The organism is Acidisoma sp. (assembly GCF_965199065.1).
Lineage (GTDB): Bacteria > Pseudomonadota > Alphaproteobacteria > Acetobacterales > Acetobacteraceae > Acidisoma.
The window spans coordinates 904,318-1,082,500 of the sequence record NZ_CBDAQN010000003.1 but is presented as its reverse complement, the minus strand read 5'-3'; the positions used below and the strand labels follow the sequence as shown (position 1 = coordinate 1,082,500).

Annotated in this window: 149 protein-coding genes, 2 tRNA genes, 2 rRNA genes and 2 pseudogenes (2 of these 155 running past the window's edge); 89 read left to right on the top strand and 66 right to left on the bottom strand. The window is 64.6% G+C overall.

Features of this window, described 5'->3' with window-relative positions:
• The 4 genes from ACOEQ1_RS13125 to ACOEQ1_RS13110 form a co-directional block, all read left to right on the top strand.
• Positions 1-2,739: ribosomal RNA gene (locus ACOEQ1_RS13125) — 23S ribosomal RNA — on the top strand; it begins 2 nt to the left of the window's first position.
• 211 nt (positions 2,740-2,950) lie between these two features.
• Positions 2,951-3,065 (top strand): 5S ribosomal RNA (rrf, locus tag ACOEQ1_RS13120).
• Positions 3,066-3,132: 67 nt separating this feature from the next.
• Positions 3,133-3,209, top strand: a tRNA-Met gene (locus ACOEQ1_RS13115).
• A 651-nt stretch (positions 3,210-3,860) separates the two neighbouring features.
• On the top strand, positions 3,861-5,069 hold the full coding sequence (locus ACOEQ1_RS13110; protein WP_419759695.1) for a glycosyltransferase: 1,209 nt from the start codon (positions 3,861-3,863) through the stop codon (positions 5,067-5,069).
• Between the two features lie 165 nt (positions 5,070-5,234).
• Here ACOEQ1_RS13110 and ACOEQ1_RS13105 read toward each other — a convergent pair whose 3' ends face one another.
• Positions 5,235-6,035, bottom strand: coding sequence for a 2OG-Fe(II) oxygenase (locus tag ACOEQ1_RS13105; protein WP_419759694.1), 801 nt, complete (start codon positions 6,033-6,035; stop codon positions 5,235-5,237).
• 744 nt (positions 6,036-6,779) lie between these two features.
• On the opposite strand from ACOEQ1_RS13105, the gene ACOEQ1_RS13100 reads away from it, so the two are divergent.
• Genes ACOEQ1_RS13100 through ACOEQ1_RS13080 form a run of 5 tightly spaced genes read left to right on the top strand, consistent with a single transcriptional unit; the run spans position 6,780 to position 13,833 of the window.
• Positions 6,780-8,165, top strand: coding sequence for an exopolysaccharide biosynthesis polyprenyl glycosylphosphotransferase (locus tag ACOEQ1_RS13100; protein ID WP_419759693.1), 1,386 nt, complete (start codon positions 6,780-6,782; stop codon positions 8,163-8,165).
• A complete protein-coding gene (locus ACOEQ1_RS13095) occupies positions 8,155-9,012 on the top strand; it encodes a WecB/TagA/CpsF family glycosyltransferase (protein WP_419759692.1) in 858 nt (285 codons plus the stop codon). Before ACOEQ1_RS13100 ends, ACOEQ1_RS13095 begins: the two co-directional genes overlap by 11 nt.
• A complete protein-coding gene (locus ACOEQ1_RS13090) occupies positions 9,009-11,186 on the top strand; it encodes a GumC family protein (RefSeq protein WP_419759691.1) in 2,178 nt (725 codons plus the stop codon). The genes ACOEQ1_RS13095 and ACOEQ1_RS13090 overlap by 4 nt, the downstream gene beginning before the upstream one ends.
• 9 nt (positions 11,187-11,195) lie before the next feature.
• Entirely contained in the window at positions 11,196-12,353 is a 1,158-nt protein-coding gene (locus ACOEQ1_RS13085; protein WP_419759690.1) for a glycosyltransferase family 4 protein, read from the top strand.
• Positions 12,346-13,833, top strand: a complete 1,488-nt coding sequence (locus tag ACOEQ1_RS13080) for a flippase (protein ID WP_419759689.1) — start codon at positions 12,346-12,348, stop codon at positions 13,831-13,833. The genes ACOEQ1_RS13085 and ACOEQ1_RS13080 overlap by 8 nt, the downstream gene beginning before the upstream one ends.
• A 21-nt stretch (positions 13,834-13,854) precedes the next feature.
• Here the strand turns inward: ACOEQ1_RS13080 and ACOEQ1_RS13075 are convergent, their stop codons facing one another.
• Positions 13,855-15,165, bottom strand: a complete 1,311-nt coding sequence (locus ACOEQ1_RS13075) for a polysaccharide polymerase (RefSeq protein WP_419759688.1) — start codon at positions 15,163-15,165, stop codon at positions 13,855-13,857.
• 340 nt (positions 15,166-15,505) lie between these two features.
• On the opposite strand from ACOEQ1_RS13075, the gene ACOEQ1_RS13070 reads away from it, so the two are divergent.
• Positions 15,506-16,639, top strand: a complete 1,134-nt coding sequence (locus ACOEQ1_RS13070; RefSeq protein WP_419759687.1) for a polysaccharide biosynthesis protein GumK — start codon at positions 15,506-15,508, stop codon at positions 16,637-16,639.
• A complete protein-coding gene (locus tag ACOEQ1_RS13065) occupies positions 16,636-17,643 on the top strand; it encodes a glycoside hydrolase family 5 protein (protein ID WP_419759686.1) in 1,008 nt (335 codons plus the stop codon). The genes ACOEQ1_RS13070 and ACOEQ1_RS13065 overlap by 4 nt, the downstream gene beginning before the upstream one ends.
• Positions 17,644-17,725: 82 nt before the next feature.
• Here ACOEQ1_RS13065 and ACOEQ1_RS13060 read toward each other — a convergent pair whose 3' ends face one another.
• From ACOEQ1_RS13060 to ACOEQ1_RS13040, 5 genes are all read right to left on the bottom strand, one after another.
• Entirely contained in the window at positions 17,726-18,298 is a 573-nt protein-coding gene (locus ACOEQ1_RS13060; protein ID WP_419759685.1) for a phosphatase PAP2 family protein, read from the bottom strand.
• A gap of 149 nt (positions 18,299-18,447) precedes the next feature.
• Positions 18,448-19,434 (bottom strand): ABC transporter permease, encoded by a 987-nt coding sequence (locus tag ACOEQ1_RS13055; protein WP_419759684.1) that lies wholly within the window; start codon positions 19,432-19,434, stop codon positions 18,448-18,450.
• Positions 19,431-20,414: an ABC transporter permease gene (locus ACOEQ1_RS13050; RefSeq protein ID WP_419759683.1), complete on the bottom strand. Its 984-nt coding sequence runs from the start codon at positions 20,412-20,414 to the stop codon at positions 19,431-19,433. The genes ACOEQ1_RS13055 and ACOEQ1_RS13050 overlap by 4 nt, the downstream gene beginning before the upstream one ends.
• Positions 20,411-21,931, bottom strand: a complete 1,521-nt coding sequence (locus tag ACOEQ1_RS13045) for a sugar ABC transporter ATP-binding protein (protein WP_419759682.1) — start codon at positions 21,929-21,931, stop codon at positions 20,411-20,413. Before ACOEQ1_RS13045 ends, ACOEQ1_RS13050 begins: the two co-directional genes overlap by 4 nt.
• A gap of 27 nt (positions 21,932-21,958) precedes the next feature.
• Positions 21,959-23,005 carry an ABC transporter substrate-binding protein gene (locus tag ACOEQ1_RS13040; RefSeq protein ID WP_419759681.1) on the bottom strand — a complete coding sequence of 349 codons (1,047 nt, stop codon included), beginning with the start codon at positions 23,003-23,005 and terminating at the stop codon, positions 21,959-21,961.
• Positions 23,006-23,111: 106 nt separating this feature from the next.
• Here ACOEQ1_RS13040 and ACOEQ1_RS13035 point away from each other — a divergent pair, with 106 nt between their 5' ends.
• The gene (locus tag ACOEQ1_RS13035) at positions 23,112-23,942 is read left to right on the top strand and encodes a FadR/GntR family transcriptional regulator (protein WP_419759680.1); all 831 of its coding nucleotides are present in this window, start codon (positions 23,112-23,114) and stop codon (positions 23,940-23,942) included.
• Between the two features lie 285 nt (positions 23,943-24,227).
• Positions 24,228-24,587 (top strand): hypothetical protein, encoded by a 360-nt coding sequence (locus ACOEQ1_RS13030; protein WP_419759679.1) that lies wholly within the window; start codon positions 24,228-24,230, stop codon positions 24,585-24,587.
• Between the two features lie 24 nt (positions 24,588-24,611).
• On the opposite strand, the gene fabI is transcribed toward ACOEQ1_RS13030, so the two are convergent.
• From fabI to ACOEQ1_RS12980, 10 genes are all read right to left on the bottom strand, one after another.
• Positions 24,612-25,409, bottom strand: coding sequence for an enoyl-ACP reductase FabI (gene fabI / locus ACOEQ1_RS13025; RefSeq protein WP_419759678.1), 798 nt, complete (start codon positions 25,407-25,409; stop codon positions 24,612-24,614).
• A 12-nt stretch (positions 25,410-25,421) separates the two neighbouring features.
• Positions 25,422-26,612: an acetate/propionate family kinase gene (locus tag ACOEQ1_RS13020; protein ID WP_419759677.1), complete on the bottom strand. Its 1,191-nt coding sequence runs from the start codon at positions 26,610-26,612 to the stop codon at positions 25,422-25,424.
• A complete protein-coding gene (locus ACOEQ1_RS13015; RefSeq protein WP_419759676.1) occupies positions 26,609-28,027 on the bottom strand; it encodes a bifunctional enoyl-CoA hydratase/phosphate acetyltransferase in 1,419 nt (472 codons plus the stop codon). The genes ACOEQ1_RS13020 and ACOEQ1_RS13015 overlap by 4 nt, the downstream gene beginning before the upstream one ends.
• Positions 28,028-28,031: 4 nt before the next feature.
• Complete coding sequence (locus ACOEQ1_RS13010) at positions 28,032-29,777, bottom strand: PHA/PHB synthase family protein (RefSeq protein ID WP_419759675.1); 1,746 nt, start codon at positions 29,775-29,777, stop codon at positions 28,032-28,034.
• 141 nt (positions 29,778-29,918) lie between these two features.
• Entirely contained in the window at positions 29,919-30,770 is an 852-nt protein-coding gene (gene pstB / locus ACOEQ1_RS13005) for a phosphate ABC transporter ATP-binding protein PstB (protein WP_419759674.1), read from the bottom strand.
• Between the two features lie 58 nt (positions 30,771-30,828).
• On the bottom strand, positions 30,829-32,295 hold the full coding sequence (locus tag ACOEQ1_RS13000) for a sugar porter family MFS transporter (protein WP_419759673.1): 1,467 nt from the start codon (positions 32,293-32,295) through the stop codon (positions 30,829-30,831).
• A 39-nt stretch (positions 32,296-32,334) separates the two neighbouring features.
• Positions 32,335-34,836 carry a plasma-membrane proton-efflux P-type ATPase gene (locus ACOEQ1_RS12995; RefSeq protein ID WP_419759672.1) on the bottom strand — a complete coding sequence of 834 codons (2,502 nt, stop codon included), beginning with the start codon at positions 34,834-34,836 and terminating at the stop codon, positions 32,335-32,337.
• Positions 34,836-35,444 carry a histidine phosphatase family protein gene (locus ACOEQ1_RS12990; protein WP_419760693.1) on the bottom strand — a complete coding sequence of 203 codons (609 nt, stop codon included), beginning with the start codon at positions 35,442-35,444 and terminating at the stop codon, positions 34,836-34,838. The genes ACOEQ1_RS12995 and ACOEQ1_RS12990 overlap by 1 nt, the downstream gene beginning before the upstream one ends.
• Positions 35,445-35,446: 2 nt before the next feature.
• Positions 35,447-36,478, bottom strand: coding sequence for a class I fructose-bisphosphate aldolase (locus tag ACOEQ1_RS12985; protein ID WP_419759671.1), 1,032 nt, complete (start codon positions 36,476-36,478; stop codon positions 35,447-35,449).
• Positions 36,475-38,898, bottom strand: coding sequence for a phosphoketolase (locus tag ACOEQ1_RS12980; protein ID WP_419759670.1), 2,424 nt, complete (start codon positions 38,896-38,898; stop codon positions 36,475-36,477). The genes ACOEQ1_RS12985 and ACOEQ1_RS12980 overlap by 4 nt, the downstream gene beginning before the upstream one ends.
• A 366-nt stretch (positions 38,899-39,264) precedes the next feature.
• Between ACOEQ1_RS12980 and ACOEQ1_RS12975 the strand changes: the two genes are divergently transcribed.
• Complete coding sequence (locus tag ACOEQ1_RS12975; protein WP_419759669.1) at positions 39,265-39,744, top strand: CBS domain-containing protein; 480 nt, start codon at positions 39,265-39,267, stop codon at positions 39,742-39,744.
• A gap of 58 nt (positions 39,745-39,802) precedes the next feature.
• Here ACOEQ1_RS12975 and ACOEQ1_RS12970 read toward each other — a convergent pair whose 3' ends face one another.
• Together ACOEQ1_RS12970 and ACOEQ1_RS12965 are read right to left on the bottom strand one after the other, a co-directional pair.
• Complete coding sequence (locus ACOEQ1_RS12970; RefSeq protein WP_419759668.1) at positions 39,803-40,240, bottom strand: hypothetical protein; 438 nt, start codon at positions 40,238-40,240, stop codon at positions 39,803-39,805.
• Positions 40,237-41,007, bottom strand: coding sequence for a DUF7168 domain-containing protein (locus ACOEQ1_RS12965; protein ID WP_419759667.1), 771 nt, complete (start codon positions 41,005-41,007; stop codon positions 40,237-40,239). Before ACOEQ1_RS12965 ends, ACOEQ1_RS12970 begins: the two co-directional genes overlap by 4 nt.
• A 249-nt stretch (positions 41,008-41,256) precedes the next feature.
• Here ACOEQ1_RS12965 and ACOEQ1_RS12960 point away from each other — a divergent pair, with 249 nt between their 5' ends.
• The 4 genes from ACOEQ1_RS12960 (at position 41,257) to ACOEQ1_RS12945 (ending at position 45,467) form a co-directional block, all read left to right on the top strand.
• Positions 41,257-42,237, top strand: coding sequence for a GDP-mannose 4,6-dehydratase (locus ACOEQ1_RS12960; RefSeq protein ID WP_419759666.1), 981 nt, complete (start codon positions 41,257-41,259; stop codon positions 42,235-42,237).
• 2 nt (positions 42,238-42,239) lie between these two features.
• A complete protein-coding gene (locus ACOEQ1_RS12955) occupies positions 42,240-43,211 on the top strand; it encodes a GDP-mannose 4,6-dehydratase (RefSeq protein ID WP_419759665.1) in 972 nt (323 codons plus the stop codon).
• A 283-nt stretch (positions 43,212-43,494) separates the two neighbouring features.
• A complete protein-coding gene (locus ACOEQ1_RS12950; RefSeq protein WP_419759664.1) occupies positions 43,495-44,151 on the top strand; it encodes a class I SAM-dependent methyltransferase in 657 nt (218 codons plus the stop codon).
• A 65-nt stretch (positions 44,152-44,216) separates the two neighbouring features.
• The gene (locus tag ACOEQ1_RS12945) at positions 44,217-45,467 is read left to right on the top strand and encodes an SAM-dependent methyltransferase (protein ID WP_419759663.1); all 1,251 of its coding nucleotides are present in this window, start codon (positions 44,217-44,219) and stop codon (positions 45,465-45,467) included.
• A 62-nt stretch (positions 45,468-45,529) separates the two neighbouring features.
• Here the strand turns inward: ACOEQ1_RS12945 and ACOEQ1_RS12940 are convergent, their stop codons facing one another.
• From ACOEQ1_RS12940 to ACOEQ1_RS12925, 4 genes are all read right to left on the bottom strand, one after another.
• Positions 45,530-46,582, bottom strand: coding sequence for a hypothetical protein (locus tag ACOEQ1_RS12940; RefSeq protein ID WP_419759662.1), 1,053 nt, complete (start codon positions 46,580-46,582; stop codon positions 45,530-45,532).
• A gap of 39 nt (positions 46,583-46,621) precedes the next feature.
• On the bottom strand, positions 46,622-49,153 hold the full coding sequence (locus tag ACOEQ1_RS12935; RefSeq protein ID WP_419759661.1) for a glycosyltransferase family 4 protein: 2,532 nt from the start codon (positions 49,151-49,153) through the stop codon (positions 46,622-46,624).
• A gap of 39 nt (positions 49,154-49,192) precedes the next feature.
• Positions 49,193-50,839, bottom strand: a complete 1,647-nt coding sequence (locus ACOEQ1_RS12930; protein ID WP_419759660.1) for an FkbM family methyltransferase — start codon at positions 50,837-50,839, stop codon at positions 49,193-49,195.
• A gap of 155 nt (positions 50,840-50,994) precedes the next feature.
• Positions 50,995-56,004, bottom strand: a complete 5,010-nt coding sequence (locus ACOEQ1_RS12925) for a glycosyltransferase (protein ID WP_419759659.1) — start codon at positions 56,002-56,004, stop codon at positions 50,995-50,997.
• 185 nt (positions 56,005-56,189) lie between these two features.
• Between ACOEQ1_RS12925 and ACOEQ1_RS12920 the strand changes: the two genes are divergently transcribed.
• Complete coding sequence (locus ACOEQ1_RS12920) at positions 56,190-57,110, top strand: rhamnan synthesis F family protein (protein ID WP_419759658.1); 921 nt, start codon at positions 56,190-56,192, stop codon at positions 57,108-57,110.
• Here ACOEQ1_RS12920 and ACOEQ1_RS12915 read toward each other — a convergent pair.
• From ACOEQ1_RS12915 to ACOEQ1_RS12905, 3 genes are all read right to left on the bottom strand, one after another.
• The gene (locus tag ACOEQ1_RS12915; RefSeq protein ID WP_419759657.1) at positions 57,107-60,301 is read right to left on the bottom strand and encodes a glycosyltransferase; all 3,195 of its coding nucleotides are present in this window, start codon (positions 60,299-60,301) and stop codon (positions 57,107-57,109) included. The two genes, ACOEQ1_RS12920 and ACOEQ1_RS12915, sit on opposite strands and share 4 nt — an antisense overlap.
• Positions 60,301-62,280: a glycosyltransferase gene (locus ACOEQ1_RS12910; RefSeq protein WP_419759656.1), complete on the bottom strand. Its 1,980-nt coding sequence runs from the start codon at positions 62,278-62,280 to the stop codon at positions 60,301-60,303. Before ACOEQ1_RS12910 ends, ACOEQ1_RS12915 begins: the two co-directional genes overlap by 1 nt.
• A gap of 114 nt (positions 62,281-62,394) precedes the next feature.
• Entirely contained in the window at positions 62,395-63,405 is a 1,011-nt protein-coding gene (locus tag ACOEQ1_RS12905) for a zinc-dependent alcohol dehydrogenase family protein (protein ID WP_419759655.1), read from the bottom strand.
• Positions 63,406-63,591: 186 nt separating this feature from the next.
• On the opposite strand from ACOEQ1_RS12905, the gene ACOEQ1_RS12900 reads away from it, so the two are divergent.
• Complete coding sequence (locus ACOEQ1_RS12900) at positions 63,592-64,311, top strand: transporter substrate-binding domain-containing protein (protein WP_419759654.1); 720 nt, start codon at positions 63,592-63,594, stop codon at positions 64,309-64,311.
• Between the two features lie 60 nt (positions 64,312-64,371).
• On the opposite strand, the gene groL is transcribed toward ACOEQ1_RS12900, so the two are convergent.
• Positions 64,372-66,018, bottom strand: a complete 1,647-nt coding sequence (groL, locus tag ACOEQ1_RS12895; RefSeq protein WP_419759653.1) for a chaperonin GroEL — start codon at positions 66,016-66,018, stop codon at positions 64,372-64,374.
• 25 nt (positions 66,019-66,043) lie between these two features.
• Positions 66,044-66,358: a co-chaperone GroES gene (locus ACOEQ1_RS12890; protein ID WP_419759652.1), complete on the bottom strand. Its 315-nt coding sequence runs from the start codon at positions 66,356-66,358 to the stop codon at positions 66,044-66,046.
• 482 nt (positions 66,359-66,840) lie between these two features.
• On the opposite strand from ACOEQ1_RS12890, the gene ACOEQ1_RS12885 reads away from it, so the two are divergent.
• Positions 66,841-67,875 (top strand): proline racemase family protein, encoded by a 1,035-nt coding sequence (locus ACOEQ1_RS12885; RefSeq protein WP_419759651.1) that lies wholly within the window; start codon positions 66,841-66,843, stop codon positions 67,873-67,875.
• Between the two features lie 51 nt (positions 67,876-67,926).
• Positions 67,927-69,879, top strand: coding sequence for a primary-amine oxidase (locus tag ACOEQ1_RS12880; protein WP_419759650.1), 1,953 nt, complete (start codon positions 67,927-67,929; stop codon positions 69,877-69,879).
• 12 nt (positions 69,880-69,891) lie between these two features.
• Here ACOEQ1_RS12880 and purN read toward each other — a convergent pair whose 3' ends face one another.
• Together purN and purM are read right to left on the bottom strand one after the other, a co-directional pair.
• On the bottom strand, positions 69,892-70,494 hold the full coding sequence (gene purN / locus ACOEQ1_RS12875) for a phosphoribosylglycinamide formyltransferase (protein ID WP_419760692.1): 603 nt from the start codon (positions 70,492-70,494) through the stop codon (positions 69,892-69,894).
• A 5-nt stretch (positions 70,495-70,499) separates the two neighbouring features.
• Positions 70,500-71,576 carry a phosphoribosylformylglycinamidine cyclo-ligase gene (gene purM, locus ACOEQ1_RS12870; RefSeq protein WP_419759649.1) on the bottom strand — a complete coding sequence of 359 codons (1,077 nt, stop codon included), beginning with the start codon at positions 71,574-71,576 and terminating at the stop codon, positions 70,500-70,502.
• Positions 71,577-71,755: 179 nt separating this feature from the next.
• Between purM and ACOEQ1_RS12865 the strand changes: the two genes are divergently transcribed.
• The 5 genes from ACOEQ1_RS12865 to ACOEQ1_RS12845 are packed head-to-tail and all read left to right on the top strand — an operon-like array spanning position 71,756 to position 78,846.
• Positions 71,756-72,949: an AI-2E family transporter gene (locus ACOEQ1_RS12865; RefSeq protein WP_419759648.1), complete on the top strand. Its 1,194-nt coding sequence runs from the start codon at positions 71,756-71,758 to the stop codon at positions 72,947-72,949.
• Positions 72,942-73,682 (top strand): DnaA ATPase domain-containing protein, encoded by a 741-nt coding sequence (locus ACOEQ1_RS12860; protein WP_419759647.1) that lies wholly within the window; start codon positions 72,942-72,944, stop codon positions 73,680-73,682. The genes ACOEQ1_RS12865 and ACOEQ1_RS12860 overlap by 8 nt, the downstream gene beginning before the upstream one ends.
• Positions 73,683-73,691: 9 nt before the next feature.
• Positions 73,692-75,914: an RNA degradosome polyphosphate kinase gene (locus ACOEQ1_RS12855; protein WP_419759646.1), complete on the top strand. Its 2,223-nt coding sequence runs from the start codon at positions 73,692-73,694 to the stop codon at positions 75,912-75,914.
• Entirely contained in the window at positions 75,911-77,413 is a 1,503-nt protein-coding gene (locus ACOEQ1_RS12850; RefSeq protein WP_419760691.1) for a Ppx/GppA family phosphatase, read from the top strand. The genes ACOEQ1_RS12855 and ACOEQ1_RS12850 overlap by 4 nt, the downstream gene beginning before the upstream one ends.
• A complete protein-coding gene (locus tag ACOEQ1_RS12845; protein ID WP_419759645.1) occupies positions 77,410-78,846 on the top strand; it encodes an FAD-binding oxidoreductase in 1,437 nt (478 codons plus the stop codon). Before ACOEQ1_RS12850 ends, ACOEQ1_RS12845 begins: the two co-directional genes overlap by 4 nt.
• Position 78,847: 1 nt before the next feature.
• Here the strand turns inward: ACOEQ1_RS12845 and ACOEQ1_RS12840 are convergent, their stop codons facing one another.
• Positions 78,848-80,077 carry a D-alanyl-D-alanine carboxypeptidase family protein gene (locus ACOEQ1_RS12840; protein WP_419759644.1) on the bottom strand — a complete coding sequence of 410 codons (1,230 nt, stop codon included), beginning with the start codon at positions 80,075-80,077 and terminating at the stop codon, positions 78,848-78,850.
• A 356-nt stretch (positions 80,078-80,433) separates the two neighbouring features.
• On the opposite strand from ACOEQ1_RS12840, the gene ACOEQ1_RS12835 reads away from it, so the two are divergent.
• From ACOEQ1_RS12835 to clpA, 3 genes are all read left to right on the top strand, one after another.
• The gene (locus tag ACOEQ1_RS12835) at positions 80,434-80,979 is read left to right on the top strand and encodes a phasin family protein (RefSeq protein WP_419759643.1); all 546 of its coding nucleotides are present in this window, start codon (positions 80,434-80,436) and stop codon (positions 80,977-80,979) included.
• Between the two features lie 383 nt (positions 80,980-81,362).
• Positions 81,363-81,695 carry an ATP-dependent Clp protease adapter ClpS gene (gene clpS, locus ACOEQ1_RS12830; protein ID WP_325358227.1) on the top strand — a complete coding sequence of 111 codons (333 nt, stop codon included), beginning with the start codon at positions 81,363-81,365 and terminating at the stop codon, positions 81,693-81,695.
• Positions 81,696-81,885: 190 nt separating this feature from the next.
• Complete coding sequence (gene clpA, locus ACOEQ1_RS12825; RefSeq protein ID WP_419759642.1) at positions 81,886-84,213, top strand: ATP-dependent Clp protease ATP-binding subunit ClpA; 2,328 nt, start codon at positions 81,886-81,888, stop codon at positions 84,211-84,213.
• Between the two features lie 249 nt (positions 84,214-84,462).
• On the opposite strand, the gene ssuD is transcribed toward clpA, so the two are convergent.
• The 12 genes from ssuD to ACOEQ1_RS12765 all read right to left on the bottom strand — a co-directional run bounded on the left by ssuD (position 84,463) and on the right by ACOEQ1_RS12765 (position 95,449).
• On the bottom strand, positions 84,463-85,668 hold the full coding sequence (ssuD, locus tag ACOEQ1_RS12820; RefSeq protein ID WP_419759641.1) for an FMNH2-dependent alkanesulfonate monooxygenase: 1,206 nt from the start codon (positions 85,666-85,668) through the stop codon (positions 84,463-84,465).
• Positions 85,669-85,777: 109 nt separating this feature from the next.
• Complete coding sequence (locus ACOEQ1_RS12815; RefSeq protein ID WP_419759640.1) at positions 85,778-86,350, bottom strand: HdeD family acid-resistance protein; 573 nt, start codon at positions 86,348-86,350, stop codon at positions 85,778-85,780.
• Positions 86,351-86,384: 34 nt separating this feature from the next.
• Positions 86,385-86,864 carry a hypothetical protein gene (locus ACOEQ1_RS12810; protein WP_419759639.1) on the bottom strand — a complete coding sequence of 160 codons (480 nt, stop codon included), beginning with the start codon at positions 86,862-86,864 and terminating at the stop codon, positions 86,385-86,387.
• A gap of 11 nt (positions 86,865-86,875) precedes the next feature.
• Positions 86,876-87,403: a hypothetical protein gene (locus ACOEQ1_RS12805; RefSeq protein ID WP_419759638.1), complete on the bottom strand. Its 528-nt coding sequence runs from the start codon at positions 87,401-87,403 to the stop codon at positions 86,876-86,878.
• 92 nt (positions 87,404-87,495) lie between these two features.
• A complete protein-coding gene (locus ACOEQ1_RS12800; protein ID WP_419759637.1) occupies positions 87,496-88,401 on the bottom strand; it encodes a Tim44 domain-containing protein in 906 nt (301 codons plus the stop codon).
• A gap of 57 nt (positions 88,402-88,458) precedes the next feature.
• Positions 88,459-89,799 carry a TldD/PmbA family protein gene (locus tag ACOEQ1_RS12795; RefSeq protein WP_419759636.1) on the bottom strand — a complete coding sequence of 447 codons (1,341 nt, stop codon included), beginning with the start codon at positions 89,797-89,799 and terminating at the stop codon, positions 88,459-88,461.
• Positions 89,796-91,061 (bottom strand): M16 family metallopeptidase, encoded by a 1,266-nt coding sequence (locus ACOEQ1_RS12790; RefSeq protein WP_419759635.1) that lies wholly within the window; start codon positions 91,059-91,061, stop codon positions 89,796-89,798. The genes ACOEQ1_RS12795 and ACOEQ1_RS12790 overlap by 4 nt, the downstream gene beginning before the upstream one ends.
• A complete protein-coding gene (thrC, locus tag ACOEQ1_RS12785) occupies positions 91,058-92,482 on the bottom strand; it encodes a threonine synthase (protein ID WP_419759634.1) in 1,425 nt (474 codons plus the stop codon). The genes ACOEQ1_RS12790 and thrC overlap by 4 nt, the downstream gene beginning before the upstream one ends.
• A 169-nt stretch (positions 92,483-92,651) precedes the next feature.
• Complete coding sequence (locus ACOEQ1_RS12780; protein ID WP_419759633.1) at positions 92,652-93,110, bottom strand: cytidine deaminase; 459 nt, start codon at positions 93,108-93,110, stop codon at positions 92,652-92,654.
• Complete coding sequence (gene recA / locus ACOEQ1_RS12775; protein ID WP_419759632.1) at positions 93,094-94,131, bottom strand: recombinase RecA; 1,038 nt, start codon at positions 94,129-94,131, stop codon at positions 93,094-93,096. The genes ACOEQ1_RS12780 and recA overlap by 17 nt, the downstream gene beginning before the upstream one ends.
• Positions 94,132-94,245: 114 nt before the next feature.
• A complete protein-coding gene (gene pncA / locus ACOEQ1_RS12770; protein WP_419759631.1) occupies positions 94,246-94,869 on the bottom strand; it encodes a bifunctional nicotinamidase/pyrazinamidase in 624 nt (207 codons plus the stop codon).
• A gap of 10 nt (positions 94,870-94,879) precedes the next feature.
• Complete coding sequence (locus tag ACOEQ1_RS12765; protein ID WP_419759630.1) at positions 94,880-95,449, bottom strand: gluconokinase; 570 nt, start codon at positions 95,447-95,449, stop codon at positions 94,880-94,882.
• 286 nt (positions 95,450-95,735) lie between these two features.
• On the opposite strand from ACOEQ1_RS12765, the gene ACOEQ1_RS12760 reads away from it, so the two are divergent.
• The 3 genes from ACOEQ1_RS12760 to ACOEQ1_RS12750 all read left to right on the top strand — a co-directional run bounded on the left by ACOEQ1_RS12760 (position 95,736) and on the right by ACOEQ1_RS12750 (position 99,148).
• Complete coding sequence (locus ACOEQ1_RS12760; RefSeq protein ID WP_419759629.1) at positions 95,736-97,121, top strand: HD-GYP domain-containing protein; 1,386 nt, start codon at positions 95,736-95,738, stop codon at positions 97,119-97,121.
• An 87-nt stretch (positions 97,122-97,208) separates the two neighbouring features.
• On the top strand, positions 97,209-98,183 hold the full coding sequence (locus ACOEQ1_RS12755; RefSeq protein ID WP_419759628.1) for an NAD-dependent epimerase/dehydratase family protein: 975 nt from the start codon (positions 97,209-97,211) through the stop codon (positions 98,181-98,183).
• Between the two features lie 77 nt (positions 98,184-98,260).
• Positions 98,261-99,148, top strand: coding sequence for an MBL fold metallo-hydrolase (locus tag ACOEQ1_RS12750; protein WP_419759627.1), 888 nt, complete (start codon positions 98,261-98,263; stop codon positions 99,146-99,148).
• On the opposite strand, the gene ACOEQ1_RS12745 is transcribed toward ACOEQ1_RS12750, so the two are convergent.
• Positions 99,145-100,350 carry a sulfotransferase family protein gene (locus ACOEQ1_RS12745; protein ID WP_419759626.1) on the bottom strand — a complete coding sequence of 402 codons (1,206 nt, stop codon included), beginning with the start codon at positions 100,348-100,350 and terminating at the stop codon, positions 99,145-99,147. The genes ACOEQ1_RS12750 and ACOEQ1_RS12745 overlap by 4 nt on opposite strands.
• A 122-nt stretch (positions 100,351-100,472) precedes the next feature.
• On the opposite strand from ACOEQ1_RS12745, the gene ACOEQ1_RS12740 reads away from it, so the two are divergent.
• On the top strand, positions 100,473-101,078 hold the full coding sequence (locus ACOEQ1_RS12740; RefSeq protein WP_419759625.1) for a pyridoxamine 5'-phosphate oxidase family protein: 606 nt from the start codon (positions 100,473-100,475) through the stop codon (positions 101,076-101,078).
• A gap of 6 nt (positions 101,079-101,084) precedes the next feature.
• Here the strand turns inward: ACOEQ1_RS12740 and ychF are convergent, their stop codons facing one another.
• The 3 genes and pseudogenes from ychF to ACOEQ1_RS12725 all read right to left on the bottom strand — a co-directional run.
• Positions 101,085-102,179: a redox-regulated ATPase YchF gene (gene ychF, locus ACOEQ1_RS12735; protein ID WP_419759624.1), complete on the bottom strand. Its 1,095-nt coding sequence runs from the start codon at positions 102,177-102,179 to the stop codon at positions 101,085-101,087.
• Positions 102,179-102,756, bottom strand: a pseudogene (gene pth / locus ACOEQ1_RS12730) (aminoacyl-tRNA hydrolase). The gene ychF and the pseudogene pth overlap by 1 nt, the downstream one beginning before the upstream one ends.
• A 123-nt stretch (positions 102,757-102,879) precedes the next feature.
• Positions 102,880-103,524: pseudogene (locus ACOEQ1_RS12725) on the bottom strand (50S ribosomal protein L25/general stress protein Ctc); the annotation flags it as partial.
• 194 nt (positions 103,525-103,718) lie between these two features.
• On the opposite strand from ACOEQ1_RS12725, the gene ACOEQ1_RS12720 reads away from it, so the two are divergent.
• From ACOEQ1_RS12720 to trmB, 5 genes are all read left to right on the top strand, one after another.
• The gene (locus ACOEQ1_RS12720; protein WP_419759623.1) at positions 103,719-104,777 is read left to right on the top strand and encodes a glycosyltransferase family 4 protein; all 1,059 of its coding nucleotides are present in this window, start codon (positions 103,719-103,721) and stop codon (positions 104,775-104,777) included.
• Between the two features lie 126 nt (positions 104,778-104,903).
• Positions 104,904-105,626 (top strand): acetoacetyl-CoA reductase, encoded by a 723-nt coding sequence (gene phbB, locus ACOEQ1_RS12715; RefSeq protein WP_419759622.1) that lies wholly within the window; start codon positions 104,904-104,906, stop codon positions 105,624-105,626.
• 6 nt (positions 105,627-105,632) lie between these two features.
• Positions 105,633-106,373 (top strand): 4-hydroxy-tetrahydrodipicolinate reductase, encoded by a 741-nt coding sequence (dapB, locus tag ACOEQ1_RS12710; RefSeq protein WP_419759621.1) that lies wholly within the window; start codon positions 105,633-105,635, stop codon positions 106,371-106,373.
• Between the two features lie 112 nt (positions 106,374-106,485).
• A complete protein-coding gene (metK, locus tag ACOEQ1_RS12705) occupies positions 106,486-107,673 on the top strand; it encodes a methionine adenosyltransferase (protein ID WP_419759620.1) in 1,188 nt (395 codons plus the stop codon).
• Between the two features lie 53 nt (positions 107,674-107,726).
• Entirely contained in the window at positions 107,727-108,371 is a 645-nt protein-coding gene (trmB, locus tag ACOEQ1_RS12700; RefSeq protein ID WP_419759619.1) for a tRNA (guanine(46)-N(7))-methyltransferase TrmB, read from the top strand.
• Here the strand turns inward: trmB and ACOEQ1_RS12695 are convergent.
• Both ACOEQ1_RS12695 and ACOEQ1_RS12690 read right to left on the bottom strand, forming a co-directional pair.
• On the bottom strand, positions 108,355-109,557 hold the full coding sequence (locus ACOEQ1_RS12695) for an acyltransferase family protein (RefSeq protein ID WP_419759618.1): 1,203 nt from the start codon (positions 109,555-109,557) through the stop codon (positions 108,355-108,357). The two genes, trmB and ACOEQ1_RS12695, sit on opposite strands and share 17 nt — an antisense overlap.
• Positions 109,558-109,625: 68 nt before the next feature.
• The gene (locus ACOEQ1_RS12690) at positions 109,626-110,069 is read right to left on the bottom strand and encodes a YbhB/YbcL family Raf kinase inhibitor-like protein (RefSeq protein WP_419759617.1); all 444 of its coding nucleotides are present in this window, start codon (positions 110,067-110,069) and stop codon (positions 109,626-109,628) included.
• Between the two features lie 525 nt (positions 110,070-110,594).
• On the opposite strand from ACOEQ1_RS12690, the gene rimP reads away from it, so the two are divergent.
• The 7 genes from rimP (at position 110,595) to ACOEQ1_RS12655 (ending at position 118,688) form a co-directional block, all read left to right on the top strand.
• Positions 110,595-111,149 (top strand): ribosome maturation factor RimP, encoded by a 555-nt coding sequence (rimP, locus tag ACOEQ1_RS12685; protein WP_419759616.1) that lies wholly within the window; start codon positions 110,595-110,597, stop codon positions 111,147-111,149.
• A gap of 51 nt (positions 111,150-111,200) precedes the next feature.
• A complete protein-coding gene (nusA, locus tag ACOEQ1_RS12680) occupies positions 111,201-112,724 on the top strand; it encodes a transcription termination factor NusA (protein WP_419759615.1) in 1,524 nt (507 codons plus the stop codon).
• Positions 112,699-113,433, top strand: coding sequence for an RNA-binding protein (locus ACOEQ1_RS12675; protein WP_419759614.1), 735 nt, complete (start codon positions 112,699-112,701; stop codon positions 113,431-113,433). The genes nusA and ACOEQ1_RS12675 overlap by 26 nt, the downstream gene beginning before the upstream one ends.
• Positions 113,434-113,435: 2 nt before the next feature.
• Positions 113,436-116,069 (top strand): translation initiation factor IF-2, encoded by a 2,634-nt coding sequence (infB, locus tag ACOEQ1_RS12670; RefSeq protein WP_419759613.1) that lies wholly within the window; start codon positions 113,436-113,438, stop codon positions 116,067-116,069.
• Positions 116,066-116,500 (top strand): 30S ribosome-binding factor RbfA, encoded by a 435-nt coding sequence (gene rbfA / locus ACOEQ1_RS12665; protein ID WP_419759612.1) that lies wholly within the window; start codon positions 116,066-116,068, stop codon positions 116,498-116,500. The genes infB and rbfA overlap by 4 nt, the downstream gene beginning before the upstream one ends.
• A 76-nt stretch (positions 116,501-116,576) precedes the next feature.
• Entirely contained in the window at positions 116,577-117,407 is an 831-nt protein-coding gene (locus ACOEQ1_RS12660) for a transporter substrate-binding domain-containing protein (RefSeq protein WP_419759611.1), read from the top strand.
• Between the two features lie 798 nt (positions 117,408-118,205).
• Positions 118,206-118,688 carry a MarR family winged helix-turn-helix transcriptional regulator gene (locus tag ACOEQ1_RS12655; protein ID WP_419759610.1) on the top strand — a complete coding sequence of 161 codons (483 nt, stop codon included), beginning with the start codon at positions 118,206-118,208 and terminating at the stop codon, positions 118,686-118,688.
• 87 nt (positions 118,689-118,775) lie between these two features.
• Here the strand turns inward: ACOEQ1_RS12655 and ACOEQ1_RS12650 are convergent, their stop codons facing one another.
• A complete protein-coding gene (locus tag ACOEQ1_RS12650; protein WP_419759609.1) occupies positions 118,776-119,444 on the bottom strand; it encodes a YqgE/AlgH family protein in 669 nt (222 codons plus the stop codon).
• Between the two features lie 140 nt (positions 119,445-119,584).
• Between ACOEQ1_RS12650 and ACOEQ1_RS12645 the strand changes: the two genes are divergently transcribed.
• Positions 119,585-120,064: a peroxiredoxin gene (locus ACOEQ1_RS12645; RefSeq protein ID WP_419759608.1), complete on the top strand. Its 480-nt coding sequence runs from the start codon at positions 119,585-119,587 to the stop codon at positions 120,062-120,064.
• A gap of 45 nt (positions 120,065-120,109) precedes the next feature.
• Here the strand turns inward: ACOEQ1_RS12645 and ACOEQ1_RS12640 are convergent, their stop codons facing one another.
• Together ACOEQ1_RS12640 and ACOEQ1_RS12635 are read right to left on the bottom strand one after the other, a co-directional pair.
• The gene (locus ACOEQ1_RS12640) at positions 120,110-120,382 is read right to left on the bottom strand and encodes a DUF2312 domain-containing protein (RefSeq protein ID WP_419759607.1); all 273 of its coding nucleotides are present in this window, start codon (positions 120,380-120,382) and stop codon (positions 120,110-120,112) included.
• 210 nt (positions 120,383-120,592) lie between these two features.
• Complete coding sequence (locus ACOEQ1_RS12635; protein ID WP_419759606.1) at positions 120,593-121,921, bottom strand: tetratricopeptide repeat protein; 1,329 nt, start codon at positions 121,919-121,921, stop codon at positions 120,593-120,595.
• A gap of 220 nt (positions 121,922-122,141) precedes the next feature.
• Here ACOEQ1_RS12635 and ACOEQ1_RS12630 point away from each other — a divergent pair, with 220 nt between their 5' ends.
• On the top strand, positions 122,142-122,891 hold the full coding sequence (locus tag ACOEQ1_RS12630) for an FkbM family methyltransferase (RefSeq protein ID WP_419759605.1): 750 nt from the start codon (positions 122,142-122,144) through the stop codon (positions 122,889-122,891).
• 72 nt (positions 122,892-122,963) lie between these two features.
• Complete coding sequence (locus tag ACOEQ1_RS12625; protein ID WP_419759604.1) at positions 122,964-123,908, top strand: glycosyltransferase 61 family protein; 945 nt, start codon at positions 122,964-122,966, stop codon at positions 123,906-123,908.
• Between the two features lie 53 nt (positions 123,909-123,961).
• On the opposite strand, the gene ACOEQ1_RS12620 is transcribed toward ACOEQ1_RS12625, so the two are convergent.
• The 4 genes from ACOEQ1_RS12620 to ACOEQ1_RS12605 all read right to left on the bottom strand — a co-directional run bounded on the left by ACOEQ1_RS12620 (position 123,962) and on the right by ACOEQ1_RS12605 (position 129,091).
• Positions 123,962-125,080 carry a hypothetical protein gene (locus ACOEQ1_RS12620; RefSeq protein WP_419759603.1) on the bottom strand — a complete coding sequence of 373 codons (1,119 nt, stop codon included), beginning with the start codon at positions 125,078-125,080 and terminating at the stop codon, positions 123,962-123,964.
• A gap of 120 nt (positions 125,081-125,200) precedes the next feature.
• Positions 125,201-125,506, bottom strand: a complete 306-nt coding sequence (locus ACOEQ1_RS12615; RefSeq protein WP_419759602.1) for a DUF1244 domain-containing protein — start codon at positions 125,504-125,506, stop codon at positions 125,201-125,203.
• Positions 125,507-125,518: 12 nt separating this feature from the next.
• Positions 125,519-127,138 carry a 4Fe-4S dicluster domain-containing protein gene (locus ACOEQ1_RS12610; protein WP_419759601.1) on the bottom strand — a complete coding sequence of 540 codons (1,620 nt, stop codon included), beginning with the start codon at positions 127,136-127,138 and terminating at the stop codon, positions 125,519-125,521.
• A 231-nt stretch (positions 127,139-127,369) separates the two neighbouring features.
• Entirely contained in the window at positions 127,370-129,091 is a 1,722-nt protein-coding gene (locus ACOEQ1_RS12605; RefSeq protein ID WP_419759600.1) for a tetratricopeptide repeat-containing sulfotransferase family protein, read from the bottom strand.
• Between the two features lie 216 nt (positions 129,092-129,307).
• On the opposite strand from ACOEQ1_RS12605, the gene ACOEQ1_RS12600 reads away from it, so the two are divergent.
• From ACOEQ1_RS12600 to ACOEQ1_RS12580, 5 genes are all read left to right on the top strand, one after another.
• On the top strand, positions 129,308-130,201 hold the full coding sequence (locus ACOEQ1_RS12600) for an alpha/beta fold hydrolase (protein ID WP_419759599.1): 894 nt from the start codon (positions 129,308-129,310) through the stop codon (positions 130,199-130,201).
• Positions 130,198-130,530 carry a DUF167 domain-containing protein gene (locus ACOEQ1_RS12595; protein WP_419759598.1) on the top strand — a complete coding sequence of 111 codons (333 nt, stop codon included), beginning with the start codon at positions 130,198-130,200 and terminating at the stop codon, positions 130,528-130,530. Before ACOEQ1_RS12600 ends, ACOEQ1_RS12595 begins: the two co-directional genes overlap by 4 nt.
• A 111-nt stretch (positions 130,531-130,641) precedes the next feature.
• Positions 130,642-132,090, top strand: coding sequence for a pyruvate kinase (pyk, locus tag ACOEQ1_RS12590; RefSeq protein WP_419759597.1), 1,449 nt, complete (start codon positions 130,642-130,644; stop codon positions 132,088-132,090).
• Positions 132,091-132,135: 45 nt separating this feature from the next.
• The gene (locus ACOEQ1_RS12585) at positions 132,136-132,855 is read left to right on the top strand and encodes an SDR family oxidoreductase (protein WP_419759596.1); all 720 of its coding nucleotides are present in this window, start codon (positions 132,136-132,138) and stop codon (positions 132,853-132,855) included.
• A gap of 200 nt (positions 132,856-133,055) precedes the next feature.
• Positions 133,056-134,003, top strand: coding sequence for a diguanylate cyclase domain-containing protein (locus ACOEQ1_RS12580; protein ID WP_419759595.1), 948 nt, complete (start codon positions 133,056-133,058; stop codon positions 134,001-134,003).
• A 56-nt stretch (positions 134,004-134,059) separates the two neighbouring features.
• Here ACOEQ1_RS12580 and ACOEQ1_RS12575 read toward each other — a convergent pair whose 3' ends face one another.
• The 3 genes from ACOEQ1_RS12575 to tsaB are packed head-to-tail and all read right to left on the bottom strand — an operon-like array spanning position 134,060 to position 136,247.
• A complete protein-coding gene (locus ACOEQ1_RS12575) occupies positions 134,060-135,049 on the bottom strand; it encodes an NAD(P)-dependent oxidoreductase (protein ID WP_419759594.1) in 990 nt (329 codons plus the stop codon).
• Between the two features lie 47 nt (positions 135,050-135,096).
• Positions 135,097-135,531, bottom strand: a complete 435-nt coding sequence (locus tag ACOEQ1_RS12570) for a GNAT family N-acetyltransferase (RefSeq protein ID WP_419759593.1) — start codon at positions 135,529-135,531, stop codon at positions 135,097-135,099.
• Positions 135,528-136,247 (bottom strand): tRNA (adenosine(37)-N6)-threonylcarbamoyltransferase complex dimerization subunit type 1 TsaB, encoded by a 720-nt coding sequence (tsaB, locus tag ACOEQ1_RS12565; RefSeq protein ID WP_419759592.1) that lies wholly within the window; start codon positions 136,245-136,247, stop codon positions 135,528-135,530. The genes ACOEQ1_RS12570 and tsaB overlap by 4 nt, the downstream gene beginning before the upstream one ends.
• Positions 136,248-136,336: 89 nt before the next feature.
• Here tsaB and lnt point away from each other — a divergent pair, with 89 nt between their 5' ends.
• Both lnt and ACOEQ1_RS12555 read left to right on the top strand, forming a co-directional pair.
• The gene (lnt, locus tag ACOEQ1_RS12560; protein ID WP_419759591.1) at positions 136,337-137,830 is read left to right on the top strand and encodes an apolipoprotein N-acyltransferase; all 1,494 of its coding nucleotides are present in this window, start codon (positions 136,337-136,339) and stop codon (positions 137,828-137,830) included.
• Between the two features lie 213 nt (positions 137,831-138,043).
• Complete coding sequence (locus tag ACOEQ1_RS12555) at positions 138,044-138,523, top strand: helix-turn-helix domain-containing protein (protein ID WP_419759590.1); 480 nt, start codon at positions 138,044-138,046, stop codon at positions 138,521-138,523.
• A gap of 27 nt (positions 138,524-138,550) precedes the next feature.
• Here the strand turns inward: ACOEQ1_RS12555 and ACOEQ1_RS12550 are convergent, their stop codons facing one another.
• Entirely contained in the window at positions 138,551-139,468 is a 918-nt protein-coding gene (locus ACOEQ1_RS12550; RefSeq protein ID WP_419759589.1) for a LysR substrate-binding domain-containing protein, read from the bottom strand.
• A gap of 97 nt (positions 139,469-139,565) precedes the next feature.
• Between ACOEQ1_RS12550 and ACOEQ1_RS12545 the strand changes: the two genes are divergently transcribed.
• The 10 genes from ACOEQ1_RS12545 (at position 139,566) to ACOEQ1_RS12500 (ending at position 148,494) form a co-directional block, all read left to right on the top strand.
• Entirely contained in the window at positions 139,566-139,772 is a 207-nt protein-coding gene (locus ACOEQ1_RS12545) for a DUF1127 domain-containing protein (RefSeq protein ID WP_419759588.1), read from the top strand.
• A 135-nt stretch (positions 139,773-139,907) separates the two neighbouring features.
• Positions 139,908-142,094: an excinuclease ABC subunit UvrB gene (gene uvrB / locus ACOEQ1_RS12540; RefSeq protein ID WP_419760690.1), complete on the top strand. Its 2,187-nt coding sequence runs from the start codon at positions 139,908-139,910 to the stop codon at positions 142,092-142,094.
• 10 nt (positions 142,095-142,104) lie between these two features.
• Positions 142,105-142,875: an SDR family oxidoreductase gene (locus ACOEQ1_RS12535; RefSeq protein WP_419760689.1), complete on the top strand. Its 771-nt coding sequence runs from the start codon at positions 142,105-142,107 to the stop codon at positions 142,873-142,875.
• On the top strand, positions 142,872-143,288 hold the full coding sequence (locus tag ACOEQ1_RS12530; protein WP_419759587.1) for a dihydroneopterin aldolase: 417 nt from the start codon (positions 142,872-142,874) through the stop codon (positions 143,286-143,288). The genes ACOEQ1_RS12535 and ACOEQ1_RS12530 overlap by 4 nt, the downstream gene beginning before the upstream one ends.
• 225 nt (positions 143,289-143,513) lie before the next feature.
• Positions 143,514-145,436: an excinuclease ABC subunit UvrC gene (gene uvrC, locus ACOEQ1_RS12525; RefSeq protein ID WP_419759586.1), complete on the top strand. Its 1,923-nt coding sequence runs from the start codon at positions 143,514-143,516 to the stop codon at positions 145,434-145,436.
• Between the two features lie 29 nt (positions 145,437-145,465).
• Positions 145,466-146,089: a CDP-diacylglycerol--glycerol-3-phosphate 3-phosphatidyltransferase gene (gene pgsA / locus ACOEQ1_RS12520; protein WP_419759585.1), complete on the top strand. Its 624-nt coding sequence runs from the start codon at positions 145,466-145,468 to the stop codon at positions 146,087-146,089.
• A gap of 99 nt (positions 146,090-146,188) precedes the next feature.
• Positions 146,189-146,833 carry a hypothetical protein gene (locus tag ACOEQ1_RS12515; protein WP_419759584.1) on the top strand — a complete coding sequence of 215 codons (645 nt, stop codon included), beginning with the start codon at positions 146,189-146,191 and terminating at the stop codon, positions 146,831-146,833.
• Positions 146,834-146,882: 49 nt separating this feature from the next.
• The gene (moaD, locus tag ACOEQ1_RS12510) at positions 146,883-147,143 is read left to right on the top strand and encodes a molybdopterin converting factor subunit 1 (RefSeq protein ID WP_419759583.1); all 261 of its coding nucleotides are present in this window, start codon (positions 146,883-146,885) and stop codon (positions 147,141-147,143) included.
• Between the two features lie 2 nt (positions 147,144-147,145).
• Positions 147,146-147,610 carry a molybdenum cofactor biosynthesis protein MoaE gene (locus ACOEQ1_RS12505; RefSeq protein WP_419759582.1) on the top strand — a complete coding sequence of 155 codons (465 nt, stop codon included), beginning with the start codon at positions 147,146-147,148 and terminating at the stop codon, positions 147,608-147,610.
• A gap of 29 nt (positions 147,611-147,639) precedes the next feature.
• Positions 147,640-148,494, top strand: coding sequence for a hypothetical protein (locus tag ACOEQ1_RS12500; protein WP_419759581.1), 855 nt, complete (start codon positions 147,640-147,642; stop codon positions 148,492-148,494).
• On the opposite strand, the gene ACOEQ1_RS12495 is transcribed toward ACOEQ1_RS12500, so the two are convergent.
• From ACOEQ1_RS12495 to ACOEQ1_RS12485, 3 genes are all read right to left on the bottom strand, one after another.
• Positions 148,474-149,841, bottom strand: coding sequence for a rhamnan synthesis F family protein (locus ACOEQ1_RS12495; protein ID WP_419759580.1), 1,368 nt, complete (start codon positions 149,839-149,841; stop codon positions 148,474-148,476). The two genes, ACOEQ1_RS12500 and ACOEQ1_RS12495, sit on opposite strands and share 21 nt — an antisense overlap.
• Positions 149,786-151,312 (bottom strand): class I SAM-dependent methyltransferase, encoded by a 1,527-nt coding sequence (locus ACOEQ1_RS12490; protein ID WP_419759579.1) that lies wholly within the window; start codon positions 151,310-151,312, stop codon positions 149,786-149,788. Before ACOEQ1_RS12490 ends, ACOEQ1_RS12495 begins: the two co-directional genes overlap by 56 nt.
• Before the next feature lie 76 nt (positions 151,313-151,388).
• Positions 151,389-151,871, bottom strand: a complete 483-nt coding sequence (locus ACOEQ1_RS12485; protein ID WP_419759578.1) for a GcrA family cell cycle regulator — start codon at positions 151,869-151,871, stop codon at positions 151,389-151,391.
• Positions 151,872-152,115: 244 nt separating this feature from the next.
• Here ACOEQ1_RS12485 and ACOEQ1_RS12480 point away from each other — a divergent pair, with 244 nt between their 5' ends.
• Genes ACOEQ1_RS12480 through ACOEQ1_RS12455 form a run of 6 tightly spaced genes read left to right on the top strand, consistent with a single transcriptional unit; the run spans position 152,116 to position 155,543 of the window.
• Entirely contained in the window at positions 152,116-152,367 is a 252-nt protein-coding gene (locus tag ACOEQ1_RS12480) for a twin-arginine translocase TatA/TatE family subunit (RefSeq protein WP_419759577.1), read from the top strand.
• Between the two features lie 56 nt (positions 152,368-152,423).
• The gene (locus ACOEQ1_RS12475; RefSeq protein ID WP_419760688.1) at positions 152,424-153,071 is read left to right on the top strand and encodes a methylthioribulose 1-phosphate dehydratase; all 648 of its coding nucleotides are present in this window, start codon (positions 152,424-152,426) and stop codon (positions 153,069-153,071) included.
• Entirely contained in the window at positions 153,068-153,607 is a 540-nt protein-coding gene (locus ACOEQ1_RS12470; protein ID WP_419759576.1) for a 1,2-dihydroxy-3-keto-5-methylthiopentene dioxygenase, read from the top strand. Before ACOEQ1_RS12475 ends, ACOEQ1_RS12470 begins: the two co-directional genes overlap by 4 nt.
• A gap of 8 nt (positions 153,608-153,615) precedes the next feature.
• Complete coding sequence (gene mtnC, locus ACOEQ1_RS12465) at positions 153,616-154,359, top strand: acireductone synthase (RefSeq protein ID WP_419759575.1); 744 nt, start codon at positions 153,616-153,618, stop codon at positions 154,357-154,359.
• Positions 154,326-154,997, top strand: a complete 672-nt coding sequence (gene alkB, locus ACOEQ1_RS12460; RefSeq protein WP_419760687.1) for a DNA oxidative demethylase AlkB — start codon at positions 154,326-154,328, stop codon at positions 154,995-154,997. The genes mtnC and alkB overlap by 34 nt, the downstream gene beginning before the upstream one ends.
• A 3-nt stretch (positions 154,998-155,000) precedes the next feature.
• On the top strand, positions 155,001-155,543 hold the full coding sequence (locus ACOEQ1_RS12455) for an NUDIX domain-containing protein (protein ID WP_419759574.1): 543 nt from the start codon (positions 155,001-155,003) through the stop codon (positions 155,541-155,543).
• Here ACOEQ1_RS12455 and ACOEQ1_RS12450 read toward each other — a convergent pair.
• The gene (locus ACOEQ1_RS12450) at positions 155,527-156,264 is read right to left on the bottom strand and encodes a HugZ family protein (protein ID WP_419759573.1); all 738 of its coding nucleotides are present in this window, start codon (positions 156,262-156,264) and stop codon (positions 155,527-155,529) included. The genes ACOEQ1_RS12455 and ACOEQ1_RS12450 overlap by 17 nt on opposite strands.
• 115 nt (positions 156,265-156,379) lie before the next feature.
• Between ACOEQ1_RS12450 and ACOEQ1_RS12445 the strand changes: the two genes are divergently transcribed.
• Genes ACOEQ1_RS12445 through ACOEQ1_RS12430 form a run of 4 tightly spaced genes read left to right on the top strand, consistent with a single transcriptional unit; the run spans position 156,380 to position 161,228 of the window.
• Positions 156,380-157,081 carry a response regulator transcription factor gene (locus ACOEQ1_RS12445; RefSeq protein WP_419759572.1) on the top strand — a complete coding sequence of 234 codons (702 nt, stop codon included), beginning with the start codon at positions 156,380-156,382 and terminating at the stop codon, positions 157,079-157,081.
• A 23-nt stretch (positions 157,082-157,104) separates the two neighbouring features.
• Positions 157,105-158,787: a stimulus-sensing domain-containing protein gene (locus tag ACOEQ1_RS12440; RefSeq protein ID WP_419759571.1), complete on the top strand. Its 1,683-nt coding sequence runs from the start codon at positions 157,105-157,107 to the stop codon at positions 158,785-158,787.
• A gap of 3 nt (positions 158,788-158,790) precedes the next feature.
• The gene (locus ACOEQ1_RS12435) at positions 158,791-159,891 is read left to right on the top strand and encodes a phosphotransferase (protein ID WP_419759570.1); all 1,101 of its coding nucleotides are present in this window, start codon (positions 158,791-158,793) and stop codon (positions 159,889-159,891) included.
• Positions 159,888-161,228, top strand: a complete 1,341-nt coding sequence (locus ACOEQ1_RS12430) for an aspartate aminotransferase family protein (RefSeq protein WP_419759569.1) — start codon at positions 159,888-159,890, stop codon at positions 161,226-161,228. Before ACOEQ1_RS12435 ends, ACOEQ1_RS12430 begins: the two co-directional genes overlap by 4 nt.
• On the opposite strand, the gene ACOEQ1_RS12425 is transcribed toward ACOEQ1_RS12430, so the two are convergent.
• The gene (locus ACOEQ1_RS12425) at positions 161,229-163,088 is read right to left on the bottom strand and encodes a sigma-54-dependent Fis family transcriptional regulator (RefSeq protein ID WP_419759568.1); all 1,860 of its coding nucleotides are present in this window, start codon (positions 163,086-163,088) and stop codon (positions 161,229-161,231) included.
• Positions 163,089-163,372: 284 nt separating this feature from the next.
• Between ACOEQ1_RS12425 and ACOEQ1_RS12420 the strand changes: the two genes are divergently transcribed.
• The 12 genes from ACOEQ1_RS12420 to ACOEQ1_RS12365 all read left to right on the top strand — a co-directional run bounded on the left by ACOEQ1_RS12420 (position 163,373) and on the right by ACOEQ1_RS12365 (position 176,274).
• Positions 163,373-164,416, top strand: a complete 1,044-nt coding sequence (locus ACOEQ1_RS12420) for an NAD(P)-dependent alcohol dehydrogenase (protein WP_419759567.1) — start codon at positions 163,373-163,375, stop codon at positions 164,414-164,416.
• Positions 164,413-165,525: a WD40 repeat domain-containing protein gene (locus tag ACOEQ1_RS12415; protein ID WP_419759566.1), complete on the top strand. Its 1,113-nt coding sequence runs from the start codon at positions 164,413-164,415 to the stop codon at positions 165,523-165,525. The genes ACOEQ1_RS12420 and ACOEQ1_RS12415 overlap by 4 nt, the downstream gene beginning before the upstream one ends.
• Entirely contained in the window at positions 165,522-165,707 is a 186-nt protein-coding gene (locus ACOEQ1_RS12410) for a hypothetical protein (RefSeq protein WP_419759565.1), read from the top strand. Before ACOEQ1_RS12415 ends, ACOEQ1_RS12410 begins: the two co-directional genes overlap by 4 nt.
• 251 nt (positions 165,708-165,958) lie before the next feature.
• Positions 165,959-167,629: an aromatic/alkene/methane monooxygenase hydroxylase/oxygenase subunit alpha gene (locus ACOEQ1_RS12405; protein ID WP_419759564.1), complete on the top strand. Its 1,671-nt coding sequence runs from the start codon at positions 165,959-165,961 to the stop codon at positions 167,627-167,629.
• A gap of 65 nt (positions 167,630-167,694) precedes the next feature.
• Positions 167,695-168,750 (top strand): NADH:ubiquinone reductase (Na(+)-transporting) subunit F, encoded by a 1,056-nt coding sequence (locus ACOEQ1_RS12400; protein ID WP_419759563.1) that lies wholly within the window; start codon positions 167,695-167,697, stop codon positions 168,748-168,750.
• Between the two features lie 85 nt (positions 168,751-168,835).
• Positions 168,836-169,921 (top strand): aromatic/alkene monooxygenase hydroxylase subunit beta, encoded by a 1,086-nt coding sequence (locus ACOEQ1_RS12395; protein WP_419759562.1) that lies wholly within the window; start codon positions 168,836-168,838, stop codon positions 169,919-169,921.
• A 33-nt stretch (positions 169,922-169,954) separates the two neighbouring features.
• Positions 169,955-170,311 carry an MmoB/DmpM family protein gene (locus tag ACOEQ1_RS12390; RefSeq protein WP_419759561.1) on the top strand — a complete coding sequence of 119 codons (357 nt, stop codon included), beginning with the start codon at positions 169,955-169,957 and terminating at the stop codon, positions 170,309-170,311.
• A 53-nt stretch (positions 170,312-170,364) separates the two neighbouring features.
• The gene (locus ACOEQ1_RS12385; RefSeq protein ID WP_419759560.1) at positions 170,365-171,384 is read left to right on the top strand and encodes an amidohydrolase family protein; all 1,020 of its coding nucleotides are present in this window, start codon (positions 170,365-170,367) and stop codon (positions 171,382-171,384) included.
• Complete coding sequence (locus tag ACOEQ1_RS12380) at positions 171,381-172,169, top strand: metal-sulfur cluster assembly factor (RefSeq protein ID WP_419759559.1); 789 nt, start codon at positions 171,381-171,383, stop codon at positions 172,167-172,169. Before ACOEQ1_RS12385 ends, ACOEQ1_RS12380 begins: the two co-directional genes overlap by 4 nt.
• 78 nt (positions 172,170-172,247) lie before the next feature.
• Positions 172,248-173,885 (top strand): molecular chaperone GroEL, encoded by a 1,638-nt coding sequence (locus ACOEQ1_RS12375; protein ID WP_419759558.1) that lies wholly within the window; start codon positions 172,248-172,250, stop codon positions 173,883-173,885.
• Positions 173,886-174,143: 258 nt separating this feature from the next.
• Positions 174,144-176,054, top strand: a complete 1,911-nt coding sequence (locus ACOEQ1_RS12370) for a sigma-54-dependent Fis family transcriptional regulator (RefSeq protein ID WP_419759557.1) — start codon at positions 174,144-174,146, stop codon at positions 176,052-176,054.
• Between the two features lie 144 nt (positions 176,055-176,198).
• Positions 176,199-176,274 (top strand) — tRNA-Phe (locus ACOEQ1_RS12365).
• A gap of 186 nt (positions 176,275-176,460) precedes the next feature.
• Here ACOEQ1_RS12365 and ACOEQ1_RS12360 read toward each other — a convergent pair.
• The gene (locus ACOEQ1_RS12360; protein ID WP_419759556.1) at positions 176,461-176,670 is read right to left on the bottom strand and encodes a hypothetical protein; all 210 of its coding nucleotides are present in this window, start codon (positions 176,668-176,670) and stop codon (positions 176,461-176,463) included.
• Positions 176,671-177,244: 574 nt separating this feature from the next.
• On the opposite strand from ACOEQ1_RS12360, the gene ACOEQ1_RS12355 reads away from it, so the two are divergent.
• Positions 177,245-178,183, top strand: partial view of an ABC transporter ATP-binding protein gene (locus tag ACOEQ1_RS12355; RefSeq protein WP_419759555.1) — the 5' portion only. It continues 246 nt past the right edge of the window; only the first 939 of its 1,185 coding nucleotides appear in the window; its start codon is at positions 177,245-177,247; its stop codon lies off the right edge, out of view.

Genomic DNA, 178,183 nt, shown 5'->3' with positions numbered 1-178,183 from the left:
AGAGCAAGAGAAGGGCGTTCGGTGGATGCCTTGGCACCAGGAGGCGATGAAGGACGTGGCACGCTGCGAAAAGCCATGGGGAGCCGCGAGCAGGCGTTGATCCATGGATATCCGAATGGGGCAACCCACCCAGCGATGGGTATCACGATTTGAATACATAGGGTCGTGAGGCGAACCCGGGGAACTGAAACATCTCAGTACCTGGAGGAAAAGACATCAACAGAGATTCCGTCAGTAGTGGCGAGCGAAAGCGGAACAGGCCAGTGGCCTTATTTGATCAAGCAAAACGGTCTGGAAAGTCCGGCCTGAGCGGGTGATAGCCCCGTATGCGGTGAGATTGGATGAGGTCCTTGAGTAAGGCGGGACACGTGAAATCCTGTCTGAACATGGGGGGACCACCCTCCAAGCCTAAATACTCCCTGGTGACCGATAGTGAACAAGTACCGTGAGGGAAAGGTGAAAAGCACCCCGATGAGGGGAGTGAAATAGACCTGAAACCGGACGCCTACAAGCAGTCGGAGCCGCAACTGCGGTGACGGCGTACCTTTTGTATAATGGGTCAGCGAGTTTCTGTTTGCAGCAAGCTTAAGCCGGTAGGTGTAGGCGTAGCGAAAGCGAGTCTGAATAGGGCGCAGAGTTGCAGGTAGAAGACCCGAAACCGAGTGATCTAGCCATGGCCAGGCTGAAGGTGCGGTAACACGCACTGGAGGGCCGAACCCACGCCTGTTGAAAAAGTCGGGGATGAGCTGTGGCTAGGGGTGAAAGGCCAATCAAACTCGGAGATAGCTGGTTCTCCGCGAAATCTATTGAGGTAGATCGTCGGGTGTTTACCCTGGGGGGTAGAGCACTGGATGGGCTAGGGGGGCCCAAAGCCTTACCAAACCTAACCAAACTCCGAATACCCAGAAGTATAGCCCGGCAGACAGACCATGGGTGCTAAGGTCCGTGGTCGAGAGGGAAACAGCCCAGACCGCCAGCTAAGGTCCCCAAGTTGTGGCTAAGTGGGAAAGGATGTGGGAATTCCAAAACAACCAGGAGGTTGGCTTAGAAGCAGCCATCCTTTAAAGAAAGCGTAATAGCTCACTGGTCTATTAGAAATCCTGCGCCGAAAATGTAACGGGGCTCAAGCCACACACCGAAGCTGCGGGTGTAGAGTGATCTACGCGGTAGCGGAGCGTTCCGTAGGCCTGCGAAGGGAGATGGGGTGACCCCTCCTGGAGGTATCGGAAGTGCGAATGCTGACATGAGTAGCGACAAACAGAGCGAGAAACTCTGTCGCCGAAAGTCCAAGGGTTCCTGCGCAAGGTTAATCCGCGCAGGGTGAGCCGGCCCCTAAGGCGAGGGCGAAAGCCGTAGTCGATGGAAACCAGGTGAATATTCCTGGGCCTGCTAGAAGTGACGAATGCGAAGTGTTGTCGGGGCTTAACGGATTGTCCCGGCTTTCTGATCATTCCAGGAAATAGCTCTAGCATATAGACCGTACCCGAAACCGACACAGGTGGACTGGTAGAGAATACCAAGGCGCTTGAGAGAACCATATCGAAGGAACTAGGCAAATTGCTCGCGTAACTTCGGGATAAGCGAGACCCGTTTGTGGGCAACCATGGGCGGGTGGCACAGAGCAGGGGGTAGCGACTGTTTAGTAAAAACACAGGGCTCTGCGAAATCGAGAGATGACGTATAGGGTCTGACGCCTGCCCGGTGCCGGAAGGTTAAGAGGAGGTGTGCAAGCACTGAATTGAAGCCCCGGTAAACGGCGGCCGTAACTATAACGGTCCTAAGGTAGCGAAATTCCTTGTCGGGTAAGTTCCGACCTGCACGAATGGCGTAACGACTTCCCCACTGTCTCCGGTATGGGCTCAGCGAAATTGAATTCCCCGTGAAGATGCGGGGTACCCGCGGTCAGACGGAAAGACCCTATGAACCTTTACTGCAGCTTTGCAGTGGCATCAGGGGAGCACTGTGTAGGATAGGTGGGAGGCTTTGAAGCCTGGGCGCTAGCTCGGGTGGAGCCATCCTTGAAATACCACCCTGGGCGCTTCTGATGTCTAACTGAGACCGGTCATCCCGGTCCAGGACCCTGCATGGTGGGCAGTTTGACTGGGGCGGTCGCCTCCCAAAGTGTAACGGAGGCGCGCGATGGTGGGCTCAGGCCGGTCGGACATCGGCTGCTGAGTGCAATGGCATAAGCCCGCCTGACTGCGAGAGCGACAGCTCGAGCAGAGACGAAAGTCGGCCATAGTGATCCGGTGGTCCCGCGTGGAAGGGCCATCGCTCAACGGATAAAAGGTACTCTAGGGATAACAGGCTGATCTCCCCCAAGAGTCCACATCGACGGGGAGGTTTGGCACCTCGATGTCGGCTCATCACATCCTGGGGCTGGAGCAGGTCCCAAGGGTTCGGCTGTTCGCCGATTAAAGTGGTACGTGAGCTGGGTTTAGAACGTCGTGAGACAGTTCGGTCCCTATCTGCCGTGGGTGAAGGAGACTTGAGAGGATTTGTCCCTAGTACGAGAGGACCGGGATGAACATACCTCTGGTGTACCGGTTGTCGCGCCAGCGGCACCGCCGGGTAGCTAAGTATGGACGGGATAACCGCTGAAAGCATCTAAGCGGGAAACCCACCTCAAAACGAGGTCTCCCTGAGGGTCGTGGTAGACCACCACGTCGATAGGCCGGGTGTGAAAACGGGGCAACCCGCTCAGCTAACCGGTCCTAATCACCCGATAGAGCTCTCAAACTACACCATCCTGCACAGCAATCATCCAACCATAACCACATCCAATGCCCCTAACCGGGTGCCACCAAACGCACATCCATTCTCTTCTTCCTTCATCATTCATCGGCAACTGGGGCTGGATTGGCGGCCAGTTGACGATGAACAGAGGATCAAACCCCGTCACATCTCACTCCTCGCCCGAGGCAACTCAGGCCTAGGGTGGGTTGGACGACCTGGTGGCCATAGCGGGGAGCCTACACCCGATCCCATCCCGAACTCGGCCGTGAAAAACCCCAGCGCCCATGGTACTGCGTCCTAAGACGCGGGAGAGTAGGTCGCCGCCAGGCCTTCCAACCTACCCAACGAGCCGCACCGACCGCACCGCAGTCGTCACGCTCCCAAATCCATCACCCCCGCGGGGTGGAGCAGCCCGGTAGCTCGTCAGGCTCATAACCTGAAGGTCACAGGTTCAAATCCTGTCCCCGCAACCAAATTAAAATGAATCAGATGCTTAGCTCGCTCCGCAACAGCGGCCGCCTTAGTGCATCAAACGCATCAAAAGCCATGCCCAGACGGGAATCATGATGGCTAAGCCAACCGCAACACCTCGGAAGAACGACTTCCTGGGGCGGATGGATGCTTCGTTTGGCCGCGCGTCGACGGTTTCCCCTGTCCTGATATAGACCGACGGGACCGGGATCATCACGGACTGTTGCTGACCCATCACGGGCGGCGGGTCTGCTGGATTACGGTGGTCCATTGGCTTTCCCTCAGAGGCCGCGCTTTTTTCCAGGCAACTTGCCGCCCTGCGCATTAACTTACTGACCTTAAGTTACTGCCAATGCAGTATCAACGATTAGTCGGAGAGGGCTCCCGTGCACCTTAATACTACCACGCCAGATCTTAAGGCTGCGTGAACCCGACCAGAAGCTATATTTCGGCTAGGTCTGCTCCTTCTTGAATGGCCAAGCGGATCGCTGACGGAGCCTGGCTTGTTTCACCGCAAGCCCGTTTGCGGCTCGCCCATCGGCATGCGGGGCGCTTGTCCTAGCCGCACCAGTCAGGAATGGTCTCGCGACAAACCTAGATGTCTCACTTAACTCCGTCCCGAATACCAATCTACCTACGGATCGAGGACGAGCTTGACCGAAACCGCAACAGACAGATTTACCGACGGGGACGGCTCCGCGCCTGAAGGTCGTCTCGTTGCGATCTACCGCACGCAGATCCTTCCGCTCTCCGAGACCTTTGTTCGGGATCAGGCTCTCGCCCTCCGCAGGTGGCACCCCGTCCTGGTCGGCGAGAGGCAGGTCAATGCTCTGCCGCTCGAAGGTCTCTCCGTCCGCACAGCCTTCCGAGGGCAGGCAACAATCGCACAGCGGATTTCGGGCCTCGTCAGCAGGCGGCTGGGCTCGGCGCCCCCGCGTATGACGGATGTGGTGCGGCAGGTCGCACCTAAGTTGATTCACGCGCATTTCGGTTTTGATGGCGTCGAGGCTTGGCCGATCGCCCAGCGGCTAGGCATTCCGTTGATCGTTACATTGCACGGCTCCGACATAACCACCCGGATGGAGTGGTTCGCCCAGGGACGGGGAGGGCGCCGCTGGCAAAGCTACCCCGCCCGCCTCGCTCGCATGGCCAGGGATCGGACCGTGACCTTCATCGCCATTTCCGAAAATATCCGCCGAGCTGCGATCGCCGCAGGGCTACCAGACGATCGGATTGCCGTGCTGCCCATAGGGATCGACCCCAGCCACTTTGCGCCCGGCGCGAATCCCGTGGCTAAGCGCCGCCCTCTGATCCTCTTCCTCGGCCGCCTGGTTGAAAAGAAGGGTTGCATCTACTTGCTGGAAGCCTTCGAGCGTGTTCGTGCGCAAATCCCGGAGGCGGAGTTGGTGGTCGGCGGTGATGGAGTGGAACGTGCCCGGCTTGCCGGCAGGGCGGCTTCTATTGGTGGCGTCCGCTTTGTCGGCGCGTTCAAGCGCGATGTCGCGACGACGCTTCTGGGGGAGGCACGTGTGTTCTGCCTGCCGAGCGTCACCGCCGAGAGTGGAGATGCGGAAGGTCTGCCGCTGGTCCTCCTTGAGGCGCAGGCGAGTGGCGTGCCGGTCGTCACTTCGGCGCGGGGGGGCGCCACCGAGGGCATTTGCGACGGTATCACAGGCTTTGCTTTCGCCGAACGCGATGTGGCTGTGCTGGCCGAGCAATTGGTGGCCCTGCTCAGCGATGATGTCCTAGCAGAGCGCTTTTCATCGGCAGGTCCAGGTTTTGTCGCTCAATCCCACAACCTCCATAGGCAGACAGCACAACTCGAAGCGCTTTACGACAGGATCGCCAGCATCCCCGCGTGACCGCGGATGCGTGGGCAAGCGTCGCCGTTTTCCGCCTGATGCGCGTCGTGCTGAGACGGGGAGCTAGAGCCGGCTACTGGCTCTCGCGCTCATCCAGCGGACACCGACCTGTTCATACGTCGCCTCTCGAACCTGCGGCGCTCTCACGGTCAAGCAGGTTCGCCGCTACTGCGCGTGCGCGCGAAGCAAAGCGTGCCGCGCCTTGGTCTTGATTGACTTCAGACTCATCAAAACGATTGGCGGGACCGCAAGCCGCAAGGCCAACTCCAGTCGTTTCGCGACAGAGTACCCGTTGTGAGCGATGTAGGTGGTGGGGAGGAGGTTGCTGGTCGTCGTAGTCGCATAGCCATTTGTGTAAAAGTATGCCGTAATCGAACGCCGTTTGCGGCCTGCCCTGATCGGATGAGGGTGCCCGTGGGCCGCAATCGGTGACTGCGCAAGGATCACTGTCCTGCCGAAGATCGGCGTGATGCTCGCGGCGCGACTTGGCGGCTTCATGTGCCAGAGTTCGAGGCTGCCGCCATCCGCGTCGAACCAGTCATCATTCAGGTAGGTGATTACGACGAGGCGATTATTAAGCAAGGTCCTGGGGTGCCGGTCGAAGTCGATGTGGATTTCGAACCCGCCACCTTCTTCTACCTCATGCATCCCACCACCATGCAGCGCCGGATCGGGAATGAGGTTTGGAATCCCTGTGACATCGGTGAGAAACCGGAGGAATGGACCCGAGTTAAGTGTATCGAAATAACTCTGAACATTGGTCGGAAGGGCGACATCGGGTAGCGTTGCGCGCTTCTTTTGGAGTCCGGACTGAATTTCGCGCCACATCTCGGGAGGCGCGTTATCGAACTCTTCAACTACAGCCTTCAGGCAATCACTCGAGAAGAGGCCTTCCAGGACCAGGTGCGGGAACGGCGTCGCCGACACAAACGCAGCCTTCATCTCGCCACGTTGTTGCAGAGTCATAGAAAGATAATCGGCTCGACTACGATTTTCGGTCGTTGAGCCGCTAGTCATTTGGTATAAGCCCCCGCCAAATTGAACTATAGGAGTATGTAAGCGTTCAGTCTTAACGTCAAATGGCTTATCAAAGCTCGTTCGTGATCCGCGTAAAGACAGCGCCGTAACTTCATCAACCTGCCTTAATATCGTCCGCAGTCGCAGCTAGAGACAGGTCGTCCTGTCATCGTCCGCTGCACGAAACTCGTGCTCAAGGTAATTTTACCCATCGGTAAAGAACTCTATGTCGTTGATAGTATTATGTTTTACTATTTCTCCTCGGTTACACACATAGGTTTATGATGCAATGCAGCAAAAAGCATTGACGCCCCCATGGCGGATTCCTAAGCTCACTCTTAGATGTCTGAGCACGATGCGGTATAAGGCTTAGCAGGCCACGCGGCACCACGTGGCCGTTATGTCTGCAACTTCGAGACCTGTTTGCCGCGGCAACTAAGCTTCGTTACGCGTAATGGCGTCGAGGATTGTTTTGTTCTCGATCCTAAATCTCCCTTGTGCTGATAATTGAAGTTGGTGTCGCAGGTGAACTTCGCTCGTAAGTTCGTGAATTATGAGACAGGCATGCATTTTGACAAACGCGAAGACTTGGTCCTCGAACGTTCCGGCGAGGTCGGTGCCGCTGTGTCTGTTTCCGGCTATGCCGGGAGAAGCGCTCGGTCGACATCGCCGCGTCGCGAGGCTAAGCCTGTCATGTCCGCTGTCGTCTGGCTCGCCGAGGCGGCAACGGTCCTGCTAACCACGCTTGGCGTCGCGTTCGCCTTGCGTAAAATCGTTCCCGCGGATGGTCATGACGTAGCCATTGCCGGCTTCGTCATCGTGTTGACGTTCTGTCTCCTGCATCGCGTGAACCGCCGCGTTCAGCCCGGCTCCCTCAGCAGCTATCCGCAGCAGTTCAAGCGCACGCTCCATCTGATGCCGATCCTCCTGTGTTCTGCGATGGCTGGAACATTCGTGCTCGCGCTGGGCGGCGACACCCGGCCGGAACTCGCCACGACGATGGCAATCTGGCTTGCCACGACCGCCGTCGCGCTGCTGGCGGTCAGCAGCGTTGGCAACTACGCGCTGACGCACCCGAGCGTCGCGCACCGGATGGCGCGAAAGGTGGCTGTCATCGGCCACGACTGCAACGCATCGCGGGTCGCCGACGTATTCATGAGCCGGACCAGCGAGCCGGTTCGGCTTCTTGGGATCTACAGTGATGAGCCGTCGCGTCAGGGCGACATGACGGTGACCGGCTCGGTGGACGAGTTGATCGAGTTGAGCCGCGGAACCGCGATCGACGACATCGTCATTGCCGTGCCGCCAGATGCCGATGCCCTGGAGATGGTCGCGCAGCTGCGCTGGAGGCTGCGGGGCGTGGCGGTCGAGGTTTACATCATGCCCTATCTGGCACAAGGCGAGGATGCCGGGCTGCCCGTTGAGATGTTCGGGTCGCTCCCCCTAATGGCCGTGCAGCGCCGGCCGCTGACACAGGCGCAAGCCGTGAGCAAACGAGTGGTCGATATCGCTCTCGGGCTGCTCCTGTTGTTTCTTCTGCTTCCCGTTCTCATCGTGATCGCCGCAGCCGTGAAACTGGATTCGCCGGGGCCGGTCCTCTTCCGGCAGCCGCGCCTGGGGTTCAACGATCGCCCGTTCACCGTGCTCAAGTTCAGGTCGATGTTTTCCAACGCCGCTGACTTGATGGCCGCGCGGCAGACTTCCCGCCACGATCCGCGGGTGACCCGCGTCGGCAAGTGGCTCCGGAAACTGAGCCTCGACGAACTTCCTCAGCTGTTCAATGTCCTGGCGGGCGACATGTCTCTTGTCGGACCTCGGCCGCACGCGCCCCACACGCGGGCAGGCGGGCAGTTGCTGAAAGATGCAATGGCCGAATATGTCATCCGCCATCAGGTGAGGCCTGGCATCACGGGTTGGGCTCAGGTGAATGGGGCTCGAGGCGAGCTGGTGACGATGGATGATCTTCGCCGACGAGTGACCTACGACCTCGAATACATCCAGAAATGGTCGGTATGGTTCGATCTTAGGATCATCTCGATGACCGTCCTCAGGGAGGTCTTCAGCAAGCATGCCTTCTAGCACAGACGTGGCCCCGGCTCCTGCACTCGGACGTCAGGGTGTGCAGTCGCGCCTCGACGTACAGGCCGACAGGTTCGACGTTATGGGGCTGCGCCTCCACAACATTCATCGCGCAGCGATCGTTGATCGCGTGGTCGGGGCGGTCATGGAGCAAGACAAGCTCCTCGTGGTCAATGCAAACGCGCATTGCGTGACGCTTTCTCAGACCGAGCCGTGGTTGCGTGGGCTATTCGCGGAGGCGGACATCGCGTTCTGCGACGGGGCCGGAGTGCAGGTGGCGACCAAGATACTGAAGGGATTCACACCGCACCGGACAACGCCTCCCGAGTGGATCGGCATCGCGCTGGAGCGCCTCGGCTCACAGGCGCGGGTCTTCTGGCTGGGCGGAACCCGCGAAGTGGCCATGCAGGCGGCAGCGGCTTTCGAGGCTCGCTACGATGTCGTGACTGCGGGCGTCCAGGACGGTTACTTTGATGCGTCCCCGGGCTCGGCCGACACGCGTGAAATCATCGCTCGCATCAACGAAAGTCGGGCGACGGTCCTGCTTGTGAACATGGGTATGCCCCGCCAGGAGCGCTGGCTATGGGACAACTGGCAAGAGCTTCGCCCGGTGGTTGCCATCACGGCCGGAGCACTTGTCGATCACGCCGCCGGTAGGGTAAGCCGTCCGCCGCGTTGGATCGCCAATCTTGGCATCGAGTGGCTGGTCCGCCTGATCCGCGAGCCGCGCCGTCTCTGGCGCCGCTACCTGCTCGGTCTGCCGGTCTTTGGAGGTTACCTCCTCGGCTACGCCATCCGGGCGAAACTTACAAAGCCAGACGGCGCACAGTCAAAGACATCCGCATGAACTCCATGAACACGCATCTACCCGTCTCCGGTTACATCCAACCGTCCAATGGCTTCGATGCCAAGCGGGTTTTCCGGGTCTGGCGCCGCCACCTCGGGCTGTTCTCGTTGATTTTCGTGGCGGTCATGTTGGTCGGCGGCGCGGTCGTGTTCACCCTGAAGCCGACTTATACAGCGACGGCCACCGTGGTGCTGACGACCCAGGACGCTGATCCTCTGGCGCCGGAGGGGCAGCAGCCACAGAGTGTCGTCGAGGACGATCGCCCTGCGACCGAGGCTGCCCTGCTCATGTCTCGAGACGTGGCGTCGGACGTGCTGCGGCAATATCCGGCACCGCCCGCAGCACCCAGCTTCCACCTTCGCAGCTGGCTCTGCGGCAAGGGTGTGGCCATGCTCTGCCAGAAGCCGGTGGCTTCCACGCCGCAATCCCGCGAAAGTGGCGAGATAACCCAGTTCCTGACGCAGCTGAAGGTGTCTCCTGAGGATCGCTCACGGGTGCTGGACGTGGCAGTGACCGCCAATACCGGTCCGCGCGCAGCTGAACTGGCCGACGCTGTCGTCACCAATTATCAGACGATCGCTCTCGGCCAGCAGACCGCCAATGTCAGCCGTATCGCATCGTGGCTCGACGCCCGGACGCAGCAGTTGAGGCAGCGTTGGCTCGACGCCGTGACCAAGGCGAACGAGTTCGCTATCGCGAAAGGCCTGACCAATACCGGAAGCGGCGATGCAACCGATCCGCTCGTCGACAGCCAGATCGCGGAGACTGCCGTCAACCTCAGCGGCGCTCAGGCACGTCTTGCGGCGGCCCAGGCCCGCGCGGATTCCCTCAGGCAAGGCGGCGATCCGAGCACTCTCGTCGACGCCGCGCAGCAACCCATCGTCGTGTCCGCGGCGAATGAACTGGCTCAGCTGGAGAGCCAGCGGGGGCAGCAGGAAGCGGAATACGGGCGCAATTACCCGGGTGTTCGCGAACTGAACCGTGAAATCGCCGCCACGCGCGCGAGCCTCAACTCGGCGACCGGCTCTGCGCTCGGCAACATCCGCTCGAACCTCGTGGCGGCCCGCGCGGAGGTGAACCAGCTGACCAGCTATCTCAACAGGCTGAGAGCCGAGGCAGGGCAACAGAGTGCCCCGCAGGCAGAGTACCGGAGCCTTACCCAGGAAGCGCAGAGCGCGCAGACGGTATATGAAACCTTCCTCGATCACTCGAAGGAAGTCGTCGATCGGGCATCGCTGCTGGAGCCGCCGATTAACTTCGTGTCGCACGCTGCCATACCCGGGCAACCGACGTTCCCCAACCATCCGAAGCTGCTTGCCGGCGTTGTCGTCGTCGCGATGGTTCTGGCCTTCGCGATCATTCTCCTGATCGACTACCTTTCGGTCGGGTTCGGCGATGTCGATGACCTGCGCGGATCGGTGCAGTTGCCGTTGCTGACGGCCATCCCGGTCGTTTCGGCGAGCCGCAGGCGTCTCGTCGCGCGGCATGTTCTCGATGAACCTTTCTCCCGGGCCAGCGAAGCCGTTCGTGGCCTGGCGGCTCAGCTCTCTCTGCTGGTGCGAGACGCCGACACGCCACGGTCGCTCCTGGTCACCTCAGCAAGTGCCGAGGAAGGAAAAACCACTTTGGTGGTCTGGCTTGCCCTGACGGTCCGTCTCGGGGGCCAGAAGGTGCTGGTCGTGGACGGCGACCATCGCCGCGGCTCTTTGATGCGGCACATGTCGGGATCGGCAAAGCTGGGACTGACCGATCTACTGGCCGGTAGAGCGACGCTGTCTGAGGTTATCCAGACCGATCCTGACACAAAGGTCGATTTCATCGCTGCCGGACGGCCGATGACTCATTCCTTCGGAACAGGCGAGATTATGCGTCTGCGGGCCATACTCGCGACGCTGAAAACGTCTTATGGGTTGGTGATCGTCGACAGCCCGCCACTGCTGGCGATGACGGACGGTCTGGTGCATGCGAGCATCGTCGACCAGACGATCTTCGTCTGCCGCTGGCAGTCTACATCCCGCCGGGCGGTTATCGGGTGCATCGAGCGTCTGCGGGCCTATGGCGCGCAGATCCCGGGCATCGTCGTGTCGATGGTCGACCAGAAATCCACCCTGGCGCTCGGTGATGACTACAGCCGGCGTGAATTGAAGCTGATCAACAAGCTCTACGGGTCGTAGGGCTGCCGCGTGAAGGTTGTTCATGTCGTTCGCCAGTTCAGCCCATCGGTTGGCGGGCTGGAAGATACTGTCCTCAGTCTGACGAGGGCACAGCGGGATCGGCTGAATATCGACGCGAGCGTCCTGACGCTCGACCGGCTGTTCACAGGTCCCGAGGTCTTGCCGGCGGAGGATGTTGTGCAGGGCGTCCCGGTCCGGCGCATGCGTTGGACGGGGTCGAGCCGCTACCCGCTGGCACCGTCTGTCCTACGTCACCTGAACGGAGCGGATGTCGTCCACGTTCATGCCATAGACTTCTTTTTCGACTTTCTGGCGCTGACGCGCCCTCTGCATGGACGCCGGTTGATCGCCACCACCCACGGCGGCTTCTTCCACACTGGAGCTTTCAAGATTGCCAAGAGGCTCTGGTTCCAGACGCTGACCCGAGCCTCAATTACGGCCTACGACCGGATCGTTGCCTGCAGCCAGAGCGATGCCGATATGTTCCAGGCCAGCGCCGGCAAGCGTCTGATGTTGATCGAAAACGGCATCAACCAGTCAAAGTTCCAGGGCGCTGCGGCGCTGACCCCGCGCAAGACGATCCTCAGCTTCGGACGTTTTGCCCGGCACAAGCGAACCGACGCGCTCCTCAGGGTGTTCAAGCACTTGGTCGCCATCGACCCGGCCTGGCGCCTGATCATCGCGGGGCGGGAAGCCGACCAGAAGGCGTCCGAACTCATCGACATGGTGGCTCAGTTAAACCTAGGCGAGGCCGTACGTTTCGTGTTCAGCCCCACCGATGCCGAACTGCGCGGGCTTATGGCGGAATCCAGCTTCTACGTCAGCCTTTCCGCCTATGAGGGTTTCGGTTTGGCGGCGGTCGAGGCCATGTCGGCAGGCCTCGTGCCGATACTGAGCCGCATCCCCGCTTTCTCCCGCCTCGTCTCCGCGGCTGGGGCCGGCCTTACGGTCGATGCGGATGACCCGGCGGCCGCTGCCGCGGCAATCTCGGCTCTGCCTGTGGACGATCTGGATGCCCAGGCGACGGCCCGGCAACGCGTGATGGCGGTTGCCGAACGTTACGATTGGCAGGAGGTCGCCAGCCGCTACGGCATGGTCTATGAAAGTGCAATGACTAAGGGCGCGGTAATCAGGCCGGCCGTCAGTTCGGGAGTTGCAGTTGAGTAGAAAGGCGTTCTCAGCGAACCTTTTCTACAACGTCTTCGGGGCCCTCCTACCGCTCACTACCTCCCTCGGGACGGTCCCTTTCTACATCCATCAGATCGGCCTCGCGCGATACGGTGTCGTTACGATTTCATGGGTTCTCCTAGGCTACTTTGGATTTCTCGACTTCGGACTTTCCCGGGCTTCCGCTAACGCGCTGGCAAAACTGACTACTCAGCAGGAACGCTCGCCGGTTCTGGTAACGGCGTTCTGCTGCAATCTCTGCCTCGGTCTGATCGGCGGCCTGATCCTTTACGCCGTGGGCCACGTGATCCTGCTGCACCTAGTGAAAGTGCCCGGCAGCCTGATGGGCGAGACAAGCGCCGCCTATCCCTGGATGGCGGCGATGCTGCCGCTCGGCATGCTCTCGGGTGTAGCGACAGGGGCACTGGAATCCCGCGACAAGTTTCTGACCTCAAATATCCTTGGGGCCTTCGGCACCATGAGCGGGCAGGTCGTTCCCCTTGTCTGCGCCTACGTCATTGGCCCAAGCCTCGAGGTGGTCATTCCGGCCACTCTCGTGGCTCGTCTGTTCGCGGTAGCGGTGTCGTATGTCGTTGTGATCCGCTCGGAATGGCCGGTCAGCCTGTTTGACGTCGACACGCGCTGGGTGCGCCGTCTGTTCGGATACGGATCCTGGGTGTCGGTGTCCGGCATCCTCAACCCGATCCTGGATACATCGAACCAGTTGATTGTGGGCGCGCTGCTCGGAGCGGCGTCTGTTGCCAGCTACTCCATCCCAATGACCCTCGCGACCCGGTCGCAGATCTTCGCGACGGCAGTTGCCCGGACCCTCTTCCCAAGAAACTCCCGCGTCAGCCAGGCTGAGGCGGACGCGACCACCCGCGATGCAACGGCATCGCTCGCCTACGGGTTCGGGATGATCTGCGCCCCTGCGATCTTCTTATCTGGCCCGTTCCTTCGTTTGTGGGTCGGCCAGCGCTTCGCGATGGAGTCGGTGTCAGTGGCTCAAATCGTCATGTTCGGCGCCTGGACGAACGGCCTCGCCTTTATCCCGTATGGCTACATTCAGGCGCGGGGCCGGCCACACGTCACTGCAAAAATCGGGCTCGTTGAAATCATTCCGTTTTTTCTCGTGCTCTGGTTCTTAATTACGACAATGGGTCTGCCCGGCGCTGCCTGGGCCTGGACCATCCGCGTGACCATCAACCTTGGCGCGTTGCTCTGGCTCAGCGGCTGTTTCAACAGGGAGGTATGGCGACTTGCGCCGCCTTTCTTGCTGATGTGTTGCGCGCTGACGATTGCGCGGCTTGTCCCGATGACCGCTTTGATCGCCGTCTGCTTCGCGGTGCCCTTCGGTCTGTGCTTTGCTTACTTGTCCTACAGGCTAGACCCGATGCTGCGAGCAGTCATCATCGCCGCGGCCCGGCGGATCGGCATCCTCCCGCAGCCTGTAATCAGGCAGGGCGATATCGTCTCCTGAGGTCTTGCCGCCAACGAGGCCTCACCAATTCCGCGCGTTGCCTTTGAGAGCCCCGGCCAGAAATTGGGGCCGTATCGTGGGTGCAGCCTCGAATGGCAGGGGGTCGTCAGTCAGCTCCACTCCCCGTACCGCATTCGTAGCACCGTAGAGAAACCATGCGAGGGCAGCAGTCTTGATGGAAAACATGTTCGCGCCGATACAAAGCGACGTGGCCATGTACAGTGAGATCATTGCCTTCATGGAGGCCGCCTCGGCTGTGCGAGCTTCGTTGAAGGCGAAAAATGCGAGTAGCCCGAGCGCTATCGGCAGACTGAGGTTATTGATCACGTAGGCGTAGCCGGTGTCGGAGGTGTAGACCTGCGACGGAGCGAGACCGAGCCATTGCGACGAGTTCCAGTAATTGAGCAGCCGGCCGGAAAAGAGCAGCCGGCCCGAGAAGTTATCTCCAAGGATAGTGGGCATAACCCCCGGCATCTCGTGGATGGAGCCCGCCATCAGAAGGCCAAGTGCCGCCAGGATTGGCAAGCAGAACACGACGAAGCTGGAGCGGTAGAAGGGCGTGCTGCGAAACACGATCATCATGATCCAGCAGCCCAGTGCAAAGCGTGAATCACCCAGCACCATGCAGGTTGCGGCAAGCGCGAAAAGGAGGCCCTTCCAGAGCGGATTGTTTGCCCGTGTGCTGATGCACCACGCGAAGATGAGAACCGAGAAGTTCCCCATGGAGACGGGCTCGAGAAACACGGAAGCGACGCGATGGGCCCCGAGCAAGGACGGGAGGAAGGTGCGAGCGTTCTGGTCGGCGCGCTGGCCGCTGACGAAGAAGCCGGTATCGGCGTAGTTCACGGTCGTGGCCGAAATGACCCCCTTGTCGACGTAGTATGTCCATTCATCGAAAAAGTAGGTGAATGTATTCGGCAGGATGAGTTCGAACAGCCCGAGCACGATGACGATGCTCATTGCCCACCAGACGAGCCGGTTCGCCCGCTGTATCGACGACATCATCCCCAGTTCATAGAAGATGTACATAATGCCGACATCGTGAATGATCTTGAGGTCGAGCCCAGGGTTGATGAGCTTCATTCCGACGAGGAAGACGCAAAGCACGCCGGTGACCTGGGCGGCCTGTGCGCTGATGCGCTGGCGAATCGTGTAGAGGCCAGCCGAAAGGATGCTGAGTTCGACCACGATGACCACGGCGTTCGACATATGAACGCCGGCGCGGGTGGTGATGAGGCACAACACCATGTTGAACACGAGCGCCACCATCACGAGGCGCGGGCCAACGGGTGAAACCTCGGAAACACCCGCGATCGATCTAGTTTGTATCATAATGGAAGTGCTAGTCCCCACAGCACGAAACACCCGGGACCATAACACGGCACAGGATGCGTCGCATGATGAAATTCCCGTTCCTGTGCCAGGAGTGGGCGTTGCGCCCGCGTCAAGGACGACAGCGGCCGACTATTCGCGCATTCTTGTGTCAATGACATCCGTGGGATAGTTTCCATTCTGGCAAGCTTAGACGTCGATACACGCGCCAGATATCAAGCTTGTATGCTGGGGCCTGATCGGACCCCATCTATCGGTGGCGGCAGTGCCCGCCGCGTCTCTTCACGCCGGCGTGGCGATCTTTACTGGTCGTGACCGTCGCTAACCGCGGGACTGGTTTGTGAAGGCTCTGTTCATCTCGGCACACGACTTTCGGAGCCTTCGGCGTGCCAGCGTCCATTTCATCGCCGGCGAGATGGCGGCACGATGCACCACGCGGTTCTTTTCGGTAGGCCTGTCCCTGCTGTCGCAGTATCGCGGCGACACCAGAACAGGCCTCGCCAGTGACGCCAACCGCCTTGTGACCCATCAGGGTGTGCAGTGTTACCTCTGGAAGATGCTGTGGCATCCCTTCCACATCCGGCGGCCAGGGTTGAGGCGCATGGAAGCGGCGATGTTCCGGGCCTACCGCACAATGGTCCCCGCTATCCCGCAGCAATGGCTGCGGGATTCCAACATCGTCTTCATCGAGTCCGGCCTGGCTGTCATCTTCATTGAAGACATCAAACGGCTTAACCCGAACGCTCGCATCATCTACCTCGCCTCCGACGAGCTTGATGTGATCGACTGCGCGGCAACGATCAAAAGCGAGTTCAAGCGGAACTTCGACAAGATCGACACGGTGAGGCTCCCGTCGCAATACATGGCCGAGAGCATGCCTCACAGCCGGACATCGATCCTTGTGCCTCATGGCGTTGACCGGTCGATCGCCGCGAAGGCCTATCCGAACCCCTACGGCCCCCGCCGCTCCTGTGTCGCGGTCGGCTCCATGCTATTCGACGCCAGTTTCTTCAGGATCGCCGCCGCGGCCTTCCCGGATCTGGATTTTCACGTCATCGGCGCTGGGAGAGCGGCGGCCGATTTGAAGGGACACAACATCATCATCCACCCGGAAATGGCCTACGCCGCAACCTTGCCCTACGTTCAGCACGCGGCCTTTGGGGTTGCCGCCTATCGCCACGACAACAGCCCGCGCTATCTCATCGACACGTCGCTCAAGCTCAGGCAGTTCGGTTTGTTCTCAATCCCGGCCGTTTGTCCGTATTTTGCGCTCGGGACCGCTTCTGGCCGGTTCGGCTACACGCCCGGTGACGCCGCGTCGATCGCTTCCGCCGTTTCCGCAGCCTTGAGCAATCGAGCGCCGATCATCGACACGTCGCAGAGCTGGAGCGAGGTCGTGGATCGGCTGCTTTCGCCAGCAGACTTTCCCGATACGAAGCTTTGGGTCGCACCGGCCGAGGACTGCATCGCATGACGTGGAACAGACTACGGGCTGTGTCCGCCTGTGTCGCCCTTGGTTGTCTTCTTCTCCAAACCGGCGCTGCCGCGGGAGCGCGCTCATCCATACTCTGGGGTGTCGCGGAAAGTGGGCTCGAACTCGGCCAAGGGCCGAAAGCGGGCACCAATTATCCGATCCCAGATCCGGCGTATTATCTGCAACAAGGCGTCCGGTTGATCAGGCTCCCGTTCCAGATCGAGCGCTTGCAGCCGCAGCCCGAGGGGCCGTTCGACCCTGCGTTTCTCCACGCGGTCCAGAGGATCGTGCAACTCGACCGACATGATGGTGCCATCACCGTCCTCGATCCGCACGACTACGGATTTTTCAAACTTGGCGGCAAGTCCGAGGATATTCTGCGGAACTCAGCGGCCGCCACGGCTTATGTCGATGTCATGCGGCGTATCGGCGCCACGTTCGCGCATGACGACGTGGCAATCGGCCTGATGAACGAACCGCATACAGGCTCCGACATCGCCTACTCAGCCATCTGGAACAGGGCGATCGCCGCAATCCGCGCAGCGGGTTTCACCGGGGTCATCCTCGTGCCGCATGCCCATTGGAGCAACGCCGCCGACATAAGCCCTGAGCGTCCCTTCAGCGGGCACATTGTCGATCCACGGCACAACTGGGTTTTGGAACTTCATCTCTATCTTGATCCGGACAGCTCAGGCACCTACCGGCAGCCGATCGCCAATGCGGAGGTCGGACGGCAGCGGCTGTCGGGCGCCATTGCCTGGTCGCGGCAGAGCGGGATCAAACTCTTTCTGGGCGAAACGGGCGCACCTCCGGATAGCATGGGTATGAGTGCCCTGCATGTCGTCTTGAGTGAGGTTGCGACGGCTCCCGATGTCTTCTGGGGCATCGCCCTGTGGGGCGCGGGGCCATGGTGGCCGACGGACTATCCAATGCGGCTCGATCCGACGAACGGCGCAATGCGGCCTCAATTCGCCGCGCTGAAAGCGGCGTTTGCGCCCAGGTAGTCGACACTGCATAGGCGTCGGTCCAGCCGGGGTTTGTGCCAGAAGGCACACACCGCCGCCGGAAAGAATTCGCCGAGGCACATTATCGGCACACAGTGAACGGCCACATTGTAAAGGCCAGCCTTCTGATTTCAATTTCCGCCGGCAGGCGAAAGCCGTGGAAAATTAAAATCACGATAAGCATTGAGAACGCAATGGTGCGAAACCGGAACCGTTCCGGCGGAGGTCCGGCGAGCATCACGGCGATAAGCGCCCCGAGCAGGCCTACGGCTCCTCCGACAACGACCTCCACGACCGAATGCGCGCCGAGTGCCAAGCGTGTCACACCGATGACACTCATGAAGATGAGCGCGGACGGCAGTGTCCAGATCGCGGTGCCCGTCCTGAACCGGATCCACATCGCGAGCAGGCTCCCGTAGACCACCGCGGCGCCGGCTGTATGGCCGCTCGGACTTCGCAAGGAAGAGAGCGGCAGAAGATGGCCACAGGCGATGAAGCTGAGTTTGAGCACCAGCATGGCGGTCAGCGTGCCGGCGACAGCGGCACCCCAGCCCACAGCGCCTCTGCGCCAGCCCGACGCCGCGAAGCCCAGGACCACGGAAACCGCCAACGGTAAAAGAACGGCCTGATCCGCGAATGCCGTCAGGAAGTGCATCATCCGGGGAAAAACGAGCGGAATTCCTTCTACGGCGGCAGCCCCGGCTATCGCGGCGGCGTTGGATCGGGCGCAGGGCTATAGCGCGCGAAGCCGCTTCGCACCAATAGAGGATGCGCGGGGAGGGTCTACGGCGTACGGGGTGGCGCTCAGCTTCGCTTGCTGCGGCTGAGGCCGGCCTGGATCATGACCGCCAGCAGCAGAAAGGCGCCGCTCGCAAGACCCTGATAAGCCGCGCTCAGGGAGCCGATCTGGTTGATGACGTTGTTGATCAACCCCAGCAGCAAGACGCCCGCCAGGGCGCCGAACATCGTGCCGACGCCCCCCGTGAGCAGCACCCCGCCGATCACCGCCGCGGCGATCGACTGCAACTCATACCCGTTGCCCGCCGAGGACAGGCCGCTGCTCAGACGAGACGCCAGTAGCGCGCCGGACAGCCCAGCCAAGGCACCGCTCACGCAGTAGGTCTGCACCTTCACGCGCTCGACCCGGATGCCGAGCATCCGCGCTGCCTCCTCGTTGCCGCCGATGGCGAAGATCGCCGCCCCGAATGGCGTGCGGTTGAGCACCAGCGCCCCCAGCGCATAGGCCGCGACGAGAATGACGATGAGGTTGCTGACGCCCAGCCAATGCCCGTTGGCAATCACGCCGAAGAAGCCGGGGTTGGCGATGACCATGCTCTCGCCTGCAAGAGCAATGGCCGCGCCCTTCAGCGCCAGCAGGGCGGCGAGGGTGACGATGAACGGCGCCATGCGCGTCCTCGCGATGAGCAGGCCGTCGATAAGGCCAACCAGCGTGCCGACGATGATCGGCAGCAGCAGCGCTGGCACCCAGCCGAAGGGCAGCGCATAGGCGGCGAGCACGGTCCCGAGGCCGACCATCGAGCCCACCGAAAGGTCGAACCCGCCCAGGATGATGACGAAGGTCTGGCCGATCGCGACGAGCCCCAGGAAGCTCGCCGCGGTGACGATGTCCTCCAGGTTGCCGGCATGGAGGAAGTCGGGGAAGACCGAGCCAGCCGCCAGCGCCGCCAGGACCAGCACGAGGATCGCGCCGCGCGACTGGATGAGCCCGACGATCCGGGCGCGATCGACGGCCGCGCGCTTGGCGCCTCCCAGATCCGCCGTGGCGCTCATCCGCCAGCCCTCTGCAGATAGAGCGCGCCGACGATGAAGGCTGCCTTGAGGATCTGAGCGTAGGTCGCGCTTATATCGTTCATGATGAAGCTCGCATCGAGCACCTCGAGCAGCAGTACGCCGAAGATCGTGCCGACGACCGAGATGCGGCCGCCAGACAGCGGCGTGCCGCCAATGACCGCCGCGGCGATCGCGTCCAGCTCGAACTGCACGCCGATATAGTTGGGGTCGGCAGCACCCAGGCGCGCGGTCGCGAACAGCCCCGCGACCCCGGCAAGCAAACCGCTCAGCCCATAGACGAAGGCGAGCGTCGCGCGCACCGGCTGGCCCGCGAGGAACGCGGCGGTGCGGCTCGCGCCGGCATAGATCGCGTAATGCCCCGGCGTCGTCCGCTTGACGACGAAGGCAAACAGGATCGCCACCGCCAGCGCGATGATCGCCGTGACGGGGATCACCGAGATGGTCGCCGCACCCAGCCAGGGGATCGGGCCGTCGAACGGCAGATCCATCCGCGCGCCGCCGAGCAGAGCCTGCGCCAGGCCCCGCGCCGCCACGAGAAGGGCGAGGCTCGAAATCAGCGGATCGATGCGCAGCACCGCGATGAGCAAGCCGTTGAACACGCCGCAAGCCAGTCCAGCGCCGATACCGAGGGCCATCGAACCGCCCTGCCCAAGCGATAGCGTGATGCCGATGATCGAGGAACTCAGCGCCATCACCGACCCCACCGAGAGGTCGATGCCGCGCGTGCCGATGGCGAGGCTCTGCCCGAGCGCGATGAGGATCACCGGCGCTGAGTCGAAGAGAAGGCTGCGGATGACCGCCGGGTTGCGGAAGCCCGGCGTCACGATGAAATCGAAAATCACCAGCGCCGCAAATGCGATGTAGACGCTCGACGAGCGGATCCAGGCGCCACCGGCCACCCGCGCGCGTGGCGACGAGCCCGGTGCCGCGGGAGCGGCCTCGGCTACGCGCTCGCTCATGGCGCAGCAACCTCCGCCGCCGAGGCCAGCATCGCCAGCACATCCTCGGGTTCGCGGCCCGCCGTTTCCAGCTCGCCCGCGACGGCGCCCTCATTGAGCACGATCAGACGGTCCGACAATTCCAGCACCTCTTCCACCTCGGATGAGGTGACGATGACGCCCAACCCCTGCGCCGCAAGAGCGCGGATCGTGCGATGCACCTCGGCCTTGGCGCCGACATCGATGCCGCGCGTCGGATCGTCGAGCATCACCACGCGGGGCTCAGTCGCAAGCGCCCGGCCGATCAGCACCTTCTGCTGGTTGCCGCCCGAAAGCTCGGAAATCAGCGCCTCGGGTCCGGCCGTCTTGATGCCAAGCTCGCGGATGTAGCGCGTGACGAGCGCCGTCTGGCGGCGGCGGGAGACGATGCCGAAGCGCGAGATGCGCGGCAGCACGGCGGCGGTAAGATTCGCCCGCACGGAGAGTTTGGGGAAGATGCCCTCGGACCGCCGGTCCTCGCTCAGAAAGGCGAGGCCGCGCTGGATGCTGGTCGCCGGCCGGGCATGGGCCAGACGCTTTCCAGCGACATCGACCTCGCCGTGATCCGGCGTCTCGGCGCCGAAGATAGCCTTGAAGGTCTCCGTCCGTCCGGCGCCGAGCAGGCCGACGAGCCCGAGGATTTCGCCGCGCCGCACGCTGAAGGACACGTCCCGGACGCGGGTGCGCCAATTCAGGCCGCGGACCGTCAAGGCAATGTCGGCAGGTGCCGCGGCGCTTGCCGCCGCCACGGCGCGGGGGGCAGCCGGTCCGCCGGCGGTGCTTTCGCGTCCCAGCATGGCAGCGACCAGCCGTGCCCTCGGCAGATCGGCAGTCTTGGCACTCTCCACCATTCGCCCGTCGCGCAGCACGGTCAGCCGGTCGCAGAGCCGGTAGCACTCCGACAGGCGGTGGCTGACATAGATGATGCCGCGACCTTCGCGCCGCAGCTGCTCGACGACGCCGTAGAGGATGTCGACTTCGGCCCCGGCGAGCGCCGAGGTCGGCTCGTCCATGATGACGACCTGCGCGCCGAGCGAGACCACCCGCGCGATCGAGACCATCTGCTGCAGCCCGAGCCCCAGCGTCCTCAGCGGCCTTCGGGGGTCGATCGCGAGGCCGTAGCGGCCAAGGATCTCGGCGGAGTCCGCCACCATCTTCGCCGTGTCGGTGAGGATGCCGAACTGCCGGGGCTCGCGGGCCAGGAAGATGTTGGCGGCGACGCTCCGCTCGGGGATCAGGTTGATTTCCTGATAGACGGCAGCGACGCCCGCGGCCTGGGCGGCGCGCGGGCTATCAAAGGCGACGGGCTTGCCGTCGAGTAGGATCTCGCCGGCGGTTGGCTGGTGGAAGCCGGTCAGCAGCTTGATGAGCGTCGATTTCCCGGCGCCGTTCTCACCCATCAGCCCGTGCACTTCGCCTGCCGCCACGCTGAAGGAAACGTCCCGAAGGGCGGCGACCACGCCGAAGCTTTTCCCTAAGGCGCGCGTTTCCAGCAGCATGGCAGGCTCGAACTCCGAAGCTTGAGGCTAGTAGGGGCGGCCGCTGCTCAAGGATGCCGCCGCGTTGGACTTATCATAGAGAAAATCCTTCATGATGAGCTTCTGCGGCACAGGCTTGCCGGCGAACCAGTCGCCCAGCGCCTGGAAGGAGAGGGGTCCAAAGCGCGGATTTGTCTCCACATCCGCCTGCGCACGCCCGTCGGCTATCGCCTGCACGATGGCCTTGGTGCCGTCGATCGTCACGATCGCCACGTCCTTGCCGGGCGTCTTGCCGTTCTGCTGCATCGCCCGCATCGCGCCAAGCGTCATCACATCCGCATGCGAATACATCGCGTTCACGTTGGGGTGGGCGAGAAGCAGTTGCTCCATCACCCGCTGCGCGTCGGTCGCCGACCAGTTGCCGGTCTGCGCGGCGAGGATCGTCATCCCCGGATACTTCTTCAGCTCATCGGCAAAGCCCTGAGTGCGCTGGGTCTCGACAGAGTTGCCGTAGGCGCCCTGGATTTCGACGATCTTGGCCTTGCCGTCGGTCGCCGCCGCCAGCGCATCCGCCGCGCGCTGGCCCTGGACATAGAAGTTCGAGCCGATGTTGGTGATGAAATCGGTGCAGGGCGTGCCGGCGGTCGCGCGGTCGATGGTGACGACCGGAATATGCTTGGCGGCAGCCTGAGCCAGCGCCGGTTGCAGGCCGGTGGCATTCAGCGGCGCCACGATGAGCGCCTTCGCGCCTTGCGCGATCATGCTCTCGATGTCCGCGACCTGCTTCGCCTGGTCGTCATTGGCGTTCGTATAGAGAAGCCGCGCGACGCCCGCATCGGCCGCCGCGGCTTTCACCGAGTTGGTTTCGGCAGCGCGGAATGGGTTCTGCTCGTTCTCCGACTGAGAGAAGCCGACGATCATGCCTTTGAGGGAGGCGTGGCTCGGAGCAGGATTGGTGCAGACGGCCGAGGACGTTTCGCCCACTACCTGTGCGCTGCCATTGCTCTGCGCCATCACGGGGCCGGCCAGAAAGGTTGCGCCGAGCGCCGCCGCCGTGACGGCGGCCATGCGGGCACCTGATAGTCTGAGGGTCATCGTTGTTTCCTTCCCTTCGGGTGGCGGGTTCTGGCCTTTGCGGCTCAGCCTGATTTCGCAATGATATTGGTGACACGAAGCCAAGCGAAGCTTAATGAATACCGTTATGTCTGACAATAAGGGATCAACCCCCGCTCGCCGCCCCCGCTCGCTCGAGCGGCGTCCGGTTCCGCGTGACCGTAGCGAGGATGTGGCACACGCTATCGGCCTGAGGATCGTCGGCGGCAATCCTCCACCAGGTTCGCTGCTGCCGACCGAGCATCAGCTGGCCGCTGAAATCGGCGTTTCCAGGGCGGCGCTGCGCGAAGGGTTCCGTCTCCTGGCGGCGCGCGGGATGATCATCGGCCGCCGCAAGGTGGGCACCATGGTGCGGCCGATGGCGGACTGGAACATGCTCGATGCCTCCGTCCTTGCCTGGCATCTTGAGCAGGAGCCCACCGAAGCGTTCATCGACGGGCTGTTCGAGGCGCGCCTCATCGTCGAGCCCGCCGCCGCCGCGATGGCGGCACAGCGCGCCCACGAGGATCAAGTTGGCGTGATGCGCGAGGCACTACGTGAAATGGCGGTGGCACAAGGTGCTGCGGGGAATGGCCCGGCTCCGGACGCTGCGGAGAACGACGACATCGACAAGACCGTCGGCGCCGATCTGCGCTTCCACAAGGCGGTGCTGGCAGCGGCCGGCAACCATTTCCTGGCGACATTCGGTGCGCTCATCGGCTCATCGCTGATCGCCTCGTTCCGGCTGAACTGGCGCGCGCACAACTCGGCGCCCGCGATTTCGCTCGCGTTGCACGAGGACGTGCTGAATGCCATCACGGCGCGTGACGCGCAGGCAGCTGAGGGACGCATGCGGGTGCTACTGAGCGCCGCGCAACGGGATGCGCGCCTCTCTCTCGCATGGAACCCCGCGCAATCGGAGTTGTCACGTTCCGTCTAGCTCCGCCTGGACTCCGGGCCTACACGTCAAGCACGTCTTTCTTTCTATCAGGAGTGAGAACCATGGCGCGCGCAACAACAGCCGGCAAAAGCACGAGAGCCGGGACACCTCTTCGCAAGTCCGGGACTTCGGCGAAGGGCGTTGTCGGTAAAGCTGCCGAAAAAGCTACCGGCAAGTCCGCACGGGCGATCGCCCCGGTCCCCGAGAGAAAGCCCGCACGCGCGTCAGCAGTACCGCCACGGGCAAGGCGAGCCCCGCACCGAAGGCGAGCCCGGCGCACCGAAGGTGAGCCCGGCACCGAAGGTGAGCAAGGACGAGTTGCGGGCCAATGTCGAGAAGCTGGAACAGCTCGTGGCGACCCTCCGGGCTAAAAGCCGCGAGGCCAACAAGGCAGCCAAGGCGGCGGCTGCCCGCATCGGCGAACTGGAGGCAGAAGTTGCCGCGCTGGAGAAGAAAGCGGCAGCCGCACCGCCCCGCCTCCGCGAAACCAAACCCACCCGTCCGGCGCGCAGCAGGTACCAGAGCCGCGAGATCGATCCAGGAGATGCCGTTCCGCCCGGCGTCGCCGTTCAGGAGCCGGCTCCACTCGACGAAGAGGCGGAAACCGCCCTCGAGAACCTCGAGACGCATCTGGACCACGAGTGAGAGCAACGCGGTAGCGCATCTCGTTCAGCCGACGAGATGCGCTCCGCCGTCGACCGGGATGATCGTGCCGGTGATCCGGCGGGCGCCATCGCTGACAAGGAAGGCCGCCAGAGCGCCGACATCGTCGATGTCGACCAGATGCCCCTCCGGCGCGTGAGCGGCAGCCTCGGCCAGCATATCCTCGAAATGATCGAGGCCGCCGGCGGCGCGCGTGCGGATCGGCCCTGGCGAAATTGCGTGCGCGCGAATTCTCTTTGGACCGAGTTCGGCCGCCGTGTAGCGCATCGCGCTCTCCAGGGCGGCCTTTACCGGCCCCATGAGATTGTAGTGCGGCACCACCCGTTCGGAGCCGAAGAACGTGACCGTCAGCAGGCATCCGCCGTCCGGCATCAGCGGCTCGGCGAGATGTGCCATTCGCAGAAAGGAATGGCAGGAGATATCCATGGCAAGGGCGAAGCCCTCGGCGCTGCAATCGACGACAGGGCCGTGCAGGTCGCCGGCCGGCGCGAAGGCGATGGCGTGAAGGAGGAAATCCAGACCGCCCCATTCGGAGCGGATCCGCTCGAACACCGCTTCAAGCTGACCGGGCACATGCACGTCGCAAGGCAGCAGCAGGCTGCACCCAAGCGCCTCCGTGACGGCGCTGACATACGGCCGTGCCTTCTCGTTGAGGTAGGTGGCGGCCAAGGTGGCGCCCGCATCGGCGAAGGCCCGCGCGCAGCCGGTGGCGATACTCGATCCGTTGGCAATGCCGACGACCAGCCCCCGCTTGCCGCTCAGACCGGACGTCGCCACTCTCGCCGAAGTCGCTGATGATGTCACGATGGTTTCCTCTTAAGCCGCAACGCGGTCGATGATCGTCTCGCTATGGCGCGCGATCATCGCTTCCTCGTTCGTCGCGATGACGCGCAGGTCGATGGCGCTGTCCGGCAGGCTGATGCAGCGCTCGTTGGTTAGGTTAGCCTGTGCATCGAGACGCAGGCCGAGCCAGCTGAGCCGGGCGCAGACCTCCGCCCGGATGCGCGGGGCGTGTTCGCCGATGCCTGCGGTGAAGACCATCCCATCCAACCCACCCAGCGCGCTCACCAGCGCGCCCGCTTCCCAGGCGATGCGGTAGGTGAACAGGTCCAGCGCCTCACGCGCGGCGGGTGCGTCGCTTGCGAGCAGCACCCGCACGTCCCCGCTGATGCCGGAAACGCCGAGAAGCCCGGAGCGCCGATAGAGCATGTCCTCGAGATCATCGACATCATGCCCCTGCCGCAGCAGGTAGAGCAGCACGCCGGGGTCGAGCAGGCCGCAGCGTGTGCCCATCATCAGCCCGTCTAGCGCGCTAAAACCTGTGGTGGTGGCGATGCTGCGGCCGTCGCGGAGCGCGCAGAGGCTCGCCCCCGCGCCCAGATGCGCCACGATGACCCGGCCCCGGGACAAGGCCGGCGCCTGATGGTGCAGGCAACTCGCGATATACTCGAAGGAGAGTCCGTGGAAGCCGTAGCGCCGCACGCCCTTAGCGGAAATCTCCTGCGGCAAGGCAAACCGCTGCGCCACCGCCGGCAGCGTATGGTGGAAGGCCGTGTCGAAGCAGGCAACCTGCGGCAGAGCCGGCCGCGCCTCCAGCAACGCGTGGATGGGCGCCAGGTTGAGCGGCATGTGCAGCGGGTCGAGCGGGGTGAGCGCCTCCAACTCCGCGAGCAGCGCCGGAGTGATGCGCGCCGGCCCGATATGATCGGCACCGCCATGGACGATGCGATGGCCGACGGCCGTCAGACCGTCGGCGCCGAGATGGGCTTCCGTGAACGTCAGGAGTTCGGCCAGCACCTCGGGAAAGGCGGGTGTCGATCCCGCCGGCCATCGCTTCTCCGCGATCACCTTGCCGGCGCCATCATGCGCATGAAAATGCGGTGCGCCGGAGAGGTTCTCGATCTCGCCGCGGACCGTCTCGCGCAGATTGGCCGCGCGGTCGAAAAGAGCGAATTTCACGCTCGAGGAACCGGCGTTCAGCGTGAGGATGCTTCCGCGCTCGATCATGCGACCTCTCCCGGAACGAGCAGGTTCGCCCGCGCCACCAGAACGCCGAGTGCGCAGGATGCGAGCCGCGTTGTTGTGCTGTCGGCGCGGCTGGTAACGATGATCGGCACACGGCCGCCGATGACCACGCCCGCCGCCTCGGCGCCCGAGAGGAAGGTCAGATCCTTGGCAAGCATGTTGCCGGCTTCGAGATCCGGCACCACCAGGATGTCGGCGCGCCCCGCAACCTCGGACACGATGCCCTTCTCGGCCGCCGCGGCCTCGTTCACGGCGTTGTCGAAGGCGAGTGGCCCGTCCAGGACGCCGCCGGTGATCTGTCCACGATCCGCCATCTTGCAGAGTGCGGCGGCATCGACCGTGGATGGCATGCGATCGGTGACCGTTTCGACAGCGGCCAGGATCGCCACGCGAGGCCGGACAATGCCGATGACATGGGCGAAATCGATCGCGTTCTGGACGATGCTGACTTTTTCGCCAAGCGTCGGCCGGATGTTGATCGCGACATCCGTCAGCAGAAGCGGGCGCGGGTAATCCGGAACATCCACGAGGTAGACGTGGCTGATGTGGCGCCCGGTCCGCAGACCGGTGTCGGCCTCAAGCGCCGGGTGCATGAAAACGTCAGTGTGCAGGTCGCCCTTTATGAGCATGGCGACATCCCCGCTGCGTGCGAGTGCCACGGCTCTTGCCGCCGCCTGCGGAGCGTCCGCAGCCTCGACGATTGAAAGCCCGGTCAGGTCCAAGCCCGCGGCCTGCGCCACGGCCCTCAGGCGCACCGCCGGTCCCACGAGTACTGGCTGAATAAGGCCAGCCGCCGCGGCATCGAGGGCCGCGAGCAGGGATGGCGCATCGACGGGAAAAACGACGGCGGTCGCGATCGGCGTGCCGCCACTTGCGCGGGCAAGGATCGCCTGCGTCTCCGGATGACGGCCGACGCGCACAGAGGGGAGAATGACGCGCTTGCGGCGAACCCGCGTCGTCGGCGCGCGGATGAATGCGGTGCCGGTGATGACAGCCTCGCCCTCCTGATTGGTGCAGACGCAATCGAGCGTCACGTCTTTCTTCTCTGGCTTCTTTTCCTTCACGGTCAGCGTGGCGGTGATGGTGTCGCCGATGTTGACCGGACGCCGGAAATGCAGGTCCTGGCCGAGATAGATCGTGCCCGGCCCGGGAAGCTTCGTGCCGAGCGTGGCCGAAATGAGACCCGCGCCCCACATGCCGTGGATAATGATGTGGTGGAACATATCGGTCTCGGCGTAGGCCGGATCGACATGCGCCGGATTCACGTCGCCTGTCACCGTCGCGAACAGATCGATGTCGCGCTGAGAGACGGTGTGAGTGAGGCTCGCCGTCTCGCCGATCGTCATCTCGTCAAAGGTTCTATTTTCGATGAAGAGGTCGTTTGTTCCGTCGGGCATTGCGTTATCCTTCCAGGACATAGGTGCCGGGAGCGTCGGCGAGCGGCGCGGTGCCCGGCAGACCCATCTGGGGAGGCACCACCGACGGCCCCGAATGGCGGCCCAGCCAGTCGTTCCACTGGGGCCACCACGAGCCGTCCCGGGGCGCCGTCTCGCGCTCCCATTCGTCCGGCCCGAAGGTATGGCCGCCGACATCCCTGGTCCGCAGGCGGAAATGCCGGTGGGGATGTCCGGGTTCGCTGACGATGCCCGCGTTGTGGCCGCCCGATGTGAGAACAAAGGTGATCGGTCCATCATTCAGCAGGTGCAGCTTGTAGACAGAATGCCACGGCGCGATGTGGTCGCTCTCCGTGCTGACAACGAAGATCGGCGCGCGAATATCATTGAGCGCCAGCACATGCCCGTCGACGCGGAAACGTCCTTCGGCAAGATCGTTGTGAAGGAACAGACTGCGCAGATACTCGATGTGCATCCGCGCCGGCAGCCGGGTGCCGTCTGCGTCCCAGGCCATCAGGTCAAAAGGAGCGTCGCGCTCGCCCAGCATGTAGTCGCGGATCGCGTGCGACCAGATCAGGTCGTTGGAGCGTAGCATCTGGAAGGCGCCGCCCATCTGCGCGCTGCTCAGATAGCCTTGCGTCTGCATGATGTCGTTGAGAAAGGCGAGCTGGTCCTCGGTGATGAAGAGCTGCAACTCCCCGGCCTCGCTGAAATCGGTCTGCGCCGCGAACAACGAGAGACTGGCGAGCCTCTCGTCATGGGCCTGCGCCATCGCGGCGGCGGCGATGGCGAGCAGGGTGCCCCCGAGGCAATAGCCCGTCGCGTGGATCTTGGCTGTGCCGCAGACGGCCTGGACGGCGTCGATCGCGGCCATGACGCCGCGCATGCGGTAGTCGTCGAGGCTGGTATCGCGCATTTCGGCGCCGGGGTTGCGCCAGGATATCATGAAGACTGTCCGCCCTTGGCCTACGAGCCAGCGCACCAGAGAGTTATGGGGAGACAGGTCAAGGATGTAGTATTTCATGATCCAGGCCGGGACGATGAGCACCGGCTCGGCGCCGACGAGCGGCGTCGCCGGAGAGTATTGGATGAGCTCCATGAGCTCATTGCGGAAGACGATCTTGCCGGGCGTCGTCGCGAGATTGCCGCCGACCTTGAAGCTGGTGTTGGCTCCGGTGTCGCCCGAGGTCCGGTCGCGCATCAGGTTGCGCATCCCGGCTACGAGATTGGCGCCACCGCTGTCTCGAGTGGCCGCGAGAACCTCGGGGTTCAGGCCCGGGAAGTTGGATGGCGACATCATATCCAGCCATTGCCGCACGGTGAAAGAAACCATGCGCCTGTCATGCGGCCCCATGCCTGCGGGCGCCTGGACGAGGCTCTGCCACCATTCCTCACCGAGCAGAACCGCTTGCACGAGCAATCCGAAAGGCATCTGCTGCCAAGCCGGATTGCTAAAGCGGGTGTCACCTTTCGCGGGCGCCACCGGTAGCTCTTGCCCGGCCGCGATCTTCGCGAGGCGAAGCCACTGGCTGAAACCCGCGCGCGACAGTTCGGTCATCTGGAAAGGCGCATTTCCGGCGTGCGCGGCCCAGTCGAGCATGGCGAGGCTCACCGTGCTCGGCGAGCGGCCCCCGGTGAAGCGGCTCTGCCAGTTGTGCCAGAGGCGGTCGAGATCGGCGGCTGTCGCCAGGCGAGGTGGCGGTGGCGCGGGCGGCAGTTGGACGCTCGGTGCGATTATCGGCATATCCGGCATGGCGATCTATCCTTGAACAATACAAGCTGTGTGGCTCTGCCTCGTTTGAGTGCGTTGCTCATCTGCCGCACTCCGTCTCTGCCGCCCTTGATGCAGATCAATCCGGGGCAGCTGCCATGACAGCGTGATCGGTGCGAAACCTCAGCCGAAACGCCCTGCGATGTAGGCCTCGGTGTGCTTTGAGTGAGGCTTGGTGAAGATCTGCTCCGCCGATCCGACTTCGACCATTTCGCCCAGGTACATGAAGGCCACCTGGTCGGCGCACCGTGCCGCCTGCTGCATGCTGTGCGTCACGATCACGATCGTGAACTCATGCTTCAGTTCATCGATCAGATCCTCGATCTTGCCGGTGTTCATGGGATCGAGCGCACTTGTCGGCTCATCCAGCAAAAGCACCTCCGGCCGCATCGCAATCATGCGGGCGATGCAAAGACGCTGCTGCTGGCCACCGGAAAGGCCGAGCGCCGGTGCAGAGAGCCGGTCCTTCACCTCGCCCCAAAGTCCGGCCCGCGTGAGACAGTCTTCGACGCGCCGTTTCAGTTCACTGCGGGTGAGCGTCTCGTGGAGCCGCATTCCGAATGCCACGTTGTCGTAGATCGAAAGCGCGAAGGGCGTCGGCGTCTGGAAAACCATGCCGATGCGCTCACGCAACCGCATGATGTTGATGTGCTTGGCGAGCAGATTTTCGCCGTCCAAGGTGACCTCGCCGGTTGCATGCTGCTTCGGATAAAGGTCATACATGCGGTTGAGCACACGGAGGAGAGTCGACTTGCCGCACCCGGAAGGCCCGATCAACGCCGTCACGCGCTTCTCCGGAATCTCCAGCGTGACGCGCTTCAGGCCTTGCAGCTTGCCGTAGAAGAAGTCGAGGTTCCTGATATGGATCTTGGTCCTTCGAGGCCCCGCTTCACCATGATGGTGAACGTCGAACTTTGCTTTTACGACGATCGGCGCCGCCGCCTTCGTGGTCTTGTCGTTCGTCAACAGTGTCATGCCGGCTGTCTCCACCATCTTGCTGGGAAGGCGAACCCGTAACCGGCGCGACCTGCTCTCAGGTCTTCACCACCCAGAGCTGCTGGATTTGTTCGAGCGACTGGCCTTTCGTCTCCGGCACGCGGAAGTAAATCCAGACCCAGGCCAGTGCGCAAAACAAGGCGAAGAGCCAGAACGTGAGCGAGTTGCCGATCGCTCCGATGACGGTGAGAAAGAACTGGCTGACGAGGAAGGCAGAGCCCCAGTTCACGGCGGTGGCGATAGCGACGGCGCGGCCTCGGATATGCCCGGGGAAAATCTCGTTGATGACAGTCCAGACGACAGGCCCCATCGAGAAAGCAAAGCAGATGATGAAGCAAACTAACGCGCAGAGTGTGACGATCCCCGCCGTCGTAGGGCCGGATGTCACGGAAGCGCTTGCGGATGCGGTCTTGATGAACTGAAAAGCAATGCCGACTGTTACAAGGCTCAACGCCATGCCGACAAGCCCCGTGAGCAGCAGCTTGCGGCGTCCCAGGCGATCAATGTATGCGATGGCGATCAGGGTGGCGAGGACGTTGACAGCACCAATAGCCCAGGTGGTGACTGTTGTCTGTGACGCCTGCGTGACGAACCCGGCCGAGGCGAAGATCTGGTCGGCATAGTAGATGATCGCATTGATGCCAGTGATCTGCTGGAACACCGCGAGGCCCACGCCGATCAGGAGTGGCTGGCGCCACTGCCGGTCGAAGACCTCGCGCCAGGAGGCTTTATGTCCCTCCTCACGCAAGGATCGCTCGATGGTGTCGAGATGGTGCTGGGAGTTGACGCCAGGCCGGATGCGGCCAAGCTCCGACGCGGCATCCGTCTTGCGGCCGACCATCATGAGCCAGCGCGGCGATTGCGGCGCCGCCAGAGCAACTGCAAAAAGCAGCAGGCCCGGCACCGCGGCGGCTCCGAGCATGATCCGCCAGGAGTCTGTGTCCGATAACCAGCCGTCCACGAGATAAGCCAGAAAGATCCCGATTGTGATGGCAAGCTGATAGGCGGACACGAAACGGCCGCGTAGCGCGCTCGGGGCGAGTTCGGCGGCATAGAGCGGTGCCGCGACGGCCGCCACCCCAACCCCCACGCCAATGATCAGACGGCCAGCAACCAGCACCACCGTATCTGGCGCGAGGGCCTGCACCAGCGCCCCGAGAGTGAACATGGCGCCCGCGATCAACACGGTTCGCTTGCGGCCCATCCGATCCGCCAGTTCGCCGCTGACAAGGGCGCCGAAAAGAGCGCCCAGCGTGACCCAGCTTGTCACCACCTCGACCAGGAGCGGGCTAAGCGCAAATGCTTGGCGGACGCCGTGCAAGGCGCCGGAGATCACGCCTTGATCGTAGCCGAAGAGTCCGCCGGAGAAGAGAACGACGACGAGCACGACCATGAGCCAAGGCGTGACGTGTTGATCGGTGGCCGGCGGCTCCAAGGACGACGTGACGCGGTCTGGAGCTTTGGGCAACGCTCGCGCGGCTGGATCGATGAGAGGTAACGTCACGGCGGGTTCTCCCGGCTCGAGTTGTAAGGTGGGCGCCTGTCAGGCTGGTTGAGCGATGGCGCCCGCCGCGGGCTTCGGGCTCGGTTTCACCGGCTTTTTCGTTGCAGGATCAAGAACCCAGTAAGCCAGAAGCTTGACCGGATCGGTCGCCAGGAACCACGCCAGGGCATAGCCCCAGACGACGAGCGCCCAACCCCATCCGAGAGGCGCCACAAGACCGGCACCATAAACGGCGATGAGCGTTGCCACCGTTTGTGTTCCGAAGACCGCGATCAGGAGGATCCGTGCCGGCCGTATCGACCACCAGGGTCCACGCGTGCGGGTCTGGAAGATCGTCAGATGGCCCGCGACCGACAGCATCAGATACATCATCGTCTGCAGATGCGACCGGTCGATATGAAACACCCGGTCGCCCAGATAGAACAGACCGAACGCCGCGATTGGCCCGACGCATCCCAGCACCGTCGCGATGCCGAGCACGAGGCGCATGTTCCAGGCTTCGGGCGCATTCCTGTAGTGCACGTTGTCATAGGCGATGGAGAGAATGGCGCCATCGTTCAGCAGCGCCAGCATGACGATCATTACAGCCGTCAAGGGATAGAAGTTGAAGATCAGAATGGCGAGCGTCATGAAGATGAGCACACGCAACGTCTCGGCGATGCGATACATGGCGTAGCTGTTCATGCGCTGGAAGATCTTCCGGCTTTCCTTGATCGCATCAATGATGACGGACAAGCCGGGCGTCGTCAGGACAATGGACGCCGCGGCGCGGGCAGCATCCGTCGCGCCGGAGACCGCGATGCCGCAATCCGCCTTCTTCAAGGCGGGCGCATCGTTCACACCGTCTCCGGTCATGCCGACGATATGGCCATGCTTCTGCAGCACGTCCACGATATGGAACTTGTGCTCGGGGAAAACCTGGGCGAAGCCGTCGGCCTGCTCGATGGACCGGGCAACCGCCGGTGTCTCGTTGGTCTTGGCGTCGCCCAACGTGGCGCCATCGAGAATATTGGCGCCCATACCCAAGGTGCTGGCGGTTTCCCGCGCAATGGCGAGCGCGTCGCCGGTCACCATCTTGATCGTCACGCCCATCTTGCGGGCGGTCTCCACCGTTGCCTTTGCATCGACGCGCGGCGGGTCGAACAGCGGCAGCACGCCCAGAAGCGTCCATTTGCCGTCACCCTCGGCGCGGGCCACGCCGAGGGCCCGAAAACCCCGCGCGGCGAAGTCATCGACCGCCTTGGTCACCGCGGCCTTCGCAGCCGGCGTCGGTGCGGCAAGATCGAGAATGACCTGCGGCGCACCCTTGGTGACCTTGAAGCTCTTGCCATCCGCGCCCGTGACAGTCGCTTCCGTCCGCTTGTGTACCGGGTCGAATGGTTGGAAGTGGGTGACCTTGTAGGGTTTCAGGGCGTCCTTGTTCTTGAGGCCGCCCAGCACGGCGAGGTCGATGGTGTCGTCATTCTCCTCGCGTGACGCGAGCGCGCCGGCAAGAACCACGTCATCGGGCGTCGCTTTATCCAGGCAGAAGGGATCGCCGAGAGTGAGTTTGTTCTGCGTCAGCGTGCCGGTCTTGTCCGCACAAAGCACATCGACACCAGCCAGTTCCTCGATGGCGACGAGCTTGCTGACGATCGCCTGCTTCTTGGCGAGCAGACGGGCGCCGACCGCCATCGTCACCGATAGCACCGTCGGCATGGCAACCGGAATCGCGGCGACCGTGAGGACAAGCGCGAACTGCAGCGTGGTCAGGATCGGGTTGCCGCGATAGAGGCTGACCGCGATGATCACCACGACCAGGGCCACTGCCAGCATGATGAGGTAGTCGCCGATCTTGAGCACGGCCTTCTGGAAATGGCTGACGGTGACGGCGGTCTCGACCAGCTCCGCCGTCTTGCCGAAATAGGTCTTGCCGCCGGTTGCATAGACAAGGGCACCGATCTCGCCACGGCGGACGATCGAGCCCGAGAAGACCGCCTCTCCCGATTTCCGCGAGGTAGGGAGCGACTCTCCCGTCAAAGCCGACTGATCCACCGAGACTTCGTCGCCATCCAGAAGACGCGCGTCGGCGGGGACGATGTCGCCAAGCCGAAGCCGGATGACGTCGCCGGCCACAAGCTCCCGCGCCGGCGGTGTTACCCACTTGCCGTCCCGCTTGACGCGGGCCTTGGTCGCGAGCTTCGCCTTCAAAGCCTCAATCGCATTGCCGGCCTGCCGCTCCTCCCAAAAGCCGATGGTGGCGTTGGCGACGAGCAACAGGAGGATGATGAAGAAATCCGGCCAGTGCCGCACGACACCGGAAAGAATGACGGCGACCTCGATCATCCAGGGGATCGGGCCCCAGAAATAGGAGAGAAACTTCAGCAGCGCGTTAGTCTTCTTCTCCGGGATTTCGTTCGGGCCGTCAGCGGCCAGACGCCTCGCGGCTTCGGCTTGAGTGAGGCCGTCGGGAGACGACTTCAGATGGGTCTCCAGCTTCGCCATCGGCATTGACTTCAGCGTGTCCTGGCTCGCCTCCGGCGAGTGAAGCGTCTGTTCCATCAACCGCCATCCCGAAGCGTTGCGGGATTCGCGTTCCACAAAGCGATCACTCGGGTTTCAGGATGAGCCGGGCTATACGCCAATACACTCATGGACGCGGTGCTCAGCGAGAAATGCTGTGCCTCTAGGATGGGCAGTCCTACCCAACGCGCGCCGAGAACGGTGCCGAAATGACCATGGGTGAAGATGGCAACATTGCCGTGCAGCGTCGTCATCTGGGCGATCACCTGATCCGCGCGGTCGGACACTTCGCTCGGCGTCTCACCGCCGGGCGCGCCATCGCGGTAGATCAGCCAATCAGGTCGATCCAGATGGATTTGAGCGGAGGTAAGACCTTCAAACTTGCCATAGTTCCACTCCTCGAGATTAGCGTCCGCGGCAACCGTGCGGCCGAGGCCCGCTAGCTCGCAGGTACGCCGCGCGCGGCGTAGCGGGCTCGTGAGCACACGCCCAAAATGGATGCCGCGTAGCCATGGCGCCAAAGCTTTCGCTTCTGCCTCGCCAGGTTCGCTCAACTGCATATCGGTGCGGCCGGTGTGCTGACCGGATCGCGACCAGGCCGTCTCCCCGTGCCGGACCAGATAAATGCGAAGGTCCTGAGGTTCCATTGTCATGCTGCTTCCAATGCGGCGCTATACTCGCCGCGCAAGGCAGCGTGGTTGCAGCGGGCGCGATGATACAGCGCCTGCTGGGCGTGCGCTGTATTGACCGCCTGCCCTTTCCATATTTCAAGCGCGGGACGTTGGATGGCGCGCGCGAAGGAGAAGACGAGAGGCCAGGGGATGCGCGACCCCGAGGCTTTGGCCTTGATGTTCATCGCATTGAGGCGCTCGGAGGCGAGTTCACCGGATTGGCCGCCGGAGAGGAAGGCAATTCCCGCCACCGCCGCCGGGACGACCCGCAGCAGAGACGTGACGGTTGCCTCGGCAATTACGTCCGCGGCGGGCTGGATCGGGCAGGCGAGACCGGGGAGAATCATGTTCGGTTTGAGGATAAGCCCCTCCAGCATGACACCCTGCTCGTAAAGCGCGTCGAAGACGGTGTGCAGCACGGTCTCCGTCACCAGACGGCAGCGCTCCAGATCATGATCGCCGGCCATCAGCACTTCAGGCTCGACGATGGGAACAAGCCCCGCTTCCTGGCAGAGGGCTGCATAGCCGGCGAGCGCCTCGGCGTTTGCGGCGATGCAGGCCGCGGTCGGAAGCCTGTCGTCCAACGCAATCACGGCCCGCCATTTGGCGAAACGTGCACCCATGGACCAGTAGTCGGCCAGACGCTCCCGCAAGCCGTCCAGGCCACCGGTGATCGCCTCGCTCGGATGACCGGCCATCTCCTTCGCACCGATATCGACCTTGATGCCGGGTATGATGCCGGCTTCGGTCAGCAGCGTGGCGAACGGCACGCCTTCGGCCGTCCTCTGCCTGATTGTCTCGTCATAGAGGATAGCCCCACTGATGCAGGTGGAGAGATTGGGCGTCGTCGCCAGCAGTTCGCGATAGGCGCGTCGGAAAGGCTCCGTCTGCGTGATCCCAGCGGCCGCGAAACGCTTGTTGCAGGTGCCGTTGCTCTCATCCATCGCCAGCAGACCCCGCCCTCCGCAAACCAGAGCCTGGGCGGTGTCGGTGAGCTGGCGATTCTTCACGACACCTGGCCCCACTTCCAGTTCCGGACCTCGGGAAGATCCTCGCCGTGCCGGTCGATGTAGACCTTGTGCTCGATGAGCTTGTCCCGGATCATCTGCTTGAGATAGTCGCCTTTCGTGCCGAGCTGCGGCAGACGGTCCACCGCATCCTGCACGAGGTGGAACCGATCGAGACCGTTCTGCACGCGCATGTCGAAGGCGGTCGTTATGGTGCCTTCCTCCATATAGCCGCGCACGACCATGTGACGATTGGTGCGGCGATAGGTCAGGCCGTGGATCAGCGACGGGTAGCCATGGAACCCGAAGACGATCGGCTTGTCCCGGGTGAACAGCGCATCGTAGTCGGTCTCGTTGAGGCCATGCGGGTGCTCGCTGGCCGATTGCATCTTCATCAGATCGACCACGTTGATGACGCGGATTTTAAGCTCGGGCAGATGCTCCCGCAGAATCGAGACGGCGGCGAGGATCTCGAGCGTCGGCGTATCTCCGCAGCAGGCCATGACAACGTCGGGCTCGCTGTTCTGATCGTTGCTTGCCCACTGCCAGATGCCAACGCCTTCGGTGCAATGCACGATGGCGGCCTCCATCGTCAGCCATTGCGGCAGGGCGTGCTTGCCGGCGACGACGACGTTCACGTAATGGCGGCTGCGCAGGCAATGGTCGAACGTCGAGAGAAGGCAGTTCGCATCGGGAGGCAGATAGCAACGGACGATGTCCGCCTTCTTGTTGATCACATGATCGAGGAAGCCGGGATCCTGATGGGTGAAGCCGTTGTGATCCTGCTGCCAGACGTGCGAGGCGAGCAGATAGTTCAGCGACGCGATATTGCGCCGCCACGGCAGTTCCCGCGTAACCTTCAGCCATTTTGCGTGCTGGCTGAACATCGAATCGACGATCCGGATGAAGGCTTCGTAGCTGTTGAAAAGGCCGTGGCGGCCGGTCAGCAGATAGCCCTCGAGCCAGCCCTCACATTGATGCTCGCTCAACATCGAGTCGAGAACCCGGCCCTGAGGCGCCAGGAACTCGTCGTCCTGAACTTCAGGCGCTTCCCACTGGCGGTTGGTAACCTCGAAGACGGCGCCGAGCAGGTTCGAGAGCGTTTCGTCTGGGCCGAAGATACGGAAGTTGTCCGGGTTCAGTGCGACGATGTCACGGAAGAAGTTGCCGAGGACGAGGGTGTCCTGCGCGGCAACGGCTCCGGGCGACGGCACTACGACGGCATGCCGGCGGAAATCCGGCATATGCAGGTCCCGCAGCAGGATGCCGCCATTGGCATGAGGATTGGCGCCCATGCGACGGTTCCCGACGGGGGCCAGCTGCGCGAGCTCGGGGATCAGGCTGCCATCCGCGGTGAAGAGCTCCTCGGGCTTGTAGCTTTTCATCCAGTCTTCCAGCAGAGCCACATGATCGGGATGTGCGGCATCGACGAGGATCGGCACCTGATGGGAGCGGAAGGTGCCTTCGATCTGCAGGCCGTCGACCTCGACCGGGCCGGTCCAACCCTTTGGCGAGCGCAGCACGATCATTGGCCAGCGTGGCCGCGCCGTCTGACCGCCGGAACGGGCATCGGTCTGGATCTGCTTGATCTGCGCGATCGCCTGATCGAGGATGGTGGCCATGCGCTCATGCATCTTCTCGGGTTGATCGCCCTCCACGAAGTAGGGCGTCCAGCCGCAGCCGCGGAAGAAGTGGTTCAGCTCCTCGTGCTCGATCCGGGCGAGGACCGTAGGATTGCTGATCTTGAAACCATTCAGATGAAGGATCGGAAGAACGGCGCCATCGCGGACAGGGTTGAGAAACTTGTTCGACTGCCAGGCCGTGGCGAGCGGGCCGGTTTCGGCCTCTCCATCGCCGACGATGCAGGCGACAATCAGGTCGGGGTTGTCAAAGGCGGCCCCGAAGGCGTGGCTCAGCGAGTAGCCAAGTTCGCCGCCCTCGTGAATGGAGCCCGGTGTCGTGGGCGCGACATGGCTGGAAATGCCGCCGGGGAAGGAAAATTGCGTGAACAGCGTCTTGAGCCCCGCCGTGTCGCGGCTCACATTCGGGTAGATCTCGCTGTAGCTGCCTTCCATGTATGTGTTGGCAACCAGAGCAGGGCCGCCGTGCCCGGGGCCGGCGATATAGATCATGTCCAAATCGCTGTTTTTGATGACGCGATTAAGATGGACATAGATGAAGTTCTGCCCGGGAGTCGTTCCCCAGTGGCCGACAACGAGCGGCTTCACATGCGCCAGGGTCAACGGCTCGCGCAGCAGAGGATTGTCGTAGAGGTAGATTTGTCCGACCGATAAGTAGTTGGCGGCACGCCAGTAGGCATTCATCCGCATCAGCTCGTCGTGGGTCAGGATGGCTTGTGGGCCGGTCGGTTCGCGGCCCTTTGCATGGTCCGCCAAAGGCAGCGTCGGAGCGGGATGATCCATGGATGTGGTCCCTTAAGTCGTTTCGTGTGCAAGGCTGAACGCGGGCATAGGCGTTCGCTCCGTGATGGAGCGGCGGTCGGCCCAGTAGTAGCGCCGCGACGCCGAAGGCGCGCAGGGTCGGAAACTACCGACGGGGGTTGCAGCCGTACCGATGCGTGCTCGATCCACACCCAATCATGGCGGCGACCGTCATGGAGCCGTTCAGTAGTTTCCGAGGCTGGAGAGGAGGCGAGGCGGCCGATATAGGCAGGGGTTCATTCGCATCGAACCAGACCAAGCTCGTGAGACGACGATGGCTGGAACTTCGGCTTCCGAGCGTCCCACAATGCCGGATGCCGCCCCTAAGCGATCGGATTGGAGAGTGACATGGCGCTAGTAGCTTCGGATATCATGACGCGTAACGTGGTGACGACGACGCCCGACGCCTCCGTCCGGGACATCGCAGCGACACTGTCAGAGCATGAAATCAGCGCCGTCCCTGTCTGTGACGAGCACGGCCATGTGGTCGGCATCGTCAGCGAAGGCGATCTGATGAAGCCTTTCGGCTCCGCGAACATGATGCGGCGCGCCTGGTGGCTTGATCTTCTTGCTGAAGGCGATGAGCTTGCACCCGAGTTTCTGAATTATGTCAAAATGGATCATCGTCTCGCCCGAGATCTGATGAGCAGCCCGGTGCTGACCAAGTCCGAGAACACCCCCGTTTCGGAGCTTGCCGATGTCATGACGGCCAACCGGGTCAAGCGCCTTCCGATCCTGCGGGCGGGCAAACTCGTCGGTGTCGTGAGCCGCTCCGACATCGTCCGCACTCTGGCCGATGTCGTGAGAGAGGCGGCGCTCGTTTCCTAAACCGACTTTGGGTGGCGCTTCATGCGCTCTCGTGAAAAGTCACAAAGAGAGATGCGGCCTATGCGCTGACAAAGCTGGGCCTCACGGTGTCAGCGACCGAGACGCCCGCCGCCGCGGCGGTCGCCCTGAGGTGGGACGCGTCGAGCCGCATGTAGCGACACAGCAGCTCGACGTAGATGGCCATGAACGAGGGGCCATGACCATCACTGGCGCCATCGTGTTCCGAGGTCATTGCATGAGCCAGCTCATGCAGCAGGCACCATGAGGGAGTTTCAGCCGGCAGCCGGATGGTGAGCCGGTCGGCGTCGGCGAGACGCCTGCGAACACCGGCGGGCAGGGGTTCAACGCGCGGCGGATAAAGCAGCGCCATCTCCGCCCAGATCGTATCGACCATGGCCTGCGCCGCCGTTATCGGAATGGTTGTCTGGTCATGCGGCACGACGAACCGATTTTCCCAACCATAGACGCGGCTGCGCTGACGGTCGCGGCCGCTCATCGCGGGAGTGCCGCCTTCGCGTTCTCCCCGAGCGGCCTGCGAAGGTTGACGCTGTCCCCGGCGAGCCGCCCCGCCCGGTATGCACCGTCCCGCCGTAGCGTGACGCCCGGCAACGTTTGCAACTTGATCTTGGTGGCGCGGAACGCGTCCTCCACGACCTGGTGCCTGATCACCATCAGCGCGGTTCCTGCCACACGATTGGCGGCGACGTTCGCCTCCCGCTCGGCATGCATCGTCTCGAGCCGCTCGGCGATGCGCGTTGCCATGCCTTGCTTGAAGCTCACCGAGGCGCGGCGGAGCGCGGCCCCGGCAAGTGAAGGGCTGCCCCGCCGGAACGCCAGCACATCGGTCCCGATGGCGCGGTCGATCACCGCGAACAGATAGGCCGCCAGCTTTGTGTCGGTGGCAAAGCCAAAGAACACGTAGCGGGCGCTCACCTCCGACCGGGCGAGCCAGACCTTGCACTCGCAGAAGCGCGCGATGGCAGGCACGCAGAGGTCGATCGGACGCCGACGGACGCCACCGAGCGGCACCTCCACCTGAACGCAGGCTTCATCGCGCACGTCCACTTCCTGCATCGTGAGGGCGTAGCGCTCGAGCAACCGCCCCACCATGGCCGCCGCCGCCATGGCCTCCGCTTCGGTACACCCTCTGGTGACCGTGCGCTCGGTGAGCGTCCTGATGCGGGCTTTGACCCGGTCGAGCTCCCCGGTCTGCGCGTTATGAGGTGGGTTCTGGGCCAGTGTCCGTAATTCCTCGCGCGCCACGTGCACTTGTGAACAAGACGGGAACTACGGCAAGTGCCGTCTTGTGATCCTGGTTGCTCCCGCAGTTCTCAATGGCGCGTCCCGACCATCTCGCCAAGTCCTGAGGACTTTGCACCTCGGCCTCTTAACCCATCATGGCATCAGCCCCATCCGACCAGTCTGCCGAGGCTGGCAAGCAAACGCTTGGCGGCTTATCCAAGATCTGACACAGCATCCTTCCCTGACAACGCCTGTCCAAGGACTACCCATATGAAGCGTGCTTTGATAACCGGCGTAACCGGCCAGGATGGGGCCTACCTGTCTCAGCTCCTCCTCGGCCAAGGTTATGAGGTTTATGGTCTTCTCCGGCGATCGGCCTCGGCCGACGTGATCGACGGGCGCCTCAGGTGGCTTGGCATCGCCGGCCAGATCCGCATGCTCGATGGCGACATCCTCGATCTCTCCTCCGTGCTGCGCATTCTGCGCGAGGTGAAGCCGGATGAGGTCTACAACCTCGGCGCCCAGAGCTTTGTCAAAACCTCCTGGACCCAGCCGATCCTGACCGGACAGGTAACCGCGCTCGGCGTCGGCATCATGCTGGAAGCTGTGCGGATCGAGGTTCCAGACGCGCGCTTCTACCAGGCAAGCTCGTCCGAGATGTACGGCCTCATCCAGGAACCGAGGCAGAGCGAGACGACGCCATTCTATCCGCGCTCTCCCTACGCCGTCGCCAAGCTCTACGGCCACTGGATGACGGTGAACTACCGCGAGAGCTTCGGGCTGCACGCGAGTTCGGGGATCCTGTTCAACCATGAGAGCCCGCTGCGCGGGATCGAGTTCGTGACCCGCAAGGTCACCGACGGCGCCGCGCGCATCAAGCTCGGGCTGGCACAGACCCTGCCCATGGGCAATCTCGACGCGACCCGCGACTGGGGGCATGCGCGCGATTACGTCCGGGCGATGCATCTCATGCTGCAGCAGGAGGTGGCGGACGATTACGTTGTCGCCACCGGCCGCACGACCTCGATCCGCGACATGTGCGCGCTCGCCTTCCGGCACGTCGGGCTTGACTACGAGGATTACGTGACGATCGATCCGGCCTTCCTGCGGCCCGCCGAGGTCGAGGTGCTGCTCGGCAACCCGACCAAAGCGCAGACCAAGCTCGGCTGGAAGCCAGAGATCACTCTCGAGGAGATGATCGCCGAGATGGTGGAGGCCGATCTTGCCCGGCATCGCGAGCGGACTGCCTGACAATGCCCGGCTACGGCCGCCTGCTGGTGACGGGTGCCGCGGGATTTGTCGGACGCCATCTGCTCGTGCTGTTGCGGAGCCGCTTCCCGGAGGCCGAGTTGATCGCCGCGTGCCGCCCTGAGGATGGGGCGCTGCCATCGCCTGACGGCGCGGATCGGGTGGTTCCGTTCGACTTGCTGGAGCCCGCGGCCTGCGCGGCGATGATCGCCGAGACGCAGCCGGACGGGCTGATCCATCTCGCGGCGCAGGCCTCCGTGGCAACCTCCTTCAACGATCCGCTCGCGAGTTGGCGCGCGAACCTCATGGGCACGGTGGCTTTGGCCGAGGCGGTGCTGCACCATGCGCGCCATTGCCGCTTTGTGCTGGCCTCCTCGGCGGAGATCTATGGGATGAGTTTCCGCGACACGGCGCCGCTCGACGAAGGGGCGCTGTTGCGTCCGGCCAACCCGTATGCCGCATCCAAGGCGGCCTGCGATCTGGCGGTCGGCGAGATGGCGCTGCGCGGGCTCGATGCTGTCCGGCTGCGGGCCTTCAACCACACCGGCGCCGGGCAGACGCCGAGCTTTGTGGTGGCGAGCTTCGCCCGTCAGATCGCGCGCATAGAGGCCGGGCAGCAGGCGCCGGTCATGCAGGTTGGCGCCCTTGACCGCTGGCGGGATTTTCTCGACGTGCGGGATGTCTGTGCGGCCTATGGGGCCGCGTTGGCAGCCGGGACCATCCCGGGCGCTGTCTACAACATCGCATCCGGCACGCCACGCAGGATCGGCGACATCCTCGACGCGCTGATCGCTCGCAGCGGGGTGACGCCGGCGGTGGAGCTGGAGCCCGACAGGCTTCGTCCGACCGATGTGGAGCGCGTCGCGGGGAATGCGGGCCGCGCCGCTCACGATTTAGGCTGGACGCCGACGGTGCCGTGGGACGAAACTCTCGACGTGGTGTTGAGCGATTGGCGGGGAAGGGTTTACCACTCTTGACGAAGGGGTTCGTCAAATATGAGCTTTGTCGTCCGGTGGGGGCTTCGTTCATCACGGGGCTCTTCTGCGCGATCATGTTTCCTCACCATCACAGCAACAGGTAGAGCATGTGCTGAGGTCGACAGTTTGCAGATACGAACACTTCCATGAAGACTGGTATGTCCACTGGGCACAAAAACTGAACCTCGAGCCCGCGGACCAGGATCTTCACCGGCCCGACCGCACCATCTCTCGCAAAGCCTGGGAATGGTGCGCGATAATGGCGGTCTTGCAGGAACGAGGGATGCTGCAGCGCGATCGCTCGGGTCTCGGATTTGCGGTCGGCAAAGAGCCTCTTCCGTCAGCTCTCGCGGCGCACGGGGTCGAGGTGCTCGGAACTGACTTGGGATCGGACGAGGCAGGTTGGTCCCTCTCCGACGAGTACGCGCGATCTGCGGACCATCTCTTCCACCCCGCTCTCGTCGATCAAGAAACCTTCAAGCGGAACGTGCGATTCGCTCCGGCGGACATGAGAGACCTATGCGAATTCTCGACTGAAAGCTTCGATTTTGTGTGGAGCTCTTGTTCGTTCGAGCATTTAGGTAGTCTTCAAGCTGGCTTCAAGTTCGTGACAGAAGCTATGCGATTGATAAAGCCAGGTGGCGTCGCCGTCCACACCACAGAGTTCAACGTGGCATCCAACACCGAGACGTGGGAAAGCGGCGGTAGCGTCATCTACCGCAAAATGGACATCGAGACACTAGACTACATGCTACGCCGGAATGGCGCCGCACTAGAATCCGTTGATTTTAACCCGGGCGCGCACTTGCATGATATTGATTACGATTATCCTCCCTATTTCACACATGGCCGCAAGCACGTGAAACTGCTTTTGGGTCCGCACATCTCAACGTCAATTCTGTTGATCATCCAGAAGGGAAACTCACCGCCGAACGAGTGAAGCCTGTATCCGCGACGCGGGTGCCGTCATATTCTAAGCCACATGATCAGCTAGAGAGGGCGCACGTGAAGGTTTTGACAACTCTTGATGCTTTGGACAAAAAGCTCAAGGACTGCGCGGCGGCGACATCGGACGATGCGTTGCGCCAGATCTTCAGCACTTTCTGCGTGGATTTCGCGGCTCAGGTTCCACCTGATCCGTTCTCGCCCGATTACGCTGCTGCCCAAATGGGCTTCTACGAGTTCATTTCCGGTCGGCAGTACAAGACAAGCAACGAAGAAACGGTCTTTGACGTCGACGCAGCACTGAAGCGGCCGTTCCCCTATACCTCCAGCCCGGCAGTGGCCGGAGCTCACCTGTCCGCAATTGCTTTCCTCCTGCGTAACCTTGACCTGAAACCGGGCGCGCGGGTGCTCGACGTGGGCCCAGGCTGGGGCAATACGACCATGGCCCTGGCACAGTTCGGTTTTGATGTGACAGCACTGGATATCGAGCCTCGTTTCTGCGCCCTGGTCCGAGCGCGCGCACAAGCCCTGAACTTGGCTGTCAATGTCGTCAACGACGACTTCTTCTGGATCGAGCGCGCGGCAAGAGATTTCGACGCCATCGTCTTCTTCGAATCGTTTCATCACTGTGCTGATCATGCAAGGCTTCTGCGTGCACTGCCTGCTGCGCTCGCTCCCGGCGGACGTGTCTATTTCGGAGCTGAGCCTATTAGCCGAGACTTCCCGTTGCCGTGGGGCGTGCGAACGGACGGCGAGTCTCTCTGGGCCATACGGCAGAACGGTTGGCTGGAGCTTGGATTCCACGATCGGTATTTTCGGGCCGCCCTGCGCCGCGTAGGGTTGAAGCCATCGGTTTCTCGCTCGCTTGACCTCCCATGGATCAACGTATGGCGGGCGACGGTTGAGCCGGTCGAGCCTATCATAGTTCCCGCGTCCGATCCGAGATTGCAGAGCTTGGCGGGTACGCGTCAGCAGGAACTCATTGTGCTTGATGGGAGGGCAGGATACGGGTTGTTTGGCCCGTACATCTCTCTGCCTGCCGGTCGCTATGACGCTACAATCCAATTCGACATCAACACGTCCTTGACCGGGCGGGCCCGTTTTGAAATCGCGGCTTCCGGCGGAACCAGTCTCCTTGACTTCAAGGACCTTGACCTCGCCGATCTGTCCGAAGCTAGACCACGCGCAACAATTTCATTTCAACTGGACGACGACGAGAGCGGCCTGGAAACGCGTCTCTTGTGCGAGCCGGGATGTTCCGGGGCAATAGCACGTGTCGAAATAACCGAAAAAGATCTACCCGGAGCTTGAATTTAACGCGCAACATTTACCGTCTGCTTTGTGCGTGAGATTCGGCCCGCGCACGGGCTGACTTAGACAAGGAGCGGGTTTCGCCAGGCCTGCACGCCATCGACAACGACATGCGGGCCCGCCTCGGCCAGTCCGAGGATTGCGGGGCGTTCGACTTCAAGGTGCCATCCGGCATTGAGCAAGTTGTCGAACAATCTGCCCTCCAGTTGGCGCGAGTGCGTGCCGATGACCATATAGGCGACCTTCTGCTTCAGGAGAGACAGGCTGTCCCTGACTAGGTCGGCCTCTCCGCCTTGAATATCCACATGGAGTAGGTCGATCTTCTTATGCTCAGCGGTCAACTCCAAGATTGAAAAAATCGGTAGTTCTTCGTATGAGCCGGATATACGAGCTTGCTGCCGTTGTTCATCCGACGGGTCGAAGATCGGCTGGCCGCCCCAATGAACGCCTTCCTGTTTAGGGAAAAGTGCGAGCCCCGACCGAGCGGCCGCGATGCCGTGATGCAGCGTGACTTGCTCCGGATGCAACCCGTTTACTTCGCAGGTGCGTGCGGCCGAAGCCACATGATTTTCATCGCCTTCAACCCCGATCACTCGGACGTCCAGGCCGAGCCGACGAGCCGCGACGCCCGTGTTATTCATCCAGCAACCCCAACCACAACCGAGTTCAATCACTGTGAAACTCCCACGGGCAAGCTCCACCGCACGCAGCGCTCCGGCCCACTCCGCGACGTCTGCGTGCCAATTCGCTGGAATGGGAACACCTTCGACCTGTCCAAGTTGCTGACGTATGACTTCGGGAAGGAACTCCGGGGGAGCTTTGACGCCGAGGAAATTGGTTACGTAGCCGGGCGTCCCGGTCAAGCCGGAGACGGCATGACGCCGAACGAGCGATTGGGCATCAAACGTCGCTTGATAATGCATGAACGGGCTATCGACTGGCGTGGCATCCCGTTGAAGGCGAAGACGCTCAGCTTCCCCAGACAGACGCTCCCGTTCAGCCTGGAGTCGGAAACGCTCTTCCGTCAAGGCGCTTCGCTCAGCAGCGAAAGCGTCCCGTGAGTAGGCATGTCGCAGAGCATCAATCTTCAATCGCGCGTTCTGAAGAACCTTCACTATATGCCTCTTGCTACAGTCGCCAACGGAGGGCGACGTTCATTCAAGGATTAAGTACCAATCGTCCTCATAAAGCACTTGGTGGATTCGAGCCGCGGCATCGCTCCATGAGCTTTGTAAGACTGAAATAGAATTTGCATGACGGTCACCCGCCAGCCAGCGCTCAAGCAAGCTCGCCAGGCTCTTTGGCTCGTTTGGCGGAAAGTAAAGGACACCGTTCGAGCCGATTTCACGGAACACCGGAATATCGCTGCAGATAACGGGACAACCCATCCGCGCCGCCTCCACAACCGGCAATCCGAAGCCCTCGGCGATGGAGGGGCATATAACCGCGGTGGCGCGCTTGTAGCCATAAACCAGGTCGTCGTCGGAAGCGTCGGCAAGCCAGTGCAGCCGCTTTCCCAACTGGGGATGATTGAGAATTCGGCTCTCCAACTTCTCAATGTTCCATCCTTTTCGCCCGATAACGCATAGATCTGCGGCCACTCCACGGTCCCAAAGGGAATCAAATGCATCCAGGAGAACAGCATGGTTTTTTCGCGGCTCCAACGTGCCCACGGAAAGAAAGGTAGGGCTATCACCGCTGAACGCTTGCAGTGCCAGAGGACCGGGTGTTCTGTTTGATCCTAGAAGTCTGATGTCCGAACCACAGTGGAACCAGCCGATCTTGAGATTTTTCATGTGCGGTACGTTGTAACGTCGAATGTAGATGACAAGCTCATCTGCAACCGCACGCGAAATGCATAGTATTGCATTGCTGGTGGCGATCGCTGTCCGCAGCCAGCGCTCGTGGACTTCCGGAACACCCGACAGACAGACCTGGGGATGAAACTCCGGAATCAGATCATAAACACAAGTGATGACCCTTCCGCCGTGGTGCTTCACGTCGTCGAAAACCCGGTTATACTCTGGGTAACGGATCCAGTTTGAATCGAGCATGAAAAGGTCGTCGCCTGGCTGTATCTCGATCGGGTACGAGGCGGTGATCGGGTTGTGGCCCAACACACTTGCGGTGAAAGCCGGGATAGACACAGGGCCATCCACTTCCAGGCGCACAGCCAATGGAACCAGCGAATCCACGGTACTGAGTTCGTAAAAACTTGAGACAAGATGCCGGACAACGCGTTGAATGCCTGTCCAGTTGGCAGATTGGCTCGTGTCGGTTGCATCGATCAATAGACGCTTTTGCGAGTCTGACTTGAACGAGGGAACGCTGCGGAGCAGACAGGCGACAAAATCTTCAAGATCGTCGTCACACTCGGGCGCACCAGCAAGAACCTCGACAAACTCTGTCTTTGCTCCATCAAGATCGAGCAGTTCGCATGGCATGACGTGCGGTGCAATGCGCGCTGCTCCTATGTGACGCTCCAGGGCATCGAGCATCAACCGGGCTGATTTTGGCCAGGTGAATGCCTTCGCGCGTTCCAGGCCCCAGCTGGCAAGGTCTTGACGAAGGCTCTCATCTGTCAGCACGCGCTGCAATGTTTGTGCAACTGAGGCAGTTCGCGTCGGGTCAAATAGGATGTCACTCCGATTAACAATCTCGGGTATGCTGGAGTTGCCGGCCGCAATCACCGGTGCCCCACATTGCATGGCTTCCAGGATGGGAAGCCCAAATCCCTCATAGAGCGAAGGGAAAATGAAGCAGCGGCAGGTATTGAGCAGTCTAACCAAGTCGTCATCCGTGACATCGCGCGCGAGAATGAGACTGTCTGGCTCCAAGCCTAGGTCCAGTGCAAAGCGTTCAAACTCAGTTGCCGTCGCTCCGGCAAGAGACGTAACCAGAAGAAGTTGGTGCGAGCGTCTTACCCCGACGTCCAAGGCCGCAAAGGCTTCTACCGCCCCTCTCAGGTTCTTCCGAGGATCGGCTCCGCTGACATACATGACAAAAGGACGCGTCAAGCCAAACCTCGTCTGCACACGTCGACGTTCTTCTTCTGCCATAGGAAGCTGGCGGAACCGATCGTCTGCCGCTGCCGAAATGTTGACAACGCGGTCGGGCTCTACGTCGAGCCATGCGATGGCATCTTGCCGCGCCGACTCCGAAATCGCGAAAAGAAGATCAGCTGTCTTCAGAACATCCATCGTCGCGAAAAAGTTTTGCCGCACTCGTCTATCCTGAAGGTAGAGTTCCTCGAACACAACTGGAATAAAATCATAGACTATAGCTGCAGTCACTCGTGCCGGATAAGTTCGAAAATCTATGGGGCTGAAGTCTTCCGGAGCAATCTCAAACATACTCGAGAAGAGCAAGACGTCCGGCTGGAGGGCAGCGATATGGCGTCTCACGATGGCGTCAGCTATTCGTCTCCGTGGAGACGTGACAGGCGTGTGAAAACCCTCCGAGTCTGGGACGGCATAGGTGGACAGCGCCTGCTTTGGAAGCAAACCGTTGAAACGGCGTTCAGTCTCGTTGCAGGCATCGCCGAATCTGCTGTTGAGTACGAGGCGCAGATCATGATTGTTCGGCTCTTGCGCTACCGCTTCGATAAGGTGCGATGTGTACCGTCCAATTCCACGGCGGCGCGACCCATCGGTCAAGGCGCCCTGCATGTCGACCGCAATTCGCATCAGTTTGCTATCCCAGGGTTAGTTCTAACGCTTCGGCGACTAGTATTGGCTTCGCAGTCGCCGCAGACCAATGCCGTAACGTATCGATGTGACGATGGTGTCGTGTCTGTCAGTTTTTGCCTCGTGTGACCTGTTCCTGATTAGCTCCCGTGCGGGGAGATGCGCCGGGGGAACGTCCTGGTGCTGGACCGACGGCGGATCGAGGAACATTGGCGCGGTGGCAGGATTTCCGGGCGCTGTCAGGCTGGGACGGCGCACGTTCTGGACGACAAGTGGCAGTACCAGATGTGGCTGCGACCGGATAATCCGAAACGCAGTCTTTGCCTTCCGTAGCGGGGCGGACACGCGCCAGGATGTGCTCATCAGGAGGTCGTCTCGATGCTTTGCAACGAATGAGTGGGTATTCACAATGCTCTGAATGTGGGCCTCGAGGTCATCGATTTTCCTCGTTTGCCTATCCAGCTTCGCCTTGAGAGCAGATGCGACATTGACAGGCGCTTCGTTAGTGTCCGTGTCCGGGCCGACTAGCCCCGCGATGCTATCAAGCGCGTGCTGCTGCGCATGGAGGCGTTCTTCCAATGCCAAGATGTGGCGGCGTGACTGAGCTAATCTTCTGACCACAAAATCGACTTTTTGCGTCGCGCTAAATGCTTGATGAACAATTTCAGCCCGAAGATCAGTAACCACGCGAGCCTGGCGCACAAGCTCCATCTGATGTGTCTCCGCCTGTCTTGCGATCTCGAGCCTATGCTCTTCTGACTGCCTCGCGTTCTCCAGCCTATGCGCTTCCGCCTGTCGGACTAGTTCGGAATCATGAGCCCTCGCCTGATCGGCCACGGCCGTCTCGAGGCTGGAGTGCTGCAGTCGCAGATCTTCCAGCAGCTGTTTGAGCGCATCTTTTTCCTTCTGCTCATCCCCCAGCTTCCGATGCTGCTCCTCGCGCTCCTGACTTGCTGCTTCGAGTTGAGCCGCGATATGCACGGCCTGCTCCTCGAGCTGGGCCATGCGGACCGGTTTGAAATCGTCGAGCGCGTTTGGAGGGGCAGCCAATGTTGTGATCAGCTCGCTGTGTTCTTGCGCCACGAAGTACAGGTTCACGCCGTCAAAGAACGCCCGTTGATAGCCTGCCTGAAGGAGGATGTGTTCCCAAAGATGCTCGCTTCGTTGAGTACTTAAGGGCTCGGTTGCCTCCACCAAAACAATCCACGGGCGAACCTGTTCGAAATCCGCACCCTCGAGTACAGCCCGCTCCGCGCCCTCCACGTCAATCTTAAGGAAGTGCACGTCGCCAACCGATAATGTTGCGCAGATATCCGCGAGCGACAGCGACAACACGTCGTGGGCTTCCACGTCCCACCCCCGATTTGCCGCTTCAGCCGCAAACATGTCGACGGTCGTTGAGAGGCCAGTGCCTCTAACCGTCATGAAGCGGGATATACCGGACCGCGCTGTCACAGCGACGTTTATGTTCTTGTCCCGGGGACGCTTGTGGACACAGAGGTCGTAATACTCGCGGACAGGCTCGATGTTCACACCATGCCAACCACGCTCATAGAACGCCTTTGTGACCGAGAGTTCCTCGGGGTCGCACGCGCCGACATCGATGTAAAAACCGTTTTCGATATGCTTCAGGGCGCGCCAAAGGATGACATCCTCGCCGTTCTGAGCATAGGAGATAAAAGTCATTCGATACCTTTGTCGCTTCGTCGGTCGCAGGTTGCTGAAGGAGGTCAGGATGCTCCAGCGGGATGTTGATTCTAATCGGGCATACACGGCGAAGGGTAACGTGCCCAGCCACTTACCGCTAGCTGAGCTAGAGCATGCTGGTTGTGGAGCCTACGTCACTCGCGGGGCGCGTAGGTCCTGATCTCCGTCAACCGTTCCGCCATGCGGCGTCCGGCCGTCGACAGTGCAAGGAACCGGCGCGCCGCATCCTGCCCACGCCGCCCAAGAGCCGCCGCTGTCGCCGGATCGTCATAAAGTCCGCGCATCAGCTCTGCCGCATGCGCCTCGGAGGGTTCCGCCCACCGCGCCGCGGCATCGTAGGGCGGGAACTCCCGGCCAAGCGCGCGCACCTCGCAATCCACCAGCAAGCTGTTGCCGTCGTCCATGAACGACAGATTGCCGGAATAGCGGGTCGCGATCACAGGTTTGCCCAACAGCATGGCCTCCGCCATGGTCAGGCCCAATCCCTCCGCGCGATGCAGCGAGACATAGGCGTCACACCCATCCATCAGGGCCAGCGTCTCCTCCGGCGTGAAGACGCGGTCGATGATCGTGACGTTGGCGCCCGCCGCCGCCGCCCGCAGAGCCTTAAGCTCGGCCGCATGCTGCGGCTCGGACGTGGTCTTCAGTACCAGATCGACGGCCTCCTCGGGGCTGAAGGCTCGCCGGAAGGCGCGAATGAGGCCAAGCGGGTTCTTCCGCTCGCCGATCGAGGCCATGTGGAACGAAAACAAAAAGGCGAAGCGGCCCTCTCCGCGCGCCGGCGCCCCCAGCGCCTCACGCGGGCAAGGCGTGAACGGCCCGAGTCGCACGCCCGGAAAGAGAACCCGCACCGGCCGGTCCATGACGACCCGCCGAACCGCATCTCCGACAAACTCCGTGGCCGTCCAAATCTCGTCGACGGTGCGGGCAACCTCTGTCCAGGCCCGCGGCACCTCGTCGAGCTCCCAGTACCAGTAGGCGATCCGATACGTGCGCGGGGACCGTTCGGCGAGGTCGGCGCGCTCGTAGGCGTGGCGGAACAGATCGCCCGGCTGGACGTGGATGATCGTCACGTCGGCACTCTCCAGGCCGCCGTAGCTGATATGCGCCCGGTCGCTCTCGAACCTCGTGCGCACATCGCGTCGCGTCACGTCGGCCCCGGCCTCTTCCAGGGCGTCCGCCATGGCCTCCACCGAAACCCGCAAGCCGGACGGGTAGCAGAAGTGCCCCATGACGTTGACGGCTGGCCGGGTCAGATCGGTGGCCACACCATCTTGAAGCGCGGCCATGCACCAACGCCTCTGCGGCTGGGGTAGCCCGGCGGCGGGGCTCGCCAGCCATGTAAGCAGTGCCGTCGCCGCGTCCCGGTTGTCGCAGGCGCGCGGATGTTCTCGCCGCCAGTCTGCCGAGCGTGCGTAGGCCATCCGAAGCTGGTCGGCCGCAGACGGCAACTCCGGCCAGACCGCCGGATCGAGCCAAGTGGCCCCGGCGCGCACGTCGTAGGTCTGCGCAATCCAGCCGGCGAGGATGTCGCGACCGAAGACTGTCAACCCGAGCGGATGGGCTTGCTGCCAGGCGATGTGGAAGCGATAGGCGCGGACCAGTTCCGCCGCCGGGTTCTCGGCGCATGAAAGAAGGAGCCACCACGCCTCCTCAAGACGCAGGCCATACTCGAACCGTCCGCTGCGGAACAGGTAGCGGGCGAGGCCGGCATAGCCGGGCGGCAGCGTGCCAACGGGATGCGCCGCGTGCACATCGTCTCGCCAGGCATAGATCTGGCGGGGGCGCGCTGCGGGGTCGAGCGTCCAGAGGCTGTCGAGATGGTCCAGCAAACCCGGAGGCAACGGCACTTCATCGCGCGTTCCCTCCGCCAGCCACGCGGCGAAGGCGCCATCGCGCCCCTGGGAGAGAGCGTGGGGGAAGCGGACCCTCAAATCGCGACGGTAGCGCAGCAGGGCGATGATCCAGCGTGCCGCACCCCACGCGTCCTCGACCGGAGCCGAAGCGTTCGAAGCCGGCAGCACATGAGCCCGTGGCAGACCGGTGGCCGCAAGAACGGCGCCATCGTCGAACAGGTCGAGCGGCGCCACCAGCTCGGGCAAAGCCGCCAGCAGTTGCGCCGACTGCGCGCGAACGACCTCGACTGCGGAAGGCTCGCCCGGCGCGCGCAAAGTCGGCACCGGGTTGGTCCCACTGAGCCCCGGGTGGAAGAACCGGTCGTCTTCGGCGCCGAGCTCGCGCCGCGCCCGTGCAGCCCGGGCTATGTCCTCCGCCGGAATGTCCTCCTCGGTTGCCTCGGCCATGCGTGAGAGTTCCGCGAAGGGCGTGACGACCGTGCGGTCGCCGAACAACGCGGCGCGAAGGCTGAGCACGATGTCCGCGTTCGCCACGGCGAAGCCTTCGTCGAAGCCGCCAGCACGCTCGAATACCTCTCGGCGGACCATCTGGCATGCGCCCGCCACGGCTGACCGGTTGCGGAGGTGGCCGCCCGAGCCGAACACGCCCCACTCGGCAGGCTCCGCCTGCAGCAGGCGGCCTTGGGCGCCGGTCAGCTTGGCGCCGACCACGCCGACGCTTGGAAGCAGCGCCATCCGCACCATCTCACCAAGCCAACCTGGATTTCCGACCTCGAGATCACCCGCGAGGAACAGCAGCAGCGAGCCGCTGGCGGCCCTCGCACCACGATTGCAGGCGGCGAAAACCGTCAGGGGCTCAGGGGCGTCCACCACCCGCACCTGTTCGATCTGCCGGAGTTCGCCAAGCAACAGCCGTGCGTCGGGATCGTCCGACCCCCTCTCCACGACGATGAGTTCGATCGCGCGGTAGTCGGTCTTTTCAAGCACGCTCTTGAGACATCGCCGCAGCAGCGCCGGCTTTCGGTTGGCCACGACGACGATCGAGACGAGCGGTTGTTCGAGGATCTCCCAGACCGAGCGCTGGGTGCCGTCCGGCTGCGTCGTCACCTGCGCTCCTGCCCGGCCCTGCGACATCCAGTGGTCGTGCAGCACCCTTTGATGAGCGGCGGCGGCGCGCGTGCCGGGGCTGGGGCGTTCGCGGTGGCTTTCCGGTGGACGATGGCAGAGGACGGCGGGCAGGCGCCCGATCCTCAGGCCGGCTGCCAGAGCCGCACCGCTCAGCCGCAGGTTCAGCCCCCATTCCGCGCCGGCGCCCTGGCCGGTGACGAAGCCGCCCGCACTCTGGGCAAGGGCGCGGGAAAGCACGGTGAGACGCCCGAAATAGTTGAACGCCAGCAGCATTTCCGGCGACCATCCCGGCTTGAACTGCGGCTCCGAGCGCACGCCGATAGCGTCGACGACATCCTCGTCGCCATAGACCGCGGCGAGGCCGTCGTCCGACGCCAAGCTGATCGCCACCGACTTCAGCGCGTCCGGCGACAGCACGTCGCCGCTGTCCAACACGCCAACCCACTCGTCGGAGACCGACGCCAGCAGAGCGGCGAGGATGCCGCCGCGGTCCAGCTCCGGGACGCAAGGAACCAGCAGGAGGCGGCGATCGTGCGCGAGCGCGGCGGTCGCCGCACGTGCCGCCGCCGTGTCCGGCACGACGAGGGTCCAACCGGCATGGCTCTGGCGGAGCACGCTGGCGACGGTCGCGGCGGTGCCCGCATCATCGGCAGCGGTTGGCAGCAGCAGCGCGATCGCGGCAAGCGCGCGGTCCCCAAGCTGGATGAAGACCGCCGGCTCGAAGGCCTCGATCCACCGGGCGTAGGGATTGACCGGCGTCACCGGCTCGTCCGGCGGAGCGGCAGGGGGAAGGGGCGCCAGCGCTGGAGGTTCGGCGTTCGGGCCGAGGGGGAGCGCCAGCGGACCGGGCCGCTCCCGCAGGAAGCGGAGGCGCGCCGGGATTTTCCACGGCGTCGCCATCCACCAGCCCGCCTTGAGCGCGCGGCGTGCATGCTGGCGCAGCGGGCCGGGAACGGCGCCCGCCACACGGCCGACCGCGGCGCCAACCCGCCATGATGTGGAGTTCAGGAGCAGCAGGCGGTCGATTTCCAGGCGCCGGGCGTGGTCGCGCGCGCTGGTAAGGGCGGCCTCGGCCACCCGTTGCGCGACCTGGGCCTCCCGCATGAGGTCCTTCGCCGTCGCCAGCTCGCGGCCGAGGTTCGCCGCCGTCTCCCGGAGGGTATCCTGAGACCGCCGCAGTCCCGCCAGATCCTCGCGCAGCTCGATGATCTGGCCGCGCGCCCGGGAAAGCGCCGTTTCCGCGGCCTCGGCCGTCCGGGCAGCTTCGGTTCCGGCGGTCGCCGCTTCGGTCGCCTCCGCGCGTGCTTCCGCCAGGGAGCGGGTCAGACGCGCCTCCGTGGCCCGGGCCTTGTCCAGAGCCACAACTTGTCCGCGCAGACTGGCCTCGTGTTGCGTAACGGTCCGGCGCAAGTGTCTGGCGCGCCGTTCCGCTTCCCAGCGCCCGCCGAGGTAGGTGAAGCGGTCGCGCAACCGTATTGCCGCTTCTGCCGGCAGCGCCGTCAGATCCAGAACTGCCGTGGGCGCGTCAGGTCCGACACATAGGACGCCGAGGCCTTGGCCGTGTACGAACTCGAACGCCGGCCATCGTGCGGCGACCTCCGCCCAAAGACGCCAGACCTCGAAACCCGCCTGCCGTTCCGTGGTTCCGTGCAGCAGCACCACGGCCCGTTCCGACAGCTTTGGCAGCCAGGCCTCGAAGACACGGCGCAGGCGTTCGTAGCTATTCAGCCCGTCGATGTGCAGCAGATCGACCGAGCCGTTCGGGAAGCGGGCGAGCGCGTCGTCGAGCCGGCAGCGCAGCACGTGCGAAAATCCGGTGAAACGCTGCTCTAGATGGGCATGGAGGTCGTCATGGACTTCCTCCGCTTGAGCAACCAGGCTTTCCGCCGATACGTCGATTGAGAAACATTGTGTAGCGAGCCGGTCCCGCGCGACCGACTGGCAGAAGGCCGCATACGCTGCTCCGGGATGCGGCCCTATTTCGACCAGAAGAGCGGGTTGCGCCGCGCGCATCAACCAAAACGCGAAGGGCAGGTGGCCAAGCCAGGCGCTGTCGTGGCCGATCGGCGCGGCGTCCTGAAACAGGGCGTCCAGACGAGCATCCGTCAGGAGATCGAGCGCCGGATCCCGACCTGTCTCCGCGCTTAGCGGGCTCTCCATCCAACACAACCTTCCCCAACACGACTGGCCCTAGAACCGGCCGAAACCGATGTCAATTCTGCTTAAACCCTCAGCCGCGCCTCAGGATTTCCGCGCTCTGCCGCCGGATGGCACGATGCGGGACCGGGCTTTCCGGTTGACCGTCCCGACCGGACTAGGCAGACAGACCAGACGATCTTCAGTGGATGTTCCTGCTCATGATGGATGGAGAGGCGCCGGTCGCGGTCTTCGTTCATGTCCATTATCCCGATATCTGGCGGGGAATGAGCGCGCTGCTCGCCAAGCGCCTCACGATCCCCTTTCGCCTGATCGTGACGACGTCGCACGCCGAAAACAGGATCGTCATCCCGGAGACGAGGTTCATGGTCGCCTCGCGTATCCTGCACGTGGAGAACCGTGGGCGCGACATCCTCCCCTTTCTCCAGGCGCTGGCGGAGACGGAGGAATGTGAGTTCGGCTTGAAGCTGCACACCAAGAAGTCGCCCCAGCGGGAGGACGGCGCTCAGTGGCTGGCGGAGATCCTCGACAGCCTCGTCCCGTCGCGAAATGCGGGGTTGAGAGCCGCCATCAGGCGGCTGAAAGACGATCGCCGCATCGGTTTCGTGACGCCGGCCGGATTCTGCCTCAGCGTCAAGCCGTGGGTTCTCCAAAACGCCCCAGGCATGGTCACGGTCATGCACACTCTCGGTGCGGAGCTGACCGAAGAGGAACTGACGGATACTTACTTCGCGGCAGGGTCCATGTTCTGGTTCCGCCGCCCTGCCTTGGCCGCGCTGGCAGCGCCCCATGTTCTGGCGCTGTTCGAGCCCGAGGAAGGCCAGTTCGACGGCACGATCGCCCATGCCATGGAGCGCCTCTTTCCCGTCGAGGCGCGCCGCCAGAAATTTCTGTCACTCGCCATGCCGGCTCTCCTGGCATCGAAGCCCGCCATGCCGGAGGCTGAACTCCTGGCCCTGGTGCGGCAGCATGCCGATGTGCCGAGTACCTACTTCCCGGCACCCTACGTGGCGGCGCAACCGGCTGTGCCGCGCACGCGACAGCCGGGGCCGTTCGCGACTTTATCGCGGCGCATCCTGAGGATACGCCTCCCGCACAGTCCCGCTTAGGCAGGAAGTTCCGCGGGCGACGCCGCGACGGCCCGCTCGGCCAAAATCTCCTGCACGCGCTGCTCCACGATGTGGCCGACCGTGGCGGGCCCGTAGCGGTGCATCACGAAACGCTGCCCCGCAGCCGCGCGGGTTCTCGCGTCCTCAGGCTCCCCAAACACCCGCACCATCGCCGCCGCGCAGGCGTCCTCATCCGGGTAGGCCCAGACCTGACCGTCGGGGTAGATATACTCGTCGGCGCCGATGGGCTTGAGGCTGTACGGGATCGGATAGCCGGTCGCCGCCGTCAGAAACTCGGTGTTGCCAGAATAGTCCGTGCCGATGACCGGCTTGGCGAGTGCCATCGCCTCGGTCAGTCCAAAGCCGAATCCTTCCGCCCTGTGCAGCGACACGTAACAGCCGGTGGCGTCCAGAAGGGCGAGCATCTCCTGCCGTGTCAGAGACTCGTCGATGACGAGAATGCGCTCGTCGTCGTCGGCGGCAGCGCGCAGCGCCCTCTTCAAGGCTGGGAAATGATCGACCGCGCCGGTCGACTTGATGACGAGCCCGACCGGAGACGACGGATCCGGGAACGCCTTCCGGAAGGCGCGGAGGACCGCGAGCGGGTTCTTCCGCTGCGGAAACGAGAAATAGTCGAACGAGAAAAGGAAATAGAACCGGCCGTTCACGAGGCCGAAATGCTGCCGGCCATCGAGCGTTATCGCGGGAAGATCGAGGCAGGGCGGTACGACCGTGATCGGCCCCGTGAAGATTGTCCGGAAGCTTTCGGCGATGAAGGGATTGGGAGCCCAGATCTCGTCGATCCGAGCGAGGTTGTCGCGCCACGCCTCCGGCGCCCGGCTCAACTCCCAGTAGGTGCGCAGAATGTTGTAGCTGCTCGCGAAATGCGCCTCGCTGACATGCGCGAAGACCGTCGGCAGTTCGTTGGTCCCGACCTCGATCACGTTGATCGTGTGGGTGCGGACCTCGTCATAGCGCTCAGGCATGTAGGAGCCGGACCGCCGCCCTTCGACGCCGACGCCGAACGGATAAATGCCGAACGGCAGATTGGTCTGTGAAAGGGCGAGGGCGAGGCCCCGTAGCGACTGGCCGAGACCAAGCTGCGCGTCGATATAGCCGATGAGGAGAACAGACCCTTCCGGCGCGGCCGCAGGGGCAGTCTCCGGTATCGGACTGGTGTGGAGAACCGGCGGGGGCGGCGCGCCGGCGGGCGTGAGCCGGGGCAGGCGGCCCGTCCGGCGCCCGACGATCTGCGTCACCTCGGCCTGCAACCCCCGGCCGGCGGCGCGAAATCCGCTTTCCTGCCAGATTTGACCGAAATAGCCCGTCAGGTTTCCGACTGCCCTGACGCGCCGCGCCACAGCGCCGCTGAGCCGCCGGCGAACGGTCCACCGCACCGGTGCAGGCGCGGCCACGGCCGTCGCGCCGGCTTCGGCGAGGCTGGTCGAGATAGCCTGCACCGCTGGGGGCCGATGTTCCAGGCGCTCGATCACCTTGCTCGGGCTCCTGATCTGGAGGTGCGACAGGGCGCCGTAGAGCCCCATGGCGGTGTGCCTGAGGGTGAACCGGCCACGGACGCTGTATAGTCCGTCCGCGGTCAAAGCCTCGCGAGCGCGCTCGTCCAAGGCATCGACTTGCTCCAGCATCGCGGCCAGCCGCTCGCCCGCGATGTCGGTGGGGGCCGCGACCACAAGGCCCGGCACATCCGCCGCGGATTGCACCGTCATGGACCCGTGGTAGACGTGAATGCACGGCGTTCCGGAGGCCATCGACTGAAGGGCCGGCAGCGACGGATTGTCGCTCCGTGAGCGCACGATCGCGTAGTCAACCGACCGATACAGCACCGCCAGATCTTGGTCCGACGGCGGCTTCAACGCCGTGTGTACATCGATGCGTTCGGCCTCGTAATGGGCGATCTCGATAGACCCCAGCTGATAGCGCGCATCCGGCTGACGCCCCAGAGCGTCCTGCAGCCCTGATCCGAACAGGACCAGACGCACATTCGCCCGGCCGGGGGAGAAGCGGCTCCAGCCCGTGAGCAGGGTATGGAGGAACTGCTGCTGCTGGCCGTCGACAACGCCGAGGAAGGTCTTGTTCCCGGAGATCCGGCGCACCGGTCCCCAGGGGTTGAAGCTATCGGTTTCCACACCGGGCGGCACATAGAAGCTGTATCGCGCGCCGCTCCGTCTGAAGACCGTCTCCATCGCCTTCGTGGACGTGAATATGCCGCGATACCGTTGCGGCAATCGCCTCCATACGTCGGGCAGTTCCGCCGCCTCGTAGGGGGTGTAGAGGTAGCCCGAGGTCTCGGTGCCGGGATAGGACGTGATCAGTTCGGGAGCTTCGCTGTCGAGGAGACCATAGCGGCGAAGGCAGCGATGAGCCTCTTGCGTGAACAACGACCAATGCTCGTCGAGGCCCGGGGTGCTGAGCCGTTGGTTGACGCCGTAGCCCAGATGCTTGCGTGCGAAATAGAGTTTGTTGCGCGCGATGTAGCGGGCCTTCGCCGAAATCTTCTCCCGGTTGATCGTCGAGCTGATGAAGTGCACGATCTGTGACTTGGGAAGATAGGCGCAGCTGTAGCCGGCTCGTCCGAGCCTGAAGCCGAAATCGGCGTCCTCATGATAGAAGCCGTATTCGTCGTCGAGAAAACCGATCTCATCGATCGCCGACAGGCGGACCAGGGCACAGGTCAGCTCGCAGAAATCCGCTTCCAGACGGCGCGCCGCGGGCTCGCCGAGGTCGGTCTGATGCGTGAACGCCACGTCGTCCAGGTGCCACGACACTCGGTAGGAGACGGGCTGGTTGCTGAGCGATGCGTCGACAACGACCTGGGAGGGCGCCACGATCCCGAGCCGCGGATCCCGGTCCATCTCAGCCTGCATCTCGTCGAGCACAGGGGTGCGGAAGACGATGTCGTTGTTCGACACGCAGACGTAGTCCGCGCCGCGATCGCGGGCGAGGCCGGCGCCGATGTTGCAGGCTTCCGTGTAGGTGTGCGGCCGCCCGAGTTGGACAAGTTGCACATCATGCTCCGCGCAAACCGCGGCGGTTTCGTCAGTGCTGCCTTGGTCGAGAACGACGATGTTTGCTGACGCGAACCGGAGCGTCGGCAGCATGCGTGCGAGGAGTTCGCCGCCGTTTATTGAGGGGATAACCATCAGGATCCTGTCCTGCCCAGGCTTGGCCATCAGACGGTCTCCACACGCCACGGTCGCGGGCGGGGAGGGCGCGCCCACTTGAACAGGTGGCTGCTGCGATCGAAGTTAGGGTTGTAGAACGGATCGTCGTCGAGGACGGGCCCCCAGCGGTCACGCATATACTGAGCTTCGCGGGTTGCACGCGCGCGCTGGTCCGGCGTGTCGTCCCGCCCGCGCGAGGCGGATTCCAGGTGGTAGAGCTCCGCGAAAGGGGTCCAGATGATGCGAAGCCCGCGGGCGCGGAGGCGAAGGCAAAGATCGACATCGTTATACGACACCGGCAGGTTGATCTCGTCCAACCCGCCGACGGCCTCCCAAACCTCGCGACGGAGGGCAAGGCAGGCGCCGGTAACCGCGGACACCTCCCGCGTCAGTGCGAATTGCCCGAGATAGCCGTCGTCGTCCGCCTCCGCGAAATGGCCAAAATGGCCGGCGATGCCGGGGCCGGCCTCGTGACGCCCGACGCCGAGGACGATGCCTGCATGTTGAAGACGTTCATCGGCGTAGACCAGCTTCGCGCCAACAGCGCCGACATCGGGCCGCACGGCATGAGACACCATCTCCCGAAGCCAGCCGCCGTCGATGACATCGATGTCGTTGTTGATCAATACGACAACGTCGCCCGTCGCCGCGCGGACGCCGATGTTGTTCAGGGCGGAGAAGTTGAACGTTCCGGGCGCCGGGACGATGCGGACGCGGCGATCTTTCCTCAGCATCTCGAACAGGGACAAGGTTCCCGCTTCCTTGCTGTCATTGTCGATCACGAGAATCTCGAGGTCAGGATACTCGGTGCGGTAGAGGAGGCCGGTGACGCACCGCGCCAGCAACTCCGGCTTGTCGCGCGTCGCCACGATCAGGCTGACTGTCGGAAGCGGACTGGGCAGCGGCCAGATGACACGTCTCCATTCGGGATGGTCCGCAACAGCCACGCAATGAACACCCGGCAGACCCGGCACTTCGGTCACCGTCGGCAACGGCTCGGTCCGCACGGGTCGCGATAGCCGGTGATAAAGAACCGCCGGAATATGTCTGATCCGGTTCGCGGTGGTGGCCAAGGCAGCCCGTATCGCCAGATCGTGCTCCCGCTCGTGGTCCAGGCCCGACGGCAGGACGCCGAGCGCTTCGAGCAGTGAGCGGCGGTAGACGGCCAGCCGCCCGATCATGTTGCATCCAAGCAACAACTCGATACTGAACGCAGGCTTGAATCGCGGGTCGTGACGGCGGCCGCCATCGTCGATCAGGTCCTCGTCCGAGTAAATCACGTCCGCGTCGGGATGGACGTCGAGCGTTGTGGCGACTTCGAACAACGTCTGTTCCGGCAGGCGATCACCGGGCTCAACGAAGGCCACGAAGGCACCGGTCGCGGTCGACCCGTTGTCCGGACACAGTTCCCACGCCGGATAAAGCTGGTTTTCGAGCGACAGGATCGTGTGCCGCCGAAGCTCGGGGCCATTATCATTCGGCAACACGATCGATATTACAGGCCGCGCAGCAAGTTCCGCGATCCGGGTCCTTATCCGGTCACGGCCGGCATCCGAAAGGCTGTCGTAGGCGCGCGCCCAACCCTCGTAGCTGTCCTCGTCGGCGGGCGATGGCGTCCCATCGGGGAGCGGCGGCGCCGAAACCAGTGTCGCCGGCCGGGGTGTTGCCAAGGGCCGCAGGAGCCGCGACACGGTCGATTCGCCGGCACGGGCCACATTCCGCACAGCGCGGGCCGTGCGCCAGGTTCTCGACTGCAGGATCTTGGCGCGCTCCGCCATAGCGGTGGCGAAGGCCGCTTCAAGCTCCTGGTTCTTGATCAAAGCCGCTGTCAGTTCGGCGGACTGGCGGTTGAAGTCGGCTGACTGCCGATCGAGTTGCCGCGACAGGCTTCTGATCTCCGCCCTCAACAGCGCGATCTGGCGACGTGCCTCAGTCAGAGGCTGATCAACCCCTCCTCCATCCGCCTCGGGCGGCTCAAACTCAGACAAAGCCCAACCTGTCCGTTGACGATAAAAGCGGCTGCCGCATCAATTGGGCTTCGCGCCCGTTCCCCGGATACGTCGGACCCCGCCCCCGCGCAAGCGCAGCGCCCTCGCCACGCGTCAGCTGATCTGGATCACGATCTTACCGATATGAGTGGCGCCCTTGAGGAAGCGGTAGGCTTCAGGGGCAGCATCGAAAGGAAAGACCCGATCGATCACGGGCTCCAGGCGATGCAGCGCAATGGCGCGGTTCATCGCCTCGAACATCTGGCGGGAGCCGACATAGATCGGCCGCACGATGGCGCCACTACGGAAGATCGTCATCGGATCGATCTCGCCCTTGGTGAGGACGCCGATGAGCGAGACAATCCCGCCATTGCGGACCGCACCGAGCGATCGCCCGAGGGTGCCCGGACCGCCGACCTCGACCACGTGATCGACGCCGCGGCCATCGGTGAGCCCGCGCACCGTCTCCTGCCACTCGGGACTGGTCTTGTAGTTGATGACGCCGGATGCCCCCATCGCCGTGACCCGCTCCAGCTTCGCGTCACTGGAGGAGGTGGCGATCACCCGCGCCCCCGCCATCCGGGCGAACTGAAGCCCGAAGATGGAAACACCGCCGGTGCCGAGGACCAGCACGGTCTGTCCCGGCTGGAGCGGATGAAGGCCATACAACGCGTTCCAGGCGGTCACGGCGGCGCAGGGCAGCGTCGCCGCCTGCTGGTAGGAGAGATGGTCGGGGATCAGGACCAGACCCTGCTCGTCGAACACGACATACTCCGCGAGCACCCCGTCGATCGCGCCGCCGAGGGCGGTCTTGGAATGCGCGGGCTCGAGTTCGCCGCCCATCCAGCCCTGCATGAAGATACCCGCGACGCGGTCGCCGGTCTTCACCCGGGTGACGCCCTCGCCAACCGAGGCGACCTCACCGGCGCCATCGGACAGCGGCACGAGGTTCGGCGGAGGAGCGCCGAGCGAGTAGCGACCGGTGGCGACTGAAAGATCACGGAAGTTCAGCGAGGCGGCATGCATGCGAACCAGCACCTGCCCCCGGCCGCAACGCGGCGTCTCCGCGTCGCCCAAGGTCAGGTCATCGAAGCCGGTGTGCTGTGGGAGGCGGTAAAGCCGCATGATCATGTTCCTGTCGGCGGCAGCCCGGCGGGCCGCGGCGGATGGAGACTGCCTCTCGCCGCTCCGCCCGCCAAGTCACGACTTGTCGCCCGTTCTCATCGCACCGACCGCCGCGCGGTTGATCGCACTCCGGCGGCAACGCTATCGTCGGCCCAGATGACGGCTGATCAGGGAAATCATCAGGCCATGATCGAGGACGTAAGGCGCGAGCTTGCCCCTCACGGTGTTCTGCGCGCCGCGATCAATCTGAGCAACTTTCTGCTCGTGACCGGGCGCAGCCCATCCGGCGATCCTGAAGGCGTGTCGCCGGACATAACACGCGCGATAGCCGAGAGGCTGGGCGTGCCCGTCACCTACATGACCTACGCAACGCCGGGAGAGCTTGCCGATGCGGCGATGACCGGTGCCTGGGACATCGGCCTGATCGGCGCGGAACCCGCGCGGGCGGAGAAAATCGCCTTTAGCCCTGCCTATACCGAGATCGAGGCCACCTACATGGTGCCGCCGGGGTCGCCGCTCACGGCGATCGAGCAGGTCGACCAGCCCGGCATCCGGATCGCCGTCACCGCCCGGACGGCCTATGGCCTCTGGCTGGATCGGAACATCACCCGGGCGGAGTTAGTGCGCTCCGCCAGTCTCGATAGCGCGTTCGATCAGTTCGCGGCGGACAAGCTGGATGTGCTTGCAGGTCTGCGGCCACGCCTGCTGTCCGACGCGCAGAGGATGCCGGGCGCGGTGATCCTGGACGGACACTTCACTGCCGTGCAGCAGGCCATCGGAACGGCCCATGAAAATGTTGCCGGCGCGGCCTTCCTCAGAGACTTCGTCGGGGAGGCGAAGGCTACGGGCCTCGTGGCGTCCCTGATTGCCCGTCACCGCGTCGCCGGCCTGTCCGTCGCGCCGTAGTCATGCATGTGGCCGCCCGGTTGCCCGGGCGGCCACATGCGTTCAGCCTCGGCGAAAGGCTTAGTAGTCCATATCGCCCATGCCGCCCATGCCGCCGCCGCCCTGCGGAAGGGACTGCGCGCGCTTCTCGGGACGCTCGGCCACCATCGCCTCGGTGGTGATCAGCAGCCCGGCGACCGAGGCCGCGTTCTGCAACGAGACGCGCACGACCTTCGTCGGGTCGATGATCCCGGCCTCGACCATGTTCTTGTAGACGCCGGTCTGGGCGTCATAGCCGAAACCGTAATCGTTGCTTTCCAGCACCTTGCCTGCGATCACGGCGCCATCGCTGCCGGCGTTCTCGGCGATCTGGCGCAGCGGCGTCTGGATCGCTTTCCGCACCATCTCGATGCCGAAGGTCTGGTCCGAGTTGTCGCCCTTCATGCCGACCAGGATCTGGCTGGCGCGGGTCAAGGCGACGCCGCCACCCGGGACCACGCCTTCCTCAACCGCCGCGCGCGTCGCATGCAGCGCATCGTCCACGCGGTCCTTGCGCTCCTTCACCTCGATCTCGGACGCGCCGCCGACCCGGATGACCGCGACGCCGCCGGCGAGCTTCGCCAGCCGCTCCTGCAGCTTCTCCTTGTCGTAGTCGGACTTGGTGTCCTCGGCCTGACCACGGATCTGCTCGCAGCGCGCCTTGATGGCGGCGTGATCGCCCACGCCCTCGATGACGGTGGTGTTCTCCTTCTCGATGAGAACGCGCTTCGCCTGGCCGAGCATGTTCAGCGTGACGGTCTCGAGCTTGATGCCGAGATCCTCGGAGATGACCTGTCCGCCGGTGAGGATCGCGATGTCTTCCAGCATGGCCTTGCGGCGATCGCCGAAGCCCGGAGCCTTCACGGCCGCGACCTTCAAGCCGCCGCGCAGCTTGTTGACGACCAAGGTCGCCAGCGCCTCCCCTTCGATGTCCTCGGCGATGATCAGCAGCGGACGGCCCGATTGAACCACGGCCTCAAGCAAAGGCAGCAGAACCTGCAGACCCGACAGCTTCTTCTCGTGGATGAGGATGTACGGGTTTTCGAGATCCGCCGTCATCTTCTCGGCATTGGTGATGAAGTAGGGGCTGAGGTAGCCGCGGTCGAACTGCATCCCCTCGACCACTTCAAGCTCGGTCTCCATGCCCTTGGCTTCCTCGACGGTGATGACACCCTCGTTGCCGACCTTCTGCATGGCTTCCGCGATCATGCGGCCGATCTCGGCCTCGCCATTCGCGGAGATGGTGCCGACCTGGGCCGTCTCGGCCTCGGTCGTGATCTTCTTGGTGCGCACGGCCAGTTCGGCGACGATGGCGGCAACCGCCTTGTCGACGCCGCGCTTGAGGTCCATCGGCGCCATACCGGCGGCGACGGCCTTGCCGCCCTCGCGCACGATGGCCTGGGCCAGCACGATTGCCGAGGTGGTGCCGTCACCGGCGATGTCGTTGGTCTTGCTCGCCACTTCGCGCACCATCTGCGCGCCCATGTTCTCGAACTTCTCCGCGAGGTCGATTTCCTTCGCGACCGTCACCCCGTCCTTGGTGATGCGCGGAGAACCGTAGCTCTTGTCGATGATGACGTTGCGGCCTTTCGGACCGAGCGTCACCTTCACTGCATCGGCCAGGATATCGACGCCGCGCAGCATGCGGGCGCGAGCGTCTTCGCCGAAACGAACGTCTTTGGCTGCCATCTGACTATACTTTCTCTGTTCTGCTTCAGGCGGCGCGGGCGAGTGGGGCGGCGCCTTCGATCACGCCCAGAAGATCGCTCTCCTTCATGATCAGAAGTTCCTCACCGTCGAGCTTCACCTCGGTCCCGGACCATTTGCCGAACAGAACGCGGTCGCCCGCCTTCACCTCGAGCGCCACGATCGCGCCCTGCTCGTTGCGGGCGCCGGGGCCGGCGGCGATGATCTCGCCCTCCATCGGCTTGTCCTTGACGGTGTCAGGGATAATGATCCCGCCGGCAGACTTCTCCAGCGGCGTGATACGGCGGACCACAACGCGGTCGTGTAGCGGGCGGAATTTCATAGGTCGCTCCAAAGGGCGGGGAACAGTTGATCGTGCAGTCACGGCGTCATCGCCCAGGGCATCTCGCCCATGGCGCCGTTCCATCGGCAGCCTAATTCTGAAGCACTGCCTGCGCCGTCTCCTGAAAGATGGCATAGCCTATCGGCGCCTGGAGCGCGACCCCCGGGAACTACCTAGGCAGCCATCTCGCGATTGAAATGGCATAATGGCCAACTGCAGGAGGAGCCGGACGTTGCTTGGCATCAACTGGGGCAGGTCTGGTTGATGTCGCTTCGAGAGCTTTTTGTCTTCAACGTCATGATAACGCGGATGACGGGGACCGGCCCAACCTTCTTGCCGGTATGGCCGACAGGCTCCCCCGGAGTTCTGGGGACAGACGATTGGCCTAGGTGGACAGAGATCGCCCGGCCCCTGCAGAAGCGTCGTGCCGTCCGTGGTCTGGAAGCTCATTGTGATGCAGTTGAACAAGAGGATGGCGCCGGATGATGTGGGAACGCTCGGTTGAGGTTGTGCAGGTCCACTGCCAGGGCGAGATCGGCAAGGTCATCGTTGGCGGCGCACCGGAGATCCCGGGACAATCCATGCTCGACAAGATGAGACACATCAACGAAGTCGATGGCGACTTCCGCCGTTTCATGACTTTGGAGCCGCGCGCGAGCGCGCATATGTCGCTCAATCTCCTGCTGCCGTCGCGTCACCCGGGGGCGGACGCCGGATTTATCGTGTTGCAGGCGGACCGAGCGCACGCCATGTCCGGCAGCAACTTCATCTGCGTCGTCACCGCCCTCCTCGAGACCGGGCGCGTTCCGATGACGGAGCCGGAGACGGTGGTGACGCTCGAAACCCCGGCGGGTCTGGTCAGGGCCGTCGCGCGATGCGCCAACGGACGTTGTCTCACCGTCAGCCTCGATAATGTTCCGGCTTTCGTGGAGGCGCTGGATCGCATGATCGCCACGCGGGACTGGGGCAAGATCCGCGCCGACATCGCCTTCGGTGGCGTCTACTACGCGATCGTCGACGTGGACCAGGTCGGGCTGACGATCACGCCGGATCGCGCCCGCGATCTTGCGGAGGCGGGCATCACTCTCAAGGCGTCGATTGCGGATCAGGTGTCTGTCCGCCATCCGGAGCGCGAGGGCATCGACGCGATCTCCTACGTCATGTTTCGCAGCCGGGATGCCGATGGCGCCGTCCGCACCTGCACCACGCTCCTGCCCGGGCGTGTGGACCGCTCGCCCTGCGGCACCGGCAGTTCCGCCAATCTGGCCGTGCTCCATGCGAGGGGCGAGTTGCAGGCCGGGGACGCCATGATCTCCCGCTCCATCATCGGCGGCGAGTTTCGTGCCGAGATCATCGGCGAGACCAGGGTCGGTGGCCGCCCCGCGGTGCTTCCCCGTATCACGGGCCAAGGCTGGATCTACGGCACGGAAATCCTTCGGGTCGATGCGGACGATCCGTTTCCGGGCGGGTTCGTGCTTTCGGACACCTGGGGTTCAGAGGCCGGCAGCCTTGGATAAGGCGGAGATCGGGCCTAGGCTGGCTCCTGCGCCTAACAGGAGTGCAGACGCATGGACATGACGCCCGGCCCTCAAACCACGAGCGCCGCCCTGCGGCATCCGCTGGACCCGCTATCTGCGGCCGAGCTCAACCGTGCCGCGCAGCTCATTCGTGACCACTACGGCTGGGGCGACGATCTGCGGGTGGAGACAATCGATCTGGCGGAGCCTGCCAAGGACCTCGTGCGCGCTTACGTCGCGGGCACGCCCATCCAGCGCGTCGCCCGGTTCAACATCTACCGCCGCGGCGTCATGGGCGTCGTCACCGGCAAGATCGATCTCGCTGACGGCGCGCTTCTGTCGGAGGTGTTCCGCGAAGATGCCCGCGCGATGGTCGCGATCGAGGAGGTGCTCGAGATCGAGAAGACCGTGAAGGCCGATCCGCGCTTTCAGGAGGCGCTGCGCCGGCGCGGACTGCTCGAGGAACTCGACTTCATGGCCGTCGACCCCTGGACCGTGGGCGACTTCGGCCATGCCATCGAGCAGGGGCGTCGCGTGCTAAACTGCTTCATCTGGATGAGAACGTTCCCGCTAGACAACTACTATGCGCATCCGGTCGAGGGTCTCCACGCGCTCATCGACGTGAGCACGCTCGAAGTGTTGGAGGTGACCGATCATTTCGAGGAAACCGGAGACTACATTCCGGTGCCGCGCGCGCCCCGCAACTATGACGCCGCGTTGCTCACGGAGTTCCGCCCGCCCTCGGCGCCGCTCGACGTGGTGCAGCCGGAGGGGCCGGGCTTCCGGGTCGAGGGCAACAAGGTGACCTGGGAGAACTGGGACTTCCGCGTCGGCTTCAACGGGCGCGAAGGCCTCGTGCTCTACACCATCGGCTACACGCATGCAGGCGAGCGCCGCCCGGTCGTGTACCGCGCCTCGATCGCCGAGATGGTCGTGCCCTACGGCACGCCGGAGCGCAGCCATTACCGCAAGAACGTTTTCGACAGCGGCGAGCTTGGTTTCGGCCGCATGGCCAACTCGCTCACCCTCGGCTGCGATTGCCTCGGCGCGATCCACTACTTCGATGCCGAGGTGCCGACGGTCTTCGGCACGTCGCGGACGATCGAGAACGCAATCTGCCTGCACGAGGAAGATGCAGGGCTATCCTGGAAACATTTCGACGTGCGCAGCGGTCGCACCGAGGTCCGGCGCGCGCGCAAGCTGGTGATTTCCTCGATCTCGACGATCGGAAACTACGAATACGCGTCCTACTGGTATCTGCATCAGGACGGGCGCATCGAATACGAGATGAAGGCGACCGGCATCATCAATACGGCCGCCTGCCATCCCGGGCATCCGGGCAAGTTCGGCACGGAAGTGGCGCCCGGCATCGTCGGCCATATCCACCAGCACATCTTCTGCGCGCGTCTCGACATGGAAGTGGATGGACCGCGCAACACGGTGACCGAATGCGATACCCGTGCTCTGCCTGCCGGGCCGGACAACCCCTATGGCCACGCCTTCCTGATGGAGGAGCGTGCGCTCCCCTCGGAGCTCGAAGCGCAACGCGACTCAGATTTCGGGAAAAGCCGTTATTGGCGCATCATCAATCCGGAGAGGACTAACTGGGTTGGGCGGCCAACGGGCTACAAGCTGGAGGCAGGCTCCGCGGTCCAGCCCTACACCCACCCCGACAGCGTCTCGGGCCGGCGCGGCCGCTTCATCCAGCACCAGCTCTGGGTGACGGCCTTCGATCCTGAGGAACGCTTTCCGGCGGGTGAATTCGTCAACCAGTCGAAGGGCGAGGAGGGCCTGCCGAGCTGGACACGCGCGAACCGGCCGTTGGAGAACACCGACATCGTGCTGTGGCACAGCTTCGGCGTGCACCATATGCCGCGCCCGGAGGATCATCCGGTGCAGCCTTGCGTCGTCTGCGGCTTCAAGCTCATGCCGTCCGGGTTCTTCGACCAGAACCCAGTCATCGACCTGCCGCCGACGGTCAACACGAAAAGCTGCTGCGCCTAGCAGGCCGAGCGGCTACCGGTGTTCGGTCACCGGAGGAAGGTCCATAGCCATCGCCGCCAAAGCGCGGGGGTAGAGCGTGTGCTCTGCCTCCAGCACTCGCGCCGACAGGATGTCCGGGGTATCGCCGGGCAACACCGGCACCTCCGCCTGAGCGAGAATCGGACCCGAATCCAGATCCTCTGTCACCAGATGGACGGAACAGCCGTGGCGCGTTTCGCCGGCTGCCAGCACCCGCTCATGGGTGTGCAGACCCTTGTAGGCGGGCAGCAGGCTGGGATGGATGTTCAGCATCCGCCCTGACCAGCGGGACACGAGGTAAGGCGACAACAGCCGCAGGTAGCCCGCCAGGCACACGATCTCGACGCCATGAGCGCGCAGGGCGGCATCCACCGCCACCTCATGCGCCCCGCGGTCGGACCCGAACGGCCGGTGGTCGATCGCCATCGTGGGGATGCCGCGCGCGGCGGCGGTCGCGAGCCCGGCCGCATCGGGCCGGTTCGATATCACCAGCACGATCTCGGCGGGATAGTCGGCCGCCGCCGCCGCCTCCGCGAGCGCCACCATGTTCGAGCCCCGGCCGCTGACGAGGACGGCCGTGCGGCGCTTCGTTGTCATCCCCGTCACGCAGGCCAGCCGGCAGGCGTCGAGATCTCGGCGTGCGGCGCACCGTCACCGGCCTCGACCGTGCCGATGGTAAAGACGCGCTCGCCCTCGGCTTCCAGAATGGCGCGGGCCGCCGCCTCGTCTGCCGCCGCCACGATCAGCGTCATCCCGACGCCGCAATTGAACACGCGCAGCATCTCGTCGGCTGCAATCCCGCCTGCCTGGGCGAGCCAGCGGAACACCGGCGGCACGTCCCACCGTGCCGCATCCAGCCGTGCCAGCGTGCCCGGCGGTAAGGCGCGCGGCAGGTTGCCGGGCAATCCGCCGCCGGTGATATGGGCGGCGGCGCGGAGCAGCCCGGCGCGATGCAGCGCCAGCACCGGCAGCACGTAAAGCCGCGTCGGCACCATCAGCGCCTCGGCGAGGCTCATCGCCTCGTCGAACGGCGCCGGCGCGTCGAGCGGCACGCCCGCCTGCGTCGCCACGCGTCGCACCAGCGAGAAGCCGTTGGAATGCACGCCGGAACTCGCGAGCCCCAGCACGACGTCGCCGGGCGTCACGTCGCGCGGCAGCAGCGAGCCGCGCTCGGCGGCGCCCACCGCGAAACCCGCTAGATCGTAGTCGCCGCCGTGATACATGCCCGGCATCTCGGCGGTCTCGCCGCCCACCAGCGCGCAGCCCGAGCGGCTGCATCCTTCGGCGATCCCCGCGATGACGCGGCTGGCGGCGGCCACATCCAGGCTGCCGGTGGCGAAGTAGTCGAGGAAGAACAGCGGTTCGGCACCCTGCACCACGAGGTCGTTCACGCACATCGCGACGAGGTCGATGCCGACCGTGTCGTGCAGCCCGTGGTCGATGGCGATCTTGAGTTTGGTGCCGACGCCGTCCGTGGTCGAGACCAGCACGGGGTCCGCAAACCCTGCCGCACGGAGGTCGAACAGGGCCCCAAAGCCGCCCAATCCGCCCATCACGCCGGATCGGGAGGTTGCGCGCGCCAGCGGCTTGATCGCCTCGACCAGCGCGTCACCGGCCTCGATATCGACCCCGGCTTCGCGGTAGGTTGCGCCGTTGCCGGGATATGCCGCTCTGGTCATTGAGGCCCTCGATGCGTTAGAGCCCGTTCGGCTGAGTTGATTGGCGTCGCGATCAACCGCACGGTGAACCGGTCTCTCAATGCAAGGTTTTGGAAGAGTGTGAAGAGGCGCGGACACAAACACAGCCGTCTGCCTGGCGCAACCGAGCGTGCGGGCGCGGCAGCCAAGATGGGAGGCGCATGAAGCTTCCGCGCATCGCGCCTGTTCCGCCCGAATTGCCGCGGCCTGCCGAAGCACGGCCTGCCGAGGCGCCTCAGCCGATCGAGCCTCGGCTCACCGCGCCTCCACCGCTGCACTCCACGCGCGGCCAACGTATTGCTCTTGGCGTCGGCCTGGTTCTGACGCTCTGCCTCTTCTTCTACCTGTTCTCCTCGATCCTGCTGCCCTTCGTCGCGGCGACCGGCATCGCTTATTTCCTGGACCCCGTCGCGGTGAGGATGACGCGCTTTGGCACCCCGCGTTGGCTCGCCGCCGTGCTTCTCGTGATGGGCCTGCTCTCCGGCATCCTTACCTTCGCGCTGCTGCTCTACCCCATCATCCTCTCCCAGATCGGGCTGCTGCTGGGGCGGGTGCCGAATTACGTCGTCGAGGTGCAAGCCTGGGCCAACGGCACTCTCTCTCACTTGCAGCAGCATCTCGGGCCCGATTTCGTCGACAACAAGCTGCGTGAGATCGTCAGCGCCCATGCCGGGTCGATGATCCCCTTCGCCGTCGGCGCGCTTACCCGCGTAATCGGCGGCGGCTTCGCCATCGTCAACGCCCTCACTCTGCTCGTGGTCACGCCCATCGCCGCCTTCTACCTGCTGCGGGACTGGCCGCGGCTCGTGGCGAAGGCCGATCAACTGATCCCGCTCCGCTATGCCAGCATCATTCGCGCCCAGGTGCACGAGGTCGATCGCATCCTCTCGGCCTGGCTGCGCGGGCAGCTCATGTGCTGCCTCATGCTGGCGGCCTTCTACGCCATCGGCCTCACCGTCGTCGGCCTCGACCTGGGGTTGATCGTCGGCCTCTCCGCGGGCCTGCTCTCCTTCATCCCCTATGTCGGGACCATCACCGGCGCGGTAACCTCGATCGGTCTCGCCGTCGCCCAGTTTCCGAACTGGCACGGGGTCGCCTATGTCGGAGCGGTCTTCCTCCTGGGCCAGATCCTCGAAGGCTACGTCATCTATCCGCGGCTGCTCGGCAACCGGGTGGAGCTGCACGACGTGCTTGTCATCTTCGCGCTTCTGGCCGGGGGCGCCGCCTTCGGCTTCCTCGGCGTGCTGCTGGCGGTGCCAGTCACGGCGGCGCTCGGCGTCCTCGCGCGCTTCTGGATCAGGCGTTACCTGGGCAGCCCCCTCTACCTCGATCCGCCCCAATCCCGTCATGAGTGACGACGATCTCTCCGCGCGCCAGCTTGCGTTGCCTTTCGCCTACGTCCCGCGCTTCCGCGTCGAGGATTTCATACCCGCGCCCTCCAATGCCGAAGCGCGCGCCTGGCTCGGACGCACCGCGGACTGGCCCGGCCGCCGGCTGGCGCTCTATGGCGAGGCGGGCTGCGGCAAGACGCATCTACTACAGCTTTGGGCCGAGCGTCACGGCGCCCTGCTGCTCGACGGCCCAAGCCTGCGCCGGCTGCCGGACCTCGGCGGCAGCACCGCCATTGCGCTCGATGACGCGGATGCCGCACCCGACGATGTGATGGTTCTGCATCTTATCAACCTGGCCGGCGAGACGGGGCGTCCCTTGCTCCTGGTCGGCCGTACGCCTCCCGCCCGCTGGCCGTCGCCGCTCCCTGATCTTGCCAGCCGGCTAAGGGCGACGACCGCCGTCGGGCTGCGGACAGCGGAGGATCCACTGCTGCGGGCACTGCTCACGCGGCTGCTGTCGGAGCGTCAGCTCATCCTTGGGGAAAGTCTGCAGGACTGGCTGCTGGCGCGCCTTCCGCGCCATCCCGCCGCGCTGCGGGAGGCGGTCGCCCGGCTCGACCGGGCAGCCATGGCGGCGGGCGGCCGCGTGACCCGCGCGATGGCGGCGGGGCTTGTCGCCTCCCTCGACGGCGAACCGGGTGACGGTTCGGATAACTCCGTCAGTGATCTCTCCACAAAGGAGCCCGTCCTGCTCTAGGATGGCGAAATGACCTCAGTAGACCAGATGACCCTGTCCGCGGACACTGCCGAGCACGCGGGCGCCGATGCGGCTGCCCTCTCGTCCCACGAGAGCATCGCCCGGGACTCCCCGGCGCGATTCATCAACCGCGAACTGTCCTGGCTCGATTTCAACCATCGCGTCGTCGAGGAGGCCGAAAACCGCCACCACCCGCTGCTGGAGCGGCTGCGCTTCATCTCGATCAGCGGCTCCAACCTCGACGAGTTCTACTCCGTGCGCGTGGCGGGCCTCATCGGCCAGGCGAAGGCGGGCGTGACGGCCGTCTCGCCCGACGGGCTGACCCCGGCGCAGCAACTCGCCGACGTGAACGTCCGCGCCCGCCGCCTCATCGCGGACCAGCAGCACGCCTGGCACAAGGTGAAGGGCGAGCTGGCCCACGCCGGGCTCGTCGTCGCCGAAGTGGAGACGCTGAACGCCGCCGACCGTGAATGGCTCGATGCGTTCTTCATGGAGCGCATCTTCCCGGTCCTCACGCCGCTCGCCATTGACCCGGCGCATCCGTTTCCCTTCATCCCCAACATGGGGCTGGTGATGGCGCTGCTGCTGGTCTCCAACCATGACCGGCAGGTCATGCGCGCGCTGATCCCGCTGCCGAGCCAGGTTGAGCGTTTCATCCGCCTGCCGTCGGAGCCCGGCGGCCCGATCCGCTTCGTCATGCTGGAGGAAGTAGTCGGCCTGTCGCTCGAGCATCTTTTCCCCGGCTACTCGCGCGACGCGCAGGGGCTGTTCCGGGTCATCCGAGACACCGATGTCGAGTTCGAGGATGAAGCCGCAGACCTCGTGCTCTCGTACGAAACAGCGCTGAAGCGCCGGCGGCGGGGCGTCGCCATCAACCTGACGCTCCAGGCCTCCATGCCGGAGGTTCTGAAGCATCTGGTGCGCGAGGCTGTCGCCGCGCCCCCTGATGAGATTTTCGAGGAGGCCGGCATCCTCGGCATCGTCGACCTCAAGCAGCTGATCGTCGACGATCGGGCCGATCTGCTGTTCACGCCCTACACGCCGCGCTTCCCGGAACGCATCCGCGATTTCGCCGGCGATTGCTTCGCCGCCATCCGCGCCAAGGACATCATCGTCCACCACCCGTTCGAGAGTTTCGACGTGGTGGTGCAGTTCCTGCGGCAGGCGGCGGGCGATCCGAACGTCGTCGCGGTGAAGCAGACGCTCTACCGCACCAGCAAGGACAGCCCCATCGTCAAGGCGCTTATCGAGGCGGCCGAGGCAGGCAAATCCGTCACCGCCATGGTGGAGCTTCGCGCCCGTTTCGACGAGGAGGCCAACATCCGCCTCTCGCGCACCCTGGAGGCGGCGGGCGTTCAGGTCGTCTTCGGCTTCACCGAGATCAAAACTCACGCCAAGATCTCGCTGGTCGTGCGGCGCGAGGGCGGCTCAGTGCGCTCGTACGCTCATTTCGGGACGGGCAACTATCACCCGATCACCGCGCGCATCTACACCGACCTCAGCTTCTTCACCTGCGACCCCGACCTGACCCGCGACGCCGCCCGGTTGTTCAATTTCATGACGGGCTACGCCAAGCCGGAAAAGATGGACGCCATCGCCTTCAGCCCGCTGACGACGCGCAAGCGGCTCGAGCATCTGATCCATGACGAGATCGAGGCGGCGCAGCAGGGGAGGCCCTCCGGCATCTGGCTCAAGGTCAATTCGCTCGTCGACGAGCGGATGATCGACCTGCTCTACGAGGCGTCGGCGGCGGGCGTGCCGGTAAAGTGCGTGATCCGCGGCATCTGCTGCCTGCGGCCCGGCGTCCCGGGCCTCTCCGACAATATTCGCGTCAAGTCGATCGTCGGGCGGTTTCTGGAGCATGGCCGCATCTGCGTCTTCGCCAACGGCCACGCTCTCCCCAGCCGGCACGCCAAGGTCTTCATCAGCAGCGCCGACTGGATGGCGCGCAATCTGGACATGCGGGTCGAGACCTTCGTGCCGATCCGCAACCCGACGGTCCACGCTCAGGTGCTGGACCAGATCATGGTGGTGAACCTCAAGGACAACATGCAGGCCTGGGAACTCGGGCCGGACATGACCTGGCGGCGCCTGCAGAGCGGCCGCAAGCCGATTTCGGCTCACAACTATTTTATGACCAATCCGTCGCTGTCGGGCCGAGGCTCCGCACTGCATGGCCCCGCGCTGTTACAGCAAATCGGCCGAAAACTTCCGCATGGCATGAGGGACTGACCCTGACCTTACCCCGCCGCGCTGTCGTCGATCTCGGTTCCAACTCCGTCCGTCTCGTCGTCTTCGAGGGCGAGTCGCGCAATCCCGTGGCCATCTTCAACGAGAAGGCGGTCCTGCGCCTGGGCCGAGGCCTTCAGCAGACAGGCCGGCTCAATGAGGAGGGCGTGCATCAGGCGCTGACGGTGATGAGCCGCTACCACGCGGTCGCCCGCGCGATGCGCGCGCACCCGTTCGAGGTTCTCGCGACCGCCGCCGTCCGCGATGCCGAGAATGGCCCAGCCTTCGTCGAGGGTCTCCGGGCGCGGATGCCGGGCGTTCCGATCCGCATCCTGTCGGGCAAGGAGGAGGCGGCGCTCTCCGCCGCCGGTGTTCTCTGCGGCATTCCGAATGCCGAGGGCATCCTGCTCGACATTGGCGGTGGTTCGCTGGAGGCGGTGCGTCTGCTGGCCGGGCGCGCGATCCACAGCGAAACCATGCGGCTCGGCGTCATCCGCTTAGCCGACCGTGCAGGTGGAGACCTGATGCGGGCGCGGACGATTGTCGAGGAGGATACCGCGCTGGTGCCTTGGCTGGCGCAGGGGGCGGGGCAAGACCTTTATCTGGTTGGCGGCGCCTTCCGGGCGCTGGCCCGCATCCACATGGCCCAGACCAGCTATCCGCTGAACATGCTGCATCACTATACGATCGCGCGCGATGAGGCGCGGGACCTCGCCGGCGTCGTCGCCGGTGCCAGCCGCCGCGCTTTGGAGCGGCTTCCCGGCCTGCCGCGCCGCCGCATCGACGATCTGCCGTTCGCCGCCGTCGTGCTGCGCCGGCTGTTGCGGGTGACGGGCGCCGCCCGCGTCGTCTTCAGCGCCAATGGTCTGCGCGAGGGCTGGCTTATGGAAATGATGCCGGCGCACGTCCGGGGCGATGAGCCGCTGACGGCGGCGGCGAGAGACATGGCCATGCTCTTCAGCCGCGATCCGACCTTGCCGCCGGCTCTTATGGACTGGACCGGGGCCCTTGCCCTGCGGGAAACAACGGAGCAGCGCCGCTTGCGCGAAGCCGCCTGCTGGTTCTCGGACATCGCCAGCCACGACCACCCTGAATATCGCGCCGAGCAGGGGTTCCTGCGCGTGTTGCGTCAGCCGGGAACGGGGATCGACCACCACTCTCGCGCCTTCCTCGCGCTGACCATTGCGATGCGCTACGAGGCCGAACTCGATTCGCCCTTTCTGGCGCCCGCGCGGATGCTGCTCGACATGGCGTCGGCGCAGCGGGCTGAGGCGCTCGGCGCCGCGCTGCAACTTGCCTACACGTTGTCCGCCGGGACGCCCGATCTGCTGGCGGGCACGTCGCTCTCCATCGCCGACGGCAAGTTGGTCCTCGACCTCAACGAGAATGCGGGCGTGTTCGCGGGCGAGAGCGTCATCCGCCGCCTGGGGCGTCTCGCCGCCGTGCTGGGGCTCGACCCTTACACCGGGAACGAGCGCGTCTATGCCGACATCCCCCCGTGACGGTTGATGGCTCCGCCGTAACCGGCGAGCTTGTTTCCTCTCTTCGGGCCGCGCTCGGCGAGGGTGCGGTGCTGGTCGAGCCGTCCGACATGGCCGGCTATTCGGTCGACTGGCGAGGCCTTTATCAGGGGCGGCCTCTTGCCGTGGTCCGGCCATCGACCGTGGCGCAGGTCGCCAAGGTCGTGCGGCTTTGCGCCGAGGCGGGGGCGCCGGTCGTGCCGCAAGGCGGTAATACCTCGATGGTCGGCGGCGCGACGCCCTCCGGGACAGGCACCGCGGTGGTGCTCAGCCTGGAGCGTTTGCGGCAGGTTCGCGCGGTCGATCCGGTCGAGATGACGATGACCGTCGAGGCTGGGCTGACCCTGCGGCAGGCGCAGGCGGCGGCGGAGGCGGCGGGCCTTCTGCTGCCGTTGTCGATCAGTTCCGAGGGCAGCGCGCAGATTGGCGGCGTGCTGGCAACGAATGCCGGCGGCAACAACACGCTTCGCTTCGGCAACGCGCGCGACCTCGTGCTGGGACTCGAGGTGGTGCTGGCGGATGGAGGCGTCTGGGACGGTCTGCGGCATCTGCACAAGGACAATACCGGCTATTGCCTGCGCCAGCTTTTCGTGGGCTCCGAGGGCACGCTCGGCATCATCACCGCCGCGGTCCTCCGTCTCCAGCCGGGCATCACCGGCCGGGCGGCGGCCTTCTGCGCCTTGCCGTCGGTGGAGGCCGCGCTGGCCCTTCTGAGCCGTCTTCGTCTCCGAGCGCCGGCGGGATTGCACGCCTTCGAATACATGAGCGGTGCGTCGATGGGGCTGGTTCTGCGGCATATCGAGGGCACGCAGCTGCCCGTGTCACCCGCCGACCACTACGTTCTGATCGATCTCGCCGCGTGCGCCGATGCGGGTGGGCTCGAGCCGATGCTCGAGGGGGTTCTCGGAGAGGCTTTGGAGGCGGATGAGATCCTGGATGCGGCGCTCTCCCGCAGCGAGGCGCAGCGGCTCGCCTTCTGGCATCTGCGGGAGGAGCATTCCGAGGCACAGAAGCGGGCTGGCGCCTCGATCAAGAACGACGTGTCGGTCCCCGTCTCTCAGGTCCCGGTCCTGCTGCGTGACGCAGCGGCTGCCTGCGAGGCGGCGGCGCCCGGCCTTCGCGTCGCGCCTTTCGGGCATCTGGGCGACGGAAACATCCACCTCAACCTGATCCAGCCCGAAGGCGCCGATCCCGCCGCGTTCCTCGTCCAAGCCGATGCGCTGATGCAAGTGGTCAACGAGGTGGTGCGCGGGCTGGGCGGCAGCTTCTCGGCCGAGCATGGCGTTGGCCGGCTGAAGACGGGGCTCATGGAGGAGTGGCGCGGCGGCGTTGAACTTCGCCTGATGCGTGGCATCAAGGCGGCGCTCGACCCCGCCAATCGGTTCAACCCCGGCGTGATCTTCCCGGCGCCGTAGTTTATCGCTCGGCGAGTTCCCGGCCGTTATAGGGCCGGATGGCCACGCAGCTACGGCCGTAGTGGTTCATCGCCGAGCAGGTGGACCGGGCGCGAGCCGGGCTTACCTCCGCAATCCAAGCGTGCCAGCGAAGGTGCGACCGGATGCGGGCGGCGGCCAGGTGCATCACGCCGCCGCCCGCCGTGCGTACGCCGATATGAAGCGCCCGATAGGCCGACGCTTTGTTCGGGTAGCTGCCGAGATCGAGGCTCCAGTCCGGCACGCTCCGCGCCGCGAGCCCGACTTCGCTGCCGACCTGCCGCTGGCCGTTGGGCAGCGTCGCCTCGACGGGCACGACCGGACCGGTGCCGGCTCTCGCCTGGGCCGCCCGCGCCGCCGCCGCCGCAGTCGCCGCCGCCAGTGCGGTGGCCGGTCCAAGTTCGGTGGCGAAACCCGCGTTCAGCATCCCGGCCATCTGGCGGTCGCGATAGCCGTTGGAGGGGGCGGCCATGACGACGCCGAGAAGCCGCACACCGCCGCGCACGGCACTCGTTACCAAATTGTGGCCGGCGGCATTCGTGTAGCCTGTCTTCATGCCGTCGGCGCCCGGGTACGACTTCAGCAGATTGTCATGGTTGAAGATGACGCGGCCATGGAACAGGAAGCTCGGCGTTGAGAAGTAGTGATAGTCCTCGGGGAAATCCTGGATCAGCCGGCGCGCCAGCAGTGCCAGGTCATGGGCCGTCGTCACCTGTGCCGGGTCGGGCAGGCCGGACGCATTGCGGAACACGGTGTCGTCCATTCCCAGCGTGTGCGCCTTCAGGGTCATCAAGGCGCCGAACCGGGTCTCGTCGCCACCGGCCAGGAACTCGCCTGCCGCGGTTGCGGCATCGTTCGCCGAGAGCGTGACCATCGCGAGGATGGCTTCCTCGACCGAGAGACGGCCACCCGCCGGCACGCCCAGCTTCACCGGTTCGACCGACGCCGAATGGGCGGAAACGGGCATCAGCTGGTTAAGGGTGATGCGATGGTCACGCAGCGCCTCGAACAGCATGTACAGGGTCATGAGCTTGGTCAGACTTGCGGGATAACGCGGCTGGTCGGCGTTCTGAGCGTAAAGGATCTGCCCGCTGCCGGCGTCCATCATGAGCGAACTCATCGGCGGGAGCTGAGCGTCCGCCGTTCCGATCCCAAGCATTGTGAAACATACCGCAAGTGTCACGGCGGCAAACGTCCCCAGCCGGACTCTCATGCTGCCGCGTTCCCTAACATCCAAGGCCTCCGTCGCCACCGCCAAGTCGTCGTCATGCGACGCCGCCCACGTTTGCTTTGACTGAACTTTGCCAGAATTGCAAATAGTTACACGCGTCATCTCAGATGGAAGTCCATGCCGTCTCAAACTAGCTCACAAAAAGTTATTGTGCAGCGCACAAAATGGCTTGTAACGCCTAGCGTATCGAACTAAACATAATTTGCTGCACCGCAACACAGACGGTCATGCATTGGCTACCGGCGCTGCGGGATGCGGGATCTAGCGCCAGAGAATGCCATGGCCAACAGGAACTTATGGCAATGGCGCGAGTGAAACAGAACGTAGGGAGCCGAGCAATGGCCGATATTTCAACTGAAACCCACACTGCTATGAACGACATCAAGGCCGCGACCATTCAGGTCACGGACCAGACCCAGGCGGCGTCCGCCCGGAGCTTCGACCAGACCGTTGCAGCGATGAAGGACGGCATGAACAAGGCGAGCTCCACCGTCGAGACGTCGCAGCTGCAAATCAAGGAAGGGATTACCAAGACCATGAAGACTGCTGAGGAAGTCGTGGCGTTCAGCCAGGGCAACATGGAAGCGATGATCAAGGCCGGTCAGATCTGGTCGACCGGGCTGCAGGACATCTCGAAGCAGATGGCGTCATCCATGCAGGCTTCCTATGAGGAGGCGATGTCCGCCTTCAAGGCGATGACCTCGGTGAAGTCGCTCAAGGAAGCCGTTGACCTTCAGGTTGGTCTGGCTCGCTCCGCGGTCGAGAAGAGCGTGACCGAGTCGAGCCGCTACACCGACGCGTCCTTCAAACTGGCTGAGCAGGCGCTGGCGCCGCTCTCCTCGCGCGTGACGCTCGCCGTCGAGAAGTTCGGCAAGGCCGGCTGATCTCGCCTTTAGCCGGCTGAAGCGGCAGCGGCCGTTCTCGCCGCCTCGCGTACATAAAGAAGGGTCCGGGCACATGCCCGGGCCCTTCTTTATTGTCTGGGGCGCGAGGGCGCTTCTTGCGGCGATCGGAGATGGCTGCCAAGCCCTGAGACGGACGCAAACATGAGATACGCCTTGCGATCTTTTATAGCGGCGGCGGGCGACCACATGATGCTGCATCACATCGTCTTGCCTTGCGTCAAACGGGGTCTTTTCCGGGGCCGCATCCTGCATCTATGCTCGGCAGGTGAACCTCATCCGGCACAAACGGCAGCACGAGTTCCTTGGTTGCTGCGCGGTGCGGCAGTAAGGTTTGAATTTACACGAGGATTAGCGATAGCGCGATGAGCGATAGCGACAGGCGCAACGGTGGGCGGGACGGCCCCGGCACAGGCGTGGTGGTCAAGACCCGGACCAAAACGCGCAAGCCCGCCATGTACAAAGTTTTAATGCTGAATGACGACTACACTCCGATGGAATTCGTGGTGCATGTCCTCGAGCGGTTCTTCCAGAAGTCTCGGGACGAAGCGACGCGGATCATGCTCCACGTTCATCGACGCGGCGTCGGTGTGTGCGGGGTATTCACGTACGAGGTTGCCGAGACGAAGGTAACCCAGGTGATGGATCTGGCGCGTCAGAACCAACATCCGCTCCAGTGCACTATCGAAAAAGAGTGAGCCTGAGCGAAAGTTAATGCTCTTGCACGAAATCTTGGTGCAGGATGTCACGTCGACTGCCTTGCCCGGCGCTTGCGCGGGCACGGGCGACGGATAGAGAAGGCTTCGCTGGCGTGTGAGCAGGCCCGCATCCGGTATGGCGCGGGATGGGAGCTCGGGGCCAGCGATGAGGTAGTAAAGGAGCGTCGGCATGTTGTCCCGTAATCTAGAGCAGACCCTGCATCGCGCGCTCTCACTCGCCAGCGAACGCAAGCACGAGTACGCCACGCTTGAGCACCTGTTGCTCGGGCTGACCGAAGATACCGACGCGGCCACTGTGCTGCGCGCCTGCGGTGTCGATCTCGACAAGCTGCGTGGTGATCTCACGGAATTTCTCGACAAGGATCTGGCCGGACTGGCAACCGATCGTCCAGGTGATCCGAAACCCACCGCCGGCTTTCAGCGCGTCGTCCAGCGTGCCGCCATTCACGTGCAGTCCTCGGGCCGCGACGAGGTTACGGGCGCCAACGTGCTCGTGGCGCTGTTCAGCGAGCGCGAGAGCCACGCCGTCTATTTCCTCCAGCTGCAGGACATGACGCGCCTGGATGCCGTCAACTTCATCAGCCACGGCATCGCCAAGTCGCCGGGCAAGACTCCGCCGCGTCAGGAGAAGGCTTCCTCTCAGGAGACGCCCGATCAGGAGGAGAAGGGCAGCCGTCGCGGGCAGGACGCGCTTTCCAACTACTGTGTCAATCTGAACAAGAAGGCGCAGTCGGGCAAGATCGACCCGCTCATCGGCCGCGAGAGCGAGATCGAGCGCACGATCCAGATTCTCTGCCGGCGCACCAAGAACAACCCGCTCTATGTCGGTGATCCAGGCGTCGGCAAGACGGCGATCGCGGAGGGTCTTGCGAAACGTATCGTGGAAGGCGACGTGCCGGAGGTACTGGCCAAGTCGACGATCTTCTCGCTCGACATGGGCGCGCTGCTCGCCGGCACTCGCTATCGCGGCGATTTCGAGGAGCGGCTGAAGGCTGTGGTGACCGAACTCGAGAACCACCCCGGCGGTGTGTTGTTCATCGACGAGATCCACACGGTCATCGGCGCGGGCGCCACGAGCGGCGGCGCGATGGACGCGTCGAACCTGCTCAAGCCGGCTCTGGCGGCCGGCACGCTCCGCTGCATCGGCAGCACGACCTACAAGGAGTTCCGCAACTACTTCGAGAAGGACCGCGCGCTCGTGCGGCGCTTCCAGAAGATCGACGTTCCGGAGCCCTCGTCGGAGGATGCCATCCGCATCCTGCGCGGCCTCAAGACCGTCTACGAGAAGCACCACAAGGTCCGTTACACCGACGAGGCGATCCGCGCCGCGGTCGATCTCTCGGCCAAGTACATCCATGACCGCAAACTGCCGGATAAGGCGATCGACGTGATCGACGAGGTCGGCGCGAGCCGGATGCTGCTGCCCGAGCACAAGCGCCGCAAGACCGTGACGTTGCGGGACGTGGAGGAGATCGTCGCCAAGATCGCGCGCATCCCGCCCAAGTCCGTGTCGGCCGACGACAAGGAGACGCTGCGGCATCTGGAGCGCGATCTGCGGTCCATGGTGTTCGGCCAGGATGTGGCGATCGTCGCCTTGGCGGCGGCAATCAAACTCTCGCGGGCCGGGTTGCGCGACCAGGAGAAGCCGATCGGCAACTACCTGTTCAGCGGCCCGACCGGCGTCGGCAAGACCGAGGTCGCGCGTCAGCTGGCGAGCGTGCTGGGCATCGAGCTTATCCGCTTCGACATGAGCGAGTACATGGAGCGGCATTCGGTTTCGAGGTTGATCGGCGCGCCGCCGGGCTATGTCGGCTTCGACCAGGGCGGCATGTTGACCGACAGCATCGACCAGCATCCGCATTGCGTGCTGCTGCTGGACGAGATCGAGAAGGCGCATCCGGATCTCTACAACATCCTGTTGCAGGTCATGGATCACGGCAAGCTCACCGACCACAACGGCAAGACGGTCGACTTCCGCAACGTCATCCTGATCATGACGACCAACGCGGGTGCCGCCGACATGGCCAAGTCGGCGATCGGCTTCGGCAGCGAGGTCCGCGTCGGCGAGGACGAGGAAGCCATCAAGCGGATGTTCACGCCGGAGTTCCGCAACCGTTTGGACGCGATCATCCCCTTCGCGGCTCTCACGCCGGAAGTCGTTGCCCGCGTCGTCGAGAAGTTCGTCATGCAGCTGGAGGCTCAGCTTGCCGACCGCAACGTGACGATCGAACTGTCCTCGGCGGCCAAGGAGTGGCTGGCGGAGCGTGGTTACGACCGTCTCTATGGCGCGCGGCCGTTGGCTCGCGTCATCCAGGAGCACATCAAGAAGCCGCTGGCGGAGGAATTGCTCTTCGGCCGGTTGGCGAAGGGTGGTGCGGTGAAGGTCGCGATGAAGGACGGAAAGCTCGACTTCGAGATCACCGAGGCTGCGACGCCGGTTGCCGGTCGTCCGGGCGAAGAGGGCGGCACGGAAAAGGAGCCGGAAGAAGTCGAGTAAGGGGGGGCAAACTCTACTCGGCAGGCCGTCTAGCGCCGGTCTCCTGCGCGCCGGTGCTCACGGCCCCTTAAGGCCGCTCCGCTCCGGTGCTCAGAGAACCGACGCCATCCGACTCAGCCGAGCGAGTTTGGACACTGCTCTAACGAAAAGAAAAAGGCTGCCGGGGTGACCCGGCAGCCTTTTTTCGTTGCGGAAGTTTTTGCTTCGTTTTTCCAACCCTAGCCGGGGGCAAAAGAAGCGCTTCCTGCCTTAGCTCGCCGCCGCCAGCCTCCGCGTCGGCGCAGCCACATTGGCGATCACCTCGCCGAACGGCCCCGCATTCCGGGCGGCGCCCAGGTCATTCCCCGTCGTCCTCTTCAACGGCAGCAGCGGGAACACCAACTCGGCAAACCGGTAGCACTCCTCCAGATGCGGATAGCCGGAGAGGATGAAGCGATCGATCCCGAGCGCCATGTATTCCTTCATCCGGTCCGCCACCTGCTGAGGATTGCCAACGAGCGCGGTGCCAGCTCCACCACGCACCAGACCCACGCCGGCCCAGAGGTTCGGGCTGATCGTCAGCTTGTCCTTCCGGCCGCCATGGAGCCGGCTCATGCGCTGCTGCCCGACCGAGTCAAACTTGGAGAACGCCTTCTGCGCCGTCGCGATCGCTTCCTCGTCCACGTACTTGATGAGCGAGTCCGCCGCGGCCCAGGCCTCCTCCTCGGTTTCACGCACGATCACGTGCAGCCGGATGCCGAAGCTGAAAGTCCGGCCCTCGACCGCCGCGGCAGCCTTCGCCGCCGCGATCTTGTCGGCGACATCGGCGGGCGGCTCGCCCCAGGTCAGGTAAACATCGGCGTGCTTGGCGGCGACGGCCTGCCCGTCCGCTGAGGAACCCCCAAAATAAAGTGGCGGATGCGGCGACTGAACAGGCGGGTAGAGGAGCTTCGCGCCCTCCACCTTCACGTGCTTGCCAGTGAAATCGAACGTCTCGCCTGCCAGCATCCGGCGCCATACATGGAGATACTCGTCGGTCGCCTCGTAGCGCTCGCCATGGCCGAACCAGACGCCGTCGCCATGCATTTCCGTGGGATCGCCACCTGCAACCACGTTGACCAGCAGGCGGCCGTTCGACAGGCGATCGAGGGTTGCCGCCATCCGCGCGGTCATGGACGGCTCCGAAAGACCCGGGCGGATCGCGACCAGAAAACGCAGCCGCTCGGTCAGCGGAACCATCGCCGAGGCGACGACCCAGCTATCTTCGCAGGACCGGCCGGTCGGCAACAACACGCCGAAGTACCCCAGCTCGTCGGCGGCGCGCGCGATCTGGCTGAGGTATCCGAGCGTAACGTGCCGCGCGCCGTTTTCGGTGGCCAGGTAGCGGCCATCGCCGTGCGTCGGCAGAAACCACAGAACGTCCGTCTCAGTTGCCGGCGGAGCGCCTGATGAAATCACGTCATTGCTTGTGGTCATCGCAGAATGCCCTCTCGTCCTCTTTGCCAGAGGATATAGAGGACTTTGCGTTGGATTAGAAGTATATCCGGCTATTCAACGAATGCAGGTCGGAAAACATCCGACTTGCCTAAACCGGCTGATGCAGCTTCTTCAGCGCCAGCCCGAACTGGATCCAGGCAACGCCGTGGAAGACCAGCTCGATGGCGATGAGCGTGCCCAGCACCCACAGGCTCGACCACGGCAGGCTGGCATAGAGCAACACGCCTATGACAAAGCTCACGACGCCGCTGACAACGACCAGCCACAGGCCCGGCATGTGTCGATGGGTCGCGGCCATGACAAGGCGCGCAACGCCGGAGACGATGAGCAGCACCGAGATCACGATGGTGATGATGAGCGAGCCACGGATGGGCTCGTCCATCAGCAGGAGCCCGCCCACGACGTAGAAGACGCCCATGAGGACGTGCAGCATGAACCCGCTCCACCCGCGCACGGTGAAGGCCTGGATAACCTGCAACATGCCGCCGAGCAGAAGCAGCGCTCCGATCACGACGGTGGCGGCTATGCTCGCGGCGGCAACGTCGATCCAGCACAGAACGCCGATGATGACCTGCAGGATTCCGAGGCCCATGAACCAGCCCCAACGATGGCTGGGCGTAACGGGGCTGGGTGGCATCAGGTTGAAGCTGGAGGCGGACATGACGAACCCCGACACGACAAGCGGAGTTCGCTGCTTATTGCAGAAAGCCCCAGCGCGCCACCGCGGGCTCGGCGCTTGCCCATCTCCACCCGCCGTTTTCGCGGCATGTGGTGGCGACATAGTGAGGGTCGGCAGGCTGCGGCGCCTTATGCTTGGCGACGGTGAAAACGATCTCCTCGCAGAACGCAAGCGGCGTATCGATCACGCGGGCGACCTGAACCTCGCCGTGCTCGTCGCCGATCGGTATGTCGTGCTCGATTTTCCACGGCATGACGACGCCCGGCGGCAGCGGCCCGGCCACTGTCGCGATCGCAGTCTGCTCGGCGTGCTGGCGCACCCTCATGTAGTAATTCACGGCACCCTGCGTACCGGCCTGCACGCCGATCGCCACCGCGTATCCGACGAGAGGGTTTGCCGTGGCGGCTCCGGTAGCGGCGCCGACCGCGGCACCTGCGATGCCGCCCGCACTGGAGCAGGCAGCGAGCAAAGGCAGCAGGAGCAAAGGCCCCGCCATCAACGCGAGCCTCACTGCAGCGATCCCCAACGTGGGGTCGCGGGCTCCGCAGACGCCCACTTCCATTGGCTGCCGTCGAGGCAGATCGTGGCGGTATAGAAAGCGCGGTGAGGCTGCTTGTCCTGCACGGTGTCGACCGAAAAGACGATCTCGCGGCAATGGAGGTCGGGCATCCCGATATCCCGGGAGACGACGACCTCGCCACGCTGATCAGCTTCGATGGGGACAGTGTGCACGACCGACCAGGTTCCAACGGTATTGAGCGGTAGATCTCCAGCCGCCTCGGCGATCCGGTCCTGCTCCTTGCCATGGACAGCGCGCTCCTCGGTTTGAAGCCCCGAGAGGGCGATCGAGGTCACACCGAGGCCGACCGCTGTCACGACTGTGCCGTTTTTGGTCACCGCATGCGCCACCGCCGCACCCCCGACGCCGGCGAGATCGGCGGTGCCCTGGGTCAACACGTCGGAGCACCCGCCCAGAACCAGAAGGCTCCCAGCCGCCAGGATCTTGACCCAGGTAGAAGCATTAAGCTGTGTCAACGACTCGAGTCTCTTCCTTGTTCTTGAGGAAACATGAAAGAGCCGGATAGAGGAAGCAACGGTTTAAACCATGATCTTCGCGTGTTTCCGCGTCAGCGCGTCTGCTGGATGGCTGCGAGGACCCAGTGGCCGCCACGCCGGCGCGTGAAGGTCCATATTTCCGTCACCAGTGCCCGCACGGTCGGGTTTCCGTCTACGACGCGCCCGGCCGCATCCTCGGTCACGTCCAGCATGGAGAAGCGCATGGCGACGGTCGCGTAATCCGTCTCGCCCTCGCTCCAGGCCTGGGAGAGTTCCATGCCGTCGACGCTGACGTTCGCCACCCGGTTCCGCAGGCCCTGACGCGATAGCGTAGCGAGCTGGTCGCGGAAATAACCCATCATCTCAGGGGTCGCCGCCTGGGCGATAGCGTTCAGATCGCCCGCGCCCCAAGCCTGCTGGACGTAGACGAGACACTGCGCGAACGCCTGCCGGTCTGCCGGACTAAGCTGCAGGGGAGCGACATTCGCCGTCTGCGCGGGCGCGGGGCCGAAGATGGATGGCTGAGGCGCCCCCGGCTGCCGCAACGACGCGGCCCCGCCGCCAAGGAAGCGCCGCATCAGCCAGCGGACGATGAAGAACAGGATGAGCAGCTGCAGCAGCACGCCGAACAACCCGCCGAAGCCCAGGCCCATGTGCATGAAGCCGCCACCGAAGAGCAGACCGAAGATGCCGGCGCCGACGAAGCCCCCGAGCAGGCCGGACATGAACGGGTGCCGATTGTAGCCGCCGCCGAACCCCATGCCGGGCCGGCCATAGCCGTAGCCGCCCGTGGGCGCCTGGCTGCGCTCGAACGGCGCAGCGCCCGGAGCCAGGGTGGTCGCACGCGGTGGTGAATAGCTGAAGCTGCCGCGGCTACCGAACGAGTGCCCGCCGCCCAGGCGAGCCTCGGCTGGCACGGTGCCGAACACGCCGAGCAACGGCAGCAGGGCCGCCAGCAGAATGAAATACCGGCGCATGACGCGCTTGAACTCCGTTAGTTACGCCTCACGACATGGTGAGGCGTAGCCGGAGTTTCAGGCCCCCGCCATCATCATGCCGTCGATGCGAATTGTGGGGGCGTCGGTGCCGCGCACGAAGCGCAGGTCGTTCGCCGGCGTCAGGTGCGCGAACATCTCGCGCAAGTTGCCGGCGATGGTAACCTCGGCCACCGGCTCGGCCAACGCACCGCCGCGGATCATGAAGCCGGCCGCGCCGCGGCTGTAATCGCCGGTGATGCCGTTGATCCCCGACCCGATGAGCTCCGTGATGTAGAGCCCCTCGGTGATGTCTGCCATCAGCTCCGGCGGCGTCAGCTTTCCTGGTTCCATGTAGAGGTTGGTCGCCGACGGTCCAGGCGGGCCCGAGGTGCCGCGCGCCGCATGGCCGGTCGTCCTTAGCCCTAGCTGCCGGGCGCTCCGCGTGTCGAGGATCCAGGTCATCAGAACGCCGTCGGCAATGATGTCGAGCGGCGCAGTCGGCTGGCCCTCGCCGTCGAAGGGGCGGGAGCGCAGGCCGCGCCGCCTCCGTGGATCATCGCGAATGACGATGCCCTCGGCGAAGACCCGCTGGCCCATGCTGTCGCGCAGGAAGCTGGTGCCGCGCACGATGCCGGCGCCGTTCACCGCGCCTGACAGATGCCCAACCAGGCTGGATGACACCCGCGGGTCGTAGACGACGGTCATCCGTGCCGTCTTGGGGCGCGTTGGATTGAGCCTCGCCAAGGCGCGTTCCGCCGCCCGATGGCCGATCCCGGCCGGGTCGTCGAGATCGGACAGATGCACGGCGCTGGAATAGTCGTAGTCGCGCTGCATCTCGGTGCCCGTCCCCGCGAGGGCCGTCGCCGAGATGGAGTGCCCGGTGCGGCGATAGGAGCCGAAGAAACCGCGGCTGGTCACCAGCATCGCCTCGCTGCGGCTGAATCCGGCATCGGCGCCCTCGGAATTGTTGATGCCGTGGACGGCCAGAGCCGCGTCTTCGGCGATGGCCGCACGCTCGCCGAGCGCCGCCGCATCCGGTTCGGCAGGGTCGTCGAGGTCGAGGTCGGCGGGCGGAATGTCCCGCAACTCGCCGACGCTGCTCATGGGATCGGCGGGCACGACGCGCGCCATGGCGACCGCCCGCTCGGCAATATCCGCGAAGCTCGCAGGGTCGAGCCCTGGCGCGGAGACGATGGCGGAACGCTCGCCCACGAAGACGCGCAGCCCGAGGTCGCGGCCTTCCGACCGCTCGACATGCTCGATCTTGCCGAGGCGACGGCTCACGGATAGCGAAGTGCCGGAGAAGAACACCGCATCGGCCTCGTCCGCGCCGGCCCGGCGGGCATGGGCGAGCAGATCGGCCAGCCGCTCGCGCGGATCGTCGAGGACCGCGCTCATGCCGCGAGCTTCTCGGCGATGGTGGTGAGGCCGGGCACCTTGCCGGCCGGGCCGAGCACCGCGAGCGTCGGCTTGGCGCGGAACAGATGGGCGGCGGCGCGGCACACGTCCTCGGTCCGCACGGCCTCAATCTTGGCGACCATTTCCTTCACCGGCATGATCCGCCCGAAGATCTGGATTTGGCGCGCCAGCTGCTCGCAACGGCTGCCGGTGCTTTCGAGCGACATCAGGATGCCGGCCTTCGCCTGGGCGCGGGCGCGGTGCAGCTCGACCTCGGTCACGTCGTGCTGGACACGGCGAAGCTCCTCCAGCGTCACCGGCATCAGCTCCTCGGCCTCGCTTTCGCCGGTGCCGGCATAGATGCCGAACAGGCCGGAGTCGGTCGACGGCGCGGTGAAGGCGTAGATGGAATAGACGAGGCCGCGCTTCTCCCGCACTTCCTGGAACAGGCGGGAGGACATGCCGCCGCCGAGCAGGGTGGAGAGCATCATCGAGGCGTAGAAATCCGGGTGGGTGTAGGACACCGAGGGGAAACCCAGCACAATATGGACCTGGTCGAGGTCCCGCGCCTCGCGGAACTCGCCACCGCGATATTCGGCCTGCGGCGGGTCGCCGACGACGGTGGTCGGCAGATCGGCAAAGTGTTGCTCAGTCAGCCGCACGACCTCCTCGTGCTTGAGGTTGCCGGCGGCGGCGACGACCACGTTCCGGGTGCCGTAATGGGCGCGCATGTAGTTGGTCAGCGCGTGGCGCGGCATGGTGCGGATGATGGCCTCGCTGCCGAGCGTCGGCCGGCCCATCGCCTGGTCAGGAAATGCGGCTTCCTGGAAGTGGTCGAAGATGATGTCGTCCGGCGTGTCGTTGGCCTGGCCGATTTCCTGCAGGATGACGCCGCGCTCGCGCTCCAGCTCCTCCGGCTCGAAGCTGCTATGGGTCAGGATGTCGCCGATGATGTCCGCGCCGAGCGCGATGTCCTCCTTGAGCAGCTTCACGTAATAGGCGGTCTGCTCGCGGGCGGTGTAGGCGTTGATATGCCCGCCGACGGCCTCGATCTCTTCGGCGATTTCGGCGGCGGTGCGGGTCTCGGTACCCTTGAAGGCCATATGCTCGAGAAAATGGGACACGCCATTTTCCTCGGCGCGCTCATGGCGTGTCCCGGCCGCGACATAAGCGCCGAACGAAACCGTTTCGACGCGTGACATCTCCTCCGTGACGACGGTGAGGCCGGAGGCCAGCGTTTCCACTCGGATGGCGTCGCTCATGCGGCAGTTCCCCAAGGCTCGTTAAGTTCGGTGGAGTTGCGGTGGACGAAGGCGCGAAGCAGCGTTTCGACTGCGGCCAGATCATTTGGCGCACGCGTGAAGCGTTCGGTGCCGGACATCAGATGGGCAAGGCGCGGCGGGAGAGAAGGGCGAATACCCGTCGCCCTCTCGACCGCGTCCGGAAACTTGGCCGGATGGGCGGTCGCCATGGCCACCACGGGCGCCACGCCGGCGACGCGCGCGGCTTCGATCCCGATGGCCGTGTGCGGGTCGGCGAGATAACCGGTCGTCTCGTGGATACGGCGGATCGCGGCCTCGGTCTGCCGGTCGTCGAGCGCCATGCCCCGGAAGAGGGAGGTCGCCTTCTTCCAGGCTGCATCGGGCACCGGCATCCGCCCAGTGCTGCGGAACGCCTGCATGAGGGCGAGGGTGGCCGAAGCGTCCCGGTCCACCAGCTCGAACAGCAGGCGCTCGAAATTGGAGCTGACCTGGATATCCATGCTCGGCGAGAGGCTGGGTTCGACGCCGTGCGCCGTCATGTCGTTGGCTGACAGGAACCGGGTGAGGATGTCGTTTCGGTTCGAGCCGATGACGAGGCGCGAGATCGGCAGCCCCATGCGGCGCGCGGCCCAGGCGGCCAGGACATTGCCGAAATTGCCGGTGGGCACGGCGAAGGCGACCTCCCGGTCGGGGGCTCCAAGGGCCAGCGCTGACGCGACGTAGTAGGGGATTTGGGCCGCGATCCGCGCCCAGTTGATGGAGTTGACGGCTGAGAGCCGCATCTCCGACCGGAACTTCGGATCGGCGAACAGCCCCTTCACCATGTCCTGGCAGTCGTCGAAGGTGCCGGCGACCGCGATGTTGAAGACGTTGGGGCTATGCACCGTCGTCATTTGGCGGCGCTGCACCTCGCTGGTGCGCCCGTCGGGGTGGAGGATCGCGATCTTGATGCGCTCGCGGTCCCGGCAGGCCTCGATCGCCGCCGAGCCGGTGTCGCCGGAGGTCGCGCCGACGATCGTCATGGTCTCGTCGCGCTCGGCGAGCACATGCTCGAACAGGAGGCCCAGCAGCTGCAGCGCAAGGTCCTTGAAGGCGAGGGTGGGGCCGTGGAACAGTTCCTGCACCCATACTCCGTCGTCGAGCTGCACGAGCGGCACCCGCGCCGGATGGTCGAACCCGGCATACGCCCTCGCGCAGAGCCCACGCAGGGTCTCCAGGCTCAACGCATCACCGACGAAGGGGTGGATGACGACGGCGGCGAGTTCCGCGTAGGGGAGGTCGCGCAGGGCGCGCCATTCGGCGGCGGAGCGTTCCGGCCAGGCCGCGGGCATGAAGAGGCCGCCATCCTCGGCCAGGCCCGTCAGCAGCACGTCACTGAAGTCGCGCGGCTCCGACTGACCGCGGGTCGAAATATAACGCATCCGTCTGAGCTATCCCAAAGGACAGTCGTTCACCAGCACGATCGCCGCATGCCGCCAAAGATTTCCGCGACTTCATCTGACGCGGAGGCAGTCCTCATGTTGCGCTGATCGAGGGAGAAGCAGTTTTTGCCCACTCGCGCCCGGCCAGAGTTCGAGAGGAGGCGGTTCGCTAGCGCCGGTAGGGCAGGGGCAGCAGCGCCCGGATCGGCATCTTGAGGGGCGCAATCACTCCGGGAACGATCACCCGTGCATCAGGATCGTAGTCGAGGATCATCTCACGGCAGGCGCCGCAGGGGGAGACGACGGCGAGGCTCTGGTCGTCCTCGCCCGCCTTCGGATGGCGGATGGCGACGGCAGTCTCGATCGTGCCGTCGCCGTCGAGGATGGCGCGGCCCAGGGCAATGGCCTCGGCGCAGATCTGCAGACGGCCGACGGTGGCGCCCAGATGGATGCCGGTCCAGATCCGGCCGTCCCGGCTTCGCAGAGCCGCCGAGACCATGTGCCAGAATGGGCGGTAGTGTTTGGAGAGAACCGCGCGGGCAACCGCGATCAGCTCGTGATCCGTCTCCGTCAGCGTCTCGACGGGAATGTCCTGATCGTCGGACCCGGTATCATTCGGCAGCCTCAAGCTCATCTCCCGTGGCCTCGGTCATCATGGTGTTCACCACGATGCCCGAGTGATCGCGAAGCTTCAATTCCACAGCTTCCGCAACCTCCGGATGCTCGATCAGGAACTGCCGGGCGTTGTTGCGGCCCTGGCCGATGCGTTGGCTGTCGACGCTGAACCAGGAGCCCGACTTCTCGACGATCCCGGCCTTCACGCCGAGGTCGATCAGCTCGCCCATCTTGCTGATGCCCTGACCATACATGATGTCGAACTCGACCTGCCGAAACGGAGGCGCCAGCTTGTTCTTGACCACCTTCACGCGGGTCAGGTTGCCGATGACCTCGTCCTTCTCCTTGATCTGGCCGATGCGCCGGATGTCGAGCCGGATCGAGGCGTAGAACTTCAAGGCATTGCCGCCGGAGGTGGTCTCGGGGCTGCCGAACATGACGCCGATCTTCATCCGGATCTGGTTGAGGAAGATGAAGGTCGTCTTGGACTTGGAAACCGAGCCGGTCAGCTTGCGCAGCGCCTGGCTCATCAGCCGGGCGTGGAGGCCGACATGGCTGTCGCCCATCTCGCCTTCGAGTTCGGCGCGCGGCACGAGGGCGGCGACGCTATCGACCACCAGCACGTCGATCGCGCCCGAGCGCACCAGCGTATCGGCGATTTCCAGCGCCTGCTCGCCGGCATCGGGCTGGCTGATGAGCAGGTTGTCGACATCGACGCCGAGCTTGCGGGCGTAGATCGGGTCGAGCGCGTGCTCTGCATCGATAAAGGCGCAGGTGCCGCCGCGCCGCTGCGCCTCGGCGATGGCGTGGAGTGCCAAGGTGGTCTTGCCGGAGCTTTCCGGCCCATAGATCTCGACGACGCGGCCACGGGGAAGCCCGCCGATGCCGAGCGCCAGGTCGAGGCCGATCGATCCCGAGGGGATGACCTCGATCTGCTCGTCACCCGATCGGGCGCCCATGCGCATGACGGAGCCTTTGCCGAAGGCCCGTTCGATCTGCACGAGAGCGGCGTCTAGAGCCTTGGTCTTATCCATCTTCGTCCCTTTAAGGGCGCGGCCGGAAGCGCCCGACGTATTTGGCCGACTCGGCTGGCGAGCGAACCATGAATAGAGTCTGACTGAATCAGAACAATATGGCAACTCACGGTATCAGCCGACAACGCCCGCTATCGTTACGATATCGACACCAGCTTTGTCCATGTCTCGATGCGCGCGCTCGAGAGACCCGTCCAGATCGATGCCGCGGCAGGCCTCGTCGACCACCGACACGGTGAGGCCGAAGTGGCGGGCGTCGCAGGCGGTCCAGCCGACGCAGAAATCGGTGGCGAGCCCGCAGACGACGACCTCGGTGATCCCGCGCGAGGCGAGCCAGCCGTCGAGCCCGGTGCGGGTCCGGCGGTCGGCTTCCAGGAATGCGGAGTAACTGTCGACCACCGCGTTATAGCCTTTCCGCAGGATGAGCCCGGCATGGGGGATGTCTAAATCAGGATGAAACTCCGCACCCGGCGTGCCCATGACGCAGTGATCGGGCCAGAGGATCTGCGGACCGTAAGATGCGTCGAACGTTTCGTAGATCTGCCGTCCGGGATGGGTAGAGGCGAAGGAGGCGTGGCCGGGGCAATGCCAGTCCTGCGTCAGCACGACATTGTCGAACCGGCGGGCGAGGCGGTTGATGGTCTCGACGATCTCGTCCCCACCGGGGACCGCGAGCGCTCCGCCCGGCATGAAGTCGTTCTGCATATCGACCACCAGCAGGGCCCGGTGAGCACTCATCATGCCTCCGCTATCGCAGGTTCAGCTGCGCGAGAGTGTCGGCAACGATGCCATCGACAGGCTGGTCGATCGAGACGGTGATCGCCTCATCCGGGCCAGGCTCCTCCAGCGTCGCGAACTGGCTCTGCAGCAGCGAGGGCGGCATGAAGTGGCGCTGACGGTGCTGCATGCGCGACAACAGCAGCTCGTAGCTACCCTTGAGGAAGACGAAGCGGATGTCGTCGTGCCCGGCGCGCAGCAGGTCCCGGTAGGCGTGTCGCAGCGAGGAGCAGGTGACGACGCCCTGGCTGCCCTCCTGCCGCCAGACGTCGATGCGGGCGGCGATCGCCTCCAGCCAGGGCTTGCGGTCATCGTCGTTCAGCGGGATGCCCCGCGTCATCTTGGCGATGTTGGCGGGCGGGTGAAGGTCGTCGCCCTCGATCATCGGCCAGCCCAGATGCTGCGCCACGAGGCCGGCAATGGTCGATTTGCCGCAGCCCGACACGCCCATGAAGATGAGCGCGGTCGAGGGCAACGGAACAGGGGCGGCATCCGGCGAGGTCGCAGACTCCGGCAAGGTCGCAGACTCCGGCAAGGTCATGGTCCGATCAGCGTTCACGGCGGGCACAAGGGGCGTCCGCTCATGCCTCATCAGATACGGCATCGCGGGTTATTGGGCCAGCCGTCGCGGCTGGAACCGGGCCCGATCCGTGGCGAGGCGACGGCCGGCAACCGAACAAATCAATGGTTTATCGTATCGAGTCTGCCGGTGGTTTCCCCGCGTGCCAGATCCAGCGGCGACCCGCTTCGCATCCTCGCTATCCGCCCAAAGAAGTATCAAATAGTCTCGTAAGACTTAGTTAAGACGTTCCGAGGGATTGTTCTGCATGCCCTACTCCAACGCTACGTCAGCTTTGATTGGTGGTTTGGCCAGGCCGACGCTGCGTCTTGCCGAGGTGATTGGCGCACTCAGCTACGCGCTTGACCTGACCGAGGGCCAGCCGCCGGGCCACTCGCTCCGCTGCGGCTGGATCGGCATGCAGATCGCCGCCGCCCTCGGGCTGGACGCGGAGACGCAGGCTGATCTGCTTTACACGCTTTTGCTGAAGGACACGGGTTGCAGCAGCAACGCCGCACGGCTTTGGGAACTCTACGGCGGCGATGAGCGCATCGTGAAACGTGACTTCAAGACCGTGGACGCGCAGAGCATGGCGCATGTGGCACGCTTCGTCCTGCGCCATGCCGGTGTCGGCGACACGCTTGGCCGACGCATCGGCCGGTTGCTGACGTTGGTGCGGCACGGCCCGGAACTCGCTACCGAAGTGATCAAAGCGCGATGCGAGCGGGGTGCCGCGATAGCGGGCCAGCTCGGCTTCGGCGCGCGGGTTGCCGCCGGCATCTACTCGCTCGACGAGCACTGGAACGGTGGCGGCCGGCCCGAGGGCCTCGCCGGGCAAGCAATTCCGCTGGGTGCACGGCTGGCGCTGCTTGCTCAGGTGGTCGATGTCTTCCACACGGCCGGTGGTCCTGAACAGGCTCGCGCCGAGGTGACAAAACGGGCCGGCATATGGTTCGACCCCGGCCTCGTCGCCGTTTTCCTGACCCTCTCGCAAAACGAGGCGTTCTGGCGCGGGCTCGACGATGCGGGGCTCGCCGAGCGCGTGGCTGGGTTGGAGCCGATGCCACGAGCGATCTTCATCGACGACGCGAGACTAGAGACGATCACCGCCGCATTCTCCGACGTTATCGACGCGAAAAGTCCCTACACCGCGGGTCATAGCCGGCGCGTCGCCGACTATTCTGCAGGGATCGCGGCCGGTCTCGGACTTTCGGTAGCTCGACAGGAGGCGCTCCGGCGCGCGGCGCTGCTGCACGACGTGGGGAAACTCGGTGTTTCGAACGGCATTCTGGACAAACCAGGAAGTCTTGACCGCGAGGAGTGGGACGAAGTGCGTCGTCATCCGGCGCTGTCGCAGGAAATCCTCGGCAGGGTGAGCGTCTTCAGTCCGATAGCCGCATTCGCGGGCGCGCATCACGAGCGGCTGGACGGACGCGGATATCCCAACAAACTGGAAGCCGAACAGATCGCGCTCGAGACGCGTATCATCAGCGCAGCCGACGTGTTCGACGCGATCACCGCCGAGCGGCCGTACCGCGGAGCCGTGCCGGTCGCGGAATGCCTCGACATCATGCAGCGTGACCGTGGCACTGCACTCGATGGGGCGTGCCTGGATGCGTTGGCGGCCCATGTGGGTGCGACAGAAGAAGCCTAACCGGCTAAACTGGGTCGTTACCGCTTCCTCCACCCGGCTGCTCCGATCATCTCAGGAATGACCTTCTTTCTCTGAAAGCCGCCTATCGTGCGCCTTCTCCTGACTGGCACCTCCGGCTGGCTCGGCCGGTTTCTCGCACCCCGTCTGCGCGCGGGGGGCCACATGGTCATCGGCCTTGATGTCGCACCCGGAGCGGAGACGCGGATCATCGGCTCGGTCGCGGACCGCGCGGTGGTGGAGCGCGCCTTCGCCGAACACGCGGTGGAGGCTGTCATCCACGCGGGCGCGCTGCACAAGCCCGACATCGTGCGCTACCCAACCCAGGCGTTCATCGACGTGAACGTGACCGGCACGCTCAACCTGCTGCGCGCGGCAGCCGAGGCCGGCCATGATCGCTTCGTCTTTACCTCGACCACCTCGGTCATGATTACGGACGCCATCCGCGCGGAGACCGGCGACGCCGCCGCATGGCTCGACGAAAGCACAGGCCCTCTCGCGCCACGCAACATCTACGGCGTGACGAAGCTGGCCGCCGAAGGGCTCTGCCGGATCTATGCTCGTGACCATGGGCTCGCCTGCATCGTGCTGCGGACGGCGCGGTTCTTCCCGGAGGAGGACGACACGGTCCGCGACCTCACCGGCGAGAACATGAAGGCGAACGAGTTCCTGAACCGGCGGCTGACGGTCGAGGATGCCGCCGAGGCGCATGTGATGGCGCTCGGCCGCGCGCCCGCCATCGGTTCCGGGACGTATGTCATCTCGGCGCCGACGCCCTTTTCGCCCTCGGACGCCCGGGCGTTGCGGGCCGACGCGGCGGCGGTGGTGGCGCGCTACTTTCCAGATGCGCCGGAACTTTACACGGCGCGGGGCTGGCGGCTGCCGGCGCGGATCGGGCGTGTCTACGACGGCCGGCTCGCCGAGCGTGATCTCGGCTTCCGTGCGCGAACGGACTTCGCATGCGTGCTGGAGGCGATGCGGAGCGGCGCTCCGTTGCCCTTCGCCCACGATCCAAGTTACGGCAGTGCCCCGTGGCCAAGCGATCGGGCGATCAAAACCCGCTGACCCAGCCTCCATGGCCAGCTCGCCTTCCCATGTGGATGACGGGAGCCTCGGCTCTTTCCTCAGGGAGAACGTAAGCCATGACACAGCAATTGCCCCTCGGCGGCGAAGCCCGGGCCGCGGAGAGCCCCACGGACGACAACACTCACCAGATCGCGCCCGACCTCGCCTATCAGCGGCTCATCTTCGTGAACGTCGTTTTTTACGGAAGGCCCGGAGCCGGCGACCGCAGTTGGGTGCTGATCGACACGGGGGTGGTCGGAACCAAGGCCTCGATCAAGCGGGCCGCGGCGGCGCGTTTTGGTGAAGGTGCCCGGCCAGCGGCGATTGTGATGACCCATGGCCATTTCGACCATGTTGGGGCGCTCGAAGACCTTGCGAACGAATGGGATGCACCGGTCTATGCCCATGTGATAGAGCACCCCTACCTGAACGGGCAGGCAGCCTATCCGCCGGGCGACTCGTCGGTCGGCGGGGGGATGATGGCGACCCTCGCTTCCCTCTATCCGACCAAGCCCGTGAACGTCGGGAACCGGCTGCGTGCCCTTCCCGAGAATGGCACCGTGCCCGCCATGCCAGGTTGGCAGTGGGTTCATACGCCCGGCCATTCGCCGGGCCACATATCCTTGTGGCGCGCTTCCGACCGGACGCTGGTCGTGGGCGATGCCTTCGTGACGACGGCAGCCGAATCCGCCTATGCGGCGATCGTGCAGAGCACCGAGCTTCACGGGCCGCCGAAATACTTCACGGTGGAGTGGGATAAGTCGAAGTCGTCGGTGGAGGCGTTGGCGGCCCTAAGCCCTGATCTCGTCGTGACGGGTCATGGGCGCGCCATGCAAGGTCCCGAGATGACCGAGGCGCTGCGGACGCTTGCCGCGGAATTTTCGACGATCGCAGTGCCCGCGGACGGCAAGTATGTGGACCACCCGGCCCGCGCCGAGGACGGGTCCGCCTACGTCAAGGTCTAAGCGGCTTCAGGCTGCCGCTCGCCCGGTGGGACATCCGCGCCGGCGGCGGGCAGAGGGTAGCCCAGGCGGGCGAACAGCCCCGGGTGCTCGGCCAGCCACGCAAGTTCGACCGCTCCCGCCTCTGCCCGAGACGGCACATGGGCAGGCGTCCGCCGGATTTGCTCGGCGACAGAGGCGCGCATTGCATCGAAGTCCGGCAGCCTGAGCTTGTCATGGATGCGGCCCAATGTCTCGATCGGTTGTGAGCGCAGCGCCTCGTAAGGCACCTCTACGAACTGCCCCGGCGGCAGCGTGGCGGTATCGTCCAGCAGCCTCGTCATGAGGCGCGGGTAGACACGTCGCACCAAGGCCCGCGCCCGACCATCCGCATCCGTCACGCCACCTAGGGAGAGCTCGCGAATGAGGGTCGCGAACATGCGCATCGAAGAGGCGCACACGTCCTGGGGAGCACGGTGGATATGGATGAACCGGGCGTCAGGCCAGATCGCGCGCAACAATGGGATGCGGGCGCTGTTCGCGGGGTTGCGCACAAGCAGAGGCCTGCCGTCGCGTGTCATCTTGCCGAGGAAAGCAGCGAGCCGCCGCGACCACTGGCGAAGTTCCGCCTCCTCCACACCATCGAGGAACAGCCCGCGGTCGAACTCGTCCACGAGCCGGCTGGGGAAGTAGAGCCCGTGGTTGCAGGAGAGCGTGGAGAGATTTGCCATGGCCAGCTCGTCCTCCTGCGGCAGATCCGGCCGCAGCGGCATGTCGTCGATGAGCCGTGTTCGCGGGAAGAACTGCTCGATGAACGGGCGGACGATGCGGGCGAACCCACGCGCCTCGCCGGGGAGGGCGACCGACATGGGCGACAGGATGCCGAAGGCGGGCGAGCGGCTGAGCAGGTTGGTGAGGTGCGTGGTGCCGCTGCGCCAGTGCCCTACGATGAAGATCGGCGCAGGGAAGGCGGACTGGCCGCGCGTCGCGAGTGTCTCGGCGAGGGTGAATGGCAGCCGCAGGGTTGTGACGCAGAGCGCGATCGCCGCCACATGGGCGCGGGGCGGACTGACGCCGCCTTTCGACAGCAGCCGGATGAGCGTGTCCGGTGAGGCGCCGCAGAGGGGGTGGAACAAACGGTGGGCACGGCCCTGCCCGCGAGAGGCAAGTGCAGGCAACCAGCGAGGCTGCGTGTTGTCGAGGCGATGATCATTCTCAGGCGGCATCTGCCCTGAGAGATCGGGAACCGGAGCCTGCTAAAGAAGAGGGACGGCATGACACGCCCGCGCGAGGCGCTGTATCGTCCTGCAAGCCGCAAAAGGCGAACAGAGCGGGAAGGGATAGGGCCATGCTTACGACAGTCGCGGAACTCGAGGCGCTTTACGGGCCGGCCAATCCACGGTCCATAACCAAGGAAATCTCTTCGCTGAACGAAGATTACCGCGCCTTCGTCGAGGCGGCACCCTTCATCGTCATCGCCACGGCAGGCCCGGAAGGGCTCGATTGCTCGCCTAAAGGCGATCAGCCTGGGTTTGTCAGGGTGCTGGACGACAAGACGCTCGCGGTGCCGGACCGGCCGGGCAACAACCGGATCGACAACCTCCGCAACATCATCCGCGATCCACGCATATCCTTGCTCTTCATCATCCCCGGTGTGGAGGAGACCCTGCGCGTGAACGGAACGGCGACCATCACGAACGACCCCGAGGTGCTCGGCCAGTTCGCGGTTGGCGGCAAGCTGCCGCGCACGGTGATTCTGGTGACGATCGGCTCCGTCTATTTCCACTGCTCGAAGGCGCTGGTGCGTTCATCCCTGTGGAACCCGGCGAAGTTCGTGGAGCGGTCGCGGCTCCCCAGCGCCGGCAAGATGTTGCAGCGCCTCAGCGCCGGAGCGATTGACGGCGCGGTCTACGATCAGGAAGCGCCAGCGCACACGCGGGAGACGCTTTACTGAGGTGCGTCAGACGTTGAAGCGGAACAGCAGCACGTCGCCGTCCTTCACGACGTAGTCACGGCCCTCGATCCGCAGCCGGCCGGCATCGCGCGCGCCCGCCTCGCCCTTGAAGGCGATGTAGTCGTCATAGGCGATTGTCTCGGCGGCGATGAAGCCGCGCTCGAAGTCGTTGTGGATGACCGCCGCCGCCTGCGGACCCTTGGTGCCCTTGAGGATCGTCCAGGCCCGCGTCTCCTTCGGACCGACCGTGAAGTAGGTGATGAGCCCGAGCAGCCCGTAGCCCGCGCCGATCACCCGGTCGAGCCCACTATCGGTGAGGCCCAGCCCCTCCAGGAACTCGGACTGCTCGGCGGGCGGCAACTGGCTGACCTCACTCTCGATCGCCGCCGACACCACGACATGCGCGGCACCCTGACGTGCCGCCATCTCCGCGACCTTGGCCGAAAAGGCGTTGCCGGTCGCGGCCGAGGCTTCCTCGACGTTGCAGACATAGAGGACGGGCTTGGCCGTCAGCAGCTGCAAACGCTCGGCGGTGCGGCGCTCGGCCTCGGGGATCGCGGTGCGCGCGGCTCGGCCCTCGGTCAGCGCCGCGATAATCGGCTCGACCAGTGCCAGCTGCGCCGTGCTCTCCTTGTCGCCGCCACGGGCGCGCTTCTGCAGGCCGATGAGCCGCTTCTCGAGGCTTTCGAGATCGGCGAGCATGAGTTCCGTTTCGACCACCTCGGCGTCCCGCACCGGATCGATGTTGCCCTCGACATGGGTGATGTCGGTGTCCTCGAAGCAGCGGAGGACATGGATGATGGCGTCCGTCTCGCGGATATTGGCGAGGAACTGGTTGCCGAGGCCCTCGCCCTTGGAGGCGCCGCGCACGAGCCCTGCGATGTCGACGAATTCGAGGCTGGTCGGCACGATTTTCGCCGACTTGCCGATGGTCGCGAGCGCCTGGAGGCGCTTGTCCGGCACCGCGACCCGGCCGACGTTCGGCTCTATGGTGCAGAAGGGGTAGTTCGCGGCCTGGGCGGCGGCGGTCGCCGTCAGCGCGTTGAAGAGCGTCGACTTGCCCACGTTGGGCAGCCCGACGATGCCGCAGTTGAACCCCATTACGATACCTTCCGCATGTCTTCGGTGACGCCGGACATGAATTCTTCCGGCCGGTTTGAGGCGAGCGTCGGGGCGCGGTCGGCGACCGCATCGAGGAACGGCACCAGCCAGCTGCGATCCGCCGTGGGAAAGTCCCCGAGCACATAGCCGAGCACACGGTCCTTGTGGCCGGGATGCCCGATGCCGAGCCGCACCCGGCGGTAGTCGGGCGTGCCGAGCATCTGGTCGATGCTGCGCAGCCCGTTATGGCCGGCAGCGCCGCCGCCCTGCTTCACGCGGATCTTCCCAGGCACGAGGTCAAGCTCGTCATGGAAGACGGTGATGGCCTGCGGTTCCAGCTTGAAGAAGGCGAGGGCGGCCTGCACCGAGCGCCCGGACTCGTTCATGTAGGTCATCGGCTTGAGCGCCAGAACCTTTGTGTCGCCGATCCGGCCCTCGGCGAGCAGGCCCTTGAAGCGCGGACGCCACGGCCCGAAGCCATGGCGCTCGCAATCCTGTCGAGCGCCATGAAGCCGATATTGTGGCGCTGGCGCGCCATTCCCGGCTCGGGATTGCCGAGCCCGACCCAAAGCAGCATGGGCGGACGCGGCCCCCGTTCCGAAAAGCCGGCTTACTTCTTCTTCGCGGCCGGCTTGGCGGGGGCAGCGGCCTTGGCAGGAGCAGCGCCCTTTGCCGGTGCGGCAGCAGCCTTTGCCGGAGCCTTGCCACCCTTGGCCGCAGGGGCATTGGCGGCCTGCGCGGCGGCGATCGCCGCTTCCTCGGCCACGTCGGCGGCGTTCTGCGTCACCGAGGCGACCGTCGCGACCACAAAGTCACGGTCCAGAATGATCGGGCGCGTGCCCTCGGTGCCGCGGAGGTCCGAGAAGCGGACGTTGTCGTTGATGTCGAGGCTGCTGAGATCGGCACTGAAGTGCTCGGGCACGGTCTCGGGGTCGGCATAGACATCGACCGTGTGGCGGACGATGTTGAGCACGCCGCCACGCTTGAGGCCGGGGGAGGTCGCCTCGCCCTCGAACACCACGGCGACGGCGACGCGGATCTGCTCGCCGGGGGCCAGGCGCTGGAAGTCCACATGCTCCGGCTGGTCGGTGACCGGGTGGAACTGCACGTCGCGGATGAGCGCGCGGGCGCTGTCCGTGCCGAGCTTCAACTCGTAGAGGCGGGACCGCCAGCCGCCGCGATGCAGCTCCTTGATGACCGCGCGCGGCTCGAGGGAGATCAGGGTCGGCGTCTGCTTCGCACCATAGATGACGGCGGGAACTTTCCCGGCCCGGCGTGTCGCGCGCGCTGCCCCCTTACCTGCCCGCTCGCGCAGCTCGGCCGAGATCGATGTAAAATTGGCCATAACTCGCTCCTTGGAAAAACCGAAAACGCCGGCCTCCAGGGGTGCCGACGTTAAGCGGGGGCGTTTAGCGGAAGGATTGGTCGCAAGCAACACGCGCGCGTGCATGCCGCCCGCCTGTTTGGTGGCGAGCGCCCGGTGCCTTGCCCGTCTGCGGCAGTTCGGCCATAGGTCGCCGCCCTCAACCGCCAGGCCGCATGACACTCCACCGCTTTATACTGCACCTCGTCTTCCTGGCGGGGCTCGCTTTGCTCTCGGCGGCTGCGGTGCGCGGCATGATCCGCGTTGGTGTCATGGATCATCCCGAGGGGCGCAAAGCCCACGAGGCGCCCACGCCCAAGATGGGCGGCGTCGGGATCGTGCTGGCCTATCTGCTTGGCACCGCGGCCCTCTATCGGTTCGCCGATTTCGCGCGTCTCGCCGACCCCTACTTCCGCGGCATGATCCTGTCCGCCTTCGTGATTGCGCTCGTGGCTATGCTCGACGACATCTTCGACTACCCGTTCGTCGTCAAGCTCGGCACGCAGGTGGTCGCGGCGCTCGCGGCGGTCGGCAGCGGTCTCTATGTCACGCTCTACCACCTGCCCTACATCGGGGGCGTCGACGTCGGTCCCTTTGCCATCCCGTTCACCCTTTGCTGGATATTGTTCGCGACCAACGCGATGAACTTCATCGACGGGCTGAACGGCCTGTCGTCCGGGGTCACCTTCATCACCTGCGTCTTCCTCAGCATCTTCTCGGTTCATGCGAGCGGCTGGTTCACCTATTTCGCGGCGGCCCTGCTCGCGGCCGGAATCCTCGGTTTCCTGCCCTTCAACTTCCCCCGCGCGCGCATCTTCATGGGCGATGTCGGCAGCCAGTTCTGCGGCTTCGTCCTCGCCATGCTGGCGGTCGCCTCCTCGCGCTTCGAGGGCGCCGACCTGTCCTTCGTGCTGGTGCCCATGATGCTGGCCGGCGTGCTCTACGACGTGGCCTTCACCCTGGTGCGGCGGCTGCTGCGGGGCGAGAACGTGACCCAGGCGCATCGCGGACATCTGTTCCAGGTCGCGCACCGGGTGGGGATCGACGACCGGCTGATTACCTTGATTTATTGGGGATTTACGCTGTTCGGCGCCGGCGCCGCGTGGTGCTTCCTCGCAGCGCCATCGTTCTACAAGCCGATGATCGTTTTGGTTCCGCTGATCCCGCCGCTGGTCTGGACGGGCTACGTCATTCATCGTGCCCATCTCGCCCAGTTGGGACGCTGGTCACGCTAGGTCGTGACCCAAGCTCCTGAAACTGGTGCTGGAATCTCCCGCATTTCAGCGTACAGTCGGGTCCCGCGGCACAGCGGGCGGTCACACCGGCCGGAGAAGACAATGCAAGAAAGTTGGGGGGAACAGATGACAAAAGTTGCTTTGGTCACCGGCGGCACGCGCGGTATCGGCGCCGCGATCAGCATCGCCCTGAAGGAAGCCGGACGAACCGTCATTGCGAGCTATGCCGGCAACGTCGGCGCGGCAGAGGCCTTTTCCGCTGCGACCGGCATCGCGACGCTGAAGTTCGACGCCGGCGACTACGCGGAATGCGAGGCCGCCGTCGCGGGCATCACCGCCGATCACGGCCAGATCGAGATCCTGGTCAACAACGCCGGCATAACGCGGGACGGCACCATGGCCCGCATGACGCGGGACATGTGGGACGCGGTGATCGACACCAACCTCGGCTCCTGCTTCAACCTCTGCAAGCTCACCTTCGACGGCATGAAGTCGAAGAAGTTCGGGCGCGTCGTCAACATCGGCAGCATCAACGGCCAGGCCGGCCAGTATGGCCAGGTCAACTACGCCGCCGCCAAGTCCGGCATCCATGGCTTCACCAAGGCGCTCGCCCAGGAAGGGGCGCGCTTCGGCATCACCGTCAATGCCATCGCGCCCGGCTACGTCGATACAGATATGGTGCGCGCCGTCCCCGAGGATGTGCTTGCCAAGATCGTGGCGCGCATTCCCGTGGGTCGCCTCGGCCATGCGGAGGATATCGCCCGCGGCGTCGTCTTCCTGACCGCCGACGAGGCCGACTTCGTCACCGGATCGACGCTCTCGATCAACGGTGGCCAGCACATGTATTAGAGCAGGATGCCCGTTCGCATTGGTGTTGCCGGCCTGTCAGGCCGGATGGGCCGGCTGCTCGCGGAAGAGATCGCGGCGGCGGGGTGCCCGCTTTCGGGTGGCATCGGCCGCGGCGAAACATTGGACGCGCTCGCCGCCGCAAGCGACGTCGTCATCGATTTCACCCGCGCCAGCACTGTCCAGGGCCACGCCGAAGCCCTCGCGGCCGCAGGGGTCGCGTGGGTGCTCGGTACCTCGGGGCTCTCGGCCGGCGACGAGTCTGCCGTGGCGGCCGCCGCCGCGCACATCCCCGTGGTCTACGCGGCGAATTTCTCCCCCGGCGTGACCTTGGTGCTCGCCCTGGCCGAGCAGATGGCGGCCAGCCTGCCGCCCGACCGGTACGACGCCGAGATCCTCGAGATGCATCACCGCCAGAAGGTGGACGCGCCCTCGGGCACGGCAGTTGCGCTGGGCCGTGCCGTGGCGGCCGGACGCGGCGTCGACCTGGCGGATGTCATGCAGAGCGGGCGGGACGGGCATACCGGCCCTCGCGCGCCCGGGGCCATCGGTTTCGCCGCCCTGCGCGGAGGACAGGTGGTAGGCGAGCACAGCCTGCTCTTTGCAGGGTCGGATGAGCAAATCGTTCTGACACATAGGGCGTTCGATCGCCGAACCTTCGCCAGCGGCGCGGTGCGAGCGGCGCTTTGGGCGGCGGGGCGGTCGCCCGGCCTCTACGGCATGCGGGACGTGCTCGGGCTCGCTTCCTGACGCCAAACCGGCCCTCCTGAGGCCAAAGGGTTGACCCACTTTCAGGTTTCCGCCAAACCCCGATGCCCTCGCCGCCCGGCGAGGCTAAGGCCCAGGCATCACGGAACCCTCAATGCGCGACACCGGCGAGTACCTCTTCACGTCAGAATCGGTCTCCGAAGGCCACCCCGACAAGGTCGCCGACCGGATCAGCGACACGGTGCTCGACGCCTATCTCGCGGCGGACCCCTACGCGCGCGTCGCCTGCGAGACGCTGGTGACGACGAACCGCATCGTGCTGGCCGGCGAGACGCGCGGCCCGGACACCATCACGCCGGAATACCTCGCCCATCTGGCGCGGCTCGCCGTGCATGACATCGGTTACGACCAGTCCGGCTTCTCCTGGCGCAACGCCCAGGTGGAGGTCCACCTGCACGCGCAGTCCGCCGACATCGCGGTCGGCGTCGACGCCGCCGGCAACAAGGACGAGGGCGCCGGCGACCAGGGCATCATGTTCGGCTACGCCTGCCGCGAAACCGAGGAGCTGATGCCGGCGCCGCTTTACTACGCGCACCTCATCCTGCGCCGGGTCAGCGAACTGCGCCGCGCCCGTGATCTCACGGTCGAAGGCCTGCAACCCGACGCGAAGAGCCAGGTCACGCTCCGCTATGTCGATGGCAAGCCGGTCGGCGCCACGAGCATCGTCGTCTCCACCCAGCACGACGAGGGCGTCTCCCAGCAGAAGATCAAGAGCATGCTGCTCCCGATCATCAGGACCAGCCTGCCCGACGGCTGGATGCCGTCCGAGGACGAAATCTACATCAACCCGACCGGCAGCTTCGTCGTCGGCGGACCCGACGGCGATTGCGGCCTGACCGGACGCAAGATCATCGTCGACACCTACGGCGGTGCGGCCCCGCATGGCGGCGGCGCCTTCAGCGGCAAGGACCCGACGAAGGTTGACCGGTCCGCCGCCTACGTCTGCCGCTACCTCGCGAAGAACGTTGTCGCCGCCGGCCTCGCCGAGAAGTGCACGATCCAGATCAGCTACGCGATCGGCGTGTCGCATCCGCTTTCGGTCTATGTCGACCTCGCCGGCACCGGCCATGATGTCGACGAACATAAGCTGGAGCAGACGCTGCGGGAGCTGGTCAATCTCTCGCCGCGCGGCATCCGCGAGCATCTGCACCTCAACCGGCCGATCTATGTGCCTACCTCGGCCTATGGCCATTTCGGCCGCGTGCCGGATGAGGAGAAGGGCACCTTCACCTGGGAGCGCACGGATCTGGTGCCGGCCCTGAAGTCCGTCTTCGGCCGCTGATCCCGCCAAAGCCGCAGCCGGCCCGGCTTTACGGCCGGCAGCGCAGCCACCCGTTGAGGGCGCGGCAGTCATGGCTGATGCAGGCCGTGCTGCCGCTCCTGCAGTTCCCCGACGCTTCCATTCCGTCACCTTTGACCGGCTTTGGGACGACGCCGAAGGAGGTTTGGCTCGAGGTCGGTTTCGGCGGTGGCGAGCATGCCCGGGCGCTCGCGGCCGATAACCCAGCGGCCGGCCTGATCGCTTGCGAAGTGTTCGAGAACGGCATCTGCTCGATGCTGTCGGCCTTGGTGCCGGACGACGGGACGGAAGACATCCCGCCGCTGCCCGCCAATCTGCGGCTCTGGGCCGAGGATGCGCGCGGTCTGCTCGCGCGGCTCCCACCGGCATCGCTGAGCCGGCTTTACCTTATGTTCCCGGACCCCTGGCCGAAGAGCCGGCACGTGAAGCGCCGGTTCATGCACCCGGAAAACATCGTGCTGGCGGCGCGCGCTTTGCGGCCAGGCGGGGTGTGGCGGATCGCGACCGATGACCCGACGTATCAGGGTTGGACCGCCGACATTCTGGCCGCCCAGGATGCTTTCGAGGTGCCCCCGCCTGCGGCCGGGCGGCCCGAGGGCTGGCCGCCGACGCGATACGAGGCGAAGGCGCTCAAGGCGGGGCGGCCGCCGCTGTATTGGAGCCTTACGCGCCGTCCATAGGCTGCAGAAAGTCTCTGCCTCTTTTCTCGAAGAGAGACGCCTGCTCGCCCGGTGCCTGAACGTGGCGCGCGCGCTGCCGGGCCCACTTCCAGCACGGCACTTCCACCCAACGGTGCAGCCCGAAAGCCGCGACCAGCGGGACCAAGATGGCCGCTGGAGCCCAGAGCAGGTCGAAGAGGGTCACGTTGCTGCCGGCCATGGGCGCGAGCGCCAGCATCAGCAGACGCTGGACCGGCATGTGGATCAGATAGAGCGGATAGGAGATGCCGCCGAGCCATTGCAGCGGCGCCGCGTTCAGAGCCATCGCCAGCGGACGGGCGAGAGATGGCACACTCGGCGCCTCGCAGAGCAGACAGGCGATCCAGAGCAGCGGAACCGCTGACGCCATTACAGGATTCTGTTGCCACTGGAGGAGGATCGTGGCCGCGAGTGACAGGCTCCACCACCAGCGGCTGGCGCGGGTGCCGCCGGACACCAGCAGGCCGTGGCTCGCAATGCCGAGGGCGAAGTACCAGGCCTCGTGAGGCATGAACGCGCGGCCCGCCTGCCAGCGCACCGGCAGCAGGCCAAGCAGCATTCCCAATACGCCGATCGCCATCATGACGCCGGCGAAGGAGCGCCAGTCGCCGGCTTGCCCCGCGCCGCTCCGGCGGCAGGCCATAACCGCCGCGACCACGAGGTAGAACTGCCACTCCGTGCTCAGGCTCCAGGCGGGGCCAAGGATGGTGAACTCCGCGTCCGGCAGCAGGGCCGGAGGGAACAGGCCTTGGGTCAGAGTGACGTGCGCCGCGAGATGAGCGAGCCAGGGCTGCGGCCAGACGGCCTCGGCGATGTCGTGCGCGGCATTATCCGAGGCGAGCCACGGCAGGGCGCGAAACGGATCGCCGCAGGAGAGGGCCACGACGCCGGCCGCGAGCGCGATCGCATAGACGGGCAGCAGCCGCCCGGCGCGTGCTGCCAGGAACCGCGTGGCGGTCAGGCGTCCGTGTTTGCCATCGAGGGAGCGCAGGATGACCATGCCGCTCAGGACGAAGAACACCTCCACCGCACCGCGGCCATGCGACAGGATCGAGCTACCCCAGGCGACTGAGCTCGGCAGGCTGAGAAAGGGCGCCGTATGTCCGGCAAGGATGTAAAGCGCGAGCAGCCCGCGCAGCCCATCCAGCGCACGCAGGCGACCTGTCATCCGTCCACTTTCATTACGATAATGGACTGATAGCCTGCCTCAGGTCGCTTGGCGAGATTTATCCTGTCTCAGTGGCCGCCGTAGTGCGGCGTGAGGCTCGCATGGCCGAGCGCGTGGCTGCGGAGATACACGGCGACGGTCTGGGCGGGCGCTCCTTCCTTGAACGGAAGGCTGGACTGGTTCACTGCCCAGACGGTGATGAGATAGTGGTGCGCGACGCTGTCCTTGCGGGGGCAGGGGCCGAAATAGCCGATTGTGTTGAAGCCGTTCCGGGCCTGATTGGCGCCCGTCGGACGCAGAGACGGGTCGGCTGCCGCGTTCTGCGCCAGCACGGTCACGCTCGCCGGGACGTTGAACATGAGCCAAAGCCAGACCACGCCGACCTTCGCATCCAGGTCGGCCATGCTCACGGCGTAGCTGGCAGTGCCATCCGGCGGCCGCAGCCAGACCAGGGGCGGCGACTGGTTGTTGCCTTTGCAAGTGCCGCGAGCGCCGACATCCATTGCAGGCATGGTGGCGCCGGTACGGATCGTCGGGCTGACGAGTGTGAACCCTTTCGGGGCAGCTTGCGCCGTGCTCGAGCCAGCTATTCCACACATCATGAAAAGGGCTAGCAGACCAGAAGCGTACGCATGGCGCGCGTCACCCAGAGCCCTCGCCAATGACATGAAACGCTTTCGAATCATCCGGTTCCAGCGGCGAGGCCGCGGCATATGCGTGGACGCCGTCATGCCGGCCTTTTGCAAGGGGGGTGGCATGATGGACGGTTGCGAGCTATAGGTCACGCAACGATAACTCCCGCGGAAAGTGGGGCAAACTTCCAAGAGACTGAAGAGGTGGCCCCGTTGGCCGCCTTTTTTATTTCTTGGCTCGGGGTTTAGCGACGGCGAGCGTCGCTTGGCAAGGGCATGGCCCGGCCCCGCCATTACCTCAGCGGGCGCGGACTGCATTCTCGGCAGCTATTCTGCCTTGCAGCTTGCACCTTTGAGGTCGCCCTTCTATATGCGGCTTCTCACTTCATCGACAGGTTGACGGGGGTGGCCCAAAAGGCCGCCTTTTTTGTTTTGAACGAAGAGAACACACCGCACCATACAGGGTTCGACGCGCGTCTGGCCGAGATCATCATGCCCCGCATCGCCGCGCTGGGTTTTGAATTGGTCCGGGTGCGCGTGCTCGGTCGTGAACGTCCGACGGTTCAGATCATGGCGGACCGGGCCGATGGGACCCAGATCACCATCGAGGATTGCGAGCAGATCAGCCATCAGATCGGCGCCGTCCTGGATGTCGAAGATATTGTCCCCGGTGCCTGGACGTTGGAGGTAAGCTCCGCCGGTATCGACCGGCCGCTGACGCGCCCCAAGGATTGGAACCGATTTTCCGGTCATCTGGCGAAAGTGGAGATGGCGATCCCGACCATCGACGGTCGCAAGCGATTTTCCGGCATTGTCCTTGGTGCGAAGGACGGGATCGGCAGGCTGAAACTGGAGGACGGCTCGGAGGTCGAGATCACCTTGAATGACGTTAAGTCAGCCCGCCTGATCCTCACCGATGCCTTGATCGAAGCGACCGCCGGGCCGCCGGAAACCCAGTGAGTAGAGCTACCGAGACCTGATAGACGACACTGAGAGGCGAGAGAGACTGCCATGGATACCGCGATAGCCCGTCCCGAGCTTCTTCTGGTTGCCGATGCCGTTGCACGCGAAAAGTCGATCGACCGCGACGAGGTGCTGGAAGCCATGGAGCAGGCGATCCAGAAGGCTGGCCGCGCCAAGTACGGCCATGAGAAGGACATCCGCGCGACCATCGACCGCAAGACCGGTGACGTCCGCCTCTCCCGCTGGACCGAGGTCGTCGAGGCGGCGGAAAACGAAGACACCCAGATCCCGTTGCATATCGCGCTCAAGTTCAAGCCCGAGATCAAGCTCGGCGAGTTCATCGTCGACCCCCTGCCGCCGATCGATTTCGGCCGCATCGCCGCGCAGACGGCGAAGCAGGTCATCGTGCAGCGCGTACGCGAATATGAGCGCCGCCGTCAGTTCGCGGAGTTCAAGGACCGCGTGGGCGAGATCATCAACGGCGTGGTGAAGCGGACCGAGTACGGCAATCTCATGGTCGATCTCGGCCGCGCCGAGGCGTTGCTGCGGCGGGACGAACTCATCGCCCGCGAGAGCTTCCGCAACGGCGACCGTGTGCGGGCCTATATCTATGACGTGCGCGAGGAGCCGCGCGGGCCCCAGATTTTCCTGTCGCGCACGCATCCAGGCTTCCTCGCCAAGCTCTTCGCTCAGGAAGTGCCCGAAATCTACGACGGCATCATCGAGATCAAGGCGGTGGCCCGCGATCCCGGCAGCCGCGCCAAAATGGCGGTCATCAGCCGCGACAGCTCGATCGACCCGGTCGGCGCCTGCGTCGGCATGCGCGGTTCGCGCGTGCAGGCCGTGGTGCAGGAACTGCAGGGCGAAAAGATCGACATCATTCCCTGGAGCGCTCAGGCCGCGACCTTCGTCGTGAACGCGCTTGCCCCCGCCGAAGTCACCAAGGTGGTGATGGAGGAGGAGACGGGCCGGGTCGAGGTGGTGGTGCCCGATTCGCAGCTATCGCTCGCGATCGGACGGCGCGGTCAGAACGTGCGCCTCGCCAGCCAGCTGACGCGCTGGGACATCGACATCCTCACCGAGGCTGAGGAGAGCGACCGCCGGAAGGAGGAATTCCGCCGCCGGTCTGGCCTGTTCGTCGAGGCGCTGGATGTTGACGACGTGATCGCCGAGCTGCTCGTGACGGAAGGGTTCACCACGCTGGAGGAGCTGGCCTACACGCCCATGGAGGAACTCGCCGAGATCGAGGGCTTCGATGAGAACGTGGCGAGCGAGCTTATCCGCCGCGCCGAGGAGTTCATGCAGCGGCGCGACAACGAGCTCGACGAGAAACGCATTGCGTTGGGGGTCACCGATGACGTGGCCTCATTCCAGGAATTTACGCCGCAGGCGCTGGTGGCGCTTGGCGAGAAAGGGGTGAAGACGCTGGACGATCTTGCCGATCTCGCCTCCGATGAGCTGATCGAGATCGTCGGCTCCGGCATCGACGAGGAGGCCGCCAACGACATCGTCATGCGCGCGCGGGCGCATTGGTTCGCCGAGGAAGATGATGCTGAGCCCGCAACAGAATGAGCGCGCTCTCCTCCTGACCGAGGCAGCGGGGGTGTCGGCGGCGACCGGGGTTTCTCCGGACGCTGCCAGTGAACCCGCGCCCGATGAGAATGACGATGGAGATGATGACGCAGGCGACGAAACCGGGCCGCTGCGCCGGTGCATCGTAACCCGCGAGCGACTATCACCCGAAAGGATGATACGCTTCGTACTGGGACCGGATCGTTATATTGTCCCCGACCTCCGGGCAAACCTGCCCGGACGGGGATTGTGGTTGAGCGCGCGCCGGGATGTGCTAGAAACCGCCCTCGCTCGAAAGGCCTTCGCACGGGCTGCGCGCGCGGAGGTTCTGATTCCGGTCAATCTTGCCGCCATCATCGAGGCTGGGCTCACGCGGAGATTGATCGATGTACTGGGCCTGACCCGGCGCGCCGGTCAAGCCGTCAGCGGCTTTGCGAAGGCGCGTGAATGGCTGGTGGCGGGTCGAGCGGTGCTTATAGTCCAAGCCTCGGACGGCAGCATCGACGAGCGCATGAGACTACTGAATGGACGTGCCGTTCCCGTCATCGCTCCTCTTCCTGGCCAGACGCTGGGACAGATTTTCGGGCGTGACCATGCGGTACACGTGGCGGTATCAGCCGGACGGCTGGCGACGATGCTGCAGACTGAGACTGAGCGCCTGGCCGGTATTTGCCGCACCAGGACCAAGGCTGATCAACCGGGCGGATGACATTGAGCGATACTAAAGACCAAGACGGCAAGGCGAGACTGTCCCTGCGACCGGCAGGGCGGCTGGAGTTGGGGCGGACCGTGGATGCAGGGTCCGTCCGGCAGAGCTTCAGCCATGGCCGGTCAAAGGTGGTGCAGGTTGAGGTGCGCAAGAAGCGTGCGCCCGGCACGCCGCCTCCTCCGCCTACTCCCACGCCCGGTGCTCCATCCGGCAGCACCAGGCCGCAGGGTGCCGGCGGCGGCCGTGGCGCCGCCCCGTCCCGCGGGCTGACGGCGAGCGAACTTGCCACCCGCCAGCGGGTTCTGGCCGACCAGCAGCGCGACGCCGCACGGCGCGAGGCGGAAGCCCGCGAACAGGAAAAAATCTCGATCCTGTCGGCAGCCGAGGAAGCTCGGCGGCGCGAGGAAGAGGCCCGCAAGGCTGCCGAAGAGGCGGCGCGCGCCGAGCGCGAGGAAGTAGCCCGCAAGGCGCTCGAGGAGAGTGATCGCCGGGCAGCCGAGGAAGCCGCCAAGCGCGCCGCTGAAGCGCCGCCGGCGTCGGCGAATGTGGCGTCCGCTCCGGCGCCCGCCGCAGCACCAGTACAGCCGAGACCGCCCGCCGGCGAAACCCTGCGTCTCAAGACTGCCGCCCGTCCGGGCGAGGAGGACGAGGATCAAAGGCCCGTCCGCCGCCTCGGCAGCATGACGTTGCCGCCGCGCAAGCCGGCCGTCGTCGCGCCCAAGAAGGGCGCCGATGGTCGTCGCGCCGGCAAGATCAACGTGCAGGCAGCGATTGAGGGAGATGACGAGCGCGTTCGCAGCATCGCCTCGATGCGCCGCCAGCGTGACCGCGAGCGTCGCCAGGCGGAGCTGGAGCGGCTGCGCGCCGACCAGGTGAAGGTGGTGCGCGACGTGGTGCTACCGGAATCCATCTCGGTTCAGGAGCTGGCCAACCGGATGGCCGCCCGTGCCGGCGATGTGGTCAAGTCGCTCATGAAAATGGGCGTTATGGCGACCATCACGCAGAGCATCGACGCCGATACGGCGGAGCTGATCGTCCAGGAATTCGGCCACCGGGTGAAGCGCGTCTCCGAGAGCGACGTGGAACTGGGACTCGAGGGTGCGGTCGACGAGGATGACGACCTCATCAAACGGCCGCCTGTCGTGACCATCATGGGCCATGTCGATCATGGCAAGACCAGCCTGCTCGATGCCCTGCGGCGTACCGATGTGGCAGCCGGCGAGGCCGGTGGCATCACGCAGCATATCGGCGCCTACCAGATCACGACCGAAAGCGGCGAGCAGATCACCTTCATCGATACGCCGGGCCACGCGGCGTTTACTGCGATGCGCTCGCGCGGCGCCAGCGTGACGGACATCGTCGTGCTCGTGGTGGCTGCCGATGACGGCGTCATGCCGCAGACGATCGAGGCGATCAGCCACGCCAAGGCTGCCAACGTGCCGATCATCGTCGCCATCAACAAGATGGACAAGCCGGGCGCCAACCCCGAACGTGTCCGCAACGAGTTGCTGCAGCACGAGATCGTCGTGGAAAGCCTCGGCGGCGACACGCAGGAAGTGCATGTGTCGGCGCTGAAGAAGACCGGCCTCGACAAGCTCGAAGACGCGATCCTGGCGCTGGCGGAAATCCTCGATCTGCGGGCCAATCCGTCGCGCGACGCCGAGGGCTCGGTCATCGAAAGCCGGCTCGACCGTGGCCGCGGCCCGGTGGCGACCGTGCTCGTGCAGAAGGGCACGCTCTGGACCGGCGACATCCTTGTCGCTGGCGCGGAGTATGGCCGTGTCCGCGCGCTGATCGATTGGAACGGCGAGAACGTCAAGACGGCTGGCCCATCGGTGCCCGTCGAGGTGCTGGGCCTGTCGGCGGTGCCGCAGGCCGGCGAGCCCTTCGTGGTCGTCGAGGACGAGGCGCGCGCCCGTGAAGTCGCCGAGTTCCGGCAGCGCAAGATCCGCGACAAGGCCGCAGCCGGGCAGATGGCCGGACGCGGCACGCTCGACCAGATGCTCGCCCGCATCCAGGCCGGTGTGCAGAAGGAGGTTGGCGTCCTCATCAAGGCCGACATGCAGGGCAGCGCCGAGGCGATCCAGGCGACGGTCCTCAAGCTCGCCAACGAAGAGGTCAAGGTTCGCATCCTGCTGGCCGGGGTCGGCCAGATTTCGGAGAGCGACATCCAGCTGGCGAGGGCGTCGAGCGCCGTCATCGTCGCCTTCAATGTGCGGGCGACCGCTCAGGCGCGTGAGCTTGCGACGCGAGAAGGTGTCGACATTCGTTACTATAGCATCATTTACGATGTTGCTGACGATATCGAAAAGTTGGTTCGTGGCCGCATGGCGCCGAAAGTGCGCGAGAACTTCCTGGGCTACGCGCAGATCCGCAAGGTGTTCGACATTACGAAGTCGGGTAAGGTTGCAGGTTGCATGGTCACCGAAGGGCTGGTGCGACGGGGCGCCGGTGTTCGGTTGCTGCGCGACAACATCGTCATTCACGAAGGCGATCTATCGCAACTCAAGCGCTTCAAGGACGATGTCCGGGAAGTGGCGCGCGGTTATGAGTGTGGCCTGTCCTTTGCGGGCTTCCAGGACCTCCGTGAGGGCGACGTGGTCGAGTGCTACGAGCGGGAACTGGTGCCGGCGTGAAGGCGGCCGCGCCCTCGCAGCGTCAGCTCAGGGTGGCCGAGGAAATCCGGCACATCCTGGCTGACATCTTCGCCCGGGATACCGTGCGCGATCGCGACCTCAGCGGTGTGCCGATAACCGTGACCGAGGTGCGTGTCAGCCCTGACCTTCGCCGGGCGACCGTGTATGTGACCCGGCTGGGGCGCAGCGACGCTGACAAGTTGTTGCCCGCGCTGCAGCGCGCCGCTGCCTTCCTGCGAGGCCAGGTGGCCCGCGTCATCCGGCTGCGGGTGGCGCCGGAGCTTTCCTTTGCCGCCGATACGTCGATCGATTACGCGATGAAGGTGAGCACGCTGCTGCACCGGCCAGAGGTCGCGCGCGATCTCGCTGGTGAGCCGGGGAGCGAGCGCGAGGGCAAGCACAGCCGCGAGACCGGTGCCGCGTCCGACTGAGGCGGCAGGTTATGGCGGCTCCCTTGACAAAGCGACCGGCTTCCATGACTTCGGCAGCCCTTCGCATGAGGTCGTCATGAAGATATGGCTCTGGGCTTCCCTTCTGCTTGCCGTGGCGGGGGTGCCTCCCACGGCCACGGCCCAGGTGAATGCGAGCCAGCCGGGTACTACTCAGCCTGGGGCACCCGCTCCCGGTGCTGCGAACGTCGTGCACATCGGCACCTTGGCCAACTACCCACCCTTCGAATACAGCTCTGCCAGCGGCAGCTCCAAAGGAATGGAGATCGAACTCGGCCGCAAATACTGCGCCGCCGCTCATTTGCAGTGCAAATGGGTGACGCTCCCCTTCACGCAGCTTATTCCGTCGCTGCTCGATCATAAGATCGACGCGGTGATGGCACAGCTCAGCGTCACCGCCGATCGGGCGGCAAAGGTGAGCTTCACCGCGCCTGTGACCTACAACTCCGTGGTAGTGCTGGGTCCCAAGGGCTCGCCGATAACCGACGACCCGGCGACGATGCGCGGGCGGCGGATTGGCGTTGGCAGCGAAACGGTAGAGGCGGCCTGGGCGCAGTCCCACCTTCGAGGTATCGCCGACGTCCGGCTCTATGACGACGGTGCGCTCGAACTGCAGGATTTGAGCGATCACAAGCTGGATGCGGTGATTACGGATCAACCTGCGGCCTACATTTTCCTTCGCGAGGGCGGCAAGTTCAACTTCACGTTTCTGGGGAAGCCGCTGGATGATCCGATGATCCTCGGCGCGGGCAATACCGCGATCGCGGTGCGGAAGGATGACGTAAAGCTACGGGATGCCTTCAATGCGGCCATCAACGCCATCCGGCAGGACGGGACCTTCGAGAAGGTCAGCGCCATGTATTTCCCTTTTGACATGGAACCGAAATGACGGGGATTTACGCTCTCCTTCCCTTTTGCTGACCGGCCTGGACCCGGCTGGACCGGAAGCGGCGACACCGTGCCGCCTGCGATACCCCTCCTGTCGCTACGGCATTGGGAAGCGATTGACCCACAGCAGTCTGGCTGACCGCCGCCGTTGATCCGGAGACGCCGAATGGGCCGGGTGCATCTCCATAAAGCGAGCCGGACCTTCCCCTAGCCGCTACCCAAGGCAGGCCCGGAGTATCCGTCGGCGGCAGCTTCTTTAAGGCGGTGGCGTGCTGACGGGTGAGGTTCGCCCGCCTTACAGACATTGAGTCATGCGGCAAAATCAACGTGAAGTGACGTTGGCCGGTCATGCTACCGCAACCCGGTTCTGCTAATTGTGGTTGCGTTAGCCTGCTCCTGCAGCGCGATTGGCAACTGCCGGCGGGTCAGGCTCATTATAATGTTGGTCGAAATGATTTTGACTTGAAAGCGAAATGAAAACCGCAGTAAGGTGTCGAATACGGCTTCAGGCAGCGTTCCATCTGCGGGAAGTGCGTTTCGGCTTTGAAAGGTCGCCCGAACAGGGAATGTGCGTAATCCCTAAGCCAAAATTGATAAGTAAAGATACGTGCGTTCGTCTTGGGTTTATGTCACAAAGCAGTTATATTCGTTGAGTTCTCTAATCTGGGCTATCGGGAACTCGTGAAGCAACACATGAGAGGACAAGCTGGTGCTCGACCGACAATCGCAGAGATCTAAGCGCGTCGAAACGTCTCGGCTGCCGGAATCGCAGTCAGCTCCCCGTCCGGTTGCGGGGCCTATGGTCGCGGCAGACCGTTACGTCCCCGGGCTGGTACGGGCTGTCGCGAACAAGCTCGAGGGTGGCGCCTCACGTTTTTACCGCAAGCACTTCACGATAGGGCTGTCGGAGTGGCACATCCTTGTGGCGCTCGCGGCCGATCCGTGGATCACCTCGCCAGTTCTGTGCAAGAACGCAGGCCTTGATAAGGCGGCTGTCAGCCGGAGCCTCGCCCGCATGGAGGAGCAGGGCCTTGTGCTGTCACGCGATACGAGCGGCCGGTCCCGCGCGACGGCCCTGACGGCCAAGGGGCGGCGGCTGCATGATCGGATTGCACAGGCGGCCCTGACGCGGGAAGAGCAGTTGCTGGCAGACTTTTCGCCAAAGCAGGTCGACCAGCTGATTGGTCTGTTGACGGCTCTTTCGAAGGCTGCTGCGACATTGACCGACACTGCGCCGAAAGGCACCCGCAAGACCCGGACGCCTGTCATTGAAAGCGAATGAGTTGAAGGCGCGCAGGCGATTTGTCACCTGCGCGCCATCCTCTTCGGGCAGGCCGATCTCGTCGGAGGTCGCTGGAGCTATCGTTTCTTAGGCGTGGCCTGCGGTAAGCGATAGCAGAGCCGGATCTACATGTAGCTTCTGCATGGCTCGCCGCCAGCGAGTTTCGTTGTCACCCTCAAAGACCAGCGCCTCGTCAGCTTGCACAGTCAGCCAGGAGTTCTGGCCGAACTCCGTTTCAAGCTGCCCTGGCCCCCACCCTGCGTAGCCAAGCGCCAGAAGACATGCCCGAGGGCCTTGCCCTTGCGCTACAACCTTCAGAATATCCAGGCTCGTCGTCAGGCCCAGGCCCTCATCTACGCGCAAGGTGCTTTCCGCTATCCAATCGAGTGTGTGGACCACGAAACCACGCACATTCTCGACCGGACCTCCGGCGCACAGCCTGATGTCCCGCTCTGGGGGGCGCGGCGTGATGTCCAACTGCTGCAAAAGCCCTTCGAAGTTCGGCCGCTCGAGCGAACGGTTAAGTATGATGCCCATCGCGCCCTCCGCACCGTGGGCGCAGATAAGGATTACGGTCTGGGCAAAGTTCGGGTCGGTAAGCGTGGGCATCGCGACAAGGATCTGACCGGTCAAGGGATCGGCCTGACGATTGGCGAGGTCGAAGGCGCCGGCGGTCTCCCCAGCTGTGCCGGCATTCGGCTTCTGCTGGCTTGACTTGCGGGCGCGGCTGGTCGCGGGTCGCGGACGTGTGCTCATGGTCGACTATCTGGCGTTTCGGCCCCCGCACGCAAGAACGACATGCAGCGAGGCGTCGGATGACAGTTGCGCTGCGGAGGTGACAGCCTCTCCACCGGGGGCTAGGAACTGGGGTGCACCCAGCGCCAAGGAAGATACGCATGATCAAGGTCGGAGATCACATCCCCAACGTCTCGGTGACCGCGGCGACAGCCGACGGGCCTGAAGCGATGGAAACCAACGTAATCTTCAAGGGCCGCAAGGTCGTGCTGTTCGCAGTGCCCGGCGCCTTCACGCCGACCTGCAGCGCGCGCCATCTGCCGGGCTTTGTCGAGCACGCCGAGGCCTTCAAGGCCAAGGGCGTGGACACCATCGCCTGCATCGCGGTGAACGACGCCTTCGTCATGGGCGCCTGGGCCCGTGACCAGGAAACAGAAGGCAAGATCCTCATGCTCGCTGATGGATCCGGCGAGTTCGCCCGCGCGATGGGGCTGGAGCTTGATCTTGTTGCCCGTGGCCTCGGTATGCGGTCGCAGCGCTACGCGCTGGTCGCCGAAGATGGCGTCGTGACCTTCCTCGGCGTGGAGGAGGGCAGTGCTTTCGAGGCAAGCAAGGCCGAGTCGGTGCTCGCCGCCCTCTAGGGCTCACGAGCTACCCGATCCTCCAAGTTTCGGCTCCGGCGGCGCTTACATGCCGAGGGCGCGGCGATACACGTCCAGCAGGGTTTCCTGCTCCTCGACATCCGCGGGCTCCTGCTTGCGGATGCGGATGAGCTGGCGGAGGACTTTCACGTCAAAGCCAGCCGACTTGGCTTCCGAGTAGATGTCCTTGATATCGCTGCCGAGCGCCTTGCGTTCCTCCTCCAGCCGCTCGATGCGTTCGATGATGCTGCGGAGGCGATCGGCGGCGATGTTGCCCTGGGAGGCGCTGTCGGTCGTCTCGGTCGAATCGAGTGCCATAGGCTGATCCTTCATCGGCAGTCGCGGTGTAGAGGGTCGGCGAACTAGCCCAGGCGGCGCCCCGTGGTCAATCGAGGGGACGAGGACAGGGCCGGGCCGCGACGGCCGGCGTGATCTTGCCGCTGTTGCCGGTTCAGCCGAGGCTAGAGGAGGGGCGCTTGTCCAGGAAGATACTTCCGGATGCGCCAGCCTGTTTCGAACGGCAGCACGTCAGAGCGCGAGCCTGCCGTCATAGCCGGGCCGGCTGGCGATCTTCATCCAGCCGTCGACCAGCGAACCGATGTCGAGCGCGATACCGCCGTGCCGCTTGATCACGGCCGCGTAGAATTTGGCCAGCGTACCGGCGGCGATCAGGAAGACGCGGCCGTTATGGGGCTGAGATAGCCGCCGGACGATCTCCCAGTAGACGAAGGGGAAATGTTCACCTGCCAGAGCTTCGCCGCTGAGCAGGGTCTGTGAGTAGCGCTCTCCCGGGATTTTGAACAACTCGACGTTATCCAGGCCGAAGCGGGAGCGGAGCATCGCCGGGAGGTCCGGGAGACAGGAGATCAGGCCGATGTCCTTGGTCATGCGCAGCAGGGGCTCTATGAGATTTTGCCTGTGAAACTCCGTGTGGATGTTCTGGGCGCAGACGATCGGGCCGACGGGATCCTGCGACCGCAGGAAGTTGCGGTGAATGTTCATCAGGCATGGGACGCCCCGGACGCTCGATATCGCATACTCGTGGTCGACCCAGGAGAGATAGGGAATGCCGACGATGTCGGCCTCGCATGCGACCGCCATGAGCGTTCCGACGACCGCCGTATACCCGGTGAACGCAGGGTCGAAGTCGGCCCCGTAGAGCAGGCGGCACCATTCGCGGCGGTGGCTTCCGTACAAGCGAGCATAGCGGGCCTCGTCCTCCTGATCGATAGTCGCGAAGGCGCCCTCGCCATCTCCGAGGCGGACGAGCGAGAAGGGACGGCGGTCCTGGATGGCGGATCGGATTGCTGCCGCCACTTGCGCCGCGGCGACGTAACGGAACCGGCGTTGCACCTCTTCGACAAGGTAACGCGCCCGCCCATGCGGCACTTCCTGAAGGTATGTTCCGAACTCGCGCAACACTGCGAGGGCCTCGTCTTCCTTGGCTGAGCCCGGGGCGATGCTGCGGATGACCTCTTCGGCCTCGGGGTGTGCGCCGATTGCGTAAAGCATGTGGGCGAGCAGCTGCCGGATTGGGAAATGTCGGGGAACGATCGCGCGGGCCGTTAGGAGGTGACCGATCGCCTGATGCTTCCGGTCCGACAACCGATAGATCACGGCGAGTTCGTAGTGGGCCGCAGGATCCCGAGGGTCGATTTCGAGTGCCCGCAGCAGCATTTTCTCGCCAATATCCGCGAAACCAGCCTCTTTCGCGCTTACGGCAAGCTCAACCCATGTGGCCGACGGAAGTTCCGGCGCCGTGATGTCCTCCAGGAAACCTTCAGCCCCGGTGCGGTCTCTCCTCACCAAGATATCCTGGAACAACGCGTGACGCTCGGGACCTAGTTCGTCCGCCATGTTCGTATCCCTAACTCCCTGAACCTAGACCGATCGCGCAAGATCGTTGCGATCGCTAGTCGACCCGACAACCGAGGTAAATCGCCGCAACGATACACCTACACCCCTCAGCAACGGGCATTGTCATTCCTATATACAAACGACATCAGGCTTCCTATATGTTTTAGACGAGGGTTGCGATGTTGGCTCCCGGCCATTGAAGGCAAGGCACATCGATTGAATGGCAAAGATCATGACTGACGACAGGGACTTTGTGGTGTTGGTGGATGTGGGTGGTCTAGGCGGAATCCCACAAGAGTGGGAGGCTGTCCACGACCGTCTTACTCCTGTTGTTTTTGAGCCGAATCCGGCAGAAGCCGCCCCTTTGCGTGGAAAAATAAGCCGTTATGGCAATGGGCAAGGCCTGGTCATACAGAAAGGCTTGGCCGCGGTCAGTGGTTCGAGAACGCTATCAATTACGAAGAGCGTGGCGTGCTCAACTACATTAACCCCCAATGATGAGTTTCTCGCAGGTTACTCCATTAGCGAGGCATTCAAAGTCACGGCGGTGGAAATCGTCGAGTGTTCCAGGTATGACACACTATTTCACAACGGGGAGGTTCCTCGACCGGATGTGGTTAAGGTGGACGTGCAAGGTCTCGAATATGAGGTCCTGCTAGGGTTTGGTGAACTCCTGAGTGACTGTTTGGGAGTACAGCTCGAAAGTCAGTTCTACCCGATCTATCGTGATCAGAAGCTGTTCGGCGATGTCATCGATTTACTTTCCAGGTTCGGCCTCGTCTTGAGAAAAGTTGCGCCATCACATCACTTCGACGGCGACCTTGTCGAACTTGATGCATGGTTCACTGTCGATAAGGCTCGCGAGAGCAAGCTCGATTCAGTGCGGCGCGAAAAAATGGACCTCATCCATCGTGTCTGGGGCTTGGCGGAGCGGGAAGTAGTTTTCGGACCGGATTTCTTTCAAAAGTAGGTTGCTGCAGCTCTTGACTTTGTTCCCGCGGTTAAACTCCATGATATGTTCCGAGCTAGGAGCGATTGCTAGATGAGTAGTGTCCGGTCAGACCGCCCGGGAGATGCGGCGCGGGTGATGGTGTATCGTGAGGTCGTGCTGCCTCTGGTAGATTCATCCACTAACTCTATCGGTTTCAATGTCGGTGCTTATACGTCTGTAGGCGATCCGTTGTCCGATTTTCGGTTGCGTCGCAGTGGCAGAATCGAGACCATAGAGCCTCCGTTCCCAGCACATACCAAGCGGGTGGAAGGTCATTCCACCTATGGTGGCGTAATCGACTTTCACTTCGGCCACTTCATGATCGAAACGTTGTCGAGACTTTGGTATCTCGCAAGAGTATCCTACGGCCCGATAATCTGGCACCGGCAGGTTCCTCATGACCTGGAGCCTTGGCAGAGAGAAATATTTGGACTGTGCGGGCTCGATGTCGCCCGATTCTTCTTTGTGTCGGAAGCCGTCTTGGCCGACGAGATTGCGATTGCTGAGCCAGCCGTTGTCATCGATGAATACTACACCTCGTTCTGGTCGACATCATTGGATGTCTTTCCATTCCACTCACCTCTGCCCGGCAAAAAAATCTGGATGTCCAGGTCTAAGATGCCCGCCGATTATGGACATGTCGTTCAAGAAGTCGAAATTGAGCAGCGGCTTTCCTCGCTTGGATGGACGGTCGTGCACCCCAACCTGATGACGAACGTCAGTTTTCTCCATCTCATCTCGGATGCTGAGACAATATCAGGTTTTGCGGCTTCGGCTTATTTTGTTTTGTTGCTGGCCAAAAACTGCCGCGCAAAGGTGCGGATGGTTGATCGAGGAGGAATGGGCATTCCCCGGGTGTTTGAGCACTACGCCATGGCAAAAAAGGTCGATCAGGAGATCATGCGTCCGAAGCTTGAGCACGTCTCGGGGGTCGGAGCAAAAGCGACGTTCCAGTTGGAGTCGATCGATGCCATTATCGAGTTCGTGAACGGTTGAATGTGCCGGGTTTCGACCGACTCCTGCTTGGAGCGTTCAGCCTCGCTGGCAAGTCAGGGCGTCACCGCGGAGAATAGAGGCGGGGCCTCAGCCTCGAACTGGTATGCGTTGAGGAGCGCAGCCTCCTCGACGAGTGCAGACCGAATGTCGTAGTTCTGGCCGAATGGCCGTGTGTGAATGACCCCTACCGCGTCGATGACAGCTGTTCGACTAGGGCCGCCGCCCAGCAGTGACGGCCAGATGTGATCCAGCCCAAAGCCAGACACGCTGTCGCGAAAGGTCCCGCGGCAAATTCGCAATGCGCGTGACGAGAAGATCGGACACATGATCTCGACACCCTCCCCATACCGCACCACGCTGTCCGGTTGTTGCCGCGTGATGTCATGGGCAATGAAGCAACCTTCGAGGGGAAGAAGCGACGGCTGCGAAAGATCGAGATCGTTCTCCCGTGCCAGATGAAACATGAGGTTGATGTCGCTCCACTTTGTCATGAGGTCGTCGTCCGGCAGCCATACCCGATCGTACTGCCATAGCGGACTGTCCTTGAAGAACAGGTCGTGGATCGCCTGGAACTTCCGCTGATGCGGCTGATGCGTCAGATAATCGGCCTCATCGAGCATCGCTGCTGGATCGGAACAATAAGAGCTGATGCAGAGATCCCAGCACCGGTCTTCGTCGGCTATGTCCTTCGCCCACTTCCGGTGCAGGGACGTATCGCCGGCGCGGAGAACGACGAGGTTGGGCCGTGCTGGCAGTGATGGACGCTTGAGAAACTGCACGTCGCGACTGGCGTCTGTGGGCGTCGCATGCAGTGGATGCGCTGGATGGGCAACGCGCTGAAGTATATGGATGAGGCTTGGGCCGGGCGAGCGGACGTGACCCAAGAGGGTAATGATCTCACCATCCGTGGTTAGCGCGCGGTCGAAAATCGTGGTTGGCAACCCCTTGTGCGACATCAGGGCGAGCTGGCCGCGCAGCACGAGCCAGCCCTCTTCGTTTGTGTTCCGGTAGTTCCCGACGCGGCCGTTCGGTGCAAGCACCATGAATGCAGCGTGCGGTTGGTGCCCAAAAAGGCCAAAGCTCCAGAAGGTGCCGCTCAGCTCTGCCTCTGTCACCGGCCGGGCGACGGGCCAGTCATTGAGTATGCCGGTCTCTGAGATGCGCCTCGCCATGGTCAACCCTCCAGAATGGAGCGCATGGCGCCTTATCCCGAAGCCGACCTTAGCCGCCGGACCTTAAGATTTGGTTGGCAACGCGATCAAAGCCGGAGAGAGGACGCGGCTAGTAAACGATCAGGACGTGCCGTGGCTCGTCGGAGTTTGGCTGAACGCCGCCTTCTGCTCGGGGCTTGCGGCTTTCTGATGCTTCGCCTGCCACTCCTTGTAGGGCATGCCGTAGATGATCTCGCGAGCCTCCGTGTCTGGAAGCGGGATGTGGCGGGCCTCCGCCGCCTCCCGGTACCAGCGTGAGAGGCAATTCCGGCAGAACCCTGCCAGGTTCATCAGGTCGATGTTCTGCACGTCGCTCCGCTCCCGCAGGTGTGCAACGAGGGTCCGGAATGCCGCCGCTTCCAGCTCGATACGCGTCGTGTCGTCCATCGTCGAAGCTCCTTACATGCCGCCGGGATAGTTGGGGCCGCCGCCACCCTCCGGCACCGCCCAATCGATATTCTGCTTGGGGTCCTTGATGTCGCAGGTCTTGCAGTGGACGCAGTTCTGCGCGTTGATCTGCAAATGGGGGTTGCCCTCCGCCACGCCAACCGCCTCATAGACACCTGCCGGGCAGTAGCGGCTTTCGGGGCTCTGGTACTTTTCCCAATTCTCCGTCAGCCAAAGTGCCGGGTCGCGTAGCTTGAGGTGAACCGGCTGGTCCTCTTCGTGGTTGGTGTTGCTGATGAAGACTGAGGAGAGACGGTCGAAGGTCAGGGCCCCGTCCGGCTTGGGGTAGGCGATCTGGCGGTCTTGCGCGGCGGGCTTGAGCACCTCGTTGTCGGCATGCGGGTGATGGAAGGTCCACGGCGCCTTCCCGCGCAGCAGCACGGTGTCGATGGCCGAATAGACGAAGCCGCCGAGGTTGCCGAACTTCGCGAAGGACGGCCGGATGTTCCGGACAGAGGACAGCTCCGTCTGGAGCCAGCTCGCACGCAGCCTGTCCGTGAAGCCGGTGGGCTCAGGGGCGCCGGCGGCGCGGGCCTCGGTAACCGCTTCGGCGGCCATCATCCCGGACTTCATTGCCGCATGGGTGCCCTTGATCTTGGGCACGTTGAGGAACCCGGCGGCATCGCCGAGTAGCGCGCCACCTGGGAAGGTGAGGCGCGGGATCGATTGCAGCCCACCCTCGCTGAGCGCGCGCGCGCCATAGCTGATCCGCCGTCCGCCCTCGAAATGGGCGCGCAGATGCGGATGGGTCTTCAGCCGCTGCATCTCGTCGAACGGCGAGATCCAGGTGTTGCTGTAGTCGAGCCCGATGACGAAGCCGTAGGAGACGAGGTTGTTGCCAAGGTGGTAGAGCCACGACCCGCCATAGGTGCGGCGGTCCATCGGCCAGCCGAAGGTGTGCTCGATGAGGCCCGGCCTGTGGCGCGCGGAGGGGATCTCCCACAGCTCCTTGATGCCAAGGCCGTAGGTCTGCGGATCGACGCCCTGCCGCAGGTTGAACCGCGCCATAAGCTGCTTCGAGAGACTGCCCCGGCAGCCCTCCGCGAAGAGCGTGTAGGGTGCGCGCAGCTCCATGCCCGGTTGGTGGTTGGGACCGGCGTCGCCGGTCTTGGCGATCCCCATGTCCCCGGTGGCGATGCCGACGATGCGGCCATCCTCCTCCAGCAACTCCGCCGCCGCAAAGCCCGGGTAGATTTCCACGCCAAGCGCCTCGGCCTGCGCGCCCAGCCAGCGCACGACATCGCCCAGGCTCACGATATAGTTGCCGTGGTTGTGCATCTGCGGCGGCGTGGGGAGCTTGTAGGCCTTGGTCTCGGTGAGGAAGTAGAAGCGATCCGCCGCCGCCGCCGTCTTGAGCGGCGTCTCCTCGGTGCGCCAGTCCGGCAGCAGCTCATCGAGCGCGCGCGGCTCGATCACGGCGCCGGACAGGATATGGGCGCCGACCTCGCCGCCCTTCTCGACGACGCAGACGGTGCTTTCGGGGGCGAGCTGTTTGAGCCGGATGGCTGCGGCAAGGCCCGCCGGACCCGCGCCGACTATGACGGTATCGAACTCCATAAACTCGCGCTGCATAGCAACTCCCGCAAAGGGCAATCTTGCGGCCTGAACCAGATCGCTGAGACTGCGTCCGGGTGCTGTGATGCCCCTGACCCCGGTCCGGCGCAAGCTGCGGACAGCTGGCATGCAGGACAGGGCATCCCGGAGGAGAATAATCACGTATGGCCATGGCGGGTTCGGGGGCTGGTTTGCCGATCTGCGTTTACATCGATCAGGTCAGAATTACTTAACAGACGAGGACGCACATTACTCCAGCGCGTAGCCCAGCCGCTCCATGACCGGCGCCAGGATCGGCATGACCGGCTCCAGATGCCGCCGGTAGTGCCGCCAACGCCCTACCGAATGATCATACAAAGGTTCCGTCACCTGAGCGTAGCTCGCCGTCCGCGCGTAACGGCCGTTGCGGTGAAACGTCAGACATGCCGGATCGAAATCCTCTCCGATGAAACTCAACATTTCCGCGACCTTCGCCTCCTGCTGCGAAACGATATCCTCGTAGCGGACGGCGAGATACCGCAACGGCATCGCCGCGCGGTAATGCGCCACCAAGTCGGCGACGCGCGCGTAGTGCCGGGCGGCCGTCTCCAGCGCACTCGCGCAATAGAAGCCGTGGGTGAAATGGTTTGAGAATGCGGACACCATGATGTCGAGCGGATGGCGCAGCACATGCAGCAGCGGCGCGGTGGGGAACAGGAGTGCGATCAACCCGAGATGCGTCTCGTTCAGCGGCATCTTGTCGGTGAACCGCACAGCCCCCGGCCGCAGCACGCCGAGCTGGCGAACCTTCTGCAGATAGAGGTCGCGCAGCGTGTCCAGCCCCTCGCGCTGATCGCCCATCCAGAGCTCGGCCAGCGCCTCCGGGTAGGTCAGCGGGCTGTCCAGCACGCGCCCCATGATCTGGCTGATCTCATGGATGACAGGCAACTCGTCCCCGGCGGCGATGCGCGGGTGCGCGGACAGAGTCTGCTCGACGAGCGTCGTGCCCGAGCGGGGAAAGCCAAGGATGAAGATCGGCTGCGGCCCGTGGCCGCTGACGCCCGCGCGCGGCAGGAGGGCGAGGCGGGAGGCCGTGAAAAAGCGCCGCAGCCGGTCGATCTCCCGCGCCGCCGCCTCGTCCATGTAGCCCTGGCCCGAGCGTTCGAGCGCCAGGCGCTTGCCCTCCACGAAGGCCGACCAAGCGTCGTCGAAGCGGCCGAGCCGGTCGAGCAGACGGCCCTTCTCCAGCAACTCGATGGGGCCGAGCTGTCCGTCGTTCTCCTCGCCCATGCGGTCGATCAGGGCGATGGCCTCGCGCCGGGCGCCCGTTCGGCCGAGCAGCACCGCGCGCGCCAGCCGCAACTGCTGATCCGCGGGATAAGCGGCCTGAGCGAGGTCGAGCGTTTTCGCCGCCGCCTCGAACCGCCGGTCCGCCTCCTCCAGCCGGACATAGCCGATGAGCGTCTGCCGGATCTGCGGGGCAGCGGCGAGCGACTCCCGGTAGAGGCTGCGCGCCTCCTCCATGCGTCCCTGGTTCTTCAGGTTCCAGCCGAGGTTCGCGAGCAGGATCGGGTCGCGGTTGCCGGTCAGCGTCAGCACGCGGTGGTAATGATATTCCCCGGCCTGAGGCCGGTTGGTTTCAGTCAGGATCATGCCCATGAGATTGTGGGCGACCGGGCTCTCGGGCGCGATGCGGATGGCGTTGCGGGCGTGGAACTCGGCCGCCGCCAGGCTGCCGCGGCCGAACAACATCAGGGCGAGATCCTGCGTGGCCGTAAAATTGTTCGGGGCGAGGGCGACGATCCGGCGCAGCAGCGCCTCCGCCGCCTCCGGTCGGCCCTGGGTGGCGCGGATATTGGACAGCAGGCCGAGCGCCGGGAGGCAATCAGGTGCCAGCTCCAGAACGTCGAGACACAGCTGTCCAGCGGTCGCGGCATCCCCTGCGGCATCCGCCTGCGCGGCCTGATCCACGAGCGGCAGGAGGTGACGCACGGCGTCCGGCGCCGGGCGATCCCCGGTCCGCCAGGAGCAACACCGCAGCGGCCGCAACCCGCTGCCGCACGGGCATTGCGGGTTCATGTACAAGGCCCCAAACGTTATAATAACGTAACGTAATGCCACGATGCGGCAGTGTCGAGCGGCGCCGCGTTGGCGCTCTCTTATCGAGCCGCTAAACTTGCGACACAGTTAAAGGAGAGGACCGTCATCATGGTTTCCGTCCGGACGGTTCGCACGCCCGTGCTCGAGATCGCCTACGAGGCGCATGGACCGGAGGAGGGCGAGGCCGTGGTGCTACTGCACGGCTTCCCCTACGACCCGCGTTGCTTCGACGAGGTTGCGCCTCCGCTGGCGCAGGCGGGCTACCGCGTCATCGTGCCTTTTCTGCGTGGCTACGGCCCGACGCGGTTCCTCTCGGCCGAGACGCCGCGCTCGGGCCAGCAGGCGGCGCTGGCGCAGGATCTCTTGGACCTGCTCGATGCTCTTGCGACACCGTCGGCCGCGCTGATGGGTTATGACTGGGGCGGCCGCGCGGCCTGCATCGTCGCCGCTCTGTGGCCCGAGCGGGCGCGCTGCCTGGTCACTGGCAATGGCTACAATATCCAGAACATCCCGCGCGCCGCGCTACCGGCGGACCCCCGGACCGAGTACCGGAACTGGTATCAGTACTACTTTAATACCGAGCGTGGCCGGGCTGGACTGGAGGCGCACCGTGCCGACTTCACCAAGCTTCTCTGGCAGCTTTGGTCGCCGTCCTGGACGTTCGACGGCGAGACATTCGCCCGCACCGCCGCGTCGTTCGACAATCCGGATTTTGTCGATGTCGTCGTCCATTCATACCGCCACCGCTATGGCTACGCGAAGGGCGATCCGGCCATGGAGCGGACGGAACAGGCGCTCGCCGCGCAGCCGCTGATCGCCGTGCCGACGATCTCGCTCAACGGCGCCGACGACGGCGTCTCCCGTCCGTCCGAGGACCGGGATGACGCCGTAAGGTTCAGCGCCCGGTTCGAGCAGCGCATGTTGCCGGGCGTCGGTCACAACATCCCTCAGGAGGCGCCGGCGGAGACGGTTCGCGCGCTGCTCGATCTGATGCGCGGGTGAACGACGGCCAGCCTTACGCTGCGGAACCCGGTGGCGTGCGCCTCTCGGTCAGGGTGACGCCGAGGGCCAACCGCCACGCCCTCAACGGCATCATAGGCGACGCGGAGGGACGGCCGTGCCTCGCCGTGCGGCTCGCAGCCCCTCCGGTGGAGGGCGCGGCCAACAAGGCGCTCATCCGGTTCCTGGCGGACGCCCTGGGGCTACGTGCCTCCGACATCCACGTCCGGAGCGGCGGAACAGCACGGGTCAAAATCCTTTTCATCGCCGGCGACAGCACCGCGCTTCTGGCGCGGCTGGCGGCTTGGTTGCGGGTGGAGGGGGTTGATTAAGGCCGGCTATCATGGCTGATGGTGCCACCCGCCGCCCGAACGAACATAACATTCTCGGATGCGGGTCCCGAGGGCCAATCGGCCCGTCATTCTCAAGCTGGGACGTCCGGAATGTCGCTCACACGAACGCCGATCGCTTCACAGCGGCTGCGCCGCCGCCGTCGCACGAAGATCATCGCGACACTGGGGCCGGCGAGTTCGACGACAGAGGTCATCACGCGGCTCTTCCAGACCGGCGCCGATGTGTTCCGTCTCAATTTCAGCCATGGCAGTCACGAGGACCATGCCGCGCGGATCGCCTCCATCCGTGAGATCGAGAAGCGCTTCGACCGGCCGATCGGCATCCTTGCCGACGTGCAGGGGCCGAAGCTGCGCGTCGGCCGCTTCTCCGGCGGCAAGGTGCATCTGCAGACCGGCCAACGCTTCCGGCTCGACCTCAACCCGACGCCGGGCGATATTACCCGCGTCAACCTGCCGCACCCCGAGATCATCGCCGCCGCCGCCATCAACACGAATCTGCTGCTCGACGACGGCAAGCTGCGCCTGCGCATCACTCACAAGCGCGACGACCATCTGGAGACCGAGGTCATCTTCGGCGGGCCTCTGTCCGACCGCAAAGGCGTCAACGTGCCCGACGTGATCCTGCCCATTCCGGCGCTGACGGCGAAAGACCGGATCGACCTCGACTTCGCGCTGAACGCGGGCGTGGACTACATCGGCCTGTCCTTCGTTCAGCGCCCCGAGGACGTGATCGAGGCGAAGGCGATCGCCGCCGGCCGCGCCTGGATCATGGTGAAGATGGAGAAACCCCAGGCGCTGGACAATCTCGACGAGATCATCCGTCTCTCGGACGCGGTGATGGTCGCGCGCGGCGATCTCGGCGTCGAGCTGCCGCCCGAGGAGGTGCCGCTGGCGCAGAAGCGCATCGTCCGTGCGGCGCGCCAGATGGGCAAGCCGGTGGTGGTCGCGACGCAGATGCTGGAGAGCATGATCACCGCCCCGGCCCCGACCCGCGCGGAGGCGTCCGACGTTGCGACGGCGGTGTTCGACGGCGCGGACGCCGTCATGCTCTCGGCCGAGACGGCGGCCGGTCAGTACCCCTTCGAGGCGGTCAACATCATGGACCGCATCGTGGCGCGAGTGGAGCAGGATGCCGGGTGGCGGCATATTACCGATGCGTCACGGCCGGAGCCCGAGGGCTCGTCGGCCGACGCCATCGCTGCCGCCGCTCGGCAGGTGGCTCACACCATCGCGGCGCCCCTGATCGCGGCCTTCACCGATAGCGGCATGACGGCGCTCCGGGTGGCGCGCGAGCGTCCGGACTGCCCGATCCTCGGCCTCACGCCCCGCCCGGAGACGGCGCGACGGCTGGCCGTGGTGTGGGGCGTTCACGCCGTGGTGGCGAAGGAGGTAGATTCGTTCGCGGCGGCCGTTGAGGAGGCACGCGACGAAGCTCGTCAGGAAGGGCTGGCGCAGCCTGGGGAGCAGATCGTGGTGACCGCCGGTATCCCCTTCCGTCAGTCGGGCGGCACGAATATGCTGCACGTCGCCAAAATATAACGAAGCTACGGAGGCTCCGCGGTGGGCAGGCTCGGAACAGTGATCGTGACCGGAGGCAGCCGCGGGATCGGCGCCGCCATCTGCCGTCTGCTGGGCGACCGCGGCTTTCCGGTCGCCGTCAACTACGCGACCAACCCTGAAGCTGCCGAGCGGGTTGTGGCGGCCATCCGCAGCGAAGGCGGCCGTGCAGCCTCGATCGAAGGCGACGTGTCGGATTCGAGGCAGGTCTGCCAGATGTTCGACGCCGCCGAGCAGGAGCTGGGTCCGCTCGGCGGACTGGTGAACAACGCCGGCACCACGGGCGTGACGGCGAGGATGGACATGCAGGAGCCGGAGGCTCTGCAGCGGCTCTTCGCGGTGAATGTCCTCGGTACGATGTATTGCGCGCGTGAGGCGGTGCGGCGGCTGTCGACCGGCCATGGTGGCGGCGGCGGCGGCATCGTCAACGTGTCCTCCGTGGCCGCACGGCTGGGCGGGCTGAGCGGACTGGCGCCCTATGCCGCGAGCAAAGGCGCGGTCGAAAGCTTCACCAAGGGCCTTGCCAACGAGGTCGCCCTCGAAGGGATCCGGGTGAACTGCGTCGCTCCCGGGATGACCGCGACCGATATGGCGACCGACGAGATGCGCGAGGCCGCGAAGAAGGGCGGCATCCCGATGGGCCGCATCGGCGAGGCGGAGGAGATTGCCGAGGCGGTGGCTTGGCTGCTCTCGCCGGCAGCCTCCTACGTGACCGGCACAGTGATCACGGTTTCCGGCGGGCGCTAAGCGCCACAGACTTGTCTGTTGACAACACAGCCGCATCTCGGCTGATGCCATTTGGGTTAGCACGCGTCAGGCTGACCCTTAGGACATCGGGCTCTTGATCACGTGGAACAATTTCAGGCGTTGTCGCTGAGCTCTCGGAGTACGGATGGCTCAGCCGTGCTGCGCCGGACGGATAGCCTCAGGCTCGGTCCGGCTCAAATATGATTGCCATTCGCGACATCATCCTGCGCACGGATCCCGTTCGTGCCCAGGAGACAGGTGCCGCTGTCATCAGCCGGTTCCAGTCTGAGCCGGAGACGCTCGTCCTGCCGGTTCTGGACGAGAGCAAGCGTCCGATCGGCGTTGTCGAGCGTGACTCCTTCCTGCTCGCGATGGCGGCGCAGTATGGCTATTCCCTCTACAGCCGGCGCCCGATCTCCATGATCATGGATAGGTCGCCGCTGATCGTGGAGGCGGAGACAGATCTGCTGACCTTCGCCAGCGCCACCATTGCGTATCGGTCGACGTCCCGGCTCGAGAACTTCCTGGTCGTCGACGATGGCTGCTACGTCGGCGTCGGCACGCCGTTCAGACTTCTCAGCGCGCTCGTGGGGCAACTCCAGCACCGCGCGCATCACGACGGTCTGACCGATCTCCCAAACCGCGTCAGCTTCGAGAGCAGGCTTCAAGATGCTCTTAAACGGGCTGGTCCCGCAGAGGCGCAGGCCGCGCTGCTGTGGCTCGATCTAGACGATTTCAAACGCGTCAACGATACGATGGGCCATCCCGCCGGTGATGCCCTGCTGATTGCCGTCTCCAAGCGGCTGCGGGAGAGCATCCGCCCGATCGACATCGCGGCCCGCATGGGCGGCGACGAGTTCGCGGTCCTGCTTTCTGGAGGGACGGCCGAGGTGGCCGCGGCCGTTGCCGAGCGTATCATCGCGGCCGTCGCCTTGCCGGTCGACGCGGACGGCCAGACGATCCGGGTGAGTGCGAGCGTCGGGATCGGCCTGGCGCCGCAGAACGGCACGGATTTTCAGGCCCTGACAAAGGCCGCTGATGTCGCGCTCTATGATGCCAAAGCACAGGGCAAAGGCCGTTTTCGCTTCTACGAGTCCGGAATGGCCAAACCGCCGCCTATCAATCCGCCTCTGGAGGTGGGAGCGTAGGCCGGACTGCCCGTGAACGCTGGCCGCCGCCCCAGGAGCGGCGGCGAAGAAGCGCCCTAGTATCCGCGGCTGAAATCGACCGGCGTCACCAGCGGCTCGCCTCGCTGCAGGGCTGCCAGGTTGGCGAAGAAGATATCCAGCGAACGCGGGATGTAGCTCACCGCATCGTCCACCGAGACATGCGGCGTCATCACGGTGTTGCGCGTCCGCCAGATGCGATCGTCTGGTGGCACAGGCTCCGGGTCGAAGACGTCGAGGATCGCGCCGCCCAATTCGCCCGCGTCGAGTGCATCGCAAAGCGCCTCCTGCTCGATGAGCGGACCACGGCCAATGTTGATGACGCCGGCGCCGCGCGGCAGCAGGGCGATGCGGCGGCGGTCCAGGATTTTCCTGGTGGCCGGGGTGAGGGGGCAGGACAGCAGCAGGAACTCCGTCTCCGGCAGCAGTTCGTCGAGTTTGTCCATGCCAACCACCCTCTCGCAGGCAGGATGAGGCTGTGGCGTCGAGCGGATTCCGGTCACCCGCATGCCGAAGTGCGCGGCCTGTTCGGCGGCCGCCCCGCCCATGGCGCCAAGGCCTAGCACGGTGAGGTGCCGGCCGCGCAGACCGCGGGTGAAACGCTGGCCCCAATGCTGGTTCTTCTGGTCCTCGATGCATTCAGGCATGCCGTTGGCGAGCATCAGCAGCGCCATGATCACGAACTCCGCCGCCTTCTCGGTATGCGCTCCTCGATTGTTGGCGAAGGGAACCGGCGGCATGTCCGCTCCCGCCAAGCCATCAACGCCGGCCGCGACGGAGAAGATAAGGCGCAGCGCTGGGGCGCAATCGGGCTGCAGGGCCGCCAGCATGTGCTTGAGCGCGGCAGGTCCGGCGATGAGGACCTCAACGCTGGCGGCGACCGCTGCGAATTCAACCTCGCTCGCACCGAAACTGACCTTGTGATCTTGTCCGGTGGCGCCGGCGCGGAGGGCGGCTTCGGCCCATTGGTCGGGCGAGACGGAGAACACGGCGGGTTGTCGGGGATGGTTCTGAATGTGAATGCGCATGGTCGCGAAACTGGCCTGTGTCTTGCGCGGAGGCAAGCCGGTATGCCTCACTCGGCGGGGCTAAGCCGCACGCAGAGGATTAAGGCGTCCTCGCCATTTGCGTAGTAGCGGCGGCGGCGGCCGACCTCTCTGAAGCCCATCCCTTCGTAGAGCGCGCGCGCCGGGTGGTTCCGCACGCCCACCTCCAGGAAGAGAGCGCGAACGCCGAGAATGCGCGCCCGGGTCAGGCTCTCTTCGAGCAAGGCGCGGGCGATACCCTGGCGGCGCATCGACGGGACGACGCCGATGGTCAGGATTTCAGCCTCATCCGCCGTCACCCGAAGCAGAACGAGGCCGCCGCGGTCGTCCAGCAGCCCGAGCACGCTGTGCATTTCGAGTTGCACCTGGAAGGCGCCGACGCCCCAGCCCTCCAGCGGGAAGGCTGCACCGTGGATGGCCGCGAGCACAGGGGCAAAGGTCGGGCCGACATGCTGGACAGTCACGAGGCCTGCGCCGCCTCGCGTGGTGGTGGACGAAGGCCGCCCTTCGGCGGCAGAGCGCGGGGCGGGTCGATATAGAGCGGCGTCGCGGCTAAAGGCGCGAGATGCCCCTGCGCCCGCGTGACCCCCGCGATCGCCACCTCCCGCGCGTGGCAAACCCGGGCGTTGGTAATGAGCGCGGCCGCACCGCGCTCCCGCAGGACGGAGCCGAGCGCCGCCGCCGCGTCGCCGGTCAGGCCAATCGGGCCCTGCGGGCGGGGCGGGTCGGTCAAGCTCACCACCTCCCAGGCCTCGGGGGCGCCACCGCACTGGAGAAAGAGCCGCCCTTGGCGTCCGTCGAGCGCGCACCACAGGGGAAGACCAGCCTCGATCCCGGCTTCACCTCGGGCAGCGACGGCCAACGCCTCCGCCACAGTAACGCCGATGACTCGGATGCCGGCGCCTGCCGCAAGCCCTTGGCCGAAGGCGAGGCTGGCCCGCAGCCCGGTGAAGCTGCCGGGGCCGACCGAAACTGCGACAATGCTCAGATCCTTGACGGCGAGCCCCCGGCTGGCGAGCAACTCCGCCACCATGCCCGGCAGCCGCGCGGCGTCGCCGGTCGGTCCCTCGCGTTCTATACCGGCGAGAACACACCCTTGGTCTTCCGACCAGAGCACGACCGAGCACCGGCTGGATGACGCGTCGAGTCCCAGGACGAGGTGAGGCTGTGGCGATGGCATGGCGGCAGCGGTTCCTGAGGCTAGACATGACCGGACGCGGGGGGTAGGGCGCTTGCCAACCGGCGGGGACGGCTGTAGCCGCCTACAGCATGCGGCTGTCTCTGATCCTAGCACTCCTTCTGGGTTTGATCTCGGCGCTCGCATTACCTCCAACGTATATTCTTCCGGCGCTCTGGATCGCTCTGCCGGGCCTTCTTTGGCTCATCGGCCGGGCGCGCACCGGGCGTGAGGCGGCGCTCTTCGGGCTGGTGTTCGGCTTCGGGCTCAATCTCGCCGGGCTATACTGGATCACGGAGCCGATCCTGCTCGAGGCGGCGCAGTTCTGGTGGCTGGTGCCCTTCGCGGTTCCCGGCCTGTCGCTGGCGGTCGGCGTCTTCACCGCGGTGCCCTGCGCCCTGGCATGGCGGGCAAGGCCGGGGCTCGCCCGCATCCTGGTTCTCGCCGGCACCTGGACGCTCGCCGATCTTGGCCTGCAATTCGCGTTCACCGGCTTTCCGTGGAACCTCTGGGGCACGGATGTGGCGCTGCCGGGTCTGGTCGGCACCGTCCTTATCCAGCCGGCCGCCTGGATCGGCGTGCTAGGCCTCACGCTGATGGTGGTGCTGGCGGCGTCCCTGCCGGCGCTCGGACGGCGCGGCATCCTCGCCTCGGCCGTCATGATGCTGGTTTGGGCCGGTCTCGGCGTGGCGCGGCTGGCGAGCGCGCATCCTGCGGCGCCGGCAGCGATGGTGGGCATCGTCCAGGGTGACGGCGCCGCCGAATTCGTCTCCGACCGCGCAGCCGCTCTGGCCCTGTTCCGGCGCTACCTGGCCCTGAGCGCTGACGCGGTGGCGCGCGCTCGGCAAGCGAGCGGCGGGCGCCTGCCCGTAGTCCTGCTCTGGCCGGAGACGGCGTCGCCCTTCCTGTTGCAGACGGATGCGGGAGCGCGCCAGGCGATCAGCGAGACGGTCGGCCCGAACGTGACCGTGCTTGCCGGCACTCTGCGTTTCGGCAGCGGGGACAGCATTTATAACAGCATGGCGGCAGTACAGGGCCCGGGTCCGCTGGAGGCATTTTACGACAAGTGGCACCTCGTGCCGTTCGGCGAATATCAGCCCGCGTGGCTTCCCTTTCAGATTTTGCCGGGGCAGGGTTTCTCGCGCGGCCCTGGGCCAGAGACGCTGCATCTGCGCGACCTGCCGCCGGTCGGGCCGATCATCTGTTACGAATCCGTCTTTTCGGGGCAGATCGTCGACGAGCGCGACCGGCCCGACTGGATCGCTCTGATCACCAACGACGCCTGGTTCGGCGACAGCAGCGGTCCACGCCAGCATCTGGCCGCGAGCCGCCTGCGCGCCGTGGAGGAAGGCCTGCCTCTGGCACGCGCGGCCAATACCGGCATCTCCGCCCTGTTCGACGCGTCCGGGAGACAATTGCAGCGCCTGGGAATGGAAAAGCAGGGCGTCCTCGTGGCGCCATTGCCCGGCCCGTTGCCGCCGACGATCTTCTCGCACCTTGGCCTCTGGTCGCCGACTTTGCTGGCGCTGCTTGCGAGCGCCGCGGGCGTGGTCATGTCGCTCCGGCGGCGCAATGCATCGAGCTAGCCGCTGTTCCTTTCCCAGAGCTTAACAGGTGCAGTTGGGATTAAGCCTGGCAGTGAATAATTTGCATATACCGTTCCAGTCACTCTATCTTGCACCAGACATTTACGATAAATTATCAGTATTGCAGGTGAAACGTTAGCGCGTGTGGGCTTGATATTAAGCTCAACTCGAAGCATTCGGTCATCGGTTTGTGGAATCAACATACTTCATCTGATGGGTGGCACAGGCAGCGTGGGAGTTACGGAAAGCAGCCCGAGCCCAATCGACGTTCATGTCGGCGCGCGCATCCGCCAGCGCCGCACGTCACTTGGCATGTCGCAGGAGAAGCTTGGTGACGCGCTAAACCTGACGTTCCAGCAAATACAGAAATACGAGCGCGGGACTAACCGCGTCGGTGCGTCGCGCCTCTATGATCTATGCCGCGTGTTCGATGTGACGGCCGACTTCTTCTTCGAGGGCCTGCCGAACTTCGAGCCGGCGCAGGGGCTCAACTCCGGGGCGCCGCCTTGGTACGATCAGTCGTCATTTGCCGAGAAGCAAGCCTCGTTCGGCCAGGATGAGCCCTCTACGGCCAGTCGCGAGACAGCCGAGCTTGTGCGGGCGTATGGCAAGATAACCGACCCGAAAGTCCGGGAGCGCATTCTGGACTTGGTGAAGTCGCTGGCGACGGCGCCGTCTTCGCCGGCAGGTTGAACATCTGCGGCTGAAGCAGGCCGCGGATCAGGCGACAAGAGACTCCCGCGGCCGTGTTGCTTTCTCAGCCTCGCGCGCGAAGGTTTCGCCGATATAGTCCGCCAGAGCATCCGTGACGGGCTGCCGGGCCTCCCGCGCCTTCACCATGACCACCTGGAAGTCGGGCAGGGACGGCATGCCATCCTCGGCACCCAAAGCGCGCAGGCCCACGGGCAGCAGAGTTGCGGGCGAGACCGTGACGGCAAGGCCAGCCATGACCGGCGCGAGCGTGCCGATCTGGGTGGCGGCGGTATAAGCGAGCCGGTAGCGACGCCCAGTGGCATCGAGCCGGGCGAGCGCTGCCACCCGCCAGCAGCAGGTCGGGCTCGCAAGCGCCAGCGGCAGCGGGTCGAGCCGATGCGTGCCGTGCCGCTCTGAGCCGATCCAGACCAGCGGGCCGTTCCATAGCTCCTGCGCCTTCAGGCCCTCCGGCTGGTGCCCGTCCGAGATCAGGGCGAGGTCGAGCGTGCCCGCGCGGAGCTTGGGCACGAGTTCGTCGGATGGCGCGCAGACGACCTCGACCTCGACGTTGGGATAGACCTCCGCGAATCGCTTGAGGACGTTCGGCAGGAAACGCAGCGCGTAGTCGTCCGGCGTGCCGAGGCACACGCTTCCGGTGACGGCCGGCGTGTGGAAGGTGCGCCAGATTTCGTCGTTCAGCGCCAGCATGTCGCGGGCATGCTGGAGGAGGAACTGGCCGTGCCGGGTCAGCTCCACGCTGCCGCCGCGGCCGCGGTGCAGAAGCTGCTCGCCGAGCACGGCTTCCAGCCGTTGCACCTGCATGGAGACGGCCGACTGCGTACGCCCGGTGAGTTGGGCGGCACGAGTGAAGCTTCGCTCCTCGGCAATGAAGACGAAGGCGCGCAGCAAGTCAGGATCGAGCGTCGCTGGACGGGTCATACTCATCAGCATGCCTGATACCAGTGATCAAAACAATTCGTTTTTCTGATGGCAGGCGCAGGATCAGGTTGTGGGTGCGGACATTGCACAAAAGGAGTTCGCCATGTCGCTCTCCCTTGGAACCACTACCATGCACTGGCCTCTGTCTGCGGCGCTGTCGCGGCTCTGGCAGGCGGCGCGCGACGCGCAGAAGCGGATGAAGCGGGCGGCGGCCCCGCGGCGCGAGTTGGACTGCATGGATGCCCGCATGCTGTCCGATATCGGCGTATCGCGCGCACAGCTTCACTTCGAGATCGACCGCCACCGCTGAGCTGCTCGACAGGCACTCGATAAAGGCGAAGATCGGGACTATGTTCTGGATATGTCCCAGGTCCTCGCCCGTCCCCCCGGTTCATCTCCCGCTGGCGCTCCCCCTCAAGCCGCCGCCGCTTCGGCGCTGGCCTTCATGCCCGAGAAGCAGCCCGCCCGGCCGACGCTCAAGCCGTTCCGGGTCGTCTCGGAGTTCGAGCCCAATGGCGACCAGCCAACCGCAATCCGGCATCTGGTGGCCGGCACGGACGCCCATGAGCGCGACCAGGTGCTGCTCGGCGTCACCGGCTCGGGCAAGACCTTCACCATGGCGAAGGTCATCGAGGCGGTACAGCGCCCGACGCTGATCCTGGCGCCGAACAAGACGCTAGCGGCGCAGCTCTATGCCGAGATGAAGAGCTTCTTCCCCGACAACGCGGTGGAATATTTCGTCAGCTACTACGACTACTATCAGCCCGAGGCCTACGTGCCGCGCACCGACACCTATGTCGAGAAGGACGCGCAGATCAACGAGCAGATCGACCGCATGCGACACTCCGCGACGCAGGCGATCCTGGAGCGGAACGACGTCATCATCGTCGCTTCGGTGTCCTGCATCTACGGTATCGGCTCGGTCGAGACCTACTCCAAGATGGTCGTGAAGCTGGAAGTTGGCGGCACCATCGACCGCGACCGTCTCGCCAAGGCGCTGGTGGAGTTGCAGTACCGGCGGAACGACTCGGCCTTCGCGCGCGGCACCTTCCGCCTGCGCGGCGAGACGGTCGACATCTACCCGAGCCACTACGAGGACCGCGCGTGGCGTGTTTCTCTATTCGGCGACGAGATCGAGAGCATCACGGAGTTCGACCCACTGACGGGGAACGTGGCCGGCGCGCTGGAGCACATCACCGTCTACGCCAACAGCCATTACGTGACGCCGCGCCCGACGCTGACGCAGGCGATCATTCGCATCAAGCAGGAACTCAAGCAGCGACTCGACGAACTGCAGGCGCAAGGCAGGCTGCTCGAGGTGGAGCGGCTGAACCAGCGCACCACCTTCGACATCGAGATGATGGAAACCACCGGGTCCTGTAAGGGGATCGAGAACTATTCCCGCTATCTGACCGGCCGCGCGCCGGGCGAGCCGCCGCCGACCTTCTTCGAATATCTGCCCGAGAACGCGTTGCTCATCGTCGACGAGAGCCACGTGACTGTGCCGCAGATCGGCGGCATGTCGCGCGGAGACGCGGCACGCAAGACGGTTCTGTCCGAGTTCGGCTTCCGTCTGCCGAGCTGCGCCGACAACCGGCCGCTGACGTTCGAGGAGTGGGAGCGGTTCCGCCCGCAGACGGTCTTCGTCTCGGCGACGCCCGGCCCGTGGGAGATGGAGCGCACGGGCGGTACCTTCGCCGAGCAGGTCATCCGCCCGACGGGGCTCATCGACCCGATCGTCGAAATCCGGCCGGTGGGGAAGCAGGTCGACGACCTGCTCGCCGAGGTGCGCCGGGTGCGGGACCTCGGCGGCCGCGTGCTGGTGACGACGCTGACCAAGCGCATGGCCGAGGATCTCACCGAATATCTTACCGAACAGGGGGTGAAGGTCCGCTACCTCCACTCCGACGTGGACACGCTCGAGCGCATCGAGATCATCCGCAATCTACGCCTCGGTGTGTTCGACGTGCTGGTCGGCATCAACCTGCTGCGCGAGGGGCTCGATATTCCCGAATGCATGCTCGTGGCGATCCTGGACGCCGACAAGGAAGGCTTCCTGCGGTCCCAGACCAGCCTCATCCAGACCATTGGCCGGGCCGCGCGCAATGTCGACGGGCGGGTGATCTGCTACGCCGATGTCATGACGCGCAGTCTGCGGGCAGCGCTGGAGGAGACCGATCGTCGCCGCCTGAAACAGGAGGCCTGGAACACGGCCCACGGCATCACGCCGATGTCGGTCCGCAAGCACATCGGCGAGGTGCTCGAATCTGTCTTCGAACAGGACTACGTGACGGTCGCGCCGGTCAAGGGTGGCGGCATGACCGAACTCGTCGGCAAGGATCTGCGGTCCTCGATTGCCGAGATCGAGCGCCGCATGCGGGCCGCTGCGGCGGATCTGGAGTTCGAGGAGGCTGCGCGGCTGCGCGACGAACTCAAGCGGCTGGAGGCGCTGGAACTCGGGATAGAGCCGCCGCCGTCATCGGGCGTCCGGACCAAGCGCGATTATATGCCTGAGCCCCTCGGGCCGGGCGGCGGCGGCTACGACCCCGAGAAGCGCCGCGGGCGGGCCGGAGGGCGTGGCAATGGACGCGGCAAGCCGGGAGCCGGCGGTCCAAATCGTGGCAAGCGCTGAGCAGCGCGAGATGACGATCGACACGCGCATCCCGCGCACGGCTCTCGTCACCGGCGGCGCCAAGCGGCTCGGCCGCGCCATCGTGGAGACGCTCGCGGAAGCCGGCTTCGCGGTCGCCATCCACTACAACCGGAGCGCCCTGGAGGCCGAGGAACTGGCGGCGACGATCCGCGCCGGCGGCGGCCGTGCCGTGGCCCTGCCCGCAGACCTCGCCGAGGAGGCGGCGGTCGAGACCTTGATCCATCGCGCCGAGGCGGCGCTCGGCCCAATCGGCGTCCTCGTCAACAATGCCAGCGTCTTCGACCGGGACGAGTGGCAGGATGTGACGCGCGAAAGCTGGGACCGGCATATGGAGCCCAACCTGCGCGCGCCATTTTTGCTCACGCAGACGATGGCGGCTGCTCTCCCGCGCGAGGCGCATGGCGTCGTGGTGAACATGATCGACCAGAGGGTGTGGTCGCTCACACCCCATTTCGTCTCCTACACCGTCACCAAGTCGGCGCTCTGGACGCTCACCCGGACGCTGGCGCTCGCGCTGGCGCCGCGCATCCGGGTGGTGGGTGTCGGCCCCGGCCCAGCGGTGCCCAGCCCACGCCAGACCCAGGAGGATTTCGAGCGCCAGTGCGCCTCCGTACCTCTCCAACATGGCACCTCGCCTGCGGAAGTCGCGCAGGCTGTGGTCGCGATCCTGTCGCTGCCCTCGTTCACCGGGCAGATGCTGGCGCTGGATGGCGGTCAGCATCTGCAATGGGGCGCCTTCAACACGGAGATTGACGAGTGACGGGAGCAGGTTCAGAGCCGCCGCTCCGTCGCGTGTTCATCCGGGATCTGGTGCTCGATGCCAGGATCGGCGTGTATCCCGAGGAAAAGGGTGGCCGCCAGCCGATCCGCATTAACCTCTCCTTCGAGATGCGAGATGACGGGCTAGACCACCCCGATGGGGTGGGACCGGACGACGTAGCGCGCGTGGTTGATTATGATGGGCTTGCCAAGCGGGTGCGCGCCCTCGTCGGGCGAGCCCACGTCCAGCTGGTTGAGACAATGGCGGAACAAATAGCCCGTCTGTGCCTATCCGATGCGAGGGTGCTATCAGCCCGCGTACGGGTCGAGAAGCTCAGCGTGTTCGATGATGCCGCATCCGCAGGGGTAGAGGTAGAACGCTCAAGAGACAGGGTTTTTCCACCGCGCTCCTGAGGCCCAATAATTACAACGGCATGTCAGCAAGATCTTGTCACCGGTCCGCAGGCGAAAAAAAAGAAGCTTCATATTCAGGCACTTAAATCGTTGTCTGTCCGGCATCATTCACATCTGGAACATGCACCGCATCCTAGGGTTCGCCCCGGCCACAGAGTTGTTTCCACAGAGATATCCACAGGCCCCAGACGCGCCGGGTAAGGCGCAAGATAGTACTTTAGGATTATGACTGAAACGCAAGATATTGGTTCTACTACGTCTTTTGACTTGGTTGCGCCGGTCTCCGTCGTTCCGAGAGGCGTTATAGTTATCGAGGCTGCGCTCGAGACCATGCCCTTCAGCCCGGGCGTGTATCGCATGCTCGATGAGAAGGGCGACGCGCTCTACGTCGGCAAGGCGCGGAGCCTCAAGAAGCGGGTGGCCTCGTACACTCAGCTCGGCCGTCTGCCGGAGCGGCTCCGCCGCATGGTGATGGAGACCGTCTCGATGGAGATCGTCACCACCCATACCGAGCCCGAGGCGCTGCTGCTGGAAGCGAACCTCATCAAGAAGCTGCGGCCGCGGTTCAACATCGTGCTGCGGGACGACAAGAGCTACCCCTGGCTGATGCTGGCGGAGGACAACGATTTCCCGCAGGTCGTGAAACATCGCGGCGCGCAGACGCGGAAAGGGAGCTACTGGGGGCCGTTCGCGTCCGCCTGGGCGGTCAACCAGAGCCTGACGGCCATCGAGCGGCTGTTCCTGCTGCGCTCATGCTCCGACAGCGTCTTCGCCAACCGCACGCGGCCCTGCCTGCTGTTTCAGATCAAACGCTGTTCGGCGCCCTGCGTCGGCCATATCAACCGCGAGGACTATGCGCAGCTGGTCGGGCAGGCGAAGGCGTTCCTCACCGGCAAGGCAGCGACCGTCCAGCAGGAACTTGCCGCCGAGATGGAACAAGCCTCCGCCGCGATGGAGTTCGAACGGGCGGCCACGTTGCGCGACCGGATCCGCGGGCTCACCCATGTCCAGGGCACCGGCGTCATCAACCCGGCAAGCCTGACCGATGCGGATGTGGTTGCCGCCTGGCAGATCGCCGGCCAGACCTGCGTGCAGGTGTTCTTCGTGCGCGGCGGCCGCAACAACGGCAATCGCGCCTTCTTCCCAAGCCATACGAAGGCCGAGGAGATCGGTGATGTGCTTGGCGCGTTCATCACCCAGTTCTACGAGGACAAGCCGCCGCCGCCCCTGCTGCTGCTCAACCAGCCGGTGCCCGAGCGTCTGCTGATCGCCGAGGCGCTGGCGATCAAGGCCGGGCGGCACGTGACCCTGGCGGTCCCTCAGCGGGGCGAGAAGCGTGCCGTCGTCGCCCATGCCGAGCTTAATGCCCGAGAGACGCTGGAGCGGAAGCTGGCGGAAACGGCGGGCCAGGGCAAACTGATGGAGGCGACAGCCGAGTTGTTCGGCCTGGCGCCCTCCGTCGAGCGCATCGAGGTCTACGACAACAGTCACATCATGGGCACGAACGCCTATGGGGTGATGGTCGTGGCCGGGCCCGAGGGCCTCATGAAGCAAGCCTACCGCAAGTTTTCGATCAAGGGGCCGATCGCGCCGGGCGATGACTTCGCCATGATGCGGGAGGTGCTGCAGCGCCGCTTCGGCCGCGCCTTGAAGGAGCACGCCGATCGCGAAGACCCGCACTGGCCCGATCTGGTTGTCATCGACGGCGGCGCGGGGCAGTTGTCGGCGGCGCGCGCGGTGATGGAGGAGTTGGGCGTCAGCGACATCCCGCTGGTGGCGATCGCCAAAGGGCCTGACCGCAACGCCGGGCGGGAGTGGTTCCACTCGACGAACACGGCGCCCTTCCAACTGCCGCCGCGCGACCCGGTGCTCTATTTCCTCCAGCGTCTGCGGGATGAGGCGCATCGCTTCGCCATCACCACCCACCGCGCCGGCCGGTCACGGACGATCTCGCAGAGCGAGCTGGACGAGATCGACGGCATTGGCGCCGCCCGGAAGCGGGCGCTGTTGCATCACTTCGGCTCGGCGCGCGGTGTGAAGCAGGCGGGCCTGGCCGACCTCGCGGCAGTGCCGGGGATCAACCGGGAGACCGCGCGGCGGGTGTATGCGTATTTTCATCCGGGCGTTCGCATGGAAAGCGTTTCCTGAGAGCGCGGGCGCGCCTATTCTCGGTCCGCATGATCACCGACCTGCCCAACGTCCTGACCTTGTCACGGATCGCCGCGATCCCGGTGCTCATCGTGCTGGCATCCCTGCGCCTGCCTGCGGGAGACCTCGCCGCCTGCATCGTTTTCGTGGCGGCCGGGGTCACTGATTACCTGGACGGCAGGCTGGCGCGCAGCCGCAAGCAGTTCTCCGATCTTGGCCGCATGCTCGACCCGATCGCGGACAAGCTGCTGGTCGGCGCGATTCTGATCATGCTGGCGGGCGACGGCAGGCTCGGGCCATGGGGGCTTTACCCGGCCATCATCATCATGCTGCGGGAGATCCTCGTCAGCGGCCTGCGCGAGTTCCTGGCTGAAATACGAGTGGGGTTGCCGGTAACGCGCCTCGCCAAGTGGAAGACGACGGCGCAGATGGGGGCGTTGGGGTTCCTCGTCGCCGGCGACCCGACCGCCCGGTTGCTGCATCTGCCCTGGTTGCACGCTTGGCTGATCGGCACGATCCTCCTCTGGCTTTCCGCGATTTTGACGATCGTTACGGGTTGGGATTATCTGATCGCCGGTTTGCGCCACGCGGAGGTCGGGGTTCATAAGCGGCAGGACACGGGCGGCCCGGCGAGCAAGATCGGCCTTTCTTGATGACGGGGCCGCTGGCATGGCATGCAGAGCAAAGGGCGTGACCGGACACTCCGGCCCGCAGGCGGTTCGGTTTCGGGCGAGATCAAGGATTTGACCTTCATGCGGCGGATTGCGCTGTCGGGGCTTCTGCTCCTTTCGGGATGCACAGGGTTCAACCACTTCATCGGCGACACGCACACCTTCACCAACAACCCGAACCCGCCGGCGGGCGACAGCGCCAACATGCAGCGGGCCTATGGCCACGCCGGCGCTCAGGAGGCTCTGCTGCCGGAGACAGGCCAGGTGTGGCCGACCGCAATCCCGGCTATGCCGACGCTGGCGGACATCCAAAAACAGATGAACCTCAACGGCAATGCCGAGCCGCAACTGGGACCGGTGCCGGGTGGACCGACCCCGAACCCCAACCTCGGTCCCGTGCCCGGCCTGCAGAACACGCCTGGTATCGGGCAGGTGCCCGGTCAGGTGACCGCGCCCGGCGCTTCCCTGACTTTGCCGCCGCTGACCGGCATGACCCCGCCGATCAAGGCGCCCTTCACCGAGCCGCCCGAACTGGTCATGCCCAAGGTCGGCACGAGCGTCACGACGCCGCAGGGACCGGCCACCATCACCGGCGGCACGGCCAACTACCAGACGCTGGCGCCCATCAACGGCCAGGGCGGCGGCATCCTTATTCCAAACGGCAACGGCACCAGTACGTTGGTCATGCCGAACGGCAGCATCAGCACCGTCAACAGCCCACGTTGAGCATCGCCGCCGCCGACGCCACATCGGACGCTCGTGTTCAGGAGTTTCGATGATGGCGATGCAGATCCTCTACTTCGCCTGGCTGCGCGAACGGATCGGGCTCTCGGAGGAGCGGGTCGATCCACCCTCCGGGACCGCCAGCGTCGCCGACCTCGTGCGCTGGCTGCGCTCGCGTGGCGCGGGCTATGCCGAAGCCCTGGCCGAGACCGCGCGGGTGCGCTGTGCCGTCAACCAGGACTTCGCGACGCCTGACGCGCATATCTCCGACGGCGACGAGATCGCCTTCTTTCCGCCGATCACGGGGGGCTGAGGATGGCCTTCATCCACGTTGGGCCCGAGGATTTCGACCCGAGCGCCGAAATGGAGCGGCTGCAGGACGACGCCGGAGACGCGGGCGCGATCGCATCCTTCATCGGCATTGTTCGCCGCGGACAGGAGCATCCGATCGAGGCGATGACGCTGGAACATTACCCCGGAATGACCGAGCGGGAGATTGCCCGTATCGCAGCAGAGGCAGAAGGCCGATGGGCGTTAGGCGGCTGCCGCATCATTCACAGGATCGGCCGCATCCCTGTCGGCGGACGCATCGTGCTTGTGCTGACCGCATCCCGTCACCGGCAGGCGGCTCTGCAGGCGACTGCCTTCCTCATCGACTGGCTCAAGGTCGGTGCGCCGTTCTGGAAGAAGGAGCACCCTTCGAGCGGAAAGGAACGGTGGGTCGAGGCAAGTTCCGACGACGATGCGGCGGCGATCCGCTGGGCCTCGTCGCAAGGTTGAAGCGCCAGAACGGGGATGACCGAGCAGCGATGCGTCTGACAACAAGGCTGCCGGTGCTTGCCACGGTTCGACAGGCATATGCCTTGCTGTGGCGGCATCGCGTCCTGCACGCGAAGGCAATCTGGCCTCCGGTCGTGTTCCTCGTCACCGCGGAATTCCTTTATCACCGGGTGGTCGGCAACGCCGAAGGGCTGATGGGCCGGATCCACGCGATCGTTGCGGCGCCATGGTACATGACGGTGGGCGCGGCCCTCGCTTGGTTGGCCGGCCTGAAGTTTCTGCTTTCGTTCAGCATCTCATGGCGGCGCCATCTCCTTCTCGAGGAGCGGTTCGACCCGTTCTTCTTCAAAGCACCGTTCTGGCGTTACCTTGGCTTTCTCCTGCTGACCTACGCCTGGATTGTGCCCCTTGTTCTCGTTTCTTCCCTCCCAGCGGTTCTGCTCGCGGCTGCCACGCACTCGCGACTATGGCCGATTGCGGCCGCGGTCGTATTCATAGCCGCGGCTTTTTGCTTTGCGGTGTTCGGCGTCGTGCGGCAGGTGCCGTTCTTCACGATGCTGACCCTCGACCCGCCGCATCCGGGCTGGCGAGAGAGCGTCAGCGCCTCTCGCGGGCTCGTGCCCCGCTACGTGGCGACGTTCGTCCTCACCATGCTGCCGCTGTTCATCCTTAACCTGCTTCTTGATCTTGGGCTGAAGCTTGCCGGCGCGGATCGGCACGCGGTGCATGTCGCTCTGGGCGAGGCGGCGTTCCGGCAGGCGATGCTGTTTCTGCACTTCTCGCTTGGCGCCTCGATCGGAGCGGTCGTGACCATGATCGTGTTGCCCGAGGTCCGGGAACGGCTGCCGGGCGCGCCGGCCGTGTTATCCCACGTGCGTCGTTGATCGGCGGCTCGGCTGAGTTGGCGTATCCGTCGCTTGGCCGAGCTGGTCCATCTGCGCCTTCATACGCGGGCTCCAGACCGCCGGCAGCCGCTCCCCCAGCGATCGTCGGATCTCCTCGGCCAGGGGCTGCGGATCGACGTTCAGGGCTTTGGTGACCACCTCTTCCCACTCGAACACATCGGCGACCCGGGTCGGATTGCGTAGGAGCAGCTCGCGCTTCAGGAACGGGTATCCTGCCTGGATCAGCTGCCGCCAGAGATCGACAGATGGATTAAGCAGGTTGGTCGGCCGCTGGGTGCAGCGCAGGATGTGGTCCGCATGGATGGCCTCGGCGTGCACCTTGGCGTTCTGTCCACCCCATTCGTGATCTTCGTCGATGACGCGTTCGAGCCGCTCGATCTCCCGCTCGTCGAGCAGCGACGCGCTGGGAAAGATGGCCGCACAGCGCGCCCCCCCACGCGCCATGGCTCTCGTGAAGCCGATTTCGCAATGGCGGATGATCCAGTCCTTGCAGGGGATCGGCCGGACCGAACGCCAGAACTCGCGCCAGGCCTGGCTGCGGATGACCGCCTCGCCGCAGCCGAGAAAGAAGGATTGCAGGTGATAGCGATGCTGCCAGCTTTCCGTCGCCCCCCAGAGATCGGCGCGCTCGAAGTCGATTGCGCCGAGGATGGGCTTGAGGTCGGAGAAGGGACCATAGAGGCTGTCATTGACCAGAAAGATGGCGCGCGTCTCCGGCCGGGGCAGGCCGAGCGTGTCGAGCGCGTCGCGCCAGGCGCCGAAGTCGTAGCCTATGTTCCGGCGGATCAGAATGGCCGCGCAGTGCTGCTCCAGGAAGGCGCGGGCCTCTTCGAGGATGTGCTCGGAGTTGGTGACGAAGACCACGTCGAGGCCGGCCTCGCCGAGGCTTGCGATGAAGTCGCGGGCAGCCGGCGCCACGTGTCCGCCCGCGTCGAAATGAACGAACAGCGCCACCTTCTCGCCGAACAGCTGCTCCGGAGATTTACCCGGCGCGCTCCAATGTTCCAATACCTGATGCGGCGACCGGAATAATCCGAGCGGCATGCTGAAGGCGATCTTGGTCTGGACGTATGTTTCGCGGATGAGGCTGTAGGCTGGAACGATACTTTCGCCAATGCGGACATTGAACGACAGCGCCCGCACAACAACGGCGCGCACGGCGTGGCGGCTGAGATTTTTGGCGGCTGTCCACCGGTCCTGAGATGTTCGGAACCGCCGAAGGAGCAGGCGCCAGGTGATCGCCTCTCCCAGCACATGGGTCCGGTCGCGTCTATCGCGCACGAAGACGCCGCCGGACACCGTATGCCCGTTCGCGAAGGAAGGCATTCAGCATGGCCATCGCGGAAAGATCGCCCGGCACGCGCATGGATGCAAGTCCCTCAGCCCGCGCCAGTCGCGCGGCGAGGAATGGGTGTTCCCCGTGGATAAGTATCTCGACGGCGCGGCTGACGATGCTCGACCGCCCGGCGCCCGTCGGTGACTGCTGCAAATCGCCGATCATCGCGACGGTCGTGGCATCGCCCGCGGCCGCAAGACACAGCAACTCCTCAGCGCGGGCCACCCAGAGGATCTGCCGCGTCTGCATATCGCCGAGGTTCAGGCTCTCCAACCTTGCCCAAAGCGGTTCGCACACCGTGCGGATCGCGGTGAAGCGCGGCAGCAGCCCCACTCGCGGTTCGCCGCTGTTCAACCGCTGGTATGCGCGCCCCAACATGATCGATGCGAGGTTGAAGGGCATGACGGAACCGATCGCGTCGAACTGCAGGTCCGCCAACCCCGGCGGCGGCATCGTCAAGGTGTCGGCATCGATCTGGTAGCGCAGCTTCAGGGCAGGGGCGAGCCGCGCCCAGATCCTTCGCGAAGCGGCTTCGTCCATGGCGCAGACCGACTCGAAGAAAGCCCTGCCGGCAAAGCCGATGAATAGATCGTCGGGCTCGTTTCGCGCGTTCGCCCGGTCCCAGAGGTAGCGGGTCACGATGGCGTGCCGCTCCGACGGGTCATCGCGAAGGTCGAGCGGCACGGCCGAGGCGAAGGCGGTGAGCTTCCAGCCGTCGCTCTCGATGCGGATTTGCGAGAAGCCGGCGGCCCGCAGAGCGCCCTCCAGGCTGGTTCGGCTGTGCAGGATGAGGTGAAGGCCGATCGACAGCGTGGCGTTCAACGCGCTCTTGGCAATGGCCGGCTGCACGGCGGCCACATCGGGGGTCGTGAGAACCACGACGCCGTCGGGCTTCAGGCCGCGATGGACCTCTCGTAGAAACGTGGTTGGATCGGGCAGGTGCTCTAGCACCTCCGTTGCCATGACGATGTCGACGCTGGCGTCGGAAACGGTCTCGGGACTGAAATACGCGAGCGTGATGTCGACCCCGAGCAGATCGCGCCCGACTTCGGCGAGCTTGGCAGGATCCATGCCCCGGCACGTCCACCCCATGGCGTGGCTGCCGATGTCGAGGCCGAAGCCGAAGCCGCAGCCGATTTCGACGTAGGCTGAACCGGGCGGTTTCCGGATATGGGCGAGGATGTCTGCGAATACGTCGACGGCTGCGCCCTGCTGCAGAAAGTAGGTCGTCGAGACGCCGGTCATGCCTTCGTCGGCATAGTCGGCGATCGCCTGTCGCTCGAAGAAGCCACAGCCGCAGGCGGGGCACCGCAGGAGACGCCAAGCGGGCTCCGCTTGCGATGCCGAGACGCAGATCGGCGACTTTGACGCGGTGTCGCCGCATGCCGGGCAGGTTTGGCACCCGCCCGCCGCGTCAGGCGCTTCTTCGGCCCAGAGAAAAGGCGGCAGCGCAGCACCCATCGGTCAACCTAGCCCTTGCCCTGCCGTTCCCAGGTGGAGGATGCGCCTGGGACGGGGAAGCCGGGGCGCCGGCAGATTATGCCGCGTCGTCGCGCCGGTCCCGGATTTTCACGTAGGCCAGTTGTGCATGCTCGGCGCAATAGGGTTTCCCCTGAAGGGCGACGGCATCGCAGAAGTGAAAGCTGGGCTTGCCGGGCTCCCCAATCGGCCAGCAACAGGCGGACACCCGGACAACGGGCGCAGCCACCGCCGTCAGGCGACGCGGGAGTGGAGGCTTTGGCGCAGGCGCGACCACATGAGCGACAGGCGCCGGGGCAGGGGCCGGACGGGACGGCAGAGGCGCCAGCGTCGGGCCCACCGCGCGTGGCGCGGGCGGCGGCGCGTTGGGGTCGCGCTCCTGCCGCCGGATCGGAGATGGTCGCGGCGAGAGGTCGAGACGGTGCGCCTTCCCGACCACCGCGTTCTTTGAAATACCGAGGCGGCGGCCGATCTCGGCGGTCGACAGCCCAGCCGCCCAAAGCCCCCTAAGTTCCGCGATTACCGTCTCATTCCACTCCATATCGTGGTCCCTTAGCCTGTGAACTACTAGATAGTGTAGAGGCTTGGGGGAGATACGCCAATGGTATTATGACGGGCAGCACTCAGAAAGCTGTGGACAAGTAGGTGAGTAATCAACTTTCGAGCGGCGCTGGTGGAAGCCATGACCAAAGGTTATGATGTGACGCTCGGGATGCGGCTTGCCGTGCTACCGCCCCCGTGACATCTGAGGCGAAGCTTGGGGGATTATCCCCGAGGGAGGCAAAATGGGCTCGTTGAGCATCTGGCATTGGCTGATCGTCATTCTGGTCCTGCTCCTGCTGTTCGGCAGCGGCAAGGTCAGTCATCTGATGGGAGACTTCGCCAAGGGCATCAAATCCTTCAAGAAGAACATGGCTGAAGACGACGATGCGTCGATGGCATCGGACAAGCCCGCTGCGACGTTGTCCGCCCCGGGCCAGGAGGTTCCGACTTCGACCACCGTCCGTCCGAAGACCACCGTTCACACCCAAAGCTGAGCCGCTGCGGGTTCGGCCGCGTGGCAACGACGGCGGATGCGCGGGCGTCAGGCGGAATGTCTTCCGCCGTCGACGATGGCTCGGATGCAGCTGCGGTTCCGCCGGAGCTGGCGGAGGCGTTGGTGACGGCTGGCCGCCGCATGGACCAGCGCGGCTGGGTGCCCGCGACCAGCGGCAACCTCAGCGCCCGCATGGATGGCAACCGCATGGCGATCACACGCAGTGGTGTCCATAAAGGCTTCCTGCAGCCGCGCGATATCATCGCCGTCGATTTCGATGGCCGCAGCCTGACCTCTGGTATGCGGCCGAGCGCCGAGACCTTGCTTCATTGCCAGATCTATCGCCTGTGGCCGGCGGCGGGGTCCGTCCTGCACGGCCATTCGATCCCTGCGACGGCGCTGACGCTGGCGCTTCCCGATGCTGATGCGATCCACCTAGAAGGCTACGAGATCCTCAAGGCCTGGAACGCGTTTTCCACGCATGACGCGACAGCCTCTCTTCTCGTCGTCGATAACGACCAGGATATGCAGCGGCTGGCGGACCGGCTTGCGCCGGCTCTGGAGGCGGGAGAGGCGCCGATCGGCTATGTGCTCAGGGGCCACGGCGTCTATGTGTGGGGGGCGGATGTGACCACCGCCCTCAATCGCATGGAAGCGCTGGAATTCCTGCTGGCGACGGAAATTGAACGGAGGAAGCTCCAATGAGCCGCCTGACAATCTACCACGATGATTCGCCGGACACGGCCATCCTGCGGACCGAGGATGCCGCGACCATTGCCGAGCAACTGAATGCCATCGGCGTCCGGTTCGAGCGCTGGGAGAGCCCGGTGACGCTCTCCCCGGACGACGACGCGGAGACGATCCTCGCCGCATACAAGCCTTATCTCGACACGCTGATGGGCGTATCCGGAGCCGGTTCGGCTGACGTGATCAAGCTCACCCCGAACCATCCGCAGGCGGCCCCGCTGCGTGCGAAGTTCATCAACGAGCACAGCCACACGGAGGACGAGGTTCGCTTCTTCGTTCACGGGTCGGGCAACTTCATCCTGCACCTCGACGGGCGCATCTACGACGCGCACTGCACGGCCGGCGACCTCATCAGCGTGCCGGCCAACATCAAGCACTGGTTCGACGCCGGCGAGCAGCCCTTCTTCACGGCGCTGCGGATATTCACCGACACCTCCGGCTGGGTGCCGCATTTCACGGGCGATACCATCAGCGCCCGCTTCCCGGCGGCCTGACCGCACCCATGGTGGACCTCACCGACCGGCAGCCCGAAGAAACGGACCTCACCGTCACGCGGCAGGTCGAGGCCGTGCTCATCGATATCGAGGGCACGGTCACGCCGATCAGCGCGGTAAGGGACGTGCTGTTTCCCTATGCACGGTCGCGGCTCCGGGATTACGTGGCGGCCCATCGCTCGGAGCCGGAGGTGGCCGAGGCGCTCGCTCAGGCGCGCGCGCTGGAGCCCGAGGCCGATCCGGTGGCGAGCCTGCAGCGGTGGAGCGACCTCGACGAGAAGGTGACGCCGCTCAAGACCATCCAGGGCCTCATCTGGCGTGAGGGCTACGCTGCGGGCGATCTGGTGGCGGAGTTCTACCAGGATGCGCCGGAGTGCCTGGCTTTCTGGAAGCGGGAGGGGCTGCCCCTGTTCGTCTATTCGTCCGGTTCGGAGGAAGCGCAGCGCGGCATCTTCGGCCATACCCAGGAGGGCGATCTTACCGGCCTCTTCGGCGGCTTCTTCGACACGCGTATCGGGCCCAAGCGGGACGCCGCGAGCTATACGGCCATAGCGGGCGAGATCGGGCTCCCAACCGGGCTGGTCCTGTTCCTCTCCGATATCGAGGCGGAGCTGGATGCCGCGGCGGCCGCCGGGTTCCGCACCTGTCAGGTGGTGCGCGAGGAGGACGGAACCATGCCCTCCACCCGGCATCCGGTCGCAGGAAACCTGCACGAGGTATCTCGCCTCTTCACGCTCCCGCAGCCCGCCTGACGGATCTCTTAACCGGCCTGGAACCGCCTCCGGCGCCCGCGGCCCTGCCTGAGGGCATGTTTCTGCTGCGCGGTCGTGCCGATCCCGCTGTGCTCGCACCGCTGATCGAAACGGTGGCGGCGACTGCGCCGTTTCGCTTCATGAAAACCAAGCGCGGCGGCCAGCTTTCGGCCGCCATGACGAGTTGCGGGGTTTGCGGCTGGGTCAGCGACCGGCGCGGCTATCGCTACGAGAGCATCGACCCTGACACGGGGCGCCCGTGGCCCACGCTGCCGCCGGCCTTTCGGCGGCTTGCCGCAGAAGCGTCCGCGGAGGCGGGCTTTCCGGGATTTGAGCCGGATACCTGCCTCATCAACCGTTATGCGATCGGGTCCGGCATGGGCCTGCATCAGGATGCCGACGAGCGCGATTTCGGCCAGCCGATTGTCTCGGTCTCGCTGGGGCTGCCGACTGCGTTCCTGATCGGCGGCGCCGAGCGCCGGGATCGTCCCGGCCCTTTGCCATTGCAGAGCGGCGACGTGATGGTCTTCGGCGGTCCGGCGCGACTGCTGTTCCATGGCGTCCGGCCGGTGAAGCCAGGCTTCGACCCGCTGTTCGGCCCGTTCCGTTACAACCTGACATTCCGTCGTGCGAGGTAAGCCGTGGCCGACGCCATTACCCGGATCTCGGGCCGTCTCGTCTATGAAAACCGCTGGCTGCGGCTGCGGGAGGATCAGGTCAGGCGGCAGGACGGCTCGACGGGCATCTATTCCGTGCTGGAGCGGGCCGAATTCGCCGTGATCTGTCCGGTGCAGGACGGCTTGGTCCATCTGGTCGAGCAGTTTCGCTATCCAGTGGGTCAGCGCTGCTGGGAGTTTCCGATGGGCACGTGGGAGTGGCGCGCGGATGTCGATCCGCGGGACCTCGCCGCGGGAGAGTTGCAGGAGGAGACGGGCTTGCGCGCGGGCAAACTTATTGAGATCGGGCGTGTGTTTCAGGCCGCGGGCTATTCCAATCAGGCGGGCCGGGTGTTCTTCGCGACCGACCTCACTGCGGGCGAGCGTGCGCTGGAGGTTGAGGAGCAGGATCTCGTGCAGGGGCAGTTCCCGCTCGTGGAGTTCGAGCGGATGATGCGAGAGGGTGTGGTGCGCGACGTGGTGACAATCAGCGCGTTTGCGATGGCTCGCCTCAAGGGGCTGGTCTGACGGAAGGTTTGTGAAGTGCCGCCCGCGCCTGCTCGGCTGTCATGACCGTCGTGGCGAAGGCCACCCGGATCGACACAGCATCAGAGGCCAAGTCGCACCCGTCCGGATCGACCGCCAGCAGACGCCAAACCCCTGCAACGCCGCCTGCCGCGAGTGCCAGCGCCTCCGCCTGAGCAGCGTCGCAATCGGTGAGCAACTGTGCCTCCGCCTCGGCCACCGCCATTACCGCATCGGGCGGCGGTCGTAGCGCGTCGAGGCTCAACCGGTGGGCCTGCGCGAAGCCACCGACGAAATGAGCTCGTTCCGGCACGAAGCGCCACAGTGCGAAGTCGAGGAAGCCGGCATAGCCCTCCGCGTAGGGATGGGCCGCCAGCCAGCGCTGACGGAGACGGGCATCCTCCTCCAGGGGCACAAGTGATGCGCGGCCGCCCAGGCTGAGGCGCGGCGCTGTCTGCGGGTTGGCATCCGTGGCCACGCCCGTCACCATGAGCCCGCAGAGCCCGTCGCGTTCGAGATTGCGCCGATGCTCCGAAAGGCTCGAGAGCAGCATGAGTACCGAGAGGTCCGGCGCTGTTGCTGGCGTGACCAGGGTGACGGAGGGCAGGCCGTCGGCCCCGACAGTCCCGAGTGCTGCCGACCGCGCCGCGCGCAGCAGTAGCCGGGCCTGAAGCGCCGCCTCGTTGCGCGGGGTGTTGGTGCTCGACAAAGATGGTTCCGCCACCAATTTCTCCCGTACTACGCAGAGAGCGGAATGGCGCGCACACGCTCAACCCGCTATGGGTTCTCGATTCCGCGGTCCCGGCCGATCGGGCAAGAACAGGCGAAAGCTGATCCAGATGAAGCATACCATCGCGCTCGTGGACGACGACCGCAACATCCTGACCAGCGTCTCCATGACCCTGGAGCAGGAAGGATTCCAGGTGCGGACCTATACCGACGGGGAGAGCGCGCTTCAGGGCATCACCTCACGTCCGGTTGATCTTGCAGTGCTCGACATCAAGATGCCGCGGATGGACGGGATGGAGCTGCTGCAGCGCCTGCGTCAGCGCAGCGCCTTGCCGGTGATTTTCCTCACGAGCAAGGACGAGGAGGTGGACGAGCTGATGGGCCTGCGCCTCGGCGCGGACGACTACATCACCAAGCCATTCAGCCAGCGCCTGCTGCTGGAGCGTATCCGCACGTTGCTTCGTCGCAACGAGGTCAGTCGGGCCGAGGGTTCCGGCGCCGCGCCCACGGGCGTCATGGTCCGCAGCAACCTGACGCTCGACGAGACCAAGCATCAGTGCCTGTGGAAGGGGCGCGACATCCAGCTGACGGTCACCGAGTTCCTGCTGGTCAAGGCGCTCGCCGCCCGGCCGGGCATGGTGAAGTCCCGCGACCAGCTGATCGACGCCGCCTACGGCGAGAACATCTATGTCGATGACCGCACCATCGACAGCCACATCAAGCGCGTGCGGAAGAAGTTCCGGGTCGAGGACGACACGTTCGACCAGATCGAGACGCTCTACGGCATCGGCTACCGCTACAAGGAGAGCTAAGTGTTTCCGCGGGTTGGACGCTGATGCCGGACGGCGTCGCCCTGCCGAGGCCGGCGAGCGCTGTCTCGGTGACGGCTCCAGTGCTCGCTCCGCGGCGGCGGCTGGCTTCGCCCTTCCTGCGCCGCATCCTGCTCGTCAACGCCCTGCCGCTTGTGCTGCTCGTCATCGGGCTGCTCTACCTCGACCAGTATCAGAACGGGCTCATGGACGCCGATGTCGGCGCCTTGAGGGAGCAGGCGCGCATCTATGCCGGCGCACTGGGCGAGAGCGCGGTTCAGGAGAATTCGGGCGATCATGCGGTTCTGGTGGCCGATCTCGCGCGGCCGCTGCTCTATCGCCTGACTGACCCCACCCCCTTTGCCCAGGCGCGGCTGTTCGGCCCGGACGGCAACCTTGTGGCTGACAGTCAGATCCGGGAGGGGCCGGGTGGCGCGATCGTGACGGAGCCGCTGCCGCCACCGGCCAACGGGGGCACCGTCGGCAGTGTGGTGGGGTGGTTCTACGACCACCTGCTCGCCTGGGCGCCGTCTGCCGGCGGCATCCCTGTGCGTCAGCTCGACAAGGCGAACGGCTCGGATTGGCAGCCGGACCTCAAGGCGGTGCTGGCCCTGCGTGGGAACGATACGGGCCAGGAGGTGCCGCCCTTCATCCGCCGGACGCCGGATGGCCGGCTGCTGGTGACGGTCGCCGAGCCCGTGACCCGGGACAATCAGACCGTCGGCATGGTGCTCCTCACGCATGATGCGCGGCGGGTCGATCAGGCCGTGTTCTCCGTGCGGCTGTCGATCCTCGGCCTGTTTCTGGTGGCTCTGATCCTCACGGTGCTGCTCTCCTGGTATCTGGCGCAGACCATCGCCCGCCCGATCCTTGGTCTCGCCATCGCGGCCCAGGCCATGCGCGAAGGCCATGGCCGCACCGGCGCGGTGCCAGCCGCGCTCATGGATCGCGGCGACGAGATCAGCACGCTCGCCCGCGCGCTCTCCGATTCTGCGACGGCGCTGTGGGGCCGCATGGATGCCATCGAGCGGTTCGCCGCCGACGTGTCGCACGAGATCAAGAACCCGCTGACCTCCCTCCGCAGCGCCATCGAGACGCTGCGCCGGGTGGAGGATGCCGGCAAGCGGCGCAACCTGCTGGCTATCATGGCCGAGGATGTGATGCGCCTGGACCGGCTCATCACCGACATCTCCGACGCCTCCCGGGTGGATGCCGAGATTTCGCGCGTGACGCCGGTGCGGCTCGATATCGTCGCCATGCTGGGCGCGCTGGCCGACATCGACGATGCGACGCGCGCGCCCGGTGCGCCCATGCTGGTGCTGGGGGAACTCACGCCAGGGCTCGGGGTCGCGGCGGTCGAGGGCCGGCTGGTGCAGGTGCTCGGGAACCTGATCGGGAACGCGCGTTCCTTCAGCCCGCCCGGCGGGCGCATCGTGCTCGCGGCGCAGGAGGCCACGGACGGGGTGGTCGAGATCAGCGTCTCCGACGAGGGGCCGGGAATACCGGAAGCCAAGCTGCAGGATGTGTTCGAGCGCTTCTATTCCGAGCGGCCGCAGGGGGAGAGCTTCGGCAAGCACTCCGGCCTCGGGCTTTCGATCAGCAAGCAGATCGTGGAGGCGCTGAACGGCCGCATCCGGGCAGAGAACCGGCATGACGCGGACGGACGGGTTGGTGGAGCGCGCTTCGTCGTTACCCTACCCAAGGCCTGACGGATGAGAACCGGCACCTTGATCGGCACCGCGGCCGCCGTGCTCGAGAGCCCGGTGCCGGAGGTGTCGGAAGCCGAGGCCGAGGCAATATTCCGAGACACCTATGGCCGGGATGGTGCGGCGGACGTGCTCGTAAGTGAGCGCGACCGCAACTTCCACATGCGTCAGCCGGATGGCGGCGCTTTCATGCTGAAGATCACCAACCCCGCCGAGGACCCGGCGGTGACCGAGTTCCAGACCGCCGCGCTCCGTCATGTGGAGATCAGCGACCCGGACCTGCCCGTGCCGCGGCTGGTGCCGGCACTCTCGGGAGACCTTATCGCTTGGTATAGCGGCAAGGGCCAAGCAGGAAAGGCCCGGCATCCACATGCCGTGCGCCTGTTCACCTGGCTCGACGGCACGCTCCTCGGCGGCCGGGTTCTGGCGCCGGCCGGGTTGCGCGATGTGGGGAGAACCCTCGCCCGGCTGGCGCAGGCGCTCGCGGGCTTTTCTCATCCCGCCGACCGCCACCCGCTGCTTTGGGACATGCAGCATGCCGTGGCGTTGCGCCCGCTGCTGAGCATGATCCCGGACGATACCGCCCGCGGCTGGGTGGCCCGTCTGATCGACCGGTTCGAGGCGCGGGTGCTCCCCGTGCTGTCCAGCCTACCGAGCGGCGTGATCCACAACGACGTGACCGGCAGCAATTTGCTCATGGGTGCTGGCAACGACCAGAGCGTGGCGGGCGTGCTCGACTTCGGCGACATGGTGCGCGCGCCGCTGGTGCAGGAGCTGGGGGTAACCGGCTCCTACCACCTGAACATCGGCGAGGGCTCCGACCTCTTTGCGCCTCTGTCCGCCCTGCTGACCGGGTATGAGGCGGTGCGGCCGCTGACGGAACCGGAAGCCATGGTGCTCTTCGACCTCATAGCGACGCGGCTTGCGTTGCGCGGCCTCATCCCGGCATGGCGGGCTGCGCTGTATCCGGAGAATAGCGAGTATCTCATGCGTAATGCCGGCCGTGCCTGGCAGGTGATGGGGCGCGTGGCAGAGATGGACCCCGACCGGGGGCAGGGGCTGCTCCTGAAACTCTGGAACGGGGCACGCGACGAGGTGACGGCATGAACGAGCATGCGGGCGGACCGCCGATGATCAACGCCTTCGACGTGGCGAAGCTGGGGCTCCTGCCTGAAGCGACGCAGGCGCTCATCCGCCGCCGCCAGCGCGTCATGGGCGCTTCCTACCGGCTGTTCTACGAGGAGCCCGTTCATCTGGATCGGGCGGAAGGGGTCTGGCTTTTCGACCTCGAGGGCACGCGCTACCTCGATGTGTACAATAACGTTCCCTGCGTCGGGCACTGTCATCCCCGCGTGGTGGCTGCGGTGCGGGAGCAGGTCGGGCGGCTCAACACCCACACCCGCTACCTCACCGATCTGGTGGTGGATTATGCCGAGAGGCTGGTGGCGACCTTTTCAGCCGGCCTGTCCCAGGTGATGCTGACCTGCACCGGCAGCGAGGCGATCGACCTCGCGCTGCGCATTGCACGTTTGACCACGGGCGGCCTCGGGGTGATCGTGACAGGGAACGCCTATCACGGCGTTACTGCCGCCGCCGCTGAGGCTTCGCCCTCGCTCGGCGCCGGCGTGCCCCTCGGTCCGTATGTGCGGACAGTGCGGGCGCCCGACAGCTACCGGGACAACCCCGCCACCATGGGCGAGGAGTTCGCGGCGCGCGTGCAGGCGGAAATCGCCGACTTCCGGCGTCATGGCGTGGCTCCGGCGGCCCTGTTGTTCGACACTGTCTTCTCCAGCGACGGGCTCTGCACCCATCCTCCGGGGTTCATCCTGCCGGCGGTCGCGGCGATCCGCGCGGCGGGTGGCTTGTTCATCGCGGATGAGGTGCAGCCTGGCTTCGCCCGGACCGGCTCGGCGATGTGGGGGTTCCAGCGGCACCGTGCCGAACCGGATCTGGTGGTGCTCGGCAAGCCGATGGGGAACGGCATGCCCGTCGCCGGTGTTGTCGGCCGCCCTGCGCTGTTCGATGAATTCGCAACCCGCACGCGGTATTTCAACACCTTCGGCGGCAACCCGGTGAGCTGTGCCGCCGCTATGGCAGTGCTGGACGTGCTGCGGGATGAAGCGTTGATGCAGAACGCGGCGACTGTCGGCGCCTACCTGCGCGCCGGGCTGATCGACCTCGCGCGGCGTTTCGAGCAGATCGGCGACGTGCGCGGCGACGGGCTGTTCATCGCGCTGGAGTTCGTGCGTGACCGTGCGAGCCAGACGCCCGATGGTAGGCTCGCGAGCAGCGTCGTCAACGCGATGCGCCGCCGCCACGTGCTGATCAGCGCCTCGGGGATTCACGGCAACAGCCTGAAGATCCGTCCGCCTCTGCCCTTCGCCATTGAGCATGCGGACCTCGTTCTGGACGCGCTGGCGGCGAGTTTGGAAGAGGTAATCTAGCTAAACGTTTTTCTGCCGGGCGAGCGCACGATAGACCGTGTTGCGCGAGACGCCGAGCCGGCGCGCAGCGGCACTCAGGTTGCCGCCTAGGTCCCTGTGCACGGTCACGATGCGCTCGGTCGTCTGGTCTTTCAGCCGCGGGGAGGCGGGCATCCCGGCAGCGCCGATGCAGGCGGCGACGCTCGCGAGGCGGAGCACGCCTCCCTCCTGAGTAAGCGTGAGGCGTGTCAGGAGGTTGCGCAACTCGCGGATGTTGCCAGGCCAGGCCTGGGTCTCCAGGAAAGCGAGCGCCGCATCCTCGATCTCTGTATCCGGGCTGACTGTCCGCAGGAGATGCTTCACGATCGGCCTGAAGTCCACACGCTCGCGCAGCGGCGGCAGGATCGCCTCGATGGTGTCGAGCCGATAGTAGAGATCGGCGCGGAAGCGCCCGCGAGCCACATGATCCGCCAGATCGACGTTGGTGGCGGCGATGAGCAGCACATCCACCGGGCGCGTGGCGCCGCCGCCGACCGGGCGCACCGTCCAATCATCCAGCAGGCGCAGCAGAACCGTCTGCAGCGACAGCGGCATGTCTCCGATCTCGTCGAGAAACAGCGTGCCGCGGTCGGCCTGCGCCACCAGCCCCACGGCGCCGCCGCGACGCGATCCGGTGAACGCGCCTTCGGCATGACCGAACAACTCGGCCTCGATGAGGCTCTCCGGGAGTGCGCCGCAGTTTATCGGCACGAACGTGCCGCCGCGGCCGCTCGCGGCGTGCGCGTGGCGCGCCAGTTGTTCCTTGCCGGTGCCGGTCTCCCCACGGATGAGGATCGGAAGACGGCGACGGGCCGCCGCTTCGACATCGCGCATGGCCTTCATCACCGATGGGTCCAGAGCGACGAAAGAAGGCACAGGTGTCCCGGGGGATGACCGGGCGACAAGTGCTGGGATCGGCAACACTGTAGTCATGGGCTGCAATGTTTCGATGCTGGCGACAAAGACGCTGCCCGCGCGATCCTGCAGCCGGACCCGCTGGTCCCGCTTTCCGGTATCGATGAACTCGCCGAAGCTCGTGCGAAAGATGTCGCGAAACCTGCGGCCAGCCTGCGTGGGAAGTCCCTGCAGAAACAGCCGTGCCCGGAGATTCATGTTCAGCACCGTGCCCGACGCATCGATCGCCATGAGGCCTGCGCTCAAGGTATGCAGATATTCGGCACGATTGTGAAACGCCAGCAGAATTGCGCCCCGATGATGCTCGCGAAACAAGCCGTTTTCGATCTGGGTCGCTGCCATCGACACCAGCGCCCGCGTATGCTGCTGCCGCGAACTGCAATCCGACGATGCGTCGAGCACGCCGGCGACCGTGCCATCCGGCCCGAAAACCGGCGCGGCGGTGCAGGTAAGCTTGCCATACCGGCTGAAGAAATGTTCACCGCCGTGCACGGTGATCGCGCGCTGCGAGGCCGCTGCGCTGCCGAGTGCGTTGGTGCCGCAGCCGAGTTCAGACCATAATCCGCCGGGCTGGATGTTCGTCGTCCGCGCCATCGGGTTGAAGGTGCGATCGGAAATCGTATCGAGGATCAATCCGTTCGTCAGTGCAAACGCAATCATGAAGTTGCTGCCGGAGATCTGGTCATACAGCGTCTCCATCTCCGCCAGGACGAGGGGTCGCAACACCCCCGCGGCATCGCGTGCATGGCGGAGTTCGGCATCGTCGAGCTGGTCGATCTGCGGCGGCTGGCTGGGATCGAGCCCATGCTCCAGACATCGGGTCCAGCTCGCGGCAATTTCCGGACTGAGCAAGTCGGCCGGCGTCATGAGGCGTCTTTCGAGAACCGTCCGGGCGCGGCCGAGACGTTCCTCTGCCGATATCAACATTGCTTTTCCCTCGGCTCGCCTTGTTCCCGGCAGCTCGCGCTTCACCGGCGCATTGAACAGCCCTCGCCGCCGTCACGTCAAGTATCTGCCGGGACCGGATGATGCTCATTGTTCCTAAACGGAACAGTGTGCCCAGCGCAGTGTTCCCCATTGAACAGAAGAGTTCGGACACGGAAAGGGCAACTGCTTGATTTAACGAGGGCGGCGTGATTGGCACGGCGAATGCAACAGCATGCGTGGAACACTCGCCCAAAGAGGCAGAGCAAAATGGAGGATGCGTCGCCATGAAGGCAGCCGTGTTGCACGCCTACGATGAGAGCCTGTCATCCGACACGTTTGTGCATTACGAGGACGTTCCTGATCCGAAGATCGAACGTCCGACGGATGTCATCGTGCGCATCGGCGGCGCCGGTGTTTGCAGGACCGACCTGCATGTCGTGGAAGGGATCTGGCGCAGCAAGGTCGACGTTGTGCTGCCTTACATCATGGGTCACGAAAACGCCGGCTGGGTCGAGGAAGTCGGCCCCGGTGTCGAGAGCTTCAAGGTCGGCGACGCTGTCATCTGCCATCCGCTGGTAACGAGCGGGCACTGCCTCGCCTGCCGGCGCGGCGACGACATGCACGCGACCGACAGCAAGTTTCCCGGCATCAACACCAATGGCGGCTACGCCCAATATCTGCTGACCGGCGAGCGCTCGCTGATCAAGCTACCGAAGTCGCTCGCGCCGAAAGATGTCGCACCCTACACGGATGCCGGCCTCACCGCCTATCGCGCGGCGAAAAAGGCCTCGCGCCATCTGCTGCCTGGCCAGTTCGTCACCGTCATCGGCGCCGGCGGGCTTGGCCACATCGGCATCCAGGTGCTGGCGGCCCTCTGTGCCGCCGAAATCATTGTCGTCGACCGTTCCGATACCGGCCTCGCGCTGGGAAAGGAATGCGGCGCGCATCACCAGGTTCGTGCCGATGGCGGCGAGGTCGACGGCGTGATGGCGCTGACCGGCGGCCGCGGCGCCGAAGCGGTGATCGACTTCGTCGGCGAAGGGGAGGCGGTCGCCCGCGGCCTCGCCATGACGGCGAACGGCGGGTACTATTACATCGTCGGCTATGGCGGGAAGATCGACCTGCCGACGATCGACATGATCACCGCCGAGAAGACGATCGTCGGCAACCTCGTCGGCACTTATCCTGAACTGGTCGAGTTGATGGCGTTGGCGGATCGCGGGCTTGTCCATCTGGCGACGCGCGAATACCGGCTGCGGGAGGCCAACCAGGCCCTGCACGACCTCCATCACGGCAAGATCCGGGGGCGGGCGGTACTCATCCCATGATGCGCCCCCAGCCTTTGCTGGAGGTGCTGGGCGGCCGCTGGTCGCTCGGCGTGCCGGTGGTCGCGGCGGCCTGGGATGCGGACCTCGCGGGGTTCGCCTTGGGTGACGGTTCGGTCGCGCTTGCGCGTGCCGAGTGGGATGGCGGCCCTGCCATTACCCCGCGGCGGGGCGGCGGCCTGGAACTGCGGCCCGGGCTGCCGCCGCCGCCGCTGGCGCGTCAGGCGGTGCAGGGCGACGGATGCCTCGCGCTGCGGGCCCGGCCCGGCCACGGCTTCCTCACCGGCGGCGGCAACGCGACCCTCACTCAGGTTTCGGCAGACCTCTCCGCCGAGGGATTGGCCGGCGCGTCGGACGGCCATGCGGAGCATTTCGCTATCGGCGGCGATGGCAGCCGGCACGCGACGGCGCTTGGTTCGAGCGTGACTGTTTCGGGCCAGCCCCCGGTGACATTCGCCACTCCGGCGCCGGTAGTGGCGCTGTTGTTCGACGATACGGGCGAGCGGCTTGGCGTGGCCGACGAGGCCGGCGTGACGCTATGGACCGCGGCAGAGGGCATCAACAGGCTGGAAACGCCCGGGAGGCCCTGCAGCCTCGCCTGGGGTGCCCGCAACACGCGCCTCGCCTGTGGGCTGGCCGACGGCGCTGTTGAGGTTTGGGACTTCAGCGAGCGCGGCACGATTTACTACGTGACCCTGAACGGGGCCGGTGCCAGCGGTGGCGGCGGCGCCGTGCCGTCGCTCTCCTTTGATCCGGAGGGCAGCCGCCTTGCCGCCGCCGGTGCCCGGCAGGTGCTGTGCTGGGCGCTCGATCCGCCGAGCGAGCATCCTGCCGCCTGCGGCACGACGGCTCGGGTGCCGATCACGGTGGTTGCCTGGCACCCGAACCGTGCCCTGATCGCCGCCGGAACCGCGAACGGCGCTGTCACCGTAACCGAGCCTCAAGGCCAGGACGCGCTCCATCTGCGCGACGAGGGCGGAGGCGCGGTGACCGTGCTCGCCTGGTCCGCCGACGGCAGCCGGCTCGCGATCGGCACCGCAGGTGGCGACCTTGGCGTATTGCCATTGCCGGACGCGCTGTTCCGGCCTCGCGCCCAGGAGGCGTCACCATGACGGACCCCGCACCCACGGCGGAAGACATCTCCAAGGACCGCTTCTTCGAGCGCGTGGCGTCGCTGGCGCAGGAAATGATCGAGGCGCATGGCCGCGAGTTCACGATGGGCACGCTCGTTCTTGCTGCGCGCTTCATTGCTGACGGCAAACCCATCGGACGGCCTGGAAAGCCGCAGGCGTGACGTGATTGTCCGTCCTGAATTGGGACATCTTCTCGCTGACTGTCCCATAATAAGACATGATGCGCCGCAATATAAATTATTGATTACTTTAAGTCTTGCGTATTCGTTAAAGTCATAGGATGCTGCCGAGGTTGGCACACCATTTGCTACACAGACAATCAGCTTCGTGTATTTGTCCGACTACTTGTAATTCGCACAAATGTCGAGGCTAAGGCCAAAGAAACATAACGAACAAACGAAGGAGACTCCTGATGCCTGAGGGCCTCTCGTTAACCAAAATCACCGCTCAGAAAGGAATTAGCATCGGCGAAGCCGCTCGCCGTGTCGCCGACCTCGGCTGGACGCCGAGTTACGTTCAGGAAGCGATGACCTTCCCGACCGACTACAAGATCAAGAAGGCACCGCGCGACCCGATGAAGCAGGTGCTGCGGTCCTACTTCCCGATGCAGGAAGAGAAAGACAACCGAGTTTACGGCGCGCTCGACGCCGCACTCCGCGGCGACATGTTCCGCAACGTCCAGCCCCGCTGGGTCGAGTGGATGAAGCTCTTCCTGGCGATCATTCCGTTCCCCGAGATTTCTGCTGCACGCTCGATGGCGATGGTCGCGCGGCTGGCTCCGGGCGAGGAGCTTCGCACGGGCTTCACGATGCAGATGGTCGACGAGTTCCGGCACTCGACGATCCAGATGAATCTGAAGAAGTGGTATATGGAGAACTATATCGACCCGGCCGGGTTCGATATCACGGAAGCGGCCTTCGGCCGTTGCTACGCGACCACGATCGGCCGCCAATTCGCCGAGGGCTTCGTCACCGGCGATGCCATCACATCGGCCAATATCTACCTGACGGTGGTCGCCGAAACAGCCTTCACCAACACGCTGTTCGTTGCCATGCCCTCCGAGGCGGCGCGCAACGGCGACTATGCCCTGCCCACGGTCTTCCTGTCGGTGCAGTCCGATGAGAGCCGGCACATCGGCAACGGCCACTCCATGCTGATGTCGCTCATCAACGATCCCGACAACCATCAGCTGATCGAGCGCGATATCCGCTACGCCTTCTGGCAGAACCACGCGATCGTGGACGCCGCCATCGGCACGCTCATCGAATACGCGACGACCGATCGCGACAAGAACAAGGAAAGCTATGCCGAGCTGTGGCATCGCTGGATCTACGAGGATTACTACCGCACCTACATGCTGCCGCTCGAGAAATACGGCATCAAGATTCACCATGATGATGTCGCGGCGGCCTGGGAACGGATGGTCAAGAAGAATTATGTGCACAAGACGGCACAGTTCTTCTCGGTCGGCTGGCCCGTCAACTTCTGGCGGATCGAGGCTCAGACCGAAAAGGACTTCGAGTGGTTCGAGCACAAGTATCCCGGCTGGTATGCCGAGTTCGGCGATTACTGGAAGTGGTACGAGAAGCTCTCGAAGCCCGGCGAGACCGTCATGACCTTCAACACCGAGACGGGATACGTCTACCCGCATCGTTGCTGGAGCTGCATGGTGCCTTGCCTCATTCGTGAGGACATCGTCTGCGACGAGGTCGACGGCAAGATCTACACCTACTGTTCCGAACTCTGCCACTGGACGCACAAGACCGCGTTCTCGGCCGAGTACGAGGGCCGTCCGACGCCCGCGATGGGCCGCTTCAGCGGCCGGCGCGAGTGGGAGGAATGCTACGACGGCTGGGATCTCGCCGATGCCATTCAGGATCTCGGCTTCGTTCGCAGCGACGGGAAAACCTTGGTCCCGCAGCCGCATCTGCACTTCGACGACAGCAAGATGTGGACGCTCGATCACGTTCGCGGCCACACGCTCGGCAGCCCGCTGAAGGCAATCCGGGCGATGACGCCGGAGGCCCGGGAGACGCATCTCGCGGAGTACCGGAAGGGCTTCAAGATTACGCCCATCAACTAAGCTTTCGCGCCAGGAAGGGGGCCGGCTTCGGCCGGTCCCCGACCCGCTATCGAAAAGGGTCAATCATGAACGACGTCATCTCACATCTGGTTCGTTTCGAACCGGTCGGGATCGAGATGGATGTCCGCGAGGGCGAAACGGTCCTCGATGCGGCCTTCCGCCAAGGCATCTCCGTGATGCACGGGTGCAAGGAAGGGCAATGCGCGAGCTGCAAGTCCAAGCTCATCGACGGCGATATAGAGCTGCTGAAATATTCGACTTTCGCGCTGCCGGAGTCCGAGCGCGACACCGACCACATCCTGCTTTGCCGCACGCTGGCCTTCAGCGACATCACGGTCGAACTTCTGAACTACGACGAGGACCTGCTCAGCCGGTCCATCGCGGTGAAGGAGATCCCGGCGTCGCTCACCAGCATTGTGCCGCTCACCCGGGATATACGGCTGCTGACGCTCGAGCTGGCGGCGCCGATGCGCTTCTGGGCTGGGCAGTATGTCGACGTGACAATCCCGGGTGCCGGGATCACGCGCGCCTTCTCCATGGCCAATGCGCCAGGTGATCATTCCGTTGGTGGTTCGACCACGCTTAAATTCATCATCAAGATGTACCCGCAGGGGGCGTTTTCCGCCCTGCTCGATGGCGGGCTCAGCCCCGGCGATGCAATCCTGGTCAAGGGTCCATACGGCACCTGCTTCCACCGTGAGGGGAGGCGCGGTCCGCTGCTGCTGATCGGCGGCGGCTCCGGCATGTCGCCGCTCTGGTCGATCCTGCAGGATCATGCGGCACGCGGGGATCATCGGCCCGTCCGTTTCTTCTATGGGGCGCGAACACGAGCCGATCTGTTTCATGTCGAGGAATTCGCAGCCTACACGGCACAACTGCCCAACTTCCGCTTCATCCCGGCACTGTCGCACGCCGAACCGGGCGACGACTGGACTGGCGAGACGGGTTTCATCCATGATGTTGTCGCGCGCACGCTCCGGGCGGAAGGCCTCGACGGCGAGATGGATGCGTATTCGTGCGGACCCCCGCCGATGATCGACGCCGTGCTGCCGGTATTGCAGATGGCGGGCGTCGAGCCCGAACGGATCTACTTCGACAAGTTCACCCCGGCGATACGCTAAGGAGAAAGCGCTTCTTCTGTAGAAAGAAGCAACAAACCTGAATGCGCCACAAGCGATAACAATAACCCAGAGGGATGTCATCGAGATGAGTTCAACGACGCACGAACCCGCCCATGTCAAATCCGGCGCCGCCGGCTCCGCCAAGTTCGCTGGTTGGGACAGCCGCAAGTACAACTACTTCGACCCCAAGGGGCGGCGCGCGACGCACTACGAAGACATGACGGTGGACGTGCAACCGGACCCCAAGCGGTATCTGCTGCAGGACTGGATCATATCCTTCGCGGATGGCACGCCGACCTACGACGAGAACTGGACCGCCGCGCGCAGCAGCAACTGGCACGCCTACCGCAGCGTTGACCAGGAATGGGAGCGGACCCACTATCAGCGCCAGTCGACAGTCTGCGGCATGATCCAGAGCGTCGTCGAGAACGGGCGCCGCTCGGGTGCGCCGAAGCGCTTCGATCCGGCCTGGGTGCGCGTTCTGCAGGACCATGTCGGCGCGTTCAAGCATGCCGAGTTCGGCCTGGGCACCGCGACGATGCAGGCCCAGCGATACGGCTACACGCAGATGATCAACAACGCGATCCTCACCAACTCCTCCTACAAGCTTCGCTTCGCCCAGGATCTCACGCTCTACCTCGGCGAGATCGGGCTCGACATCGACGGCTTCGATGAGCACGCCGGCAAGAAGCATTGGCTGGAAGACCCTCTCTGGCAGGCGACGCGGGAGGCGATCGAGACCATCAGTGGCGCCACCGACTTCCTGGAGCAATATTTCGCGGTCAACCTTGTGTTCGAGCCCCTCGTAGGTGAGCTGTTCCGCAGCGGGTTCGTCATGCAGTCCGCCGCGGCGCAGAACGACTTCATCACGCCATCCGTCGTCTCGGCGGCGGAAAGTGACTATGAGCGCAACCTCGCCAACTCTGTTGAACTCTTTCGCATGCTGATGCTGGATGAGCAGCATGCCGACCACAACCGCGGCATATTCGCCGGTTGGCTTGGCAAGCATGGCCGCCTCGCCATGGCGGCGGCTCATCAGCTTCAGCCGATCTGGTCGCAGCCGCGCGTCAAGGTTGCGAGTTTCGTCGAGGCTCTGGATCTTGCCAAGAATCGCCTGCGCGCCATCGGCGCCGAGACGAACATCGACGTGCGGTCGATCGTCGACGCCTGAGACTGACCTCAACACGCTGACAAGGAAAACCCGATGTCCCAGTCTCACACCGACAACATCTTCAAGTCCATGAAGGATATGCGTTTCGAGCAGACGATCTCGGTCGAATGTGGCGTGACCATGAATGACAGCGTCGAGGCGCGCGTCATCGCGGAAGTCATGGGCGAGAAGCCTGGCGTGACCGTGACCTACATGCCGGCCATGATCCGTATCGACGGCCACGGCAAGATGATCTTCAAGATGGACGAGATCACTGAGCGCCTCGGACGGGAAATGACACCATACATTTTCGAGATCTCGACATCGACTCATTATGGTCGCATGGTGATGGTGGATGACAACACCGTCGTGCTGTTTGGCAACATGGATGACGTAAAAGACTTCATCTGACGCAGCAACGACAAGAGAGCGTAGTTGCGGGACAAGAAATTGCGGGAGCGAACATGTATAAAACCAAAGACGGCGAAGAAATCTTCATCATCGATGGCCATGTCCATCTGTGGGACGCGAGCCCTGCGAACCAGCGGAACAAGCATGGTGAAGAGTTCATCAACTGCTTCTATGGCTACCACACAGCCCTGAGCCCGAAAGAGGAGCTTTGGCCGCGGGCAAAATTTGAGAAATACGGCGCGGAGACGATGTACGAGGACCTGTTCGTCAAAGGCTACGACGACATGGCGATCTTTCAGCCGACCTACCTCAAGGACTTCTACAAGAACGGCTTCAACACGCTGGAGCAGAACGCAAGCCTCGGCGTCCGCTACCCCGACCGCTTCATCATCAACGGTGCGTTCGACCCGCGGGATGGCGAGGCCGGCATGGATCAGCTGGAGGAGGATGTCGCCAAGTACAAGCTGAAGGGCGTCAAGCTTTACACCGCGGAGTGGAAGGGCGACAGCAAGGGCTACAAGCTGTCGGACGATCACGCGAAGCGGTTCCTGGAGCACGCTGAGAAGCTCGGCATCAAGAACATTCACGTGCACAAGGGGCCGACCATTCTCCCGCTCAATCGGGACGCCTTCGACGTGGCCGATATCGATGATGCAGCGACCTCGTTCCCCAACCTGAACTTCATCGTCGAGCATTGCGGCCTGCCGCGCCTCGACGACTTCTGCTGGATCGCGGTGCAGGAGCCGAACGTCTATGGCGGGCTGGCGGTTGCCTTGCCGTTCATCCACAGCCGCCCGGGGTACTTCGCCCATATCATGTCCGAGTTGCTGTTCTGGCTTGGCGAGGACCGGCTTCTGTTCGGGAGCGACTACGGCATCTGGACGCCAAAATGGCTCGTGGATCAGTTCATGGCGTTCGAGCTGCCGGAGGATGTCAGGCGCGAAACCGGCGTTGATCTGTCGCTGCAGGCAAAGAAGAAAATCCTCGGCCTCAACGCGGCGAAGCTCTACAACATCGACATAGAGTCGATGAAGCTGGCGCATTCCATTTCTCAAAGTGTGGCGGCGGAGTGAGCGACAAAGCTTCGACCGCCCCGGCGGACCGGGTCAGCGAGGTGCTGGCCCGGCTCGAGACGGTCAACGATCCGGAACTCGATGAATCGGTGGTGGAGCTGGACTTCGTCACCGGCGTCGCGGTGGAGAGTGACGGTGCGGTCAACCTGTCGTTCCGGCTGCCCACTTATTGGTGCGCCGCGAACTTCGCATACATCATGGCCGAGGACATGCGCGCCGCAGTCTCGGTCCTTCCGTGGGTGACGAGCGTCAATGTCACGCTTGGCGAGCACATGTATTCCGAGACAATCAATCGCGGGATGGCGGAGACGCAGTCTTTTCAGTCTGCATTCGGCGATGAGGCAAACGGGAACCTTGCCCAGGTGCGGCGAACGTTCCTCGTGAAGGCGTTTCAGCGGCGGCAGGTGGCGCTCGCGGATCATCTCCTCGCCACTCGCTATGCGCCGGAAGCCCTTGCCTACCTCACGATTGGAGCACTGCGATCCCTAACGAACACGCCTGAGGGCCAGCGTCTGGTGGAGCGGTATCTCGACCGCCGGGCCGTCGTGGGGAATGCGGACGATGAGGCTCCCGCTTTCGTCGATGAGCACGGAGCCCCGGTGGCGCCCGAGGGGTTTCGTACGCATCTCCGCGCCTTGCGTCGTGTTGCGGTGAATGTGGAGTTCAACGGCGCGCTCTGCCGGGGACTGCTTGCAGCGCGTTTCAACGAAACACGCAGCGATGACGAGCGGACGTTGCTGGATTTTATCCGTGCAGTTCCGGCCGAGAAGCGCGCGGCGCATTGAGAAAAGTTTTTCAGTTCTTTTTCTCAAAAAAGAACGGGCTCGCTTTCTCCTAAACCGCGCAATCCCGGAGGATAAGCCATGGCCAAGATGATGCTTCATGATGATGAGGCGCGGGCGGCGCTCGGGCGCGGCGTTTCCAAGATGGCGCGGGCGGTTCGCGGCACTTTGGGGCCGAAAGGGATGAACGCCATCATCGACCGGCCTGTCGGCACGCCTATAATTTCGCGGGACGGTGTCAGCATCGCTCAGGAGATCGAGCTTGCCTGTCCGTTCGAGAACATGGGCGCGCAGGTGTTGCGCGAGGTGTCCAAGCAGACAAACGACATCGCCGGTGACGGCACAACCACGGCGACCGTGCTCGCGGATGCGATGGTGCAGCAGGGCCTGGATCACCTGGCGAAGGGCGCCAACCCGGTCGATCTCGTCGCCGGACTCGAGATCGCGGTGACCGACGTTCTGGCGGCTCTGCGCGCGAGTGCTCATCCACTGCGCAACGCGGCGGAGACGGTGGCGGTGGCGACCATCGCCGCCAACGACCCGGTCACGGGCGCGATGGTGGCCGAGGCGATCGAACGCGTGGGGCCGGAGGGCCTCGTGACGGTCGAGTTCGGTTCCACGGTCGAGACGCAGCTGGAGGTTGTCGACGGCATGTCCTTCGACCGCGGCTATCTGTCGCACCACATGGTGACGGACATCGAGCGGATGCAGGTCGTGCTGGACGATCCCCTCATCCTGATGACGGACCTCAAGCTGCAGGGGCCGGAGGATGCGGCGTCGATCGAGGCATTGCTCAAGGGGAGCAACCGCCCGCTGCTCATCATGGCGGAGGAGGTCGCGCCGAACTGCCTCGTGCGCCTGTTGGGGAGGCGCGAGCGCGGCCAGCCTCTCATCGCGGCGATCCACCCGCCAGAATACGGGCACTGGCGTAAGGCCATGCTGGAGGATATCGCGATCGTCACCGGCGGCCGGGTGATCGCGCGTGAACTCGGCGGCCGGCTCGAGGATGTGAGCCAGCGCGATCTCGGCTCCGCCCGTCAGGTGCGGATCACGGCGAACCAGACCATCATCAGCAAAGGCGCGGGCGAGCCGGCGACGGTGACGGCGCGCCGGGCTCAGGTCGCGCGGCAATATGACGCGGCGCCGCAGAATATCGAGCGCGACAAGCTGCAGGAGCGGCTTGCCAAGCTGTCGGGCGGATCGGCGACGGTGTTCGCCGGCGGCGCGACGCCGGCCGAGCAGAAGCGCCGGGCGCAGATGATCGAGGATGCGATCAACGCGACGCGCGCGGCGGTGGAGGAGGGTGTGGTCGCCGGCGGTGGCACCGCGCTGATGCAGATCGCGCCCGATCTCGCCGCGACCGTGGAACGGCTGGAGGGCGGCCACCGGCTGGGCGCCACCCTGCTGCAGTCCGCCCTGGCGCAACCCCTGTCCTGCATCGTCCGCAACTGCGGCCGCGATCCCGCGCCTATCCTTGCCGAGGTCGCGCAGAGCGAGCGTGGCGTCGGATTCAATGCGCTGACGGGCAAGATCGTCAATCTGATGGAGGCCGGGATCGTCGATCCGGTGAAAGTCAGCATGACGGCGATCCGCAACGCAGCCTCGATCGCGGCGCTCATCCTGACGACGCAGACGCTCATCGCGCAGATGCCCGAAGGTGCGGACCCGACGGCAGGCCCGGCGCTTGGCGGGGGCGCGGAGCGGCTGGGGCGCGCCTAGAAGGCAGGCAGTTTTTTTGCGAAAAAGAACCGAAAATATTTCGCGAATAGGCTTAGCATCGGGAAGGACGTGTCGCGACGGAAGAAGACGCCTTGAAGGCGCCCCCCGTTCTGAGACCGGACGGATGATAGGGAACAAACTGCCATGCCAGACCGGAGGTCTGAGCTCGGGCCTCGAACCGCAGAGCATGTGTTGGCAGCGGGGGTCCGCGCCGGGCGGTCGTTTCAGATCATACAGCCCGCGGACAGTTCTCGGACCATGCGCGCATGGGAGCGGTTTCTAAGCGGCGACGCGTCGGCCATGGTGCCAGGCGCCAATACCGTCGTCGCCTCCTGGCTGCGCAGCCACGAACTCGGCATCAACCCATCCGGACGCGCGGCGCCGCTTGCCGCCAGGGGCGACGCGATGGAGGCGCTGCGGGTGCGGCACGCGGAACTGCTCGAGGCCGCCTCGGATGTATTCAGCCGCTCGGCCGAACTGCTGGTGGGCTCGCGCTCGCTCATGCTGCTGACAAATCCTGACGGGATCGTGCTGGACACCATCGGCGACCATCAGACGCTCGACGACGGGCAGGACATCCACCTCATGCCTGGTGGCGACTGGCGCGAGCACACGGTCGGCACCAATGGCATCGGCACGGCGCTGGCGACGGCACGGCCCGCCCAGGTGCATGCGGCGGAGCATTTCTGCGAGGGCATCAAGGCCTGGACCTGCGCCGCCGCGCCGATCTTCGAACCGGGCACCGGGCGCGTTCTTGGCGTCGTCGATATCTCCGGACCGCCCTCGACCTATCAGCGCAACAACCTCAGCCTGGCGGTGTCGACGGCCCGGCAGATCGAGATGGTGCTGAGCCACCGCATGAACGTGGAGCGGATGCAGTTGTTGGAGGCTTGTCTCGCGCATGCCTCGGGGGCTGATCGAAGTGGGCTCGTTGTGCTGGACCGGCATGGGCGGCTTGTCCATAGCAGCGGGCGTGCGCCGGTCCTGGTGGCGCTGGGTCATCGCCTGCCGGGGCTCGCGGAGGGGGCCCCTATCCACGACTGGCCGGCGCAGTTGCCCCAACCGTTGCGGGCGGACTGGTTCAGCGTCATCCGCAGCGAGGGGCGGACGATCGGCGCCGTGCTCCGCATCCCGCCTCCGCCGCAGTCGAATGCAGGACGTTCCCCGCCACTGAAGCTGCAGGCGGGGCCGGACCCGTTCGCCGCCATCCTCTGGCGCAGCGGCAGCATGGAGCGTGTGATCGCTCGCGCGCACCGGCTGGTCGGCAAACGGGTCCCGGTGCTGATCGAGGGTGAAACGGGCGTAGGCAAGGAGCTGTTCGCCCGCGCCCTTCACGGAGACCCCACGGATGGCCGGCCTTTCGTCGTCTTCAACTGCGGCGCCGTGGTCAAGGATCTCCTCGCCAGCGAGCTTTTTGGCCATGTCCGCGGCGCCTTTACCGGAGCGTCTGCCGGGGGCGCTGCCGGACGGTTCGAGCAGGCGCATGGCGGCACGCTCTGTCTCGACGAGATCGGCGAGATGCCGCTCGAGCTGCAGTCTTTCCTGTTGCGGGTGCTGGAGGAGGGCGCGATCTACCGCCTCGGCAGCGGACAGCCGCATCCCGTCGATGTGCGGCTGATCGCGATGACCAACCGGCGGCTTCGGGATGAGGTGGCGGCCGGCCGCTTCCGACGCGACTTGTATCACCGCCTCAGCGTGACCGGCATCGAGCCGCCTCCGCTGCGGGAGCGGGAAGGCGATGTCGAGCTTCTGGTCGATGTCTTCAACCGGCAGTTGGCGGCGCGGCACGGGGTAGAAGCGCGGCTGTTCAGCGAGCCGGTGATGGCGATGCTATGCGCCTACCGCTGGCCTGGAAATGTGCGCGAACTCCACAACACGGTGGAGAGCCTGCTGCTGATGGCCGAGGGCGAGGCGGTGACGGTCGAGGAGGTGGCGGCCCTCCTTGAAAGCCCGCCCCTGCCGGGCGGCCTACCGGCGACCGCGGGGCTACCTGTCCTTGCAGCCGAGGCTGGCTCACAGCCTTGCACGAGCCTGGAGCAGGCAGAGCGGGCGGCCATCGCAACCGCGATCGCCCAGGCCCACGGCAATCTGGCCGAGGCGGCGAGATCGCTCCGGATTTCCCGCAGCACCCTTTATCGCAAGATGGAGCGCTACGGGCTGGGCGGCTAACGGCGGTTGCCTTACCGGGCGCTCAGACCGGCGGTTTTCAGCCTCCGGTCATCCGCGCGGGACGTATGAGAGCTCGATTGCGTCCCAGCCTCTTGATCGGATGGGCGGGGTGCGCTACCCAGCCGCCTCGGCCGAGAGGCCTGCGCCCAGGTAGCTCAGTTGGTAGAGCATGCGACTGAAAATTGCAGTGTCGGTGGTTCGAATCCGCCCCTGGGCACCACTCTCCCACTTCTGGCCCTCGTTCGGTGGCCGCTGCTACGCCATCGGCCGCCCGACTGATCGACTTCGCTGAGGTGACAGCGGCCGCCCGGACGCCAACGGACCAGGGACGGCTGAGCGCCCCTCTCACGGCGAGCAGGCGGACGACTTCAGCGAGAGAGTGTCACCCGGCCGTCCTATCGGCACACTACTGCTTGGAATGCTTTTCGACATTGTAGTGCTTGCCGTAGAAGTTCTTGTGGTGCCGCTTGTGTGTCTTCACGTAAGGCTGGCCTCGGACGGACGCCTGACCCATTGAATTGACGGGAGAGCCGGTGCTCTGAGCAAGTGTCAGTTGGCTTCCGCCGGATGCGTAGGCGATGACCAAAGCCAGAGCCAAAACGATTTTTTGTTTCAAGACGACATTCCTCTAGTTTGCAACATGGCGCATCAATATGCGGCAGTTGAGGAAGACCGATCAAGTGCGGCGCTGAGCTGTGCCTGCCTGAGGCCCGAACCCTCAGCATGCCATGGTTCGGCAGGCATCGCATGGCTTAATCCTCTTTCAGAGCCTCTCCATCGCTCAAGTCCGTTTGATGGACTGTCATCATGACCGGGTCCGGCTCGTGCACGCGTGACAGCTTGCAAGCACATGCCGGCGATACGCGAAGTCACGCCGGGTGCACGATATCGCTTCTCGTTCGAGGATGCGCCGCGTGGCGACGACATGTTTAAGCACAAGACAAATGGCTGCGTGCGATCGGCCCGAAAGTCCCCGTAGGGGTTAAACGCGTCCCACCGATTTCTGCCTTCAATGCGTAATTATTCAACAAGTTAAGATCAGACGATTAAAAATTGTGCAACTTTGGTTTTTGCCGAAGTTTCCGGTCTTTCTTTGCGGGTTGTCGCGCCCTTGAATTGCATGTCTAATTCCTTGGAAACCTGAGGAAGGAGACGGTGGTGGGCGCCGTCACCGCCACCGCCAAAAGGGCATGCCGACACTGGAACGAACCCGCGCTTTGCCTGCTGGCAGCGGTCGGATCGCCACTTCTTCTGGGGTGGACACACGCGAACGCCAGGACGTGCGGCTGGAGAACGTCGTAAAGGCGTTCGGAAACCACGTCGCCGTGGACAACATCTCGCTGACTATCCAAAGCGGCGAATTCTTCAGCCTGCTCGGCCCATCGGGCTGCGGCAAGTCCACCACACTGGCGATGATCGGCGGGTTCGACGAACCGAGTTCGGGCGCCATCTATCTCGGCGGCACAGACGTGAGCCACTTGCCTCCCTACCGCCGCGACGTGAACACGGTGTTCCAGTCATATGCGTTGTTTCCGCATCTTTCGGTTGCAGAGAACGTAGCCTTCGGTCTGCGCCGCAAGGGTGTCCCGAAGCCGGAAATCACCAACCGCGTGCGCGACATGCTCGCGCTTGTCGACCTGGAGAAATTCGTAAATCGAAAACCGGGGCAACTCTCCGGCGGTCAGCAGCAGCGCGTCGCCCTTGCCCGGGCGCTCGTGAACCGGCCCAAACTGCTGCTGCTGGACGAACCCCTAGGGGCGCTGGACATGAAGCTGCGAAAGCAGATGCAACTGGAATTGAAACGCATACAGGCCGAAATCGGTATCACCTTCCTGTTCGTGACCCATGACCAGGAGGAGGCGATGGTCCTGTCGGACCGGCTGGCGGTCATGGCAGGGGGCCGGATCGAGCAAGTTGGACCGCCGGCTGACGTATACGACAATCCGCGCAGCGAGTTCGTCGCAGCGTTCCTCGGTGTATCCAACCTCATTCCCGGCCACATCACCTCCCGCGGAACCGATACGACCTGGCTGCAACTCGCGGACGGGACCGCCATCAAGGTCGAGAGCACAAAACTCAGAGGGCCGGCGTCGGAGGTGAAGGTGGGCGTGCGTCCCGAGAAATTCCAC

Excerpts from the sequence above, each read along its gene's own strand:
- ACOEQ1_RS13105 (WP_419759694.1), bottom strand. The coding sequence starts at position 6,035 with ATGACTCTGCAACAACGTGGCGAGATGAAGGCTGCGTTTGTGTCGGCG.
- ACOEQ1_RS13100 (WP_419759693.1), top strand. The coding sequence starts at position 6,780 with ATGTCCGCTGTCGTCTGGCTCGCCGAGGCGGCAACGGTCCTGCTAACC.
- ACOEQ1_RS13095 (WP_419759692.1), top strand. The coding sequence starts at position 8,155 with ATGCCTTCTAGCACAGACGTGGCCCCGGCTCCTGCACTCGGACGTCAG.
- ACOEQ1_RS13090 (WP_419759691.1), top strand. The coding sequence starts at position 9,009 with ATGAACTCCATGAACACGCATCTACCCGTCTCCGGTTACATCCAACCG.
- ACOEQ1_RS13075 (WP_419759688.1), bottom strand. The coding sequence starts at position 15,165 with ATGATACAAACTAGATCGATCGCGGGTGTTTCCGAGGTTTCACCCGTT.
- ACOEQ1_RS13065 (WP_419759686.1), top strand. The coding sequence starts at position 16,636 with ATGACGTGGAACAGACTACGGGCTGTGTCCGCCTGTGTCGCCCTTGGT.
- ACOEQ1_RS13060 (WP_419759685.1), bottom strand. The coding sequence starts at position 18,298 with ATGCACTTCCTGACGGCATTCGCGGATCAGGCCGTTCTTTTACCGTTG.
- ACOEQ1_RS13055 (WP_419759684.1), bottom strand. The coding sequence starts at position 19,434 with ATGAGCGCCACGGCGGATCTGGGAGGCGCCAAGCGCGCGGCCGTCGAT.
- ACOEQ1_RS13050 (WP_419759683.1), bottom strand. The coding sequence starts at position 20,414 with ATGAGCGAGCGCGTAGCCGAGGCCGCTCCCGCGGCACCGGGCTCGTCG.
- ACOEQ1_RS13045 (WP_419759682.1), bottom strand. The coding sequence starts at position 21,931 with ATGCTGCTGGAAACGCGCGCCTTAGGGAAAAGCTTCGGCGTGGTCGCC.
- ACOEQ1_RS13040 (WP_419759681.1), bottom strand. The coding sequence starts at position 23,005 with ATGACCCTCAGACTATCAGGTGCCCGCATGGCCGCCGTCACGGCGGCG.
- ACOEQ1_RS13035 (WP_419759680.1), top strand. The coding sequence starts at position 23,112 with ATGTCTGACAATAAGGGATCAACCCCCGCTCGCCGCCCCCGCTCGCTC.
- ACOEQ1_RS13020 (WP_419759677.1), bottom strand. The coding sequence starts at position 26,612 with ATGATCGAGCGCGGAAGCATCCTCACGCTGAACGCCGGTTCCTCGAGC.
- ACOEQ1_RS13015 (WP_419759676.1), bottom strand. The coding sequence starts at position 28,027 with ATGCCCGACGGAACAAACGACCTCTTCATCGAAAATAGAACCTTTGAC.
- ACOEQ1_RS13010 (WP_419759675.1), bottom strand. The coding sequence starts at position 29,777 with ATGCCGGATATGCCGATAATCGCACCGAGCGTCCAACTGCCGCCCGCG.
- pstB (WP_419759674.1), bottom strand. The coding sequence starts at position 30,770 with ATGACACTGTTGACGAACGACAAGACCACGAAGGCGGCGGCGCCGATC.
- ACOEQ1_RS12995 (WP_419759672.1), bottom strand. The coding sequence starts at position 34,836 with ATGGAACAGACGCTTCACTCGCCGGAGGCGAGCCAGGACACGCTGAAG.
- ACOEQ1_RS12990 (WP_419760693.1), bottom strand. The coding sequence starts at position 35,444 with ATGGAACCTCAGGACCTTCGCATTTATCTGGTCCGGCACGGGGAGACG.
- ACOEQ1_RS12980 (WP_419759670.1), bottom strand. The coding sequence starts at position 38,898 with ATGGATCATCCCGCTCCGACGCTGCCTTTGGCGGACCATGCAAAGGGC.
- ACOEQ1_RS12975 (WP_419759669.1), top strand. The coding sequence starts at position 39,265 with ATGGCGCTAGTAGCTTCGGATATCATGACGCGTAACGTGGTGACGACG.
- ACOEQ1_RS12970 (WP_419759668.1), bottom strand. The coding sequence starts at position 40,240 with ATGAGCGGCCGCGACCGTCAGCGCAGCCGCGTCTATGGTTGGGAAAAT.
- ACOEQ1_RS12960 (WP_419759666.1), top strand. The coding sequence starts at position 41,257 with ATGAAGCGTGCTTTGATAACCGGCGTAACCGGCCAGGATGGGGCCTAC.
- ACOEQ1_RS12955 (WP_419759665.1), top strand. The coding sequence starts at position 42,240 with ATGCCCGGCTACGGCCGCCTGCTGGTGACGGGTGCCGCGGGATTTGTC.
- ACOEQ1_RS12950 (WP_419759664.1), top strand. The coding sequence starts at position 43,495 with ATGCTGCAGCGCGATCGCTCGGGTCTCGGATTTGCGGTCGGCAAAGAG.
- ACOEQ1_RS12935 (WP_419759661.1), bottom strand. The coding sequence starts at position 49,153 with ATGCGAATTGCGGTCGACATGCAGGGCGCCTTGACCGATGGGTCGCGC.
- ACOEQ1_RS12930 (WP_419759660.1), bottom strand. The coding sequence starts at position 50,839 with ATGACTTTTATCTCCTATGCTCAGAACGGCGAGGATGTCATCCTTTGG.
- ACOEQ1_RS12925 (WP_419759659.1), bottom strand. The coding sequence starts at position 56,004 with ATGGAGAGCCCGCTAAGCGCGGAGACAGGTCGGGATCCGGCGCTCGAT.
- ACOEQ1_RS12920 (WP_419759658.1), top strand. The coding sequence starts at position 56,190 with ATGTTCCTGCTCATGATGGATGGAGAGGCGCCGGTCGCGGTCTTCGTT.
- ACOEQ1_RS12915 (WP_419759657.1), bottom strand. The coding sequence starts at position 60,301 with ATGGCCAAGCCTGGGCAGGACAGGATCCTGATGGTTATCCCCTCAATA.
- ACOEQ1_RS12905 (WP_419759655.1), bottom strand. The coding sequence starts at position 63,405 with ATGCGGCTTTACCGCCTCCCACAGCACACCGGCTTCGATGACCTGACC.
- ACOEQ1_RS12900 (WP_419759654.1), top strand. The coding sequence starts at position 63,592 with ATGATCGAGGACGTAAGGCGCGAGCTTGCCCCTCACGGTGTTCTGCGC.
- groL (WP_419759653.1), bottom strand. The coding sequence starts at position 66,018 with ATGGCAGCCAAAGACGTTCGTTTCGGCGAAGACGCTCGCGCCCGCATG.
- ACOEQ1_RS12890 (WP_419759652.1), bottom strand. The coding sequence starts at position 66,358 with ATGAAATTCCGCCCGCTACACGACCGCGTTGTGGTCCGCCGTATCACG.
- ACOEQ1_RS12885 (WP_419759651.1), top strand. The coding sequence starts at position 66,841 with ATGATGTGGGAACGCTCGGTTGAGGTTGTGCAGGTCCACTGCCAGGGC.
- ACOEQ1_RS12880 (WP_419759650.1), top strand. The coding sequence starts at position 67,927 with ATGGACATGACGCCCGGCCCTCAAACCACGAGCGCCGCCCTGCGGCAT.
- purN (WP_419760692.1), bottom strand. The coding sequence starts at position 70,494 with ATGACAACGAAGCGCCGCACGGCCGTCCTCGTCAGCGGCCGGGGCTCG.
- purM (WP_419759649.1), bottom strand. The coding sequence starts at position 71,576 with ATGACCAGAGCGGCATATCCCGGCAACGGCGCAACCTACCGCGAAGCC.
- ACOEQ1_RS12865 (WP_419759648.1), top strand. The coding sequence starts at position 71,756 with ATGAAGCTTCCGCGCATCGCGCCTGTTCCGCCCGAATTGCCGCGGCCT.
- ACOEQ1_RS12860 (WP_419759647.1), top strand. The coding sequence starts at position 72,942 with ATGAGTGACGACGATCTCTCCGCGCGCCAGCTTGCGTTGCCTTTCGCC.
- ACOEQ1_RS12855 (WP_419759646.1), top strand. The coding sequence starts at position 73,692 with ATGACCTCAGTAGACCAGATGACCCTGTCCGCGGACACTGCCGAGCAC.
- ACOEQ1_RS12840 (WP_419759644.1), bottom strand. The coding sequence starts at position 80,077 with ATGAGAGTCCGGCTGGGGACGTTTGCCGCCGTGACACTTGCGGTATGT.
- ACOEQ1_RS12835 (WP_419759643.1), top strand. The coding sequence starts at position 80,434 with ATGGCCGATATTTCAACTGAAACCCACACTGCTATGAACGACATCAAG.
- clpS (WP_325358227.1), top strand. The coding sequence starts at position 81,363 with ATGAGCGATAGCGACAGGCGCAACGGTGGGCGGGACGGCCCCGGCACA.
- clpA (WP_419759642.1), top strand. The coding sequence starts at position 81,886 with ATGTTGTCCCGTAATCTAGAGCAGACCCTGCATCGCGCGCTCTCACTC.
- ssuD (WP_419759641.1), bottom strand. The coding sequence starts at position 85,668 with ATGACCACAAGCAATGACGTGATTTCATCAGGCGCTCCGCCGGCAACT.
- ACOEQ1_RS12815 (WP_419759640.1), bottom strand. The coding sequence starts at position 86,350 with ATGTCCGCCTCCAGCTTCAACCTGATGCCACCCAGCCCCGTTACGCCC.
- ACOEQ1_RS12810 (WP_419759639.1), bottom strand. The coding sequence starts at position 86,864 with ATGGCGGGGCCTTTGCTCCTGCTGCCTTTGCTCGCTGCCTGCTCCAGT.
- ACOEQ1_RS12800 (WP_419759637.1), bottom strand. The coding sequence starts at position 88,401 with ATGCGCCGGTATTTCATTCTGCTGGCGGCCCTGCTGCCGTTGCTCGGC.
- ACOEQ1_RS12795 (WP_419759636.1), bottom strand. The coding sequence starts at position 89,799 with ATGAGCGCGGTCCTCGACGATCCGCGCGAGCGGCTGGCCGATCTGCTC.
- ACOEQ1_RS12790 (WP_419759635.1), bottom strand. The coding sequence starts at position 91,061 with ATGAGCGACGCCATCCGAGTGGAAACGCTGGCCTCCGGCCTCACCGTC.
- thrC (WP_419759634.1), bottom strand. The coding sequence starts at position 92,482 with ATGCGTTATATTTCGACCCGCGGTCAGTCGGAGCCGCGCGACTTCAGT.
- recA (WP_419759632.1), bottom strand. The coding sequence starts at position 94,131 with ATGGATAAGACCAAGGCTCTAGACGCCGCTCTCGTGCAGATCGAACGG.
- pncA (WP_419759631.1), bottom strand. The coding sequence starts at position 94,869 with ATGAGTGCTCACCGGGCCCTGCTGGTGGTCGATATGCAGAACGACTTC.
- ACOEQ1_RS12765 (WP_419759630.1), bottom strand. The coding sequence starts at position 95,449 with ATGACCTTGCCGGAGTCTGCGACCTTGCCGGAGTCTGCGACCTCGCCG.
- ACOEQ1_RS12760 (WP_419759629.1), top strand. The coding sequence starts at position 95,736 with ATGCCCTACTCCAACGCTACGTCAGCTTTGATTGGTGGTTTGGCCAGG.
- ACOEQ1_RS12750 (WP_419759627.1), top strand. The coding sequence starts at position 98,261 with ATGACACAGCAATTGCCCCTCGGCGGCGAAGCCCGGGCCGCGGAGAGC.
- ACOEQ1_RS12745 (WP_419759626.1), bottom strand. The coding sequence starts at position 100,350 with ATGCCGCCTGAGAATGATCATCGCCTCGACAACACGCAGCCTCGCTGG.
- ACOEQ1_RS12740 (WP_419759625.1), top strand. The coding sequence starts at position 100,473 with ATGCTTACGACAGTCGCGGAACTCGAGGCGCTTTACGGGCCGGCCAAT.
- ychF (WP_419759624.1), bottom strand. The coding sequence starts at position 102,179 with ATGGGGTTCAACTGCGGCATCGTCGGGCTGCCCAACGTGGGCAAGTCG.
- ACOEQ1_RS12720 (WP_419759623.1), top strand. The coding sequence starts at position 103,719 with ATGACACTCCACCGCTTTATACTGCACCTCGTCTTCCTGGCGGGGCTC.
- phbB (WP_419759622.1), top strand. The coding sequence starts at position 104,904 with ATGACAAAAGTTGCTTTGGTCACCGGCGGCACGCGCGGTATCGGCGCC.
- dapB (WP_419759621.1), top strand. The coding sequence starts at position 105,633 with ATGCCCGTTCGCATTGGTGTTGCCGGCCTGTCAGGCCGGATGGGCCGG.
- metK (WP_419759620.1), top strand. The coding sequence starts at position 106,486 with ATGCGCGACACCGGCGAGTACCTCTTCACGTCAGAATCGGTCTCCGAA.
- ACOEQ1_RS12695 (WP_419759618.1), bottom strand. The coding sequence starts at position 109,557 with ATGACAGGTCGCCTGCGTGCGCTGGATGGGCTGCGCGGGCTGCTCGCG.
- ACOEQ1_RS12690 (WP_419759617.1), bottom strand. The coding sequence starts at position 110,069 with ATGCCTGCAATGGATGTCGGCGCTCGCGGCACTTGCAAAGGCAACAAC.
- nusA (WP_419759615.1), top strand. The coding sequence starts at position 111,201 with ATGGATACCGCGATAGCCCGTCCCGAGCTTCTTCTGGTTGCCGATGCC.
- ACOEQ1_RS12675 (WP_419759614.1), top strand. The coding sequence starts at position 112,699 with ATGATGCTGAGCCCGCAACAGAATGAGCGCGCTCTCCTCCTGACCGAG.
- ACOEQ1_RS12660 (WP_419759611.1), top strand. The coding sequence starts at position 116,577 with ATGAAGATATGGCTCTGGGCTTCCCTTCTGCTTGCCGTGGCGGGGGTG.
- ACOEQ1_RS12655 (WP_419759610.1), top strand. The coding sequence starts at position 118,206 with ATGGTCGCGGCAGACCGTTACGTCCCCGGGCTGGTACGGGCTGTCGCG.
- ACOEQ1_RS12650 (WP_419759609.1), bottom strand. The coding sequence starts at position 119,444 with ATGAGCACACGTCCGCGACCCGCGACCAGCCGCGCCCGCAAGTCAAGC.
- ACOEQ1_RS12645 (WP_419759608.1), top strand. The coding sequence starts at position 119,585 with ATGATCAAGGTCGGAGATCACATCCCCAACGTCTCGGTGACCGCGGCG.
- ACOEQ1_RS12640 (WP_419759607.1), bottom strand. The coding sequence starts at position 120,382 with ATGGCACTCGATTCGACCGAGACGACCGACAGCGCCTCCCAGGGCAAC.
- ACOEQ1_RS12635 (WP_419759606.1), bottom strand. The coding sequence starts at position 121,921 with ATGGCGGACGAACTAGGTCCCGAGCGTCACGCGTTGTTCCAGGATATC.
- ACOEQ1_RS12630 (WP_419759605.1), top strand. The coding sequence starts at position 122,142 with ATGGCAAAGATCATGACTGACGACAGGGACTTTGTGGTGTTGGTGGAT.
- ACOEQ1_RS12625 (WP_419759604.1), top strand. The coding sequence starts at position 122,964 with ATGAGTAGTGTCCGGTCAGACCGCCCGGGAGATGCGGCGCGGGTGATG.
- ACOEQ1_RS12620 (WP_419759603.1), bottom strand. The coding sequence starts at position 125,080 with ATGGCGAGGCGCATCTCAGAGACCGGCATACTCAATGACTGGCCCGTC.
- ACOEQ1_RS12615 (WP_419759602.1), bottom strand. The coding sequence starts at position 125,506 with ATGGACGACACGACGCGTATCGAGCTGGAAGCGGCGGCATTCCGGACC.
- ACOEQ1_RS12610 (WP_419759601.1), bottom strand. The coding sequence starts at position 127,138 with ATGCAGCGCGAGTTTATGGAGTTCGATACCGTCATAGTCGGCGCGGGT.
- ACOEQ1_RS12600 (WP_419759599.1), top strand. The coding sequence starts at position 129,308 with ATGGTTTCCGTCCGGACGGTTCGCACGCCCGTGCTCGAGATCGCCTAC.
- pyk (WP_419759597.1), top strand. The coding sequence starts at position 130,642 with ATGTCGCTCACACGAACGCCGATCGCTTCACAGCGGCTGCGCCGCCGC.
- ACOEQ1_RS12580 (WP_419759595.1), top strand. The coding sequence starts at position 133,056 with ATGATTGCCATTCGCGACATCATCCTGCGCACGGATCCCGTTCGTGCC.
- ACOEQ1_RS12575 (WP_419759594.1), bottom strand. The coding sequence starts at position 135,049 with ATGCGCATTCACATTCAGAACCATCCCCGACAACCCGCCGTGTTCTCC.
- tsaB (WP_419759592.1), bottom strand. The coding sequence starts at position 136,247 with ATGCCATCGCCACAGCCTCACCTCGTCCTGGGACTCGACGCGTCATCC.
- lnt (WP_419759591.1), top strand. The coding sequence starts at position 136,337 with ATGCGGCTGTCTCTGATCCTAGCACTCCTTCTGGGTTTGATCTCGGCG.
- ACOEQ1_RS12555 (WP_419759590.1), top strand. The coding sequence starts at position 138,044 with ATGGGTGGCACAGGCAGCGTGGGAGTTACGGAAAGCAGCCCGAGCCCA.
- ACOEQ1_RS12550 (WP_419759589.1), bottom strand. The coding sequence starts at position 139,468 with ATGAGTATGACCCGTCCAGCGACGCTCGATCCTGACTTGCTGCGCGCC.
- ACOEQ1_RS12545 (WP_419759588.1), top strand. The coding sequence starts at position 139,566 with ATGTCGCTCTCCCTTGGAACCACTACCATGCACTGGCCTCTGTCTGCG.
- uvrB (WP_419760690.1), top strand. The coding sequence starts at position 139,908 with ATGCCCGAGAAGCAGCCCGCCCGGCCGACGCTCAAGCCGTTCCGGGTC.
- ACOEQ1_RS12535 (WP_419760689.1), top strand. The coding sequence starts at position 142,105 with ATGACGATCGACACGCGCATCCCGCGCACGGCTCTCGTCACCGGCGGC.
- uvrC (WP_419759586.1), top strand. The coding sequence starts at position 143,514 with ATGACTGAAACGCAAGATATTGGTTCTACTACGTCTTTTGACTTGGTT.
- pgsA (WP_419759585.1), top strand. The coding sequence starts at position 145,466 with ATGATCACCGACCTGCCCAACGTCCTGACCTTGTCACGGATCGCCGCG.
- ACOEQ1_RS12515 (WP_419759584.1), top strand. The coding sequence starts at position 146,189 with ATGCGGCGGATTGCGCTGTCGGGGCTTCTGCTCCTTTCGGGATGCACA.
- moaD (WP_419759583.1), top strand. The coding sequence starts at position 146,883 with ATGATGGCGATGCAGATCCTCTACTTCGCCTGGCTGCGCGAACGGATC.
- ACOEQ1_RS12505 (WP_419759582.1), top strand. The coding sequence starts at position 147,146 with ATGGCCTTCATCCACGTTGGGCCCGAGGATTTCGACCCGAGCGCCGAA.
- ACOEQ1_RS12500 (WP_419759581.1), top strand. The coding sequence starts at position 147,640 with ATGCGTCTGACAACAAGGCTGCCGGTGCTTGCCACGGTTCGACAGGCA.
- ACOEQ1_RS12495 (WP_419759580.1), bottom strand. The coding sequence starts at position 149,841 with ATGCCTTCCTTCGCGAACGGGCATACGGTGTCCGGCGGCGTCTTCGTG.
- ACOEQ1_RS12490 (WP_419759579.1), bottom strand. The coding sequence starts at position 151,312 with ATGGGTGCTGCGCTGCCGCCTTTTCTCTGGGCCGAAGAAGCGCCTGAC.
- ACOEQ1_RS12485 (WP_419759578.1), bottom strand. The coding sequence starts at position 151,871 with ATGGAGTGGAATGAGACGGTAATCGCGGAACTTAGGGGGCTTTGGGCG.
- ACOEQ1_RS12480 (WP_419759577.1), top strand. The coding sequence starts at position 152,116 with ATGGGCTCGTTGAGCATCTGGCATTGGCTGATCGTCATTCTGGTCCTG.
- ACOEQ1_RS12475 (WP_419760688.1), top strand. The coding sequence starts at position 152,424 with ATGTCTTCCGCCGTCGACGATGGCTCGGATGCAGCTGCGGTTCCGCCG.
- ACOEQ1_RS12470 (WP_419759576.1), top strand. The coding sequence starts at position 153,068 with ATGAGCCGCCTGACAATCTACCACGATGATTCGCCGGACACGGCCATC.
- mtnC (WP_419759575.1), top strand. The coding sequence starts at position 153,616 with ATGGTGGACCTCACCGACCGGCAGCCCGAAGAAACGGACCTCACCGTC.
- ACOEQ1_RS12445 (WP_419759572.1), top strand. The coding sequence starts at position 156,380 with ATGAAGCATACCATCGCGCTCGTGGACGACGACCGCAACATCCTGACC.
- ACOEQ1_RS12440 (WP_419759571.1), top strand. The coding sequence starts at position 157,105 with ATGCCGGACGGCGTCGCCCTGCCGAGGCCGGCGAGCGCTGTCTCGGTG.
- ACOEQ1_RS12435 (WP_419759570.1), top strand. The coding sequence starts at position 158,791 with ATGAGAACCGGCACCTTGATCGGCACCGCGGCCGCCGTGCTCGAGAGC.
- ACOEQ1_RS12430 (WP_419759569.1), top strand. The coding sequence starts at position 159,888 with ATGAACGAGCATGCGGGCGGACCGCCGATGATCAACGCCTTCGACGTG.
- ACOEQ1_RS12425 (WP_419759568.1), bottom strand. The coding sequence starts at position 163,088 with ATGTTGATATCGGCAGAGGAACGTCTCGGCCGCGCCCGGACGGTTCTC.
- ACOEQ1_RS12420 (WP_419759567.1), top strand. The coding sequence starts at position 163,373 with ATGAAGGCAGCCGTGTTGCACGCCTACGATGAGAGCCTGTCATCCGAC.
- ACOEQ1_RS12415 (WP_419759566.1), top strand. The coding sequence starts at position 164,413 with ATGATGCGCCCCCAGCCTTTGCTGGAGGTGCTGGGCGGCCGCTGGTCG.
- ACOEQ1_RS12410 (WP_419759565.1), top strand. The coding sequence starts at position 165,522 with ATGACGGACCCCGCACCCACGGCGGAAGACATCTCCAAGGACCGCTTC.
- ACOEQ1_RS12405 (WP_419759564.1), top strand. The coding sequence starts at position 165,959 with ATGCCTGAGGGCCTCTCGTTAACCAAAATCACCGCTCAGAAAGGAATT.
- ACOEQ1_RS12400 (WP_419759563.1), top strand. The coding sequence starts at position 167,695 with ATGAACGACGTCATCTCACATCTGGTTCGTTTCGAACCGGTCGGGATC.
- ACOEQ1_RS12395 (WP_419759562.1), top strand. The coding sequence starts at position 168,836 with ATGAGTTCAACGACGCACGAACCCGCCCATGTCAAATCCGGCGCCGCC.
- ACOEQ1_RS12390 (WP_419759561.1), top strand. The coding sequence starts at position 169,955 with ATGTCCCAGTCTCACACCGACAACATCTTCAAGTCCATGAAGGATATG.
- ACOEQ1_RS12385 (WP_419759560.1), top strand. The coding sequence starts at position 170,365 with ATGTATAAAACCAAAGACGGCGAAGAAATCTTCATCATCGATGGCCAT.
- ACOEQ1_RS12375 (WP_419759558.1), top strand. The coding sequence starts at position 172,248 with ATGGCCAAGATGATGCTTCATGATGATGAGGCGCGGGCGGCGCTCGGG.
- ACOEQ1_RS12370 (WP_419759557.1), top strand. The coding sequence starts at position 174,144 with ATGCGCGCATGGGAGCGGTTTCTAAGCGGCGACGCGTCGGCCATGGTG.